This is a genomic window from Mitsuaria sp. WAJ17 (genome assembly GCF_014174515.1).
In the GTDB taxonomy this organism is placed as follows: Bacteria; Pseudomonadota; Gammaproteobacteria; order Burkholderiales; family Burkholderiaceae_C; genus Roseateles_B.
Genome location: NZ_JACJUG010000002.1, coordinates 1 through 229,140, shown reverse-complemented (window position 1 = coordinate 229,140; position 229,140 = coordinate 1). Strand labels below are relative to the sequence as shown.

201 protein-coding genes, 4 tRNA genes and 1 other RNA gene (1 of these 206 only partly in view) are annotated in these 229,140 nt (G+C 67.8%); 82 read left to right on the top strand and 124 right to left on the bottom strand.

Annotation, left to right across the window (positions count from 1 at the left end; genetic code table 11):
• From malE to H5407_RS02615, 5 genes are all read left to right on the top strand, one after another.
• Positions 1-1,154, top strand: the 3' portion of a protein-coding gene (malE, locus tag H5407_RS02635) for a maltose/maltodextrin ABC transporter substrate-binding protein MalE (RefSeq protein WP_183102853.1). It extends 22 nt beyond the left edge of the window; 1,154 of the gene's 1,176 nt are visible here — the last part of the coding sequence; its start codon lies off the left edge, out of view; it ends in the stop codon at positions 1,152-1,154.
• Between the two features lie 7 nt (positions 1,155-1,161).
• Complete coding sequence (gene malF / locus H5407_RS02630; RefSeq protein ID WP_183102852.1) at positions 1,162-2,769, top strand: maltose ABC transporter permease MalF; 1,608 nt, start codon at positions 1,162-1,164, stop codon at positions 2,767-2,769.
• A 132-nt stretch (positions 2,770-2,901) separates the two neighbouring features.
• Positions 2,902-3,792: a maltose ABC transporter permease MalG gene (gene malG, locus H5407_RS02625; protein ID WP_183102851.1), complete on the top strand. Its 891-nt coding sequence runs from the start codon at positions 2,902-2,904 to the stop codon at positions 3,790-3,792.
• A complete protein-coding gene (locus tag H5407_RS02620; protein WP_183102850.1) occupies positions 3,789-6,179 on the top strand; it encodes an alpha-amylase family glycosyl hydrolase in 2,391 nt (796 codons plus the stop codon). The genes malG and H5407_RS02620 overlap by 4 nt, the downstream gene beginning before the upstream one ends.
• 5 nt (positions 6,180-6,184) lie before the next feature.
• Positions 6,185-7,087 (top strand): aldo/keto reductase, encoded by a 903-nt coding sequence (locus tag H5407_RS02615; protein ID WP_220800427.1) that lies wholly within the window; start codon positions 6,185-6,187, stop codon positions 7,085-7,087.
• 439 nt (positions 7,088-7,526) lie between these two features.
• Here H5407_RS02615 and H5407_RS02610 read toward each other — a convergent pair whose 3' ends face one another.
• Positions 7,527-7,994 carry a hypothetical protein gene (locus tag H5407_RS02610; protein WP_183102848.1) on the bottom strand — a complete coding sequence of 156 codons (468 nt, stop codon included), beginning with the start codon at positions 7,992-7,994 and terminating at the stop codon, positions 7,527-7,529.
• A gap of 137 nt (positions 7,995-8,131) precedes the next feature.
• On the opposite strand from H5407_RS02610, the gene H5407_RS02605 reads away from it, so the two are divergent.
• From H5407_RS02605 to H5407_RS02580, 6 genes are all read left to right on the top strand, one after another.
• Positions 8,132-8,659, top strand: a complete 528-nt coding sequence (locus H5407_RS02605; protein WP_183102847.1) for a nuclear transport factor 2 family protein — start codon at positions 8,132-8,134, stop codon at positions 8,657-8,659.
• 27 nt (positions 8,660-8,686) lie between these two features.
• Positions 8,687-9,034, top strand: coding sequence for a GFA family protein (locus tag H5407_RS02600; RefSeq protein ID WP_183102846.1), 348 nt, complete (start codon positions 8,687-8,689; stop codon positions 9,032-9,034).
• A gap of 161 nt (positions 9,035-9,195) precedes the next feature.
• Positions 9,196-9,594 (top strand): alternative ribosome rescue aminoacyl-tRNA hydrolase ArfB, encoded by a 399-nt coding sequence (gene arfB / locus H5407_RS02595; RefSeq protein WP_183102845.1) that lies wholly within the window; start codon positions 9,196-9,198, stop codon positions 9,592-9,594.
• 83 nt (positions 9,595-9,677) lie between these two features.
• A complete protein-coding gene (locus H5407_RS02590; RefSeq protein WP_183102844.1) occupies positions 9,678-10,118 on the top strand; it encodes a YciI family protein in 441 nt (146 codons plus the stop codon).
• A 3-nt stretch (positions 10,119-10,121) separates the two neighbouring features.
• Positions 10,122-10,826, top strand: a complete 705-nt coding sequence (locus H5407_RS24610; RefSeq protein WP_310737602.1) for a glutathione S-transferase family protein — start codon at positions 10,122-10,124, stop codon at positions 10,824-10,826.
• Between the two features lie 8 nt (positions 10,827-10,834).
• On the top strand, positions 10,835-11,119 hold the full coding sequence (locus H5407_RS02580) for a YciI family protein (protein ID WP_183102843.1): 285 nt from the start codon (positions 10,835-10,837) through the stop codon (positions 11,117-11,119).
• A gap of 19 nt (positions 11,120-11,138) precedes the next feature.
• On the opposite strand, the gene H5407_RS02575 is transcribed toward H5407_RS02580, so the two are convergent.
• The 7 genes from H5407_RS02575 to glk form a co-directional block, all read right to left on the bottom strand.
• Positions 11,139-11,531: a DUF488 domain-containing protein gene (locus tag H5407_RS02575; protein ID WP_183102842.1), complete on the bottom strand. Its 393-nt coding sequence runs from the start codon at positions 11,529-11,531 to the stop codon at positions 11,139-11,141.
• Positions 11,532-11,559: 28 nt separating this feature from the next.
• Positions 11,560-12,195, bottom strand: a complete 636-nt coding sequence (locus H5407_RS02570; protein ID WP_183102841.1) for a hypothetical protein — start codon at positions 12,193-12,195, stop codon at positions 11,560-11,562.
• Positions 12,196-12,219: 24 nt separating this feature from the next.
• A complete protein-coding gene (locus H5407_RS02565) occupies positions 12,220-12,765 on the bottom strand; it encodes an NADPH-dependent FMN reductase (protein WP_183102840.1) in 546 nt (181 codons plus the stop codon).
• A gap of 5 nt (positions 12,766-12,770) precedes the next feature.
• Positions 12,771-13,895 (bottom strand): proline iminopeptidase-family hydrolase, encoded by a 1,125-nt coding sequence (locus tag H5407_RS02560; RefSeq protein WP_220800426.1) that lies wholly within the window; start codon positions 13,893-13,895, stop codon positions 12,771-12,773.
• A 103-nt stretch (positions 13,896-13,998) separates the two neighbouring features.
• Positions 13,999-14,448, bottom strand: a complete 450-nt coding sequence (locus tag H5407_RS02555; RefSeq protein ID WP_183102839.1) for an SRPBCC family protein — start codon at positions 14,446-14,448, stop codon at positions 13,999-14,001.
• Positions 14,449-14,599: 151 nt separating this feature from the next.
• Complete coding sequence (locus tag H5407_RS02550) at positions 14,600-17,281, bottom strand: TonB-dependent receptor (protein WP_183102838.1); 2,682 nt, start codon at positions 17,279-17,281, stop codon at positions 14,600-14,602.
• 271 nt (positions 17,282-17,552) lie between these two features.
• Positions 17,553-18,575: a glucokinase gene (gene glk / locus H5407_RS02545; RefSeq protein WP_183102837.1), complete on the bottom strand. Its 1,023-nt coding sequence runs from the start codon at positions 18,573-18,575 to the stop codon at positions 17,553-17,555.
• Positions 18,576-19,008: 433 nt separating this feature from the next.
• Between glk and H5407_RS02540 the strand changes: the two genes are divergently transcribed.
• Positions 19,009-20,904 (top strand): glucokinase, encoded by a 1,896-nt coding sequence (locus tag H5407_RS02540; RefSeq protein WP_183102836.1) that lies wholly within the window; start codon positions 19,009-19,011, stop codon positions 20,902-20,904.
• 21 nt (positions 20,905-20,925) lie between these two features.
• Here the strand turns inward: H5407_RS02540 and H5407_RS02535 are convergent, their stop codons facing one another.
• From H5407_RS02535 to H5407_RS02520, 4 genes are all read right to left on the bottom strand, one after another.
• Entirely contained in the window at positions 20,926-21,750 is an 825-nt protein-coding gene (locus tag H5407_RS02535; protein ID WP_183102835.1) for a hypothetical protein, read from the bottom strand.
• 147 nt (positions 21,751-21,897) lie between these two features.
• On the bottom strand, positions 21,898-22,803 hold the full coding sequence (locus tag H5407_RS02530) for a Rossmann-like and DUF2520 domain-containing protein (RefSeq protein ID WP_183102834.1): 906 nt from the start codon (positions 22,801-22,803) through the stop codon (positions 21,898-21,900).
• Positions 22,804-22,876: 73 nt separating this feature from the next.
• A complete protein-coding gene (locus tag H5407_RS02525; RefSeq protein ID WP_183102833.1) occupies positions 22,877-25,681 on the bottom strand; it encodes a S8 family peptidase in 2,805 nt (934 codons plus the stop codon).
• A gap of 238 nt (positions 25,682-25,919) precedes the next feature.
• A complete protein-coding gene (locus H5407_RS02520) occupies positions 25,920-27,098 on the bottom strand; it encodes an acyl-CoA dehydrogenase (RefSeq protein ID WP_183102832.1) in 1,179 nt (392 codons plus the stop codon).
• Positions 27,099-27,228: 130 nt separating this feature from the next.
• Between H5407_RS02520 and H5407_RS02515 the strand changes: the two genes are divergently transcribed.
• Positions 27,229-28,140, top strand: coding sequence for a LysR family transcriptional regulator (locus H5407_RS02515; RefSeq protein ID WP_220800425.1), 912 nt, complete (start codon positions 27,229-27,231; stop codon positions 28,138-28,140).
• Between the two features lie 18 nt (positions 28,141-28,158).
• Here the strand turns inward: H5407_RS02515 and H5407_RS02510 are convergent, their stop codons facing one another.
• Positions 28,159-29,391 carry a triacylglycerol lipase gene (locus H5407_RS02510; protein WP_183102831.1) on the bottom strand — a complete coding sequence of 411 codons (1,233 nt, stop codon included), beginning with the start codon at positions 29,389-29,391 and terminating at the stop codon, positions 28,159-28,161.
• Between the two features lie 194 nt (positions 29,392-29,585).
• Here H5407_RS02510 and H5407_RS02505 point away from each other — a divergent pair, with 194 nt between their 5' ends.
• Positions 29,586-30,338, top strand: coding sequence for an ABC transporter substrate-binding protein (locus H5407_RS02505; protein WP_183102830.1), 753 nt, complete (start codon positions 29,586-29,588; stop codon positions 30,336-30,338).
• A 60-nt stretch (positions 30,339-30,398) separates the two neighbouring features.
• Here H5407_RS02505 and H5407_RS02500 read toward each other — a convergent pair whose 3' ends face one another.
• Positions 30,399-34,001 (bottom strand): carboxypeptidase regulatory-like domain-containing protein, encoded by a 3,603-nt coding sequence (locus H5407_RS02500; protein ID WP_183102829.1) that lies wholly within the window; start codon positions 33,999-34,001, stop codon positions 30,399-30,401.
• A 933-nt stretch (positions 34,002-34,934) separates the two neighbouring features.
• Here H5407_RS02500 and H5407_RS02495 point away from each other — a divergent pair.
• A complete protein-coding gene (locus H5407_RS02495) occupies positions 34,935-35,579 on the top strand; it encodes a PEP-CTERM sorting domain-containing protein (RefSeq protein ID WP_183102828.1) in 645 nt (214 codons plus the stop codon).
• A 136-nt stretch (positions 35,580-35,715) separates the two neighbouring features.
• Here H5407_RS02495 and H5407_RS02490 read toward each other — a convergent pair whose 3' ends face one another.
• The 13 genes from H5407_RS02490 to H5407_RS02430 all read right to left on the bottom strand — a co-directional run bounded on the left by H5407_RS02490 (position 35,716) and on the right by H5407_RS02430 (position 48,851).
• Positions 35,716-36,123 (bottom strand): RidA family protein, encoded by a 408-nt coding sequence (locus H5407_RS02490; RefSeq protein ID WP_183102827.1) that lies wholly within the window; start codon positions 36,121-36,123, stop codon positions 35,716-35,718.
• Positions 36,120-36,569, bottom strand: coding sequence for a thioesterase family protein (locus H5407_RS02485; RefSeq protein WP_183102826.1), 450 nt, complete (start codon positions 36,567-36,569; stop codon positions 36,120-36,122). Before H5407_RS02485 ends, H5407_RS02490 begins: the two co-directional genes overlap by 4 nt.
• 10 nt (positions 36,570-36,579) lie before the next feature.
• Positions 36,580-37,293: an ABC transporter ATP-binding protein gene (locus H5407_RS02480; RefSeq protein ID WP_183102825.1), complete on the bottom strand. Its 714-nt coding sequence runs from the start codon at positions 37,291-37,293 to the stop codon at positions 36,580-36,582.
• Positions 37,290-38,066: an ABC transporter ATP-binding protein gene (locus tag H5407_RS02475; RefSeq protein ID WP_183102824.1), complete on the bottom strand. Its 777-nt coding sequence runs from the start codon at positions 38,064-38,066 to the stop codon at positions 37,290-37,292. The genes H5407_RS02480 and H5407_RS02475 overlap by 4 nt, the downstream gene beginning before the upstream one ends.
• Complete coding sequence (locus H5407_RS02470) at positions 38,059-39,075, bottom strand: branched-chain amino acid ABC transporter permease (RefSeq protein WP_183102823.1); 1,017 nt, start codon at positions 39,073-39,075, stop codon at positions 38,059-38,061. The genes H5407_RS02475 and H5407_RS02470 overlap by 8 nt, the downstream gene beginning before the upstream one ends.
• Positions 39,076-39,996, bottom strand: coding sequence for a branched-chain amino acid ABC transporter permease (locus tag H5407_RS02465; RefSeq protein WP_183102822.1), 921 nt, complete (start codon positions 39,994-39,996; stop codon positions 39,076-39,078).
• Positions 39,997-40,018: 22 nt separating this feature from the next.
• Positions 40,019-41,224 (bottom strand): ABC transporter substrate-binding protein, encoded by a 1,206-nt coding sequence (locus H5407_RS02460; protein WP_183102821.1) that lies wholly within the window; start codon positions 41,222-41,224, stop codon positions 40,019-40,021.
• Between the two features lie 35 nt (positions 41,225-41,259).
• Entirely contained in the window at positions 41,260-42,870 is a 1,611-nt protein-coding gene (locus H5407_RS02455; RefSeq protein ID WP_183102820.1) for an AMP-binding protein, read from the bottom strand.
• A gap of 53 nt (positions 42,871-42,923) precedes the next feature.
• Positions 42,924-44,096, bottom strand: coding sequence for an acyl-CoA dehydrogenase family protein (locus H5407_RS02450; protein ID WP_183102819.1), 1,173 nt, complete (start codon positions 44,094-44,096; stop codon positions 42,924-42,926).
• 111 nt (positions 44,097-44,207) lie between these two features.
• Positions 44,208-45,059: an enoyl-CoA hydratase family protein gene (locus H5407_RS02445; RefSeq protein ID WP_183102818.1), complete on the bottom strand. Its 852-nt coding sequence runs from the start codon at positions 45,057-45,059 to the stop codon at positions 44,208-44,210.
• On the bottom strand, positions 45,056-45,685 hold the full coding sequence (locus tag H5407_RS02440; protein WP_183102817.1) for a MarR family winged helix-turn-helix transcriptional regulator: 630 nt from the start codon (positions 45,683-45,685) through the stop codon (positions 45,056-45,058). Before H5407_RS02440 ends, H5407_RS02445 begins: the two co-directional genes overlap by 4 nt.
• Positions 45,682-46,494, bottom strand: a complete 813-nt coding sequence (locus H5407_RS02435) for an SDR family NAD(P)-dependent oxidoreductase (RefSeq protein ID WP_183102816.1) — start codon at positions 46,492-46,494, stop codon at positions 45,682-45,684. The genes H5407_RS02440 and H5407_RS02435 overlap by 4 nt, the downstream gene beginning before the upstream one ends.
• 2 nt (positions 46,495-46,496) lie before the next feature.
• Positions 46,497-48,851, bottom strand: coding sequence for a bifunctional salicylyl-CoA 5-hydroxylase/oxidoreductase (locus H5407_RS02430; RefSeq protein WP_183102815.1), 2,355 nt, complete (start codon positions 48,849-48,851; stop codon positions 46,497-46,499).
• A 213-nt stretch (positions 48,852-49,064) separates the two neighbouring features.
• Here H5407_RS02430 and kynB point away from each other — a divergent pair, with 213 nt between their 5' ends.
• From kynB to H5407_RS02400, 6 genes are all read left to right on the top strand, one after another.
• Positions 49,065-49,688 (top strand): arylformamidase, encoded by a 624-nt coding sequence (gene kynB, locus H5407_RS02425; protein ID WP_183102814.1) that lies wholly within the window; start codon positions 49,065-49,067, stop codon positions 49,686-49,688.
• A 13-nt stretch (positions 49,689-49,701) separates the two neighbouring features.
• Positions 49,702-51,024, top strand: coding sequence for a kynureninase (gene kynU / locus H5407_RS02420; RefSeq protein WP_183102813.1), 1,323 nt, complete (start codon positions 49,702-49,704; stop codon positions 51,022-51,024).
• Positions 51,021-51,917, top strand: coding sequence for a tryptophan 2,3-dioxygenase (gene kynA, locus H5407_RS02415; protein WP_183102812.1), 897 nt, complete (start codon positions 51,021-51,023; stop codon positions 51,915-51,917). The genes kynU and kynA overlap by 4 nt, the downstream gene beginning before the upstream one ends.
• Positions 51,918-52,060: 143 nt before the next feature.
• A complete protein-coding gene (locus H5407_RS02410) occupies positions 52,061-52,252 on the top strand; it encodes a hypothetical protein (RefSeq protein ID WP_183102811.1) in 192 nt (63 codons plus the stop codon).
• A 206-nt stretch (positions 52,253-52,458) separates the two neighbouring features.
• Entirely contained in the window at positions 52,459-54,267 is a 1,809-nt protein-coding gene (locus H5407_RS02405; protein ID WP_183102810.1) for an aminopeptidase P family protein, read from the top strand.
• A 147-nt stretch (positions 54,268-54,414) separates the two neighbouring features.
• Positions 54,415-54,597, top strand: a complete 183-nt coding sequence (locus tag H5407_RS02400; RefSeq protein WP_183102809.1) for a hypothetical protein — start codon at positions 54,415-54,417, stop codon at positions 54,595-54,597.
• Positions 54,598-54,687: 90 nt separating this feature from the next.
• Here the strand turns inward: H5407_RS02400 and H5407_RS02395 are convergent, their stop codons facing one another.
• The 8 genes from H5407_RS02395 to H5407_RS02360 form a co-directional block, all read right to left on the bottom strand.
• On the bottom strand, positions 54,688-55,503 hold the full coding sequence (locus H5407_RS02395) for a LytTR family DNA-binding domain-containing protein (RefSeq protein WP_183102808.1): 816 nt from the start codon (positions 55,501-55,503) through the stop codon (positions 54,688-54,690).
• The gene (locus tag H5407_RS02390; RefSeq protein ID WP_183102807.1) at positions 55,500-56,573 is read right to left on the bottom strand and encodes a sensor histidine kinase; all 1,074 of its coding nucleotides are present in this window, start codon (positions 56,571-56,573) and stop codon (positions 55,500-55,502) included. Before H5407_RS02390 ends, H5407_RS02395 begins: the two co-directional genes overlap by 4 nt.
• 176 nt (positions 56,574-56,749) lie before the next feature.
• Positions 56,750-57,016, bottom strand: a complete 267-nt coding sequence (locus tag H5407_RS02385) for a hypothetical protein (protein ID WP_183102806.1) — start codon at positions 57,014-57,016, stop codon at positions 56,750-56,752.
• Between the two features lie 214 nt (positions 57,017-57,230).
• The gene (locus tag H5407_RS02380) at positions 57,231-58,151 is read right to left on the bottom strand and encodes a hypothetical protein (protein ID WP_183102805.1); all 921 of its coding nucleotides are present in this window, start codon (positions 58,149-58,151) and stop codon (positions 57,231-57,233) included.
• Positions 58,152-58,359: 208 nt separating this feature from the next.
• A tRNA-Ser gene (locus H5407_RS02375) sits at positions 58,360-58,450 on the bottom strand.
• 96 nt (positions 58,451-58,546) lie between these two features.
• Positions 58,547-59,842, bottom strand: a complete 1,296-nt coding sequence (gene serS / locus H5407_RS02370; RefSeq protein WP_183102804.1) for a serine--tRNA ligase — start codon at positions 59,840-59,842, stop codon at positions 58,547-58,549.
• A 103-nt stretch (positions 59,843-59,945) separates the two neighbouring features.
• Positions 59,946-60,914 carry a 4-hydroxy-3-methylbut-2-enyl diphosphate reductase gene (gene ispH / locus H5407_RS02365; RefSeq protein ID WP_255501026.1) on the bottom strand — a complete coding sequence of 323 codons (969 nt, stop codon included), beginning with the start codon at positions 60,912-60,914 and terminating at the stop codon, positions 59,946-59,948.
• Positions 60,915-60,928: 14 nt separating this feature from the next.
• A complete protein-coding gene (locus tag H5407_RS02360; RefSeq protein ID WP_183102802.1) occupies positions 60,929-61,372 on the bottom strand; it encodes a peptidylprolyl isomerase in 444 nt (147 codons plus the stop codon).
• Positions 61,373-61,521: 149 nt separating this feature from the next.
• Between H5407_RS02360 and radC the strand changes: the two genes are divergently transcribed.
• The 3 genes from radC to H5407_RS02345 all read left to right on the top strand — a co-directional run bounded on the left by radC (position 61,522) and on the right by H5407_RS02345 (position 63,755).
• Positions 61,522-62,193: a DNA repair protein RadC gene (gene radC / locus H5407_RS02355; protein ID WP_183102801.1), complete on the top strand. Its 672-nt coding sequence runs from the start codon at positions 61,522-61,524 to the stop codon at positions 62,191-62,193.
• Between the two features lies 1 nt (position 62,194).
• A complete protein-coding gene (locus tag H5407_RS02350) occupies positions 62,195-62,851 on the top strand; it encodes a Smr/MutS family protein (protein ID WP_183102800.1) in 657 nt (218 codons plus the stop codon).
• 253 nt (positions 62,852-63,104) lie between these two features.
• Positions 63,105-63,755 (top strand): hypothetical protein, encoded by a 651-nt coding sequence (locus H5407_RS02345; protein WP_183102799.1) that lies wholly within the window; start codon positions 63,105-63,107, stop codon positions 63,753-63,755.
• Positions 63,756-63,818: 63 nt separating this feature from the next.
• Here the strand turns inward: H5407_RS02345 and H5407_RS02340 are convergent, their stop codons facing one another.
• The 8 genes from H5407_RS02340 to H5407_RS02305 all read right to left on the bottom strand — a co-directional run bounded on the left by H5407_RS02340 (position 63,819) and on the right by H5407_RS02305 (position 70,638).
• Positions 63,819-65,231: a 4Fe-4S binding protein gene (locus H5407_RS02340; RefSeq protein WP_255501024.1), complete on the bottom strand. Its 1,413-nt coding sequence runs from the start codon at positions 65,229-65,231 to the stop codon at positions 63,819-63,821.
• Entirely contained in the window at positions 65,228-66,040 is an 813-nt protein-coding gene (locus tag H5407_RS02335) for an FTR1 family protein (protein ID WP_183102798.1), read from the bottom strand. The genes H5407_RS02340 and H5407_RS02335 overlap by 4 nt, the downstream gene beginning before the upstream one ends.
• 10 nt (positions 66,041-66,050) lie before the next feature.
• Complete coding sequence (locus H5407_RS02330; protein WP_310737601.1) at positions 66,051-66,383, bottom strand: cupredoxin domain-containing protein; 333 nt, start codon at positions 66,381-66,383, stop codon at positions 66,051-66,053.
• 11 nt (positions 66,384-66,394) lie between these two features.
• Positions 66,395-67,843 carry a carbohydrate porin gene (locus tag H5407_RS02325; protein ID WP_183102796.1) on the bottom strand — a complete coding sequence of 483 codons (1,449 nt, stop codon included), beginning with the start codon at positions 67,841-67,843 and terminating at the stop codon, positions 66,395-66,397.
• 1 nt (position 67,844) lies between these two features.
• The gene (locus H5407_RS02320) at positions 67,845-68,402 is read right to left on the bottom strand and encodes an iron transporter (RefSeq protein WP_183102795.1); all 558 of its coding nucleotides are present in this window, start codon (positions 68,400-68,402) and stop codon (positions 67,845-67,847) included.
• Between the two features lie 256 nt (positions 68,403-68,658).
• Positions 68,659-69,069: a group II truncated hemoglobin gene (locus H5407_RS02315; protein WP_183102794.1), complete on the bottom strand. Its 411-nt coding sequence runs from the start codon at positions 69,067-69,069 to the stop codon at positions 68,659-68,661.
• Between the two features lie 46 nt (positions 69,070-69,115).
• A complete protein-coding gene (locus tag H5407_RS02310; RefSeq protein WP_183102793.1) occupies positions 69,116-69,919 on the bottom strand; it encodes a MinD/ParA family protein in 804 nt (267 codons plus the stop codon).
• Positions 69,916-70,638 (bottom strand): GGDEF domain-containing protein, encoded by a 723-nt coding sequence (locus H5407_RS02305; RefSeq protein WP_255501022.1) that lies wholly within the window; start codon positions 70,636-70,638, stop codon positions 69,916-69,918. The genes H5407_RS02310 and H5407_RS02305 overlap by 4 nt, the downstream gene beginning before the upstream one ends.
• 193 nt (positions 70,639-70,831) lie before the next feature.
• On the opposite strand from H5407_RS02305, the gene H5407_RS02300 reads away from it, so the two are divergent.
• The 4 genes from H5407_RS02300 to H5407_RS02285 all read left to right on the top strand — a co-directional run bounded on the left by H5407_RS02300 (position 70,832) and on the right by H5407_RS02285 (position 75,453).
• Positions 70,832-71,686: a CheR family methyltransferase gene (locus tag H5407_RS02300; protein ID WP_183102792.1), complete on the top strand. Its 855-nt coding sequence runs from the start codon at positions 70,832-70,834 to the stop codon at positions 71,684-71,686.
• A 55-nt stretch (positions 71,687-71,741) separates the two neighbouring features.
• Positions 71,742-72,410: a chemoreceptor glutamine deamidase CheD gene (cheD, locus tag H5407_RS02295; protein ID WP_183102791.1), complete on the top strand. Its 669-nt coding sequence runs from the start codon at positions 71,742-71,744 to the stop codon at positions 72,408-72,410.
• A 21-nt stretch (positions 72,411-72,431) separates the two neighbouring features.
• A complete protein-coding gene (locus H5407_RS02290; protein ID WP_183102790.1) occupies positions 72,432-73,526 on the top strand; it encodes a chemotaxis response regulator protein-glutamate methylesterase in 1,095 nt (364 codons plus the stop codon).
• 136 nt (positions 73,527-73,662) lie between these two features.
• Positions 73,663-75,453: a GGDEF domain-containing protein gene (locus tag H5407_RS02285; RefSeq protein ID WP_183102789.1), complete on the top strand. Its 1,791-nt coding sequence runs from the start codon at positions 73,663-73,665 to the stop codon at positions 75,451-75,453.
• A gap of 11 nt (positions 75,454-75,464) precedes the next feature.
• Here the strand turns inward: H5407_RS02285 and hemW are convergent, their stop codons facing one another.
• The 5 genes from hemW to H5407_RS02260 are packed head-to-tail and all read right to left on the bottom strand — an operon-like array spanning position 75,465 to position 79,984.
• A complete protein-coding gene (hemW, locus tag H5407_RS02280) occupies positions 75,465-76,685 on the bottom strand; it encodes a radical SAM family heme chaperone HemW (protein WP_183102788.1) in 1,221 nt (406 codons plus the stop codon).
• Positions 76,686-76,728: 43 nt separating this feature from the next.
• On the bottom strand, positions 76,729-77,343 hold the full coding sequence (locus H5407_RS02275; protein ID WP_183102787.1) for a non-canonical purine NTP pyrophosphatase: 615 nt from the start codon (positions 77,341-77,343) through the stop codon (positions 76,729-76,731).
• 21 nt (positions 77,344-77,364) lie between these two features.
• Positions 77,365-78,099 (bottom strand): ribonuclease PH, encoded by a 735-nt coding sequence (rph, locus tag H5407_RS02270; protein WP_183102786.1) that lies wholly within the window; start codon positions 78,097-78,099, stop codon positions 77,365-77,367.
• A gap of 11 nt (positions 78,100-78,110) precedes the next feature.
• Complete coding sequence (locus H5407_RS02265; RefSeq protein ID WP_183102785.1) at positions 78,111-79,019, bottom strand: PP2C family serine/threonine-protein phosphatase; 909 nt, start codon at positions 79,017-79,019, stop codon at positions 78,111-78,113.
• Positions 79,016-79,984: a serine/threonine-protein kinase gene (locus H5407_RS02260; protein WP_183102784.1), complete on the bottom strand. Its 969-nt coding sequence runs from the start codon at positions 79,982-79,984 to the stop codon at positions 79,016-79,018. The genes H5407_RS02265 and H5407_RS02260 overlap by 4 nt, the downstream gene beginning before the upstream one ends.
• A 31-nt stretch (positions 79,985-80,015) precedes the next feature.
• On the opposite strand from H5407_RS02260, the gene H5407_RS02255 reads away from it, so the two are divergent.
• The 15 genes from H5407_RS02255 (at position 80,016) to H5407_RS02185 (ending at position 94,920) form a co-directional block, all read left to right on the top strand.
• The gene (locus tag H5407_RS02255; protein WP_183102783.1) at positions 80,016-80,927 is read left to right on the top strand and encodes a YicC/YloC family endoribonuclease; all 912 of its coding nucleotides are present in this window, start codon (positions 80,016-80,018) and stop codon (positions 80,925-80,927) included.
• Between the two features lie 432 nt (positions 80,928-81,359).
• Entirely contained in the window at positions 81,360-81,623 is a 264-nt protein-coding gene (locus tag H5407_RS02250) for an acyl carrier protein (protein ID WP_183102782.1), read from the top strand.
• Positions 81,616-82,671, top strand: a complete 1,056-nt coding sequence (locus H5407_RS02245) for a 3-oxoacyl-[acyl-carrier-protein] synthase III C-terminal domain-containing protein (protein WP_183102781.1) — start codon at positions 81,616-81,618, stop codon at positions 82,669-82,671. Before H5407_RS02250 ends, H5407_RS02245 begins: the two co-directional genes overlap by 8 nt.
• Positions 82,658-83,602 carry a 3-oxoacyl-ACP synthase III family protein gene (locus H5407_RS02240; RefSeq protein ID WP_183102780.1) on the top strand — a complete coding sequence of 315 codons (945 nt, stop codon included), beginning with the start codon at positions 82,658-82,660 and terminating at the stop codon, positions 83,600-83,602. The genes H5407_RS02245 and H5407_RS02240 overlap by 14 nt, the downstream gene beginning before the upstream one ends.
• A gap of 19 nt (positions 83,603-83,621) precedes the next feature.
• Complete coding sequence (locus H5407_RS02235; RefSeq protein ID WP_183102779.1) at positions 83,622-85,040, top strand: MATE family efflux transporter; 1,419 nt, start codon at positions 83,622-83,624, stop codon at positions 85,038-85,040.
• Positions 85,024-86,613: an acyl-CoA ligase (AMP-forming), exosortase A system-associated gene (locus H5407_RS02230; protein WP_183102778.1), complete on the top strand. Its 1,590-nt coding sequence runs from the start codon at positions 85,024-85,026 to the stop codon at positions 86,611-86,613. Before H5407_RS02235 ends, H5407_RS02230 begins: the two co-directional genes overlap by 17 nt.
• On the top strand, positions 86,610-87,824 hold the full coding sequence (locus H5407_RS02225) for a pyridoxal-dependent decarboxylase, exosortase A system-associated (RefSeq protein WP_183102777.1): 1,215 nt from the start codon (positions 86,610-86,612) through the stop codon (positions 87,822-87,824). Before H5407_RS02230 ends, H5407_RS02225 begins: the two co-directional genes overlap by 4 nt.
• Before the next feature lie 19 nt (positions 87,825-87,843).
• Entirely contained in the window at positions 87,844-88,977 is a 1,134-nt protein-coding gene (locus H5407_RS02220) for an acyl-CoA dehydrogenase family protein (RefSeq protein ID WP_183102776.1), read from the top strand.
• The gene (locus tag H5407_RS02215; protein WP_183102775.1) at positions 88,974-89,501 is read left to right on the top strand and encodes a GNAT family N-acetyltransferase; all 528 of its coding nucleotides are present in this window, start codon (positions 88,974-88,976) and stop codon (positions 89,499-89,501) included. The genes H5407_RS02220 and H5407_RS02215 overlap by 4 nt, the downstream gene beginning before the upstream one ends.
• Before the next feature lie 43 nt (positions 89,502-89,544).
• Positions 89,545-90,585 carry a hypothetical protein gene (locus H5407_RS02210; protein ID WP_183102774.1) on the top strand — a complete coding sequence of 347 codons (1,041 nt, stop codon included), beginning with the start codon at positions 89,545-89,547 and terminating at the stop codon, positions 90,583-90,585.
• The gene (locus H5407_RS02205; RefSeq protein ID WP_183102773.1) at positions 90,582-91,565 is read left to right on the top strand and encodes a hypothetical protein; all 984 of its coding nucleotides are present in this window, start codon (positions 90,582-90,584) and stop codon (positions 91,563-91,565) included. Before H5407_RS02210 ends, H5407_RS02205 begins: the two co-directional genes overlap by 4 nt.
• Before the next feature lie 208 nt (positions 91,566-91,773).
• Complete coding sequence (locus H5407_RS02200) at positions 91,774-92,262, top strand: autoinducer binding domain-containing protein (RefSeq protein ID WP_183102772.1); 489 nt, start codon at positions 91,774-91,776, stop codon at positions 92,260-92,262.
• A 9-nt stretch (positions 92,263-92,271) separates the two neighbouring features.
• A complete protein-coding gene (locus H5407_RS02195) occupies positions 92,272-92,502 on the top strand; it encodes a helix-turn-helix transcriptional regulator (RefSeq protein WP_310737605.1) in 231 nt (76 codons plus the stop codon).
• 561 nt (positions 92,503-93,063) lie between these two features.
• Positions 93,064-93,702: an acyl-homoserine-lactone synthase gene (locus H5407_RS02190; RefSeq protein ID WP_183102770.1), complete on the top strand. Its 639-nt coding sequence runs from the start codon at positions 93,064-93,066 to the stop codon at positions 93,700-93,702.
• Between the two features lie 15 nt (positions 93,703-93,717).
• Positions 93,718-94,920, top strand: a complete 1,203-nt coding sequence (locus H5407_RS02185; RefSeq protein ID WP_183102769.1) for an acyl-CoA dehydrogenase family protein — start codon at positions 93,718-93,720, stop codon at positions 94,918-94,920.
• 69 nt (positions 94,921-94,989) lie between these two features.
• On the opposite strand, the gene H5407_RS02180 is transcribed toward H5407_RS02185, so the two are convergent.
• From H5407_RS02180 to H5407_RS02145, 8 genes are all read right to left on the bottom strand, one after another.
• Positions 94,990-95,778: a FadR/GntR family transcriptional regulator gene (locus H5407_RS02180; protein WP_255501021.1), complete on the bottom strand. Its 789-nt coding sequence runs from the start codon at positions 95,776-95,778 to the stop codon at positions 94,990-94,992.
• Between the two features lie 125 nt (positions 95,779-95,903).
• Positions 95,904-96,449, bottom strand: a complete 546-nt coding sequence (locus H5407_RS02175) for an amino acid synthesis family protein (protein ID WP_183102767.1) — start codon at positions 96,447-96,449, stop codon at positions 95,904-95,906.
• Positions 96,446-97,858, bottom strand: coding sequence for an amidase family protein (locus H5407_RS02170; protein ID WP_183102766.1), 1,413 nt, complete (start codon positions 97,856-97,858; stop codon positions 96,446-96,448). Before H5407_RS02170 ends, H5407_RS02175 begins: the two co-directional genes overlap by 4 nt.
• Positions 97,858-99,042 (bottom strand): ABC transporter substrate-binding protein, encoded by a 1,185-nt coding sequence (locus tag H5407_RS02165; RefSeq protein ID WP_183102765.1) that lies wholly within the window; start codon positions 99,040-99,042, stop codon positions 97,858-97,860. The genes H5407_RS02170 and H5407_RS02165 overlap by 1 nt, the downstream gene beginning before the upstream one ends.
• Before the next feature lie 50 nt (positions 99,043-99,092).
• Positions 99,093-99,779: an ABC transporter ATP-binding protein gene (locus H5407_RS02160; protein WP_183102764.1), complete on the bottom strand. Its 687-nt coding sequence runs from the start codon at positions 99,777-99,779 to the stop codon at positions 99,093-99,095.
• Complete coding sequence (locus H5407_RS02155; RefSeq protein ID WP_183102763.1) at positions 99,772-100,509, bottom strand: ATP-binding cassette domain-containing protein; 738 nt, start codon at positions 100,507-100,509, stop codon at positions 99,772-99,774. The genes H5407_RS02160 and H5407_RS02155 overlap by 8 nt, the downstream gene beginning before the upstream one ends.
• Positions 100,506-101,564 carry a branched-chain amino acid ABC transporter permease gene (locus H5407_RS02150; protein WP_183102762.1) on the bottom strand — a complete coding sequence of 353 codons (1,059 nt, stop codon included), beginning with the start codon at positions 101,562-101,564 and terminating at the stop codon, positions 100,506-100,508. Before H5407_RS02150 ends, H5407_RS02155 begins: the two co-directional genes overlap by 4 nt.
• A gap of 3 nt (positions 101,565-101,567) precedes the next feature.
• Positions 101,568-102,443 carry a branched-chain amino acid ABC transporter permease gene (locus H5407_RS02145; protein WP_183102945.1) on the bottom strand — a complete coding sequence of 292 codons (876 nt, stop codon included), beginning with the start codon at positions 102,441-102,443 and terminating at the stop codon, positions 101,568-101,570.
• 370 nt (positions 102,444-102,813) lie between these two features.
• Here H5407_RS02145 and H5407_RS02140 point away from each other — a divergent pair, with 370 nt between their 5' ends.
• From H5407_RS02140 to H5407_RS02120, 5 genes are all read left to right on the top strand, one after another.
• Complete coding sequence (locus H5407_RS02140; protein WP_183102761.1) at positions 102,814-104,250, top strand: amidase family protein; 1,437 nt, start codon at positions 102,814-102,816, stop codon at positions 104,248-104,250.
• Positions 104,251-104,405: 155 nt separating this feature from the next.
• Positions 104,406-105,452 carry a porin gene (locus H5407_RS02135; protein WP_183102760.1) on the top strand — a complete coding sequence of 349 codons (1,047 nt, stop codon included), beginning with the start codon at positions 104,406-104,408 and terminating at the stop codon, positions 105,450-105,452.
• Between the two features lie 385 nt (positions 105,453-105,837).
• Positions 105,838-106,458, top strand: coding sequence for a guanylate kinase (gmk, locus tag H5407_RS02130; RefSeq protein ID WP_183102759.1), 621 nt, complete (start codon positions 105,838-105,840; stop codon positions 106,456-106,458).
• 64 nt (positions 106,459-106,522) lie between these two features.
• Positions 106,523-106,726 carry a DNA-directed RNA polymerase subunit omega gene (gene rpoZ / locus H5407_RS02125; RefSeq protein ID WP_183102758.1) on the top strand — a complete coding sequence of 68 codons (204 nt, stop codon included), beginning with the start codon at positions 106,523-106,525 and terminating at the stop codon, positions 106,724-106,726.
• Positions 106,727-106,870: 144 nt separating this feature from the next.
• Positions 106,871-109,138 carry a bifunctional (p)ppGpp synthetase/guanosine-3',5'-bis(diphosphate) 3'-pyrophosphohydrolase gene (locus H5407_RS02120; protein WP_183102757.1) on the top strand — a complete coding sequence of 756 codons (2,268 nt, stop codon included), beginning with the start codon at positions 106,871-106,873 and terminating at the stop codon, positions 109,136-109,138.
• Between the two features lie 39 nt (positions 109,139-109,177).
• Here H5407_RS02120 and greB read toward each other — a convergent pair whose 3' ends face one another.
• Positions 109,178-109,741: a transcription elongation factor GreB gene (gene greB / locus H5407_RS02115; RefSeq protein WP_183102756.1), complete on the bottom strand. Its 564-nt coding sequence runs from the start codon at positions 109,739-109,741 to the stop codon at positions 109,178-109,180.
• A 42-nt stretch (positions 109,742-109,783) separates the two neighbouring features.
• Here greB and H5407_RS02110 point away from each other — a divergent pair, with 42 nt between their 5' ends.
• Positions 109,784-110,929 (top strand): CaiB/BaiF CoA-transferase family protein, encoded by a 1,146-nt coding sequence (locus tag H5407_RS02110; RefSeq protein ID WP_220800419.1) that lies wholly within the window; start codon positions 109,784-109,786, stop codon positions 110,927-110,929.
• A 348-nt stretch (positions 110,930-111,277) separates the two neighbouring features.
• Here the strand turns inward: H5407_RS02110 and H5407_RS02105 are convergent.
• The 6 genes from H5407_RS02105 to hemC form a co-directional block, all read right to left on the bottom strand.
• A tRNA-Arg gene (locus H5407_RS02105) sits at positions 111,278-111,354 on the bottom strand.
• 230 nt (positions 111,355-111,584) lie between these two features.
• Positions 111,585-111,661 (bottom strand) — tRNA-Arg (locus tag H5407_RS02100).
• Between the two features lie 116 nt (positions 111,662-111,777).
• Positions 111,778-113,025 (bottom strand): heme biosynthesis HemY N-terminal domain-containing protein, encoded by a 1,248-nt coding sequence (locus H5407_RS02095; RefSeq protein ID WP_183102755.1) that lies wholly within the window; start codon positions 113,023-113,025, stop codon positions 111,778-111,780.
• A 13-nt stretch (positions 113,026-113,038) separates the two neighbouring features.
• Positions 113,039-114,211 carry a uroporphyrinogen-III C-methyltransferase gene (locus H5407_RS02090; RefSeq protein ID WP_310737600.1) on the bottom strand — a complete coding sequence of 391 codons (1,173 nt, stop codon included), beginning with the start codon at positions 114,209-114,211 and terminating at the stop codon, positions 113,039-113,041.
• Positions 114,212-114,231: 20 nt separating this feature from the next.
• On the bottom strand, positions 114,232-115,029 hold the full coding sequence (locus tag H5407_RS02085) for a uroporphyrinogen-III synthase (protein WP_183102754.1): 798 nt from the start codon (positions 115,027-115,029) through the stop codon (positions 114,232-114,234).
• A complete protein-coding gene (gene hemC, locus H5407_RS02080; RefSeq protein ID WP_404935577.1) occupies positions 115,022-115,951 on the bottom strand; it encodes a hydroxymethylbilane synthase in 930 nt (309 codons plus the stop codon). The genes H5407_RS02085 and hemC overlap by 8 nt, the downstream gene beginning before the upstream one ends.
• Before the next feature lie 106 nt (positions 115,952-116,057).
• Here hemC and ppc point away from each other — a divergent pair, with 106 nt between their 5' ends.
• A complete protein-coding gene (gene ppc / locus H5407_RS02075) occupies positions 116,058-119,018 on the top strand; it encodes a phosphoenolpyruvate carboxylase (protein ID WP_404935576.1) in 2,961 nt (986 codons plus the stop codon).
• Positions 119,019-119,048: 30 nt separating this feature from the next.
• On the opposite strand, the gene H5407_RS02070 is transcribed toward ppc, so the two are convergent.
• Positions 119,049-119,879 (bottom strand): LytTR family DNA-binding domain-containing protein, encoded by an 831-nt coding sequence (locus H5407_RS02070; protein WP_183102752.1) that lies wholly within the window; start codon positions 119,877-119,879, stop codon positions 119,049-119,051.
• An 11-nt stretch (positions 119,880-119,890) separates the two neighbouring features.
• The gene (locus H5407_RS02065) at positions 119,891-120,985 is read right to left on the bottom strand and encodes a sensor histidine kinase (RefSeq protein ID WP_255501019.1); all 1,095 of its coding nucleotides are present in this window, start codon (positions 120,983-120,985) and stop codon (positions 119,891-119,893) included.
• A 127-nt stretch (positions 120,986-121,112) separates the two neighbouring features.
• On the opposite strand from H5407_RS02065, the gene argH reads away from it, so the two are divergent.
• Positions 121,113-122,510 (top strand): argininosuccinate lyase, encoded by a 1,398-nt coding sequence (gene argH / locus H5407_RS02060; protein ID WP_183102751.1) that lies wholly within the window; start codon positions 121,113-121,115, stop codon positions 122,508-122,510.
• A gap of 9 nt (positions 122,511-122,519) precedes the next feature.
• Here the strand turns inward: argH and H5407_RS02055 are convergent, their stop codons facing one another.
• The gene (locus tag H5407_RS02055; RefSeq protein WP_183102750.1) at positions 122,520-123,242 is read right to left on the bottom strand and encodes a hypothetical protein; all 723 of its coding nucleotides are present in this window, start codon (positions 123,240-123,242) and stop codon (positions 122,520-122,522) included.
• Positions 123,243-123,475: 233 nt separating this feature from the next.
• Between H5407_RS02055 and H5407_RS02050 the strand changes: the two genes are divergently transcribed.
• From H5407_RS02050 to H5407_RS02040, 3 genes are all read left to right on the top strand, one after another.
• Entirely contained in the window at positions 123,476-123,982 is a 507-nt protein-coding gene (locus tag H5407_RS02050) for a hemerythrin domain-containing protein (RefSeq protein ID WP_183102749.1), read from the top strand.
• A gap of 55 nt (positions 123,983-124,037) precedes the next feature.
• The gene (gene dinB, locus H5407_RS02045) at positions 124,038-125,285 is read left to right on the top strand and encodes a DNA polymerase IV (RefSeq protein ID WP_255501018.1); all 1,248 of its coding nucleotides are present in this window, start codon (positions 124,038-124,040) and stop codon (positions 125,283-125,285) included.
• Positions 125,286-125,389: 104 nt separating this feature from the next.
• Entirely contained in the window at positions 125,390-127,753 is a 2,364-nt protein-coding gene (locus H5407_RS02040) for an ATP-binding protein (RefSeq protein ID WP_183102748.1), read from the top strand.
• Here the strand turns inward: H5407_RS02040 and H5407_RS02035 are convergent.
• Entirely contained in the window at positions 127,750-128,166 is a 417-nt protein-coding gene (locus tag H5407_RS02035) for a YbaN family protein (protein WP_183102747.1), read from the bottom strand. The two genes, H5407_RS02040 and H5407_RS02035, sit on opposite strands and share 4 nt — an antisense overlap.
• Between H5407_RS02035 and H5407_RS02030 the strand changes: the two genes are divergently transcribed.
• On the top strand, positions 128,165-129,079 hold the full coding sequence (locus H5407_RS02030; RefSeq protein WP_183102746.1) for a LysR substrate-binding domain-containing protein: 915 nt from the start codon (positions 128,165-128,167) through the stop codon (positions 129,077-129,079). The genes H5407_RS02035 and H5407_RS02030 overlap by 2 nt on opposite strands.
• 126 nt (positions 129,080-129,205) lie before the next feature.
• Entirely contained in the window at positions 129,206-130,342 is a 1,137-nt protein-coding gene (locus H5407_RS02025) for an alpha-hydroxy acid oxidase (RefSeq protein ID WP_183102745.1), read from the top strand.
• 594 nt (positions 130,343-130,936) lie between these two features.
• Here H5407_RS02025 and H5407_RS02020 read toward each other — a convergent pair.
• Entirely contained in the window at positions 130,937-133,105 is a 2,169-nt protein-coding gene (locus H5407_RS02020; RefSeq protein ID WP_183102744.1) for a S46 family peptidase, read from the bottom strand.
• A 211-nt stretch (positions 133,106-133,316) separates the two neighbouring features.
• Here H5407_RS02020 and H5407_RS02015 point away from each other — a divergent pair, with 211 nt between their 5' ends.
• The gene (locus H5407_RS02015; protein WP_183102743.1) at positions 133,317-133,580 is read left to right on the top strand and encodes a hypothetical protein; all 264 of its coding nucleotides are present in this window, start codon (positions 133,317-133,319) and stop codon (positions 133,578-133,580) included.
• Positions 133,581-133,641: 61 nt separating this feature from the next.
• Here the strand turns inward: H5407_RS02015 and H5407_RS02010 are convergent, their stop codons facing one another.
• Both H5407_RS02010 and dcd read right to left on the bottom strand, forming a co-directional pair.
• Positions 133,642-133,971 carry a hypothetical protein gene (locus H5407_RS02010; RefSeq protein ID WP_183102742.1) on the bottom strand — a complete coding sequence of 110 codons (330 nt, stop codon included), beginning with the start codon at positions 133,969-133,971 and terminating at the stop codon, positions 133,642-133,644.
• Between the two features lie 133 nt (positions 133,972-134,104).
• Positions 134,105-134,671, bottom strand: coding sequence for a dCTP deaminase (gene dcd, locus H5407_RS02005; protein ID WP_183102741.1), 567 nt, complete (start codon positions 134,669-134,671; stop codon positions 134,105-134,107).
• A 178-nt stretch (positions 134,672-134,849) separates the two neighbouring features.
• Between dcd and H5407_RS02000 the strand changes: the two genes are divergently transcribed.
• On the top strand, positions 134,850-135,545 hold the full coding sequence (locus tag H5407_RS02000) for a Crp/Fnr family transcriptional regulator (RefSeq protein WP_183102740.1): 696 nt from the start codon (positions 134,850-134,852) through the stop codon (positions 135,543-135,545).
• On the opposite strand, the gene H5407_RS01995 is transcribed toward H5407_RS02000, so the two are convergent.
• The 4 genes from H5407_RS01995 to H5407_RS01980 all read right to left on the bottom strand — a co-directional run bounded on the left by H5407_RS01995 (position 135,539) and on the right by H5407_RS01980 (position 141,300).
• On the bottom strand, positions 135,539-138,598 hold the full coding sequence (locus H5407_RS01995) for an efflux RND transporter permease subunit (RefSeq protein WP_183102739.1): 3,060 nt from the start codon (positions 138,596-138,598) through the stop codon (positions 135,539-135,541). The two genes, H5407_RS02000 and H5407_RS01995, sit on opposite strands and share 7 nt — an antisense overlap.
• 17 nt (positions 138,599-138,615) lie before the next feature.
• Positions 138,616-139,806, bottom strand: a complete 1,191-nt coding sequence (locus tag H5407_RS01990; RefSeq protein WP_255501017.1) for an efflux RND transporter periplasmic adaptor subunit — start codon at positions 139,804-139,806, stop codon at positions 138,616-138,618.
• A gap of 136 nt (positions 139,807-139,942) precedes the next feature.
• Positions 139,943-140,422 (bottom strand): ribonuclease HI, encoded by a 480-nt coding sequence (gene rnhA / locus H5407_RS01985; RefSeq protein ID WP_183102737.1) that lies wholly within the window; start codon positions 140,420-140,422, stop codon positions 139,943-139,945.
• On the bottom strand, positions 140,419-141,300 hold the full coding sequence (locus H5407_RS01980) for a class I SAM-dependent methyltransferase (protein WP_310737599.1): 882 nt from the start codon (positions 141,298-141,300) through the stop codon (positions 140,419-140,421). Before H5407_RS01980 ends, rnhA begins: the two co-directional genes overlap by 4 nt.
• A 14-nt stretch (positions 141,301-141,314) precedes the next feature.
• On the opposite strand from H5407_RS01980, the gene gloB reads away from it, so the two are divergent.
• On the top strand, positions 141,315-142,121 hold the full coding sequence (gene gloB, locus H5407_RS01975; protein ID WP_183102736.1) for a hydroxyacylglutathione hydrolase: 807 nt from the start codon (positions 141,315-141,317) through the stop codon (positions 142,119-142,121).
• Positions 142,118-143,734 (top strand): transglycosylase SLT domain-containing protein, encoded by a 1,617-nt coding sequence (locus H5407_RS01970; protein ID WP_183102735.1) that lies wholly within the window; start codon positions 142,118-142,120, stop codon positions 143,732-143,734. Before gloB ends, H5407_RS01970 begins: the two co-directional genes overlap by 4 nt.
• 16 nt (positions 143,735-143,750) lie before the next feature.
• Here H5407_RS01970 and H5407_RS01965 read toward each other — a convergent pair whose 3' ends face one another.
• From H5407_RS01965 to dnaX, 5 genes are all read right to left on the bottom strand, one after another.
• Positions 143,751-144,608: an alpha/beta hydrolase gene (locus tag H5407_RS01965; RefSeq protein ID WP_183102734.1), complete on the bottom strand. Its 858-nt coding sequence runs from the start codon at positions 144,606-144,608 to the stop codon at positions 143,751-143,753.
• A gap of 243 nt (positions 144,609-144,851) precedes the next feature.
• Complete coding sequence (locus tag H5407_RS01960) at positions 144,852-145,244, bottom strand: MAPEG family protein (protein ID WP_183102733.1); 393 nt, start codon at positions 145,242-145,244, stop codon at positions 144,852-144,854.
• A 51-nt stretch (positions 145,245-145,295) separates the two neighbouring features.
• The gene (gene recR / locus H5407_RS01955) at positions 145,296-145,877 is read right to left on the bottom strand and encodes a recombination mediator RecR (protein WP_220800418.1); all 582 of its coding nucleotides are present in this window, start codon (positions 145,875-145,877) and stop codon (positions 145,296-145,298) included.
• A 280-nt stretch (positions 145,878-146,157) separates the two neighbouring features.
• Entirely contained in the window at positions 146,158-146,487 is a 330-nt protein-coding gene (locus tag H5407_RS01950; protein ID WP_183102937.1) for a YbaB/EbfC family nucleoid-associated protein, read from the bottom strand.
• A 71-nt stretch (positions 146,488-146,558) separates the two neighbouring features.
• Positions 146,559-148,667, bottom strand: a complete 2,109-nt coding sequence (gene dnaX, locus H5407_RS01945) for a DNA polymerase III subunit gamma/tau (protein WP_183102732.1) — start codon at positions 148,665-148,667, stop codon at positions 146,559-146,561.
• Positions 148,668-148,746: 79 nt separating this feature from the next.
• Here dnaX and H5407_RS01940 point away from each other — a divergent pair, with 79 nt between their 5' ends.
• Entirely contained in the window at positions 148,747-149,871 is a 1,125-nt protein-coding gene (locus tag H5407_RS01940) for an AIR synthase-related protein (RefSeq protein WP_183102731.1), read from the top strand.
• A 144-nt stretch (positions 149,872-150,015) separates the two neighbouring features.
• Positions 150,016-150,396, top strand: coding sequence for a SirB2 family protein (locus H5407_RS01935; RefSeq protein ID WP_183102730.1), 381 nt, complete (start codon positions 150,016-150,018; stop codon positions 150,394-150,396).
• Between the two features lie 18 nt (positions 150,397-150,414).
• Here H5407_RS01935 and H5407_RS01930 read toward each other — a convergent pair whose 3' ends face one another.
• Positions 150,415-150,849: a hypothetical protein gene (locus H5407_RS01930; protein ID WP_183102729.1), complete on the bottom strand. Its 435-nt coding sequence runs from the start codon at positions 150,847-150,849 to the stop codon at positions 150,415-150,417.
• A gap of 308 nt (positions 150,850-151,157) precedes the next feature.
• Here H5407_RS01930 and ffs point away from each other — a divergent pair.
• Positions 151,158-151,255: signal recognition particle sRNA small type (gene ffs / locus H5407_RS01925), an RNA gene on the top strand.
• Positions 151,256-151,346: 91 nt separating this feature from the next.
• Here ffs and H5407_RS01920 read toward each other — a convergent pair.
• The 4 genes from H5407_RS01920 to H5407_RS01905 all read right to left on the bottom strand — a co-directional run bounded on the left by H5407_RS01920 (position 151,347) and on the right by H5407_RS01905 (position 160,382).
• Complete coding sequence (locus H5407_RS01920) at positions 151,347-153,761, bottom strand: serine/threonine protein kinase (protein ID WP_183102728.1); 2,415 nt, start codon at positions 153,759-153,761, stop codon at positions 151,347-151,349.
• 38 nt (positions 153,762-153,799) lie between these two features.
• On the bottom strand, positions 153,800-155,701 hold the full coding sequence (locus H5407_RS01915) for a serine/threonine-protein kinase (RefSeq protein WP_183102727.1): 1,902 nt from the start codon (positions 155,699-155,701) through the stop codon (positions 153,800-153,802).
• Between the two features lie 180 nt (positions 155,702-155,881).
• Positions 155,882-159,931: an ATP-dependent RNA helicase HrpA gene (gene hrpA / locus H5407_RS01910; RefSeq protein ID WP_404935574.1), complete on the bottom strand. Its 4,050-nt coding sequence runs from the start codon at positions 159,929-159,931 to the stop codon at positions 155,882-155,884.
• A 61-nt stretch (positions 159,932-159,992) separates the two neighbouring features.
• The gene (locus tag H5407_RS01905; protein ID WP_183102726.1) at positions 159,993-160,382 is read right to left on the bottom strand and encodes a VOC family protein; all 390 of its coding nucleotides are present in this window, start codon (positions 160,380-160,382) and stop codon (positions 159,993-159,995) included.
• A 126-nt stretch (positions 160,383-160,508) separates the two neighbouring features.
• Here H5407_RS01905 and argA point away from each other — a divergent pair, with 126 nt between their 5' ends.
• The 6 genes from argA (at position 160,509) to rpoD (ending at position 170,769) form a co-directional block, all read left to right on the top strand.
• Positions 160,509-161,846, top strand: coding sequence for an amino-acid N-acetyltransferase (gene argA, locus H5407_RS01900; protein ID WP_183102725.1), 1,338 nt, complete (start codon positions 160,509-160,511; stop codon positions 161,844-161,846).
• Between the two features lie 107 nt (positions 161,847-161,953).
• Entirely contained in the window at positions 161,954-162,226 is a 273-nt protein-coding gene (locus H5407_RS01895) for an oxidative damage protection protein (RefSeq protein ID WP_183102724.1), read from the top strand.
• Between the two features lie 229 nt (positions 162,227-162,455).
• Positions 162,456-162,758: an H-NS family nucleoid-associated regulatory protein gene (locus H5407_RS01890; RefSeq protein ID WP_183102723.1), complete on the top strand. Its 303-nt coding sequence runs from the start codon at positions 162,456-162,458 to the stop codon at positions 162,756-162,758.
• 246 nt (positions 162,759-163,004) lie between these two features.
• On the top strand, positions 163,005-166,046 hold the full coding sequence (locus H5407_RS01885) for a bifunctional diguanylate cyclase/phosphodiesterase (protein ID WP_183102722.1): 3,042 nt from the start codon (positions 163,005-163,007) through the stop codon (positions 166,044-166,046).
• Positions 166,047-166,086: 40 nt separating this feature from the next.
• A complete protein-coding gene (gene dnaG, locus H5407_RS01880; protein WP_183102721.1) occupies positions 166,087-168,084 on the top strand; it encodes a DNA primase in 1,998 nt (665 codons plus the stop codon).
• 450 nt (positions 168,085-168,534) lie between these two features.
• A complete protein-coding gene (gene rpoD, locus H5407_RS01875) occupies positions 168,535-170,769 on the top strand; it encodes an RNA polymerase sigma factor RpoD (RefSeq protein WP_183102720.1) in 2,235 nt (744 codons plus the stop codon).
• A gap of 270 nt (positions 170,770-171,039) precedes the next feature.
• On the opposite strand, the gene H5407_RS01870 is transcribed toward rpoD, so the two are convergent.
• Positions 171,040-172,536, bottom strand: a complete 1,497-nt coding sequence (locus H5407_RS01870) for a carboxylesterase family protein (protein WP_310737598.1) — start codon at positions 172,534-172,536, stop codon at positions 171,040-171,042.
• Between the two features lie 276 nt (positions 172,537-172,812).
• Between H5407_RS01870 and H5407_RS01865 the strand changes: the two genes are divergently transcribed.
• The 9 genes from H5407_RS01865 to H5407_RS01825 all read left to right on the top strand — a co-directional run bounded on the left by H5407_RS01865 (position 172,813) and on the right by H5407_RS01825 (position 183,867).
• Entirely contained in the window at positions 172,813-173,727 is a 915-nt protein-coding gene (locus H5407_RS01865; protein WP_183102719.1) for a LytTR family DNA-binding domain-containing protein, read from the top strand.
• 78 nt (positions 173,728-173,805) lie between these two features.
• Positions 173,806-174,777 (top strand): adenylate/guanylate cyclase domain-containing protein, encoded by a 972-nt coding sequence (locus H5407_RS01860; protein WP_183102718.1) that lies wholly within the window; start codon positions 173,806-173,808, stop codon positions 174,775-174,777.
• A 26-nt stretch (positions 174,778-174,803) separates the two neighbouring features.
• The gene (gene hemH / locus H5407_RS01855) at positions 174,804-175,895 is read left to right on the top strand and encodes a ferrochelatase (protein ID WP_183102717.1); all 1,092 of its coding nucleotides are present in this window, start codon (positions 174,804-174,806) and stop codon (positions 175,893-175,895) included.
• Positions 175,892-176,311: an RNA-binding S4 domain-containing protein gene (locus tag H5407_RS01850; protein ID WP_183102716.1), complete on the top strand. Its 420-nt coding sequence runs from the start codon at positions 175,892-175,894 to the stop codon at positions 176,309-176,311. The genes hemH and H5407_RS01850 overlap by 4 nt, the downstream gene beginning before the upstream one ends.
• 157 nt (positions 176,312-176,468) lie before the next feature.
• Positions 176,469-176,987, top strand: coding sequence for a nucleotide exchange factor GrpE (gene grpE, locus H5407_RS01845; protein WP_183102715.1), 519 nt, complete (start codon positions 176,469-176,471; stop codon positions 176,985-176,987).
• A gap of 86 nt (positions 176,988-177,073) precedes the next feature.
• Positions 177,074-179,017 (top strand): molecular chaperone DnaK, encoded by a 1,944-nt coding sequence (dnaK, locus tag H5407_RS01840; protein WP_183102714.1) that lies wholly within the window; start codon positions 177,074-177,076, stop codon positions 179,015-179,017.
• A gap of 119 nt (positions 179,018-179,136) precedes the next feature.
• On the top strand, positions 179,137-180,276 hold the full coding sequence (gene dnaJ, locus H5407_RS01835; RefSeq protein WP_183102713.1) for a molecular chaperone DnaJ: 1,140 nt from the start codon (positions 179,137-179,139) through the stop codon (positions 180,274-180,276).
• A 182-nt stretch (positions 180,277-180,458) separates the two neighbouring features.
• Entirely contained in the window at positions 180,459-182,084 is a 1,626-nt protein-coding gene (locus H5407_RS01830) for a response regulator (RefSeq protein WP_183102712.1), read from the top strand.
• Between the two features lie 118 nt (positions 182,085-182,202).
• Complete coding sequence (locus H5407_RS01825; protein WP_183102711.1) at positions 182,203-183,867, top strand: phosphoethanolamine transferase; 1,665 nt, start codon at positions 182,203-182,205, stop codon at positions 183,865-183,867.
• A 40-nt stretch (positions 183,868-183,907) separates the two neighbouring features.
• Here H5407_RS01825 and H5407_RS01820 read toward each other — a convergent pair whose 3' ends face one another.
• The 8 genes from H5407_RS01820 to ppsA form a co-directional block, all read right to left on the bottom strand.
• Positions 183,908-185,077, bottom strand: coding sequence for a PA0069 family radical SAM protein (locus H5407_RS01820; protein WP_183102710.1), 1,170 nt, complete (start codon positions 185,075-185,077; stop codon positions 183,908-183,910).
• Positions 185,078-185,139: 62 nt separating this feature from the next.
• Positions 185,140-186,561, bottom strand: a complete 1,422-nt coding sequence (gene dnaB, locus H5407_RS01815; protein WP_183102709.1) for a replicative DNA helicase — start codon at positions 186,559-186,561, stop codon at positions 185,140-185,142.
• A 213-nt stretch (positions 186,562-186,774) separates the two neighbouring features.
• Entirely contained in the window at positions 186,775-187,227 is a 453-nt protein-coding gene (rplI, locus tag H5407_RS01810; protein WP_183102708.1) for a 50S ribosomal protein L9, read from the bottom strand.
• A gap of 14 nt (positions 187,228-187,241) precedes the next feature.
• Positions 187,242-187,532: a 30S ribosomal protein S18 gene (gene rpsR / locus H5407_RS01805; protein ID WP_183102707.1), complete on the bottom strand. Its 291-nt coding sequence runs from the start codon at positions 187,530-187,532 to the stop codon at positions 187,242-187,244.
• A gap of 35 nt (positions 187,533-187,567) precedes the next feature.
• Positions 187,568-187,852: a primosomal replication protein N gene (priB, locus tag H5407_RS01800; RefSeq protein ID WP_255501015.1), complete on the bottom strand. Its 285-nt coding sequence runs from the start codon at positions 187,850-187,852 to the stop codon at positions 187,568-187,570.
• A gap of 49 nt (positions 187,853-187,901) precedes the next feature.
• Positions 187,902-188,258 carry a 30S ribosomal protein S6 gene (rpsF, locus tag H5407_RS01795; RefSeq protein WP_183102705.1) on the bottom strand — a complete coding sequence of 119 codons (357 nt, stop codon included), beginning with the start codon at positions 188,256-188,258 and terminating at the stop codon, positions 187,902-187,904.
• Between the two features lie 224 nt (positions 188,259-188,482).
• Complete coding sequence (locus tag H5407_RS01790) at positions 188,483-190,549, bottom strand: VC_2705 family sodium/solute symporter (RefSeq protein WP_183102704.1); 2,067 nt, start codon at positions 190,547-190,549, stop codon at positions 188,483-188,485.
• Positions 190,550-190,672: 123 nt separating this feature from the next.
• Positions 190,673-193,081, bottom strand: a complete 2,409-nt coding sequence (gene ppsA / locus H5407_RS01785; protein ID WP_183102703.1) for a phosphoenolpyruvate synthase — start codon at positions 193,079-193,081, stop codon at positions 190,673-190,675.
• Between the two features lie 274 nt (positions 193,082-193,355).
• On the opposite strand from ppsA, the gene H5407_RS01780 reads away from it, so the two are divergent.
• A complete protein-coding gene (locus H5407_RS01780) occupies positions 193,356-194,177 on the top strand; it encodes a pyruvate, water dikinase regulatory protein (RefSeq protein ID WP_183102702.1) in 822 nt (273 codons plus the stop codon).
• Between the two features lie 185 nt (positions 194,178-194,362).
• Here the strand turns inward: H5407_RS01780 and H5407_RS01775 are convergent, their stop codons facing one another.
• The 16 genes from H5407_RS01775 to rpsB all read right to left on the bottom strand — a co-directional run bounded on the left by H5407_RS01775 (position 194,363) and on the right by rpsB (position 209,509).
• Positions 194,363-195,142: an RNA methyltransferase gene (locus tag H5407_RS01775; RefSeq protein ID WP_183102701.1), complete on the bottom strand. Its 780-nt coding sequence runs from the start codon at positions 195,140-195,142 to the stop codon at positions 194,363-194,365.
• Complete coding sequence (rnhB, locus tag H5407_RS01770; protein WP_183102700.1) at positions 195,139-195,765, bottom strand: ribonuclease HII; 627 nt, start codon at positions 195,763-195,765, stop codon at positions 195,139-195,141. Before rnhB ends, H5407_RS01775 begins: the two co-directional genes overlap by 4 nt.
• Positions 195,737-196,882: a lipid-A-disaccharide synthase gene (gene lpxB / locus H5407_RS01765; RefSeq protein ID WP_183102699.1), complete on the bottom strand. Its 1,146-nt coding sequence runs from the start codon at positions 196,880-196,882 to the stop codon at positions 195,737-195,739. Before lpxB ends, rnhB begins: the two co-directional genes overlap by 29 nt.
• A gap of 2 nt (positions 196,883-196,884) precedes the next feature.
• Positions 196,885-197,673, bottom strand: coding sequence for an acyl-ACP--UDP-N-acetylglucosamine O-acyltransferase (lpxA, locus tag H5407_RS01760; RefSeq protein WP_183102698.1), 789 nt, complete (start codon positions 197,671-197,673; stop codon positions 196,885-196,887).
• Positions 197,674-197,725: 52 nt separating this feature from the next.
• Entirely contained in the window at positions 197,726-198,190 is a 465-nt protein-coding gene (fabZ, locus tag H5407_RS01755; RefSeq protein ID WP_255501014.1) for a 3-hydroxyacyl-ACP dehydratase FabZ, read from the bottom strand.
• Positions 198,187-199,224 (bottom strand): UDP-3-O-(3-hydroxymyristoyl)glucosamine N-acyltransferase, encoded by a 1,038-nt coding sequence (gene lpxD, locus H5407_RS01750; RefSeq protein ID WP_183102697.1) that lies wholly within the window; start codon positions 199,222-199,224, stop codon positions 198,187-198,189. Before lpxD ends, fabZ begins: the two co-directional genes overlap by 4 nt.
• Positions 199,225-199,734 carry an OmpH family outer membrane protein gene (locus H5407_RS01745; protein WP_183102696.1) on the bottom strand — a complete coding sequence of 170 codons (510 nt, stop codon included), beginning with the start codon at positions 199,732-199,734 and terminating at the stop codon, positions 199,225-199,227.
• Complete coding sequence (gene bamA / locus H5407_RS01740; protein ID WP_183102695.1) at positions 199,734-202,067, bottom strand: outer membrane protein assembly factor BamA; 2,334 nt, start codon at positions 202,065-202,067, stop codon at positions 199,734-199,736. The genes H5407_RS01745 and bamA overlap by 1 nt, the downstream gene beginning before the upstream one ends.
• Before the next feature lie 12 nt (positions 202,068-202,079).
• Entirely contained in the window at positions 202,080-203,450 is a 1,371-nt protein-coding gene (gene rseP, locus H5407_RS01735; RefSeq protein ID WP_183102694.1) for an RIP metalloprotease RseP, read from the bottom strand.
• Positions 203,450-204,646 (bottom strand): 1-deoxy-D-xylulose-5-phosphate reductoisomerase, encoded by a 1,197-nt coding sequence (gene ispC, locus H5407_RS01730; RefSeq protein ID WP_183102693.1) that lies wholly within the window; start codon positions 204,644-204,646, stop codon positions 203,450-203,452. The genes rseP and ispC overlap by 1 nt, the downstream gene beginning before the upstream one ends.
• Positions 204,643-205,488: a phosphatidate cytidylyltransferase gene (locus H5407_RS01725; RefSeq protein ID WP_183102692.1), complete on the bottom strand. Its 846-nt coding sequence runs from the start codon at positions 205,486-205,488 to the stop codon at positions 204,643-204,645. The genes ispC and H5407_RS01725 overlap by 4 nt, the downstream gene beginning before the upstream one ends.
• Complete coding sequence (gene uppS / locus H5407_RS01720) at positions 205,489-206,214, bottom strand: polyprenyl diphosphate synthase (RefSeq protein ID WP_183102691.1); 726 nt, start codon at positions 206,212-206,214, stop codon at positions 205,489-205,491.
• A 13-nt stretch (positions 206,215-206,227) separates the two neighbouring features.
• Positions 206,228-206,788, bottom strand: a complete 561-nt coding sequence (gene frr / locus H5407_RS01715) for a ribosome recycling factor (protein ID WP_183102690.1) — start codon at positions 206,786-206,788, stop codon at positions 206,228-206,230.
• Between the two features lie 50 nt (positions 206,789-206,838).
• Positions 206,839-207,549 carry a UMP kinase gene (pyrH, locus tag H5407_RS01710; protein ID WP_183102689.1) on the bottom strand — a complete coding sequence of 237 codons (711 nt, stop codon included), beginning with the start codon at positions 207,547-207,549 and terminating at the stop codon, positions 206,839-206,841.
• A gap of 197 nt (positions 207,550-207,746) precedes the next feature.
• The gene (tsf, locus tag H5407_RS01705; RefSeq protein WP_183102688.1) at positions 207,747-208,658 is read right to left on the bottom strand and encodes a translation elongation factor Ts; all 912 of its coding nucleotides are present in this window, start codon (positions 208,656-208,658) and stop codon (positions 207,747-207,749) included.
• 104 nt (positions 208,659-208,762) lie between these two features.
• Entirely contained in the window at positions 208,763-209,509 is a 747-nt protein-coding gene (rpsB, locus tag H5407_RS01700) for a 30S ribosomal protein S2 (RefSeq protein ID WP_183102687.1), read from the bottom strand.
• Positions 209,510-209,941: 432 nt separating this feature from the next.
• On the opposite strand from rpsB, the gene H5407_RS01695 reads away from it, so the two are divergent.
• Both H5407_RS01695 and H5407_RS01690 read left to right on the top strand, forming a co-directional pair.
• Entirely contained in the window at positions 209,942-211,243 is a 1,302-nt protein-coding gene (locus H5407_RS01695; protein WP_183102686.1) for an FAD-binding oxidoreductase, read from the top strand.
• Between the two features lie 14 nt (positions 211,244-211,257).
• A complete protein-coding gene (locus tag H5407_RS01690; RefSeq protein WP_183102685.1) occupies positions 211,258-212,793 on the top strand; it encodes an NAD(P)H-hydrate dehydratase in 1,536 nt (511 codons plus the stop codon).
• A 39-nt stretch (positions 212,794-212,832) separates the two neighbouring features.
• Here the strand turns inward: H5407_RS01690 and rnr are convergent, their stop codons facing one another.
• On the bottom strand, positions 212,833-215,085 hold the full coding sequence (rnr, locus tag H5407_RS01685) for a ribonuclease R (protein ID WP_183102933.1): 2,253 nt from the start codon (positions 215,083-215,085) through the stop codon (positions 212,833-212,835).
• Between the two features lie 141 nt (positions 215,086-215,226).
• Here rnr and H5407_RS01680 point away from each other — a divergent pair.
• Positions 215,227-215,311, top strand: a tRNA-Leu gene (locus H5407_RS01680).
• Positions 215,312-215,599: 288 nt separating this feature from the next.
• Here the strand turns inward: H5407_RS01680 and H5407_RS01675 are convergent.
• The 14 genes from H5407_RS01675 to H5407_RS01610 all read right to left on the bottom strand — a co-directional run.
• Positions 215,600-216,121 (bottom strand): phosphoribosyltransferase, encoded by a 522-nt coding sequence (locus H5407_RS01675; protein ID WP_183102684.1) that lies wholly within the window; start codon positions 216,119-216,121, stop codon positions 215,600-215,602.
• Between the two features lie 40 nt (positions 216,122-216,161).
• Positions 216,162-217,505, bottom strand: coding sequence for an adenylosuccinate synthase (locus tag H5407_RS01670; protein WP_404935572.1), 1,344 nt, complete (start codon positions 217,503-217,505; stop codon positions 216,162-216,164).
• A gap of 32 nt (positions 217,506-217,537) precedes the next feature.
• Entirely contained in the window at positions 217,538-218,701 is a 1,164-nt protein-coding gene (locus H5407_RS01665) for an ATP phosphoribosyltransferase regulatory subunit (protein ID WP_183102682.1), read from the bottom strand.
• 135 nt (positions 218,702-218,836) lie between these two features.
• Positions 218,837-219,025, bottom strand: coding sequence for a DUF2065 domain-containing protein (locus H5407_RS01660; protein WP_310737597.1), 189 nt, complete (start codon positions 219,023-219,025; stop codon positions 218,837-218,839).
• A 7-nt stretch (positions 219,026-219,032) separates the two neighbouring features.
• Entirely contained in the window at positions 219,033-219,926 is an 894-nt protein-coding gene (hflC, locus tag H5407_RS01655; RefSeq protein WP_183102681.1) for a protease modulator HflC, read from the bottom strand.
• Between the two features lie 12 nt (positions 219,927-219,938).
• Complete coding sequence (hflK, locus tag H5407_RS01650) at positions 219,939-221,213, bottom strand: FtsH protease activity modulator HflK (RefSeq protein ID WP_183102680.1); 1,275 nt, start codon at positions 221,211-221,213, stop codon at positions 219,939-219,941.
• Complete coding sequence (gene hflX, locus H5407_RS01645; protein WP_220800415.1) at positions 221,210-222,511, bottom strand: GTPase HflX; 1,302 nt, start codon at positions 222,509-222,511, stop codon at positions 221,210-221,212. Before hflX ends, hflK begins: the two co-directional genes overlap by 4 nt.
• 45 nt (positions 222,512-222,556) lie before the next feature.
• Positions 222,557-222,802: an RNA chaperone Hfq gene (gene hfq / locus H5407_RS01640; RefSeq protein WP_183102679.1), complete on the bottom strand. Its 246-nt coding sequence runs from the start codon at positions 222,800-222,802 to the stop codon at positions 222,557-222,559.
• Between the two features lie 77 nt (positions 222,803-222,879).
• Entirely contained in the window at positions 222,880-224,217 is a 1,338-nt protein-coding gene (gene der, locus H5407_RS01635; RefSeq protein WP_183102930.1) for a ribosome biogenesis GTPase Der, read from the bottom strand.
• Positions 224,218-224,267: 50 nt separating this feature from the next.
• Positions 224,268-225,404, bottom strand: a complete 1,137-nt coding sequence (gene bamB, locus H5407_RS01630; RefSeq protein ID WP_183102929.1) for an outer membrane protein assembly factor BamB — start codon at positions 225,402-225,404, stop codon at positions 224,268-224,270.
• Between the two features lie 2 nt (positions 225,405-225,406).
• Complete coding sequence (locus H5407_RS01625) at positions 225,407-226,090, bottom strand: tetratricopeptide repeat protein (protein ID WP_183102678.1); 684 nt, start codon at positions 226,088-226,090, stop codon at positions 225,407-225,409.
• Positions 226,091-226,129: 39 nt separating this feature from the next.
• Positions 226,130-227,425, bottom strand: coding sequence for a histidine--tRNA ligase (gene hisS, locus H5407_RS01620; protein WP_183102677.1), 1,296 nt, complete (start codon positions 227,423-227,425; stop codon positions 226,130-226,132).
• 19 nt (positions 227,426-227,444) lie between these two features.
• On the bottom strand, positions 227,445-228,740 hold the full coding sequence (gene ispG, locus H5407_RS01615; protein WP_183102676.1) for a flavodoxin-dependent (E)-4-hydroxy-3-methylbut-2-enyl-diphosphate synthase: 1,296 nt from the start codon (positions 228,738-228,740) through the stop codon (positions 227,445-227,447).
• A 46-nt stretch (positions 228,741-228,786) separates the two neighbouring features.
• Positions 228,787-229,140 (bottom strand): DUF4115 domain-containing protein (locus H5407_RS01610; protein WP_183102675.1); only part of this gene is annotated, 354 nt, incomplete at its 5' end.

Below are 229,140 nucleotides of genomic sequence, written 5' to 3'. Positions count from 1 at the left end.
TGAGCCTGCTCGCGGGCAGCCTGGCCCAGGCGGCCACGCCGCCCACCCTGCTGGTCTGGATCAATGGCGACAAGGCCTACAACGGCCTGCAGAAGGTGGGCCAGGCCTTCGAGAAGGTCTCGGGCGTCAAGGTGGTCGTGGAGCACCCCGTGGACGCGACCGACAAGTTCCAGCAGGCCGCCAGCGCCGGCAAGGGCCCGGACATCTTCTGCTGGCCGCATGACCGCGTGGGCGAATGGGCCAAGGCCGGTCTGCTGACGCCGCTGCGCCCCTCGGCCCAGTTGCGCTCGGAGATCGAGGAGACCGCCTGGCGCGCCTTCAGCTATCAAGGCAGGACCTGGGGCTATCCCCTTGCCATCGAGACCACCGGCCTCATCTACAACAAGGCCCTGGTGCCCGTGCCGCCCAAGACCTTCGAGGAGGTGATCCAGCTGGATCGCCGCCTGCAGGGTCAGGGCAAGCGCGCCATCCTGTGGCACTACAACAAGAGCTTCTTCAGCTGGCAGGTGCTGGCCGGCGCGGGCGGGCAGATCTACGGCCGCGATGCGCGCGGCGACTTCGATGCCGGGCAGGTCGGTGTCAACAACGAAGGCGCCCTTGCCGGCGCCGAGATGATCAACCGCCTCGTGCGCGAGGGCCACATGCCCAAGGGCGCCAACTACGCCGAGATGGAAAGCGGCTTCGCCCGCGGCGAGGTGGCCATGATGATCTCCGGCCCCTGGGCCTGGGACAACGCCCGCCGCGCCCGCATCGACTTCGGCGTGGCGCCCGTGCCGGGCCTGAAGCCGGGGCAGTATTCCAAGCCCTTCGTGGGCGTGCTGGGCTGCATGATCTCCGCCCCCTCGCGCCAGAAGGACCTGGCCCGGGAGTTCCTGGAGCAGCACCTGCTACGCCCCGAGGCCCTGAAGGTGCTGGACGCCGACGTGCCCCTGGGCGTGCCGGCCAACAAGGCCTTCTACGCCGAGCTCTCGGTCAATCCGCTGATCAAGGCCAGCATGGAGAACGCCCGCCTGGGCGAGCCCATTCCCAACATCCCCGAGGTGGGCCGTTTCTGGACCGCGATGGACGCCGCGCTGGAGGCCATCAGCAACGGCCTGCAGAGCCCAAAGGATGCGCTCGACGGTGCCGCAGCCCGCATGCTGCTGAAGAAGTGAGCCTCCCATGAACGTCAACGCTGCTGCCTCCCCCTCTCCGCTCGCCGCGGCCTATGGCACCCTGCCACCCTCCGCCTGGGAGCGTCTGGTCTCTGCCCTGCGCTGGCCGGTCGTGGCCGCCCTGATGCTGGGCGCGCTGTACCTGGTCTTCTCCATCTACGCCGCCGGCCAGACGGCCTGGGCGGCCGGGGCGCTGGCCCTGTTCGGCGGGGCCTTCTACATCTACCTGCGGGCCGGCTTCGCCTGGCGCTACCTCTTTCCCGGCGTCGCCGGCATGGCGGTGTTCATCGCCTTCCCGCTGGTCTACACGGCGCAGATCGGCTTCACCAACTACTCCTCGGCCCATCTGCTGAGCCAGGCCCGCGTGCGGGCCTACCTGCTGGACCAGCATGAGGTGATCGAGTCCGGCGTGATGGCCTTCAGCCTGCATGCCGACGGCCCTGAGTTCCGCGTGGTGCTGAGCACGCCCGGCACCACACAGCCGCGCTATGTCTCGTCCCCCCTGGCCCTGCGCAAGACCCGCGAGCCGCTCAAGGTCACGATGCTGGCCGCCAAGGACGAGCACCTGCCCCTGCAAAGCCCGCTGCAGGCTGCCCTGCCCCTGCGCGATCTCGTCGAGCACCGCGAGGCCCTGGCCCAGCTGCAGCTGCTGCTGCCGGACCGCAGCGGCCCCGAGGCGCAGCTGCGCTACCTGGGCCTGCGCGAGTACGGCCCCGTGGCGCCGCACTACGTGGAGCAGGCGGACGGCAGCCTGCTGCGAGTGGCCGACGGCGTGCGCTACGCCCCGGACGCCAAGCTGGGCTACTACCGCAATGAAGCGGGCGAGATCCTCCAGCCCGGCTACAAGGTCCTGGTGGGCCTGCAGAACTACAGCCGCATGCTCTTCGACGCCGAGTTCCGCGGCCCCTTCGTGAGCATCTTCGTCTGGACCGTGCTGTTCTCCCTGGCCACGGTGGCGGGCGCGACCTTCATCGGCATGTTCCTGGCCGTGCTGCTGAACTGGGAAGACCTGAAGGGCCGCACGGCCTACCGCACCCTGCTCTTCCTGCCCTATGCGGTGCCGGGCTTCATCTCCATTCTGGTGTTCAAGGGTCTGTTCAACCAGAACTTCGGTGAGATCAACGCCATCCTGGACACCCTCTTCGGCGTCAAGCCCGCCTGGTTCGCGGACCCGATGCTGGCCAAGCTGATGCTGCTGATCGTCAACATCTGGCTGGGCTACCCCTACATCATGATCCTGTGCTCGGGCCTGCTGAAGGCGATTCCCTCGGACCTGTACGAGGCCTCGGCCATCGTGGGCGCCGGGCCCTGGACCAACTTCTGGCGCATCACCGCACCGCTGATCATCAAGCCGCTCTCGCCCCTGCTGATCAGCGCCTTCGCCTTCAACTTCAACAACTTCGTGCTGATCGCCCTGCTGACCGACGGCCGGCCGGACTTCCTCTCCACCAAGCTGCCGGCGGGGCAGACGGACATCCTGGTGTCCTACACCTACCGCATCGCCTTCCGCGACTCGGGCTCGGACTTCGGCCTGGCGGCGGCGATCTCCACGCTGATCTTCTTCCTGGTGGCGGCGATGTCGCTGCTCAACCTGCGCCTCATGCGGAAATCATGATCCACCCCGTACGCGCTTCGCGCGCCCCCTCAAGGGGGCAAGGCCGCAGGCCCGGCAAAGCCGGATCCTCGGCCTTCGCTGGGAAACACAATGCGGTCCATGCCGTGCACTTAACGTCTCAGGAGAACCGACATGGCCATCGTTAGAGGCAAGCAAGCCCGCTGGCGCACCTTCGCCGCCCACGCCCTGCTGTGGGCCTTCCTGGCGCTGACGCTGTTCCCGCTGCTGGCGGTGGTGTCCATCTCGCTGCGGCCGGGCAACTTCGCCACCGGCAGCCTGATCCCCACCGAGATCAGCCTGGAGCACTGGAAGCTCGCGCTGGGCATTCCCTACCAAGGTGCTGATGGCGCGCTGGTGCAGCCGCCCTTTCCGGTGCTGACCTGGCTGTGGAATTCCATCAAGGTGGCCACGATCTCGGCCTTTGCCATCGTGGGCATCTCCACCACGGCGGCCTATGCCTTCGCGCGGCTGAAGTTCCCCTTCAAGGCCGGCCTGCTCAACAGCATGCTGCTGCTGCAGATGTTCCCGCCGGTGCTGGCGCTGGTGGCGATCTACGCCATCTTCGAGGCCATCGGCAGCCAGGTGCCCCTGCTCGGCCTGGAGACGCATGCGGGCCTGGTGCTGGCCTATCTCGGCGGCGTGGCCACGCATGTCTGGACCATCAAGGGCTACTTCGAGACCATCCCGACCGAGATCGAGGAGAACGCCAAGGTCGATGGCGCCAGCCCCTGGCAGGCCTTCAGCCGCGTGCTGCTGCCCATGGCCCTGCCCATCCTGATGGTGTGCTTCGTGCTGGCCTTCATCGGCGCCATCATCGAGTACCCGGTGGCCTCGGTGCTGCTGCGCGAGGAGAGCAACCTGACCCTGGCCGTGGGCTCCAAGTACTTCCTGCACGACCAGCGTTTCCTGTGGGGCGACTTCGCCGCCGCGGCCGTGCTCTCGGGCCTGCCCATCACCCTGGTGTTCCTGCTGGCGCAGCGCTGGATCGTCTCCGGGCTGACGGCCGGGGGCGTGAAGGGATGAGGGCCCTTGTCCTTGCAGCGCTGGCCCTGCTCGCGCCCGCCGCCCATGCCAAGCCCTGCCAGCCCGCGCCCTTCGGCGATACGCAGCTCTACTTGCGCGGCAGCCTCAACAACTGGGCCGCGCAGGACGAGCAGGCCTTCGAGTACCGCTGCGACGCCTACTACCTGAACCTGCTGGCCGAGGGATGGCAGGAGTTCAAGATCGCCGACGAAGCCTGGACCCCCGACAGCACCCTCGGCAGCGACGCCCAGGGCCGCCTGGCGCGCGGTGGCGCCGTGGTGGGCAACTACCGCCTGGGTTTCCGCGGCGCCCAGACCCTGCGCCTGCGCTTCGGCGCGCAGGGCCAGCCGCTGCTGGAGCTGCGGCCTCCCGGCTTCAAGCCCACGCCGCCGGCCCGCATCACGGACGAGGCCGCGCTGAGCACGCACTTCGACTCGCGCGTCGAAGGCGCCAAGTCGCCCTTCGGTGCGCAGCCGCAGGGCACGGAGATCCGCTTCTCCCTGGGCAGCAGCCGGCCCGGGCTGCTGCGCGCCACCCTGGTGCTGGAGAAGCGCCTGCTCAGCGCCAATCAGGAGCAGCTGAGCTACGAGCCCCTGCAGCGCATCGCCATGACACCCGAAGGCCGGGGCCTGGGCACGGGCTTCACCGCGACCGTTCGCTTCGACGAGATCGGCGTCTTCGGCTACTGGTTCGAATTGGAGACGGACCAGGGCCGCTACGCCCTGCAGAACAACAAGGACACGGTGGCCTGGACCCGCGAGAAGGGCAGCATGGGCCCGGCCGTCGTGGAGCGCCTGCCCTCTGACACGCGCCGCATCCGCCGCTACAGGCAAACCATCCATGCGGCCGACTACACCGTGCCCGCCTGGGCGCAGGACGCCGTCTACTACGCCATTTTCCCCGAGCGCTTCCGCAACGGCGACCCCGCCAACGACCCGCGCCCGGGCGGCGGCCGCGTGCAGGACCGCTACCAGGATCACGAGGTGGAGCACCACGCCCGCTGGATCGAAAAGCCCTTCAAGCCCGGCAGCGGCGACGGCTCCGATGGCGTCTACAACAACGACTTCTTCGGTGGGGACCTCGCCGGCATCATCGAGAAGCTCGACTACATCAAGGCCCTGGGCGCCAACACGATCTACCTCACGCCCATCTTCCGCGCGGCCAGCAATCACAAGTACGACACGGCCGACTACACCCAGGTCGACCCAGCACTGGGCAGCAACGCGGACTTCGAACGCCTCTGCGCCGAGGCCGCGAAACGCGGCCTGCGCGTGTTGCCCGACGCCTCGCTCAACCACGTGGGCGCGGACTCGCTCTACTTCGACCGCTTCGCCCGCTACGACAGCCAGGGAGCCTTCCGCGCTGGCCGCATCCAGCCGGACTCGCCTTATGCCGGCTGGTTCAGCTTCGACGCCAGCCAGTCCTCGCCCGACAAGCAGTTCAAGGGCTGGGTAGGCGTCACCGACCTGCCCGAGCTGGACAAGCGCAGCCGCGCCTTCCGCGACTTCGCCTACGGCAGCCCCGGCGGCGTGATGCAGCGCTGGCTGGACCGCGGCGGCGCCGGTTGGCGCATGGACGTGGCGCCCTGGGTGCCGGACGATTTCTGGCGAGAATGGCGCCGCGCGGTCAAGGCGCACCGGCCCGACGCCATCACCATTGCCGAGACCTGGTTCGACGCCAGCAAGTATTTCCTGGGCGACAGCTTCGACGGCACGATGAACTACATCTTCCGCAGCGCCGCGCTGGACTTCGCCGCCGGCGGCGATGCCCGGCGGCTTGCTGCGCAGCTGGAGCTGATGCGCGAGGCCTATCCGCCGCAGTCGCTGCTGGCGAACATGAACCTGTTGTCCAGCCACGACCAGCCCCGCGCCCTCTTCGCCCTGGGCGAGCGGGACGACAGCAGCGCCGCCCAGCGCCGCCTCGCCCGTCAGCGCCTGCGCCTGGCCTGGCTGCTGCAGATGAGCGCGCCGGGCGCGCCCAGCGTCTACTACGGCGACGAGGTCGGTGTAGGCGGCGGCGAGGATCCCTACAACCGCGCGCCCTACCCTTGGGCCGACCAGGGCGGCCAGCCGGACGAAAGCCTGCACGCCGACTTGCGCCGCCTGCTTGCCCTGCGTCAGCGCCACGCCGTGCTGCGCCAGGGCCTGCCCCAGGCACCGCTGCTGGCCACGAAGCAGCACCTGGCCCTGCCACGCCGCCTGGGCGAGGCGCAGGTGCTGACCGTGCTCAGCAATGCCCCTGCGGCGAGCCGTATCAGCGTCCCGCTGAGCCACGAGATGCCCACCCGCTGGCGCGACGCCCTCAGCGGTGAAGTCTTCCAGGCCGTGCAAGGCCGCCTGACCCTGACCCTGCCCGCGCTGGGCGGGCGCATCCTCCTGAACGAATGAGTCCCTTGCCGACCGCCCCTTCCTTGTTGCGCCCCTTCGGCCGCAGCGGCCTGCAGACCAGCGCCCTGGGCTTCGGCGCCATGCACCTCAACGACGATCGCAGCAGTGAGGCCGAGGCCGGCGCCCTGCTCAACGCCGTGCTGGACCTGGGCGTGACGCTGATCGACACCGCGCGTTCCTATGGTTTGTCAGAGGAACGCATCGGCCGCCACCTGGCTCATCGGCGTTCGGAGTTCCTGCTCTCCACCAAGCTGGGCTATGGTGTGGAAGGTGTGCCCGACTGGACCTACGACTGCATTGTGCAGGGCGTGGAGCGCGCCCTGCGCCTCATGCGCACCGACGTGCTCGACATCGCCCACCTGCACTCCTGCCCGCTGGAGACCCTGCTGCGTGGCGAGGTCATCCGCGCCCTGGACGACTGCCGCCGCGCCGGCAAGATCCGCGTGGCAGCCTACTCCGGCGAGAACGCCGAGCTGGACTTTTCCCTGGCCGAGGACGTGTTCGGCGCCGTGCAGATCTCGGTGAGCGTCTGCGACCAGGGCGCCGTGCCCCAACGCCTGGCGCAGGCAGGCGCAAGGGGCGTCGGCGTCATCGCCAAGAGGCCGCTGGCCGGCGCCATCTGGCGGCATGCACAGCGGCCCGACGACTTCGCCGAAGGCCGGTACTGGGACCGCTGGCAAGCGATGCGGCTGGCGGAACTCGCGCAAGACCTGACCCCGGACGAGCTGGCCCTGCGCTTTGCGGCCTGGCTTCCCGGCGTAGACAGCGTCATCGCCGGCACCCGGCGGCTGGACAATCTCAAGCGCAACCTCGCCGCCATTGCCAAGGGGCCACTGCCGCCAGGGCTGCAGCAAGCCCTGCTCGACCGCTTCGCCCCCCATGCGGCACAGTGGCCGGGCCTGATCTGACCTGTCGGAGGCCCCCTGCCGCCCCCTGGCGTTGATGGCGGCTCAACGCTGCCGTCAACGCCATCCAGCCGGGGGCAAGGGGCGCCAGCCCCAAGGCACCCAGCGCAGCGCCACCGCAAGCCGCCCCCTGGCGTTGATGGCGGCTCAACGCTGCCGTCAACGCCATCCAGCCGGGGGCAAGGGGCGCCAGCCCCAAGGCACCCAGCACAGCGCCACCGCAAGCCGCCCCTTGGCGTTGATGGCGGCTCAACGCCGCCGTCAACGCCATCCAGGCGGGGGCAAGGGGCGCCAGCCCCAAGGGGCCGAGCGCTGGGCCGCCCCAAGCCGGCCCATGTGGCCAAGAAGGCGGCTCAAAGCCGCCTTCTTGGCCGTCCCCCCGGGGGACCGCCCGGACTTGCCCGCGTCCAGCGCGGCAAGCCCGGGCGAGGGGCTCACATCATCATGGCCAGCGGACCGTCTCCCCATCGTCCTCGTAGGCGGGGAAGATGCTGAAGCTGGCGATCACGCCGCCAGCTTCCCAGAAGGCCACGCCGGCGTCCGGGCATTCATGGCAGCGCCCGCCGCCCTCCACGGCCTGCGCACCCTTGAGGCGGCCCAGCTTCAGGCCCTTGACCAGGCCGGACAGGCGGTCCACCGGGCAGCCGATCACGGCTTCCTCGCCCAAGGTCCAGCGCCCGTCGGAAAACTCCAGCTCGCCCAGGCGCCAGCCGTCGGCCTCGAAGAAGGAGGCGCCAACGCCCTGCTCTGCGTAGTACCAGAATTCCATCGCCTCCTGCCCGTCCTCGGCCGGCAGGGCCTCCAGCGAATCGGGCGTGCCGGCCGCGGCTCGCAGCTGCTCGCGGCTGGCGCCCAGCGTGAAGGGGGCATGGCCCAGATGGATCTGAACGGTTGACGCGGTGGACGACATGGGAGGATTCCTGGAGAGGGTGCGCTTGAATGCGGGGATCATAGCGAGGCCCACCCCGCATCACCCACCAGCAGGTGTTGCACACCATGGCACGTCAAGCTGGCGTTATGCTGCGCCCTTCACTTCGAGGACTAACCATGCGCCTGACGCGCCCCGCATCTGTGCTTCTGACCGCCCTGGCGTTGGCGCTGCTGACAGCGTGCCAACCCCAGACGCAGACGCTGGCGCCCTCGGCCCCGCTGGCCGCCTCCGCCGCCGCTGCCAGCCAGGCCCAGGCCGCCGAGGCCCAGACCCGGGCCCAGCTGCAGGCCCAGGCCGATCGCTGGGATCAGGCCATCGTGGCCCGCCACCGCGAGGACATCGCCAACAACATGGCCGAGGACTTCCGCCAGATCGACGGCCAGGGCAATGTCGAGGACCGCGCCAGCTTCCTCGAGGGCCTGCTGGACCCCAAGCTCCAGATCGATCCCTACAAGGTCGAGGACATCGACATCCGCCTCTATGGCGACGTGGCCCTGCTCAGCGGCCGCACCCGCATGACCGGGCGCTACGACGGCAAGCCCTTCAAGACCCACTACCGCTACATCGACATCTACGTCAAACGCCAGGGCACATGGAAGATCGTCAGCGTGCAGATCAGCAAGCTGCCGCCCGAGCAGCCCTGATCCCGTCCATCCCGCCAAGGAGACCCCATGAAGTACAAAGCCAGCTGCCACTGCGGCCAGGTGGCCTTCGAGTTCGAAGGCGAGTTCAAGGAAGCCCTGGCCTGCAACTGCAGCATCTGCCAGCGCCGCGGCTCCCTGCTGTGGTTCATGCCCCGCGAGCAGATGCAGCTGCTGACACCTGAGGCCGCCGCCGCCAGCTACACCTTCAACAAGCATGTCATCCAGCACCGTTTCTGCCCGCGCTGCGGCATCCACGCCTACGGCGAGGGCAAGGATCCCAAAGGCCGCCTGGTGGCGGCAGTCAATGTGCGCTGCGTCGAGGGCATGGACCTGGACGCCCTGCCCGTCCATCACTTCGATGGCCGCGCCCTCTGATGCACGATTCCCGCCCATGACGCCCGGCCCTCAAACCGTGCCGCGCGGCTGGGCGTCTTGATCCTGCTGCGCAGCCCGGCTGGCGACAGCGGCCGAGCCGGCGGCACAATGAGGGCCGCGGCCCGGGGCCGCCGCCCCTCTCAGCTTCCTCCTGCCTCACCATGCCTGCGCGCCTCAGTCCCGATGACGTCGAGTTCGTGGCCCTTCGCGCCCAGGGGCCCGGCGGGCAGAACGTCAACAAGGTCTCCAGCGCCGTGCAGCTGCGCTTCGACGTGGCAGCTTCGGCCCTGCCAGACTGGCTGAAGACTCGACTCCTGGCCATGGCGGACCGGCGCCTGAACCAGGACGGTGTCATCGTCATCAAGGCCCAGACCGAGCGCAGCCAGGAGCGCAACAAGGTCGAGGCACTGGCACGGCTGCAGGCCCTCGTGGACGCCGCCAGCCACGTGCCCGCCGTGCGCCGCGCCACCCAGCCCACGCGCGCCTCGCAGCGGCGCCGGCTGGAGGCCAAAAGCCAGCGCTCCGGGATCAAGGCCCTACGGGGCCGGGTGTCCGATTGATCGCCCCGCCGCTACCTGCTTCACTGGTTCCGCCCCCGGGGCGACGGCACAATGGGCGGACTGCCATCCCCAGGAGCGCGAGCATGCCGACACCGTCTCTTCCGCACCCACAGGGAGTGCGCGCCGTCTGGCTGCTGCTCCTGGCCGGCCTTGCCCTGCAGGCTGGCGCGCAGACGGCGGGCACGGCCCCGGTGACAGCCGCCTCCGCGCCGGAGGCTGCACGCGCAGCCCAGGACGTCCGCTTCGTGGTCTTCCACACGCCGGGCCCCGCCTGGCTGGCGGGCCGCAGCCCGTTCGAGCAGCCCGGCATCCGCACCCACATCGCGCACTATCGCCAATGGGTGGATGCCGGCAAGCTGCAGTTGGGCGGCCCGCACCTGGACGCCCAGGGCGGCGGCATGATGATCCCCAGGGCGGGCGTGGGCGAAGACGAGATCCGTCGTTTCGCCGAGGCTGATCCCGCCGTCCTGTCGGGCCTGCTGCGAGTCAGCGTGCGCCCCTGGCTCATCGGCATGGGAGGCTGAGAGGTGCGACTCACCATCGCCAACAAGAACTACTCCTCCTGGTCCCTGCGCCCTTGGCTGCTGATGCAGATGCTGGGCCTGCCCTTCGAAGAGCGCCTCCTGCCCTTTGCCAGCGCGGTGGACGGCCCGGCCTACGCGGGCCAGACGCCCAACGGTCGGGTGCCCTGCCTGGAGGATGGCGAGCTGATCGTCTGGGACTCCCTGGCAATCGTGGAATACATCGCCGAGCTGGCGCCGCAGGCCTGGCCAGCCGAGCGCGCGGCCCGCGCCTGGGCCCGCAGCGCCTGCGCCGAGATGCATGCGGGTTTCGGCCACATCCGCGGTGTCTGCACCATGAACTGCGGCCTGCGCGTGAAGGTGCGGGACTGGACGCCCGCCCTGCTCGCCGAATGGGCCCGCATGGACGCCCTGTGGTGCGAAGGCCTTCGGCGCTTCGGCGGCCCCTTCCTCGCGGGCTCGGCCTTCACCGCGGTCGATGCCTTCTTCGCGCCGGTGGCCCTGCGGGTGCAGAGCTACACGCCAGCCCTGTCCCCCGCCGCCCAGGCCTATGCCCAGCACCTGCTGGCGCTGCCGCCGCTGCAGGCCTGGTACCAGGCCGCCTTGCTGGAACCCTGGCGCGATCCGCCGCATGAAGCCGAGGCCCAGGCCGGCGGCGAGTGGCTGCAGGACCTGCGCGTTCCGTCCACCCCTTCCCGCCTCCAGCCCTGAGACTGCCCATGTACATCGCCCTGCTGAGCTACATCCGCCCACTCGACGAGGTGGACGCCCTGCTCCCAGCCCACCAGGACTACCTGGAGCAGCACTATGCCGCCGGCGTCTTCGTGGCCTCCGGCCGCCGTGAGCCGCGCACCGGAGGCGTGATCCTGATCCGCGAGCATCCGCGCTCGCTGGTCACGGAGATCCTCGAACAGGACCCCTTCTTCAAGGCCGGCCTCACCCGCTACGAGTTGCTGGAGTTCACACCCAGCCGGATGCTCGCAGGCTTCGAGAACTACCTCTGAACGCTGGCCCGCGCGGGATTCAGTCCCTGACCAGGGCCGCGCCGTGCTGGCGCATCAGCTCGCGCAGCACCGAGCGATGGCAGCGGGCCTCATCCTCGCAGTAGCAGCCCATGGAAAAGGCGCTGCTGTGCGACAGCGCGGCCAGCAGCTGCAGGCTGCGCTGGGCCTCGGGCTCGCCCATCTCTGCCGTGTATTTGCGGATGAACTGGGCCCATTGCGCGGGCGTCTCGGCGGCCTGGCCCAGCTTCATGGTCTCGACCGAGGGCGCCAGATTGGGGTACCAGACGTCGTACCAGTTGCCCGAGGCGAACTCGCTCTTGGGCACGCCCCGCGGTGGCCGGCGCACCGTACCGATGCGAAGCCCTTCATCGGGCGCCCGCGGGCTGCCCAGCCTGACGATGCGCAAGGCCATGCCTTCTCTCCTGTCCTGACAACGTTGTTCAGCGCTCACCGGGCGCGTGCATCAGTTGCGGGTGCCTGAGCAGCGCCGGGTCCGGCAGCTGCCGTCGCAGGGTGCCAGCGCGCAGGGCCGGGATGTCCTCGGCCGCCAACTGGGCCTGCACGGTCTGACTGCGGTCGCTCAACACCAGCACGCCCTGCGGCCCTTGCTTCGACGAGGCGGCGCCGCGATCCAGGGCCTCGTAGTGGCCCGCATAGATGATGGCGCCCGCCTGGATCCGCAGCCGGACCTGCAACGGGCGCAGCGAGCGGTCCACGCGGGCCGTGTCGCCAGATTGCTGGACCAGCTCGAAATCCTCCAGCTCGTAGTCCCCCGCCGGCAGGGCCAGAAGCATCAGCTCGCCCTGGCCCTGGGGCGTTCGCCAGGGCCAGGTCTTGCCTCCCCAGCCGGGCTCTGAGGGATAGTGCAGGACCTGGGCCACCTTCCCGCCCCCCTTCGCCGGCATGCCGCGCAGGGTCAGGGCACAGGACCGGTAGGGCCGCTCCGCCGCAGTGCCCAGGCCCAGCAGCAGCCAGCCGGTGCCGGTCTGGGCCAGGGCGGCTGGCTGCAGCACTATCGTCATCAGGGCGGAAACGGACAGGCCGCCCAGCCAGCGTCGTCTTTGCAGGGATGGCATCGCAGCAGCTCCTGTTGAAGGAGCTCACCACTGTACGCTGGGGCCGACATCCGCCATGCCGGTGAGCTCCGCGTCCAGCGTGCGCAGCAGGCCCTGCATCGCGGCGCGCACGGAGGCATCGGCCACCATGGCGGTCTCCGTCACGCAGCCGCCCAGCAGGGGCAGGCTGATGCTGGACTGGCGCAGCAGCCGCGCATTCATTGTTCGCAGCACCTCCTGCAGGCTCTCGTAAGCATGATGGGCACGGGGCGAGGTGTTGACCAGGGCCACCGGCTTGTCCACGAAGCCCTCAAAGCTCACCAGCCAGTCCAGGGCGTTCTTCATCACGCCGGAGATGCCATGGGCGTACTCGGGGCTGGCGAGCAGCAGCACGTCCGCGGCCTGCACCGCCGCGCGCCAGTCCCCCACGGCGGCGGGTGGCTCGGCTTCGAGATCCGGATTGAACAAGGGCAGGCGCCCCGGGTGCTCGCTGGCAATCACCCGCCCCGGCCCCAACTGCACCAGAGCACGGCAGAACGCCGCGTTGATCGAGGCCCGACGCAGACTGCCGGCGACGGCCAGTACCTTCATCGCCTTCATTTTCCGGGGCCCTGGTCCACGTCCCTGACGAAGCGGATCAGCCCCTGGAACCAGGTCTTCTGATCGTCATACATGGACATGTGCGAGCCCTGGGCGCAGTGCAGATAGCGGCCCTTGGGCATCAAGGCGGCCATCTTCTCCATGTGCTTGGGGTCCATGGTGTCGTGCTGGCCGCCTATGGTCAGTGTGGGCACGGTGATCTTGCCGAGGTCGGCCATCCGGTCCCACTGCGCCAGCTTGCCGCTGGAGCTCATCTCGCTGGGGCCCTGCATGGGCACGTAGACCTCGCGGTTGATCTTGTCAAAGCCGCGCTTCGCCGGGTCCGGCCACTGGTCCGGTGGCATGCGCAGGATGTGGTGCACGTAGTAGTGCGGGATCAGCAGCTGCATGTAGCGCGGGTTGTCATAGTCCTTCTTCGCCTCGAGCTTGAGGATCTCCTTGAGGGCCTGCTGGTCCATGGCGGGCATCAGCGTGGTCTCGGCGTAGCGCACGTACTCGGGGATGCTGGCCATCATGTTGGAGATCACCAGGCCCTTGAGGTGCTGCTGGTGCTTCAGCGCGTACTCGATGGCCAGCATGCCGCCCCAGGAGTGGCCCAGGAGGTAGAAGTTGTCCTTGTCCAGCTTCAGGGCCTGGCGGACCTGCTCGACCTCGTCCACGAAGCGGTCCAGCTCCCACAGGCTGCCGTCCTTGGGCTGGTCGCTGTAGGCGGAGCCCAACTGGTCGTAGTAGTAGTACTCGATGCCCTCGCCGGGAAAGTAGCTGTCGAAGGCCTCGAAGTACTCGTGCGTGGCGCCAGGGCCGCCGTGCAGCAGCAGCACCTTGATGCGCGGGTTGTGGCCCACGCGCTTGGTCCAAACCTTGAACGTGCCCTTGGGCGTGGTGATGGGAATCAGGCGCACGCCGCCGGTCAAGGCGTCCTCGCTGCCGCTGTTGTCGTGATAGCTGGCCAAGCTGGGCTGCACGGCACCGGAGGCGGCAGCGGCGGGCTTGTCAGCCCCCGCACTGGTGGCCGGCGACTGGCCCGCGGGTTGGCAGGCCTGCAGCAAGATGTTGGCCGCCAGGGCCAGGAGCAGGCGGGCATGAAGTCCGGACATCAAACGGGCAGGCAGGAGCGGCATGTCATTCTCCGAAAGGGAAGTCGCCTTTGTAGGCCGTCGTCAAGCCGCCGGCCACCGGGTCTTTACGGTGCGCACGGCTGTGCGCAGGGCGAGCCAGACGGCGTCAGCCCGGGATCTCCGGCTCCACCAACTGGGCCAGCAGCAGCAGGGACTCCTGCCAGCCCATCAGGCAGGCCTCCCTGGGGATCACGGCGGGAATGCCTTCCTGTACCACGTCCAGCTCGGTGCCGCAGAAGACCTGGCGCAGGCGGATGGTGACGGTCAGCACGCCTGGCAGGTTCGGGTCATCGAACTGATCCGTGTGGCGGATCAGCGTGGAGGGCACCAGTTCAAGGTACTCGCCGCGAAAGCTGTGGCTGTTGCCGCTGCCGAAGTTCGTGAAGGACATGCGAAAGCGCCCACCCACACGGGCGTCCAGCTCATGGACGGTGCAGGTGAAACCGTGCGGCGGCAGCCATTTGCACAAGGCGGCTGCATCGAGGAAGGCGCGATAGACCCGCTCGGGCGGGGCGCGCAGGATGCGCTGAAGATGAACGGTACCAGTCTCGGGCATGGCAGCTCCTCATGCAAATTTCCGCGCATGCTACGCACCCGCCGCCGAACTGCAAGCCCGCAACGCCCCACCGGGTGGCTGCGAGGGCACGAAAAAAAGCGGCCGGGTTTCCCCGGCCGCTGCAAAAGGCATTGGTGATTGAAGAGCGAGTTCAGAGCTTGTAGTTCACGCCCAGCAGGGTCTGGCGACCGTACTTCTCCCAGCCACGGTAGCGCTCCTCGCTGCCAGAGAAGGTCTGGAAGGCCGAGTTCGTCAGGTTGTTCACCTGCAGCAGGAAGGACAGGCCCTTGTAGGAGCCTTCCTGGATCTCGTAGCCCAGTTGCAGGTCCACCACGGTGTCCGCCTTGATGAAGGTCTTCTCGCTGGTGCCGCCGGGGCCGCCGATGGAGCCCAGGAAGTTGGAGCGGTGACGCTGGCTCACACGCAGGGAGTAGCCATTGTTCTCGTAGTAGGCCGTCAGGTTCAGCACACTCTTGGACAGGCCCGGCAGCGGCAGGTTCTGGTCACCGAAGCGCGAATCCCTGACGTTGATGGAGCTGTCCGTCAGCGAGAGGTTGCCCTGCACGCCAAAGCCCTTCAGCGAGGGGCTGACCATCTCCAGCGGCACTGACAGCGAGAACTCCAGGCCACGCAGCGAACCGCCCTGCCCGTTCTCCGGATGGGTGATGGTGCCGATGGTGGTGCTGGGCTTGATCGGCGTGCCGTCGGGGGCGGTGCCGGTCAGCGGATAGTCCTTGAAGTCGTAGGGCGTGGTGACGTTGTAGATGTAGGACTTCAGGCGCTTGTAGAAGCCGGCCACGGCCACATAGCCCTTGCTGCCAAAGTACTTCTCCCAGGACAGGTCCAGGTAGTCGGACTTCCAGGGATCCAGCCTGGGATTGCCGCCACTGCCGCTGGGCGTGCCGGTGTTGCCGGCGGACAGGCCCACCTGGAAGGAGGCGTTCAGGTCATCCAGCTTGGGGCGGGCGATGGCCTGGCCCGCGCCGAAGCGCAGCTGCTGCTGGTCAGGCAGGCTCCAGGACAGGTTCAGGGTGGGCAGCACGTCGGTGTACTTCTTGCCATCCTGCACCGGCACCAGGGAGGCCAGCGGCCACTGCAGCAGGGTGTTGGAGGTCGAGCTCTGGTCGGTGTTGACCACCTGCAGGCCGACGTTGCCGCGCACCGGGCGACCCAGCAGCTCGGTCTCGATATTGGCCTTGGCGTAGACCGTGCTCACGTTCTCCTTGATCGCCCAGTTCTTGGTGGCGCCCCAGGGATTCAGCACTGCGGCCGTGTAGGGACCGAAGTTGCTGGCCAGCACCTTGTCGATGTCCCAGGCCAGGATGGCGGGCAGGCCGACGCGCGACAGGTCGGTGGGCGACAGCAGGTCGGCGCTGGCGAAGTCGGACTTCAGCGCCTTGAAGCCGGTCTCCAGGTGCTGGCGGCTCTTCTCGCGGCGCGAGTAGTTCAGGCCGAAGTCGATGCTGGTGATGATGCCGGCGTCGAAGTCACGGCTGAAGTCCAGGCGCACGGCGTCCAGCTTGTCGCGGAAGCTCGGCACGTTGACGTAGCCGTTGCCGAAGGGGCCGCCCAGCTTGACCGCAGCATTGCTGTCGTAGGCCTTGCCGAACTTGAGGGTCGGCACCGGACCGGTGTAGTCGTAGCTGATGGTGTCGGCGCCCAGGCCCGAGTTCATCTCGATCAGGGTCTCATCGTGATCGGCGGTGGAGTGGCTCAGGTCCAGCACCGCGGTCCACTTGTCGAGCACCCACTTGTTGTTCCAGCCGATGGCGCTGAGCTTGTCCTCGCGCGACAGGATGTTGTTGCGCACCACCGGGGTGGCCTGCACGGTGCCCGACAGGGCCAGGCCGTTGGTGATGGTGGTCGAGTTGAAGTTGGCGCCCGACCAGTTCTCGAAAGGCACCTCCATGCCGCGACGGGTCTCGTCGTACGAGAACTTGGAGTGGTAGACGTCCAGGGTCGAGCTGAAGCTGGTGCTCGGACGGTATTCCAGCACGCCCATCACGCCGTCACGCTTCTCGCGGCCGGTGTAGTACAGGCCCTTGAAGCCCTGGGGATAGAGCGCGTCCTTGTTGGCCACGCCGGCACCACTCAGGTTGCCACCGTTCTTGACCCAGTTCCAAGTCTCGAACTGGTAGCGGCTGACCGGGTGGTCGCTGTGGGCGAAACCCACGGCCAGGCCCAGGGTCTTGTCGGCGAACTGGTCGATGTAGGAAGCGCTGACGCGATTGCCCGTGGAGGGCGCGCCGTCGGAGATCGCACCATTGGAGTTCTTCTCGCCACGCACGTTGAAAGCCACCGTGCGCTTGCCGAAGTTCAAGGGCTTGACGGTCTGCAGGTTGACGGTGCCGGCAAGGCCTTGGCCGACCAGGGAGGCGTCGCCGGTCTTGTAGACGGTGACGGCGCTGATCAGTTCGGAGGGGTACTGGTCGTACTCGACGTAGCGGTCACCGCTGGTGCTGACCTGCTCGCGGCCATTCAGCAGGGCGGAGGACAGGTCCGGAGCCGTGCCGCGGATGCTGATCTGCTGCGCCTGGCCGTTGACGCGCTGGGCGGCCAAGCCGGGCAGGCGTGCGATGGACTCGGCGATGCTGATGTCGGGCAGCTTGCCGATGTCTTCAGCGGAGATGGACTCCACCACCGACGTGGCGTTCTTCTTGACGGAGATCGCGTCCTCGATGCCCTTGCGGATGCCCGTCACGGTGACGGTATCGAGCTTGTTGTCGTTCGGCGCCTGCTGTGCCTGGGCGCCCGCTGCCAACATCAGCAGCGCGCAACCCGCCACGATGGGGTTCAAACGAAAGGTGTCGCGATGGACTTGCACTGTCTTCATCCTTGTCTCCTGTAGCTCTTGGAACAACTGCTGCCGCGCCCCTCAGGACGGCTGGGGCTGCGGCGCCATGGAACCCTGTCACTGAAACAATTCTGTACTAAAACTAGATTCACACACAACACGAAGAAAACCCTTATCAACGCCATTCGATGCCAAAAAACATCGAAATTTCTGGCAAAAGCAAGGGTATTCACTCAGTTTTGCACTCTCAAATGGCTCAACGCCCTGTGACTTCTCGCACCGGCTTGTAGGCCAACTACAACCAATCAGCTCATGAACCGCGATTCAGCGACAGCGATTGTTCGATGGCCAGCGCCACGCCACCCATGGCGGCCAGGGTGTCGGTGATCAGCGCCGTGGGAATGCCGGCCAGGTAGGGCTGAAAGCGCCCTTTGGCCTCGAAACGCTCACGGAAGCGGGATTGGAAGAAGTAGTCGCCCAGGCGCGGCACGATGCCGCCGCCCACATAGACGCCGCCGCGGGCCCCCAGGGTCAGAGCCACGCTGCCGGCAAAGCCGCCCAGCATGGCGCAGAAGCTGTCCAGCGTCCGTGCGCACAGAGGATCCTGGCCCGAGAGGCCGCGCTCCAGAATCAGCTCAGGCGTCAGCACCGCCGGCGAAGCCTGGCCACCCAGCACGGCGCACACAGCCTCATGCAAGCTCGGCAGGCCGATGCCGGAGAGCAGGCGCTCAGCCGAGACATGCACATGGCGAGCCCGCACATGCGCCAGCAGCGCGCTCTCGAAGTCGTCGGCCGGCGCCAGGGTGGCGTGCCCGCCCTCCCCCGGCAAGGCCAGCCAGCCCTGCCCCGTCTGCACCACGGCCGCGACACCCAGCCCGGTACCCGGCCCGATCACCGCCAGGCAGCCGGCGGCCGTGGGCGCTTGCCCGCCCCAGGCGCGCAGCTGGTCCCCGCGCAGACGCGGCAGTGACAGCGCCAGGGCCTCGAAATCGTTCAGCACCCGCAGGCTCTGCAGCTGTAGCGCCGCCTGCAGGGCCTGGCGGGAAAAGCGCCAACGGCTGTTCGTCAGCACCACCTCGTCGCCCGCGATGGCCGTGGCCACCGCGACGGCGCCATGACGGGGCGCCGGGCAGGGGCGCCCCTGGGCCTGCAGCTCGGCAGCCAGGTCCTGCAAATAGTGTCGGGCTGCCTCCTCCAGGCCAGGGAAGTCCTGGACGGCATAGCTGCGCAGCGATGCCACCGGTGAACCAGGGCCCGACACCCAGCCGAAGCGGGCGTTGCTGCCACCAACATCAGCCACGAGCCAGGGATACTGCGCCTGCAGGCCACTCATGCGCACCTCTCCCGCCGCCACCGGCCAAGGAGGCGCTGCGCACGCTGCGGTACCGGCACCGGCGGACCCGATGGCAGGTGCCCTGTCAAACTGTCTTGCATGGATGTTCTTTCCTCACTCGGCAGGCCGCAGGTCGGCTTGCCGTGGCGCCTGTAGTTTTACAAGCGAATCATATGCGGCGAAAGGTAGCAAAACTACATTCACCTGACAAGCTATCGCAAGCCCCGCCCCGCTGGCAGACGCCAGCACCGACCAGGTCCTGCGCAGGCATTGGTGAAGAAATCCCGGGCAAGTCCCTGATCCGTCAAGGTTTCGTCCCACAATAGGGTCAACGCAGGCGCTGCCGGGGCCACCCCGGTCCCGGCTCCCGCCCCGGCCCTGGGCATGTACTGATGTCCGGGCGCTGTAGTTGCGTTACACCCTGACCCATCCCATGAGCTCCTTCGACAGCCCCCGATTGATCGCCGACATCGGCGGCACCTACGCGCGTTTCGCCCTGGAAAGCAGCCCAGGCGAGTTCAGCCGCAGCGCCTCGCTGCGCTGCGCCGACTACACCGACTTCCACGCCGCCGTCTCGGCCTATCTGGACGGGCTGGGCGGCGCCCACATCGAGCATGCCGCCATTGCCATCGCCAACCCGGTGGAGGGCGACCAGGTCCGCATGACCAACTACCACTGGCAGTTCTCCATCGAGGAGATGCGCCAGCGCCTGGGCCTGGACACCCTGGTGGTGGTGAACGACTTCACCGCCCTGGCCATGGCCATCCCGCGCCTGGGGCCGGGCGAGCTGAACCAGATCGGCGGCGGCGAGGCCCGGCGCCAGAGCGTGGTCGGGGTGCTGGGCTCGGGTTCGGGCCTGGGCGTGTCCGGCCTGATCCCGGCGGGCGATGCCTGGATCTCCCTGGGCTCCGAAGGTGGCCACACCAGCTTCGCCCCGCGTGACGAGCGCGAACTGGCCATCCTGCGCTTTGCCTGGCGGCAGTTCGACCACGTCTCCTTCGAGCGCCTGGTCTCCGGCCCCGGCCTGGAGCTGATCTACCGCGCCCTGGCCGACCGCGCCGGCGAGGCCGCCAAGCCCCTCAGCGCCCCTGACATCACCCAGGCCGCCCTGGATGGCCGCGACGCCGTCTGCGCCGAGGCCCTGGAAGTGTTCTGCGCCCTGTTAGGCACGGCGGCGGCCAATCTGGCGGTCACCCTGGGCGCGCTGGGCGGCATCTACATCGGCGGCGGCATCGTGCCGCGCCTGGGCGAGTACTTCGCCCGCTCACCTTTCCGCAGCCGCTTCGAGGACAAGGGCCGCTTCAGCAGCTACGTGGCGGGCATCCCTACCTATGTGATCACGGCGGAGAACGCCACCTTCAAGGGCGCCTCGGCCATCCTGGAGGCGCAGCTCAAGAGCCTGCAGAGCAGCGCCGGCGCGGCCATCCTGGGCCAGATCAGGCGTGCCCGCAGCGAGCTCTCGCCGGCGGAGCTGCGCGTGGCCGAGCATGTGCTGGCCCACCCGCGCGACGTGCTCAACGCGCCCATCGCGGACATCGCCCGCGCGGCCCAGGTCAGCCAGCCCACGGTGATCCGCTTCTGCCGCTCCCTGGGTTGCGAGGGCCTGTCGGACTTCAAGCTGCGCCTGGCCTCCGGCCTCACGGGCACCGTGCCTGTCACCCACACCCAGGTGAACATGGACGACTCCATGGTGGAGCTGGGCGCCAAGGTGCTGGGCAACACCGCCTCGGCCATCCTGCAGGTGCGCAGCCAGCTCAACCGCGAAATGATCGATCGCGCCATCCAGCTGCTGCTGCAGGCCGGTCGCATCGAGTTCTATGCCGCCGGCCACTACGGCGTGGTGGCCCAGGACGCCCAGTTCAAATTCCTGCGCTTCGGCGTCTCCTGCGCGGCCTACACCGACCCGCGCCTGCAGCAACTGGCCGCCGATGTGCTGCGGCCGGGCGATGTCGCCGTGGTCATCAGCAGTTCGGGCCGCCTGCCCCAGTTGATGGAAGTGGTGGAGCGCGCCCATGCCCGCGGCGCCACGGTGATCGCCATCACCGCGAGCCAGTCCCCACTGGCTCGCAAGGCCGATGCCGCGCTGATCATCGACCACGTCGAGGACGTCAGCACCCACCTCCCCATGGTGAGCCGCATCCTGCACCTGCTGGTGATCGACATCCTGGCGGTGGGCGTGGCCCTGCGCCGCAATCCCGAGGCCATGCAGCTGATGGACGACGACGACAAGGCCGCCCTGGAGCAGCCGCACGATGCCGGCGCCCGCCGGGCCGCGCCCGGCGTGGGCGTGGCGGCACCTCTGGCCAGGCTGACCTCGCACACGCGCTGAGGCCGCCCGACCCGCCTCGCTTCAGCGGCTCTTGGTGCCCGTCAGGCCGTTGATCCACGGCCCCAGGGTCGCCCCAGCCGGGGCCTGCAGCCGCGCATCGGCGGGCAGTCCGGCGGGGTCCAGCACTGCGCAGCTCTGCTTCCTGTCCTTGCTCTCGTAGAGAAAGGTGATGCGACGCGTGCCGCTGGACGAGGCCCAGACCGCCGGCACCTCGCCAGCCGGCTGGCACAGGGCCACACCGGACACGCCCGGCAGCATCCAGCGGAAGGCCCAGGGCAGCAGACCCTTGATGTCGCCCACCAGACTGCGCAGCTGCGCGTCCGCGCGGCCCACCTGCTCCGGCGTCAGGCTGCCCACCTTGGGAATCACCTCCAGGCTGAGGCGCAGGCCCATGCTGCCCTTGGGCTGATTGGGGATGAGCTTGGCGGTCTCGGACTGCGCGGGCGTCAGCGGCGGCAGGCTCAGCGTGCCGTCTTCGGCCATGCCCACGGGCAGTTCCTCCTCGTTGTCCAGCTCCACCACCAGCCGGGTGCCGGGTGCCGGCAGCTTCTGCTTGCTGGCATGAGCCTTGAAGTCCAGCCGGATCAGTTCGCTCGCATGCTTGCGGGCCACACCGTCGATGAGGTAGATGAACTTGGCGGGCATGATGGCGGGATCCGGCGCGCGCTTGCCCTGCACCGCCACCGGCGCCAGCACCAGCTCGGGCACCGCGGAGGCCGCGGTCGCGGGCACTGCCGCATTGGGCACCTCCGCCAGCGCGTTCATCGCCAACCCGCACGTCGCCAGGCACGCCGCACCGACGCCCAGGCTGCGGCGCCCGCCGCAGCCACTCTTGTTCTTGCTCATCGATCGTTCCTCAGATCCGGCCCCTGCCGGGTCCCTGTTTTTCGGGTTCGCAGTGTAGGCAGCGCCGGGCCATCCCAGGTGACCCGAGCGACCTGCTGCGGCACCGAAGGAGCCAGACGCAAATCCGGAGGATGGGGGCACCAGGGGTCAGGTCTTGCCGGCCGAGGCGGAATGCTCCGACTCCCCGACAGCCGGCCGCGCCAGCAAGGCACCCAGCGCTGCGCGCGCCGCCGTGTCGGGCCGCCCGCTGTCAGCCAGCAGATCCAGCTGACGCTGACAGAGCCAGCGGTAGAGCTGCAGGGCGTCCTCGCCGCGCGACGCCATCACCTGCAGATGGGCGGCAAGGACCCGGGCGTCGCCCCGAGCCACCGGGCCGGCGATGGCGCCGGCGAGGCCACGTTGCGTCGCGGCATCCAGGGCGCCGCGGGACAGGGGCATCAGCGCAGCCAGCGCCTGGTCTGGCGCCAACCCGAGCTGCTCGAAGAGGCTGACGGCCTCGCTGAGCATCGCCAGCACGCCACTGGCAGCGATATTGGCTGCGGCGTGGTAGGCCGCCCGCTGTCCGCCGCCCAGGGCCAGCGGACGCAAGCCCAGGCGCCCGGCCAGACGATGCAGCTGCTCACCCAGCGGCGCGTCCGGCGTTTCGATGGCCACCACTGAGCCCTTCAGGCGCTCGCGGGCCGTCCGGGGATCGGAGAAGATCTGCAAGGGATGGAAGCCCCCGACCATGGCGCCCGCGCGCCGAGCCGCGTCCAACGCGTCCAGTCCTGTGGCGCCACTGCAGTGCACAGCAGCCTGCCCACGCCGCCAGGGCAGGCTCGCGGTCAATGCAGCGATGGCATCGTCAGGCGTGCTCAGGAAGACGATGTCCGCGACGGCCAGGCAGTCGGCAGCAGGCAAGGCATGGACCCCTGGCAGTTGGTCGGCAAGCCTTTGGGCGGCAGCCGGATCACGGCTGGCAATGGCCGTCAGCGACTCGCCCTGCTCCGCCAGCACGGGCGCCAGGCTTTGCGCCAGCCGCCCTGCACCTATGAATGCGATACGTGGACTCATGCCCGCGAACATACCATCCCGCTCAGCGGCAGCGCGATGCGCACAGCGGCCCGGTTCTCGGTCTCGACGGTACTCAGGGCTGAAGCTGCATCAGCTGCGCCCTGTCACCCAGCTTGCGAGCGATGTCGCCGGGAGCGTCCTGGATCGCAGCACCCATGGCGCGCCGACGGAGCTGCCCAAAGGCCTGCGCAGCTTTCGGCCCCTGCATACCGAGGCTCTGCACTTCCGCCAGGCGCATCTGCAGCGCCTGCGCCAGCTGGCCCTCGCTCAGGCCGGGCGGCCGCGACTGCACGCCGCCACTGCGAAGCCGCATCCCGGTGAGCGCGTGACAAGAGGAGAGATCCTTGGTCGAGCGGTAGACCAGGTAGTAGCAGCCGGTGGCCATGCTGCCTGGGCCGTTCCAGCGGAACTCGTAGAAGCTGTCGTAGGTCGACCAGCTCGGATTCAGCGTGTAGATGTAGTAGGACTTGGCGCTGCTGCTGTAGGTAGCGAGCGTGAGGCTGTCGTATTTGTCCAAGCCTTGCGCGAAGTACTCGAACTCGTCTGAAACACCCGAGATGATCTGCGAGAAGGTGAGGTCCTCCGTCCAGGACGTGAGGATGCTGTACTGGAAAAGCCAGTCCCCCAGCACCGGCTTGAGCATGCGAACACCCTCGGGCTCGCCCAGCAGGGGCGTGTCCGTTCCGAAGCCCAGGTAGCGACTCAACGCCAGCTGCCGCCCATCCGGCAGCGTGAGCTGGGCATTACGGGCGTCGGAGAAGTTCAGGCGCACCGTGGACTGTGGAACAGGGACCAGGGAAGGCGCCTGGTAGGGCTGCCCGATGGCCTGACCTCCGCGGTAGGCCAGCCAGTTGCCCTCATAGCTAGTCGCGCTCTTCATCTTGCCGCCCGTCACGTACCAGGTGGGATGGCCGCTGCTGTCATACATGAAGCCGCCCATGAAGATCTGGTCGCCCTGCACTTCCAGGGCAAAGCCGCGCCCGCCCTCCGAGGCGTTCCACCACCAGCCGGCCTCGGGCGCGAAGCCGCCCTGTGGCAGACGCGAGCCGCCGGTAACGATGTCATAGCGCTGAATGGTGGTGCTGCTGCCGTCAGGCCAGAAGATGCGCCCGGCCGTGGCGCTGCTGAACTCGATCCGGATGGCGCCCACTTCGCCGAGGTAGTTCGGGGACTTGTAGCTGCCAGTCAGGGTCTGGCCCGCCTCATAGCGCAGCATCTGGCCGGAGAAGCTGCGGGCATCGCTCATCGGCCCGTTGACGACGAACCAGGTGGGGTCGCCGCTGCGTTCGTAGAGGAAGCCGGCCATGAACAGGCCGCCGTTGCGGATCTCGATGGCATAGCCCCGGCCGCCCTCACCCGCGTTCCACCACCAGCCTGACTGCGGCACCGCGAGCGAGGCCCCCACCTCGCCCGCAGCCACTGCACGCACTGCGGACAGTGCATTGACCTGCCCGGCCCCGCACTGGCTCAGCGAACAGTCGCGGCCCGTGCCCCGCTTGAAGGCACTGACGGTGTTGGTCAGGACCTGCTTGACCTGATCTGGCCCCAGCGCCGGGTTCAGCGACAGCATCAGGGCCGCGGTCGCTGACACCACCGGCGCGGCCATGCTGGTGCCGGCCAAGTACAGCGTGGTGCCGTCGTTCCTGGGCGTGGTGCTGCCGCCGTCACCGAGGGAGAGGATGAGGCCATCATCGTCGCCCCCCGGGGCCGAAATCGTGACCCCCGACCCATAGTTCGAATAGGACGCCTGGGCCCCGCTCTTGCCCGTGGCGCCGACCGTGATCACGCCGGCGCAGTTGGCCGGCGCGAAGCTCGATGCCGGGACTGCGCTATTGCCCGCCGCCACGACCACCACGGCCCCTTGCGAGCGCGCAAAGTCGATCGCGTTCTGATAGGTGCGGGGACAAGCGCCGGAACCGCCCAGGCTCAGGTTGATGATCCGGGCCGGATAGGGATTGGCGGGCACGCCCGGCACGGCGCCGCCGGCGGCCCAGACGATGCCATCGGCGATGTCCGCCCCGGAGCCGCCGCCCTTGCCAAGGACGCGCACCGGCAACACGCGGACGGCAGAGGCGATGCCGGCTATGCCTTGGCCATTGTTGGCCTGGGCGGCAATGATGCCCGCCACATGCGTGCCGTGCCAGGAGCTGGACAGCGCCGAGGTGCGTCCGTAGCTGGCGGCTTCGGCGGTGGTGATGTAGTCCCCCGCGTCGCGGGCATCGGCATCACGGCCGCCGCCATCATTCGAGGCCCGGGTGTCCGCGATGAAGTCATAGCCCGGCAGCAGACGGCTGCGGATGTCCTGGTGATCCAGCACGCCGGTGTCCACCACGGCCACCACGACAGACTCGCTTCCGCGGGTGAGGTCCCAAGCCCCCACGGCGTTGATGCCGCCGGCAACGCGCTCGGGTTCCGCCAAATACCACTGTTGACCGAAGCCCGGGTCATTGGCGGTGGCGGCAATCTGGGCCCGATGCTCTGGCTCTGCGAACTCCACGTCCCGCAGCTGGCTCAGCTTCTGAGCCAGTTGGCGGAGTCCGGCCTTCGTGCGCACTTCGGGGGCGGAGACGACCAGCGTGTCCAGGGCCGCATGCCGCACCCACTCTATGCGCTGCCCACCTTGTGCATTGAGCCGCCCCAGGGCTTCCTGGGACATGCGCATGGCCTGGGTCTTGAGCGCCGAAGGGCGCAGGCGAAGCAGCAGCCGCGGCGGGTTGGTCAGGACCTCGGCGGCCTCCACGGACTCTGCGTCCGCCGCCATCTGCGACCGCGGCAGCACAGGCACGTCCTCCCGTGACGAGACACCACCGCCACACCCGACCAGGCCGCTGCCCGCCGCCACGACGGCGGCCACCAATGAAAACAGTCCCTTGCGCATCCCGCACCCTCAACTTGAAGCTGCGTGAATTCTAGAAAACCCTTAAGGCCATCCGGTGACAAATTCACGGGCGAGCGGCTGCCGCGACACCCCTCTCTGAGGCGGTTGGCAGCCCGTCACGCCCATCCCTTGCCAGCACCGCGCACAGGGCGTGGGCGCCCATCTCCGCCGCCATTGGGCGCAGGTCTGAGGTACGGTAAACCGGGGCTGCAGCCCCGGCAAGCGCCATCCGGCGAGGTCAGAACGCGGCGATGCCCGTCTGTGCGCGGCCCAGGATGAGGGCGTGAATGTCGTGCGTGCCCTCGTAAGTGTTGACCACCTCCAGATTCACCAGATGGCGGGCAATGCCGAACTCATCGGAGATGCCGTTGCCGCCCAGCATGTCGCGCGCCGTGCGGGCGATGTCCAGGCTCTTGCCACAGCTGTTGCGCTTCATGATGGAGGTGATCTCCACCGCCGCCGTCCCCTCGTCCTTCATGCGGCCCAGACGCAGGCAGCCCTGCAGGGCCAGGGTGATCTCGGTCTGCATGTCGGCCAACTTTTTCTGCACCAGCTGGTTGGCCGCCAGGGGCTTGCCGAACTGCTTGCGGTCCATCGTGTACTGGCGCGCCATGTGCCAGCAGAACTCGGCCGCACCCAGGGCACCCCAGGCGATGCCGTAGCGGGCGCTGTTGAGGCAGGTGAAGGGCCCCTTCAGGCCGCGCACCTCGGGGAAGGCGTTCTCCTCGGGGCAGAAGACCTCGTCCATCACGATCTCGCCGGTGATAGAGGCACGCAGGCCCACCTTGCCGTGAATGGCCGGGGCGCTGAGGCCCTTCCAGCCCTTCTCCAGCACGAAGCCGCGGATGGCGCCTTCATCGTCCTTGGCCCAGACCACGAACACGTCGGCGATGGGGCTGTTGGTGATCCACATCTTCGATCCGGTCAAGCTGTAGCCACCCGGCACCTTCTTGGCCCGGGTGATCATGGAGCCGGGGTCGGAGCCGTGATTGGGCTCGGTCAGGCCGAAGCAGCCGATCCATTCGCCGGTGGCCAGCCTGGGCAGGTATTTCTGCTTGGTGGCTTCGTTGCCGAACTCGTGGATGGGCACCATCACTAGCGAGCTCTGCACGCTCATCATGGAGCGGTAGCCGGAGTCCACGCGCTCCACCTCGCGCGCCACCAGGCCGTAGCAGACGTAGTTGAGGCCGGCGCCGCCGTAGGCCTCGGGAATGGTGGGGCCCAGCAGGCCCAGGGCGCCCATCTCGCGGAAGATGGCCGGGTCCGTCTGCTCATGGCGGAAGGCCTCCAGCACGCGAGGCATCAGCCGCTCGCTGCAGTAGTCGCGGGCGGCGTCGCGCACGGCGCGCTCGTCGGCCGTCAGCTGCTGGTCCAGCAGCAGGGGGTCGTCCCAGTGGAAGCTTGCCTTGGTGGCCATGATGATCTCCTGTCCAGTCTTGTCTCGATCGCTGCGGGGCGGCTTTGCTGCACCTTGATGGGCGACAAGTATTCCTTGTGAGACGATTCGTGTCCAATACGAATAAGCCATTCAACGATAGGCATAAAATATGGCAAGCTCACTGGCGACCGCCGCCCTCTCCCGCGTGGAACTGCGCCATCTGCGCTACTTCCTGGCCCTGGCCGAGGAGCTGCACTTCGGGCGCGCGGCACAGCGCCTGGCGATGTCGCAACCGCCGCTGTCCGTGGCGCTGCAGCAGCTGGAGTCGGCCGTGGGTGCGCGGCTCCTGGACCGCGACAGCAAGGGCGTGCGCCTCACCCCCGCCGGTGAGAGCTTTCGCGCCAGTGCGCAGGCCCTGCTGGGCCGCTTCGAGGAGGCCTGCGCCCAGGCCCGCGAGGTGCAGGCCGGCGAGGTCGGCCGCCTGCGCCTGGGTTTCGTGGGCTCCACGGTCTTCCATGGCCTGCCCGACTGGCTAGCCACCTTCCAGGACTCCCATCCCCGGGTGGAGGTGGTGGTGATCGAGCTGAACTCGCAGGACCAGATCCAGGCCTTGCTGCAGGAGGAGCTGGACCTGGCCCTGCTCCACACCGACCGCCTGCCCCCTGCCCTCGCCTGCGAGCCGCTGTACGACGAGCCCTTCCTCGCCTGCCTCCCCGCCTCGCATGCGGCCGCGGGCAAGCGCCGCGTGGCTCTGGCGTCCTTGAGCGACCAGCCCTTCATCCTCTTCTCCCGCCGCGGCTCGCCGGACTACCACGCCCGGATCGTCGAGATGTGCCGCCAGCAGGGCTTCTACCCGCGCCTGCAGCACGAGGGGCGGCACTGGCTGTCGGTGGTGTCCCTGGTGGCGCGGGGGCTGGGGGTGTCCATCGTGCCGGCGGCCTTCCGGGACGCCGGCATCCAGGGCGCCGTGTTCAAGCCGCTGGCGGAGACCATGGAGCGCAGCCGCGTGTTCGCGGCCTGGCGGCAGGACTCGGCCCCGGCCTTGCGCCAGGCCTTCCTGGAAACGGTAGGCAAGACCTGACCCCGGAGGTGGCCCGCATCAAGCCGGAGGGCTCGTCCGCCAGGGCCGCAGCCACTGCAGCAACTGCGCATACACCGCCGGATCGCCCAGCAGGGCCAGGTGCCCCAGGCCGTAGCCGATCCACTGCCGCTCGGGTGCAAAGGCCAGGGTGCGCAGCGGATCGGCATGCCGGCCCAGCGCGCTGTCCAGCGGGACCAGGCCGTCGCCCAGCAGGCGGTCCTTGAGGTCGTCGCGCCGCGCACCGATGCTGCCGGCGATGGTGTAGCAGCGCACCTGCGCGGGCAGCGGCAGGTGCATGGGCGCGGCCCGCTCCGCACTGAAGCGGTCGCGCCCCTGCCAGTCCTGCTCAAGAAGGCTGCCATGACGCAGGTCAGTGATGCCTTCGCTGCGCACCCGGCCCAGGCGCGCAAAGGGCGTGGCATAGGGCGTCTGGTCCAGGAGCAGCTCGAACCAGTGCCCCAGGCGCTCCAGCGGCGCGCCATGGTGCGGCGTGCCCAGGAAGAGCAGATCGTCCACGAGCGCGGGCCAGCGATGACCGGCAGCGGCCCCGTAATGCAGCGCACTGCGCGCCAGCAGACCGCCCATGCTGTGGCCCAGCAGGGTCAGGCTGCGCAAAACGCCGGGCCATTGCGCCACCAGGTCTTCCAGCAAGTCTGCCAGGGCCTGGCCGTTGCGGGCGATGTGCAGGCCGGTGTTGTAGCGCAGGTAAAGCGGCGTGAAGCCGAGGTCCCGGGCCAGCGCGGCGCCATGGTCATGGCCGGCGCGCCGCCATTGCTGCTCGTTCATGCACAAGCCGTGGATCAGCAGCAATGGCGCATCCCCCGCCTCGGGCAGCGCCGCGGCCAGCGCCGCCTTCTCCAGCAGCAGCGGGCGCCCGCCGTGGTGCAGGCCCATGGGTATGGCCAGGGGGTTGTGGCTCTGCTCGAGGTGGTCACCCAGCACACCGTTGAGCGCCGAGACCAAGGCCTCGCTCTGCGGCAGCCCGGGGGCGCGGCCAAGGGCGGGCTCCAGCAGGGCCAGCAACTCGTCGGCGCCCGCTCCCGCGAGGCGCGTCACGCCGCGGATGCCACGGTAGACCATCCCCGTCAGGCCTGTCGTGCGGTCCTGGGCGTCGCGGCCGGCAGCCAGGGGGCCATTCAGCACGCGGGCATGCACGGCCTCGACCAAGTCGGCCAGGCCCAGCGTGGCACTGGCCGTGAGCTTCACGAGGCCGCGCACCGGATGCCCGCGGCGCGAAGGAGGTCCGGCCATGCCTGCATTCCCCGTCTGGTGATGACGGGGCCATTCTGCACCAGAGCGAAGACCTTCAGCCCTCCAGGACTCCGGCCGCCCGGGCCCAGGAGCGACCCTTTGCTCCCGGTCCGCGGCGCTGGCTATGATCGTCCGCATCCAGGAAGCCGGACCGACACGCCGTCGCCCGCCGGCCATCCAGGCGGGGGATTGGCATGAGAGCTGTCGTGGCCTGGGCGCTGGCGCTGCTGGCCGCCTTGCATGGGGAGCCCGCCCGGGCTGACCCAGCGGACGCAGTGGAAGCGCCACTGCGCCTCTACTACTACGAGCGCCCCCCCTTCCACTACACCGACGCGCAGGGTCGTGTCACCGGCCTCTTCGCAGAGACCACCGAACAGATCCTGCGCCGTGCCGGCCTGCGCTTCGAATGGGTGCGCATGCCCGCCAACCGCATCCTGCTCGCGCTGCGCAGCGAGGCGACGCCCGCCTGCTCGCCGGCCTGGTACGCAACGCCCGAGCGACAGGCCGACTTCTGGTTCAGCAAGCCCATGCTGCGTGACAAGCCGCTGATCGCCCTGCTGCGGGCCGACTTCCCGCTGGAGCCCGGCACCACGGCTCGGGCCTTCTTCCAGAGCCCGAAGGTCAGGCTGCTGCTCAAGCAGAACTTCTCTCAGGGCGCCTACATGAACGCTCTGATTGCCCGCATGCCGCTGGCGCAGGTGCAGCAGGTGTCCCTGGAGGTGCCGGCCATGGTGCAGATGCTCAAGCGCAACCGCGCGGATGCCATCATCACCACGGCCGAGGAGGCCAGCATCTTCGTCGGCGAGGCCGGCTACCCCATGAGCGAGTTCCTGGTCGTGCAGTTCCCCGATGTGCCGGCCGAGGAGTACCGCTACATCCTCTGCAAGCGCACCGTCCCCGCCCAGGTCCGCCAGCGCATCGACGAGACCATCCCCGCCCTGCCCTAGCGGCCGGCAAAAGAAAAAAGCGCCCCGGTGAGGGGCGCTTTGCTGGAGAGCCCGCCGTGTTCAGCGGGCAGCGCGCTGGGCGCGATACAGGGCGGCCGATCTGGCCGCCGCGCCGCTGAGCCGCTTGAGACTGCCCTCTGCCGCCTTCGCGGACTTGGCGGACGGGCTGGCCGCGCTGGGCAGGAAGTTCGTCATGCGCGTCAGGCCCGGGGCATCGGTCTTGAGGTAGAGCAGATCCATGATGAAGCTGCCGCTGCCGCTGCCATCCACGCTGAACACGGGCAGCAGGCTGGCCTGGCCGTAGTTGAACACGTAGGCATAGCTGGTCGCCATCGGGCCCGTGGGCAGCTTGCCATAGGTGACCAGGGTCTGGCGGGTGTCGCCCTGGACGCTGCGCAGGGTGCCGCCGGACATGTTGAAGGGACCGACCGCGCCATCGACCATGAACAGGGACCAACTGGCCGAGCCCCCCAGCCAGGAGCGCGCCGGCCACACCTTGGCGCCCATCCAGCCCACCACCATGGTGCCCGGCAGCCATTGCTGCGAGCCACCATCGGGGGCGCTGATCAGGGTGCGCACGGAGGGGCTGGGGCCGATGGCCAGCACGTTCACGTACACGTTGCCGCCGGAGGTCTGGCTCTGGCCGAAGGCCTCCCCAGCAGCCAGGGTGTAAAGGACGCTGCGGGCGCCGCCCGCGCGGGCGATGCCAAGGACCTGCCCCTTCTTGCCGCTGAGGCCCAGGCTCTGCACGACGACATGGCTGGGCGTCAGCTGCACGTCGCTGGCCTGCACGTCCAGCGTGGCCAGGGTGTCCACGGCCAGGGTGTCGGTGATGTGCAGGAGGCGGGTGCCGCTGGTGGAGGTCAGCGCCAGATAGCCATGGGGGCCGTCACTGACCACCGTGCCTTGGTGGCTTTCGTCGGCCGCCAGGGTGGCCAGCAGCTTGGCACTGTCGGGCTTGGCCAGGTCCACGCCGTAGAGCTTGCCGCCTTCGATGAACAACCAGATGCCCGGTCCCGAGGAGCCGATGTTGCCCGCGCTGAGGTTGTGGAAGTCAGCGCTGCCCAGCTTGAACAGGGCCGTGGGCGAGCCCAGGTCGGCGTCGACACGGCTGAGCTGCGTGCCCTTGCGCAGCACAAAGCCGGCCAGGCTGCCGTCGTTGTTGCGGATCTCCGCCACGGGCATGTCGATCAGGCGGGCGGCGCTGCCACCATCCATGTTGAGGCGCACGGCCCAGGCCTGGTTGTCGGCGCTGGTGTCGCAGCGGCCGTCCGGCCCGGGTGCGACCATGAACATCCACGAACGCGACGGATCGGCGAAGTCATTGCCCATGCCATCCAGCATCGCCAGGTCCATGGTGACGCTGGAGCGCCCGCAAACCTCGCTGCTCTTGAGGCTGGACAGCAGCGCCGGCACCGGCACACCGCTGGCGATGGACTGGTCCACCTTGTACAGGCGGCTGCCCTTGAAGTAGGCGTAGTAGCGCTGCTGGACATTGCTCACCTGGCCACCCGACACGCTGGCCTGGATGACGCTGTGGTTCCAGAAGGACATCTGGCCACCGGCCTCGACCGTGCTGGTGCCCAGCCCGGGGTTGTCGGCCTTGACGGCCACCAGGGCCGGCGTACCCGAGGTTTCAGGACCGTCGGCGAAGGTGGTGCTGGCATTCACCGAGGGGCCGGCGTAGGACAGCAGGTAGTAGCCGGAGCCGCCCGAGCTGCCCGCATTGACCGTCACCGTGGCACTGCTGCTGGTGACCTTGCCCACGCTGTTGCTCAGCACGACCTGGAAGCGGCTGCCGCTGTCCTTCAGCTCCAGCACGGGCGTGACGTAGCTCGCCGAGGTGGCGCCGACGATGTCCACGCCATTGCGCTGCCACTGATAACTCACCGGGGCAATCTCATTGGCCTCGGCCCCCACGGACAGCGAGGCGTTCTGGCCCACGCTGACGGTGATGTCACGCGGCTGCGTGGTGATGGCCGGTGCCACGGGCACGGCCACGCTGAGCAGGGCGGTGTCGGAGTTCACCGACTTCTTGTTCGCTGTCACCACGACGCGGAAACCGACGCCGTTGTCGGCTGCCGTGAGCTTGGACGTGGTGTAGCTGGCGGCGGTGGCGCCGGCGATGTCGGTCCAGGCACCGGCACGCAGCTGCTGCCATTGGTAGCCCAGGGGGAATCCACCAGCCTCGGCGTTGACGCGGAAGGTGACGGTGGCGCCCACGGCCGCCTTCTGGCTTGCCGGCTGCTGGTAGATCACCGGTGCTGCCGCGCTCGTCAGGTGCAGGGTGGCCGGCGTGCTGGTGACGCTGCCGAAGTCGTTGCTGACTTTGACGGTGAAGCGGGCGTTGTCGTCTGCCGCACCTGCGGGCACGAAGTCCAGGCTGCTCTGGGTGGCGCCGACGATGGGCACGCCGTCGCGGCTCCACTGGTAGCTCAGGGTACGGGCTCCGGCCGCGTAGACCGCGAAGTGAGCCGGCCAACCCACGAAGCTGCTGGCGTCCAGCGGCTGCTGAATGATGACGGGAGCGGCGGTGCTGGCGCTGAGCACCAGGCAGCTGGGCAGGGTGATGTCCGTCGTCGATGGGCCGGCCTTCACGAAGTTGGACAGCCAGTCGCCGGTCTGGGCAAAGATGGTGGCCACACTGCCGCGGCGCATCACCAGCTCGAAGTCGCCGTTGCTGCCGGTGTAGGCCGTGGTACGGGCGCTGTAGTCCACGCCGTCGGCGAACACGCTGACGCCGGACTTGCGCTGGCCCTTGTCGTCCTGCACGCAGCCGCGCACGCGGATGGAGTCATAGACGCGATCCGCGTTCCAGGTCGTGAAGTGACCGACCTGGCCTTCGTAGTAGCGCTGGCTGCCTTCGCCCATCAGGCGGGCCTCGCCTTCCTGCACCCAGAGGCCGGTGGCCTCGTTCAGGTAGAAGAGCGGGATGGTGGCGGGCACGTCCGGGGAGCGCGTGGCCAGCGGAATGCGGATGACGGCGTTCACGCCTTTGGCCAGTTGCAGGTTCTGGCCGGCGCTGTCTCGCAGGACGACCGTCAGGGCGCCCAGGCTCTCCATAGGCTGGGGCGTGGCGCCGGCGGTGGCGGGCTGGCTCATGTAGCCGCCCGGCATGCGGGCCGCATCGCTCGCGGGATCGATGGGCGTGATCTCCACGGCGATGGCGCCGGTGTAGGCGGCGCCCTTGGCGTCCACCACGGCGTTCGCGGGCAGCGTGACCTGGGCCGGGGAGTTCGGCACCTGGACCGTGCCACCGCTGGCCGCGTTGACGCTGGCCGTGGCCCCCACGCGGGCCAGGCTGGCCGTCAGGGTGCTCGCCACGCCCTGCTGCACCTGCGCCTTGGCCTGGTGAGCGGCGTGGCCGGCATGGCTGATGCCCAGCAGCGCCTCGCCCACCGGCACCTCGGCCAGCGTGAAGGCGCCCTTGGCATCGGTGGTGGCGCTCAGCGTGCCGCTGCGCACCGTGGCAGCCGCGATCGGCAGGCCGGTGTCGGCTTCGTAGATGAAGCCGCTGACGGAGCCGGTCTTCACCACGACCGGCGGGGTGGGCGGTTCCGGAGTGGGCGTGGGGGTTGAAGAGTCACCACCGCAGCCGCTCAGGGCGGCGGCCAGACTCACGACGACCGCGCCAAAGCGCAGGCGCCAGCCATGAATTCGCATGAGATTCCTCCCGAGGCGCCTGGATTTGCACCGCACGACCCAACGTCAGCTGCGGGGCTGCACGCGCTCTGCGGCACGCTGAGGACCAGCCCGTCCAGGACAAGATTGCTAAGGATCAGCAGCCTGCATCGCCCCCGACCTGCCCCCACGGGGGTACGCCGGGCCGCGCATGGGGCTGCCTGATGTCGCCGCGGATTCTGCCGCCCGGGCCGGCTCCGGCGCACCGGAAGTGGTAATGGTTTGTAAGCCACCCCCCGCTTGAGCGGGTCGTAGCGCCTGGCCCCTCGTGCCCCCATGACGGCAGGCGACAGGCGCCCTCATCCCGGCACGGCCGTCACCTCGCTCTCCACCCTGGCGTGGTCCTCCATCGGCGCCGCCAACTGCACGGCGCTCATGGCCTCGCCGCACCCTCGGCCCGGCACCGCGCGGTCAATCTGCCCAACCTCGCGCCACGGACCAGGCGCTCTCGCCTGTCAATCACATAACCCACTATTCACCCAACCATTCAGAGGATCAAATCCGCCTTAGAAGAACGCATCCCTGATGTTCTGCAGGGCCCGGCGGACCTGGTCGATGACGTCGTCGCTCTCGAACTGGCCCTGCGTTTCCGCCGAGCGGGCCGACCACGAAGATCTGACGGCCGCTAGCGGAGGCGTACCGGCATCTCCGGTGCAGTCAATCGTTTCAACCGAGGCGCGCAGGCGGATCGACGATGCCCTCCGCGCGGGCGGAGGCCACCCCCTTTTGAATGATTGACCCATCACCTGCCCAACTCCTCAAATGGGCAGCCATTCGAGCTGCGGGTGTCGCGCAGGGCCTCCCCCGTGGAGCTCGGCGGCCGCGCCCGGCCCGAATGGACGAAGCGCCAGCTACAGTGCTGGCCCCTCCAAGACCGACAGACCATTGCGGCACCTGCCGCGCACGCAAGCTTCCATGAAATTCAAGAAACTGACCCTGCTCGCCACCCTGGTCCTCAGCAGCCTGAGCGGTGCGGCCCATGCCGATCTTCAAAAGTGGCGCCTGTCCGCCACCGTCTACAGCGTCAGCGAGGGCTTCACCGCGCCTGCCTTTGCCGCGCTAGGGCGGACCGTGACCGTGGACTACCTGATCGAGACCTCCGCCACCCCGTCGGGCGATGCGCTCAAGTCCTACCCGGGCGCCCTCGGTGCCGTCTTCGTGAACGGCCAGTACACGACGGTGGATGGTGACGTCTTCTCCCTGGGCACTGGCCTGGCGGGCATCAACACGGCGCTCCATGCAAAGCGCTCGGACCGCCTCGGCTTCCTGTCCTTCAACCGCTTCAACCCGGCCGAGACGAGCAACCTCACAGAACTCCTGATGGACATCTCGGCCGCCACGCCCGGCAGCTATGTCGATTTCCGCATGGATTTCGGCAGCGACACCGTCCATGCACACCCGGCCTCCTTCGAACAGCTCAAGACCTTTGACGTGCCGGAACCCGGCTCTGTCGCGCTCCTCGTCTCAGGACTCTGGCTGGCCGGTGCGATACGGCGACGGGCGTCTGCCCAGAAGCGCGGTGCAGCACTCGAAGAGCAGGCCGGCCCCCGTCCCCGATGAATGCAGAGCCGCTCGCGGGTCGGAGCAGCCGGCTGCTCACCTGGCGGACGGCTGCAGCAGTCCCATGGTGAGGATTGCTTTCAATCCGCAGGCTTGCAGCAAGGGCGGCTTCGCCCGGCTGTTCATCCCTCCGCACTCACCCGAGCACGGCCGTCACCTCGATCTCCACCTTGGCGCGGTCCTCCATGAGCGCCGCCACCTGCACGGCGCTCATGGCCACCCCGTACGCTCGGCCCAAGACCTCGCGGTAGACCTGCCCCACCTCGCGGCCGCGGGCCAGGTATTCGCGCTTGTCCAGCACATACCAGGTCATGCGGCAGATGTGCTCAGGCCCGGCACCGCCCTCGGCAAGCACGGCCTTGATGTTCTGTAGGGCCTGGCGGACCTGCTCGACGAAGTCGTCGCTCTCGAACTGGCACTGCGCGTTCCAGCCAATCTGGCCGGCCACAAAGATCTGCCGGCCGCTGGCGGCCACGCCGTTGGCATAGCCCTTGGGCGCGGCCCAGCCGGCGGGTTGGAGAAGGGTCTTGGGGCTTGTGCTCATGGCGTGTCTTCCTGCAGTCCGCTCAGGGCGAGCAAGGCACTGCGTATGTCGTCGGGCAGGGGCTGGGCACGGTGGGTCTCCAGGGACGTGCACACCAGCGACTGGCGGAACCAGGCCCGCCGTCCGTCGGGGCCCTCGTAGTGATGGAAAAGGCGCAGGGAGCTGCACCCGAGGTGCTCGAGGGCGACGCGCTGGCGCAGCACATCGCCCATGCGGCTGACGCGTTCGAAGCCGCTGTCCAGTTGCACCGTGGGCAGGCCCACGCGGCGCACGCCCAGCAACTGGTCGAAGGGGATGCGCAGGCCGACGGTGAAGAAGTCCTCCACCACGGCATTGAGCATCTCGTAGTAGCGCGGGTAGAACACGATGCCGGCCGGATCGCAGTGACCGAAGCGCACGCGCTCCTCGCGCTCGAAGATGAAACGGGGGCCTGATGTCTCGCTCATGCGTCTCTCCTCAGACACCCAGGTAGCGCTGCCACAGGGCCGGGTCGGCCTCCAGCGCCGCCGAGTCGCCCTGCCAGACCATGCGGCCGCGCTCCATGATGTGGTGCGCATCGCCCAGGCGCAGCAGTCGCTGCACGTACTTGTCGACCACCAGAATGGTCTGGCCCTGGGCGCGCAGTTCATTGAGCACGCGCCAGATCTCCTCGCGCACCAGGGGTGCCAGGCCCTCGGTGGCCTCGTCCAGTATCAGCAGTTGGGGGTTGGTCATCAGCGCGCGGGCGATGGCCAGCATCTGCTGCTCGCCGCCTGAGAGCTGGGCGCCACCGTGATGGCGTCGCTCGGCCAGGCGGGGGAAGGCCTCGTAGACGCGAGCCAGGGTCCAGGGACGGTCCAGACCGCGCCGGTTGGCCGCAAAGGCGACGAGGTTCTCCTCCACGCTGAGGTTGGGGAAGATCTGTCGCCCTTCCGGCACCAGGGCCAGGCCCTGCCTGGCAATGCGCTCGGGCGACCATCCGGTGACGTCCTCTCCGCACAGGCGGATCCGGCCAGCGCTGGGTTTGAGCCAGCCCACCAGGCACTTGATCAGGCTGCTCTTGCCCATGCCGTTGCGCCCCAGCAGGGAGCGGACCTCGCCCTGGCGCACGTCCAGGTCCAGGCCGAAGAGCACGGGGCTGCGGCCATAGGCGGCTTCCAGGCCGCGAACTTCCAGCACCAGCTCGCTCATGGCAACGCCTCCGCTGCGGCCTCATCACCCATCTCATCCCCCAGATAAGCCTCGCGCACGCCGGCATGGGTGCGGATGTGCTCGGGCGTACCGCTGGCAATCACCCGCCCGCCCACCAGCACCGAGATGCGCGTGGCCAGGCGGAAGACGGCGTCCATGTCATGCTCCACCAGCAGCAGGGTCATGTTCAGGCGCAGCAGCTGCAACAGCTCCAGCATGCGCTCGGATTCGTCAGGCCCCATGCCGGCCATGGGCTCGTCCAGCAGCAGCAGACGCGGCTTGGCGGCCAGGGCCAGGCCGATCTCCAGCTGGCGCTGCTCGGCATGAGAGAGGCTGCCGGCAGCGCGCTCCAGCTGCGAGCTCAGACCCACCTTCTGCGCCAGAGCCTCGGCCTCGGCCATCACGACAATCTGGCCGCGACGCGCCTGCCACCACTGGCGCGCGCCGCCGCGGCGGGTCTGAACGGCCAGCACGAGGTTGTCCAGCACGCTGCAGCGCGCAAAGATGCTGGTGATCTGATGGCTGCGCACCAGGCCGGCCTGCACGCGGGCGGCCATGTCGAAGGGGGCCAGGTCTTGCCCCCGGAAGCGGATGCAGCCGCCGTCAGGCCGCAGGCTGCCCGCGATCTGGTGGATCAGCGTGGTCTTGCCCGCGCCATTGGGGCCGATGAGGGCATGGACCTCACCCTCCGTCACCTCGAAGCTGGCCTCGTCCGTGGCCCGCAGGGCGCCGAAGCGCTTGACCAGTCCTTCCACGCGCAGGAGTTCAGCCATGGGAGCCCTCCCCTCGCTCCGTCCAGCGGCGTCGCAGGCCGCTCAGCAGGCCCGCCAGGCCCTGGGGCGCCACCATCACCACCGTCAGCAGCAGCACGCCCAGGGCCAGTTGCCAATGCAGGGTATAGGCCGAGAGCAGCTCCTCCAGCAGCAGGAACACCACGGCGCCCAGCGGGCCGCCCCACAGCGCGCCCGCGCCACCGAGGATCACCATCACCATCAGCTGGCCAGACTGCGCCCAGTGCAGCATCTGCGGGCTCACCAGGCCGTTGAGGTTGGCCAGCAACGCTCCGGCCAGACCGGCCTGGGCGCCGGCCAGGATGAAGGCACTGCACTGCAGGCCGAAGACCGGCGCGCCCAGGGCGCGCAAGCGGCTCTCGTTCTCGCGCACGCCCTGCAGCAGCAGGCCGAAGGGCGAGTTCAGCAGACGCCGCAGCAAGGCCATGCTGGCCGCGAAGCAGGCCAGCACGCAGAGGTAGAAGCTGTTGTCGTCCTTGAGGTCCACGCCCGGCAGCAGGGAGCGCTGCGGCAGCGGCAGGCCGTCGTCCCCGCCATAGGCTTTCAGGGATACGGCCAGGTAATAGAACATCTGCGCAAAGGCCAGCGTGATCATGATGAAGTAGACCCCGCGCGTGCGCAGCGCCACCGGGGCCACCAGCCCCGCCGCACAGCCGCTCACCGCCATGGCCAGCGGCCAGGCCACCAGGGCCTGCTGGCCCAGGCCGCCTCCGTTCATCAGCGCGCCCACCGTGTAGCCGCCCAGGCCCATGAAGGCCGCATGGCCGAAGCTCACCAGGCCGCCGAAGCCCAGGATGAGGTTGAGGCTGCTGGCCGCGATCGCGAAGATCAGCACGCGGGTGGCCACCCCGGTATAGAACTCCTGCCCCATCAGCTGCAGCAGCCAAGGCAGGCCCGTGAGTGCCAACAGCAGCAAGACCTGACCCCAAAGGCCTGGCCCCGGGTGGTCCAGCCTCAGGGGCGTGGCAGAGGAAGTGGTGGAAGCAGACATTCAGCGCCGAGCAGGAAAGAGGCCTTGCGGACGCCAGAACAGCACCGCCGCCATCAACACATAGATCAGGATGGATGCCAGCGCCGGCCCCAGGCTGGAGGCCAGCTCCGGCGAAGCCAGCGCCCGCAGACTCATCGGCAGCAGCGTGCGGCTGGCCGTGTCCACCAGGCCCACCAGCAGCGAGCCGATCAGCGCTCCGCGTATGGAACCGATGCCGCCGATCACGATCACCACGAAGGCCAGGATCAGGATGCTCTCGCCCATGCCCACCTGAACCGCCAGCAGCGGCCCCAGCAGGCCGCCGGCCAGCGCGCACAGCGCCGCCCCCAGGCCGAAGACCAGGGTGAAGAGCTTGCGGATGTCCACGCCCAGGGCCTGTGCCATGGCGCGGTTGGAGGCCCCGGCCCGCACCCACATGCCCACGCGGGTGCGCGTGACGCCCCACCACAGTCCCAGCGCCACCAACAGACCCACGCCGATGATCAGCAGCCGATAGGCCGGGTAGAGCATGCCCGGCAGCAGCTCCACCGGCCCCGACAGCGCGGCAGGCGTGCTGAGCATCAGAGGTTGCTCGCCCCAGATCATGCGCACGCCCTCATTGATCATCAGAATCAGCGCAAAGGTGGCCAGCACCTGCGAGAGGTGGTCGCGCTGGTAGAGCCGCCGCAGCAGGCTCATCTCAAGCGCCATGCCCAGCACCGCCGTAACCACCACTGCCGCCAGCAGCCCCAGCACAAAGCTGCCCGTGGCCGCCCCCACGGCCGCCGCCAGGTAGGCACCGACCATGTACAGCGAGCCATGGGCCAGGTTGATCATGTCCATGATCCCGAAGACCAGGGTCAGCCCGGCCGCCAGCAGGAACAGCATCAGCCCGAACTGCAGCCCGTTCAGCAACTGCTCAGCAACAAGAATCCAGTCCATCAATGCCGCCCGGCGCACGGTCTCACTTCATTTTGCAGAGCGGCGCGTAGGCATCTGCATGCTGGCTGAAGATCTTGCCCAGGGTCTTGTTGGTGACCCTGCCCTGGGCATCCTTGCCGATGATGCGCAGGTAGTAGTCCTGGACGGGGTACTGGTTGTTGTTGAACTTGAAGGCGCCGCGCACCGAGCTGAAGTGCGCAGCCTTCAGGGCCTTGAGCAGAGCCGGCTTGTCCTCGATCCTGCCCTTCACGTCCGCCACTGCGCCATCGATCAGCATCGCGGCGTCATAGCCCTGGCTGGCATAGAGCGAGGGCAGGCGGCCGTACTCCTTCTGGAAGTCGGCCACGAACTGCTTGTTGGCCGCGTTGTCCATGTCATGGGCCCAGTGCGAGCTGTTGAACATGCCCAGCATGGGCTCGCCCACGGCCTTGATCACGTCCTCGTCCGCCGAGAAGCCAGGGCCAAAGAGCGTGATGTCGCGCGAGAGGCCGGCGCCCACGAACTGCTTGATGAAGTTGATGCCCATGCCGCCCGGCAGGAAGATGTACATGGCGTCCGGCTTGGCGGCGCGGGCCTGCGCCAACTCGGCAGCGTAGTCCAGCTGCCCCAGCTTGGTGAAGATCTCGTCGGCCACGGCCCCCTTGTAGAAGCGCTTGAAGCCGGTGATGGCATCCTTGCCTGCCGGGTAGTTGGGGGCGATCAGCACCACCTTCTTGAAGCCCTTGTCCGTCACCACCTTGCCCACGGCCTCGTGCAGGTTGTCGTTCTGCCAGGCCACGTTGAAGAAGTAGGGGTTGCACTGCTCGCCCGCGTACTGCGAGGGGCCGGCGTTGGCGGACACATAGGGCGTCTTGCTGTCGAACACCGTGGGGCCCACGGCCAGCATGATGTTGGAGAAGACCACGCCGGTCATCACATCGACCTTGTCACGCTTGAGCAGGCGGTCGCTGGCCTGCTTGGCGACGTCGGGGTTCTGCTGATCGTCCGCGATCACCACCTCGGCCGGCAGGCCGCCCAGCTTGCCGCCCTTGTGCTTGAGCGCAAGATTGAAGCCGTCACGGATGTCCACGCCCAGGCCGGCACCGGCGCCGGACAGGGTGCTCAGCATGCCGACCTTGATCTTGTCGGCTGCCTGCGCCGCCGGCGCCAGCGCCGTCAGGGCCAGGGCTGCAGCGACAGCGAACGTGGGGGTCAGGTCTTGCTTTCGGAACAGGCGGGGCAGGCTCATGCGGGTCTCCATCCGGTCAATTTGGGGAAAGAAGCTCAGGGCTGGCGCAGCTTGAAGCGCTGCAGCTTGCCGGTCTCGGTGCGCGGCAGGCTGGGCAGGAACTCTATCGCACGGGGGTACTTGTAGGGGGCGATCGTCGCCTTGACGTAGTCCTGCAACTGGCGCGCCAGTTCCGGGCCCGCCTCGTGGCCGGAACGCAGCACCACGAAGGCCTTGACGATCTGCCCGCGCTCCTCGTCCGGCTGGCCGATCACGCCGCACTCGGCCACGGCCGGGTGGGCCAGCAGGGCCGACTCCACCTCGGGCCCGGCGATGTTGTAGCCGCCGGAGATGATCATGTCGTCCGTTCGGGCCTGGTAGACGAAGTAGCCGTCGGCGTCCTGCAGATAGGCGTCGCCGGTAAGGTTCCAGCCCTTGAGCACGTAGCTGCGCTGGCGCTCGTCGTCCAGGTAGCGGCAACCTGTCGGCCCCTTCACCGCCAGTCGGCCGACGGAGCCTGGCGGCAAGACCTGCCCCTCCTCGTCCAGCACGCAGGCCTGGTAGCCGGGCACGACACGCCCCGTGGCACCCGGCCGGGCGCCGGACTCATCGTGCGAGATGAAGATGTGCAGCATCTCGGTCGCACCGATGCCGTCGATCAGCTCGATGCCCGTCGTTTCCTTCCACAAGGCCCGCGTGGCCGCCGGCAGGGCCTCCCCGGCGCTGACGCACTTGCGCAGCGAGGAGAGATCATGCTGCGCCACCTGCCCCGCCATCGCCCGGTAGCTGGTGGGCGCGGTGAAGCAGACGGTGGCGCGGTGCTGGGCGATGGCAGCCAGCAGAACATCCGGTGTGGCCTTCTCCAGCAGCACGCTGGAGGCCCCCACACTCATGGGAAAGAGCACCAGCCCTCCCAGGCCGAAGGTGAAGGCCAGCGGGGGCGAACCGATGAAGACGTCGCCCGCCGCGGCCCTCAGGCAGTGCGGCGGCCAGCAGTGGCAGATGGCCATCACGTCCCGATGAAAGTGCATGGTGCCTTTGGGCTGGCCTGTGGTGCCGGAGGTGAAGGCGATCAGGCAGACGTCGTCCGAGGCGGTGTCCACGTTCTGGAACCGCGCCGGCTTGTTCGCCGAGAGCGCCTCCAGCCCATCGACCGCCTCCGAGTGGTAGTGCACGATGCGCTGCAGCACCGGATGCTCTGCCTGCGCCCGCACCAGTTCCTCGCTCAGGGCCGCATCGCACAAGGCGTGGCTCACCTGCGCCTTGTCGATGATCTGCCCCAGCTCCTTGGCCCGCAGCAGAGGCATGGTGGCCACAGCGATCGCGCCCACCTTCTGGAGGGCGAACCAGCAGGCCGCAAGCATGGGCGAGTTGCCGCCACGCAGCAGCACGCGATTCCCGGGATGCACGCCCATGTCCTGCACCAGCGCATGGGCGATGCGGTTGGCCTCGCCCTGCAGCTGGGCATAAGTCCAGCGGTGACGGGCTCCGATGAGGCAAGACCTGTCCCCCATCCCCTTGTCCACCCAGGCGTCCAGCAGCTCGCCGGCGCAGTTGAGGCGTTCCGGGAACTGCAGAGCGGGCAGTTCGAACAGCAGCTCGGGCCATTGCTCGGCCGGCGGAAGCCGGTCCCGGGCAAAAGTGTCGATATGGGCACTGCGATGCATGGACGGTCTCCTCGTGTTCTGTGTGGTCGTCCGCAAATCGGGTGGGGCCGGCATCAGCCGTTCTTGAGCAGGTCGCGGCCGATGATCAGCTGCTGCACCTCGCTGGCGCCTTCATAGATGCGCAAGGCGCGGATCTCGCGGTAGAGGGACTCCACGATCTCCCCGCTGCGCACGCCACGCCCGCCGTGCAGCTGCAGGGCGGCGTCGATGACCTGCTGCGCCGTTTCGGTGGCCATCAGCTTGGCCATGGCCGCCTCCCGGGTGATGGCCTGGCCCTGGTCGCGCTGCCAGGCGGCGCGGTAGACCAGCAGTGCCGAGCTGTCCACGCCGCAGGCCATGTCCGCCAGCTTGGCCTGGGCAAGCGGCAGGTCGGCCAGACGGCCGCCGAACATGGGGCGGGACTGCGCCTGACCCAGGCCCTCCTGCAAGGCGCGGCGGGCAAATCCTAGGGCCGCGGCGGCCACCGAGGTGCGGAAGACGTCCAGGGTTCGCATGGCGATCTTGAAGCCCTCGCCGGGCGAGCCGATCATCTGGCTGCGCGGCACGCGGCAGTCCGTGAAGCGCAGACGCGCCAGCGGATGGGGCGCGATCACCTCGATCCGCTCGGCGATCTCGAAGCCCGGCAGGCCGGCATCGACGATGAAGGCCGAGATGCCTCGCGACCCCGGCGCCTCGCCCGTGCGGGCGAAGAGCACGTAGAAGTCGGCGATGCCGCCGTTGGAAATCCAGGTCTTCTCGCCATTGAGCACGTAGTCGTCGCCGTCGAGCATGGCGCTGCACTGCAGGGCGGCCACGTCCGACCCGGCCTCGGGCTCCGACAGCGCAAAGGCGGCCAGCGCCTCGCCGGCCGCCACGCGCGGCAGGTAGCGCGCCCGCTGCGCCGGCGTTCCCGCCAGCGAGATCGCCCCGCTGCCCAGGCCCTGCATCGCAAACGCGAAATCCGCGAGGCCGTGGTGCCGTGCCAGCGTCTCGCGCAGCAGGCAGATCGACCGCGTGTCGATCACCTCCGCCGCGCCACCCAGGGCCGTACCCGCGACCGCATGCCGCAGCCAGCCGCCCTGCCCCAGCGCCTTCACCAGCGACCGGCATTCGGCATCGACATCCGCCCCATGCCCCGCCTGCAGATGCTCCGCGCACCAGGCCTCCAGGCCCCGAGCCAGCGCCTGATGACGCTCTTCAAAAAAGGGCCAGGCCAGATGCCTCAACGCCGCACGATCGTCATTCATCACTCATCCTTTGCAGTCCACAACTAACCGCGTGGAGACCAAGGATCCGGCTCCGCCGGTCCTCTGGTCTCGCCCCCTTGAGGGGGCCGGCTAAGCCGGTAGGGGGTGGTCCTAATCACCTTCAAAGACCGGGCGCTGCTTGGCCACGAAGGCGTGATACGCCCGATGGAAGTCCTGGGTCATCATGCAGATGGCCTGGGCCTGCGCCTCGGACTCGATGGCCTCGTCCACGCCCATGCTCCACTCCTGATGCAGCATGCGCTTGGTCATCGCGTGGCCGAAGCTGGGGCCGGTGGCGATCTCCGCGGCCCAGGCCAGGGTGTGCTCCAGCAAGTCGTCCGGCTCGACCAGGCGGTTGTGGAAGCCCCATTGCAGCCCCTCTTCGCCACCGAGCGAGCGCCCGCTGTAGAGCAGGTCTGACGCGCGCCCCTGGCCAACAATGCGCGGCAGGATGGCGCAGGCGCCCATGTCGCAGCCGGCCAGGCCCACGCGGGTGAACAGGAAGGCGGTCTTGGAGCGGGCCGTCGCCACGCGCAGGTCCGAGGCCATGGCCATGATGGCGCCCGCGCCGGCACAGACGCCATCGATAGCCGCGAACACTGGCTGCGGGCAGGCACGCATGGCCTTGACCAGGTCCCCGGTCATGCGGGTGAAGGCCAGCAGGTCGGGCATGGTCATCTGGGTCAACGGGCCGATGATCTCGTGCACATCGCCGCCGGAGCAGAAGTTGTCGCCCGCGCCCTGCACCACGATGGCCTTGATCTCGTCCACGTAGCAGAGCTTGCGGAACAGGTCGCGCAACTCCGCATAGGAGTCGAAGGTCAGCGGGTTCTTGCGCTCGGGGCGGTTTAGCGTGATCAGGCCGACGGCACCGCGCTGCTCCCAGCGAAAGTGCTGCGGCGCGAAGCCGGCCAGGCTGATCTTGTTGCCGTTGGCGAGATGGGAACTGAAGGGTTTGCTCATGGACTTCCTTTGCGGCGCGGGGCCGTGCTCGGGGCTGACGCATCGCCAGGCTTGCCAGGCTTGCCAGGCTTGGGCGCCGGACGGGCCTGCTCCAGACCCGCCAGATGCAGTTTCAAATGAGCCAGCAGGCCGTAGACCTCGCCCTTCTGCGCAGCATTCCAGCCTCCCAGCAGCTCGACCACCCAGGCCTCGTGCGTGGCAGCCATGCGGCGAAAGAGGCGGCGACCGGTGGGTGTCAGGGTCACGGTGAAGGAACGGCGGTCGCTGGCATGGGGCTGGCGTTGTACCAGGGACTCAGCCTCCAGTTGGTCCACGACGCCGGTGACGTTGCCGCCGGTGACCATCAGCCGCTGCGAGAGCTCGCGCATGCTGAGGCCTTCCGGGTGGCGCTCCAGCTGGGCCAGCAGGTCGAAGCGCGGCAGCGTGGTGTCGAACTGCTGGCGCAGGCGGTTGCGGATCTGGTCCTCGACGCGCGTAGTGCAGGCCAGCAGGCGCAGCCAGAGCTTGAGCGCCTGGTGGTCGTCATCGACCACGCGGGACTCCAGGTCCGGCCCCAGCAGGACGGCATCTTCGGCCTGCTCTGCCGTCAGCGCCTGGGCGTGCAGTTCGCGCGGCGGCCGGCTCATGTCACGCACTCGCCGCCGTCGATAGCCAGGGCCTGGCCATTGATGCTGGCCGCAGCGGCGCTTGCCAGCATCAGCACCTGCAGGGCGACCTCCTCGGGCTGGACCAGTCGCCCCTGCGGATTGGCCGCCGCCAGCTCGGCTCGGGCCTCCCCGGCGCTGCGGCCGGTCTTGACCTGGATGTTCTCGACGGCGCGCTGGACGATCTCCGTCTCGGTATAGCCCGGGCAGACGGCGTTGACTGTGACGCCCTTGCGCGCCACCTCCGCCGCCAACGCGCGGGTCAGGCCCAGAACACCGTGCTTGGCGGCGCAGTAGGCCGCCACGTAGGCATAGCCCTTCAGCGCCGCAGTGCTGGCCACGTTGATGATGCGGCCCTGGCGAGCGGCCAGCATGCCCGGCAGCACCTCTCGGCTGCAGAGAAAGGTGCCGGTGAGGTTGACCTGCAGCATCTGCTGGAACTGGGCCAGGCTGGTGCGGGTCAGCGGCGCCGTCCCCACCTGCCCGGCGTTGTTGACCAGAATGTCCACGGCCCCCATGCGCTCCACGGCCCGGGCAAAGGCGGACTGCACGCTGGCCTCCTCGCCCACGTCGCAGACTTCGCAGTGCAGGCGCTCCAGCGCGGGCGGGGTCAGGTCTTGCGCGGCAGCGGCCAGGCGCCCGGCGTCACGGCCCATCAGCGTCACTCGGGCCCCGGCAACCAGCAGCTGCCGAGCCACGGCCAGGCCGATGCCGCTGCCGCCGCCGGTCACCACGGCGTGGCGCCCGTGCAGGTCCAAGGCGTTTGAGTTCAAGGCGTTTGACGGCGCCATACTCAGACTCCCATCGCCCGGTTGGCCTGTTCCAGCGCAGAGAGGCCCGCCCCTTGCGCCGCCTGGGCGCGCTGGCGCTCGTACTCTTTCTCCAGCTGACCCTTGCCCGAGAGGTAGGGCATGGGCCAATCCAGGCCCGGTCCCGCCACATAGCCGATCTTCGCGGCCTCGTGCAGTGTCCAGGCCGGGTTGGCCAGGTGCGGGCGCGCCACGGCGCAGAGGTCTGCCCGGCCGGCAGCGATGATGCTGTTGACGTGATCCGCCTCGCTGATCGCGCCCACGGCGATGGTGGCGATGCCCACGCGGTTGCGGATGCTCTCCGAGAAGGGCGTCTGCCACATGCGGCCATAGACCGGCTTCTCGGCCTTGCTGACCTGCCCCGAGGACACATCGATCAGGTCCGCGCCCGCGGCCTTGAAGGCGGCAGCGATCTGCACGGCGTCTTCCGGCGTGATGCCGCCCTCCACCCAGTCATGGGCAGAGATGCGGACGGACATCGGGCGGTCCTGCGGCCATACCTTGCGCAGGGCGGTGAACACCTCCAGCGGGAAGCGCAGGCGGTTCTGCAGCGAGCCGCCGTAGTCATCCGTGCGGCGGTTGGTCAGCGGCGAGATGAAGCTGGACAGCAGGTAGCCGTGGGCACAGTGCAGCTCCAGCCAGTCGAAGCCTGCGGCTGCGGCGCGCTGGGCGGAGGAGATGAAGTCCTCGCGGACTCGGTCCATGTCATCGCGCGTCATCGCGCGGGACCAGGCGCTGACGCCCTCCAGGTACTGCTGCGGCGAGGCAGAGATCAGCGGCCAGGCACCCGATTCCAGCGGCTGGTCGATGCCATCCCAGGCCAGCCGGGTCGCACCCTTGGCGCCCGAATGCCCCAGCTGCATCGCCACCTTGGCGCTGCTGTGCTGGTGGATGTAGCGGACGATGCGGGTCCATGCTGCCTGCTGCTCGTTGGTGTAGAGACCGGGGCAGCCAGGCGTGATGCGGCCATCTTCGCTGGGCGCGGTCATCTCGGCGAACACAAGGCCGGCGCCCCCCATGGCACGGGCCCCCAGGTGCACCAGGTGGTGCTCGCCCGGCACGCCGTTCTCGCAGCTGTACTGGGCCATGGGCGAGACCACCACGCGATTCTTGAGCGTCAGGCCGCGAAGCCGAAAGGGTGTGAACATGGGCGGCACGGCCTGCCTGCCCAGCCCCGCGCGCTCGGCCAGCCAGGCTTCGTAGCCACCGACATAGGACGCATCGCGCAGGCGCAGGTTCTCGTGCGAGATGCGCTGCGAGCGGGTCAGCAGCGAGTAGGCAAACTGCTCGGGCGGCAGCTGGGCGTGGCGCTCGATGTTCTCGAACCACTCGGTGCTGTTGCGCGCGGCGTTCTGGATGCGCAGGACCTCAATGGAACGGCTGGCCTGGTAGGCGGCCAGAGCCATGTCCAACTCGCCCTGCGCCTCGCCGATGTCGCGGGCCAGTGCGATGGCGTCTTCAAAAGCCAGCTTGGTTCCGGAGCCGATGGAGAAGTGCGCGGTATGGGCCGCGTCGCCCATCAGCACCACCGGCACGCCATCGGCGCGGCGGTGCACCCAGGTCTTGCAGACCACGCGGGGGAAGCGGATCCACTGCGCCGAGCCGCGCAGGTGCGAGGCATTGGAGATCAGCTTCTTGCCGTCCAGCACCTTGGCAAAGAGCTGCTCGCAGAAGGCGATGCCCTCCTCCTTCTCCATCCGATCCAGGCCCGCGGCCTGCCAGACGCGATCGGGCGCCTCGACGATGAACGTGCTGTGCGTGCCGTCGAACTGGTAGGCATGGGCCTGGAACCAACCCCATTCGGTCTTCTGGAAATCGAAGGTGAAGGCGTCGAAGAGTTTCTCGGTGCCCAGCCAGACGAAGCGGCACTGGCGCAGGTCGATGTCGGGCTGGTAGATCGGGGCGTACTTGCTGCGGATACGGCTGTTGAGGCCATCGCTGGCGATGATGAGGTCGGCCTCGACGCCCTCGTCGTCCGGCTGGTCGTGCTCGTAGACCAGCTCCACGCCCAGTTGCTCGCAGCGGGCCTGCAGGATGTTCAGCAGCTTCTTTCGGCCAATGCCGCAGAAGCCATGGCCGCTGGAGCGCATCGTGCGGCCCTGGATGTGGACGTCGATGTCGTCCCAATGGTTGAAGGCGGTGAGGATCTCCTCGGCCGTCTGCGGGTCGGCCTCGCGCAGGCCGGCGAGGGTCTGGTCCGAGAAGACCACGCCCCAGCCGAAGGTGTCCCCGGGCTTGTTGCGCTCCAGAACCCGTACCTGGTGGGCCGGGTTTTGCTTCTTCATCAGGAGGGCGAAATAGAGGCCCGCGGGGCCGCCTCCAATGCAGGTGATGCGCATGATGTCCCTCGCCTTTCAAGCTGGTCTGCGCTGCACTTTAGGTATCGATAGTTTAGGTGTCAATTATTTTCAGGATATGCCAGACTACGGACATTCCCGCGTTGCGACCGGATTCAAAGCCGCCTCGCGCCGCATGGCAGGCCCTGTTGGATTTAACCGACACCACGGCCCCGCAAAGCCCCTTAAGGTGCGCGCCGTTGACGAAAGACGCCCATGAAAAAGCTTTGGGACATCTCCCCCCTGGTGCACCCGAATGCCCCCATCTTCCCTGGCGATGAGCCCTATCGCCTGCAGTGGACGGCGCGGCTCTCGCCCCAGTGCCCGGTGAACCTCAGCGCGCTGACCCTGTCGCCCCATGTGGGGGCGCATGCAGACGCGCCGCTGCATTACGCCAACGAGGCAGCCGACATCGCCTCGGTGGACCTCCACGCCTACCTGGGCCCCTGCCGTGTGATCCATGCCATCGGCTGCGGGCCGCTGATCCGCGTCGAGCATCTGGCGCATGCGGCCGAGGGCCTGCCCGAGCGCGTGCTGGTGCGTACCTGCGAGCAGGCGGACACCACCTGGCGCGAAGACTTCACCGCCTACGCGCCGGAGACCGTGGCCTGGCTGGCCAAGCGCGGCGTGCGCCTGATCGGCCTGGACACCCCCAGCGTGGACCCCGCCACCAGCAAGTCCCTGGACAGCCACCAGCAGCTGCTGCGCACCGACCTGCGCGTGCTGGAGAACCTGGTGCTGGACGAGGTGCCCGCGGGCGACTATGAATTGCTGGCCCTGCCCCTGAAGCTGGCCGGCGCCTGTGCCTCACCCGTGCGCGCAGTGCTGCGCGAACTCTGAAGGAGCCTCCTTGATGAAGCAAAGACAAGACTGTCAGGCCCTGGACGCGGCCGATGCCCTGCGCCCCCTGCGCGATCACTTCCTGCTGCCCGAGGGCGTGGTCTACCTGGACGGCAATTCCCTGGGCGTGCTGCCCGCCGCCACCGAGGCCCGTGTGCAGCAGGTGATCCGCCAGGAATGGGGCACGGACCTCATCAAGAGCTGGAACACCGCCGGCTGGATGGAGCTGCCCCGGCGCATCGGCAACAAGATCGCCTGGCTGATCGGCGCGGGCCCGGACGAGGTGGTGGTGGCCGACTCCACCTCGCTGAACCTCTACAAGGTGCTGGCCGCCGCCCTGCGCATCGCCGCCGAGGACCGCCCCGAGCGCCGCGTCATCCTCTCGGAGCGCAGCAACTTCCCGACCGATCTCTACATCGCCGAGAGCCTTGCTGCCCAGCACGGCTTCACGCTGAGACTTTTTGATCATGTGGACGAACTGCCGGCCCTGATCAACGGCGAGCTGGCCGTTCTGATGCTCACCGAGGTCAACTACCGCACCGGCTACAAGCACGACATGGCCGGCCTCACCCGCCTGGCCCATGCAGCCGGCGCCCTGGTGATCTGGGACTTGGCTCACTCCGCCGGCGCCGTCCCGGTGGACCTCAAGGGCGCGGACGCCGACTTCGCCATCGGCTGCGGCTACAAATACCTCAACGGCGGCCCCGGCGCCCCGGCCTTCGTCTGGGCGCATCCCCGCCATGTGGAGCGCTTCTGGCAGCCGCTGTCTGGCTGGCTGGGCCATGCGGCGCCCTTCCAGTTCACGCCCAACTACACGCCTGCGCCGGGCATCGGGCGCTACATCTGCGGCACGCCGGCCATCCTCTCCACGGCCGCGCTGGAATGCGGCGTGGACGTCTTCCTGGCCAGCGAGCCCCTGGGCGGCATGCCGGCCCTGCGCCGCAAGTCCATCGCGCTGACTGAGCTCTTCATCGAGCTGGTCGAGGCCCGCTGCGGCAGCAAAGCCCAGGGCGAGTTCCGCGACCTGGGCGTGCGCCTGGCCTCGCCGCGCGACGCCGCCCATCGCGGCAGCCAGGTCTGCCTGAGCCTCGAAGCCCCCCTTCAGGACGCCGGCTATGCCGTGGTCCAGGCCCTGATCGCGCGCGGCGTGATCGGCGACTTCCGGGCCGGCGACCCGAAACGCCTCGCGGAGGTGCCGCACATCCTGCGCTTCGGCTTCACCCCTCTTTACATCGGCTTCACCGAAGTCTTCGATGCCGTCGAGCACCTGCGCCAGGTCCTTGACAGCGGCGAATGGAAACAGTCCCAGTTCAACCAGAAAGCGGCCGTGACATGACCTGCCCCTACCACTCCACTCCCGACGGCGCTGCAGCGCCGGACCGCAGCAGCGGCAGCAGCGGCGAGGCCATCGTCCGCGAAGAGGGTGCCCAGCTCGACTTCTCCTCGGACATGAGCTATGGCGACTACCTGAAGCTGGACCAGGTGCTCTCGGCCCAGCACCCGCTCTCGCCGGACCACAACGAGATGCTCTTCATCGTGCAGCACCAGACCTCGGAGCTGTGGATGAAGCTGATGCTGCACGAGCTGCAGGCCGCCGTGCGCTGCGTGCACGAGGATGCCCTGCCAGAGGCCTTCAAGATGCTGGCCCGGGTCTCGCGGGTGATGGAGCAGCTGGTCCACGCCTGGGACGTGCTGGCCACCATGACGCCGCCCGAGTACACGGCCATCCGGCCCTACCTGTCCAATAGCAGCGGCTTCCAGAGCTGGCAGTACCGCCAGATCGAATTCATGATGGGCAACAAGAACGCGGCCATGCTGCGTCCTCACGCCCACCGGCCGGACCTGCTGGCTGCCGTCGAGAAGGCCTTCACGGCGCCCTCCCTTTACGACGAGGTCCTGCGCCTGATGGCCCGCCGCGGCATCGCCGTGCCAACCAGCCACACGGACCGCGACTGGACCCAGCCCTACGCCGCCAGCGAGGCCGTCAAGGCCGCCTGGCTGCAGGTCTACCGCGACCCCAAGGCGCATTGGGACCTCTACCAAATGGGCGAGGAACTGGTCGACATGGAAGACGCCTTCCGCCTCTGGCGCTTCCGCCACGTCACCACGGTCGAGCGGGTGATCGGCTTCAAGCGCGGCACCGGTGGCACCGGTGGGGTCAGCTATCTTCGCAAGATGCTGGACACCGTGCTCTTCCCCGAGCTATGGGCCCTGCGGACCGAGCTCTGACTGTCCAACCGCCCAGTGGGCCGGGGCACCGTTCGCCGCCCTGGTTCGCCATCGATCCGCCCGCCCCGCCATTCGCCGCATGACCCCGGCAGGCCCCGAGCGCCGCGGGCACAGTACGTTCACCCCAAAAGGAGGAACGCACCATGAACGCCAAGATCCTGTCCCTGCAGATCAGCGCGGCCTGCACCCTGGCCGGCCTCGTGAGCGGCCTGACCCCCACGCGAGTTGAGGCCGCGCCGGCCCACATGGTGGCTGCCGCAGCGCCCCTCGATGCCGGCGCCGTGGCCTCGGACCCAGCGACCGAGGCAGCCCGCAGCCTGCCCGCCCTGGGCTGAGCCTTCCGTCTCCCCGGGCCGTACTGTGCGCATTCCAGCCGCTTCCCGCGGATACGAAGGGCTGTTCGCCCCTGACGAATAGCCGGACGCTGGCATATCTCTAGAATGCCTGGTTTGCGCGGCCTGCACGACCTGCGCGCCGCCGACGAACTTCTCGCGCCATCCAGGACCGGCCCATGACGCCGGTCCAGCCTCCGGAGACAGCCATGGACACCCGCACTTCCGAGATCAGCCTGCGCATCGCGCGCGTTCGAGACGAGCTCCGCGCTGCCGGCGCACATGCCCTGCTGGTGCCCTCGGCCGACCCCCATCTTTCCGAATATCTGCCGGAACGCTGGCAGGCCCGCCAGTGGCTTTCGGGTTTCACCGGTTCGGTCGCCACCCTGGTGATCGGCCTGGACCGCGCCGCCCTGTTCGCTGACAGCCGCTACTGGACGCAGGCCGAGGTCGAGCTGGCCGGTACCGGCATCGAGCTGGTCAAGGTGATGAGCGCCGTGTCTCCCGACTTCATGCACTGGATCGGCGGCACGCTGCAGGCCGGCCAGACCCTGGCCGTGGACGGCCAGGTGCTTGGCCTGGGCCTGGCCCACCAGTTGCGCGCCGTGCTGGGCGCCAAGGGCATCCAGGTGGCCACGGGCCTCGACATTGTGCAGGCTGTCTGGGACGGCCGCCCCGGCCTGCCCGCCGCACCGGTCTATGAGCACCTGCCGCCCCAGGCCACCGTGAGCCGCGCGGCCAAGCTGGCCGATGTACGTGCCGCCATGACCCGCCATGGCGCCAGCCATCACTTCATTTCCAGCGTCGATGACCTGGCCTGGCTCTTCAATCTGCGCGGCAGCGACGTTGAGTGCAATCCTGTCTTCATCGCCCACGCCCTGCTGGACGCCACCCAGGCCGCGATCTTCATCGCCGAAGGCAAGATCCCCGCGGAGCTGGCCGCCCGCCTGGCCGCCGACGGCGTTCAGCTGCGTCGCTACGAGGAGGCCGGCGAGGCCCTGCGCGCCCTCCCGTCCAGCGCCGTGGTACTGATGGACCCGCGCCGCGTGACCCTGGGCCTGCGCGAGGCCGTGCCCGCCGGCTGCGCCGTGGTCGAAGCCATCAACCCCAGCACCCTCTTCAAGAGCCGCAAGACCGAGGCTGAAGCCGCCTTTGTGCGCGAATGCATGGAGCAGGACGGCGCCGCCATGTGCGAGTTCTACGCCTGGTTCGAGCAGGCCCTGGGCCGCGAGCGGATCACCGAGCTCACCATCGACGAACGCCTGAGCGCCGAGCGCGCCAAACGCCCGGGCTTCGTGGGCCTGAGCTTCTCCACCATCGCCGGCTTCAATGCCAACGGCGCCCTGCCCCACTACCGTGCCACGCCCGCCGCCCATGCGGTGATCGAGGGCAAGGGCCTGCTGCTGCTCGACTCCGGCGGCCAGTACCTTGGCGGCACCACCGACATTACCCGCGTCTGGCCCGTCGGCGAGGTGGGCGCCGCACAGAAGCGGGACTACACCCTGGTGCTCAAGGGCACGATCGCACTCTCGCGCGCCGTGTTCCCGCGCGGCACCCTGGGCCCCATGCTGGACGCCATCGCCCGCGTGCCGATGTGGGCACATGGCCTGGACTACGGCCACGGCACCGGCCATGGCGTGGGCTATTTCATGAACGTGCACGAAGGCCCGCAGAACATCTCCAAGACCCTAGCGGACCCGAACATGGCGATGGAAGTGGGGATGATCACCTCCATTGAACCCGGCATCTATCGCCCGGGCCAGTGGGGCGTGCGCATCGAGAACCTGGTGCTCAACGTGCCCCAGGCCACGCCGGAGAACGGCGCCTTCGGCGAGATGCTGGCCTTCGAGACGCTCACCCTGTGCCCTATCGACACCCGCTGCATCGAAGCCAGCTTGCTGACAGCCGAGGAGACCGCCTGGCTGAACCACTACCACGCCGAGGTGCGCCGCCGCCTGAGCCCGCTGGTGCAAGGCCCGGCCCTGGACTGGCTGATGACCCGCACCGAGGCGATCTGAGCGCCCCGCGGCCTCCGGCCCCTGATAACGCGACCTCCGGGTCGCGTTTTTCATGCGTGCCGAGACGCCTGGGGCACTGGAAGCCGTTCTTCACTTGGGCTAGATTTGAGTCAGCCCTGCCCATGCACCGCAGGGCGGGAGCGCATCATGACCAGCAAGTCCCTGCATGAGTTCTCCGATAGCGGCCTGCACACGGCACTCCTGGTGGTGCTGTTGCTGATGGCGCTGGTGGGCATCATCGACGCCCTCTTCTTCACCCCGGAAGGCCGTACACCGGTTGTGTGGCGGCTGGAAACCGTGGTGGTGGACGGCAAGTCGGCGCCACGCTGATCCGGCGGTTTCAGGCTGGCGATCCAGCCGGCACGGTTTTGAAGCCAGCGAGGCTTGCCGGGTAGCGCCAGAGGGCGCCACTGGCCGGGCTCACATCTGCCGGAACAGATGCAGATAGCTGCGGCTGACCGGCAAGACCTCGTTGCGCTTCTTCAGGTGGAGGTCCGCCGTTTCGTTCGGGCCGCGCGTCACATGGCTGATCGCATGCAGGTTGACCACCACCGAGCGGTGCACCTGCACGAAATGCTGGGGATCGAGTTGCTCGATCAGTTCGCGGATGGGCGTGCGGATCAAGGCCTCGCCCTCTTCCCAGACCACCAGCGTGTATTTCTCGTCGGAGCGCATGAAGAGAATTTGCTCGACCGGGATGAGGCGCAGGGTGCTGCCCACCGAGGCCCGGATCCATTGCAGGTAGCCGCCGGCGACAGGTGCGCTGCGTGGGGCCCCCACGGGCAGGCTGCCCTCCTGCGCCAGGCGCTGGGCCAGTTGCTCAATCATGGCCTCCAGGCCGGGGGCCGCAGGCGCCTGCCCGGCACGCTGCTGGCGCAGACGCTCCTGCAGACGATTGACGGTGTCACCCAGGCGCGCCGCATCGACCGGCTTGACCACGTAGTCCAGCGCTCCCTGCTCAAAGGCCTGCACAGCGTACTGCTCATAGGCGGTGACGAAGACCAGCTGCGCACGGCGGCCGATCTGACGCGCAGCCTCGACGCCGTTGACGCCGGGCATGTGAACGTCAAGAAAGACGATGTCTGGTGAATGGATCTCGAACAGCTCCACCGCCTCGCGCCCGTTTCGAGCGGTGGCGACCACCGTCAGCTCGGGCCAGTGTTGCTGCAGGGCCCGGCCGAGGCTTTCGCGCAGCAGGGGTTCGTCGTCGGCGATCAGGGCGGTGGCGGCAATCATGGGCTGAACTGGATCTGGGCACGCAGGCCATGCGGCTGATTCTCTGCCAAATCCAGCGCGGCCGAGGGCCCGTAGAACACCTGCAGGCGCTCGCGCAGATTGCGCAGCCCTGTGCCCGTGCCCATGGACTGCGCCAGGCCCACGCCGGTATCGGTGACGCCCAGCACGACCCGCGCCCCCTGCTTCTCACCGCTGATCACGATGCTGCCGCCTTCTTCGCTGGGATCGATGCCATGGCGGACGGCGTTCTCCACAAGAGTCAGCAAGGCCATCGGCGGGAAGCGCAAGCTGTGCAGCGGGGCCGGCACCTCGATGCTGAACTGCAGGCGGTCGGGCATGCGCAGGTGCATGAGGTCCAGATAGGCGCGCACCAGGCCGAGCTCGTCTCCCAGTGTGGCCAGCTCATCGTGCAGGCGGGGCATGGCCGCGCGCAGATAGGCGATCAGGCTGTGCAGCACCGGCGCAGCCTGCGGCGAGCCGGTCTCCACCAGCGCGCGCACATTGGCAAGGGTGTTAAAGAGAAAATGGGGTTCGATCTGGGCCTGCAGCAATCGCAGGCGAACATCCAGGGCACGGCGCTCCAGCTCGCTGCGCTCCAGCTCGAAGCGCAGGGCCTGCGAACGCGCCTCGGCGTCGCGCTGGCGGTAGAGCGCACCCAGGGCGATCAGGGGGCCCAGGAGCAGTCCGGAGCCCACGATCCACTGGAAGCCCAGGATGCGTCCCTCGCTCTGCAGCAGCCGGTCCACATCACCGCCGACAGCAGCCAGGTAGACGATGGCCGTGCCCACCGGCACCGCCACCACCACCACCATTACCTGCAGCAGCCACCGCTCAATCCAGCGCGGCAGGCGGCGCGGCCACTGCCCCGCGGCGAGGAAGGCGATCAGCGCCAGGATGGCAACGAACAGCGTCCGGCCCAGCAGGACCGGGAACGGCGTGATGAAGATGGAATTGAGAAAGCCGGCGGCCACGCCACCAAGGGCCAGAGCAACCCCGACGCGGCGCGGATTCAGCTCGGCAAAGAAGGCGCGCCGGGCTTCAGCATGGCTGGGCACGGGCGGGCGGGGCATCTTCTCCGATTGCATGGAGCGAGACGATAGCCGCCCGTCGCGCCCTCACCAAGGCGCCAGCCCCAAGGAGGCGATGAGCGACGGTATGGCAAGCCTGAAATACGCTTGCCCGGCTCGCGGACCGACGAGGTGTCGGGATGTACCGGGGGGTTTGCCCAGCGCGGACCCCGCCGTGATCAGGCCACGAGGGCGCCACAAGGCCTCAGCGGCGGCCGGCTACTGACGGCGCGCTGCCCTTCGCGGACCGCGTGTCGCAGGGCTTCCGCGGGGGACGGCCAGCCGTAGCCGCCCGCCATGTTTTCATCTCTGAAGACCTCATGCAGCGGACGCCCGTGCTCCAGGCGCATCACCACCACGGCAGCAACATAGCCGTACGCCCGCGTGCGCTCGATGGCACCGGCGAAGATGCGGTAGTTGCCGTAGTCGACTTCCTTGAAATGCATGACCTGCTCCATCGCGGCCCTGATAGCAGGCCGCAGTCCCCACTGTCCTCCCGGGCGGGGTCAGGCAGCAGAACTCTTTCGGGGGCCCCCAAAAGTGGGATGAGCGTGCGCTGCCGATCCGATGCCCCTGGGGCGGGCTCGCGGGAGCATAGGGGTCGTATCGTGGCGCGGTCATCCTCATCAATGATGGACACGCCGGCCTGCCGTGCGCCTGTCAGTCCTTTGGATCGCGCCAGAACAAGGGCCCCATGCGCTGCCTCAGCTCCTTCAGCCGCCGACGACTGCCTTCATCCAGCCATTGCTCGTAGAGCGACTGCAGTCGATCGCGAACGCCCGGCTGAGCGAGCAGCCGGTCGATGGTCAGCACCGCACGCCGGCCCGCCGGATTGGCGGAACAGGCGATGTAGGACAACTGGGACTCGTCCAGCTCCTCCAACGGCCACCACCCCAGCTGCTCGCCCAGTTCGGGCTGCAGGGCCTTGAAGTAGCTGAGCTCGAACTCATAGACCAGCGTGGCGTCCATGGCATGCGAGCGCGCTAGCATGGCCAGCACGGACTGATTGGACGTGTTCAGGACGAAGCGCTGCACCTGCGCTGCATGGGCGCCCAGCATGAGGTCCACGGCCCCGCCATGGGCACGATAGCCGACAAGGCCCAGGCGCATGCCCCGGTCCAGCAGCGCCTGAAGGGACAGCGGCTGCGGCCGTCGCGGCGGTGCCAGAACGTGATCCCGCCGCATGACCACGCCCACGGGCAGGAACCTGAAGATGGCTGCAGTGAAGGCATAGCGCGTCATCCGCAAAGGCGTGCGACTGAAGGCCGCGCTGCAGACCGCCTGGTCCGATTCCCGCAGCTCGCGGTCCAGGCGCATCGGAGACACATGCAGGGTTTCGTGGCTGAACTGCGGCAGACTGGGCTGCAGCACCTCGGCCAGCATGCGGTCCACGTAGCCGCGCCCGCGCAATGATCCTTCGCGGATGACCATGGGCGCATAGGGCGCACCGGCCCAGATCAGGCGCTCCTGCGATGCGACCGACGCCCTAGCGACGCTCGCCGGCGAAGGGGCCGACTCAGCGGCCTGGCTCAGCAGCCCGGGCCAGGCCATCGCGAACAGCAGCAACAACTTCAAGGCCATCGGGCGCGCCTGGCAAACCAATCCAGTCGCGGACGATAGAGGATGCCCGGCCCCTTGCACCACCTGACCAGGCATCGAAGTCAGCCGCGCGCACAAGTTTTACACGACGCCCACGCAGAACCAAGGGCGGCAGGCCAGAACCTGGCACCACGGCTCGAGGGCTCAGAAACGAAAAATGGGCCCAAAGGGCCCATTTCTACGTACTGCTTGGCGGAGAGGGGGGGATTCGAACCCCCGGTACGGGGATACCGTACGCCTGATTTCGAGTCAGGTACATTCAACCACTCTGCCACCTCTCCTGATTCGGTGCTCGCGTGGTTGTTTGCGAGTGAGCCTATGATTATAGCTTCATTTTTCGGCTCACCAAGCATTTTCAGCTTGGCAGGCGAAAAAATTCAGGGCTTCAGCAGGTCCAGGCCGCCGAGGTAGGGGCGCAGCGCTTCTGGCACGGTGATGCTGCCGTCGCCGTTCTGGTAGTTCTCCAGCACGGCCACCAGGGTGCGGCCCACGGCCAGGCCGGAGCCGTTGAGGGTGTGCACCAGCTCGTTCTTGCCCTGGGCGTTCTTGAAGCGGGCCTGCATGCGGCGCGCCTGGAAGGCCTCGCAGTTGGAGCAGGAGCTGATCTCACGGTACACACCCTGGGCCGGTACCCACACTTCCAGGTCAAAGGTCTTGGCGGCGCCAAAGCCCATATCGCCCGTGCACAGGCTCATCACGCGATACGGCAGGCCCAGCTTCTGCAGGATGGCCTCGGCGTGCCCCACCATCTCGTCCAGGGCCTCGTAGCTCTTCTCGGGGTGGACGATCTGCACCATCTCGACCTTGTCGAACTGATGCTGGCGGATCAGGCCGCGGGTGTCGCGGCCGGCGCTGCCGGCCTCGGAGCGGAAGCAAGGGCTGTGGGCCGTCAGCTTGATGGGCAGTTGGGCGGCGTCCAGCACTTGCTCGCGCACGGTGTTGGTCAGCGAGATCTCGGAGGTCGAGATCAGGTACTGCTCGGCCGCCTCGTCGTCACCGCCGCGCAGCACCCAGAACATGTCTTCCTTGAACTTGGGCAACTGGCCCGTGCCCTCCAGCACCTCGCGGTTGACGATGTAGGGCGTGTAGCACTCGGTGTAGCCGTGCTCGCCGGTCTGCACGTCCAGCATGAACTGCGCCAAGGCGCGGTGCAGGCGGGCCGCCTGGCCCTTCAGGAAGGTGAAGCGCGAGCCGCTGAGCTTGGCGCCGGTCTCGAAGTCCAGGCCCAGGGGCGCGCCCAGGTCCACGTGGTCCTTCAGCTCGAAATCAAAGGTCTTGGGCGTGCCCCAGCGGCGCACCTCGACATTGCCGGATTCATCGGCGCCCACGGGCACCGACTCATGCGGCAGGTTGGGCACGCTCATCAGCATGGCGTGCAACTCCTGCTGGATGGCGTCCAGGCGCTCGGCGCCGGCCTTTTGCTCGTCGCCGATGCCGCCCACCTCCGCCATCTCGGCCGAGGCGTCCTCGCCCTTGCCCTTCTTCATGCCGATCTGCTTGGACAGCGCATTGCGGCGCGCCTGCAGCTCTTCGGTACGGGTCTGAACGGCCTTGCGCTCGGCCTCCAGGGCCTTGAAGCGTTCGACGTCCAGGAAGGTCTGGGGATTCTTGCGGCTCTGCAGACGCGCGATCACGGCGTCCAGGTCCTTGCGCAACAGGGTCAGGTCAAGCATGGGGGTCCTCGTCTCGGGGAGGGAATTCTAGGCAGCGGGCCGACCAACTCGGACGCGCCCGCGCGAAAAATGGCCTAGGAGGCCGATCAGGGAGCGGCCGGCGTCAAGATCGGGACGCCGCATGCTCGGCCATGGACTTGTCGCCCAGGCCCAGGGGCAGCGGGAAGCGCACATGCTCCTCCACGCCCGGCAGGCTGCGCACGGCGGTGGCGCCCAGGTCGCGCAAACGGGCGATCACGGCCTGAACCAGCACATCGGGTGCCGAGGCGCCGGCCGTCAGGCCCACACGCTGGCGGCCCTCGAACCAGGCGGCCTTCAGGTCCTCGGCGCCATCGACCATATAGGCCGGCGTGCCCAGTCGCTCGGCCAGCTCACGCAGCCGGTTGCTGTTGGAGCTGGTGGGGCTGCCCACCACCACCACCACATCCACCTGCGGAGCCAGCAGCTTGACGGCGTCCTGGCGGTTCTGGGTGGCGTAGCAGATGTCCTGCTTCTTGGGCTCGCGGACCTCGGGGAAATGCTTCTTCACCGCGGCCAGAATCTCGGCAGCGTCATCCACGCTGAGTGTGGTCTGAGTGACCACGGCCAGCCTGGAGGGGTCCTTCACGCGCACATGGGCCACGTCAGCCACCTCTTCCACGAGATAGATGCCATCGCTGAGCTGGCCCATGGTGCCCTCGACCTCGGGGTGACCCTTGTGGCCGATCATGATGAACTCGTAGCCCTCGCGGTGCAGCTTGGCCACCTCCACATGCACCTTGGTGACCAGCGGGCAGGTGGCGTCATAGACCTGGAAGCCGCGCTGGGCCGCCTCCTGGCGCACCGCCTGGCTGACGCCATGGGCGCTGAAGACCAGGGTGGCGCCCGGCGGCACGTCCGCCAAGTCCTCGATGAAGATGGCACCCTTGGACTTCAGGTCGTTGACGACAAAGGTGTTGTGCACGATCTCGTGGCGCACGTAGATGGGCGCGCCGAACTTCTGGAGGGCGCGCTCGACGATCTCGATGGCGCGGTCCACACCGGCACAGAAGCCGCGCGGCTCGGCCAGCAAGACTTCCCCGAGAGATTGCAAGGCCTGCTCACTCATCACAGCACCCCGATGATCTGCACTTCAAAGCTCACGGGCTGGCCAGCCAGCGGGTGGTTGAAGTCGAACAGCAACCAGTCCTCGCCGACCTCGCGCACCAGGCCCGCGTAGCTGCCCGTGCCGTCAGGTGTGGGGAACTCGATCACGTCGCCCACCGAGTAGGTCTGGTCCGGATCGCCCAGCTCGTCCAGGAGGGTGCGCTTCACGCGCTGCAGCATCTCCGGGTTGCGCTCGCCAAAGGCCTCACCGGCCTCCAGCTCGAAGCGGGTGTGCGCGCCCTCTGCCAGGCCGATCAGCCGGGCCTCGATGGCAGGCGCCAACTGGCCGGCGCCCATGGAGAGCGTAGCAGGCTTGTCGTCAAAGGTATTGACAATATCAGCGCCGTCAGGGCCGGCCAGACGGTAGTGCAGGGTTAAAAAGGACCCTTGTTGGATGAGGTTCATGCTGTCCCGGCGTTCAGGCCGGTCTCTTTGTCGCTGTGGTGGATTTTAGGCTGGACGACAATGCGAGCCCGCCCGAACCCACATTCCTTTCATTTCCTTGGTCCAGCGCAAGCCCTTGCGCCAGGCGCCTCGCTTCTCCTTCTGCTCACATGCTGCATGAACTCCCCGCCGCCGCCCGGCCCCGCGAGAAGCTCCTGGCCCGAGGCGCCTCGGCCCTGGCTGACGCCGAGTTGCTGGCCCTGCTGCTGGGCACCGGGCTCAAGGGCAAGCCGGTGCTGAACCTGTCCCAGGAACTGCTCGACCGCTTCGGAGGCCTGGCCGGGCTCATGCACGCCGACGCCCAGGCTCTCAAGTCCGTCAAGGGCCTGGGGCCTGCCCGCCGTGCCGAGCTGGCGGCCGTCCTCGAGATCGCGGACCGCACTCTTCAGGCCCGACTTCAGCGCAGCACCAGCTTTGAGGCCCCCCATGCGGTGCGGGCCTATCTTCAGCTGCAACTGGCCCACCTGGACCACGAAGCCTTCGCCGTCCTGTTCCTCGACGCCCAGCACCGCCTCATCCGCATGGAAGTACTTTTTCACGGCACCCTCACCCAGGCCAATGTCTACCCCCGCGAGGTCGCCAAGCGCGCACTGGCTCTGGGCGCCGCGGCGCTGATCCTGGCGCACAACCATCCCTCGGGCGTGGCCGAGCCGTCCAAGTCCGATGAACTGCTGACGCAGCAGCTCATCAAGGCCCTGGCCCTGGTGGAGGTGCGCGTGCTGGACCACATCGTCGTGGCGGCCGGCCAGTCGGTCTCCATGGCCGAGCGGGGCCTGATCTGACATGCGCCGCAAGCCCGTCCCCCCCGCGCTGCAAAGCCTCCAGGACCTCGGTCAACTGCACAAGGAGCTGCAACGCCGCCAGCGCGAGGAAGAAGTCCGCCAGGAGCGCGAGGCCGCGCGGCGGCGCCTGTTGGAGCGGGAGGCCCGGCTCTTCGAGCTGAGCGTGGGCCCCGTGACCCAGTTGCCTGACACCGGCCGTGTGCTGCTGAACGCCGCACCGCCCCTGCCAGAGCCTCGGCAGCGCGAGCTCGACGAACAGGCTGTGCTGCGCCAGGCCCTGTCGGACGACTTCGATGTCGAATCCCTGCTGGAAACCGACGAGACCCTGTCGTTCCGGCGCCCCGAAGTCAGCCTGGAGGTGGTGCGCAAGCTGCGCCGGGGCCATTGGGCCCTGCAGGCGCAGATTGACCTCCATGGCTTGCGGCGCGACCAGGCACGCGAGGCCCTGGGCAGTTTCATCCACGACAGTGCACGCCGCGGTATGCGCTGCGTGCGGGTAGTGCATGGCAAGGGCAATGGATCGCCCGGCCGGGAGCCGGTGCTCAAGACCCGGGTGAGGCGTTGGCTGGTGCAGAAGCAGGAGGTGCTGGCCTTCGTCCAGGCCCGTCCCAGCGACGGCGGCGCAGGCGCCCTGATGGTGCTACTCAACGGCAGCTGAAGGCCAAAGCCGCCCAGCATCCCGGTCCACGCTGAACGCCAGCTTGCAAGGCGGCCGGCTGTCGATGCCGGACCACAATCGGACCCGAAGACGGCCCTCCGCGGCGTTACGGATTGACGCCCATTCAGCTTCCTCGCTAGTCTGGCCCTGCGGCATGCACCGACGGGAGGTTTTCCCGGCGGCCCGCCAGGCGACCGCCCGGGACGGTGCCACCGTGTTGTTCTCATTGACCCCATTCCTGAGAGGACCGCACATGAGCGACTTGCATACCCTGGAACTCCCGAAGAGGAGCGTCAAAGGCATCAGCCTGGTCATCCTGACCCATGCCCTGATCATCTGGGGACTGGCCTCTGGCCTCGCCACCCATTTCACGAAGAAGGAACAAGCACCGGCAGTGTTCATCGACAAGCCGGACAAGACGGTCAAGCTGGAGCCCCCGCCCCTGGAGCCGCCCAAGCCCGTCTTCGATACGGTCAAACCTGACCTGATTCCTCAGCGGGAAATCCACATCGAACAGACCCAGGTTCAACCCACCATCACCGGTGTCACCGAGACCCCGCCCAACAGCGATGTTCAGCCGGGTACCGGCAGCAAGCCCGCGCAGACAGGCCAGGGCCAGACCGTCACGCCGCCCATGGTCGGCCCGCTGCGCGCTGAAGCCGTATGCGACGTGATGGCCATGCCCGAGATGCCGGCAGTGAACTGGAGCGGGCGCGCCTCGCTCAAGGTCCAGGCAAGGCTTGTGGCCGGCCGCGTGGCCGAGGTGGAGTTCCTGAGCCTGGCGGGCGGCATGGACGCTCGCACCCGCCGTGCCCTGCAGAACGCGGTGCAAGCGGCCCTGGGCGCATACCAATGCCGAGGCAACCAGACCTTCGAGCAGGAGTTCGTCTTCAACGTCCAGTAATCGAGCGTTGCTTCGTCCGCTGATCCGGGGCGGGGGCAGGCGAACCCGCGGCCTGCCCCGCCTTCAGGCGTGCACGAAATGGCGCCACCACAGGCCATCCATCAGCAACAGACAGGTCAGCAGCAACAGGCCGGCCAGCCAGCGCCCCGCCGCCTGCCCTGGCGCCCGCTTCAGGTTCATGCCTGCGATCGCCAGGCTCCACAGCGTGGCAGCCCCCAGCAGACCGAGGCGCGCCGCCAGGACGAAGGAGGGCCAGGCAAGGCCGACGGTGCGCAGCTGGCTCAGGGTCATCTGGGAGAGGCCGACGAACAGCGTCATGGCCCCCAGCGGTGTCATCGTCAGGGCCAGTTGTGCCCAGTCCAGGCCGCTGCAGCGGGCCGCGATGCGCAACAGCAGGTGCAGGAGCCCACCCACCAGCACGGTGGCCGTTCCGATGTAGACGAGGATGCACAGGCCATCGATCCACAGGAACACGTCCTGGGCCTGCGGTTCGTGGGTCAGCAGCCACCACGGTGCCGTGTCCTCCAGCAGCCAGAGCCCAAGACCACCTTCCAGCACGGCATCCACGGCGGCCTGCTTCAAGGCGACCCAAAGCGGGCTGCCACTCCACTGGAAAGCGGCCAGCGCAACCCCGAAGAGCCCGTAAACCAGCAGCAGCGCGGCTTGGAGCCGGGCCTGTGGGTCTCGAGCAGACTGCAGCAGCTCGGCGCCGGGCCAGCGGCCGCGAAGGGCAATGGCCTGGCGATGGCCGCTGCAGCGGCCGCAAGCATGGCAGTCCGCCGCGGCATCGAGATGACGCAGGTCCAGCAAGGGCGGGCAATCCACCCGCTGGGCGGGGCCGGCATGGGCGCGCCAGGCGGCCGCGTCGGCCCGGTAATGCAGGGGCGCCAGCCGCGCCAGCAGGCCGAAGACACCGCTGACCGGGCACAGGTAGCGGCACCAGACCCGCTTGCCCCGCCCGTAGACCCAACCGACGCCCATGGCCAGCACGGTGGAGCCGCCCAGGATCAGCAGCGTGGCCCGCGGGTATTCGTAGACGCTGATCAGCTGCCCCCACACCGTGGTCCAGACAAAGGCGAGCAAGGGCCATCCGCCCCAGCGCAACCAGCGAGGAATGCTGCGCCCCAGGCCATGCCGGCTGGCCCATTCGGTGAGTGTGCCCTCGGGGCACAGCGTGCCGCACCACAGGCGGCCCGACAGCATCACGCTGAGGATGACAAAGGGCCACCAGATCCCCCAGAACAGGAACTGGGCGAAGAGCGTGAGGTGGTCCAGCAACCGGGCCGACTCCGGCGGCGGCGGCAGCAGCACGGGCAGGATCACCAGGGTGAGATACAGCAGCACGACGGCCCATTGCAGGCACAGGACCCAGCCACGGTGGCGGCGCAGGGCCTCGCCCCAGCGGGCAACGCCATCGATGCCCGCCGGCGGCTGTGCTGCCGGACTGACGGCGATGGGGATGAGGCGCCGGCTCATCGCCGGCATTCCCGGTGCCGTCCGGCGTGGCGCAGCAGCAGCACGGCCAGCAGCGCAAAGCCCGCATAGAAGCCCGCCAGGCAGGCACTGGGTCGATCCCGGTAGCCCACCAGTTGGGCCAGGCCATGGCCGAGACCCTGCGTGTCTGGCAACCAGGCCGAGCTGTCCCAGAGTGGGTCCAGGCCGCTGGGCAGCCAGTCCATCGCCAGCAGGCGCTCCACGCCCTGCACCAGCATGGAGAAGGCCAGCATCAGCAGCAGCCCTTCGGCCACGCGGAACAGCAGCGGGCCCCGCAACCAGCGGGCGCCACGTTCCAGCAGAGTCAGGCAGGCCAGCGCCAGCCCCAGGCCCAGCGCGGCGCCGCCCAGTGCCGGCAGCAGCGAGGACGCGCTGCCCAGCTGCCCGGTGAGAAAGATGGCCGCCTCGCAGCCTTCGCGGGCGATGGTCAGAGCCACCATCAGTGCGAGGCCGCCGCCCTGCCCTGTCTGACCGGCCCGCGCCCGCAAGGACGCCTTCATGCCTGTGCCGTGGCGACGCATCCAGGCCAGCATCTGCAACACCAGCAGGGCCGCGAAAAGGGCCGCCCCGGCCTGGAAGGCGTCGAGCGCCTCGCCCTGCATCCAGCGGCTGGCGCCCAGGGTCAGGCCCGCCAGCAGGACGGACAGCAGCAGGCCCAGGACCGCACCCAGACCGATCCGGCGCCGCAGCCGCGAAGCCCCGGGCTGCTCGGCCACCCAGGCCAGGAGGATGGCCAGCACCAGCAGAGCCTCCAGGCTTTCCCGCCAGACGATGATGAAGGACGCCAGCATGCGGGACTCCTCAGCGAATCACGAGATCGAAGACCCCGGTGTCGGGATGGAACTCATCGACGAAGCGATAGCGGCCTGGCCGCATCGGCGCCAGCACCACGAAGGACTCACCGCCTTCGGCCAGGACCTTCTCGATGCGCAGGTCCAGGTTCTCGAACTCGATGGGGCCGGGGCCCTTGTTCTGCAGGCGCAGCTTGAGACGCTGGCCTGCCGGCAACTCGAGTTGGGCTGGGCTGATGCGCCCGTTCTGCAGCACCAGCAGGGCACCGGGCAGCTCGGCGCGGCAGGCGCCCAGCGGCGCCATGAGCAGGGTCAGCAGGGCCGCCGCGCGGCGCCATGACACAGGCCGGCGCATCACAGCCCCACCCGGGCACGCAGCCCCCAGACGCGGATGGCCGGGCTGCCGGCCTGGGCCAGCGAATGGCGTATCCACTGGAGGTCCGGCGTAATCTGTACCTTGTCATTGAGCTGGTAGCGGTAGAAGAGCTCCCAGACCTGCTCCTGCGCGCCCGCGCCTTGCGAGCGCCGCCAGGCCTCGGCGCCGTGCAGCCAGGCGGCGGCCAGGCCCAGGCCGTCGGCACCACGCCCCCAACGCCTGCCGTCGAGCTCCAGCCCCAGGGTCAGGGCCCGGTCCACCCGGGGCGAGCCCTTCAGCTGGTGGCCATAGCGCAGGAAGCCGGTCCAGTCGTCGCCCAGGCGCTGGTCCAGGGACGCGCCCCAGCCCGCATGGACGGCGGGACTGCCCTCGTGCTCGCGGGCCTGGCCGTTGCGCCAGGCATAGACCCGGTAGTTGCCGGGCAGGCCGGCCCACAGGCGTCGGTGGGTGTCCAACTGAGCCAGCAGCAGGGGGCGGCCCAGGCCCTTGCCGAAGCCTGCCGCCTCACCCGCAGCAAACACCCCCAGAGAGGCGCTCCAGCCCGTGGCCCGGTCGGGCTGGGCGCCATAGGCCAGGCGCAGACCCGGCGTGAAGCCGTAGGCATCGCCGCCGATGTCACCGCCGGCGTCCAGCAAGGGGTTGTGTACGAAGACCTTGTTCTGGAAGCGCGCCGTCTCGTCATCGGCGATGGCGTTCTGGTCGAAGAACAGGAAGGGGTCCATCTTGCCCACCGTGATTTCCAGCTGCTCCCGGGCCTTGGCTTGCCCGTGGTCACGCGGCAGCGGGACGGTCAGTTGGTACCAGGCCTGGGCCAGGACCGCGAAGGAATCCGCGGCGCCGGCCTGGGTCTGGAAAGCGATGGCATTCGCGCTGCCCGCCAGGCTGTCCCGCAGAGCGAGACCCTCGCCCTGCCCCAGCCGCACATGGGCGAAGAGACGGCCCTCGATGTCATTGAGCCGGCCCGCCGGCACACCCACGGAGACATCGCCCCGGTAGTTCAGCCGCGACTGGGCCTTGCCGCCGTCCAGGGACGCCGCCGGCGCCGCCTGCAACACGCCCGCCAGCGAGGCCGCGACGCTGACGCCCTCCAGCGCCTCGATCTGCCGGGCCTGCTTCTGCATGGCCAGGGACTGGAATTCGACGGCCTTGAGACGGGTGACGAGCTCGGGCTCCTGCTCGCTCAGGCGCTCCGTGTTCAGGGCCTTGTCTGTCTGCTGCTGTGCGTCCTCGAGGGCCTGGAGCCGCCTGTCCGTCGAGGGCGCCAGGGCATCCAGGCGCTCGCGCAGCTGCTGGTTCTCCTTCTCCAGACGCTCCATGCGCTGGAGCAGTTGCCTGAGCTCGGGTGGCAGCGGCGCGGTGGCCTGGGCGCTCGCGAGCACCGGGCTAAGCAGGGCTGCGCCCAGCAGTGAATGCAGGGTCGGCCGCATTTCAGTAACCGCCCTTCTTGCCGACGCCAGCATAGTTGAACTCCCACTCCGCAGTCAGCGGCTTGAACCACGGCCGCACGCCGGTGGCCCGGTCGGTATGGCGGCCGAAGTGCTTGCCCATGGCGTTGTCCGGGGCGTTCGGGGCCGAGAGGATGAAGCGGACCTGGTACTTGCCGGGGCCGCGGAGCTTGACGTTGTCGCCATAGTGCGGCCCGTCACTGGCCACCATGGGCATCAGCAGGCCGCTGATCACTTCGCTGCTGCCAACCTTGCGCAGCTCGTAGCGGATGTGCAGGTAGGGAATCCATGTCCCCTCGGCAAAGCCATTGCCGTTGCTGGCCAGGGCGTGGATGTCGGCCTCGAGGTGGATGTCGCTGTCCGCGGCTGCGCGCATATGGCCCTCGGGCTCCATGTCCACGGGCTGCAGGTACACGGCAGCGATCTCCATGCCAGCCAGGTTCTGGGGCGTGCCAATGGGGATTTCCGCGGCGAGGGCCGGCGCGCCCCGGCACAGTGCCAATCCCAGGACCAGGGTCTGCCAGCAGCGATTGAATGTCATGGATGCCTCCGTGAGAAAGTGGGAGGCAATGTAAATGCGAACTACTCGCATCCAGTTGAACGAGATCAAGCTCGTTGCGCTTGGGTGCCGCCTCGGACTGGTGCACGCTCTTCAGGTGGCGCCTGAGGGCCTCAGGCGCGGCAAGAGGCCGTTGAGCTGCTGTCGTGGGGACCTGCAGGCAGGGGCGGTTGCGGGGGCAAGTGCCTGGTGCTGACGCCAGTGGGGCGAGCGTGGAAGGGGGCGAGGGGCGGCGCGCTCAGCCGCCGATATTGCGCATCCAGTCCGCCGTGCCCATGAAAGCCTCGTCCAGGCGGGCCTGCAGCGCAGGATCCAGGGACAGCTCGGCCATGGCTTGGCGCATGCAGGCCACCCACTGGTCGCGCTCGCGGATGCCGATGCGAAAAGGCAGGTGCCGGGCCCGCAGGCGCGGGTGGCCGAAGCGCTCGACGAAATGATCCGGGCCGCCCAGCCAGCCGCACAGGAACCAGAACAGCTTGTCCCGCGAGCCGGACATGTCGGTGGGATGCACGCCGCGCAGCTCGGCGTAGGCCGGCTCCAGGTCCATGAGGTCGTAGAAGCGATCGACCAGAGCGCGGACGGCCTCTTCGCCGCCCACCCATTCATAGGCGCTGCGCGGCGCCTCCTTGCTTGATGCGAGATCAGTCATGCCGCCAGCTTAGCAGCGCACCCCAGGGTGGGCAGCACCCCAAGCCTCAGCTCAGCAGGCGGGTGGCCAGGGCCTTGATGGACTGTGCTGCATCGCTGCCGGGGTAGTTCTCCAGCAGCAGTTGGCGCTTGAGCACGGCCTGGCGCACCGCCACGTCCGCCTTGACCTCGCCCAGCAGCTCCAGCTTGAATCCCTGGCCCGGCAGGGCGCCCACGAAGCGCTGCAGCACCTGCTGAAGCTGGCCACAGATCAGCTTACCCTCGCCGGGGCGCGAGGCCTGGTTGAGCACCAGGCCCACGTGGCGGCGATCCTGCTGGGTGGCCAGCACCTTGATCGTGGCGTAGGCGTCCGTCAGGGAGGTCGGCTCCGGGGTGGCAACGACCAGCACATCGGTCGCCAGGGACACGGCATACAGCACCACGTCGGAGATGCCGGCACCGGTGTCCAGCAGCACCCAGTCGAAGCGCGGCTTGACCAGCTCGATGATGTGCAGCAGCTTCTCGCGCACCTCGGGCGTCAGACGGGAGTACTCCACCATGCCCGAGCCCGCCAGCAGCACATGGAAGCCCCCGGGCGCCGGCAGGATGGCCTGCTCCAGCGTGGCCTTCTCTGTGAAGACGTCGTGCAGGGTGATCTTCGGATGCAGGTTCAGCACCACGTCGAGGTTGGCCAGGCCCAGGTCGGCGTCAAGGACCAGCACGCGCAGGCCGCGGGCCGCAAGGGCCGCCGCGAGGTTGGCGGTCACGAAGGTCTTGCCGACGCCCCCCTTGCCGCTGGTGACGGCCAGGGTCCGGGCGCCGCCTCGGCTGGGCCGGGTGGGAGATGCAGCAGGCGCTGGGGTGGTGCTCATTCGCTTTCCTGTTGCGTTAGTGCAAACAACATGCTTTTTTCATCGGCGCTGACCAGGGAATCCGGCTGGGCTTCCAGGCAGGCGCGATTGCGGCCTTCGGCCTTGGCCCGGTAGAGCTGGCGGTCGGCGCGCTCCATCCACAGCAGGGCCGAGGAACGCACCCATTGCGGCGCAAAGGCGCCGCCCAGGCTGACGGTGATCTTGAGGGACTGCGCCGGCGTCACCGGGATGGGCAGGGCCTCCACGGTTTCGCGGATGCGCTCTGCCACGGTGGCGCCAAAGGTGGCCGGGCAGTTCGGCAGGATGATGGCGAACTCCTCGCCGCCTACCCGGGCCACGGTGTCCATGGGGCGCACGGTCTGCATGAGGGCCTTGGCCACCGCCTGGATCACCAGGTCGCCGGCCGCATGGCCGTAGGTGTCGTTGACAGCCTTGAAATGGTCAATGTCCAGCACCAGCAGAAGGGCCGGCTCGCCGGAACGGGCCACCCGGTCCACCTCGCGTGACAGCGCCATCTCGAAGCTGCGGCGGTTGTCCAGATGGGTCAGCGCGTCCTTGCTGGAAAGGTCACACAAGGCGTCCAGCACGGCCTGCAGCCAGTCTTTGCTGTGGGGCTCGGTATCCGGCAGCATGGCGCCGGCCTGCTGCAACAGCTGCAGCGCAGGTTCCAGGCGGAGGTCCTGGATGTCGATGTGGAGGCGGGATGGACTGGATGGCAAGAGCGTCCCCTGAGGATGCCAGGGCAGTCTAGCAGCGCCTAAGTGCGCAAACTGGCACGAATTGGCGGGTTCTCCCCTTCCAGTTTTTACATTCTTGCCACGGCAGGCTCACAGACACTGCAAAACACCCGAGAATCGACTCGACAGGGCCAAAGAAGCCCATGCCTACCAACCAGGAGCAGCGAGCACACCCATGCGGCCCACCCTGCCAGCGTCCCCCGTTGCCGAGTCCGTGGACCACGAGTTCAGCTTCAGCCGCAGCGATTTCGACCGCGTGCGCCAACTGATCTACCAGCATGCAGGCATCAGCCTGCATGACGGCAAGCACGCTATGGTCTACAGCCGCCTGTCCCGGCGCCTGCGAGACACCGGCTACAACTCCTTTGCCAGCTACCTTCAGTGGCTGGAGTCCTCCACGGGCGCCCAGGGCGAGCAGGAGTGGCAGGAGTTCGTCAACTGTCTGACAACCAACCTGACCTCCTTCTTCCGCGAAGAGCATCACTTCCATGCCCTGGCCGATGACCTGAAGCCGCTGGTGGGCAAGCCCGTGCGCATCTGGTGCTGTGCCGCCTCCACCGGCGAGGAGCCCTACTCCATCGCCATGACCTGCTCCGAGGCCCTGGGCAGCAGCGCACAGGTGCAGATCGTCGCCAGCGACATCGACACCAACGTGCTCAACACGGCCCGGCGCGGCGTCTACAACGCGGACTCCCGCGGCCTCTCTCCGGCCCGGCTCAAGAGCTTCTTCATGCGGGGCACTGGCGCCAACGAAGGCCGTATCCGCGTCAAACCGGAGCTGCAGCGCTGGATCGACTTCAAGACGCTCAATCTGATGAACAACCAGTGGCAGCTGGGCGAACCTTTCCACATCGTCTTCTGCCGCAACGTGATGATCTATTTCGACGCCCCGACGCAGCGCAAGGTGCTGGAGCGCATCCACAAGGTGATGCGTCCGCAGGGCCTGCTCTTCGTCGGCCACTCCGAGAACTTCACCGAATCCAAGGATCTGTTCCGACTGCGCGGCAAGACCATCTACGAGCGCGTCTGAGCCGGGCCGCGGCCCGCCCCTCCATTTTCCCGAGCCCTCCGGCCGAAACACCATCATGAGCACGCCTTCCCCCTCATCAGCCGTCAGCGCCTTGCAGGCCAGCGGCGTCGGCGCCGCGCGTGTGGCCCAGTTGAAGGCACAGCCCCGAAAGCAGGGTGAAGCCTCCTTCTTCTTCTACGACGCCCACTTCAAGAATGCCGCGGTGAAAGTCCTGCCGGGCGAGTACTTTGTCGACTGCGAAGACTTGCTGGTCATGACCACCCTGGGCTCCTGCATCGCCGCCTGCCTGTGGGATCGCCATGCGCAGGTCGGCGGCATGAACCACTTCATGCTGCCCGAAGGGGCGGGGGATTCGGGCCGCTACGGCTCTTTTGCGATGGAACTGCTGATCAACGAGATGATGAAGCGCGGGGCCTCCAAGGGCCGCATGGAAGCCAAGATCTTCGGCGGCGGGGCCGTGATCAGCGGCATGAACACGATCAACGTCGGCGAGCGCAACACCAATTTCGTGCTGGACTACCTCAAGCTGGAACGCATTCCCGTGGTCTCCAAGGATGTGATGGACGTCTACCCCAGAAAGGTCTGCTTCCTGCCCCACAGCGGCAAGGCCATGGTGAAGCGACTCGCCCCCACCAACACCGACGCCTTGCTGCAGCAAGATCGCGCCGCCGCCCAGAAGGCCCAACCCGTGGTGGCGACCGGCGGCTCCATCGATCTGTTCTAAGGCGCAACAAGGGAAAGAGCAATGGCCAAGACCAAAGTCGTGGTGGTTGATGACTCCGCACTGGTGCGCAGCATCCTGACCGAAATCATCAACCGTCAACCGGACATGGAATGCATCGGCGCCGCGGCCGACCCGCTGGCAGCCCGGGAGATGATCCGCAACCTCGACCCGGACGTCATCACGCTGGACGTCGAGATGCCCAAGATGGACGGGCTGGACTTCCTGTCCCGCCTGATGCGCCTGCGGCCCATGCCCGTGGTGATGGTGTCCACGCTGACCGAGCGCGGCGCCGAGGTGACGCTCAAGGCTCTGGAGCTGGGGGCCATCGACTTCGTGGCCAAGCCCAAGATCGGCGTGGCCGACGGCATCCGCCAGTTGGCACAGGACATCACCGACAAGATCCGCGTGGCCTCCAAAGCCCACATCCGCCGCCATCAGGCGCCGGCCCCTGCCGCTGCGCCGGGCGAGGCACCAGTCGCACCCAAGCCCGTCACGGTGACCAGCATCGGGCGGCTCTCGACGGAAAAGATCATCTTCATCGGCGCCTCCACCGGCGGCACCGAGGCCACCAAGGACGTGCTGGTCAACCTGCCCGCTGACAGCCCGGCCGTGGTCATCACCCAGCACATGCCGCCCGGCTTCACCAAGAGCTATGCGGCGCGCCTGGACGGCCTGTGCAAGATCCGGGTCAAGGAGGCGCAGGACGGCGAACGCATCCTGCCCGGCCACGGCTACATCGCCCCAGGCGGCATGCACCTCAGCGTGGAACGCTCGGGCGCCAACTACATCGCCCGCGTGCAGGACGGCGAGCCCGTCAACCGCCACAAACCCTCCGTCGAGGTGCTGTTCAATTCCGCCGCACGGGTGGTGGGGCCCAATGCCCTGGGCATCATGCTGACCGGCATGGGCGGGGACGGCGCACGGGCCATGAAGGTCATGAAGGACGCCGGCGCCTACAACTTCGTGCAGGACGAGGCCACCTGCGTGGTCTTCGGCATGCCGCGCGAGGCCATCAATGCAGGAGCCGCGGACGAGATCCTGCCCCTGGGCCAGATCGCCCCGCGCCTGATCGAGCGCCTGCGCAGCACGGCCGGCTTCTCGACCAACCGCGTCTGAGCGCCCCTCCCGCCACGCGCCGCTCCCCCGAGGCGGTGGCGCGCCGAGTGCGGATTTTTTCACGGCCTTTGGTGATTCGTATCACTTCAGGATCGGGGTCGTCAGCCTGTCATCGACAGCAACGACAGTGGCGGCCATGTCCCTGGTTTCCCCCGTTCATGACACCGCCTGTGCCGCGACCAGCGTCCGTGCACTGATCGACACCGAGCAACTGCGCATCCTCTTCCAGCCCATTGCCGCCCTGGACTGCAGCAGCATCCACGGGCACGAGGCTCTGGTGCGCGGACCGGTGGGCGGCCCGCTGGAATTTCCCGACGCCCTCTTCGAGGCCGGCCGTCGCGAGGGCCTCAGCGTTGAGCTGGAAGTGCGCTGCGCCCTGCTGGCCATGCGCGACTGGGCGCAGGCGCGCCTGCCCGGCAAGCTCTTCATCAACATCTCGGCCTCGGCCCTCTGCATGGCGCTGAGCGAGCAGAACTGGCAACGCGGCCTGGGCTTGTGCGAGCGCTACGGCATCACGCCCTCGGACGTTGTCGTCGAGCTGACCGAGCACGAGCGCGTGAGCGACATCGACAGCCTGCGTCGTGGCCTGGTTCGCCTGCGCCGCCTCGGCGTGGGCATTGCGCTGGACGATTTCGGCGACGGGCGTTCCAGCCTGCGCTTGTGGTCAGAGATCCAGCCCAATCTCGTCAAGATTGACAAGTATTTCACTCAGCACCTGCCGGCCCATGCCGAAAAGCTGCAGACGTTCCGCGCCCTGCTTCAGCTGGCCGAGACCTTCGGCGCGCAGCTGGTGGCGGAAGGCATCGAGCAACCCGAGGAACTGCGGGTGCTGCGGGACCTGGGGGTGTCCTATGGTCAGGGCTGGCTGCTGGGCCGGCCCAGTGACGGCGGCGCACGCGAACTGCTGCCAGCCGCCCGTGCCGTGCTGGCCAGCGCCGACATCGCCGTGCTGCCCGAACTGCGTCGCGCAGGGGGCCCCGGCATCACCGCCGAAAGCCTGGCCCAGCAGGCACCTGCGCTGCCGCAATCGACCACGCATGAGCAGCTCTACCGCTTCTTCAACGAGCAGGAGGGCCTGCAGGCCGTGGCCGTGCTGGATGCGCAGGAGCAACCGGTGGCCCTGGTCGATCGCACGCAGTTCATGAACCGCTGGGCCAAGCCCTTCTTCAACGACCTCTACGGCCGCCATGCCTGCACGCTCTTCGCCAACACCTCGCCTCTGGTCGTCGATGCGCAGACCGGCCTGGATGCCCTCACCCGCGTGCTGACCTCGGCCGACCAGCGCTATCTGCGCGAGGGCTTCATCATCACCCGCGAGGGCCGCTACCTGGGCCTGGGCACAGGGGAGCAACTGGTGCGCTCGGTGACCGAGGCGCGCATCGAGGCCGCGCGCCATGCCAATCCGCTGACCTTCCTGCCAGGCAACATTCCCATCAGCCAGCACATCGGCCGCCTGCTGGCCAGCGGGCGCAGCTTCGTGGCGGCCTATGCCGACCTCAACCACTTCAAGCCCTACAACGACCTCTACGGCTACTGGCGCGGCGACGAGATGATCCGCCTCGCGGCGCGGGTCATGAGCAGCCACTGCGACAGCCAGCGCGACTTCCTGGGCCATGTGGGCGGAGACGATTTCGTCATCCTGTTCCAGAGCGATGACTGGGAGTCGCGCTGCGAGCAGATCTGCACGCGCTTCAACGAGCTGGCGCGAGGCCTCTTCGATGCAGAGGCCCTGGCGGCCGGCGGCATCATGGCCGAGGACCGCCATGGCAATCTGCGCTTCCACCCCTGCACCACGCTGAGCCTGGGCGTGGTGTGCATCAGCCCCGGACAGCTGTACCGCGCCGAGGACGTCGCCAGCGCCGCGGCCAATGCCAAGAGGCATGCCAAGCATGCGCAGCAGGGCGTCTATGTCATGGCGGCGGCCTGAGGCGTCGGCATTCAGGCACCCAGGAACAGCTCCTGAAGGTCGCTGAGGAAGTCAAAACCCCGCGGCGTGGCGCAGATGCGGGCGGGGTCTGCCAGCAGCAGGCCCTTCTCGCGCCCCGCAGCCATGGCGCGGGCGATGCTCGAGGGCGGCAAGCCCGTGCGCTCCAGGTACTGCTGCAGGCCCACGCCTTCCTTGAGGCGCAGCGCATTGAGCATGAACTCGAAGGGCAGCTCGGCGCGCTTCACCTCATGCTCGTTGGAGACGGCATTGCCAGCCAGTGCCTCGCGCTGATAGGCCGCCGGTTCGCGCCAGCGCACCTGGCGCAGCACACGGTGCGGGAATGACAACTTGCTGTGCGCCCCGGCGCCGATGCCTAGGTAGTCACCGAACTGCCAGTAGTTGAGGTTGTGGGCGCAACGATGCCCTTCGCGTGCATAGGCCGAGACCTCATAGCGCTGCAGGCCCTGGCTGCCGGTGCGGGCGGTGATCAGGTCCAGCATGTCGCTGGCCAGGTCGGCGTCGGGCACGGGCGGAGGCTCGACGGCGAAGCGTGTGTTGGGCTCAATGGTCAGGTGGTAGACGGAGAGATGCGGCGGGCGGAATTCAAGGGCCTGGCTCAGGTCCTGATCCAGCTCGGCCAGGGTCTGGTCCGGCAGCGCGTACATCAGGTCGATGTTGAAAGTCTCGAAGACTTCAGCGGCTTCTGCCACCGCCGCAAGCGACTGCGCGCCGTCGTGCACGCGCCCCAGGCGCTTGAGCTTGGCATCGTCAAAGCTCTGCACGCCGATGGACAGGCGCGTCACCCCAGCATCGCGGAAGCCACGGAAGCGGTCCTTCTCGAAGGTGCCGGGGTTGGCCTCCAGCGTGATCTCGCAGCCAGCCTCCAGCGGCAGGCGGGCCCGGATGTCGGAGATCAGCTCGGCGATCTGTTCAGGGGCGAAGAGGCTCGGCGTGCCGCCGCCGATGAAGATGCTCACCACGGGGCGACCCCAGATCAGGGGCAGCGCGGCCTCAAGATCGGCCCGCAGTGCAGCCAGGTAGGCGCGCGCGGTGTCAACCGGCAGGCTGGCGCTGCCGCCGGCCTCGGCGCGCCATTCATGCGAGTTGAAGTCGCAATAGGGACACTTGCGCAGGCACCAGGGCAGGTGCACATACAGGGAGAGCGGAGGCAGGGCCGGCAGGCTCAGCGTGCCGGGCCGCATCAGCTCGGCCAGCCGATCGGGATGGGACATGGTCAGACTCCAGGCGCCGCCCAGCGGCCGGCGTCCATCACTTTCAAGACAGCTGCCAGACCTCGCGGAACTGCTGCAGCAGGCTGGCGGAGGCCAGTGCACGGTGGCTCAGGCGGTTCTTGGTGGCGGCGTCCAACTGGGCCACCGACTGGCCCAGTGCCGGGATGAACATCAGGGGATCGTAGCCAAAACCACCCTCCCCCGCCGCCTCGCGGCGGATCTCGCCATTCCAGCGGCCCATGGCCACCAGCGGCTCGGGATCGGCAGCGCAGCGCACGGCGACCAGGGCGCAGACGAAGCGCGCGCTGAATGGCGCAGCATGCCCGCCCAGAGCCAGCTGCTCCAGCAACACGCGGTTGTTGTCGGCATCGCTCTTGGGTTGTCCAAAGAGCGTGGCATAGCGGGCCGACAGCACGCCGGGCGCACCGTCCAGCGCATCCACGCTCAGGCCTGAATCGTCCGCCAGGGCCGGCAAGCCACTGGCTGCCGCCGCATGGCGCGCCTTGGCCAGGGCGTTTTCGACAAAGCTGGGATGAGGCTCCTCGGCCTCGGGGATGCCCAGCTCACCTTGCGTCACGAGCTCAAGACCCAGGGGCTGAAACAGGGCCTGCAGTTCCTTCAGCTTCTTGGCGTTGTTGGAGGCCAGCACCAGCTTCATGATCGATCCCCTCGAGCGGGCTCAGGCCAGGCCCAGGGCCTGACGCTGGGCGGCGAGCAGATCGCGGATGCCCTTGTCGGCCAGGTCCATCAGCGCATTCATCTCGGCGCGGCTGAAGGCAGCGCCTTCGGCCGTGCCCTGCAACTCGACGAAGCCGCCGCTGCCGGTCATGACCACGTTCATGTCGGTGTCGCAGGCCGAGTCCTCGGTGTACTCGAGGTCCAGCAGGGGCGTGCCCTGGACGATGCCCACGGAGATGGCAGCCACCGCGTCCTTGATGGGCGATCGCGCGATCTTGCTCTGCGCCAGCAGCCAGCTGACGGCGTCATGGGCGGCCACATAGGCGCCGGTGATGGCGGCGGTGCGTGTGCCGCCATCGGCCTGGATCACGTCGCAATCGAGGTGGATGGTGCGCTCGCCCAGGGCGGCCAGGTCGAAGACGCAACGCAGGGAGCGACCGATCAGGCGCTGGATCTCCTGCGTGCGGCCACTCTGCTTGCCGCGGGCGGCCTCGCGGTCACCGCGGGTATGGGTGGCGCGGGGCAGCATGCCGTATTCCGCCGTGACCCAGCCCTCGCCCGAGCCCTTCTTGTGCGGCGGCACCCGCTCTTCGACCGAAGCGGTGCACAGCACCTTGGTGTTGCCGAACTCGATGAGCACGGCGCCTTCGGCATAGCGGGTGTAGTGGCGGGTGATGCGCACCGGGCGCAGAGCATCCGCGGCGCGCTCTTCGGCGCGTCGGAAAGTCGCAGTCATGGGGAAACCTTTCAGGCTTGTTTCTTGCCGGCGCGGCGGATCGCTTCCTGGATCTCGCGCACACTGTTCTCGATCTCGGCTTCGCTCAGCTCGGCGCCGGCCTCGCCGCGCGCCTGGATGGTGGAGGCGAAGGAGTCTTCGTCCAGGCCTTCGGTGGAGATGGAATCCAGGGCTTCCTGCTCCTCGTCACCTTCCCACTCGACGGCCAGGGCGGTGACGTTGTCGCAGCGCGCGCCGCCATTGCGCAGGGCCTGCTCGACCAGTTCCGGCACGGCATCCGAGATGATGCGGGCCGAGAGGCATTGGGCGATGCTGGTATCCGCCACGGTGCTCCAGAGGCCGTCCGAGCACAGCAGGATGCGGTCCCCGGCTTCCAGGGGGATGGGGCCGCAGATGTCCACCATGGGCTTGCCGGGGCTGCCCAGGCAGGTGAACAGCACATTGCGGTTGAATCGCTCCGAGCCCTGCGCCGCATGGCGGCCCAGGGCCTCCTGCAGTTCGCTGTACGAATGGTCGCGGGTGCGGGCCATCAGCTCGCCGTTGCGCAGCATGTACAGGCGCGAATCACCGCAATGGGCCCAGTAGGCCACGCCGCGCTGCATGGCACAGACCACGATGGTGGTGCGCGGCGTGTCTGGCAGGCCCTTTTCCTGGCTGTAGCGAAGCAGCTGCTGGTGGGCGATCTGCACCGCGTCATCCAGGAACTGGGTGGGATTCTTGAGCACGGGCTGGGCCTCGCGCTGGAACATGCTGGCCACGGTGACCAGGGCCATCTGCGCCGCCACCTCGCCCTCGGGGTGACCTCCCATGCCGTCCGCCAGCACGAAGAGACCCGCGTCGCGGGTGTAGCAATAGCCCATTCGGTCTTCGTTCTTCTCGCGACCGCCACGGCGACTCACCTGGTAGACGCCGAACTTCACGCCTTGGCTCCGGTCTTCAGGTTCTCCAGCTGAAGCTTGAGGCGCTCGCTGAAGCTGAGCTTCGTGTAGCGCCGCTCGGTTTCACGAGCCAACTCCTTCTGCAGCGCAAAGACGCTTTGCGGGCGGGACAGGGGGTCCAGAGACATGCACCATTCGGTGACTTCGATGAGATTGTCCGAGTACACGTTGCGCAGGCGCGAGAGGCTGAGGCTGAGTCGGTCTTTTTCCAGACGCTGGGGGGCGTCGTTGGGCGGATAGCCCTGCATGCAGGCATAGATGCAGGCGCCAATGGCGTAGATGTCGGTCCAGGGACCCAGGGAACCGTCGCGGCGGTACATCTCCGGCGCGGCAAAGCCCGGGGTGTACATCGGCCGGATGAAGTTGCCTTCCTTGGACAGCACTTCGCGGGCCGCGCCGAAATCCAGCAGCACGGCCTTGTTGTCATTGGTGATGAAGATGTTCGCCGGCTTGATGTCCAGGTGCAGCATCTTGTGCTGGTGCACGATACGCAGGCCCTTGAGGATTTCGTCGAACAGTGAGCGGATGGTGGACTCGCGGAAGACCTTGTCCCGCTTCAGGTCCCGTGCGGTCACGATGAAGTCCTGCAGGGTATCCCCTTGCAGGTAGTTCATGACCATGTAGACGGTCTCGTTCTCGCGCAGAAAATTCAGCACCGAAACCACGCTCGGGTGCGAAATCTGCGCCAGCGAACGCCCTTCTTCAAAGAAGCTGCGCAGGCCCAGGCGGTACAGGGGCTGCTTCTCGGGCTTGACACGCGGCGTCAACTCGCCGGGCGAACGCTCGGCCAGCGAGGCAGGCAGGTACTCCTTGACGGCAACAAGGTGATGGTCAGGATCTTCAGCGAGATAGACCACGCCGAAGCCGCCTGCTGCCAGTTTCTTGACAATCTGGTAGCCCCCGACCACGGTTCCCGCAGGCAAAGGCGCCGGTTTCGGCTTTGACATAATCGAGTTTTGCTTGCTCCACCGATAGCTCATGCCAGTTTACAGCATGACGGGTTACGCCAGCGCCTGTGCGCAACCCGTCCCACACCCCGAAACCGGCGTCCAATCCGCTGCCAGCGTGAGCGTGGAGGCCCGTTCCGTCAATGGGCGTTTCCTCGATCTCAGTTTCCGCATGCCAGAAGACCTGCGGGGTCTTGAACCCGCATTGCGTGACATCGTCGGGCAACACATCAAGCGCGGCAAGATCGAGATTCGTATCAACACGCAACGAGATGCTGACAGCGGCTGGCCCCAACCCCAGCCCGAGCAGCTCAACCGCCTGGCCCGACTGGAGTGCACGGTGCAGACCTGGCTGCCCAAGGCACAGGGCCTCACGGTGCATGAAGCCCTGCAATGGTGCCGCGGTGGCGCGCCCAGCGAAAAGCTGGACGAGGCCACCGTCGATGCCGCCCGCCGCTGCGTGCAGGGCCTGGTGGAAGCACGGGAGCGCGAAGGCGAAAAGCTCGTGGCCATCCTGATGGAGCGCATCGGCGTCCTGCGCCAGCTGGCCGACCAGGCCGAGCCCCTGGTGCCGGCCGTGGTGCAGCGCCAGCAGCAGCGTTTCCTTGAACGCTGGCAGGAAGCCCTGGCCAGCACCGGCGCTGCCCAGACCCTGCCGGAGGAGGCCCTGCGCGAGCGGGCGCTCAACGAGGCGGCGGCCTACGCCATCCGCATCGATGTCGCCGAGGAACTGGCCCGCCTGCGTGCCCACCTGGACGAAATCAGCCGCCTGCTCAAGAAGGGCGGCGAGCTGGGCAAGCGCCTGGACTTCCTGATCCAGGAGCTGCACCGCGAGGCCAACACCCTGGGCTCGAAGTCCGCGGCCCTGGAGCTGACCAATGTGTCGGTGGAGATGAAGGTCGCCATCGAGCAGATGCGCGAGCAGGTGCAAAACATCGAGTAAGGCCAGACGCCCTGCCAAGCGGGGCTGTCTCTTGCTCGCGGCGCCGCGATGGCGCCCTGCCCCCCTGGCCGCGCATGTCCGCCAAGCCGCGGCGGGTTGCCACCCCTTGACGGCAACCCGCCGTTGGAAGTCCTGGGAAGGACAAACCTGCGCCGTAGTTTCCGGGCTCACGGAGCAGCACCGCGCACTTTGAATTTTCCCGGGACCATGGACGCTGACTTTTGACGTTAGTCACGCAATTCATTGACCCCAATCAGGCCCGGCCACCGCCCCCACGTCGCGGCCGCAAGACCTGACCCCACGACACCCGATCACGCCTCATCCCTCCCAGCATTGAGAGGTTTCGCACCTCCAGACGCATTCCTAGACTGGCCTGGCCACATGCAGCAACAAGCGCATGGCGTCAACAGCAATCCATAGGAGAAACGTCTGATGAGCACGACCACCACTGAAATCAGCCAAACCTTGAAGACATGCCTGAGCGGCCTGGCGCAGGGCGGTGCCGAAGTCGATCTGGTGAACGAGGACACCAATCTCTTCGACGTCGGCATCGACTCGATGAACATGACCGAGCTGGTGCTGCGCATCGAGGAGCGCTTCGGTTTGATGCTGATGCCCGAGGAGCTCTCGGCGGACCTCTTCACCCGCTACGGCCGTCTGGTGGATTTCGTCCAGCGGAAGCTGACCCATGAATGAGATCGGCATCGTCGCCTCCTCGGCCTATGTGCCGGCGGCCAGCCGGGGCCTCGCGCAGCTGCTGGCCGAAAGGCAGCCCCTCGCCGAAGGCCGGACAGCCCGATTCCTGCAGGCCTGCTTCGTGGAGAACCTGGCCATGCATGGCGTGGCGAGAACGGCGCTTGACGCTGCACAAGCCAGCCATGACGCACCTACGCTGCAGGAGACAACGGGCATGACGGTCGTGGCCACCGAGCACACCCTCGAGGCCTCCGAGCTGCTGCTGCGTGTGACACGCGAACTGCTCCAGCCTGTCGAGGGGGCAACGGTGCTACCGGTATCGACCTTCCTGGTCTGCCACACCTGCCTGGAGAACGATGTCACGATCTCGGCCGCCTGCCGTCTGCAGGCCGAACTCCAGCAGGGCCGCGTGCCCTTTGCCGTCGGGCAGCTGCAAGGGGCGAGCTTTCTGATGGCCCTGTCCCTGGCCGCCGACCTGATGTCCGCGAGTACGGACGACAGGATCGTCGTCGCCGCAGCCGAGCGCTGGTCCTGGCCCTACACGCGCGTGATCGGACACACCACGCTGATGGGCGACGGCGCCGGCGCGGTGCTGCTGGAGCGTGGTTGCACCCGGGGCTGGATGCTTCGCGCGGTCCGCGTGCAGACCCCGCCGCCCTCAGGCGAGGTCTATCGCCACATCGTCCACGGCACCCCCCTGCCGCTGAACCTGGACGGCCTGTGCGCCCTGGTCCTGGACACCCTGCGCGAAGCTGGCTGCGGCCCCAGGGACATCACCATCCTCGTGCCGCACCAGATCAGCCGGCATCTCGCCGACTGCGTGCGCCGCCGCTGCGGCCTGCAGAAGGCCTGGTGCGGACCGGCCGGCATCCTGGATGGTGGATACCTCTGCGCCGCGGAGGTGCCGGTGCGCATGCACAGGCTGCTGCAGCAGGCCGTCGCCAATCCGGGCGACCGCATGCTGCTGTGGGGGCTGGGCTTCGAAGGCGCGCTGGCCTGCGCGGTTCTCGAGTACGTGGATCAAGGAGTGAGCCATGGGAAGCACTGAGACACTGCCCGCCATCGGCATCCCCGACATCGCCTGCTACCTCCCTGAGCGATTGGTGTCGGTCGAGGAATGGGGCGAGCGCACCGGGCAGCCCAGGCAGCGCATCGAGGCCATGATGGCCAACGGCGTGCGCTGCTTCCATGACGCGATGACGCAGTCGCCGGTGGACATGGGCGTCAAGGCGGTTCGCCTGCTGATGACCAAGGCCCGCATCGCACCGCGCAGCGTGGACCTGCTGATCTACACCCACACCGTGCAGAGCAGCATCGCGCCGCCACCTGCGAGCACCGCCGGCCACATCCAGGCCTCTTGCGGGCTGCAGAACGCACTGAGCTTCTCGATCGCGCAGCAGAACTGCGTGTCGCCGATGCTGGCGGTTCGCATCGCACGGCAGATGATGGCCCGGCACGAGCATCTGCAGCGCGCCATCATCGTGTCCGTGGACCTCATGGGCACAACCGCGGACGCCATCCGCGGCATCATGGACCTCTCGCTGCACAGCGATGGCGCCAGTGCCTTCCTTGTCGAGCGCGAGGCGCCTCGCAACCAGGTGCTGGGCTACCACTTCTTCACCGACGGACGCTTCTTCCGCGGCACCGACGAGAACCACGAACTGGTGCCGGACGAGAAGTACCACTGGTCCTGCTTCGCGACCATGCGCTCGGCGCTGCAGCAGGCCGGGCTGCGACCCACGGACCTCAGGCGCATCCTGCCCAACCACGTGAACATGGCGGGGTGGCGCCTGGTCCTGTCCATGCTGCGCCTGCCAGCCGAGCGGCTCTACACCGCCAACTTCAGCCGCGTCGGCCATGTGTTCGGCAGCGACCCCTTCATCAACTTCCTGCACGAGCGCAAGGAGTCCGGCGGCCACTACCTGCTGTTCAGCAGCGGGCTGGCTGGCTGCTTCGGCGCCATCGTCCTGAAGCACTGAGCCTGAGACAGGAAACCCCATGCAACGATTCTCCTGGAAGGTGCGGACGGGCACCATGCCCTGGTTCGACGAAGCCTGCTCAGCCCTGACCTTGAGCGCCCACCTGCTGCTCGGGCAGGTCGCCCTGATGCTCATGCCGCTGATGGACCTCTTCGCCGTGGGGCCGCTGGGCTCATCCGCGCTCGCGGCGGTGGGACTGCTCAACAGCTTCACCGCCCTGATGCAACTGTTCTGCTTCGGCGTGATGCAAGCCATCGCCCCGCTGACCGGCGCCGCTCTGGCCGGTGTCGATGGTCGGCACTGCGCACGGCAGATCCTGTCCCAGGGCCTGCTGCTGGCCACCATCATGGGCCTGGCGGCCGCCTTTGCCACGCAGCTCTTTGCCTTCGCCGTGCCCAGGCTCGGGCAGGCGCCTGCGGTGGCTCAAGCCCTGCGCAGCTATGCCGACGCAATGGCCCCAGCCCTGCTGCCGGCCGCCTGGCTCGCGGCCTGGCGTGTGGCCTACCCGCTGCTGGGCCAGGCACGCCTTCTGGCCCTCAGCCTGATGGCCTGCTCACTGCTGCATGGCGTCGCAAACCGCCTACTGGTCCATGGCCTGGGCGAGCTGGACGGCCTGGGCATCGCGGGCCTGGGATGGAGCTATGTGTTGAGCTACGGCCTCGCCGCTGCCTTCTTCGCCTGGCAGGACGAGCGGGCGGCGCAGGCCGCCGGCGCCGCCCGATCGCCCCCGCCGGACGCCCCAGCACACGCCTGGATGGGCCGCTTGCTGGCCATCGGTCTGCCCATCGGCGCGGTCATGGCCATCGAGTACACGCTGCTCACCGGCGCCACCCTGCTGATGGGCCGTCACGGCGAACAGGCATTGGCCGCCCACGCCATCGCGCTGCAGTGGGTCACCCTGGCCTTCATCGTCCCGCTGGCCATGTCCAACACGGTTCTCACCCGCCTGTCCCTGGCAATAGGGCGAGCAGACACCGACGGGGTGCGGCGCGTGGTCAGCGTTTCCTGCGGCATCGCGCTGACCTTCCACGTGGTCATCGCGCTGGTCTATGTGCTGCTGCCGACACCGCTGGCCGGCTGGCTGCTGCCGGCGGTCAGCCAGGACCGCGAGGCCTTGCAGGAGCTCGCAACGCCCTTGCTGCAGCTGGCGGCTCTGCTGCAGGCCTTCAACGGCATGGCCGTGGTGTTCGCAGCGGTGCTGCGCGCCTGCCGTGACACCCGCGCACCGCTGTTCCAAGTCTTCGCCGGCTACTGGATCGCCGGACTCGGCAGTGCCTGGCTGCTGAGCGCGGCGCTGGGCCCAGTCGGTATCTGGCTGGGCATGTGCCTGGGCTTCGGCCTGACCATCGTTCTCCTGCTGCGTCGCGTGCGCCAGCGACTGCTCCACCTGTCTGACATCTTCCCGCAACCGGAGGTAGCTCATGCGCAATCTCGTTGAACTCATCTGCAACAGTGCCGCGCGCACACCGACGGCGGAGGCGCTGGTCGATGGCGAACGCCGGACCGACTACGCCACCCTGCGCAACAGGGTCCTGGCCGGCGCGGCCGGACTCCGGGCCCGGGGCTTGGCGCGCGGTGAGCGCATCGGCCTGCTCCTGGACAAGCGCCAGGAAACCGTCGAGGCCTTCTTTGCGGTCACCGCGGCTGGCGGTGTGTGCGTGCCCATCAATCCCCTGCTCAAGGCGGATCAGGTCGCCCATATCCTGCGGGACAGCGGTGCTCGGAGTCTCATCAGCTCGGCCACGCGGGTGGCCCTGCTTGCAGCCGACAGGCCCGTGCTGCCCGAGCTGCGTGAGGTCTTCCTCGTCGATCAGGTCCGCAGCACGCCCGTGACCCTGGGCCAGGCCGCCACCGTGCGCTGGTCCGTCCTGCTGGACCACGCGCCCAGCGATCCCGACGACAGCGGCACCATCGACAGCGACCTCGCCGCCATCCTCTATACCTCGGGCTCCACCGGCTTGCCCAAGGGCGTCATGCTGACCCACCACAACCTGCTGGAGGGCGCCTGGAGCGTCGCCCACTACCTGGGCAACGGGCCGCAGGATCGCATCCTGTCGGTGCTTCCACTGAGTTTCGACGCCGGCCTGAGCCAGCTCACCACCGCCTTCCACGCGGGTGCCACGGTGGTGCTGCTCAATTACATCGCGCCAGGTGATGTGGTCCAGCTGTGCGAACGTGAGCGCATCACCGGGATCACGGCAGTGCCGCCACTGTGGATCCAGCTGTGCGGCGCCTCCTGGTCCGCGGCATCGACCCGCCACCTGCGCTATTTCGCCAACACCGGCGGCCGGATGCCCCGCCCCGTGCTGGAGCGCCTGCGCAGCCTCTTCCCTCAGGCCAGCCCCTTCCTGATGTACGGACTGACCGAGGCTTTCCGCTCGACCTATCTGGACCCCGCGGAAGCCGCAAGGCGCCCGGACTCCATCGGCAAGGCCGTGCCGAATGCGCGCATCCTGGTCGTCAGGCCAGACGGCAGCCCATGCGCCGCCAACGAGGTGGGCGAGCTGGTGCATGTGGGCGCCTTCGTGACCAAGGGCTACTGGCGCGATCCGGAGCGCACGGCCCTGCGCTTTCGCCCTTCACCCGAGCCCAGGCCCTGCCCGGAACTGCCGCCTGAAATGGCGGTGTGGTCCGGCGACCTCGTGCGGCGCGACGCCGAGGGCTTCCTCTACTTCGTGGGCCGCAACGACGGTCTGATCAAGACCTCGGGCTACCGCGTCAGCCCCGAGGAGGTCGAGGAAGCCGTGCTGGCCAGTGGACTGGTGGGCGAGGTGGTGGCCCTGGGTCTGCCTGACGAGCGACTGGGCCAGGTCATCGCACTGGTGGTGGCGCCCGTGCCCGGCCTGGCGGCTGATCCCGAGGCCATCCTCGCGCACTGCAAGCAGCGCCTGCCGCCCTACATGGTGCCGCACGCGGTTCATGTGCGGGAGGCCATCACCCGCAATCCCAACGGCAAGTTTGATCGCACAGGGCTGCTGCACGAGTACAGCAGCGGCAAGGAGTCGGCATGAGCATCTTCGAAAGCTACAAGACACCTCAGGGCATCCTCGAGATCGGTGGCCTGCCGCTGTCAAGATTGGCCGAGCGGGCCGGCCAGACGCCCTTCTTCGTCTACGACCGCAGCAAGCTCGGTGAGCGCGTCACCCTGCTGCGCCAGATGCTGGCGCCGGAGCTGCGCGTCCACTACTCGATCAAGGCCAATCCCATGCCGGCCCTGGTCCAGCACATGGCCTCGCTTGTCGATGGCTTCGACGTGGCCTCGGCCGGCGAGATGCGCCTGGCCCTGGACGCCGGCATGTCGGCTCGGCACGTCTCGATGGCGGGGCCCGGCAAGTCCGCGCAGGACCTGCGCGGCGCCGTGGGCGCCGGCGTGACGGTCACGCTTGAATCGGCGCACCAACTGGAGGCTGTGGAGCGCATCGGGCAAGAGCTGGGCGTGCGGCCTCGTGTCGGCCTGCGCATCAACCCCGACTTCCAGCCCCGCAGCAGCGGCATGCGCATGGGCGGCGGGCCCCGCCAGTTCGGGGTGGATGTCGAGCAGGCGCCCGCTCTGTTGAGAGTCATCGCCGAGCGTGAGCTCGACTTCGTCGGCTTCCACGTCTTCTGGGGCTCGCAATGCCTGGACCCAGGCACGGTGATCGCCGCCCAGCGGCACGTCGCCGAGCTGGTCATGCGACTGGCCGACCTGGCCGGCGACACCCTGGAGTTCGTCAACATGGGCGGCGGCTTCGGCATCCCCTACTTCGACAACGAGCGCCCCCTGGACATTGGTGCCGTGGGCGCGGCCATGCAGGAATGGCTGACGCCATTGCGCCGGCGCCTGGGCGGCACGCGGCTGATCCTGGAGTTCGGCCGCTACCTGGTGGGCGAGGCCGGGCTCTACGTGTGCCGGGTGCTGGACAAGAAAGTCTCGCGCGGCGAGACCTTCCTGATCACCGACGGCGGCCTGCACCACCAGCTGGCGGCGTCCGGCAACTTTGGCCAGGTCCTGCGACGCAACTACCCCGTGGCCATCGGCAACCGGATGGACAGCGGGCAGACAGAGACCTGCCACGTCGTTGGCTGCCTGTGCACCCCGCTGGACCGGCTGGCCGACAACGTCGTCCTGCCGGCGGCCGAGATCGGCGACCTGTTCGTCGTGGCCCAGTCCGGTGCCTACGGTCGCAGCGCCAGCCCGAGTGCCTTCCTGAGTCATCCCCTGCCGGTCGAGATCCTGGTGTAGCGCCAGATGAGGAGCTGACATGTCGATTCACACAGAAGCCCAGGCGGCATCCCCGGCTGCCCGGACCTTTTCCCTGCAGATCAGCGATGACCAGCGCCAGATGCTGGAGCCGGTGCGGCGCTATGCGCGCGAACGCCTGCAGCCGCTGCTCAACGAGGCCGCCACCGAGGCGCGGCGCCAGGACGCCCGCCAGACCGCAGCGCATCTGGGTCTGGCCAGCGCGATGATGTCCGAACGCCAGGGCGGCCTGGGCATCCAGCCCTTCGAGCTGTGCCTGCTGCTGGAGGACCTCGCCAGCGGCCCGTTGGGGTTGGCGGCCGAGCTGACCGTCTCCCTGCCTGCCCTGGCCGTCAGCCGCGAGCACGAATGGCTCTGCCGCCTGCTGCCGCAGGATGCCGAGGCCCTGCTCGCCGGCCGGCAGGCCCTGCCCCTAGCCGTGGCCGCCCCGCCCGGGCAGCCCACCTTCGCCCTGCTGCCAAGGCACGCGGCCGGCCTGCTGCTGCTGGCGCCGGACGGCGGCGAACGCTGGCGCCTGCGCTGGTTGGACGCAGCGGCCCTTCACGACCTGCTGGCCCCGGCCTCAGACAAACCCTCGAGCGAGGGCCTGCGCCTGGTTCGCCTGCCCCCGGCCGGCGAGATCCATGGCACCGGCTTCAGTGCCACCTTGCCGGCTGGCGCCTGCCAGTCCATCCTGGCCTGGCAGGGCATCTGGCTGGGCGGTCTCCTGGCGGGCGCCGCACGGGCCGCCACGGCCTTCGCCTTCAGCTACGCGCAGACGCGGGTCGCCTTCCAACGCCCCATCATTCAACACCAGGCCGTCGCCCTGAAGCTGGCGGACATGGCCATCGCCACAGACGCCCTGCGCCTGCAGGTCTGGGACGTCGCGACCCGTCTCGCCCAGCCGGCCCGACTTCCGTGGGGGCACTTCGCCGCGATGGCACGGCAGGTGCTCAATGCCAGTCTGGAGATCCACCGGCATGCCGTGCAGGTCTGCGGTGGCCATGGCTATGTGGAGGGCTTCCCGCCAGCCCGGCGCTTCCAGGAGGCACAGGTGCTGGGCCTGATGCTGCAGGAGCTGGCACAGACCAGTGCCTACGAGGAAGCGGTGCATGCAGCAAGCACCAGCGACGCCACCGCCAAGGCCGGGTTGTGAGCACGCCTGCACGCTTCTTTCTACGCAGTCCCAGGTCGGACGACCTGGCCCGGGTGCATGGCTGGATGGCGGACCCTGCCGTCCACGGCTGGTTCGACTTCGGCCAGGGCCGCCAGCAAGTCAGCACGGTCGCGCTGACCCTGATGGCCCGCAGCCCGCAGTACTGCATGAAAGTCTTCGGTGAGCAGGGGACTGACGCGCCCCTTGGCATCGTGGTGCTGAGCGAGGTGCAGCACCCCTTCGGATCCGCGCACTTCTGGGTGGTGCGCGACCGCTGGCGTTCAGCCTATCGAGGCATCACGGCGGAGGCCAGCCGGGCTCTGCTGCATGAGGGCTTTGACCGGCTCGGCCGTTGCTCCGTCAACGCCTGGGCCGTGGAAACCAATGAGCGCTCACTGCGTCTTCTGCAGGACTTGGGCTTCCAGGTCTTCGGCGTGCAGCAGGCCTGCCACCGTTTGGGCGGGCGCCTTCTGGGGCGCGTGCACCTGGAGCTGCTGCCCGAACGCTTTTACCGACAGTCCTAGAGATTCGCCAGCGTGGGTTTCTCGTGCATTCGAAGGAGTTGTGATGAGTGAGTTGTGGCGATGCACCGTGACAGGCAGCAGTCTTTGCCTGCCCCACACCCGATCCTGGTTCCACGGTCTGCGGGCGCAGCAGCGGAGCCCGGGCAGCCTCTACCTGACGGAACCGGGCAGCGAGTACAACCTGCCCTTCGGACGCTGGGGCGACCCACCATTTCCCCACGTCGAGGCCATGCACACCCCGGCCCCCGTGCTGCTGCACATGGCCGAGCCCGGCGTCAGCGCCTCGGACCTCGCCCTGAGCGCCGCACGCGCCCTGCTGGCAGAGCATGGCAAGACCTGGCACGGCAAGGACAGGGCCATAGACATCCTGATCTACTGCCACAGCACCTCCAACGAGGACATTGCCGATGCAATCGCCGGCCGCCTGCAGTACGAGCTGGGCCTCACGATGCCGCTGGTGTTCTGCCTCTCGCAGAACCTGTGCAGCGCACTGATGGCCATACGCCTGGCCACCGCCCTGCTGCAGGAGGAGCCCGGCCTGCAGCGCGCCCTCATCGTGGCCTCGGAGAAATGGATTCACCCCTTCGTGCGCAGCTTTGGTCATGCAGCCGTCTTCGAGGACGGCGCGGCGGCCGTGCTGATCGAGCGGGCCGGCGGACCCGGCTGGCAGCTCGGCGAGATCCATCACGTCAATGCGCCCGACGCGCCTTCGCCCTTCGAGAGCACGGTGCCCGCCATGCTAAGGCTGATGGGCGAGCAGGTCCCGCGGGCCATCCGCGGCCTGCTCGAGACCGAGGGCGTGGCGTCCGCCGACCTTGGTTTTGTCGTCCAGCCCCGCCTGGACGCCAGCCTGTGTGCCCAGGTCTTGAAGGACGCCGGGCTGGAGCACCTGCGCCCCAGGTCGCACGGCGAGCGCAACGGCCACCTGGCCTCGGCCGAGGCACTGGCGAACCTGCATGAACTGCGCCACGGCGGGCCGGCTCAGCGCGGTCAGATGGGCCTGCTGTGGGGCGTCGGACTGCAGGGCGAGGCGGCCTGCTGCCTGCTGGGCCAGGCCCAGGCTGACAAGGAGGCGCAGCGATGAGCGCGCCGCGCACCGCCTTCGGCATCGAGGCCGCCAGCCATTACCTGCCGCCTCGCGTCTCGGTGGAAGACTGGGCGAGGACCCATACCGTCCCCGACGAGACGCTGCAGATCCTGCATGACAACGGCATGCGCTACTTCCACCACGCCGGCGAGGCCACGGTGGAGCAGCTGGCCTCGCGGGCCCTGGGCGCCCTGTTCGAAAGCCACCAGATCGACCCTGCGTCGATCGACCTGCTGATCTACGTCCATTCGCTGCCAACCAGCACGCCCGCTGCCCCTTCCAGCCTGCCAGCCCGGCTGGCCGCCAGCTTCGGCCTGGGCCGGGCTAGCAGCTTCGCCATGACAGGACAGAACTGCGCCAGCCTCCTGGCCGCCCTGCGCGTCATGCGCAGCCTGTTCCTGGCAGAGCCCCAAGTGAACCGAGTGCTGCTGGTCAGCGCCGACCGGGTCTGCGGCGAGCGCTACCGCGAGGTCGGCACCTTTTCCTTCGAGAGCGACGGAGCCTGCGCCCTGCTGCTGTCCCGCCACCATCCCTTCAACCGGCCGCTGGCTTTCGAAGGGCATGTCGATGGCCGGCATCATGGCGGCTTCCGGCGCCCGCAGGCCCGCATCCACGAGTACCGCGCGCTCTACGGCCTGGTCGCCCACCGCCTGATCAGCCGCACGGCCCAGGCCAGCCGGCTGCCCCTGGAAGACTTCCGCCACCTGCTGCCCGTCAACCTGGACAGGCATGTGTTCGAGCGGCTGGCGGGTAGCTTGCACATGCCAGTGGACTGGGTATTCACTGCGAATATCGGCGAGCATGGCCACGTCATGTGCTGCGACGTGGTCATCAATCTGCTGGATCTATGGAACCGTCATACCCTGGATGCCAGGGAGAACCTGCTCTTCTTCATGTCGGGCAACAACGGTTCCTTTGCAACCATGGCGCTTGGCAACTGTCAATCATTTCAAGCGGGGAGATCCCCGAAAGGCTGACGGGAAGTGCTAGCCTCCCGCCGGTGAGCTGGCACGCCGCGCAGTGCGAATGGCGTGTCGATGCGTCGGTGCGGAAAGACCGCGAACAGGCCGCGAACAGGCCGCGAACTGACGGCCATCGATACGCAGCTCACCGGAGGGCTTGCGAGCGCGCACGGGAATCGTCGAAAGAACGCCCTGGCCGCTCAATGTGTTGTGGGAGTCTCTCATGCGCGCATTCATTGAAGAAGCCAATCAGGCCGACAACGTGGCCGCCCTGCTGGAGGCCTTCGAGCGGGCAGTCGGTCGTTTGAGTTTTGATCACTATTCCCTCAGCTACTGGGAAGCCGTGGCGGGCACAGGATCGGCATCGGCGCCAGAGCATCGCGTCCTGGCCTCAAACTATCCGGATCATTGGGTAAGCCGTTACCTTCACCGGGACTACTTCCGCAAGGACCCCGTCATCCGCCATGCCCGGGCCACTGCCACCCCCTACCAATGGCGAGACCTTCAGGTCGATTGTCAAAGTGAATTGATCGTCCTGGAAGAAGCCCGAGACGCCGGGCTGCGCGAGGGTCTTTCCATTCCGATCCACGAGCCATGGGGGAAGGTCTTCCTGACGACCCTGGCCTCGCGGAGGCCCGACTGCTCCCAGGTGGCTGCGACCGCGCAGACCCGCACCCAGGCCCAGGTGATGGCGGTCGTCTTCCATTCGTGATACTCAGCGATCTGCGGCTCGCCGGCACAGGTTTCGACGATCGGCCTGACACCCCGTGAGAGCGAATGCCTGGGCTGGGTGGCGCAGGGCAAATCGTCCTGGGACATCGGGCAGCTGATGGCAGTGTCCGAGCACACTGTCAATTTCCATCTGAAGAACGCCATGCGCAAGTTCGATACCGCCAGTCGGGTGACGGCGGCTGTCCGCGCAGCCAGCCTGGGCTTGATCCACCTGCCCTGAGTCCCGCTGCAGCAGTGGCCCCCGCGCGGCCACCTGCTCAAGTTGCCAAGCCCGCTGGTAGGCCCCCTGCCCCCAGCCACCTGCTGCAGGGCAGCCCGCGACACCAATCCTGGCCTGGCCCTCGCCCAACGCATGCGCCCCTCATTGCCTCGAGGGGGACGTCCTTGCGGCCGGCCGTCTGCGCCGACACCCACTCACACGCAGGCCATGATGCCGAATCCATGGCGGCGAAGGCGCATCGACGCTGACGCGGCCCGAGCGTCGGCGGGCGACACCTCACGCCGCATCGCCACGGCGAAGCTCAAGGGGCCGGGCCGATCCCGCGCCGCTGCGCCCGTCGTCAGCGGGGACTGCTTTGTCTGCCCATTTCCAACTCAGTGAGCTTGCAGACGCCATGCAAACCCACGCGCTCCGACCGGTGAAGCCGCCGGGTCGCATGCCGCATTTGCCCCTGGACTCCCGGTGCGCGGGGTGCTGCCCCTGTTCAAGCTATCTGACTGGGTAGGTGCCCACCCAGGTGCGTTGTTCCTAGCATCCCTCGCATACCTCTGGGAGCCCTCCATGATTGAAGTCCATCAAGCCTTGCCTGCCGATTCTCCCGTGGCACGAGAGCTTTACCACTTCCGCTACCGTGTCTTCGTCCAGCACGCCGGCTGGCAACTTCATTGCCAGCAGCAGCTGGAACGTGACCAGTTCGACACCGACGTTACCGTCCACCTGGTCAGCCGCGCAGCCAATGGTCGCATCGCGGGCCTGCTACGGCTTTTGCCCACGACAGCACCCTACATGATCGAGAAGCTCTGGGCCGATCTGCTGGGCCCCTTCCCGCCGCCGCGGTCCCCAAAGACCTGGGAAGTCTCGCGCCTGGGCACCGACCCTGAACTCGGGCCGCACGAACGCGGCCAGTCCGTCGCCGAGCTGGTCGCCGCCTGCCTGGAATACGGGCTGGACCACGGCATCCACCAGATGCTGGCGGTGATGAGCGAGGACCATGCTCGCCGCGTCGTGATGGGCATGGGCTGGAGCTATGAACGCTGCGGCCCTGCGCGATTGCTGGGCGGCGTCCCCGTCATCGCCCTGCGCCTGCGGCTCAGCGAGGACGCGCTGGCCAGCGTCCGCCTGCGCACCCGCCAGCCTCATCGCCTGTGCCCCGAGGCTTCCTCAATGCGGGCCCAGCCCGCCCATGCTCAGCCCGCCTGAGAAAGGACCTTCCCCATGAACCTGAATACCGACTTGCAACTCGACCAGCTGCAGCAAAGGCTGAACGGCATGGGTCTGTCAATGCAGGACCTCTGCAGCGCCATGCGGCAGCACGCGGCCGCCGTCGATGCGACAGGAGACATCCCGTCCGGCTTCTGGAAGCAGGTCCATGTGAGGGCCCTGAACCTCAATCTCGTGCCGCCTGAGCATGGGGGCGACGAGGGTCTGTGGCCGCTCATGCAGCGGGTGCTGCTGATGGAGCAGTTGGGCCATGCCGACCCGGCGCTGGCACTCGCCCTGCCCGGCCCCGGCCTGTCCACGCCGCCCTTGCTGGCGCTGGCCTCGCAGGAGCAGCAGCGTGCGCTGTTCAGCCGCTTCCAGCGCGATGTCCCGGTCTGGGGTGGCTTTGCCATCACCGAACCGGACACCGGTTCCGACGCCACCGCCCTGCGCACCAGCGCCCGGGCCTGCAGCGAAGGCTATGTACTGAATGGCACCAAGTGTTTCATCACCAATGGGGCGCGGGCCGACTTCGTGGTCACTTTCGCCACGCTGGACAAGGGCCGGGGACGCTTTGGCGTACGAGCCTTTGCCGTTGACTCCCGCACGCCCGGCTTCCAGGTGGTACGCCTGGAGAAAATGCTGGGATTGCGGGGCAGCCAGTTGGCCGTGCTGTCCTACTCCGACTGCCTGGTGCCCCACGAGAGCCTGCTGCAGCGCGGGGATGAGAGCCGGCTTCATGATGCCTTCTCCGGCGCGCAGAGCTCCTGGGACTATTTCCGGCCCGTACTGTCTTCCGTGATCATCGGCAGCTGCGCCCGGGCTCGCGACGAGCTCATGCGCTTTCTGGACGCCGCCAGCCCGCAGCCCGCCCACTGGGGACGCCAGCAGGTGGCCGCCATGCTCAGCGGCATCAGCGGCAAGATCTGCGCGGCCCGGCTCCTGTGCCACAAGGCCGCGTGGAGGCATGAGCAAGGCCTGCCGGTGTCCAGGGATTCGTCCATGGCCAAGGCCTTTGCCTCACGCATCGCCATGGAGATCGCCGAGACCGTCCTCCAGACCGTGGGACTCGAGGGCCTGCATGGGCATCCTGTGTTCGAGCGCTTCTACCGCGACGCCAAGGCCTACGACATCCTCGAGGGCACCGGCGACATGCAACGCCTGATGGTCACACGTTTGCAGCAGCGCCAGGGCGCCGAGGACGCCATACTGGCGTAAGCACGGCGGGTGCCCCGGCTGCAGTTGCGGCACGGAGCATCAGGCCTCTGGCACGACCGCCCGTGCCGCTCAAGCCTTGGCTTGCCTGCGCAGCAGCAGGGACGGATCCCCCGCCACCGGCAGGCCGGCTCCCAAACGCAGTTCGGAGTCCAGGACCAGGCGACTGCGAAGGCCGGCCTGCAGCAGATCCAGATGCCGCTGATTCTCGACGATATGGGCCAGCATCAGCTTGCGCACCTGGTCGGCATCTGACTTGCGAGCGGCGGCGAGAATCTTGCGGTGAGCCCGCCAGGCCGCCTCGCCCAGACGCTGATGTTCGTCCTGCGTGGCATGCAGCGAAGAGACCACCATGGTCTCCAGCATGCGATTGATCAGCCTGCACTGGAAGCGCAGGAAGGGATTGGGGCAGGCCTCGGCCAGGATGTCATGGAAGTGCAGGTCCTCGACGCGCTGCATCGCGGCCGAATGGGCGTTGTCCTGGCTCGGGTTGGAGATCTCGATGCTGCGCTCCAGGGCTTCGAGGTCGGCCTCGCTGAGATGCGGCACAGCCAGTGCCGCCATCTCGGGTTCCAGCATGCGGCGCAGCGCATAGATGTCCCCGATGGTGATGTCCTGGAAGAAGAGGTAGTTCTGGAGGAACTGGAAGGTCCGATCCAGTGTGACCCGTTCGATGGTGGCACCGCCGGCCGGCCCGGTGCTGAGCCGGATCAGGCCCTGGACCTCCAGCGCCTTCAGGGCCTCACGCATGGTGCCCCGGCTTACGCCGAACATTTCCTGCAACTCGGCTTCCTTGGGCAGCTTCTCGCCAGGGTTCAAGTTCCGGCCGGTGATCCAGCGCTTGATTTCCTCAACGACCAAGTCCCCTCTTTTGAGGCCGCGCTGCGCAACCTGTTTATTCGTCACCGCCGCTCCCGGCTGTTCTGGCTGCGAGGGATGATACCGTAGGCCCAACCGGCATCAGGGCGTTGCAAGGCCTTCACCTCCTAATGCTGCGGTTGTATGCGGGCCAGTGGTCGACCGCCTTCCGACAGCACCAGGGCCACTACGATTTCCCGCGGCAATGGCGCGTCTGCGATCGAAAAACTGACGGCATCGAAGTGGTCAAAACTCCAGGGATCCAGGATGTTGTGGACGGGCACATCCAGAACGGCCCCCGGTGCCGCACGCTTCACGGTCGAGGGCATCACGGCCAGAGCCTGCATTAGGCGAGCCCGTACGGCCTTGCCGAACAGGGGGTGCAACAGAGCTGCGGCATGCTCCACCTCCCCGGAGGTCCCCACGATGGCTCCCTTGCCATAGGCCTCCACGATGGCCGCCTCCCCGCCCAGCAGCTGCAGCGCGGAGGCAGTCAGCTGCTGGCCGAGATCACGACCGAGGCCATAGAGCGCTGACAGGTCTTCCTGCCAGCGACCGGCGTACTCGTTCTCCAACACGGCAGCCGTGACCACACGGCGAATCGGCCGTCCAACGCGCCGCCCCTGCTCTTCCTGGATCTCCTCCACCTGGCTGAATAGTTTGCGAATCCTCATGTCGATTCCTCCTTGGCCAGCACCAGGGGCGGTGCCGGAAACGCACCGCGCGCCTGTTCATAGGCACGGCAGACGCGCAAGACCAATCCATCGTGGAAGCGCGGGCCGATGACCTGCAGGCCGATGGGCAGGCCCTCCCGACTCAGCCCGCAGGGCACGCTGGCTGCGGGTTGCTGGGTCTGGTTGCACCAGGAGGTCAGGGGCGGCGCCATGCGCATGTCCGGCGGCAGGCCGGGGTTGGGCGGCGGCAGGCGATGAAAGCTGGGGCAGACCAACACGTCATAGTGCGCAAAGAAGGCGTGCATGGCACTGGACAGCTCCATGCGCGCCTGCAGGGCGTCCATGAGCCGGGCAGCACTCAGGCGCCTGCCGCATTCCGCCAGCGCCAGGATCTCGGGGTCCATCAGCTGATGCAGCAGCTCGGGCGTGTGGCGCACCAACTGCTCGGACCGAGCCATCCACAGGATGGAGTGCATCTCGCTCTTCATATAGCCCTGCAGAGGTTCCACCGTCTCCAGCCAGCTCACGCGAGCGCCCAGCTGCTCCAGCAGGCGCGCTGCATTGCATGCGGCCGAGGTGATCTGGGGATCGACGTCGATGATGCCCAGGGTCGCGCTGAAGGCCACGCGCAGCCCTTCCACGCCACGGTTGAGTCCACGACAGAAGTCCTCCACCGGGCCACCGAAGGACTGCCAGTCGGCAGGCCAGGGCCGCGCCATGGCGGTCAGCATGAGGGCAAGGTCTTGCACGCTGCGCGCCATGGGCCCGACATTGGACAGCTCGCCGACATTGTGGGAATCCAGGGTCGGCACACGCTTGAAGGAGGGCTTGAGGCCACAGACGCCATTCCAGGCGGCGGGCACCCGGATGGAACCGCCTCCGTCCGTGCCGACGGCCAGTGTGCCCATACGCGCCGCCAGGGCGACCCCCGCCCCGCTGCTGCTGCCGCCGGCGCTCAGCGACGGGTTCCAGGGGTTGCGCGTCACGCCGGTCAAGGGGCTGTCGCTGACGATCTTGTTGCCGAACTCGGTAGTGGTGGTCTTGCCGAAGATCACCGCCCCCGCCCGCCGCAGCAATTCGACGCAGGGCGCATCGAGGTCCGCCAGATGCCCTGGCGGCAAGGTGCAGGAACCGAACAGGGTCGACATACCACGGGTTGCGACCATGTCCTTGACCGAGACGGGTACGCCATCCAGCGGGCCGCAGGGCATGCCCTGCAGCCAGCGCCGTTCGGAGGCGGCCGCATCCTGCAGGGCGCCTTCCTCATCGACAACCCGGAAAGCATTGAGCTGCGGATTCAGGCGACTCACCTGATCCAGCACCGCACGCATGAGTTCCACGGGCGAGAGGGTCTTCCCGCGGTAGGCCAGGACGAGCTCGCCGGCCGACATGTCAAGGAGTTCGTTCATCATCCGGCCAAGCAGTGAACAGGAACAGTGGGCGTGGTGTCCAGCAACTGGAAGGTGCCATCCGCCCGGGCTCGCGCGACCAGGGCCACGCCGTTGAGGTGCGAACCGCCCGGACCCAGCACGACGCGGCCCCGCGGCGCATTGATGACGACGCCGCTCACCGCCGCCTTGACCGAGGAGGCGTCCGCACGCCCCGTCTTGGCCACGGCCGAGGCAAACAGCTTGGCGCCCGTGTAGGTGCTCTCGCCGTGCGGCAGCATCACGACATGCCCACCCACGCGCAAGGGCGTGGAGTCCGAGAACTGACGCGTGTAGGCGTCGAGGAAATGCTGATTTTCCGGCGTGGGAACCCCCATGAAATAGGGCGATACGCCGACCGTGCCGACAGAAGCGCCCTCGGTGGCCATGGCCAGCGACTCGTGGGTGATGTCCGTGATCAGTTGCGGCTTCATACCAAAGCTGTGGTACTGCTTGACGAAGCTCACCGGATCGTCGCCGATGCTGTGCCAGACCACATCGGGAGCGAGGCTCTGGATCTGCTGGAGCACGGGGCCGTAGTCCCGGGTGCCGAAGGGAAAGTAGCGGGTGCCGATCAGCTTGCCGCCACTGGCCTCCACCGCGGCCTGGATCTGCGGCATCAGCACACTGCGGTTGCTGCCGATGTCGGACACCAGCACAAAGAAGGTCTTGCCCCCCTCCTTGGCCGCCCAATCGATCAGGGGATCGACCCGCTGGTTGCTGGACAGTCCCGTGGTCAGGAGCAGCGGATGGCAGCGCCCTTCGTCGAAGTTGGGAAAGACCACCAGGCGTTGGACCCGTCCGGCCACTTGCAGCGCGGCCTCGCGCTCGAAAGGCAGAACCATGCCGGTAATCATGGACACGCCATCGCCAATCAACAGCTTGCGCGCCTTGTCCAGCGCAACTTTGGCCGACATCTGCGTGTCTTCCGCAACGATCTTCAGCGGCTGCCCCATCAGGCCGCCCGCCGCATTGATTTCATCGACCGCAAGCTTCAGGCAGTTCCGATTGGTTTCCGCCACGCGCGCCAGCGGCCCGCTGAAGGGTGCCAGCAGGCCGATGCGCATGGGCTCGGCCGCCCTGACGATGGCAGGGGCCGCACCGCAGGCCAGGCCAGCGACCGCGCCACGCAGCAATGTACGGCGATGAATGTCTGCATTGATCATGAGGGGATCCTTTCCTTGCATGGGATGGGTAAACATGTTCTGGGCGCGGTCTAGACACCCAGGAGCTTCTCGAGCTTCTCGAGCTCACCGAGGCCATTCAATCGGCCTTCGTGGACGATGCGGCCACGTTCCAGCACGAGCCAGCGCTGCGCCGCGTTCATGACCAGGTCCAGGTTCTGTTCGACCAGCACGGCCGAGATCGACAGCTCCTTGCACAGGCTGGGAATGAGCTCGCCCAGCATCTGGACGATGTTGGGCTGGACGCCATCGGAGGGTTCGTCCAACAGAAGCACCTTGGGCCTTGCGCACATGGCCCGAGCGATGGCCAGCATCTGCTGCTCGCCGCCGGACATGGTGCCGCCCATCTGCCGCAGACGGTGCTTCAACACGGGGAAGTAGCTGAAGATGATGTCGGGCGGCTCAGTCCCGTCGGGGCAGGCGGCCTGCATGTTCTGCAAGACGCTCAGGCGGGGAAAGATCCAGCGCCCCTGTGGTACGAGGCTGATGCCGGCACGTCCGATCCGATACGTGGGGAGACCGCGCAACTGCTGGCCGCGGAATTCGATGCTGCCGCTGGTCTGGGGCAGCATGCCCATGACAGCCTTGACCAGGGTGGACTTGCCCGCGCCATTGCGCCCGAGGATGCCAAGCACCTCGCCCTTGAGCAGATGGAACTGGACATGGTCCAGCACCTGAGCCCCGCCGTAGCCGGCGCACAGTTCACGCACCTCAAGCATGGTGTTCCTCCTTGCCACGGCCAAGGTAGATGCGGCGGATCTGTTCGTCCTGCTCGATATCTGCGAAGCTGCCTTCTCGGATGACCTCCCCCTGGTGCATAACCAGGGTGCGGCAGTTGAGCTGGCGGACGAAGCCGATGTCGTGTTCGATCACCACCACGGCGATCTCCTGCGCCATGCGCCGCAGCATGTCCGCCATTCGGCGGGTGCCCTCCACGCTCATGCCGGCCGCAGGTTCGTCCAGCAACAGCAGGCGCGGTTGGCACATGAGCGCCATGCCGATCTCGAGCCATTGGCGCTCGCCATGGGGCAGGCATTCGGCCAGCTCGTCGGCCCTGTGGCGCAGGCCGGTCAGATAGAGGATGTCCTGGAGCTCGGGCGGCGAGTTCGAACGGTCGGCGGCCACCCCCTGGCCAGCCACGATGAGGTTGTCGCGGACACTGAGCCACTGGAAGACATTGGTGCCCTGGAACTTCCGGATCACGCCACGCCTTGCAAACTCGTGAGGCGGCTTTCGAGTCAGGTCCTTGCCATCGATCAGGAGGCGGCCCGAGTGCGGCCTCAAAGTGCCTGACAGCAGTCCCAGCAAGGTGCTCTTGCCAGCGCCGTTCGGTCCGATCACGCACAGCAGCTCCGCAGGCGAGATGTCCAGCGCGACCTCCTTGACCGCATGGATGCCGCCAAAGGCCACATTGACGCTCTGCGCCTTCAACAGGGAAGGCGCGTTCATGGCTCGACTCCCGCGCTGGCAACGCTGTCCTGGCCCGCCGGCTGTTGCGGGGCGGCTCGGCTCCGCGACTTCAGCAGGCCGACAATGCCATTCGGCAGTGCCAGCACGCACACAAGAAAGAGGACGCCCAGGATCAGTGGCCATAGATCGGTACTGAAGCTGCTGACCTCCTGCTGGACCCGCGTGAAGAAGACTGCAGCGATCACCGGCCCGATCAGCGTGCCCCGGCCGCCGACAGCCACCCAGAGGATGACCTCGGTAGACATCAGGATGGAAAAGAGGTCAGGGGCCACCACGCCGGCCGCGCCCGCATAGAGTGCCCCGCTGAAGGCTGCCAGGGCCGCGGAAAGCGTGAATACCAGCACCAGATGCCAGGAGGTGTCGAAGCCGCAATGCTTGGCCCTGAACTCGTTCATGCCGATGGCGGCCAGCACCAGGCCATATCGCGTCCGGACCAGGCGCCAGACCAGCAGCAGGACGAGCACCAGGGCGAACAGTGCCAGCAGATAGGAAGCACGCTCGTCCGAGAAATCGAGCTCCCCTCCCGGCAACTCGATGCGGATGCCAGGGATGCCCAGGATGCCGACATCGCCGCCGGTCACCGACTGCCAGCTGGTCGCCAACTGCCTGGTGATCAGCAGCACGGCCATGGTGATGATGGCGAAGAAGTGAAGCCGCACCCCTGCGTAGAGCAGCAGGTAGCCGATGGAGACCGCCATCAGCACGGCAGCGGCCATGCCCAGGCCCGTGCCCTGCAGCCAACTCCATTCCAGCTGCGTCGTGGCGATGGCCACGCCGTAGGCCCCGATGCCGAAGAAGACGGCATGGCCCAGCGTGAGGACCATGGCCTTGCCCCACAGCAGGTCATAGCTCACGGCGAAGATGGCCAGGATCAGGGAGTCCCGCAGAGCCGTCGTCGCGTAGGAGGACAGGAGCCAGGGAGCGCCGACCAGGGCCAGGACGAGCAGCCCGCCGAGTAGGAGACTGCGCTTCTCGACATGGGTGGTTCGGGGCTGGTTCGACAGCGCAGCGAGCGCGCGAAGACGATGACGCATGGCTCACCCCTTGCCCAGCAGTTGATGCGCCGCGCTGAAGCCCGGCACCAGGCCCTGAGGCCGGATGCGGATCAGCGCGATGGCCATGATCAGCACCAGAGCCGAGGCCAGCGAGGGATCGACACGGTAGTTCAGTAGGGTCTCGACGCTGCCGATCAGAGCGCTGCCCGTCACCGCACCCAGCACGGAGCCGATGCCCCCGACCACGATCACGAAGAAGGCCTTGCTGAGGTAGCTGAGCCCCAGGTGGCTTTCCACGGACACGAGCGGCGCCACCAGCACACCAGCGAAGGCCGCCAGCGCAGCGCCCAGGGCAAATGCGGAGCGGTTCATCTTGCGGGTGTTGATGCCCAGGCCCTCGGCCATGCACGGGTTCTGGATCACCGCGCGCAGATGGATGCCGAAGCGCGTACCGGAGAAAACCAAAGCACACAAGGCCACCACGACGAGGCTTATGACGATGACGAAGACCCGGTAGGCCGGGTACTCGGCACCAAGCAGGGACAGCGAGCCGCCAATAGGCGTCTGGACCAGTTGGGGATGCTTGCCAAAGCTCAGTTCCAGCAGCTTCTGGACGATCAGGCTGACGGCGTAGGTGGCCAGCAGCGTGTCCAGGGTGCGGTGATACAGCAGCCTGATGACCGTGACCTCCAGCAGCCAGCCCGCGGCAGCACCAATCAGCGGGGCCGCCAGCAGTGCAAGCCAGTAGGCCTCGGCGCCACCCGCATGCTGAAGCGCCGCGAGGGTGAAGGCCCCGAGGGTGACGAAGTCACCATGGGCCAAGTTGACGATGTCCATCATGCCGAAAACGATGGCAAGCCCCAACGCGACAAGGGCCAGCACACAGACCTGGCTCAGCACGTTGAGCAGCAGCACCACAGCCTCACTCATCGCACACCTCCCCGCGCATGACGCAGGACACACCGCGCGACATGGCCCGGCACCGCCGACCTCTCACTGGGCTCCGCACCTCAACAGGCCGGCTTGCGCCAGCGCCATCCAGGCTGACCGCCCCCTTCTCTGGCACTCTTTTCATCTTGGCTCCTTTGTGAATTTATGATCATAATAGACAGAGCAGCACCGGGAGTCCGATAGGTGCTTACCCTTTACAACACCTGCTTCATCGCATGAATACCCAGAAAACAATGGCACATCGAAGGAGTCTCCAAGAATAAGGGGCACAAACCGTGCAGAGGAGTGCTGCCTTCATCAATCATATTTATTACCATGATTCACCAAAGGAACGACGATGCCACCATTGCACCAACTGAGCGCCACCGAGCTGATCGGCCACTACGCCACCCGGGCACTGTCGCCAGTCGAAGTCATCCAAGCCCTGCTCGCCCGGCATGAAACCCTGGCAGAGGCGCTCAACGCCTTCTGCTTCATGAACAAAGACAGCGCCCTGCAGCAGGCTCGCGCCTCCGAGGCACGATGGCGCGCAGGCAAGGCCCTCAGCACACTGGACGGCATCCCTGTATCCATCAAGGACAACCTCGGCACCGACGACATGCCAACCCGCTTCGGCTCTCTCGCAGTGAGCCCCGAGCGCGTCCAGCTACCCGACAGCCCGGCCGTGCGCCGTCTGCGCGACGCCGGTGCAGTGATCTTCGGCAAGACCACGCTGCCGGATTTCGCCCACAAGATCACCACCGACAGCCCGCTCAGCGGCGTCACCCGCAACCCCTGGAACCTGGCACACACGCCAGGCGGCTCCAGCGGCGGCGCCGCGGCCGCGGTTGCCGCCGGTTTGAGCCCGCTCGCCCTGGGCACCGATGGCGGCGGATCCATTCGCATCCCCGCCGCCTTCACCGGCATCTACGGCTTCAAGCCGAGCTTCGGACGCGTGCCCCACCATCCAAGGGGCGCCTTCGCACTGCTCAGCCATGTCGGCCCGATGGCGCGAACCGTCGAGGACGCGGCAGCCATGATGAACATCATTTCGCGCCCGGACCCGCGCGACTGGTATGCACTGCCCTACGACCCCGCCGACTACCGGGCCGCCCTCCGGACGCCCCTGCAGCGCCTGCGCATAGCCCTGAGCCCTTCGCTGGGACTGGACAGGCAGGCCGACCCCGAGATCGTGGCGACCCTGAAGCACAGCGCCCGCATCCTCGAGTCAATGGGAGCCCATGTCGAGCTGGCGGATCCTCCCGCCGTGCTGCAATGCCTGCAGATCCACGGCGTGTTGTGGAGCGCCTTCGCCGCCAGGCTGGCCGACTCCCTGGGCGACGCCGCTCACAGCCTGGACCCCTCCCTGAAGGCCCTGGTGGAAGCCGGCCGCCAACTACCGCAGCACTGCGTCTTGGACGCGCTGGCACGCCGGGGCGAGGCAGGTCGAGAGGTCAACGAGTTCTTCACGCGGTTCGACCTGGTGCTGAGCCCCGTCCACCCCTCGCCGCCGCCGGCACTGAGCGAGAACCTGCAGCAGAACCCGCCCTACCCCGTCTACACCCCCTGGTGCAACCAGCTCGGGCTGCCAGCCGCCAGCCTGTACGCCGGCCATACGTCCGAAGGCCTGCCCATCGGCCTGCAGCTGGTGGGCCGCCAGTACGACGACAGCACGGTACTCAAGGCCAGCTACGCCTTCCAGCAGGCAGTTGGCCACGCGGGCGTGGCCGAGCGGCCACTCCGGATGCAAGCCGGACAGCGGGACGCCACCCGAAGTCACAGAAGCCTGGCTTGAGCCGTGCCGGGCGCACGGGGGGCGCTGTGAATTTTTCGCATCACAAGTTCGGGTTTTCCCCATGCGTCTATTTCTGATCATAAATATCATCCTTGAGCACCCACGGGAGCATTCGGGCGAGTGGGGATCTCGGCAAATCAACCAAGGAAATCATCATGAAATGGACCCAAGGCCTCATGGCCGCAGCGATCTCATTTGTCAGCATAAATTCGGCCTTCGCACAGAATACCGTCAAGCTGTATGGCGTTCTCAATGCAGGCGCGGGCGCCTACCAGTTGGCGGGAGCAAACCGGATCAAGGCCATCAGCTCGGGCGACATGAGCACCAGCTTCTGGGGGCTCAGCGGCACGGAGGACCTGGGCGGCGGACTCAAGGCCCAGTTCGCCCTGGAGAGCTTCGTCGGCATGGACACCGGCGCCGCCGGGCGATTCGCAGGCGACGCGATGTTTGCCAAGAACGCCTATGCCGGACTGAGCGGCGGCTTCGGTCAGCTGCGTGTGGGCCGCACGACCAGCCAGATGTTCGTGTCGCTGCTGCTGTTCAACAGCTTTGGCGACTCCTTCGGCTTCTCACCCACGCTGCTGCACTATTTCCTCGACAGCCGCGACATCCCCATCAGCAAGACCGCCCGGCTGCAGAACGACACGTCCTGGCGTAACTCGGTCAGCTACATCAGCCCCGTGATGTCCGGCCTGCGCCTGAACCTGCAGGGAGCGCTGGGGGAAGGTGTCGGCAAGTCCAGCTATGCCGCCACCCTGCAGTACTTCGGCGACCCCTTCAGTGCCACGGTGGCCTACCAGGCCGTGGGAACGGACGCCGCCGCCCCGACCAACGGCCAGCGCGAGAAGACCTTCAACCTGGGCGCCGCCTACGACTTCCGGGTGGTCAAGCTCTACGCCCAATATGGCCAGATCGATGACGGGTCCTATGGCAGCAAGCTACGCCTCTACGACTTCAGCGCCGAGCTGCCCATCAACGGCAAGGGGAAGCTCCTCGCGGCCTGGGGCCATTCCAAGGTGCGCACCGGCACCTTCGCAGGCATCATCCCGCTGCGGACGGACAACACGCACAAGACCTTGAGCCTGGGCTATGACCACTCGCTGTCCAAGCGGACGGACGTCTACGCGGTCTACATGAACGACAGAATTGACGGCCTGCACGATGGCAACAGCTTCGCGGTCGGCATGCGGCACAGTTTCTGACCCATGCAGTCACTGGCCCATGCGTCGCCTGGCGCCACTGGGCCTTTTCCCGCCAGATGGCGACTCAGGGTCCGCCACGCAGATTGAGCCAGCCCTGGCGCCCTACGCCCTACGAATCGGATTCCACACCGCGCCTACACCGCGCCTACACCGCGCCTACATCTCGCCTACATCTCGCCTACATCTCGCCTACATCTCGCCTACATCTCGCCTACATCTCGCCTACATCTCGCCTACATCGCGCCTACATTGCCCCGTCCGGCCAAGCGTCCAGCCGCTTCCACACCCTCCGGGGAGGCAAGCAAGGCGCATCAAGCGGTGGCGCCCCATGCTCAGCCCCAGCCACAGTGCCCGCTCCCGGCATCGGCTGAGCGACAATCCCGGGATGGAATACCCTGGCAATCTCTTCGTGGTCGCCGCGCCGAGCGGCGCCGGCAAGTCCAGCCTGGTCAAGGCCCTGCTGGAACTGGACGCCAAACTGGCGGTCTCGATCTCCCACACCTCGCGCGCGCCGCGAGGCCAGGAGCAGCATGGCCGCGAGTACTGGTTCATCAGTCCGGATGAATTCCGGGCCAAGACCGAGCGGGGCGAGTTCTTCGAGTGGGCCGAGGTGCATGGCAACCTCTACGGCACCTCGCGCGCCGCCATCGAGGAAAGGATGAAGCAAGGCGAGGACGTGGTCCTGGAGATCGATTTCCAGGGTGCCCTGCAGATCAAGCAGCTCTTCCCCTATGCGGTGCTGGTCTTCATCCTGCCGCCCAGCTGGGAGGAACTGCGCCAGCGCCTGACTCGCCGCGGCGACACCGCCGAGGAGGTCATCGAGCGGCGCATGGCCAATGCCCGAGTGGAGGTAGCCCAGGCCCACAAGTTCGACTTTGTCGTGGTGAACGCCGTCTTCGAGACCGCTCTTTTCGATCTGAAAGCCATTGTGCACGCGCAGCGGCTAAAATACGCCTCTCAGCGTCGCAGCAAGTCCGCCGTCTTCAAGGCGCTGGACCTGCCCTGAGCCCTGGTTTCATCCCGACACCACGGCTCGAGACCTCCCTGAACAACAGTACTGGAACCCGCCCATGGCCCGCATCACCGTCGAAGATTGCCTGACCAAGATCCCCAACCGCTTCCAGCTGGTGCTTGCGGCCACCTACCGCGCTCGCATGCTGAGCCAGGGCCACAGTGCCAAGATCGAAAGCAAGAACAAGCCGGGCGTGACCGCCCTGCGCGAGATTGCTGCCGGTGAAGTGGGTATCGAGATGCTGCGCAAGGTGCCGGTCTGAGACCTCGCCCTGACGAATGAAGGCGCCCCGACGGGCGCCTTTTTTCATGGTTTGCCCGGATGCGAACGGCGCGGCATCGCGGTTCCCCGTCGCTATTTGTCCCGGCGCCTGCGGGCGGCGCTGGCCTTGTGTTAATTTCGCTCCATGGGTCTTCGCTCCTTCGCTGCTTCCTTGCCCGCCGCCTTGATGCCGGGCCTGCACAAGACCGCCCCCGAGCCCACGCAGGCCGAGGCGGCGTCCTTTGACGCCCTGTTGCACCGGCTGAGCTATCTACCCAAGTCCGACATCAAACGCATCCGCGAGGCCTACAAGTTTGCGGACGAGGCCCACCTGGGCCAGTTCCGTGCCAGCGGCGAACCCTACATCACCCATCCGATCGCCGTGGCCGGCATCTGCGCGGAATGGCGCCTGGATGCGCAAGCCATCATGGCCGCCCTGATGCATGACGCCATGGAGGACTGCGGCGTCACCAAGACCGAGCTCATCGAACGCTTCGAGGCCCCCACCGCCGAGCTGGTGGACGGCCTCACCAAGCTGGACAAGCTGCAGTTCTCCACCAAGGAGGAGTCGCAGGCCGAGTCCTTCCGAAAGATGCTGCTGGCGATGGCGCGTGACGTGCGCGTCATCCTCATCAAGCTGGCCGACCGTCTGCACAATATGCGGACCATGGGCCACATGGCCTTCGAGAAGCGCCGCCGCATCGCGCGCGAGACCCTGGACATCTACGCCCCCATCGCCCACCGCCTGGGTCTCAACGAGATCTACCGGGAGCTGCAGGAGCTGTCTTTCCAGTACATCCACCCCTGGCGGCACGGCGCGCTGTCCAAGGCCATCGCCAAGGCGCGCGGCAACCGGCGCGACCTGGTCTCGCGCATCGAGCGCGACGTGGTCAAGGCCTTCGCGGATGCCGGCCTGAAGGTCGAGATCCAGGGTCGCGAGAAGACGCTGTTCTCCATCTACAAGAAGATGCGCGAGAAGCACCTGAGCTTCGCCCAGGTGAGCGACATCTTCGGCTTCCGCGTGGTGGTGGACGAGCTGCCCCAATGCTATCTGGCCCTAGGCGTGCTGCACCAGCTCTACAAGCCCCAGCCGGGCCGCTTCAAGGACTACATCGCCATCCCCAAGCCCAATGGCTACCAGAGCCTTCACACCACCCTGGTGAGCCCGCTGGGCACGCCGGTGGAATTCCAGATGCGCACCGAGACCATGCACATGGTGGCCGAGAAGGGCGTGGCGGCGCACTGGCTCTACAAGGCCAAGGGCAATGCGCAGGCGGTGCAGCAGTTGGGCTCGCGCTGGCTGCAGTCCCTGATCGACATCCAGGACGAGACCCGCGACGCCAGCGAGTTCCTGGAGCACGTGAAGATCGACCTCTTCCCCGATGCGGTCTATGTCTTCACCCCAAAGAGCAAGATCATGGCCCTGCCACGCGGCGCCACGCCGGTGGACTATGCCTATGCCATCCACTCGGATGTCGGTGATCACTGCGTCGCGGCCAAGGTCAACGGCGAACCCGTGCCTCTGCGCGCGGAGCTGCGCAGCGGTGATGTGGTCGAGATCATCACCGCCACCGGCGCCCGTCCCAACCCGGCCTGGCTCAGCTTCGTGCGCACCGGCCGTGCCCGCTCCAAGATCCGGCATTTCCTGAAGAACCTGGAGCAGGAGGAGTCCCGGGAACTGGGCCAGAAGATGCTGGCCCAGGCCCTGCGTGCCGAAGGCCTGTCTCTGCCCAGCCTTGACACGGAGGATCACGAGGCCCACGCCCTCTGGCAAGACCTGGCCAAATGGGCCGGCAACCGCAATGTGCACGAGCTGCTGGTTGAGGTGGGCCTGGGGCGCAAGATCGCGACCATCGTGGCCAAGAAGATGGCCCGCATGCTGGCCGCCCAGGGCCAGCGGCCGGATGCCGTCACCCTCACCCTCGGTCGCTTCGGCGCCACCGACGACCAGACCACGCAGGGCCAGATCACCCTGGATGGCAGCGAGGGCGCCTCGGTTCGCCTGGCCAGCTGCTGCCGGCCGGTGCCCGGCGATGACATCAAGGGCTACCTGGGCCGTGGCGAAGGGCTGATCGTGCATACGGCCGAATGCCAGGTCGGTCGCCGCCTCTTCCAGCGTGACAGCGAGCACTGGATCGCCGTGGCCTGGGCCGACGAGATGACGCGCAGCTTCGAGGCCGCCATCGGCGTGCTGATGCGCAACGGCAAGGGCGTGCTGGCCCAGATCGCCACTGCCGTCAGCACGGCCGAGGCCGACATCACGCACATCTCCATGAGCGACGAATCACAGGCGCGCGAGACCGCCGAGATGCAGCTGCTGATCTCTGTGCGCGACCGTCTGCACGTGGCCGAGGTGCTGCGCATGCTCAAGCGCTCGCCCGCCGTGATGAGGGTGTGGCGCATCAAGCCCTGAGGCTCCTTCCCCTCGGAACGCCGAGGCCGGCCTGCGGGGTCAGGTCTTGCCAGGCGCCGGATAGCGCACTTCCAGCACCTCCAGCTGTTCAAGGCCACCGGGGGTCATCAGCTGGACCTCGTCGCCCTCGCGCGCCTTCAGCAGGGCGCGCGCGATGGGCGAGACCCAGCTGACCTCGCCCTTGAGGCTGTCCGCCTCGTCGATGCCCATGATGGTGATGGTGCGCTCCTCACCCTTGCTGTTGGCATAGGTGACGCAGGCTCCGAAGAAGATCTGGTCGCTGCCGTGGTGGACGGCCGGGTCAGCGACCTCGGCGATGTCCAGGCGCTTGGTCAGGAAGCGCAGGCGGCGATCGATCTCACGCAGGCGCTTCTTGCCGTAGAGATAGTCGCCGTTCTCCGAGCGATCGCCATTCTTGGCTGCCCAGGACACCGTCTCGACGATCTTGGGGCGCTCGACATCCAGCAACTCCATGAACTCGGCGCGCAGGCGCGCATAGCCCTGGGGCGTGATGTAGTTGCGGGTGCCGGCGGGCAGCGGCGGCAGGCCGGGGACATCGTCATCGTCGTCCCCGTCGCTTTCCTTGGTGAAGGCCTTGCTCATGCGTGTATTGTCTGCCCTCACGGGCCGCAGGAAAGGAAGAGCATGGCATCGGGACCCTTGGCAGGCGTGCGCATCATCGAACTGGCAGGCATAGGCCCCTGCCCCTTTGCCGGCATGCTGCTGGCCGACATGGGCGCTGACGTGATCGTCGTCGAGCGCCCGGCCGCTCAGCGCAGCCTGGGCGGCGGCGGGGCCATGAACCGGGGCAAGCGATCCCTGGTGCTGGACCTGAAGAAGCCGCAGGCGCAGCAGGCACTGCGACAGCTGATCCAGCGCGCCGAAGGACTGATGGAGGGCTACCGGCCCGGCGTCATGGAGCGACTGGGCCTGGGGCCCGAGGCCTTTGCGGACACGCATCCGCGCCTGGTCTACGGTCGCGTCACCGGCTGGGGCCAGACCGGCCCGCTGGCCCATGCCGCCGGCCATGACATCAACTACGTGGCCCTCAGCGGCCTGCTGAGCCTCAGCCAACGGCCCGGGCAGGCGCCCACCCTGCCGGCCACCGTGGTGGGCGACATGGCCAGTGGCGGCTTGCTGATGGCCTTCGGCATGGTCTGCGCCCTGCTGGAAGCCCGCGGCTCGGGCCGGGGCCAGGTCGTGGATGCCGCCATGCTGGACGGGGCCAATCTGCTGGGCAGCCTGGTGCGCAGCCTGGCCAGCCAGGGCCACTGGCCGGCGTCGCCGCGCCAGAACTTCTTCCTGCACGGCAGCCCCTTCTACGACAGTTTCGAATGCGCCGACGGCCGCTTCCTGAGCCTGGGCGCCATCGAGCCCGCCTTCTACCGAGAGCTGCTGCAGCGCCTGGAGCTCATCGACGAGGACCCGTCCCGACAGATGGACTGGTCACACTGGCCCGCACTGCGCGAGCGTGTCGCGCGCCGCCTGAAGGAAAGGCCGAGGGACGCCTGGGCAGCGCTGCTGGAAGGCACCGAGGCCTGCGCCGCCGGCGTGCTGAGCCTGGACGAGGCCCCCTTGCACCCGCATCAGCAGGCTCGTCAGGCCTTCAGCAAAGTCGATGGGCACTGGCAGGCCCGGCCTGCGCCCTGCTTCTCCCGCAGCGGCACGCGGGTACCCAGCCCTGCGCCACAGGCAGGCGCACAGGGCGCCGACATCCTGGCCGAACTGGATCTGCCCGAGGCAGACAGGGCCATGCTGCTGAGGGACGGCCAGGAGACGCCAACGAGCTGAGCGGCTGAGCAAGGCCGCCGCCGACACTGAAACGGGGCATGCAGCGCGGATGCCGGTGACGTCCGGCAGCGTCCGGCTGCGCTCGTTTGCTTTCGCGGTTTCTTTCGGAGGGCAATTCAGCACGGTAGCCGTGAGTTCGGCTTTGCGGCTTTGCGGCTTTGCGGCTTTGCGGCTTTGCGGCTTTGCGGCTTTGCGGCTTTGCGGCTTTGCGGCTTTGCCATTTTGCAGCCGGACTGAATTGAACTGGCCAGTGCTGCCGCAGTCTGGACTTACTGAATATCCCCGGCGGCGCCGAAAAACAAAAAAGGCCTGCGATTTCTCACAGACCTTTTCATTTCTTCTTGTTGTTGGCGCGGCTGGCAGGATTCGAACCCACGACCCCTTGGTTCGTAGCCAAGTACTCTATCCAACTGAGCTACAGCCGCTTGTATTTAGTTGAGCCCTAGATTGTAGCGCGATTTTTTATTGAATCGCAAGCCAGGGCTCATATTTTTCATTTCGGATTGTCTAGAAACTTTTAAGTATCTCGACTCACACCGCAACATCAAAATCCGTTGAAGCGCCGCATGACTGCAGCAGTTTCTCCGTCACTTTCTGGATACTCCCGGGAACTTGATTCCTGGGCCTATTCCAAAAGGCTTGCATTCTGAAATCTTGGCGCGGCTGGCAGGATTCGAACCCACGACCCCTTGGTTCGTAGCCAAGTACTCTATCCAACTGAGCTACAGCCGCCGAAGCCTTGAACTATAGCATGGGTTTTTCAGTCCATGCAAGTATTCGGCGATTTTTCCTTTCAAGTTGCACCGGCCGGCGAGGCCTTGCACGCCCGACCGTGCCCTGAGACTGGCTCACCCCAGCAAGGCAGCCGCCTCGAAACAGCGGGCGCGGCGCTCGGTGTCACTGTCGTTCTCAGCCAGGTCGGCCAGCTTGAGCCAGCTGCGGCGGCGTGCGGCAACGCTGAGCTGGCGGTCCTCGGCCGCCTGCTCCAGCATGAGCCTGGCCTTGCCCCACAGCTGGCGCTCCGCCAAGGCATGGCCCAGGGCGTAGGAGAGGCCTGGATCGCGCGCATGGCGCTGCATGAGGCCTTCCAGGCGCTGCAGCCATTCCGGGCCGAGGCCGGGCATGCACTGCACCAGAGCCTCAGCCAGCGCCGCGCGCTCCTCGGCCTGCAGGTCACCGTAGTCGTCCCAGGACGGGCGCAGCCAGCCGCGGCCGTCATCCGGCGCACCGAGACCGGCGGCGCATTGCGCCGCCCGTGCGGCCACGAAGACATCCCGCCGATCGGCGGCGTCCAGCTGCTGCCAGCTGCTGCGCAACTGGTCGATGTCACGGGAGGTCTCCAGGGCTTCCACAGCGAGCGAGCGCAGCAGGCCCTGGGCGGCCGACTTGGAGAAGCCCTGATGCTTCGCCAGCAGGCGCGCGGTGCGCAGGGCCTCCAGAGGCTGGCGGGCGAGGCGGGCGGCCTGCAGCTTGAGGCGCAGGGCCTGGGTGCGGCGGGCCACGCCGGGCGTCAGCTCGGCCAGGATCTGGCTGGCACGATGGGCATCGCGGTCGTCCAAGGCCCACTCTGCAGCCAGCAGCCGGGCGCCCTCCTCCTGGGCCTTGGCCTGGGAGGAGGTCTGTGCAAACTGCAGGGCCAACTGCAGTTGCTCGTCACGGCGGCGTTTGTCCTGGAGCCGGTGCGCGCTCTGGGCTGCCAGCAGGTGGCTCAGGGCCATGAAGGCCTGGTCCTGGGCCAGGTCCGGAGTCTGAGACTGGATGTTGAGGGCCCGCTGCACGGCCTTCTGCGCCCGGCCGTAGCGCGCGCCGAAATACTCGGCCAGGGCTTCGCGCAAGGCCAGTTGGGCGCTGCGCTCGCGCTGCGACAGCCGCCATTCGCGGGCCCGGCGCGGCAGGGAGACCAGCGAGTTGACAGTCTGGATCAGCGTCACCAGCGCAAAGCAGCCCGCCACTAGGGCCAGCAGGAAGAGGTTGAGCGACACATCCAGCCGCCAGCCATTCCAGTAGAAACTCGCCAGGCCGTCATTGCTGCCCAGGGTCAGCGCGGCCACCACGGCCGCAGCAAAAAGCAGCACCAGCCAGATCACGGTACGCATGGACCAGCCTCCCTCAGCGCCCGGCCGCGGCCAGGGCCGCGAGGCTGTCGTCAGGACGCGGCACCGCCACCTGGCGCGCCTGCCCCTGCACCTGGCGCAGCAGCTCGGCGGCGGTCTGCGCCTTGCGCGAGCGCATGTCGATATAGCGGTCCAGCAGGGCCAGGGCCTCGCGCAGGTCGGACTGCGCGGTGTCGTACTGGCGACTCAGCAGAGCCAGGCGGGCGTTGAGCAAACGCAGCTTGAGGTTCTCGCGGAGGAAATAGCCCTGTTCGGGCGTGATCAGCGCCGCCTCAGGATGGCTGATGCGCGTGACACGCACCAGGGACTTGGTCTCCTGCCAGACCTGGCTGCTGAGCTCCTGCCAGCGGCTCTGGGCCAGGTCCCACCAGGCTTCCCAGCCCTCCGGGGCAGGGGTCGGCCGGGCAGCCGCGCCGGCTGCCTTGCGGGCCTTGGGGTCCGTCCTGCCCTCAGCCTTCGACTCCGGTCGGGCGGCGCTCCGGGCCTCGCCCTCGGCCTGGGCCACGCGCTCGGCCACCGAGAGCAGGGGCAGCTCATCAGCCAGTCGGACGACTTCATCGAGCTTGATGCCGAGCGTGGCCACATCGACCACGCTGACCGCCTTGACACGGTCCAGGTCCCGGATCACCGCTCGGCGCACGCCTTCCAGGCGGGGCTGCTTGTAGCGCTGCAGGCGCTCGTCCGCCTGCTTGAGCGCCGACACCAGAGGCTCAGCACTGCCAGTGATGCTGGTCTGCTGCAGGGCCACCCGCAGCGAAGCCTCTATATCACCCAGCACGTTCTCGTCCCGCGAGCGGGACATGGACTGGATCAGTTCCTCCAGTTGCCCGCGCTGCAGGGACACCTCCGCGAGGCGCGCGTCCAGCAAAGCCAGCTTGGCCGAGGTCTCCTGTGCCACCTCCTGCGCCCTGCTGGCCATGCCGCGGGCGTCGGAAGCCTGGGTCTGGCTCTGTTCCTGGCGGCGCACCAGTTCCTGCTCCAGTTGCCTAACGCGGCTGTGCCCCTGCCAGGCCATGGCCAGGGCGCCCAGGGACAGCACGCCCAGGGCCATCAAGATCAGGGTCAGCGAACCCGGCGTGCCGGCGCGGGCCGGCACTTTCTCGGGCAGCACGGAGGCGCTCTCGGGCTCGGAAGCCGGGGCGCTGCGGGGGATGTCTTGCTCGCTCACAGTGCCGCGGATTGTAGGGTTCAGTCCCAGGGGCCTTGCAGGGCCGTGGCGACGGCCGCGGCGTCCGGTCGCGTCAAAACCACATGACCCAGGCCCAGGCGCCGTGCGCGCCGCGCAATGCGCTCATGCGTGGCGATGGCGCGGCCGCCGGACCAATCGACGCCGGCACCAGCCAGCGCTGGCAGGTGGTCGATGGCTTCAGCGCTGCTGAAGAGCCAGACATGCGCCCGCGGCTCAGCCAGCGCATGGTCCAGCACCGCCCGTTCCTCGGTACTGAGGCAAGGCGCCTGGCGGCGGTAGACGCTGACGGCGTCCACGCGCGCGCCCGCCTCGCGCAGTCGATCCGCCAGCCATTCCCGGCCGCCGTCCCCACGCACCATCAGCACCTCACGCCCCTGCCAGTCCTCGCCGGACAGCACGGGCCACAGGTGCTCGGAATCCAGGCTGGGGGAATCGGGCGGCGGCTGTCGCAGCAGGTCCGGCGGTACGCCCTGGCGCAGCAGGGCCTGGGCACTGCCCGGCCCGACCGTGGCTGCCAGGGTATGCGCAGGCCAGCTCATGCCGGGCGGACGGGCCGCGAAGAAGTGCTCGACGGCATTGGGGCTGACGAACATCAGCAGGGCCTGCGAGGCCAGGCGCGCCCAGGCCTGGCGTGCCGGCGCGGGATCAAGCGGGGCGATATCCAGCAGGGGCAGGCAGTCGCAGCTCACGCCCAGGCGCGCCATCCGCTGCACCCAGTCCTGCGCCTGTGCGCGAGGGCGGGTGAGGATCAGGCGCGGCAGCCCGCCTGCGGCACCGGGCCGGGCGGGATCATGCACAGTGCAGGTAGCCCTCGGCGCCTTGGACACGCAGGGCATCGGCGGCCTGCAGGCCCAGGGCGCGTGCGGCGGCCTCGTCGGCCGGCTGGCCCTGCACCCGCGCCTTCAGCAGTGCACGCTCGGGATGCTCCGGATGCCCCAGCGCCACCTCGAGCTGCAGCTGGCCGTCCAGCCACTGCGCGTGGGCCGCCAGCGGCATGGAGCAGCTGCCGCCCAGGCTGCGCGAGACGGCTCGTTCGGCCTGGGTGGCCAGCCAGGTGGGCTGGTCCGTCAGGCTGCTCAGGGCCCGGGCCAGCGCGGCCGCATCGGCGCGCACCTCCAGACCCAGGGCACCCTGCCCTGCACAAGGGATCATCTGGTCCGGCGCGAAACAGGCGCGGATACGCTGGCCCAAGCCCAGCCGCTTGAGGCCGGCAGCGGCCAGCACGATGGCGTCATAGCCGCCTTCGTCCAGCTTGCGCAGGCGGGTGTCCAGGTTGCCGCGCAGGGGCTCGATGCGCAGGTCGGGCCGCAGGTTCTTCAGCTGCACCACGCGGCGCAGGCTGGAGGTGCCCACCAGCGCGCCCTGGGGCAGCTCGTCCAGGCTGGCGTAGCGGTTGGAGACGAAGGCATCGCGTGGGTCCTCGCGCTCCAGGATGGCCACCAGGGCAAAGCCCTCGGGCAGGTCCATGGGCACGTCCTTGAGCGAATGCACGGCCAGTTGGGCGCGGTCTTCCTCCAGGGCCGTCTCCAGCTCCTTCACGAAGAGGCCCTTGCCACCGACCTTGGACAGGCTGCGATCCAGGATCTGGTCGCCCCGGGTGGTCATGCCCAGGAGCTCCACAGTGGCACCCAGGCGCTGCTCCAGCAAGGCCTTCACGTGTTCGGCCTGCCAGAGGGCCAGCCTGCTTTCGCGCGTCGCGATCACTATCTTTTCCATCATGGTGGGATGCTAGCGCAGGGTCGTGGCCGTCCAGCCACGCTCCTGTCAAAGAAACTGATAAAGTCAAACCAAGGTAACTTGGTTACATTCCTGAACCCAGGCTGAAATGCCTGCGCAGGGCGACCACGCTACCCGCCACGACCCCCAGCCCCCGCGCCCCGGAGCCCCCTCCTGGCGCCAACCCCGAGCCGCCATGCCTGCCCGTCCCGACGCCTCCGCCCCTGATCGAGCCCCCCGCGCCGCTGCCAGCCGCAAGACAGGGGCCAAGACTGCCGCCAGGTCCCCCAAGACCCGGCCCGCCGAGGACAAGAACCAGCCCCTCATGGAGGACATCCGCCTGCTGGGCCGCATCCTGGGCGAGGTGATCCGCGAGCAGGAAGGCCGCGAGGCCTACGAACTCGTCGAGCGCGTGCGCAAGCTCTCCGTCGCCTTCCGCCACAAGCAGGACACGCAGGCCGGCAAAACCTTTGACAAGCTGCTCAAGAGCCTCTCGGGCGAGCAGACGGTCAGCGTGATCCGCGCTTTCAGCTACTTTTCGCATCTGGCCAATATCGCCGAGGACCGCCACCATGTGCGCCGTCGCGAGATCCACGAGCGCGCCGGCAGCCTGCAGGCCGGCTCACTGGCCTACTGCATGGAGCGCCTGCACGAGGCCGGCGTCCGCCCGGTCGAGGTGGCCCGCACTCTGCAGCATGGCTTCATCTCGCCCGTGCTGACGGCACATCCGACCGAGGTGCAGCGCAAGAGCATCCTGGACGCCGAGCGCGCCATCGCCGAGCTGGTCGAACAGCGCGACCGCCTTCAGACCGAGCGCGAGAAGCGTGACAACGAGAACCTCATCCGTGCCCGCATCACCCAGCTGTGGCAGACGCGCATGCTGCGCTATTCCAAGCTCACGGTGGCCGACGAGATCGAGAACGCCCTGTCCTATTACCACGCCACCTTCCTTCGCCAGATCCCAAAGCTCTATGGCGAGCTGGAGGAGGCCTTGCCAGGCCATGAGCTGAACAGCTTCCTGCGAATGGGTCATTGGATCGGCGGGGACCGCGACGGCAACCCCAACGTCACCGCCAGCACCCTGCGCCATGCGCTCATGCGCCAGAGCGAGGTGGCCCTGCGCCACTACCTGACCGAGCTGCATGAGCTGGGCGCGGAGCTGTCCATCTCTGCCCGGCTGGCCCAGGTCAGCCCGGCCATGCAGGAGCTCGCCGAGCGCAGCCCCGATCGCAACGAGCACCGCATGGACGAGCCCTACCGGCGCGCCCTCACCGGCATGTACGCCCGCATGGCTGCCACCCTGCATGCGCTGACCGGCACCGAGGCCCTGCGCCATGCCGTCGCGCCCCAGGACCCCTACCTGACGCCCGAGGAGCTGCTGGCCGACCTGCGCGTGATCGCGGACTCACTCAAGACTCACCATGCCGAGGCCCTGATCGCCCCCCGCCTCAAGCCCCTGATCCGCGCCGTGCAGGTCTTCGGCTTTCACCTGGCCACCCTGGACCTGCGCCAGAGTTCGGACCAGCACGAGCTGGTGATTGCCGAGCTGCTGGCCACCGCCCGCGTCTGCCCCGACTACGCCGCGCTGGACGAAGCCGCGCGCCGCCAGCTGCTGCTGGGCCTGCTCAACGATGCCCGGCCGCTGCGCGTGGTCGGCGCCGAGTACAGCGAGCGCAGCCAGGGTGAGCTGGCCATCTTCGAGGCAGCCCGCGAGTCCCTGCGACACTTCGGCCGCGAGTCCATCCGCCACTACATCATCAGCCACACCGAGACCGTCAGCGACCTGCTGGAGGTGATGCTGCTGTTCAAGGAGGTAGGCCTGCTGCGCGGCCTTCTGGACGGCGAGGCGGTCAGCGACCTCATCGTCGTGCCCCTGTTCGAGACCATCGGTGACCTGCGCGAGGCGCCGTCGATCATGAGCGAGTTCTATGCCCTGCCCGGCGTGGCCGCGCTGGTGAAGCGTTCCGGCGCCGAGCAGGACGTGATGCTGGGCTACTCCGACTCCAACAAGGACGGCGGCGTCTTCACCAGCAACTGGGAGCTCTACCGCGCCGAGATCGCGCTGGTGGGTCTCTTCGACCAGCTCAAGGCCCGCCATGGCATCACCCTGCGGCTCTTCCATGGCCGCGGCGGCACGGTGGGCCGGGGCGGCGGTCCCAGCTACCAGGCCATCCTGGCTCAGCCTCCGGGCACGGTGAACGGGCAGATCCGCCTGACCGAGCAGGGCGAGGTCATCGCCTCCAAGTACGCCAACCCCGACATCGGCCGGCGCAACCTCGAGACGCTCGTGGCCGCCACGCTGGAGGCCACGCTGCTGCACCCGACCAAGAGCGCGCCCAAATCCTTCCTCGATGCAGCCCAGCAGCTCTCGGACGCCAGCTTCGCGGCCTACCGCGGCCTGGTCTACGAGACCAAAGGCTTCGCGGACTACTTCTTCTCGTCCACGCCCATCCGCGAGATCGCCGAGCTGAACATCGGCTCGCGCCCAGCCTCGCGCAAGGCCACGCGCGCCATCGAAGACCTGCGCGCCATCCCCTGGGGCTTCAGCTGGGGCCAGTCCCGCGTGGCCCTGCCCGGCTGGTGCGGATTCGGCGCCGGCGTGGCAGCCTTCCTCGACGCCGACCCGGCCCTGCGCGAGCAACACCTGACCCTGCTGCGACGCATGTACAAGCAGTGGCCCTTCTTCCGCACCCTGCTGTCAAACCTGGACATGGTGCTGGCCAAGACCGACCTGGGCCTGGCCCAACGCTATGTGGATCTGGTCGAGGACAAGAAGCTGGGCAAGCGCATCTTCGCGGCCATCGAGGCGGAGTTCCGCCGCACCCAGCAGGCCGTGGCCCTGATCAGCGGCGAGAAGCACAACCTGGCCAGCAACCCGGCCCTGGCGCGCTCCATCGCCCATCGCTTCCCCTACATCGATCCGCTGCACCACCTGCAGGTCGAGCTGATGCGCCGCTACCGCGCCATCCCCGTGGAGAAGCGGTCCGAGGACCCCAGCATGGAGCGCGTGCAGCGCGGCATCCACCTGTCCATCAACGGCATCGCGGCCGGGCTGCGCAACACGGGCTGAGCACCGGGCCGGCGTCGGGAGGGGCAAGGCTCAGCGCCCGGCGCCGGCCGTGCTGCCCGCCAGCGCCTCACGCACGGCGGCCACCTGGCGCCGCGAGACGGACAACCACTCGTCCACCGGCGCCACGCGCACCGCCCATCCCTCGCCCGACTCGGCATCCGGATCGCCCTGGGCCTGGGCCAGGTGCCGGCCCAGTTCGCGCAGGGCCTTGCGCGCCACCAGGGCATTGCGGTGGATACGCAGGAAGCGTTCGCCCAGGCGCTGCTCAAGCTCGGTCAGCGAGCCTTCCATGATGTAGCTCTGCGTCGCGGTGCGCACGGTCAGGTACTTGAGCTCGGCCTTGAGAAAGAGCACCTCGACCAGGGGCACGCGGATCAGGCGACCGCGCTCGACGATGGTCAGGAATTCCCCCTCGGCCAGGGTCTCGGTCTCGGCCTGCGTGCTCTGCCAGGTCGCGGCCGCCAGGCGTTCATGGAGCCGGGCACGGGCCCGCTCCACGGCCGCGGCCAGGCGCTCGCGCCGCACCGGCTTGGTCAGGTAGTCCAGGGCCTCGATCTCGAAGGCGCGAAGCGCATGGCCGGCATGGGCCGTCACGAAGATCACGATGGGCCGGTGGGGCAATGCCTCAAGGGACTGCGCCAGCTGCAGCCCGTCCGGCCCGGGCATCTGGATGTCCAGGAAAACGAGGTCGCAGGCATGCTCCTTCAGCCAGGCCAGCGCCTGGGCCGAGGACCCCGCCTCGCCCAGCACCCGCACGGGCAGGCCAGGCAAGCCCTCCAGCAGGCCACGCAGGCGCAGGCGGGCCAAGGGCTCGTCATCGACGATCAGCGTGCGCAGCGGGGTCTCACCGACCAGGGTCATCGCGGGCGTCCTCAGGATTGAAGGGGCAGCAAGATCTTCACCACATAGCGCCCGGGCGCTGCATGGAGCTCGAACTGGGCGGCCACATCATGCATCAGCAGCAGGCGCTCGCGGACGTTGTCCAGGGCCAGACCATGGCCGGGTCGCGAGGGGCCCGGACCCACCGTGTTGCTGACGCGGACCTCCACCTGCCCGCCGCGGCGACGGGTCAGCACCTCGATCTCGCCGCCCTCGTCGTTGGGCTCGACGCCATGGCGCACGGCGTTCTCGACCAAGGGCTGAAGCATCAGCGGCGGCACCTGCGCCGCACCGGCCGTGGGGTCCAGCCGCCACTGCACGCGCAGGCGATCACCGAAGCGGATCTGCTCGATCTCCAGGTAGCGGCGCGCCAGCTCGATCTCCTCGTCCAGGCTGACGGCCGCGCCGTTCTCGCTGAGCGCCACGCGAAAGAGCTCGCTGAGGTCTTCCAGCACCTTCTCGGCCCTCTGCGGGTCCAGCTGCACCAGCACGATGGCGGAGTTCAGCGTATTGAAGAGAAAGTGCGGCCGGATGCGCGACTGCAGCTCCACCAGCTGCGCCATCGCAGCTGCCGGCCGCTGCCAGCGCTGCCGGCTGCGCAGCCACAGCCACAGCGAGGACGCCACCGCCGCGCCGCTGAGCGCCACGGCCACGGAGCGGAACTGGGTGCCAGCCTCCCCCGCGGCCGCATTGAGCAGGCGCCATGCCAAGCTGGCGCACAGGGCGCCCAGGCCGGCCAGGACCAGCCACTGCCCGGCGCTGCCAAGGCGCGCCAGCAGATGCTTGCCCGCGCAAACCAGGACCAGCCAGGCCAGCACCGCGGTCATGGAAACGAAGCTCGCGCTGGCCAGCTGCCACAGCCATTGCTCCAGATCCGCCGACTGCAGGGCAATGCCCAGGGACAGCAGGATCTGCACGCCCAGCACCGCGCGCAGCGCCAGCCCCATGTGGCAGACGTCGAAGAGCTGGGCTCGCAGCGCCGCGTCGCCAGCCTGCACCGCGCCGGCCGCCGCAGAGATCACGGGCGGCAGCAGGGTGGTGCTGGCATCAGGCAGAGACGAAGGCGGTGACGAAGGCGGCTGCTTCATGAGCTTCGAAGGCTGGACGGCGACCGGTCAGGCCCAGGCCAGGTGGCAGTCTTTAGAATCGGTGGCCATTCTCCCCCAGCCCAGGGCACGCGCCATCCGGTGCCGGCCCGTCGCCTTGCAACAAACCATGTCCGACAACCAACTCGCCAACAAGTCCCAAGCCTGGTCCGCGCTGTTTTCCGAACCGATGAGCGAGCTGGTCAAGCGCTACACCGCCAGCGTCTTCTTCGACAAGCGGCTCTGGAAGGCGGACATCGAAGGCAGCCTGGCCCATGCCGAAATGCTGGCCGCGCAGGGCATCCTGGGCGCCGAGGACCACGCCGCCATCCAGCGCGGCATGACCAAGATCCGCGAGGAGATCGAAGCCGGCCGTTTCGAGTGGAAGCTGGACCTGGAAGACGTGCACCTCAATATCGAGGCCCGCCTCACCGAGCTCGTGGGCCTGGCCGGCAAGCGCCTGCATACCGGCCGCAGCCGCAATGACCAGGTTGCCACCGATGTGCGCCTGTGGCTGCGCGGCGAGATCGACGAGATCGCCCTGCTGCTGAATGCCCTGCAGCGGGCCCTGGTCGATGTGGCCGAGAAGAACGCCGAAACCATCCTGCCCGGCTTCACCCATCTGCAGGTGGCCCAGCCCGTGGCCTTCGGTCACCATTTGCTGGCCTATGTAGAGATGTTCGCCCGCGACGCCGAACGCATGGCCGACGTGCGCCGTCGCGTGAACCGCCTGCCCCTGGGCGCCGCCGCCCTGGCCGGCACCAGCTACCCGCTGGACCGCGAGCGCGTGGCCCGTACGTTGGGCATGGAGGCCGTGTGCCAGAACAGCCTGGACGCCGTCTCCGACCGTGACTTCGCCATCGAGTTCAGTGCCGCAGCCAGCCTGGTGATGGTGCATATCTCGCGCCTGTCGGAGGAGCTGATCCTGTGGATGAGCCAGAGCTTTGGTTTCATCGACCTGGCCGACCGCTTCTGCACCGGCTCGTCCATCATGCCGCAGAAGAAGAACCCCGACGTGCCCGAGCTGGCCCGCGGCAAGAGTGGCCGCGTGGTGGGCCACCTGATGGGCCTGATCACCCTGATGAAGGGCCAGCCCCTGGCCTACAACAAGGACAACCAGGAAGACAAAGAGCCTCTGTTCGACACCGTCGATACGCTCAAGGACACCCTGCGCATATTCGCCGAGATGGCCGCCGGCATCACCGTCAAGCCCGAGGCCATGGAACGCGCCGCCATGCGCGGCTACGCCACCGCCACGGACCTCGCCGACTACCTGGTCAAGAAGGGCCTGCCCTTTCGCGATGCCCACGAGGTGGTAGCCCATGCCGTCAAGACAGCCATTGCCCAGGCCCGCGACCTCTCGGACTTGAGCCTGGATGAGCTGAAGGCCTTCGATGCACGCATCGAGGCCGATGTCTTCGAGGTGCTCTCGCTGCGCGGCTCGCTCAATGCACGCAACGTCCTGGGAGGAACGGCGCCGGACCAGGTGCGTGCCCAGGTGGTGCGCCACCGGGCACGCCTGGCCTGAAGAAGGCCCTCAGCGGCTGCCGCCGCGGCGGCGCAGCGGCAGCAGGCCCAGCGCCAGACCCGCCAGCGCCAGGCTGCCGGGCTCGGGCACCTTGCCCACTGTGGGCGCGAAGGTGCTGAAGAGGCTGGAAATGTGGGTGTGGTTCATGTCGGCCACGTCCATCAGGCCCGAGAAGTCGTAGGCCGTGGCGTCGGTGTCCAGGAACATGAAGTAGGACGACAGGCCCGCGCCCAGGCCGTTCATGGCACCGGCGGTGTCCAGGCGCTGGAAGTTGAAGTTGATGTCGCCGCTCATGGTGCCTGAGAAGCGATGGGCGTTGACGGGCGACACGTCACCAATGCCGTCGTTGCGCCAGTTCACGCGGTACTCGCTGGTGAAGAGCTGGCCCAGGCGGAAGCTGCCGAGGTCATCCGCGGAGCCAGCGTCGCTGACGACACGCCAGTAGAAGTCCACCGTGCCGTCGATGGACCGCACCACCCGCGACTGGATGCTGCCGGACACCGTGCCACTGGCGCTGCTGAAGCTGAAGGCATCGCTGCGGTCCTCGATGATGACGCCTGCCAGCTGCGGCTCTGCGGCGGCGCTGGTGCCCGTCAGCAGGGCGATGGTGGCGCCTTCCAGCAGCACGTCGGCCTGCGCCAGGGACGGCGCCGTCAGGGCCGCCGCCAGCGCCAGAGCGCTGCCAAGATGCTTGACCAGGGGCTTGTGAGCTTTCAGCGCTTGATCGGTCATGGAAACCTCCGGAGGTGGTGAACTTGGGTGGGCCGAACCTTAGGACCGTTTCGGCGGCAAGCGTCCCCCTAGCTTCACACCCTGCCCCGCATTCGAGGGGCAGGGCACGCGGCAATCCGGCAACGCCCCCGGGACCTTCGGCGCGCAAGGCAGACCTTGACCAAGCGCAAGATTCCCGCGGGCGGCAGGGCTGCCGCCGGGCTTTGTCAGGCAGCTCAGGTATCGTTCGGTCCATGAGCCTGATCACCTGGACCCCCGAGCTCGCGCTGCAGCACACCGAGCTGGACGACACCCACGAGGAATTCGTGGGTCTGCTGAACGACTTCGCCGCAGCGCTGGCCGGCGGGGGCGACCCCATGCCCGCCTTCGAGACCCTGCTGGCCCACACCGAGGCGCATTTCGCGATGGAAGAGCGCTGGATGGCCGCCACCGGCTTCGCACCCGAGAACTGCCACAGCAAGCAGCACCAGATGGTGCTGGACACCCTGCGCGAGGTGCGCCGCTACGCCCTGGAGCTCAAGGACCTGGAGCCCATGCGCATCATCGGCCCCGAGCTGGCCCAATGGTTCCCGGCGCACGCCGAGATGATGGACGCCGCCCTGGTCTTTCACATGCAGCAGGTCGGCTATGACAGCACGACCGGCGTCCTGCTCAAGCCCGAGGCCAGCGAGGCCACCGCCCTGGCCGGCCAGGGCGAGAAGGCCATCACCTCCTGCGGCAGCAGCAGCTGCGGGCACTGAGCGCGGCCCTTGAAACGAGGCTGCTGACAGCGTCTGTCAGGGCAGCAGCGCGACAATGCTGCCCATGACTGAGCACGAGCGGCCCCCAGGCGCGGCAGCGCCTCCCCGGCGCTGGATCGCCCATCTGGACATGGACGCCTTCTACGCCTCCGTGGAGCTGCTGCGCTACCCGGAGCTCAAGGGCCAGCCGGTGGTGATCGGCGGCCGGCGCATGCATGCGCCCCGTACCCTGGAGGACGGCAGCCGGCAGTACGCACGGCTTCGGGATTACACCGGCCGCGGCGTCGTCACCACCTCCACTTATGCCGCCCGTGCACTGGGTGTGCATTCGGCCATGGGCCTGATGAAGGCCGGCCTGCTGGCGCCTGACGCCATCCTCCTTCCCACCGACTTCGACTCCTACCGCCACTACTCCCGCCTCTTCAAGGCCGCGGTCGCCGAGATCGCGCCGGTGATCGAGGACCGTGGCATCGACGAGATCTACATCGACCTCAGCGCCGTGCCCGGCGTGCAGGAGGCCGTGGGCCACGACCCCCTGGGCGGCGTGCGCGCCGTGGCCCGAGAGCTCAAAAACAGCGTCAGCCGGGCGACGGGGCTGAGCTGCTCCATCGGCATCACGCCCAACAAGCTGCTGTCCAAGATCGCCTCCGACCTGGACAAGCCCGACGGCCTGACCGTGCTGACCGAGGAGGACATCCCCACCCGCATCTGGCCCCTGCCGGTCCGGCGCATCAACGGCATCGGGCCCAAGGCTGCGGCCAAGCTGGAGACCCTGGGCATCCAGACCATCGCCGAGCTTGCGGCGGCCTCACCCGCGTTGCTCGTCGAGCGCTTCGGGCGCAGCTACGGCGCCTGGCTGCATGAGGCTGCACATGGGCGGGACGAGCGCCCGGTGGTGACGCACAGCGAGCCGGTGTCCATCAGCCGCGAGACCACCTTCGAGCGCGATCTGCACGCCAGGCACGACCGCGAGCTGCTGGGCCGCATCTTCACCGAGCTCTGCGAACAGCTCGCCGCCGACCTGCAGCGCAAGGGCTACCTGGGCCGTACCGTGGGCATCAAGCTGCGCTTCGAGGGCTTCCGTACCGTCACGCGGGACCAGACGCTGGCCCTGCCCATCCAGGACGCCGCCGCCATCCGCCAGGCCGCCGGCCAGTGCCTCAAGCGGGTGGACCTGAGCCAGCGTCTTCGCCTGCTAGGCGTGCGCATGGCCTCGCTGAGCCGCCCCGGCGATGCGCCGCCCCCGCCGGCCAGGGCCACGCGGCCCGCGCAGGCGAGGATCGAGAACCTGTCGCTGTTCTGAGCGCCCCCGGACTTGCGTGCTGGTCGGCGGTGCCGAGCCTGGGTATCCTGAGGTCCGAATGTGCCTGAGCTAGGCCTGCCAGGCGCTTGAGACCAAGGAGCGGCATGCAGCAGTACCAGCCCTCACCATCGACCGGGCCGCAAACCGGAACCACCGCCTGCGACGACGCGCAAGCGGTGCGCCTCATCCATGCCCTGGCCTACGCCGGCATGCGCCATCCCCGCAGCGCGCTGCCCCTCTATGAGCATGCGCTTCAGCGTGCGCAAGACCTGACCCTGGTGCGGCGCCTGCAGCTGCTGCTGGGCCTGTTCTTCTCCAGCGAGCGCCTGGGCCGCGCCGCCCCCTTGCGGCCGGCCCTGAAGAAGGCCCTGGCCGAGGCACAGGCCGCCGGCCTCATCCGTCAGGCCACGCGCCTGCACGAGGCCCTGGGGCGGCTGTGCTACCAGGCGGCCGAGTATCCGGCGGCCAGCGCGCACTGGTCCGAGGCCCTGGACCTGGCCGCGCTGCAGCCCGGCAGCCTCGAAGGCGTGGCCCCGTGCATCGGCCTGGCCCAGCTTCACTTCGCCCTGGGAGACTGGCAGACCGGCCAGCACCTGCTGCTGGACGCGCAGGGCCAGCTGCGCAGCGGCGCTCCGCAGCTGGCCGCGCGCTATCTGCAGGCCAAGCTGCTGCTCAACCTCGGGGTGGCCCAGTTCAACCGCGGCGAATACGCCCAGGCCCGTGCGAGCTTCCAGCAGGGGCAGCAATGGGCCCTCAGCATCGGGCATCGGGACTACGTGGCCGAGAGCCAGTGGCATCTGGCCCGTGTCGCGCAGGCCTGCGGCGAGGAGTCGATGGCGCGCCGGCTCTGCGAGCAGGCCCTGCGGTCGGCGCAGCGCTGCGGCTATATGTGGCTGGAGGTGATGGCCAGCGCCACGCTCACCGAGCTGGCCATGGAGGAGCAGGACTGGGCCCATGCCATCCAGAGCGGTGAGCAGGCCCTTGCCCTGGCGCGCAGCCTTGGCGCGCGTCGCCAGCAGAGCAGTGCCCACAAGGCCCTGGCCCAGCTCTACCAGCACGCGGGGCGGCTGAGCGAGGCCCTGGATCAGCTCTGGCAGCACCAGGCCCTGGAGGCCGAGCTCCACCGCCTCAGCCTGCCTGAGCGCCTCAGCGCCCTGGTGCGCTTCGACCACCTGCGCCAAGGGCCGGAGGAGCGCATGCTGGCGCTGTCCAACCAGCACTTTCACATCGAAACGCCGGAGGACCTGCGCCTGGCCCTGCTGCAGATGCGCGAGCAGGTGCTGGCCATCATGGGCCTGGACGACTGGACGGTCTGGTGGGATGAGGGCAGCCAGCAGCAGTTTCTCAGCATCGCGCAGGCCGGCAAGCCCGATGGCGAGGGCCTGGACGCCACGCACTGCGGCGCCTATCTGCAGATGCTGTCCGACACGCATGAACCGCTGGTGATTCGCGACATGCGCCTGCATCCGCACGGCGCCATGCTGCTGCAGCGGCCGAGCGCGCAGGCGCAGGGCGGCCGCATCGAGGTGCCGCTGCGCCTTCAGCAGCAGCTGCGGGGCATCCTGTGGCTGCAGCGCGAGGACGTGGACCGCTCGTGGACGCGCGAGGACCTGCTCAGCGCCAGCCACCTGGCCAAGATCTGCGAGCGCCTGCTGCTGTCGCTGGACCTCACCCGGGCCAAGGCGGCGCGACAGGAGCTGGAGCAGGAGAAGTTCGCCTCGCTCGGCCGCATGGTGGCCAGCATCGCGCACGACGTGAACACGCCCATCGGCGTGGCGATCACCGCTGCATCGGGCGTCGCCGACCATGCGCGGCGCCTAGGCCGGGTCGCCAACGGCAGCGAGAAGCTGACCCGCAGCGAGCTGCAGGCCCTGGCCGCCCAGCTCGTCAATGCGGCGGACCTGGTCGATCGCAACCTGCAGCGCGCCGCCACGCTGATGGGCGACTTCAAGCGCATCGCCGTGGACCAGAACGCCGAGGCCCCCCAGCGCCTCGCGCTGAAAGACTACCTGCAGAGCGTGCTCTCGGTGCACAGCCCGGCCCTGCGCCGCGCCAAGGTCGACTGCCGGCTGGACGTGGACGACAAGCTGCAGGTCGAGACCGTGCCGGGCCTGCTGAGCCAGATCCTCTCCAACCTCATCATGAACAGCCTGACCCATGCCTTCCCCGAGGGGCAGGGCGGTGTCTTGAGCCTGCGCGCGCAGACCTGCGGCGCGCAGCTGCGCATCGACTATGCCGACGATGGCGTCGGGCTCAGCGAGGCGGCCCAAGCCCATGTGTTCGAGCCCTTCTTCACCACGCGCCGGGGCCAGGGCGGTTCGGGCCTGGGCATGTACATCGTGGCCAACCTGGCCAAGCGACTGGGCGGCCAGGCCCGGCTGCTGCGGCCCGAGCGGGGCTTCGCGCTTCGGCTGGAGCTGCCGCTGCAGGGGCCGACCACGGCGGGCGAGGCCCGCGCCTGCGCCTAGCCGGCGTTCAGGCGCTCGCGCGTGGGCAGGGTCCACATCCACAGCCCCACGGCCAGGCAGCAGGCGGCCGGGACCCAGCACCAAGCCAGGGGCAGGCGCCAGGCCCCGATGGCAGAACCGATGCTCATCATCACCCAGGCCAGTTGCTTGGCCCGCCAGGGGATGGCGCGGTGGACGCGCCAGTCGTGGATCATGGGGCCGAAGCGTGGATGGCCCAGCAGCCAGGCCTCGCAGCGGCGGCTGCTGCGCGAAAAGCAGAAAGCTGCCAGCAGCACGAAGGGCGTGGTGGGCAGCAGGGGCAGGAAAACGCCGAGAATGCCCAGGCCCAGGCTCAAAAGCCCGGCCATGCCCCACAGCAGGCGGCGCCACAGCGGCCGCGGTGCCATTGCCTGATCGTCGAAAGCCTTGTCCATGAATCCATCTTCGCATGCTCCGTCGCTGGCCCCGGACCTGCGCCTACCCTCCATCGAGGGCCTGCGCGCCTTCCAGGCCGTGGCGGCGCTGGGCATGCTGGACCCGGCCGCCGAGGCCCTGCACATCAGCGCCAGCGCCGTTGGCAAGCGCATCGGCGCACTGGAGGACCTGCTGGGCCTGGCCCTGTTCCAGCGCCAGGGCGGGCAATGGAGCCTCACCGCCGCCGGGCGCGAATACCTGGAGCAGGTGCGCGCCGCCCTGGACCTGCTCGCCGCAGCGCCCCAACATCGTCGCCCGCACCAGCGTCGCGAGCGCCTGCGCCTGTGCGCCCCGCCCACCTTCGCACGCCAGATCCTGGTCCCCGCCCTGCCCGCTTTCAGCCAGGCTTTCCCGCACCTGGAGCTGGAGCTTGTGCTGAGCGTGCCCTACCTGGGCGACGGCGCGCCTGAGGCCGAGCTGCAGATCTACCACGCGCCCCAGCCGCCCGCCGCCGAGCTGCTGCTGCGGGACACCGTGACCCCCCTGCTCGCACCGGCGCTGGCCGCGCGCCTGTCGCCCAGGCCGCAGCCGGCCGAGCTGCTGGCCCTGCCCTTGCTGCGCACCCCCCTGCAGTCCTGGCTGCCCTGGCTGCAGGCGGCCGAGCTGCCGGCCGAGGAGCCCGACGAGGGCCCGCGCTTCATCGACCTTGGCCTGGTGCTGCAGGCGGCTGAATGCGGCCAGGGCGCGGCCTTGGTGGGCCTCTCCCTGGCCCGGCGCCTGCTGGCCCAGGGCCTGCTTCAGCGCCCCTGGGCTCTGGAGGTCCCGGCCGCCCAGGCCTATGCCCTGCGTCCGCTCCCGGCGCAGGCCTCGCCGGGCCTGCGGGCGCTGGCGGACTGGCTGCGCCAGCACTGCCGCTCTCTGAACCGGCATTGACGGCGGTCTGCTCGCCGGCGGAATCTGCTTCCGCGGCGCTCGGCAGCGGATTCCGACGCCAGCCCGCCCGCTGCCACTACGATCGTGCCTGGACCTGAATTTCCCAGGCAAGCAAGCGGAGACCCCATGCCCGTCATCACCTGCATCGAAGATCTGCGTCAGCTGGCCCAGCGCCGCGTGCCCCGCATGTTCTACGACTACGCCGATTCCGGCAGCTGGACCGAGAGCACCTACCGCGCCAACGAGAGCGACTTCCAGTCCCTCAAGCTGCGCCAGCGCGTGGCAGTGAACATGGAGAACCGCAGCACCGCCACCACCATGGTGGGCCAGGCCGTGTCCATGCCCGTGGCCCTGGCCCCCACCGGCCTGACCGGCATGCAGCACGCCGACGGCGAGATTCTCGCCGCCCAAGCCGCCGAGGCCTTCGGCGTGCCCTTCACGCTCTCGACCATGAGCATCTGCTCCATCGAGGACGTGGCGGCGCACACCCGCCAGCCCTTCTGGTTCCAGCTCTACGTGATGAAGGACCGCGGCTTCATCGAAAGCCTGATCGATCGCGCCCGCGCCGCCCGCTGCAGCGCCCTGGTGCTCACCCTGGACCTGCAGATCCTGGGCCAGCGCCACAAGGACCTGAAGAACGGCCTCTCCGCGCCCCCGAAGCCCACGCTGGCCAACCTGATCAACCTGGCGACCAAGCCGCGCTGGTGCTTGGGCATGCTGGGCACACCGCGCCGCCAGTTCGGCAATATCGTCGGGCATGTGAAGGGCGTGGACGACATGGGCTCGCTGTCCGACTGGACCGCCAAGCAGTTCGACCCCGCGCTCTCCTGGGATGACGTGGCCTGGATCAAGCAGCGCTGGGGCGGCAAGCTCATCCTCAAGGGCATCCAAGACGTGGAGGATGCGCGCCTGGCCGTGCAGAGCGGGGCCGATGCGCTGATCGTCAGCAACCACGGCGGCCGCCAGCTGGACGGCGCCGAGTCCAGCATCCGCGCCCTGCCCGCCATCGTCGAGGCCGTGGGCTCCCAGATCGAGGTCCATATGGACGGCGGCATTCGGAGCGGCCAGGACGTGCTCAAGGCCTGGGCCCTCGGCGCCCGCGGCTGCTACATCGGCCGCGCCTTCCTCTACGGCCTGGGCGCTCTGGGCCGCCCCGGCGTGGCCAAGGTGCTGGAGATCATCCACAAGGAACTCGACCTCAGCATGGCCTTCTGCGGCCGCACCCGCATCACCGACGTCGATCAGAGCATCCTGCTCAAGTAAACCAGGCCGGCAAGCCTGGCCCTGAAAAGAACACAGCCCTCCGAAGAGGGCTTTGTCGTCAGCCTGCACAGCCGGCCGGTCTTGATGCCCCGCGAAGCACGGGGCCCCCAGCGGAGCTTGGGGATCCGGCTCTGCCGGGCCCACAAGCAGCCCCCGCGCAGACCCCAAAAAGCAAAACGGGACCCACCGCAGGTCCCGTTGATGTTCCCCAGCGGAGCCTGGGGATCAGGCTCTGCCGGCCTCACAAGCAGCCCCCACGAAGGCCTCAAAAAACAAAACGGGACCCACCGCAGGTCCCGTTGATGCTCCCCAGCGGAGCCTGGGGATCCGGCTCTGCCGGCCTCAAAAGCAGCCCCCACGAAGGCCTCAAAAAACAAAACGGGACCCACCGCAGGTCCCGTTGATGCTCCCCAGCGGAGCCTGGGGATCCGGCTCTGCCGGCCCCACAAGCAGCCCCCCCGAAGCCCTCAAAAAACAAAACGGGACCCACCGCAGGTCCCGTTTTGTTCCCCAGCGGAGCTTGGGGATCCGGCTCCGCCGGGCCCTCAAGCTCGCCCCCCTGGGGGGGCCGGCGAAGCCGGTAGGGGGGGGTCGTTACATTGCGTTCATTTCCTTGAGGAGACGATCAGCGCGATCCACATACTTCATCTGCCACTGCATATAGCGGGCATCCAGGCAGATGCTGCGGGTGGTCTTCTCGTTGAAGTCCCAGTCCGAGATCACGGCGTCCAGGGTGCCGTCGAACAGCAGGCCGACCAGCTCGGCGTTCTTGTTCAGCACGGGCGAGCCGGAGTTGCCGCCGGTGGTGTCCAGCGTGGCCAGGAAGTTCACCGGCACCGAGTTCAGGGACTTCATGCCGTACTTGCCGAACTCGCCAGCCTTGATGGCCGCCAGCTGCTCGGCGGGCGCGTCGAAGTCACCCTTGCCCTGGTGCTTGGCCGGAATGCCGCGCAGGGTGGTGAAGGCGGTCCAGGTGGTGCCGTCCGCGCCATCACGACCGGCGACCTTGCCGAAGCTCACACGCAGCGTGCCGTTGGCGTCCGGATAGACGGCCTGGCCCTTGCTGCCCTTGAAGGCGATCAGGGCCTTCATCACATCGGCATAAGCCTGCTGGATGTGGCCGCCCAGCTCCTTGGCGCGGTTCTCGCGGGCTTCGGAGTCGGCGTGCAGGGCCACGGCGGCAGCGATGAAGCTGTCGCTGCTCTTCTCGAAGTCCTCGCTGCCGCGCTCGAACCAGGCCAGGCGCTCGGCCTTGTCGGCCAGCTTGCTGCCGGCATAGAGGGCATCCACGCGGGCCTTGAGGGCGTCGGCGGGCATATTGGGCGTCAGGCCCAGGCCCTTGAGCACGGCCTGGTTGAGCATGTCGGCCGGCTGGGCCAGGTACTGGGCCAGGAAGTGCACGGTCTTGGCCTTGTCGGTCTGCTCGTCGTAGCGGCGGTCCAGGGCTTCCAGGCCCTGGCGGCGGCGCAGGGCGTCACGCTCCTGGAAGCCCAGCTTGCGCTCGGCATCCGGCAGTTTGCGCTGCACGGCCCCTTCGTACAGGCCGGCAGCCGAGTTCAACAGCGTGGGCAGGCTCAGGCCCAGCAGCACTTCACGCTTGGCCAGCGCCTGGCGCTCGGCCAGCAGGCGATCGACGTTCTCCAGGCTGGCGCCGAACTGCTCGCGGCGCTTGGCGTCGGCATTCACCCAGGCCTTCAGCTCGGCATAGGCGGCCGACTTGCGAGCGAGGATGTCGCTGCCGTTATAGCTGGCCTGCTGCCCTTGCCAGTTCTTGTAGGCATTGCCCAGGCCCGCCACGGTGCCGGCCATCTTGATCTCGCCGTCGCGGCGGCCTTCGGTCTCACGCTTGATGAGGTCCAGGTACTCGCCAAAGGCCTTGATGCTGGTGGGGCGCTCCCAGCCGAAGGTGAAGTCCACCTCGGACGGCAGGCGATAGCGGTTGGTGCGGCCGGGGTAGCCGGTGACCATCACGAAATCACCTTCGTTCAGCGGGGTGCTGGCCAGCTTCAGGAAATGCTTGGGCTGGAAGGGTTTGTTGTCCTTGCTGTAGTCGGCGGGCTTGCCGTCCGGGCCCACGTAGGCGCGGTAGAAACTGTAGTCGCCGGTGTGGCGGGGCCAGATCCAGTTGTCGGTGTCGCCGCCGAAGCGGCCGACCATGTCCGCCGGGGCATGCACCAGGCGCACGTCGCGGATCTCCATCTGCTTGATCAGCTGGAACACCAGGCTGCCGTAGAAGGCGCTGACGGTGCAGCGGTGGCCCTTGTCCTGCTCGCAGGCAGCGATCAGAGACTTCTGCTTGGCCTCGATGGCATCCGTGCGGGCCTTGCCCTTGAGCGCCTGGACCTTGGCGTCCAGCACCTCGGCGCTGACGTCCTTCACATCGACGGTCACGAAGACGCGGCTGCCCGGGGCGGCCGGCAGCTCTTCCTCGAAGCTGTTGGCCAGGAAGCCCTTCTTGATCAAGTCACGCTGGGGTGTGGAGTTGTACTGGATGCTGCCATAGGCGCAGTGGTGGTTGGTGACCACCAGACCCTGGGGCGAGACGAAGGAGGCCGTGCAGCCGCCCAGGCTGATGACCGCGCCCATGGGGAACTCGGTCAGCTTGTTCAGCTTGGCCGGGTCCATGGCCAGCCCGGTGGCCTTGAGGTCCTTGGCGATCTGGGGCAGTTGCTGGGGCATCCACATGCCTTCGTTGGCATGGGCCAGGCCGGCGGCCAGCGCGAGGGGCGCCAGCGCAAAGCGGGTCAGGGAGACTGCGTTCATGGGTGGGGTCAAGAATTGAGAAGAAGCCGCGACCATACACGCATTCAAGGGTCGGGTGATGTGTCGTCCGGCATTGGGTCAATCCCCGAATGTCGGGCGGCTTCGACGGTAGCAAGACCTGTTCAGGGGACAGCGGCCGGGCCCGGCGCGCTGGCGGAATCCGGGTCCATGGCCGATAAATAAACTGACACGAAGCTGACGGAGGCGAACCATGACCCTGAGCCAGTTGGCCAGCATCAAGCGCTGGCTGCTCCTGCATTCGGCGGCACATGGCGTCGAGCTCTTCGCCTGGAACCTGGTGCTCACGGGCTGGCTGATGGGCTGGGTGGGTCTGCCCGGCACCTTGCTGTCCGGCGAATGGGCGGCCCTGCCCCTTTGCTTCGTGGCCTCCATCGGCCCGCGCTGCTATGTGCAGGCGCGGCGCCGGCTGCACCGCAGCGGACGGCTGCGCTGCGACTGGCTGACGGCGATCTGAAGGCCGCTACGGAAACGACAAGGCCCTCGCTGGGAGGGCCTGGGGGGAGGCGGCGCAACGCTCAGTGCATCAGCCCGATCCACTCCCCGCGCGCCTGGTAGGCGTCGAAGATGTGCAGAGCCATGCGCTGCAGGGCCTCGTTGCCGCTGCCGTGGGCCAGGGCCAGGCAGTCGAAGGCGTAGAGGCGGTCGTAGATCATGCGGGTGGGCTGCAGGGGCAGGCCCTGCGCTTCCATCAGGCGGCTGAAGGCCTGGAGCTCGGCCATGTCGATGCCGGTGCTGAGCGTCAGGCCCAGCCCGAGGTCCGGCAGGTCCGCCAGGGCGCCATGGACATGCAGCTCGGGCGCCGAGGGGGCGCTCGTCTTGGGAACCAGGTGCAGGGGGAAGCTCATGAGGGACCTCGCTGGGGTGTACTGCTTGGGCCCATGATGCCGGCGCCCCTGAAAACTTGAGCGCGAAAAAGCCGGGTCTTGCCCGGCTATTTCGATTCAAGTGCCGCCTCGTGCGGCCGAGGGCGGCTGCCGCTCAGGCCTTAGGCAGGGTCACGCCCACCTGGCCCTGGTATTTGCCGCCGCGGTCGCGGTAGGACGTCTCGCAGACCTCGTCGCTCTCGAAGAACAACACCTGCGCGCAGCCCTCGCCCGCATAAATCTTGGCCGGCAGCGGCGTGGTGTTGGAGAACTCCAGCGTCACATAGCCCTCCCATTCCGGCTCGAAGGGGGTGACGTTGACGATGATGCCGCAGCGCGCGTAGGTGCTCTTGCCCAGACAGATGGTCAGCACATTGCGCGGGATGCGGAAGTACTCGACGGTGCGGGCCAGCGCGAAGCTGTTGGGCGGGATGATGCAGACGTCGCCGTGGAAGTCCACAAAGCTCTTCTCGTCGAAGTTCTTGGGGTCAACAACGGTGCTGTGCACATTGGTGAAGATCTTGAACTCGGGCGCGCAGCGGATGTCGTAGCCGTAGCTGGACGTGCCGTAGCTGACGATCTTGCGGCCGTCGGCCTCGCGCACCTGGCCGGGCTCGAAAGGCTCGATCATGCCGTGCTGCTCGGCCATGCGGCGGATCCATTTGTCGCTCTTGATGCTCATTGCTCTTCCCCTGGGCCTTGGGCCCATGTCCCCATGTCTTGATCCAGCGCCCCGATCCAAGGTCAGGAGGGGCGTCCCACTGTTGCGCGGATTCTAGGCGCAGCCGCCGCCCGCTCCTTGCGGCAGCGCAGCCTCCCTAGAATCGCCGGCTGTCGCAGGACTTGGGGCGGGAGTGGGCATGAGTCTGGCAGAGATGGTGAGGAAGTCGGTCTGGAGCCGGGGCCTGAGCACGCAGGCGCTGGAGGCCGTGATCGCGCAATGCCACCAGACCGAGGTCGCCGCCGGCCAGGCCATCGTGCGCGCGGGCGAGCCCGCCCTGCACTGGCTGGGCCTGATCAGCGGCGTGGCCTGCATGAGCGTCAGCATGCCCGACGGGAAGGAGACCAGCCTGGCCAGCCTTGCAGCCGGCGGCTGGTTCGGCGAGGGCACCTTGATCAAGCGCGGCCACTGGCAGTACGACGGCCGGGCGCTGAGCGACTGCCACGTCGCCCTCATGCCCCTGGACTGCTTCGAGCAGTTGCGCCTGACCAGCCTGCCCTTCAACCACTACCTGCAGCAGCTGATGAGCGCGCGCATGGGCGGCTTCATCGCCAAGCTCTGCGTGGACCGCATGCTGGACTCCACCGCGCGCATCGCCCAGTCCCTGGCCGGGCTCTACCAGCCCGAGGTCTACCCGGACCCCGGGCCCCTGCTCCACCTGAGCCAGGCCGAGCTGGGCCAGTTGGCCGGCGTCTCGCGCCAGCGAGCCAATATCGCCCTGCAGACCCTGGAGCGCGCGGGCCTGGTCAGCGTCAGCCGGCGCGGCATCCGCGTGCTGGACCTGAGCGGCCTGCGCACCTATCGCAGCAGCGCGTCGGCGCTGCCGGCTCAGTAGTCCATCGCGGGCGTGGCAATCTCCCCCGGCACGCTGCGGCGCGCCAGCAGCACATACATCGTGGGGACCACGAAGATGGTCAGCAGCGTGCCCAGGCTCATGCCGCCCACGATGACCCAGCCGATCTGCTGGCGGCTCTCGGCCCCGGCGCCCGAAGCCAGGGCCAGGGGCAAGGCGCCCAGCACCATGGCGCCGGTGGTCATCAGGATGGGGCGCAGGCGCAGGGCGGAGGCCTCGACGACCGCGGCCACGGTGTCCCGCCCCTGCTGGCGCAGTTGGTTGCTGAATTCCACGATCAGGATGCCATGCTTGGTGATCAGCCCCACCAGGGTGATCAGGCCGATCTGCGAATAGACATTGAGGGTGCCGCCGCTCCACTGCAGCGCGGCCAGCGCCCCCACCATGGACAGCGGCACCGACAGCATGATGATGAAGGGATCAACAAAGCTCTCGAACTGTGCCGACAGCACCAGGAAGATGAAGAGCAGGGCCAGCACGAACACCAGGCCCAACGCGCCGCTGGAGGCCTTGTACTCGCGCGACACGCCGTTGAGCTCGGTCGCGTAGCCCAGGGGCAGCACGCGCTCGGCGATGCGGTCCATGTCCTTGAGGGCTTCGCCCAGGGCATAGCCCGGGGCCAGGCCGGCGGTGATGGTCACAGCGCGGCGCTGGTTGAAGTGGTTGAGCTCCTTGGGGCTCACCGCCTCGCGCACCTTGACCACCGCGGACAGCGGCACCAGCGCGTCTGTGCGGCTGCGCACATAGAGCCGCTCGATCTGCTGCGGCGTGCTGCGGGCCTGGGCTTCGGTCTGCACCAGCACGTCGTACTGCTCGGCATCGCGCTTGTAGCGGGTCACCACGCGGCTGCCCAGCATGGTCTCCACCGTGCGCGCCACCTGGTCCACCTGTACGCCGAGGTCGGCCGCGCGCTCGCGGTCCACTTCCATGAAGATCTCGGGCTTGTTGAGGCGCAGGTCGTTGTCCACCTGCACGAAGCCGGGGTTCTTGCCCATCTCGGCCTGGAACTGCTGCACGACCTTGTTGAGGTTCTCGTAGCTGTCACCGCTGACCACCACATAGCTGATGGGCCGCGAATTGAAGCCCTGGCCCAAGCTGGGCGGCGTGATGGGGAAGGCGTTGACGCCCGGCAGCTGGCTCACCTGCGGGATCAGGGCGCGTGCCAGGTCTTGCGTGCTGCGCTTGCGATCGTCCCAATCGACCGTGCGCAGGATGGACATGCCCTGGGACACCGTCGAGCCGCCTGCAAAGAAGAAGCGGCGCTCGAACTCCGGGTACTGCGAGGCGATGCGCTCGACGGCATCGAGGTAGCGGGCGGTGAACTCCAGTGTGGCGCCGTCGGGGGCGGTGATGGGCATGACCACCACGCCACGATCCTCCATGGGCGCGAGCTCGCTCTTCGCATGGGAGAACAACCACCAGCTGCCGCCGGCCGCACCGGCCATCACCAGCAGCACCAGCCAGCGCTGGCCCAGGGCGAAGCGCAGAGCCGCGGCGTAGCGCTCGCTGATCCAGACGAGGATGCGCTCCATGCCGGCGTCGAAGCGCGTGGGCTGCTCCACATGGCGCAGCAGCTTGGAGCACATCATGGGCGTGAGCGTCAGCGCGACGAAGCCCGAGACCAGCACGGCGCCCGCCAGGGTCAAGGCGAACTCGACGAAGAGCCGGCCCGTGCGGCCCGGCGTGAAGGCCAGGGGCGCGAAGACCGCGGCCAGCGTGAGCGTCATGGCCACCACGGCAAAGCCGATCTCGCGCGCGCCGCGCAGCGCGGCGTGAAAGGGGCTCAGCCCCTCTTCGATGTGGCGGAAGATGTTCTCCAGCACCACGATGGCGTCGTCCACCACCAGACCGATGGCCAGCACCAGGGCCAGCAAGGTCATGGTATTGACGGTGAAACCAGCCGCAGCCATCAGCGCGAAGGAACCGATCAGGCTCACCGGGATCGTCACCAGCGGAATGATGGAGGCCCGCACCGTGCGCAGGAACAGGAACACCACCAGCGCCACCAGCACCACGGCCTCGGCGATGGTGTGGTAGACGGACTTGATGGAACGGTCGATGAAGATGGCGTTGTCGCTGGCCGGTCGCACGGTGATGGCGGGGGGCAGGTCTTGCTGCAGGCGCGGCATCATGGCCGTCACCGCCTCCGAGACCTCCAGCGGATTGGCCGTGGCCTGCTTGATGACGCCCAGCGAGACCGAGGGGATGCCGTTGAGCCGCACCCGCGAGCGCTCGCTGGCCGCCGCTTCCTCGATGCGGGCCACGTCAGACAGTTTGACCGTGTAGCCATTGAACTGGCGCAGCGCGATGTCGCGGAACTGGGCAACGGTGTTGAGGTCGGTGCGTGCGGTGACGTTGAACTCGCGCTGCTGGCTCTCCACCCGGCCGGCCGGCACCTCGAGGTTCTGCTTGCGCAGCGCGTCCTCGATGTCCTGCACGCTCAGCCGGTAGGCGGCCAGGCGGTCGGCATCCAGCCAGACGCGCATGGCATAGCGGCGATCGCCGCCGATCTCGACGTCGGCCACGCCGGGGATGGTCTGCAGGCGCGGCTTGACCACGCGATTGACGAGGTCGGAGACCTCCAGCGGGTCCATGGTCTCGCTGGTGAAGGCCATGCGCAGCGTAGGCTGGGCGTCAGCCTCGACCTTGGCGATCACGGGCTCGTCCACGGCCGTGGGCAGGCGGCCGCGCACGCGGGCCACGCGGTCGCGAACGTCGGCGGCGGCGTTGTCGGGGTTCTTCTCGAGCTTGAATCGCACCGTGATCTGGCTCTGCTCGGAGCGCGAGATCGAGGTGACGGTGTCCACGCCCTCGATGCCGGCGATGGAATCCTCCAGCGGCTTGGTGACCTGGCTCTCGATCACCTCCGAGGAGGCACCAGTGAGCCGGGTATTGACGGTGACCACTGGTTCGTCGATGCGCGGATATTCGCGCAGCGAGAGCTTGGAGAAGGACACCATTCCCACCAGCAACAACATCAGGGACATGACGGTCGCGAAGACCGGGCGGCGGATGGAAATCTCGGACAGGCGCATGGGCGTTCCTCCAGTCCTCAGCCCTTGGCGGCGCTGGCCGAGACCGATGCCGCCGAGGGCGGCTTGACGCCCTGCTGGTCCACATCCACCCGCTTGACCGCCTGGCCGTCGCCGCGCATCAGCTTGGCCTGCCCGGCGGTGACCACCCAGTCGCCCGGCTTCAGCCCTTCGGTGATCTCGACAAGACCTGGCACCCGCAGGCCCAGCCGGGCCTCCAGGCGCTGGGCGACCTGGCCCTGGCCTTCGGGGGCCGGCACCAGCTTGATGAGGTACTGCTTGCCCCCCATCGGCACAAGGGCCTCCTCGGGCACGACCACCGCCTGCTGGCGCTCACCCAGGCTCAGACGCACGCGGGCGAAGAGCCCGGAGCGCAGCTCAGGCCCGGGCTTGAGCACCTGGGCCCGCACCAGCAGGGAGCGGCCGTTGGCGTCCAGCAGGGCGTCCAGGGCTTGCACGCGGGCCTCGAACTGCCGGCCGGGCAAGGCGTCCAGGCTCAGCTGGAGGGCCTGGCCAGGGCGCACGCGCGGCGCCTCGCGCTCGGGCAGGCGGAAATCGACCCAGACGGTGGAGCTGTCCTCCAGCGAAACCAGCTCAGCGCCGTCCTTCACATAGTCGCCCAGGCTCACGGTGCGGATCCCCGCCACGCCGTCAAAGGGTGCCAGCACGCGCATGCGGGCCAGTTGGGCACGTGCCAGGGCCACCTGGGCCTCGGCCACGTCCAGCGTGGCCTGGGCCTGGTCCAGGGCGCTGGGAGTCACGAAGCCTTGGGCCAGCAACTCCTTGTTGCGCTGCAGCTGGGTGCGGGCGATGTGGGCTTGGGCCTCAGCCTGCTGAAGCTGGGCGGCCTGCAGGCTGTCATCCAGCTGGATCAAGACCTGACCCTTGCGCACCCGCTGGCCGTCCTGGAAACCCAGCTTGACGATGCGCCCGGCCGACTCGGGCTTGAGCACCACGGACTGGTGCGCGCGCAGGCTGCCCACGGCCTGGGTGTCGTCGCTGAGGGTGCGCAGCTGCACCTGACGGGCCTCGACGGGCACCGGGCCGGCAGGCTTGGCGTCCTTGCCGTCCTTGGCGCCAGGGGCGGCCTTGTCAGTGGACTTGCCGACGGCCGGCGCCGGCAGCCCGCCCGGCTTCTGCCAGACATAGGCCACGCCAACGGCGGCCACCAGACCGACGATCACCAAACCCTTGTGCAAGCTCTTCTTCATTCGCGACATCCTGGAGAGATCGCGCAATGTAGCGGCGCAGGGCTCACGCGGCGCTGACATGTCCCTTGAAATGCGCCAGGGCACGCAAAGGGCGGCATGAATGGCGGTCGGCCTTGCCGCTCGCCAGCGCCCCCCGTCAGCGGCGGCCAGCCTCCGCGACGCCCCTGTTGGCCAGCGCGTCAGCGCGCTCATTGCCAGGGTCACCCGCATGGCCCTTGACCCAGCGCCAGTCCACCTCATGCAGCTTGCGCAGCGCGTCCAGGCGCTGCCAGAGTTCGACGTTCTTGACCGGCTTGCCGTCGGCCGTTTTCCAGCCGCGGCGCTGCCAGCCCTGGATCCACTCGGTCATGCCTTTGCGGACGTATTCGCTGTCGGTGTAGAGCACGATCTTGCAGCTGCGCTTGAGCGAGGCCAGCGCCTCAATCACGGCCGTGAGCTCCATGCGATTGTTCGTGGTGCCCAGCTCGCCGCCGAAGAGCTCCTTCTCATGGCCGCCCGAGCGCAGCCAGGCTCCCCAGCCGCCGGGGCCGGGGTTGCCCTTGCACGCGCCGTCGGTGTAGATCAGCACCTCGGGCTTGGCGATGGTGGGGGCGGGCTTTTTGTCGGTGTCGCTCATGAATCGGGAGAGTGGAGATCGCGGGGATGGGGATGCATGGCCACGGCCGGCGCGGCCTTGGCGGCGAGTTTCTTGTTGCGGGCCAGGCCCACCAGGCGCATGCCATGCACGCGCTTGACGGCCACCATGAAGTAGACGGCGCCCAGCACCGTCCACCAGCGCATGCCGGCGCCCTCCATCCACTGCCAGCGCTTGAGCCAGGGCTCGGTGCGCAGGGGCGGACGGTAGCAGCCGAACTGGGCGCGCTCCACCTCGAAGTTGAGCAGGCGCAGCCAGTCGCGCAGGCGCCAGTAGCCGATGAACTCACCGGCCCGCGGCAGAAAGAGGCCCTCGGGACTGCCGGGCCACACATGGCGGCGCAGGCGGCCCAGATTCTGCCTCAGACCCCAGAGGCTGGCCGGGTTCAGGCCCAGGACCACCAGCCGCCCCTCCGGCCGCAGCACGCGCTCGACCTCGCGCAGGGTCTGGTGCGGGTCATCGGCCAGTTCCAGGGCATGGGGCAGCACGACGAGGTCCAGGCTGTTGGCCTCGAAAGGCAGGGCATCGAAGGCGCAGCGCAGGGTGGGCGCGGCTTCCATCAGCAGGCTGCTGCTGTCGAACTGGCTGAAGCGGGCCTGCTCGGCTGGCTCGGCGCCTTCCTGCGGTGGCGGGGCCGGCAGCGTGAACTGCTCGACGCTGTCCAGGGCCAGCCAGCGGTGGCGCATGCGATTGGCGCGCAGGCCCTGCAGCTCGGGCAGGCCCAGTTGCAGGGCATTGAAGCCGAAGAGGTCCACCACGGCTTCATCGACCTGGCGCTGCTCCCAGTCCAGCAGGTAGCGCCCGGGCGGCGTCTGCAGCCAGCGGGCCAACTCTACAATCTGCGCTTCCCGACTGCTCACCCCCGCCCCTCCCCATGCCCGCAGCCCTTGAGCTGATCGCCCTCCCGGCCTTCACGGACAACTACATCTGGATGCTGCACGATGGTGTTCAAGCCCTGGTGGTCGATCCGGGCGATGCCGCGCCGGTACTGGATGCGCTGCAGGCTCGGGGCCTGCGGCTCGCCGCCATTCTAGTGACGCACCACCATGGCGATCACATCGGCGGTGTGGCCGCCCTGCGCGGGGCGCTGGAGGGTCAGGTCTTTGCCCCGCGCCATGCGCTCAACCCGCAGCCCTGCGAAACCGTGCAGGACGGCCAGGTGCTGACCTTGCTGGGCCAGCGCTTCGAGGTGCTGGGCACGCCCGGCCATACGGCAGACCATGTGAGTTACCTGCTGAAACAAGCTGGCGAGGCGCCGCTGCTGTTCTGCGGAGACACGCTGTTCTCCGCCGGCTGCGGCCGCGTCTTCGATGGCAGCCTGGCCCAGCTGCACGCCTCATTGCAGCGCCTGGCCGCCTTGCCAGATCAGACCCGGATCTGCTGCGCCCATGAATACACCTTGTCGAATCTTCGATTTGCGAGGACCATTGAGCCCGCCAACAAAGCCCTGGCCCGCCATGAGGCCTGGTGCGAGGCCCGCCGGGCGGCGCAAGACCCGACCCTCCCGGCCCTGCTGGCGACCGAGTTGTTGATCAATCCATTCCTGCGTTGCCGGGAACCTGCCGTGAAGTCTGCGGTCAGTGCCCGGCTCGCCTCCGAGCCTTGCGCCGTCAACGGCGATGCGGACGAGCCCCTGGCCGTCTTCAGCGCCCTGCGCCTGTGGAAGAACGAATTCAGATGAAGAAGCTGCACGCCCTGCCCCTGCTGTCTCAGTCGCGAAGCGTCCTCGGCCTCTGCGCCCTGCTCCTGCTCGGGGCCTGCGCCCACGCCCCGCGCGCCGCGGACGGCCAGGCGGCCGGTGCCCTGGCGCCCACGGCCGCCGGGCCGGCTGGCACCGCCGCCGAGCTGCCGCCCATCGTCCAGCATGCCCCGGCGGCCCTGGACTACGGCCTTCTCGAGGACACCCTCAACCCCGGCGAGAAGATCGATCTGGCTGACGCCAACGCCCGCGCCGACCTCTGGGCCCGCGTGCGCAAGGGCTTCGCCATGCCCGAGCTGAGCAACGAGGGCGTGCGCAAGGCCGAGGCCTGGTACGCCGCCCGCCCCGACTACGTGCAGCGCATGACCGAGCGCGGCAGCCGCTACCTCTACCACGTGGTGGAAGAGGTCGAGAAGCGCGGCATGCCCACCGAGTTGGCGCTGCTGCCCTTCGTGGAAAGCGCCTTCCGCACCGACGCCCAGTCCACCGCCAAAGCCGTGGGCATGTGGCAGTTCATGCCCGCCACGGGCCGTGATTTCGCGCTCAAGCAGAACATCTTCCGCGATGACCGCCGCGACGTACTGGCCTCCACCCGCGCCGCGCTGGACTACCTGGGCCGCCTGAACAAGATGTTCGATGGCGACTGGCAACTGGCCCTGGCCGCCTACAACTGGGGCCCGGGCAATGTGCAGAAGGCCGTCAAGCGCAACCAGGCCGCCGGCCTGCCCATCGACTACGACAGCCTGCGCATCCCCGACGAGACCCGCTACTACCTGCCCAAGCTGCAGGCCGTGAAGAACATCGTGCTGCGCCCCGAGGCCTACGGCCTGGCCCTGCCCGACGTCGCCAACCACCCCTACTTCCTGACCGTGCGCATCGATCGCGACATGGACGTAGAAGTCGCCGCCCGCCTGGCCGGCATGGAGGTCGATGCGTTCAAGGCCTTCAACCCGCAGATGAACAAGCCGGTGATCCTGGCCGCCAGCACGCCGCAGATTCTGCTGCCCTACGACAACGCCGGTGCCTTCGTGGCCAATCTGGCGGCGCATGAAGGCCCGCTGGCCACCTGGACGGCCTGGGTCGTGCCCAAGACCATGAGCCCGGCCGACGCCGCCAGGCATGTGGGCATGAACGAGGGCCAGCTGCGCGAGGTCAACACCATCCCGCCGCGCATGCTGGTGAAGCAGGGTTCGACGCTGCTGGTGCCGCGCACCGCGCATCGGGACCAGGACGTCTCCGAGCACCTGGCCGAGCACGCCAGCATGGCGCTGACGCCCGACTCCCCGCCCCTGCGCCGCATGCAGTTCAAGGCCGCCCGCGGCGACACCGTGGCCAGCCTGGCCACCCGCTACCGCGTCAGCGTGGACCAATTCGCGCAGTGGAACAAACTCAGCAGCAAGGCCTCGCTGAAGGCGGGCCAGACCCTGGTGGTCTACAGCACCAATGCCGCACCGGTGCGCGTGGCCTCCAGCAGCACAGGCAGCAAGAAGGCCGGCAAGGCCACGAACACCCGCGCCACCAAGGTCGGCAGCAAGACCAGCGGCACCCGCCTGGCACTCAACGGACGCAACAGCCCCAGCCTGGCCCAGCGCTGAGCCAGGAGGCGGCCGCTCAGGCCTTGGGCGGCTTGAAGAGTCGGCGCGTCGCGATCAGCGCGGCCGGGTGATAGACCGTGGCATGCCCCTCCCCCGCCATGGGCTGGTAGTGCCAGTCCAGGCCCGACGGACGCAAGCGGCGCAACGCCTGCACGAACTGGCGGATGGGCGCGGTGTTGCCGTCCCTGTCGGCACTGGCGATGAAGAGCCGGTGCCCGGCCAGGGCCGATGAACGCTGTTTCAGGTCCTGGATCAGCTGCCCGCGGTTCCACCACAGGCTGGGATCGATGGCAATACCGGTGCCGAACAGCTCCGGCTCCCTCAGCAGGGTCTCCAGCACGAAGAGCCCGGCCAGCGATTCGCCGATGAGGGCCCGCTCCTGCGTGCAGCGGTAGCGGGCCTGCACCAGAGGCAGCAGCTCATCGCGCAGGAAGCCACGGAAGGCGGCCGAGCCGCCGATCTGCGGTGCGATGGCGAGGTCCCGGGCGTCCGTGCTGGGGGGCGTGAGGTCGCGGCGGCGCTGGGTGTTCTCGATGCCCACCAGGATGAAGGGCCGCACCGTGCCGTTGGCGATGCCCACCTGCAGCAGGCCCGCGATGTGCGGGAAGTCCTCGGCCATGCCGCCGTCCGGCATCACCAGCAAGGGCAGCCGCAAAGCGGCATCCTGGAGGTAGGGTTCGGGCAGGTAGACGTTGATGCGGCGCGTCTCTCCCAGGATCGCGGAGGACAGCAGCAGGCTCTCGCCGCCCAGCTGCAGGGCCTCGACCTTGTCCAGGCCCGGCTGAGCCCGGTCCTGTGCCAGGGCCATGCCCGGCAGCAGTGGAAGACCTGCCACCAGGGCCAGCAGCCCTGCCAGATGGGTGCGTCTTTGCATGATCATGGCCGTGCACTCTAGGCGACTGGCGCGGAATGGTCGAGCCGGCGGCGCCGCAGGGCGGGCGCCAGACGCACATCGCCGGCATCACAGGGGCAGGTCTTGCGGTGCACCGGCACCGTGCGCGGCAGCACCGGACGAAGGTTGCCGGTCGCTCCAGGGTCAGGTCTTGCTGAGCTGCGCGAAAGGGCGCCAGACTCCGGTTATGCCAGGGGCAGGCAAACCAGGGTCAGGTCTTGCGTCTCAGCGCAGGAAGAACAGGCCGATCGAGCAGGCCATGCCCAGCATCCAGATGAGGGTGCGCAGGGAGGCCAGATCGGCCAGGTAGACCCCGATGTAGATCAGGCGCACGCCGATGAAGGTGGCGGCCAGCAGGTCGATGCGGTCCTGCGGCGCCTGCATCTGCTGAGCCGCCAGCACGCCCGCGATGAACAAGGGCAGCGCCTCGAAGCTGTTGGCCTGGGCCGAGTTGGCGCGGGCCTGCCAGCCCTGCAGGCCGGACATCCAGCGCCGCGGGTCGTGGTTGTCATAGCCGCCCTCGCGACGTCGCTTGCCGATGCCCCTGGACTTGGCCAGGCCGGCGCAGACGATGGGCAGCAGCGCAGCGATGATGATGCAGGTATTGGCGAGGGTCATGTCTTGCCTTTCAGACGCTTGGAAGAGCCGGCAGGGTCTGGCGGTGCGCGATCAACGGCGATCCACCAGGGCGTGCGCGATGGTACCCAGATCCACGTATTCCAGCTCGCTGCCCACCGGCACGCCGCGCGCCAGGCGCGTGGACTTGACCCCGCGTGAACGCAGGGCCTGGGCCAGCACATGCGCCGTAGCCTCACCCTCGGCGGTGAAGCTGGTGGCCAGGATGACCTCCTCGAGCGCGCCGTCCTGCACCCGCTCCAGCAGCTGGCTCACGCCGATCTCCCGGCCTCCGATCCCATCCAGCGGACTCACCCGCCCCTGCAGCACGAAGAAGTAGCCGCGGTAGGACCCGGTGCGTTCCAGGGCCGCCTGGTCCGCAGGTGTTTCCACCACGGCCAGCAGTCGCGCGTCCCGCCTGTCGTCCTGGCAGATCTCGCACAGGCCGGCCTCACTGAAGGTGTAGCAGCGCTCGCAGTGCCCCACCCGCTCCCCTGCCGCACGCAAGGCCTCCGCCAGGCGCACCGCGCCCGCCCGGTCATGCTGCAGCAGGTGATAGGCCATGCGCTGCGCCGACTTCTGCCCCACGCCCGGCAGGCAGCGCAGCGCATCGATCAATTGCTCAAGTGCATTCAATGAAGTTCCTGCCTGTGCTCGGCACGCCTTCGGGATAACTTCTGTGGATACGGCACAGCCGGCCCTGCGCCCATGCCTCTTCTAGCCCAGCCACGACCCGCGGGATCGGGGCGCCCGGCGACAGCCGAGGATCCGGCTCCGCCGGTCCTGAGGCTGCGCCCAAAAGGCAAGCCCGCAGGGCGCCCCATGGTTTATCGCGCGACATCCGGGGATCCGGCTTTGCCGGCCCCTCGGATGTGCCCCCTTGAGAGGGCGGGCGACGCCCGGAGGAGGTGGTCCATCAGAATGGAAATTTCATGCCGGGAGGCAAGGGCATGCCCGCCGTCAGCTTGCCCATCTTCTCGGTGCTGACCTGTTCGGCGCGGCGCACGGCGTCGTTGAAGGCTGCGGCGACGAGGTCTTCCAGCATGTCCTTGTCATCAGCCAGCAGGCTGGGGTCGATGGTGACGCGCTTGACGTCATGCTTGCAGGTCATCAGGACCTTGACCAGGCCGGCACCGGACTGGCCTTCCACCTCGACCTGGGCCAGCTCGTCCTGGGCCTTCTTGAGGTTGTCCTGCATGGCCTGGGCCTGCTTCATCAGGCCGGCAAGTTGACCCTTCATCATGATTCACACTCCTGGTTTCGTTGTCAGTGTCAAAGGCTGAGAGTTCTCGGGAGGCGCGTCATACGCTCCTGCTCTCAGTGAGGCTTGATGGACCCGGGCACGATGCGTGCCGTCTTGAATTGCGCGAGCAACTCCTTGACCAGCGGGTCCTCGAGAATGATCTGTTCAGCGCGGCGCTGCCGGGCCTGGGCCTCTGTGGCATCGCGCAGGGCCGGGGAATCGGTGGCAACGCCGGCCTCGAGCTCGATGCGCACATCCGCCTGAAGATGCGCGGCCAGCGCGGCCTGCAGCTTGTCCTTCAGGGCCGGCTGGCGCAGCGAGTCCCGCTCCACGCGGAAGCGCCACTGCTGCGGCTGCGCTCCCTCGTCGATGGCCAGGCATTCGGCCTGCATGCCCAGCTCCCGCGGCAGCGCGGTCAGGCCCAGCTGCTTCATGACGCCCGCCCAGCGCTCGCCCAGGGCCGTGGCTTGCAAGGCGATGGTGCCTCCCGCGGTGGACGCATAGCCGCCTTCGCCGCGCGGGCTGGGCTCAGGCAGGTCCAGTCCTGCGTCGGAGGGCATGACCGCGCCATCCTCATCCGCCGGGGGCGCGTCCAGCCAGGGCGGCGGTTCGTCCCCCTCCGGCTCCGGCGCGTCGGCATGGACCACCGGACGCGGACGCAGGCGGGCGCTGGGGGAGACGCCCTCTGCAGCACGCGAACGGGACAGAATGCCTTGCGACGGCGCCAGGGCCGCTGCAGCCTTCTGGGGCTCGGCCTTTGACAGGTCTTGCGGGGGCTCCAGCGAAGGCTCGCCAGCCGTCTCCATGGGCACCTGTGGCGCTGCAGCGGACCCGGCCGGCACGGCGTCGGCAACGGCCTCGGCCTGAGAAACTGGGGCTGGCGCAGCAATGACTGCGGGGGCAGGCGCGACCACGGTGACAGCAGCCACGGGCGCCGCAGCAGGTACGGCGACCGGCATGCGCGCCGGCACCGCCATGGCCGCGGCAGCGGCAGGCCGCAGCAAGGGCGCCGCACCTGCGGAAGACGAGGTCGCTGCAGCAGGCGCTGCAGCAGGGGCGCTGCCCGCGCTCAGGGCGGCCCCGCCCCGGGGGCGAAAGGCCAGCATGCGCAGCAGCACCATCACCAGGCCGGCGTATTCGTCCGGCGCCAGCGGCAGCTCCTGTCGGCCATGCAGGGCCATGCTGTACATCAGCTGGATTTCGTCCGGCGGCAGGGCCGTGGCCAGGCGCTGGGCCTCGGCGCTGTCCGGGTCCTGCGGATCCAGGGCCCCCGGCGCCGCCTGGGCGATGGCCATCTGCTGCAGGGTGGTGGCCAGGTCCTCCAGCGTGCCGGCAGCCGACAGGCCCAGGTCACGCAGGCGGTCAGCCGCCGCGACCACGGCCGGGCCATCGGCCGCGATCAGGGCGTCCAGGATGGCGACCACATGACTGCGGTCCACCGTGCCCAGCATCTGGCGCACGCCCTCCTCGCTGAGCGTGCCCGAGCCGAAGGCGATGGCCTGATCGGTCAGCGAGAGCGCATCACGCATGGAGCCGCGTGCCGCCCGGGCCAGCAGGCGCAGGGAGCCTGCGTCCACCGGCACCTGCTCGGCTTCCAGCACGCGGCCCAGGTGCATGTGCACGTTCTGCGGCGCCATGGGACGCAGATTGAACTGCAAGCAGCGCGACAGCACCGTGACCGGCACCTTTTGAGGGTCGGTGGTGGCGAGCACGAACTTGAGGTACTCGGGCGGCTCCTCCAGCGTCTTCAGCATGGCGTTGAAGGCGGTGTTCGAGAGCATGTGCACTTCGTCGATCATGTAGACCTTGAAGCGCCCCACCACCGGCTTGTAGACCGCCTGGTCCAGCAGCTGGGAGATCTCCTCGACGCCACGGTTGGAGGCGGCATCCAGCTCCACATAGTCCACGAAGCGGCCGGCATCGATGTCCCGGCAGGCGGGGCAGACGCCGCAGGGCTGGGCCGTGATGCCGCCCTGGCCGTCGGCGCCGGTGCAGTTGAGGCTCTTGGCCAAGATGCGCGAGACCGTGGTCTTGCCCACGCCACGGGTCCCGGTGAACAGGTAGGCGTGGTGCAGCCGCTGCTGCGTCAGCGCATTGGCCAGCGCCTGCACGACGTGCTCTTGGCCCACCAGTTCCTCGAAACGGTGGGGGCGGTACTTGCGGGCGAGAACCTGGTAGCTCATGGCGGCGGATTCTACGGGCCGGCGGACCCAGGGCCGGGCGCTTCGGGGAAGTCCCGGCCATGACCGATAATCGCCCCCCATGAGCACGCACGCCCCCTCCTCTCCCGACACGCTGAGCTACGAACAGGCCGGCGTCAACTACGACCTCATCGACCCCCTGAAAATCAGCGCCCAGCGCGCCGCTGCGGCCACCGCGGCCCATCTGGGCGGCCATGGTTTCACCGAGGTGAAGGCCTCGCGTGGCGAGTCGGCCTATGTGGTGGACGTGGGCCCCTTCTACCTGGCCTCCATCGTCGAATGCCTGGGCACCAAGACCCTGGTGGCGGATGAGATGTCCCGGCTGACCGGCAAGAGCTTCTATGCCGGCATCGCGCAGGACACCATCGCCATGGCCATCAACGACCTGATCACCGTGGGTGCCACGCCCCTGGTGGTGCAGGCCTACTGGGCCGCTGGCGGCTCGGACTGGTTCGGTGACAAGCTGCGGGCGCAGGCCCTGGTCGAAGGCTGGAAGAAGGCCTGCGACACCTGCCAGGTCGCCTGGGGCGGCGGCGAGACGCCAGCGCTGGCCGGCATCGTCGAGGAAGGTCGCATCGACCTGGCCGCGTCCTGCACCGGCCTGATCAACCCCAAGGAGCGCCTCTCGGTGGGCGACAAGCTGGGTGCCGGCGACGCCATCGTGCTGCTGGCCTCCAGCGGCATCCACGCCAACGGCCTGTCCCTGGCCCGTAAGCTGGTCGAGCGCCTACCCCAGGGCTACCTCACCGAGATCAGCCCCGGCGTGAGCTATGGCGAGGCCCTGCTGGCCCCCACGGTGCTGTACTCGCCCGTCACCGAAGCGCTCTACAAGGCCGGCATCATCCCGCATTACTGCGCCAACATCACCGGCCACGGCTGGCGCAAGCTGCTGCGCCATCCCGGCCAGTTCACCTACCGCATTCACACAGTGCCGCCGGTCACGCCGGTGCTCAAGTTCATGCAGGAACATGCCAAGCAGGACGACCGCGAGGCCTATTCCACGCTGAACATGGGGGCGGGCTTTGCCATCTTCGTGCCGGCCGATCAGGCCGGGAAGGTGGTCGAGATCTCCAAGGCCTGCGGCATCGACGCCTGGGTGGCGGGCCAGCTCGAAGCGGGCGAGAAGCAGTTGCTGATCGAGCCCCTGAACATCCGTTTCAGCGACGACGACCTCCAGCTGCGCTGATCCCGTCCGCCCCGACCAAGACCTGCCCTGGCCCCGGCCTCGGCAGGTTTTTTCTTGCTTGGATCCTGGCGAGCCCGGCTTGACAGCGCCTCACTGGCCGGGCCAAGCTCCCCAGCACAAGAGGACGCGAGGAGCCCGCGAAAAATGGACTGGTTCTACAGCCAGATGGTGTTCATCCACAGCCTGCTGGCCTGGTGCAGCGTGGCGCTTTTCCTGGTGCGCGGCCTGGCCTTCCAGTTCGGGGCCGAGTGGTCGATGGACGTGCGGCTGCGCTCCATGGTCTTTGGTGTGGACACCATGCTGACGGTCTGCGGCCTGAGCCTCTGGGGTTCCATCGGCTACTCCCTCACCCGCGACACCTGGCTCACCGCCAAGCTGCTGGCCCTGGTGGGCTACACGGTCTGCGCCCACTGGGCCATGGGCCGGGGCGAGTTCCGCCTGCTGGGCTACCTGCTGTCACTGCTGCTGCTGGCCTACATGATGGGCGCATCCATCACACGGTCTGCGTGGCTGGGCCTGGCCTGAGGCGGGGCGAAGAGCCGGTCAGGTCGAAAGGCGCCAGCCCTGGGCCCACAGAGCCTGCACAGCCGCACGGCGCAAGGCCTGCAGCAGCTCGGCCGGGCGCTCGCCTGCGCAGGCCTTCAGGGCGGGGCTGATCCACAAGGGGCCGGTGTCACGGCCCAGTCGAGGCTGGCCGTGACGATCGGCGCGGAACAGGGCGAGACGCCAGGAGGGATTCAGCGCAGGCTGCGCGCCCTCCTCGGCCAGCACTCCGCACCAGTCGCCGGCTTGCAGGCGATGAGCGGCGGCAAGGATGTCCGCCAGGCTGGGCTGGCCTTGCCATTCGGCGACAACATGCCCCTGCGGATCGCGCAACAGGCGGCTCTGGGGCCGGACGGTGGAGGTGCCGCGCAGCCAGTGGCGCGAGGAGGCGGCGTGGCCGCTGAGGAGGCGATCGAAATCGGCAAGACCGTGCATGAAAAAACTCCGAGTGCCCTCATCACCGGCGTTTGCCGGCCCGGGGCATCATCGGAGCCGCAACGCTTTAGCCGTACTTGTTGACCGCCCGCAAGTAGTTGGTAAATCGGCGGTGTGCGCGACAGCTGTCGCAGCACGGGTTGGATTCTACAGGCCTCGCGCCGACCAATGGAAGCCCCCCGGCCTTCATGCCTTGCGCCCAGGCCCACGGGCACGCTGACCTGTGCAATCCTGCGCAAGGCGCATCACAGGACGACCAGCGCCCGGCTTTCCCGGGAGGGGCCCGCCGATCGCATACAATGCTCACTGACGGGCCTCCTCGCATGGAAGCGCGGCCAACCGGGTCAGGTGGGGAACCAAGCAGCCCTAACCGTTGTGACCAGTGCCGGGGGTAAGGCTCGTCAACCCCAACACCAGTGCACGCTGTCCCTCAGCGGCACGCAAAAAACCCGGCCCTGGCCGGGTTTTTTGTTGCCAGGACCACCCTGGGCCCGGACTCAGCTCGCCTGCTTGAAGGCCATCACGGCCTGGTTGCGCAGGGTGCGCAGCAAGGAGAGCTCCTTCTCGTCGAGGTTGAGACTGCCGGCTTCCGCGCGGTCGGCATAGATCATCGCGAAGGTGCTGCCCTTCATCACCAGGGGCAGGATCAGGAAGCTGGAGCCATGCACGCTGCCTTGGAACCAGGCCGGCAGGCGCTCGGCGATGCGGGGCTGGGAGGCATCGGCGATGAGGGTGTCCGCGCCCTTCTGGCAAACGGCGCTGAACAGGTCGGCCTGCTGGCCCTCGGCCACCTGCAAGGGCACGCGAAACAGCGGCACCACCTGCTCCACCTGCTCACCCAGGCCGAAACGACCGGTCAGGGCGTTGCTGCGCGGATCCCGCAGGCAGAACACCACGCGCCGGAAGCCCAGGCCGCGGTAGATGGTCTCCAGGATCATGCGCAGCACTTCATTGAGCTTGAAGTTCTCCACCATGACGTTGGTGACATCGTGGATGCCGGCGGCCAGCACTTCTGTCGCTGGCTGGCGGGGCATCGACTCCGGCGTCAGCACCTGCGTGGGCTCGTACGGGGCCGTCGCATGCAGCTCCAGGGGAGACAGGCTGTCATCGTCAGGCGAGGCTGCCAACGGCGCCAGCAGGCGCTGGGCCTGCGAGCTCTTGGGCAGGCGGATCTCCATGGCCTCGGCCAGTTGGGACAGGCGCTGCCGGGCCTGGTCCGCGGCCTGGTCGATGCGCTCGGCGCTCAGGCCCAGGGCCCGCGCATAGCGCTGCCCCATGTGGCGGACCTTGGCATGGGCCTCGTTGGGCTCGCTGTGCAGGATCACGTCAGTCACGTCATTGGCCGCGCGCGCCAGCCAGCGCAGGCGCTCGGTGCCCTGCTCCAGCAGGCGCGGCGGAGCCTCGCCCTCCGGCCGGCTCATGCCGCGCTGCAGGGCATCCGGCAGGCCCCACTGGCGGGCCACGCCCAGGCCCAGCTGCTCGAAGCTGAGCCCCAGCACCTGCTGCGAGGCCGCGTTCTCGCTGATGGGCGCCGCCGCCGCCGCGCCCTGCCCGCGCTCAGGCCGCACGAAGCGGCGGATCTGCTGCGCCTCCTCGGGGAAATAGAACTCGGTCAGCAGGCGGCCCAGGTTCTGCAGCATGCCCACGAGGAAGGCCTCCTCGCTCTCGCGCTCCGAGGGGCACAGCTCGCGGGCCAGGGAGGCCGCCATCAGCGAGCGCAGGAACTCTTCGCGCAGCACGCGGGCATGGGCCTTGTTCTCCATGCGCTCCAAAAGGATCAGGGACAGGGCCAGGTTGCGGATGCCCGCGAAGCCAATCAGCGCCGCCGCGCGCGACACGGTGCTGATGTTGCCGCCGCCCGCATGCGTGTACTGCACCGTGTTGACCAGGCGAAGCAGCTTGTGGGTCAGGGCCACGTCCTTGAGGATCTCGTTGGACAGGCTGTTGAGGCTCTCGTTCTCCGACGAGGTGATGCGCTGGATGCGCGACATGGACTCTGACATCGCCGGGAAGTCTGAGCGGTGCCGCATGCGCCGCATGAGGAAGTCCAGGGTCCCGTTGTCGGCCGCGCTGCTGTTGCTCATCACCGGCGGATGCAGCCATTCGGCCAGCGCGTCGTGCAGAGCCCGCGCCGAGGGCCAGCGCAGCGCCGGGTCACGGGCCAGGCCGCGCTGGACGATGGCGCGCAGCGCGTCATCCACATCCGGGTCCAGGCCGTCAGGCAGCTGAAGGTCCTCATCGACCACGCGCCGCACAGCCTTCCAGGGATCGGGATCGTAGTTGAGGCGGCGACCGCTGAGCATCTCCGACAGCATCACCGCCACGGCAAAGACGTCCATGACGGGCGACGGCGCAAAGCCCTGCGCCGCCTCAGGAGAGAGATAGCCCGGCGTGCCCACCACCCGCCGGCGATGGCTGGGGTCGCTGGTCCAGTCGGCGATGCCGAAATCCAGGATGCGGGCCCGGCCCTTGGCGTCGATGAGGATATTGCTGGGCTTGAGATCGCGGTGCACCACGCCGGTCTCGTGCGCTGCCATCAGGCCGTCCAGCACCCCCAGCATCAGCTCCACCGCCTCGCGTGCCTTCATCACGGGATTGCGCTGGAGCTTTTCCGTCAGCGTGTGGCCGGCCACGTACTCGAAGACCATATAGGCCTGACCGCCCTGCTGGTCGGCCTCGAAGACCGGCACGATGTGCGGGTGCATCAGGCGGGCCACCGCGCGGGCCTCGTGCAGGCCGGCGTCGATGAGGGCCGGGTCCGCGGCGGGAGCCAGCACCTTCAGGGCAACGTCGCGATCCAGCCGAGGGTCATGGGCCAGCCACACCGTCGCCTGAGCCCCTCTCCCGAGTTCACGCAGCACCCGGAAACGCCCGATCTGAGGTGGTCTGCTGGGGCTGGAGGGTGGGTGCATGGAGGATGTTGAAGAGAAGCACTCAGGCGGGCCGCCGGTCAGCGCCCCTCGGGGAAGGTGTCCGAGGCGGCGTCTTCTCCGGCCAGGCGACGGCGCAGGGCGGAGGCCTGCGGCCCTTCGACGGGGACCGAGGGCACGATGGGCGGGATGTCCAGATTGGCGGTCAGGGTGAGGTTGGCCGAGCCGATCTCGCGCGCAGCGTCGGGGCCGTGACTGACGGTCGCCTCCTTGCGCGCCGTCTCCGGCTTCAGGGCTTCCATCACCTCGCGCAGGCCCAGCCCCAGCACGCGCGCATAGCGGCGCGTGGCGAGCTCCAGCGCATGTTTGCGGCGGCCTTCGGGCTGCACCATGGCATCCACCAGCTCGTTGGCGAAGCTGCAGGTGAGCCGGATGATGTCGGTGTCATGGCCGGCATGGCGCACAGGCGCATCGGGCGAGGCTCGGTGCATCATATGCTGCACGTCCTCGTCCAAGCCCCAGTAGCGGGCCACGGCACTGCCCAGGGCGTCGAGGTCGCAGCCCAGCACAGCGTAGGCCGCGGCCTGCTCGCTCATGCCGGGGGGATGCGGCGCTTCCTCCGTGGGTTCCGGCGGCAGCATCAGCTGGCGGATCTGTTGGGCATCGTCGGGAAAGTGGTACTGCAGCAGCAGGCGCCCCAGGTTCTGCAACAGGCAGACGAGGTAGATCACCTCGGGGTCGTATCCCGCCGGGCGCAGGTTCTGCGCGATGAGGCCGGCGCGATGCACCCGCTTCATCAGGCTGCGCATCACCGTGGCCTGCAGCTCGGACATGGGCCCCGGCCAGGGCTTGAGCGAACGCACCGCCGCCTGCAGGCCGTTGAGCCCGATCATCGCGACGGCACGCTGCATATTGAGCATGGTGCCGCTGTTGGAGGCACCACTCTGCTTGAGTGCGTTGTTGACCCGGCGCAGCAGTTCCAGGGTCAGGGCCATGTCGTCAAGCACCAGGCTGGACAGCGCCGCGGCATGCTGCCCCTCCAGGCCGGCGGCGCCCAGGATGCGCGACAGGCGGGTCGAGCTCGCGGGCAGGTGGCCAAAGCGCTGGAGCTTGTCCATCAGCAGGGCGATGGGGCCGCCCTCGTCCTGCTTGGCCGCCGTGCGCCAGCCTTCGAGGGCCCTCAGGAAGGTCCGGGCCTGGTGGTAGCGCTGGCGCGTCTGGCGGTCGGTCGAGCGGTTGGCGATGGCCCGCAGGGCCTCGGGAATGGGGTTTTGCGTCTCCCAGCCCAGGCGCACCAGCTCGCGCCCCTGGGGCTGCATGAGGTCCAGCGCCATGCGCAGGTCGGACTGGTCCAGCACCGGCTTGCCACTCAGCAGGCGGTGCAGCAGCAGGCCCGCGCACAGCACGTCCTGCTCGGCCGCTTCGCGAATGGCGCTGCGGCTCTGGGTGTTGAAGTCCTGCGCCGCACCGGCCAGGTCCTGGGCCACTTCAAGGCCGATCAGGCGGATCTGGTCCGCGGCGTTGATCAGCACATGGGCCAGCTGGAGGTCGCGATGCACGTGGCCGGCCTCGTGGGCATAGGCCAGGCCTTCCAGCAGCTGGCTGACCCAGGCAGCCACATCCAGGGGCAGCGGCGCAGGCTGGCGGCGCAGGCGCTCCTCCAGCGTTTCACCCAGGGCGCGGTCATAGGCCAGGTAAGGCCACAGCTCGACCTCGCCCTGCTCGACGACATGGGCCAGGTTCGGATGGCTGACACGGGCCCCGGCGTCGGCTGTGCGCTTCCACTGCGCCAGGGCCTCTGCACTGGCGGGCTTCTCGCGCGGCATGGACAGCAGCAGCTCCTGGCCATTGCGGGGATCGAACACCAGCCACAGCAGGCTGCGCGGCGTCTTGCTAAGCAGAGCGCGCAGCTCGAAGCGACCGAAGCGGCGCAAGGGTGCGGCCGGCGCGGCTGTGGCGGTAGTGGCGGGCGTAGAGGACACGGGGACGTTCTGGACCTGGTTAATCTGGGCAGTGCCTGAGCGGCCCGCCCCCCAACTTGCTCTATTTGAGCGCGAAGCGCCAGCCGGGCATAGCCTGAACTGGCGCGGGCATGACAGCTTTTTCAGCTTCTCTGCCCTGGCGTGGCGAATTCACGCCGCCGACCTGGGGGGCCTCCCCGTTCAGTGGCTCAACTGCGTCCAGACCTTCTCCAGGCGCTTGACGCTGACCGGCTGGGGCGTGCGAAGCTCCTGCGCGAAGAGACTGACGCGCAGCTCCTCCAACTGCCAGCGGAAATCATCCATGCGCGCATCCGGGGCGCCCTTGAGCTCGCTCAGCCGGCGCTGCCAGCGCTGCTCCAGGGGGCGGTACTCGGCCATCCACTTCGTGTCGCGGGCGGCGTCGGCACGCAGCTTGTCCAGGCGCAGGGTGATGCCCTTGAGGTAGCGCGGGTAGTGCTGCAGCTGGACCCAGGGGGTCAGCAGCACGAAGCGCTTGCCGCACAGGCGCTGCAGCTGTGCCTGGATGTCCTCGGCCACCTCCTTGGGCGCCCGGCTGTCCTTGAGCTTGCGCAGCGCCGCCTGGTACTCAAGCAGCACCGTGCCGCTCAGGCGTGCCACCTCCTGGGCGATGAGGTTGAGCCGCGTGCGGCCCTCCTCGATGCGGGCTTTGAAGCTGAATTCGTCCGTGGGCAGCGGGTCCACCAGAAACGCGCGGTCCAGGGCCACGTCGATGATCTGGTCGCGCAGTTCCTCGGCCGTGCCCAGGCTCATGAAGGCCACGGCCATCTTCTGCAGGTCCGGGATGTTCTTCTCCAGGTACTTCAGCGGCTCGCGGATCTGCAGGGCGACCAGGCGCCGCAGTCCGGCACGGTGCCGTGCGGCCGCCACCTCGGGCTCGTCGAAGACCTCGATCTCCACCTGAGCCCCCCTGTCGATCAGGGCCGGGAAACCGATCAGGGTCTGCCCGCCTTTCTGGATCTCCATGAGCTCGGGCAGCTCGCCGAAGGTCCAGGCGGTGTAGGCCTGGGCCGCCTGCTGCGGCCTGGGCGCAGGGGCACGCACTTCGGCGCGCAGGGCCTTGCCGCCGCCGGGCGTGGTGATGGGCGCGGGCGCGGGCGGCGCCTCGGATGCGGCCTGCCCCTGCAGCTTCAGCGCGGCCAGGGCCTGGAAGGCCGAGCGCGCCTGCGCGCCCAGCTCGGCCTTCAGAGTCGCCAGGCTGCGCCCCTGACCCAGTTGACGGCCGTGTTCGTCCACCACGCGGAAATTCATGAAGAGATGGGGCGGCACCTGTTCCAGCTTGAAGTCATTGCGCTGCACGGCGATCTGGCTGCGCTCGCGCACGGCCTTGACCAGCACCTCCATGAGGCTGCCCTGGGCAAAGGGATTCAGCTCGATGAACTCGGCCACGAAGTCCGGCAGCGGCGTGAGCCGCGCGCGGGGCTTCTGGTAGAGGCTCTTGAGCAGGGCCAGGACCTTGGCTTCCAGCATGCCCGGCACCAGCCACTCGCACTGGTCCTCATTGACCTGGTTAAGCGCGAAGATGGGCACAGTAACCGTCACGCCGTCCCGCGCATCGCCAGGCTGGTGCAGGTACTCGGTCTTGCAGTCCACCCCGCCCAGGCGAAGCATCTTGGGGAAGGCGTTGCTGGTGATGCCCGCGGCCTCGTGGCGCATCAGCTCGTCGCGGCTCAGGTGCAGCAGGCGCGGATTGCCCCGGCTCGCCTCGCGATACCACTTCTCGAAGGTCGCGCCCGAGCACACCTCGGCCGGCAGCTGCTGGTCGTAGTAGGCGTAGATCAGCCCCTCGTCCACCAGCACGTCCTGCCGGCGTGACTTGTGCTCCAGTTCCTCGACCTTGGCGATCTGCTTCTGGTTGTGGACGAGGAAGGGCAGCTTCGTGTCCCACTCGCCGTTGACCAGGGCCTCGCGGATGAAGATGTCGCGCGCGGCCACCGGATCCACGCGGCCGAAGTTCACGCGACGGTTGTTGTAGATCACGATGCCATACAGCGTGGCCCGCTCCAGGGCCACCACCTCGGCTGCCTTCTTCTCCCAGTGCGGCTCCAGCAGCTGGGTCTTGAGCAGGTGGCCGGCCATCGGCGCGATCCAGTTGACGTCGATGTTGGCGAGCCCGCGGCCATACAGCCGCGTGGTGTCCACCAGCTCGGCGGCCAAGATCCAGCGCCCGGGCTTCTTGGACAGGTGCGCGCCGGGATGCCGCCAGAACTTGATGCCGCGGGCGCCCAGGTACCACTCGTCGTCGTCGCTCTTGCAGCCGATATTGCCCAGGAAGCCCGCCAGCATCGAGAGATGCACCTGGTCGTAGGTGGCCGGGCTACCGTTGAGGCGCCAGCCGTGCTCGGCCACCACGGTGTGCAGCTGGGAATGAATGTCACGCCACTCGCGCACGCGGCGCGGGCTGACGAAATGGTCGCGCAGCAGCTGCTCATAGCGGCGGTTGGAGAGCTTGTGCTCGCCCTGTCCTCCTTTGCCCTCTTCCAGCCACTTCCACAGTTTCAGATAGCCCATGAACTCCGACTTCTCGTCGTCGAACTTCTTGTGCTTCTCGTCGGCCTGCTGCTGCTGCTCCATGGGGCGGTCGCGCACATCCTGGCCGCTGAGGGCGCTGGCGATGATGAGCACCTCGGTGAGCGCATCGCGGCGCCTGGCCTCCAGGATCATGCGGCCCACGCGCGGGTCCAGCGGCAGCTTCGAGAGCTCCTTGCCGATCTCGGTCAGCTCGTTGCGCTCGTCCACGGCCCCCAGCTCGGCGAGCAGCTGGTAGCCGTCGGCGATGGCTTTGCGGGGTGGCGGCTCGATGAAGGGGAAGTCCTCCACCATCCCGAGGTGCAGGGCCTTCATGCGCAGGATCACGCCGGCCAGCGAGGAACGCAGGATCTCGGGGTCGGTGAAACGCGGCCGGCCGAGGAAGTCCTTCTCGTCGTAGAGCCGGATGCAGATGCCGTTGGCCACGCGGCCGCAGCGACCGGCGCGCTGGTTGGCTGCCGCCTGGCTGACGGGCTCGATCTGCAGCTGCTCGACCTTGTTGCGGTAGCTGTAGCGCTTGACGCGGGCCGTGCCGGCGTCGATCACGTAGCGGATGCCCGGCACTGTCAACGAGGTCTCAGCCACATTGGTGGCCAACACGATGCGCGGTGCGCCACCGGTCTCGAAGACGCGGTCCTGCTCCTGCTGCGACAGCCGCGCGAACAGGGGCAGCACCTCCACGCCAGGCGGGTGGTGCTTGCGCAGGGCCTCGGCGGCCTCGCGGATCTCGCGCTCGCCCGGCAGGAACACCAGCACATCGCCCGAGCCCTCGCGCCACAGCTCGTCCACGCCGTCGCAGATCGCGTTGTTGAGGTCGTACTCGCGGCTCTCCTCGAAGGGCCGGTAGCGCTGCTCGACAGGGAAGGTGCGGCCCGACACCATCACCACCGGCGCCGGCCCCTTGGCCGAGGCAAAGTGCTCGGCGAATCGCTCAGCGTCGATGGTGGCCGAGGTCACGACCACCTTCAGCTCGGGGCGCCGGGCCAGGATCTCACGCAGATAGCCCAGCAGGAAATCGATGTTGAGGCTGCGCTCATGCGCCTCGTCGATGATCAGGGTGTCGTAGGCCTTGAGCAGCGGATCGGTCTGGGTCTCGGCCAGCAGGATCCCGTCCGTCATCAACTTGACGCTGGCGCCGGGCTGCAGGCGGTCCTGGAAGCGGACCTTGTAACCCACCACCTCGCCCAAAGGCGTCTTCAGCTCCTCGGCAATACGCTTGGCCACGCTGGAGGCCGCGATGCGCCGCGGCTGGGTATGGCCAATCAGCCCGCCGCCATTGGCCCGGCCACGCCCGAGGGCCAGGGCGATCTTGGGCAACTGCGTGGTCTTGCCCGAGCCCGTTTCGCCACAGACGATGATGACCTGGTGCTCGCTCATCAGGCGAGCGATCTCCTCGCGGCGCGCCGAGACGGGCAGGCTTTCGGGGAAGGTGATGGGCGGCACCGGGTTGGCCGGCGTCTCGCGCTGCGGGCGGCGCTCACGCGGCCTGTCCTGCCTTTGCGGCCTTTGCGTTGCCCGGTCCTGCGAGCGTGCGCGGGCAGGCTGTTCCGCCGCCGGCACCGGCGCGGGATTCCTGGGACCTTCGGGCGCGGCGACAGGCGCCGGCGAATCGACGGAAGGGCGCACAGCGGCCTCGGCAAAGGCCGCGGCGAGGGCGGAGGGAGGGTTCTTCTTGGAATTCACGGCGCGCGGATTATCCGTGCCCCGCGCCGGGCGGCCGAAAAGACAGGCCCCCCCCCGCTCTTCAGCCCTCACGCGGGAAGTAGCTGATGACGCTGAGGGTGGCGCCCTGTGGATCCTGGATACAGGCCATGCGACCGACCGTGGGCACGTCCATGGCCGGCATCAGCACCTTGCCGCCCAGCGACTCGCATTGGCGGATGGTGTCGTCCACATTGGCGACGGTCACGTAGCAGCCCCAGGCCGGTGGCATGGCCGGCGTGCCTTCGGAGCAACTGGCCATGCCGCCCACGGCCACGTCCCCCACCTTGGCCACGTAGTACTTGCCCATGGGCATGTCCATGGCCTCGATGGTCCAGCCGAAGAGGCTGCCGTAGAACTCGGCCGCGCGGGCAGGGTCCTGGGTCATCAGTTCGGACCAGCTGAAGGCACCGGGGGTGGTGAAGACGTCCATGATCTGTCTCCTGGCAATGTGAAGTCACGGGAGGGCCATCCTCCCGCCAGGCCCGCCCGCGCACAAGTGCCTGCCGTCCCGATGTCGATCAGGGTATGCCCGGCGGCTGCGGCACAATCGCCCACCATGAGTCTGGTATTTCCCCACACCTTCGTGCCCTGGTTCCGCGCCGTGGCGCCCTATATTCACGCCTACCGCGGCGAGACTTTCGTGGTCGGCATGACCGGAGAACTGGTGGCAGCCGGCAAGCTCAATGCCTTCGTGCAGGACCTGTCCATCATGCACGCCATGGGCATCAACATCGTGCTGGTGCATGGCTTCCGGCCACAGGTGAACGAACAGCTCGCCGCCAAGGGCCAGACCTCGCGCTACAGCCACGGCATGCGCGTGACCGACGCCATCGCCCTGGACTGCGCCCAGGAAGCGGCCGGCCAACTTCGTTTCGAGATTGAAGCAGCATTTTCCCAGGGCCTGCCCAATACCCCCATGGCGAATGCCGCTGTGCGCGTGGTGTCGGGCAATTTCCTGACGGCACGGCCGGTGGGTATCGTCGATGGCGTGGATTTCCAGCACAGCGGCCTGGTCCGCAAGGTGGACGCCACGGCCATCCAGCGCGCACTCGATACCGGCGCCGTGGTGCTGCTGTCACCTTTTGGTTTCTCCCCCACCGGCGAGGCCTTCAATCTCAGCATGGAAGACGTGGCCACCAGTACGGCCATTGCCCTGCAGGCCGACAAACTGCTGTTCGTCTGTGAAGTGGCCGGCGTGCCGGAAAACCCCGCCGATCCCGACAGCGCCATCGATACCGAACTCGCCCTTGCAGACGCCGTTCGCATGCTGGCCGGCAAACCCGCCCCGACGGACCCCTTGGACGTGAATTTCTACCTGCAGCACTGCGTTAAGGCCTGCCAAGCCGGCGTTGAACGCTCCCACATACTGCCGTTGTCTGTGGACGGCGCCCTGCTGCAGGAGGTTTACACCCATGACGGCATCGGCACCATGGTGGTGGACGAGAAACTCGAAAGCCTGCGCGAGGCCAATGCCGACGACATCGGCGGCATCATTGCCCTGATCGAGCCCTTCGAGCGCGACGGCACCCTGGTCAAGCGCGACCGCACGGAAATCGAGCGGGATATCGAGCTCTATTCCGTGATCGAGCACGACGGCGTGATATTTGGCTGCGCCGCCCTGTATCCCTACGTGGAAGCCAAGACCGCCGAGATGGCCGCCCTCACCGTCTCACCCGCCGTGCAAGGCCAGGGCGATGGCGACCGCATCCTCAAGCGCGTGGAGCAGCGCGCCAAGGCCATGGGCCTCAACAGCATCTTTGTGCTGACCACCCGCACCATGCACTGGTTCATCAAGCGCGGCTTCGCACAGGTGGACCCGGACTGGCTGCCCGAGGAGCGCAAGCGCAAGTACAACTGGGACCGCCGCTCGCAGGTACTGGTCAAGAAGCTCTGAGAGCCTCCCCCTGACGGCGCTGTCAGCGCCCCTAGTTTCCCCAGGTTTTCAGCCGCGCGCTACAGTGCGGCATTGCATTCAACCCACCGATTTCGACGAGGAATACCATGGCCCGCACCGTGCAATGCACCTATCTGAACAAGGAAGGCGAAGGCCTGGACTTTGCGCCCTATCCGGGCGAACTGGGCAAGCGCATCTACGAGAACGTCAGCAAGGAAGCCTGGCAGCTCTGGATGAAGCACCAGACCATGCTGGTCAATGAAAACCGCCTCAATCTGGCCGACCAGCGGGCCCGCCAGTATCTGGCGCGCCAGATGGAGCAATTCTTCTTCGGCGGCGGTGCCGAACAGCCGGCCGGATACGTGCCGCCCTCCGCCTGACGACGAATAATCCGGCGCCATCCGCCCGCTGCAGGCCAGGAGCTTCCTGGCCTTTTTCTTGCCCGGCGACTGGAAAATGCGTGGAGAGAAACCCCGGGGAAAGCCCCCGATTCGTTGCAAAAATAACAAATCCTGACCAGACATAATCCCACCCGTCCGTAATCGGAAATATTTATCTACAATCCCGGGCAGAGACAATTCGTTCTCGTTACCGCGCGAGGGTTGCAAAATGGCTTCATCACTGAAGGAATTGCTGGCTCAACGAGCCGCGCTGGATCAGCAAATTGCTGAAACCAAGGACAAGGAACGCAGCGAGGCCATCGCCAAGGTCCGCTCGCTGATGGCCGATTACGGCCTGACCGCGGCCGATCTCGGCTCGCGCCCGCCCAAGGCCGCGAAGGCGGCCAGCAAGGTCGCGGCCAAGTACCGCAACCAGGCCACCGGCGAAAGCTGGAGCGGCCGCGGCCTGCAGCCCAAGTGGCTGAAGGCGGCCATCGCCGCCGGCGCCAAGCTGGAAGACTTCCACGTCTGAAGTCCTCCTCCAGGCTATCCAGATCAAGCGGCTTCGGCCGCTTTTTTCTTGCCAGGTGCGGACCGCGCGGGTCGCAGCGCCTTCCGGGGGGCTCCGCTGGGTGGGCGTCCTGTGCACCATCGGTGCAATCCCGCCCCCTTGCCTGAGTGGCCGCCCTGAAAGCTCGCCCCAGGACCTGGCTGCTAGCATGGCCTGCTCCACCCCCTGCGCCCGTGGAGGGCGCCCACCTTTCCGAGTCAGCCTCGCTTGACTGCCCGCAACGCCCGGCCGGCGCGCCACGCCAGCAGCCCCATCGCCCAAAGCCTTGCCGTCGCGGCGGGCGTCTCGGTCCTTCTTTACCTGCTGATCCGCTTCTCGCTGCATCTGCACCAGCCGGTGGACCATGCCTGGACTCAGGCGGGCCTGGTGAGCCTGGTGTTGATCGGCCTGCTGCGCGGGCGCTGGAGCGCGCTTCCTGTGCTCGGTGTCGGTGCCTTCGCGCTGCTGCAGTTGCACGCCGCCAGCGGCCTGGCCGCCCTGGTCCAGACACTGAACGCACTGCTCGCGGCCGCTGCTGCACATGCTTTCCTGTGCAGGCAGGATTTCAAGCAATCGCTGGACGACAGCAGGGACCACGAGCTGAGCCTGGTGGCCTGCCTGCTGATCGCGGCACCCCTGGCCAGCCTGCTGCCGCTGCTGCCTGGCATCGAGGGCGCCGAGCATCGCTGGACGGCATGGCGCAGCGAGCCAGGCGCTGCGGGCTTGACCCTGCTGTTCCGCTGGGCCGCCAGCAGCACGGCGCTTACCCTGACTCTGCCCCTGGTGCTGAGCCTGTACCCGCGGCCCGGCAGCACGCGCGAGCCGGCCTCCGCCGGCGCCATTGCAGCCGCCCTGGCTCTGACCCTGTGCCTGGCCTCCAGTTGGCTGCTGCATTGGCCGCCCCTGCCCGCGCTGTGGCTGGTGTTGCTGACCCTCCTGGCCTGGCAGTCCCCGCCCTGGATCAGCAGCCTTGCCGCCCTGGCCGTGACGATCAGCCTGGGCTTGCACCATGGCGCCGAGGGCTTGTCCGAGGCGATGGAGCATGCGGACGAACCGCCGCTGGAGATGGCCTGCGAACTGCTGGCCGCCGCCATGCTGCCCATGATCGTGCAGCTGATGCGGGCGCGGCAGCGCCTGCAGCTGCAGCAGTGGCAGTCGCTATTCGACGCCAGCGGACTGGGTCTCATGGTCTGGCGGGCCAGCGAGCAGCTGCCGCGCCTGAGCCTGCGCTGGCAGGCGCTGAGCGGCAGCCGCGGCGGCAAGGACCTGGAGCAGTGGCTGGAACATGCCCATCCCCTGGACCGGCCGCGCGTGTCTCAGGCTCAGGAGCGCCTGCTCCAGAGCGAGGACGGCGACCCCCAGAGCGCCAGCGTAGAGCTGCGCGTGCGGCCGGCGGGCGAGTGGCGCTGGCTGCACTGGCATGCCCAGGTCATGGAGCGTGACACCTACGGCCACCCCGCCCTGGTGGTGGCCAGCCTGCGGGACATCACCAGCCTCAAGGTCGCCCGCGAGCGCGAGCAGCTCAGCGCCCACCTGTTCCAGACCGTGCACGAAGGCATCCTCGTGAGCGACCCCCAGCATCGGGTCGTCGATATGAACCCGAGCAGCTGCGCCATCCTGTGCCGGGACCGTGAATCCCTGATCGGCTCGCCCTGCCTGCTGGTGGACCCCGAGCTGCTGCGGCACAACGGCATCCACCCAGACGCCATGGCCGAAGCACTGTCCCTGCAAGGCCAATGGGAAGGGCCGCTGCGCCTTCGCAATGCCAAGGGTCAGGCCAAGGTGCTGCAGGTCCGGCTGAGCCTGCTCCATGACGACGATGGCCTGCTGCGCTACCACGTCTTCGCCCTCCAGGACCGCACGCAGGAGGAGTGGCAGCAGAACCAGTTGCTGCGCCAGAACCAGTTCGACGCCCTTACCGGCCTGCCCAACCAGGCCAGCTTCGTGGCCCAACTGGGCCAGGCGCTGGAGTTGGCGCGCAGCGAGGGCTTCATGCTGTGCGTCTGCAACCTGGACCTGGACCACTTCAGCGCCATCAACGAACGCTTGGGCCGCGGCGCGGGCGACCAGACCCTGGTGGAGATGGCTCGGCGCCTGCGCAGCAGCCTGCGCCGCACCGAGCGCTGGACCGACCAACTGGCGCGCATCGGCGGCGACGGTTTTGCGCTGATCCTGCGCTGCCGCAACGAGGAAGAGTCGCGGCTGGCGCTGGGACGGCTGCTGGACGTGGTGCGGGCACCGCTCTACGACATCACCCCCGGCAGCCCCATGCACCTCACCGCCAGCCTGGGCGCCACCCTTTTCCCGCAGGACGCCTCGGACACCGAGACCCTGATGCGCCATGCCGCCCATGCCCTGTACCGCGTCAAGCGCTCGGGCCGCGATGGATTCGAGCTCTTCGACACCGACAAGCGCCAGCGCAGCGAGGCCAAGGTGCTGGCACTGGGCCGCATGCAGGAAGCCCTGGACCTGGGCGAGCTGCAACTGCACTTCCAGCCCAAGGTGGACCTGCGCCGCGGCAAGGTGCTGGGCATGGAAGCGCTGCTGCGCTGGCATGACCCAGAGCGCGGCCTGCTGCTGCCGGGCCATTTCCTGCCCCTGGTGGAGCACACCGGGCTGGGCGTGCGCATCGGCGATTGGGTCATCGAGCAGGCCCTCAAGCAGGCCGAGCAATGGGCCGCCGACGGTCGCCCCTTGCGGGTAGCGGTCAACGTCACCGCGCGGCACCTGCAGTCACCTGACTTTGCCCAACGCCTGGACGAGTTGCTGGCGCGCCATCGCCCCGGCCTGGCGCGACTGCTGATGCTGGAGGTGCTGGAATCGGCCGCCCTGGCCGACGTGCCCGCCACGCAGCGGCTGATCGAGCACTGCCGCGGCCTGGGCGTGCAGTTCGCGCTGGATGACTTCGGCACCGGCTACTCCAACCTCAGCTACCTCAAGCAGCTGCCGGTGGACCTGCTCAAGATCGACCGTTCCTTCGTTCATCAGATGCTCACCGATGCCCACGACCGCGCCCTGGTAGAGGGCGTGATCAGCCTGGCGCGCACCTTCGGCTGCGACGTGATCGCCGAAGGCGTGGAGTCCTCTGCCCATGCCCAGGCCTTGCTGGCGCTGGGCTGCGAGCAGGGGCAGGGGCATGGCATCGCCAGCGCCATGCCGGCCGAGCTGGTGCCGATATGGGTACAGGCCTTCGAGCGCTCGCCTGACTACGACGGCCGCATCAGCGTGCCTGCGCCGCTGGCCGAGTTCGCTCCAGCCACCCAGGCCTAGAGACGGCCGTCCCGGCCCGGCTTTCCGATAGACTGCCGCGGTGATTCCACCCGGCTTTATCCAGGACCTGCTCGCCCGCATCGACATCGTCGATATCGTGGGGCGCCACGTCGAGCTCAAGAAGGCAGGCATCAACCACAAGGGCCTGTGCCCTTTCCATGGCGAGAAGTCCCCCAGCTTCATCGTCAGCCCCAGCCGCCAGACCTACCACTGCTTCGGCTGCGGCGTGCACGGCAATGCCATCGGCTTCCTGATGGAGCACACCGGCGCCGGCTTCATCGAGGCCGTCGAGGACCTTGCCCAGCAGGTGGGCATGCAGGTGCCGCAGGACGAGCGCAGCCCTGCCGAAATCCAGCGCGCCCAGGCCCAGAAGGCGCACCAGCTGAGCCTCACCGACGTGCTGGCCAAAGCCACTGAGCACTACCGCAAGCAGCTCAAGGGCAGTGCCCGCGCCATCGACTACCTCAAGCGTCGCGGACTGACAGGCCCCATCGCCGCCCAATTCGGGCTGGGCTACGCGCCTGAGGGCTGGCGTGCACTGGCCAGCGCCTTCCCGGCCTATGACGATCCGCTGCTCGTCGAGGCCGGCCTGGTGATCCTGCAGGACGACCCCGACAAGAGTGCCGAGGAACAGCGCCGCTACGACCGCTTCCGCGACCGGATCATGTTCCCCATCCGCAATGTCCAGGGCGAAGTGATCGGCTTCGGCGGGCGGGTGCTGGACAAGGGCGAGCCCAAGTACCTCAATTCGCCCGAAACCCCGGTGTTCAGCAAGGGTCGCGAACTCTACGGGCTCTACGAAGGCCGCACGGGGCTGCGCCAGCGCGGCTACGCCCTGGTCGTCGAGGGCTATATGGATGTGGTGGCCCTGGCCCAGCACGGCTTCAGCAATGCCGTGGCAACGCTGGGCACGGCGTGCACGGCGGACCATGTCCACAAGCTCTTCCGCTTCACCGAGTCCGTGATCTTCAGCTTCGACGGCGACGCCGCGGGGCGCCGTGCCGCAGGCCGCGCGCTGGAGGCCGCCCTGCCCCATGCCACGGACACGCGCAGCATCAAGTTTCTCTTTCTGCCCAGCGAGCACGACCCCGACTCCTACGTGCGCGAGCTCGGCAGCGAAGCCTTCGAGCGCTGCGTAGAGCGCGCCATCCCGCTGTCGCGCCAGCTGATCGACCATTGCGGCGAAGGCCTGGACCTGGGCAGTGCCGAAGGCCGTGCGCGGCTGCTGGCCCATGCCAAGCCCCTGTGGCAGCAGTTGCCCCAGGGCCTGCTCAAGCGCCAGTTGCTGGGCGAGCTGGCCCGTATGGCCCAGCTGCCGGATCAGGAACTGATGGGGCTCTGGCAGGCCAGCGAGAGCCGCCGTTCCGCGGCTCGCAGCGAGCACCCGGCCAGCCCCCACGCCCCGGACGATGCGCCCTGGGACGGCCCGCCGCCCGACTTGGACGAGCTCGCCTATGTCCAGTCCGGCGCCGATGGTGTCGCGGATGTCGGCACCGCGCCCGCGGGAAACCCGCCCAGTCGCAAGCCCGGTGGCGAGAAGAAGCCTTGGAGCAAAGATCGCAAGGACTGGAAGGAATGGAAAAAGCGCGAGCAGGACGAAACCTATGGCCTGCCCCGCCACCAGCCAGCCTCACCGCGAGATCATGCCCTGCGCATGCTGCTGCTGCACTGCGCCTGGTGGGAGTTGCTGAGCGACCAGGACCACCAGTTGCTGCACGAGCTGCCCGGCGAACATGGCGAGGTGGTGGCCTGGCTGGAGCGCTACCTGGTCAACCACGGGCCCGGTCCCTGGTCAGTGCTGCAGGCAGCCCTGGAGGAGGACGGTTTGCTGGAGCTGGCGCAGCGTGCCAGCGGCGGGCGCCTGCATGCCAGCGACGATGAGCTGCAGCTGGAAGACTTCCAGCGCCTGCTGCGCAAATTGTGGATCTCCCGACTGGAGGAGGAGTCCCGCCAACTGAGCGCCGGGCCGGTGACGCCCGCCGTGCTGGAGCAGCTGCGCGGCCTGCGCTTGCGCATTCAGGAACTCAAGGCGGGCTGACAAGGCCGGACAGGCTCGCGGCCGGCCATTTCGGCCGCTTTGACTTTGCTTACTTCGGCCTCTTCTTCGGCCTCTTGCCCCTCGCCGCGCTGCGCCGCCCCCCGGACAAGCCCTCAGTCCTGCATTTTTGAAATCCGTCCATTCTTGATGGATAATTAAGGGTTTTCGCGCGTCAAGAGTGACGGCAGCGCCTCCCGGACCCGGCCACCCACTGACCCTGGGCACCCTATGCAAGGTATCAAGGCCACCTTTATCCGCTTGAGGGCTGCACTCTTCAACGTACACGCTAGCCTTGTACGCGCAAAGCCCTGGCATTCGCCTTGAATGGCCGGCTCACGCCGCCATCTTGGAAGAGTCAGGGCCCATGTTTGTGCCGCCTGGGCGGCGCCTGACAGCAGGCGCGCGCAGGTGGCCGCTTGCATTGCGCACCCACTCCACTCGAGGAACTGCATGACCGCCAAGAAGACCGCGTCCAAGGCAACCGCCCCCAAGGCCGAGGAACTGGCCGAAGACATCAAGAAGCCTGCGCGCAAGAGCGCCAAGGCGGCTGCTGCGCCTGCTGCGGCCGGCGCCGGTGATGAAGCCAAGCCCAAGCGGGGTCGCAAGCCCAAGGCGGCCACCGAGACCAAGAAGGGTGCCAAGGCCAAGCCCGAGGCCGAGGAAGAAGACTTCTCCGACATCGAGGCCGAGCTTGAGGGCGAACCCGACGCCGAGGCCGGCGTCGAAGCCGAGGTCGAGGACAGCGTCGAGGACAAGCCCAAGGCCAAGCCCCTGCGCATGAAGGTCAGCCGCGCCAAGGAGCGCGCGCTGATGCGCGAATTCGGCCTGGATGAGACGGCTCTGACCGAAGAGGAAGTCGCCAAGCGTCGCCATGAGCTGAAGACGCTGATCAAGATGGGCAAGACCCGCGGTTTCCTGACCCATCAGGAAATCAACGATCACCTGCCCGAGAAGCTGATCAACGAGGAAATCCTCGAGGCCATCGTGTCCATGTTGAACGACATGGGCATCGCCGTGTACGAGCAGGCACCCGACGCCGCCACCCTGCTGATCCAGGGCAGCACCTCGCCGACGGCCACCGAGGAAGAGGCCGAGGAAGCCGCCGAAGCCGCCCTGTCCACCGTGGACTCCGAGTTCGGTCGCACGACCGACCCGGTTCGCATGTACATGCGCGAGATGGGCACCGTCGAGCTGCTGACGCGTGAAGGCGAGATCGAGATCGCCAAGCGCATCGAAGGCGGCCTGCAGGCCATGATGCTGGCCATCTCCGCCTCGCCCACGACCATCGCCGAGATCCTCTCCATGGCCGCCAGGATCCGTGCTGGCGAGCAGCAGATCTCCGAGGTGGTCGATGGCTTCGTGGCCGAGGATGAGGCCGACGACTACGTGGCCGAGGAAGACTTCGACGAGTTCGACGAGGACGACGACGACGACGGCAACGGCGGCTCCAAGGCCCTGACCAAGAAGCTGGAAGAGTTGAAGAACGCCGCCCTGGTCAAGTTCGATGCTCTGGACAGCAACTTCGAGAAGATGCGCAAGGCCTTCGAGAAGGACGGCTACCGCTCCGCCGCCTACGACAAGGCCCAGCACGCCATCAGCGCCGAGCTGATGACCATCCGCTTCACCGTCAAGACCATCGAGCGCCTGTGCGACATCCTGCGCTCGCAGGTCGATGACGTGCGCCGCTACGAGCGCGAACTGCGCAAGATCGTGGTGGACAAGTGCGGCATGTCGCAGGAGCACTTCATCAAGACCTTCCCGCCCAATGCCCTGAACCTGAGCTGGGCCGAGAAGGAAGTCGCCGCCGCCAAGCCCTACTCCGCCGTGCTGGGCCGCAACCTGCCCGCCGTGCAGGAGTTGCAGCAGAAGCTCATCGACATCCAGGCCAAGGCCGTCGTGCCGCTGGACGATCTCAAGGAGATCAACAAGCGCATGAACGAGGGGGAGAAGGCCTCGCGGGATGCCAAGAAGGAGATGATCGAAGCCAACCTGCGCCTGGTGATCTCGATCGCGAAGAAGTACACCAATCGCGGCCTGCAGTTCCTGGACCTGATCCAGGAAGGCAATATCGGCCTGATGAAGGCGGTGGACAAATTCGAGTACCGCCGCGGCTACAAGTTCTCGACCTACGCCACCTGGTGGATCCGCCAGGCCATCACCCGCTCGATCGCCGACCAGGCCCGCACCATCCGCATCCCGGTTCACATGATCGAGACGATCAACAAGATGAACCGCATCTCGCGCCAGCATCTGCAGGAGTTCGGCTATGAGCCGGACGCCCCGACCCTGGCCGAGAAGATGGAGATCCCCGAGGACAAGATCCGCAAGATCATGAAGATCGCCAAGGAGCCGATCTCCATGGAAACGCCGATCGGGGACGATGACGACAGCCACCTGGGCGACTTCATCGAGGACACCAACAACACCGCGCCCATCGAGGCCGCCATGCAGGCCGGCCTGCGCGATGTGGTGAAGGACATCCTCGACAGCCTGACCCCGCGCGAGGCCAAGGTGCTGCGCATGCGCTTCGGCATCGAGATGAGCACGGACCACACGCTGGAGGAAGTCGGCAAGCAGTTCGACGTCACCCGCGAACGGATCCGCCAGATCGAAGCCAAGGCCATCCGCAAGCTGAAGCACCCGAGCCGCTCGGACAAGCTGCGCACGTACCTGGACAACCTGTAAGGGTGGCCAGGGGCCTGCCTCCCGACGCCCCAAGGCGGCGGGAGACGGGCTGCAGCGGCAACGCTGTTGGCGTCATGGCATGCACAGCAGAAACATGGCAGCAGGTGCGCAGGGCCGCAGCACGCAGACCCGGCATCATGCTTCAAGGCAGTAGCCCAACAGGTGCGAAGTCTCGGGCAGTCGCGCCCGACGACAGCGGAGCACCCGGCGCCCTGCCCTAGCGTCCTGCGCCTTTCTGGCCTCCTGGATGGACCGGGCCTCAGCAGGCCCTCAGTCCTCGCCTGACGAGCGTCGCAAGGCCTCGTAAACCCTGTCAAACACCTCCAACGCCGCCGGATTCGGAACCTCGCCGACATGCGGCAGGCTGTCCAGCCGCATCAGCCTTGATGCGCCGCCGCGATAGGCTGGCCAGTGCGGGAGCCCGCCTCCATTGGGATTGCCTGTCTTGACAAAGCGCACCCAGGCACCGGCCATGGCGTCGGACAAGCGCCGGTCTTCGGCCTGCCAATCCCAGGTTTCCTGGTCCAGTTGGTCCAGCATGTACCAGAGCTCCGCGAAATGGCTGGCCCCCCACCCGGCCCGCGCCCCTTGCCCAGGAAAGGGCACCTGGCGGCCGAACTGGTAGTAGTAGACCGGCTCGCGTCCATGCTCTGCCTGCAGATGCGCCCAGGCCCACATGTCCCAGCCAAATCGGAGGTCCCGCTCCAGCGCCAGCCTGGCGGCCACCGCCTGCGCGTCCCCGTCATGAGGATAGGCCGCCAGCAGCGGCGCGGGTAAAGGTCCGAAAGCCTGCGCCAGGTCGGCCTCGAAGCGAGCCGACGTCAGGCCGCGGGTGTCAAGCAAAGCCCGTGCTTCGTCGGCGTTGGACCCCAGTAGCAGCGGCACGTCCGCCACCTGGCCAAGTCGATAGGCCGCACCGGGACTGCGCGGCACGACATGGCCATCGACGACCGGATGGCTGAGCGGACCCGCTGCTGCCACCAGCAGATCGGCAGCCGGCCTGCGACGCAGCTCGTCCACCGAGCCGGCCCCCAACTGCTCGAGCAAGACCTGACCCTCACGCTCAGCCTGCGCATGGCGGTAGCCGGGAGCGAGCGCCAGCGGCTCGAAGACACCGCCGCTCTGCGCAATGGCCCGGTGGAACAGGCCCCTGGCAGACGGCATGGCCATCAGCCAGCTGACCGACATCGCCCCTGCCGATTGACCCGCCACCGTGACTGTCCGGGGATCGCCACCAAAGGCTTGGATATTGCGCTGCACCCACCGCAGGGCAGCCACTTGATCCAGCAAGCCATAGTTGCCTGACGTCCCTGAAGGAGTCTCCCGCGACAGTTCGGCATGGGCCAGGAAGCCCAGCGCCCCCAGCCGGTAGGCCAGCGTGACCACGACGATGCCACGGCGAGCCAAGCGTTCGCCACTGTAAAGTGGCATGCCAGTCCACCCATTGGCATAACCACCGCCATGGATCCAGACAAGCACCGGCAGCGGCCCGACCGCTGGCGGCGCTGCGGGGCTCCAGATGTTCAGGTAGAGGCAGTCCTCGCTGGTCGGCGGTGGCGCCTCACCGGGCATGGATACGCCAGATTGCGGGCAAGCGGGTGCAAAAGCCTCCGCCGAACGAAGGCCTTCCCAAGGCTTGATCGGGCGCGGTGGCCGCCAACGTCCAGCTACACCGACCGGCGGCGCGGCAAAGGGAACGCCGCGAAACACCGCCACCCCCTGCTCCAGCCGCCCCTGCAGACGCCCTCCCTCGGCCAGGATCTGCACGGCAGCGGGGCCGGCCGGCGGTGCTGGCAGAAAGTCCGCCCCGCGGGCTGCGGCCCCCGCCAGGGCCGCGCAAAGAGTGAGGATTTGGAGCACTTTCAACTCGATCTCCTGTGATAGTCGATTCTTCAGTCTGCAACAGTCCTGGATCTGGCAACAAACCGTCCCATCACAAAGTGGCTCGCCTCAGCCCAGGGCCGAGTGGCAGCAGGCACAGCGTCGCAGACCGGGGCCCAGACTTCTGGCCGGCCTGGAAGGATCTGTGCAGAATCGCCGCCCATGAACACCAGGACGGCCGATCAGCACATCCGCAAGCCCGCTCAGGGCCCAGGGCCGGGGCTGGGGGCTGGATCCGGTCCCGTCCTGCCCTGGGCCTATCTCTACTGGCTGGTGTTCCTGCTGTGCCTCGAGCCCGACAACGTCCAGCGTGCCTGGCATGCCGGCAATGCCCTGGAGCCCGCGCATGAACTGCTGCGCATCGGCCTGGCGGCGGCACTGGGCACCGCCGTCACCCCCTGGCTGCTGTATATAGCCCGGCGGCAGCTGCACGAAGGGCCGCAGCCGCGCGGACGTGCCGCCGCAGGGCTGGTGCTTCAACTGCTGCTTCTAAGTGCAGGACTGATCCTGGCCGCCGGCGTGCTGGCAGCCTGGGTGTTTCAGGGGCGGCTCTTGCCGCGCCTGATTGACCTGCAGATGCAACTGCAGAGCGATGGCCTACTGCTCACCTTTGCCCTTGCAGGGCTGCTAGCGCTGATACAGCTCGGCCACAGGCCGGGCGGCCCGCTGGCGCCTGCGCCAGCACCCGCTTCGGCGCCTGCCGAGGCCACGCCCGCATCGCCATGGCGGACCGAGGTGGACGTCGGCAGCCAGGGCCGCAGCGCCGTCCTGGCCATGGACACGATCGACTGGATCGAAACCCAGGGCAACTACCTGGCCCTGCATGCCGGCACGCGCACGCACCTGCTGCGCGAAAGCATGGGCCGCCTGGAGGCGCAACTGGACCCCCTGCGCTTCGTGCGCATCCATCGGCGCCTGGTGGTTGCCTTGGGCAGGGTGCAGTCCCTGACTCCGCTGGGCAACGGGGACGCCATGATCACCCTGGCCGATGGACAGCGCCTGCGGGTCAGCCGCAGCTACCGCCGCGACTTCCAGGCCCGATGGGAAGCGCCGGCATCGGGGCAGGGAAAGGCCTGAACCGTCACCAAAAGCAAGCACCCGAAAAATCCCGCCTGCCCCCGCTACACTGCCAAGGACTTCACGAACCAGCTACTGATGACCCAGATCAGCGAACGCATCGTCCTGTTTGCCGACTTGCGCGGCAGCACGGCCTTGTTCGAGACCCTGGGCAATGCCGAGGCCACCTCGGTGGTGACCCACGCGGTCAACCTGGTCGGCCGTGCCGTCGGCGACTGCAACGGCAAGCTGATCAAGACCCTCGGCGACGGTCTCATGGCTGCGTTCAGCGACGCCAGCGACGGCATCAAGGCCGCCATGCAGATGCACGAGTCCCTGCAGCGCATCGTCTCGCGTGGACAGCAGCATGGCGCCTCGCCCGGCCTGCGGGGCCTGAAGCTGCAGGTGGCCCTGGCCCGCGGCGAGGTGGTCGAGATGAACGGCGATTGCTTCGGCGACGCCGTCAACGTGGCCGCCCGCCTGCTGGACCATGCCGGTGACAACGAGACCCTGATCACCAAGGAAGTGCTGCAAGGCCTGCCCGTGAACCAGCGCCTGCGTTTTCGCAGCCTGGACCTGATCGCCATCCGCGGCCGCGCCGAGCCCGTCCATGTCTATGTGCTGGACAACTACGCCTACAGCAGCGAGCCGGCCGCAGCCACGCAATTCGGCGACCCCATGCCCACCGCCGATCCCGACGGCATCCGACTGGTATGGCTGGACCTGGACCGCATTTTCGACATCGGCAGCATGCCCGTGATCCTGGGCCGCAGCACGCAGGCCACCTACTGCATCACCGATGTGCGCGTTTCGCGCTCCCATGCACGCATCGACTGGCATGGCGGCAGCTTCTCGCTGACCGACCTCAGCTACAACGGCACCTTCGTTCGCTTCGGCCGCGACGGCGAGATCGTTTCCCTGCGTCGCGGCTCCTGCACCCTGCATGGCAGCGGCGTCATCGGCCTGGGCGGCACGCCCACGGACCTCTCGGCACCAACGGTGCGATTCGAGGTCCTGCACTTCGCCGACACCGAGCCGCGCGCCATCGGGCATTCCCACAGCCGCGGCTGAGCCCGGCCTGCGGGACAATTGCCCCCATGAGCTTCAAGAAAGAACCGGGCTACCGCCATGGCAGCCCCTCGACGACAGGCGTACTGCTGTGCAATCTGGGCACGCCTGAGGCCCCCACCGCTGCGGCCCTGCGCCGCTACCTGGCCGAGTTCCTGAGCGATCCGCGCGTGGTGGAAATCCCCCGACTGCTCTGGCTGGTGATCCTGCACGGCATCATTCTGCGCGTGCGCCCGGCCAAGTCGGCCGCCAAGTACGCCACCATCTGGATGAAGGAAGGCTCACCATTGAAGGTCTGGACCGAACGCCAGGCCAAACTGCTGCAAGGCCTGCTCGGCGAGCGCGGTCACCGGCTGCAGGTGCGCTACGCAATGCGCTATGGCCAGCCCTCCGTCGCCAGCCAGCTCGACGCTCTGAAGGCCGAAGGCGCGAACCGCATCCTGGTCCTGCCCGCCTACCCGCAGTACTCGGGAGCGACCAGCGGCAGCGTGATCGACGCCGTGGCCCGCTGGACCCTGCAGACCCGGCATGTGCCCGAACTGCGCTTCATCAACCGCTACCACGACGATCCCGCCCACATCCGCGCCCTGGCCGACAGCGTGCGCCGCCACTGGGCCATCCACGGCCAAGCCGACAAGCTGGTAATGAGCTTCCATGGCATGCCCGAGCGCACCCTGCAGCTGGGCGATCCCTATCACTGCGAGTGCCACAAGACCGGCCGCCTGCTCGCCCAGGCACTGGGTTTGCGCGAGGACCAGTACCTGGTGAGCTTCCAGAGCCGCTTCGGCAAGGCCAAATGGCTGGAGCCCTACACCGAGCCGACCCTGCGCCAACTGGCCGCGGGCGGGCTGAAGTCCGTGGACCTGGTCTGCCCCGGTTTCAGCGCCGACTGCCTGGAAACACTGGAAGAGATCGCTCAGGAGGCCAAGGAGGCCTTCGAGTCCTCCGGCGGTCAGCGCTTCAGCTACATCCCCTGCCTCAATGACGACCTGCAAGGCATGCGTGCCCTGGCCGATCTGGCCGAGCGCCACCTGCAGGGCTGGCCCACCCGCGAACCGGCCGATCCGTCGGTCCTGGAGGACCGGGCACAGCGCGCTCGTGCCATGGGTGCCGACGCATGAAGGCCCTGCCCCTGTCCGAGGATGTGCGCCTGGACAAATGGCTCTGGGCGGCCCGCTTCTACAAGACCCGGGCCCTGGCCGTGGAGGAGATCGGCAAGGGCCGGGTGAGTGTCAACGGCCAGCCGGCCAAGCCCTCCCGCGAACTCAAGCCGGGCGATGTGCTGCAACTGCGCCAGGGCGTGGTGGAGCGCGAGGTCGTCGTGCGGGCCCTGTCCAGCGTGCGCGGCCCGGCGCCCCAGGCCCAGACACTCTACGAGGAAACCGCAGAGAGCCTGCTCAAGCGCGAGCAGGCCGCCGAAAGCCGGCGGCTTGCGCCCGAACCGGCTTCCACCATCGTCCAGGGCCGCCCGACCAAGCAGGACCGTCGCCGCCTGGCCGACTGGAACCGCTGGAGCGCCGAGGCCGAACCCGACTGAGCCGCGGCCATCCAGCGCGCGATCACCAAGGGTTTCCCCTTGTGAAAATGATGGCAATCCCCCTCTTGAACTTCAGGGCTTCGCCCCCAGCTAGCCCGCGTCGCCCCGTTTCATGGCTGGACCATGAGTTGCCGGGGCTCTTCAACGCCCACCATCCATGAGCAACGAGAACCATACCCCCGACACCGCCGCCGATGCCGCCACCTCTGCCACCGAGTTGAGCCCCGAGCAGAAGCTGGCCGATCTGGAGGCCCGCCTGGCCGAGATGTCCGACGCCTACCTGCGCGCCAAGGCCGAGGTGGAGAACATCCGCCGCCGCTCGGACGAGGAGATGTCCAAGGCCCGCAAGTTCGCCGTGGAAGGTTTTGCCGAGGCCATGTTGCCCGTGATGGACAGCATGGAAGCCGCCATCGCCCGCCCGGATGCCCGTGTCGAGCAGGTGCTGGAAGGCGTGCACGCCACCCGCCGCCAGTTGGCCGCCGCGCTAGAGCGCAACAAGGTGCTGGAAATCAATCCGGCCGCCGGCACCAAGTTCGATCCGCACCAGCACCAGGCCATCTCCATGGTGCCGGCGGACCAGGAAGCCAATACCGTCGTCGCGGTCCTGCAGAAGGGCTATTCCATCGCCGAGCGCGTGCTGCGCCCGGCCCTGGTGACGGTCGCCGCCCCCAAGTAATTCACGGTGCGCGGCCCTTGAAAGACCGCGACCCAACCGCATTTCGTCCTTAACGAAACCAGATTCAGGATCAGGAGCAAAAAATCATGGGAAAGATCATCGGTATTGACCTGGGCACCACGAACTCGTGCGTGGCCGTCATGGAAGGCAACACGACGCGCGTGATCGAGAACGCCGAGGGCGCTCGCACCACCCCGTCCATCATTGCCTATCAGGAAGATGGCGAGATCCTGGTCGGCGCCTCGGCCAAGCGCCAGTCCGTCACCAACCCCAAGAACACCCTCTACGCGGTGAAGCGCCTGATCGGCCGCAAGTTCACCGAGAAGGAAGTGCAGAAGGACATCGACCTGATGCCCTACACCATCGCCGCCGCCGACAACGGCGACGCCTGGGTGGAAGTGCGCGGCAAGAAGTTCGCGCCGCCGCAGGTCAGCGCCGAAGTGCTGCGCAAGATGAAGAAGACGGCCGAGGACTACCTGGGCGAGGAAGTGACGGAAGCCGTGATCACGGTCCCGGCCTACTTCAACGACGCCCAGCGCCAGGCCACCAAGGACGCAGGCCGCATCGCCGGCCTGGACGTCAAGCGCATCATCAACGAGCCCACCGCCGCAGCTCTGGCCTTCGGCCTGGACAAGCACGGCAAGGGTGACCGCAAGATCGCCGTCTATGACCTGGGCGGCGGCACCTTCGACATCTCCATCATCGAGATCGCCGACGTGGACGGCGAGATGCAGTTCGAGGTGCTGTCGACCAACGGCGACACCTTCCTGGGTGGCGAGGACTTCGACCAGCGCATCATCGACTACATCATTGCCGAGTTCAAGAAAGAGCAAGGCGTCGATCTGACCAAGGACGTGCTGGCCCTGCAGCGCCTGAAGGAAGCCGCCGAGAAGGCCAAGATCGAGTTGTCCAACTCCTCGCAGACCGACGTCAACCTGCCCTACATCACGGCCGACGCCACGGGTCCGAAGCACCTGAACATCAAGCTGACCCGCGCCAAGCTGGAGTCGCTGGTGGAGGAGCTGATCGAGCGCACCATCGCTCCCTGCCGCACCGCCATCAAGGATGCCGGCGTGGCCGTGGGCGAGATCGATGACGTGATCCTGGTCGGCGGCATGACCCGCATGCCCAAGGTGCAGGACAAGGTCAAGGAGTTCTTCGGCAAGGACCCGCGCAAGGACGTGAACCCTGATGAGGCCGTGGCCGTCGGCGCTGCCATCCAGGGTCAGGTCCTGGGCGGTGAGCGCAAGGACGTGCTGCTGCTGGACGTCACCCCGCTGAGCCTGGGCATCGAGACCCTGGGTGGCGTGATGACCAAGATGATCAAGAAGAACACGACCATCCCGACCAAGTTCAGCCAGACCTTCTCGACCGCTGAAGACAACCAGCCGGCCGTGACCATCAAGGTCTACCAGGGCGAGCGTGAGATGGCGCAGGCCAACAAGAGCCTGGGCGAGTTCAACCTGGAAGGCATCCCGCCCGCCATGCGCGGCACGCCCCAGATCGAGGTGACCTTCGACATCGACGCCAACGGCATCCTGCACGTCAGCGCCAAGGACAAGGGCACGGGCAAGGAGAACAAGATCACCATCAAGGCGAACTCGGGCCTGTCCGAGGCCGAGATCGAGAAGATGGTGAAGGACGCCGAGGCCAACGCCGCCGAGGACAAGAAGAAGGTCGAGCTGGTCCAGGCCAAGAACCAGGGCGACGGCCTAGTGCATTCGGTCCGCAAGTCCCTGAGCGAGCACGGTGACAAGCTGGAAGCCGGCGAGAAGGACAAGATCGAAGCCGCCATCAAGGAGCTGGAAGAGGCCCTGAAGGGTGACGACAAGGCCGCCATCGACGCCAAGTCCGAAGCCCTGATGACCGCCAGCCAGAAGCTGGGCGAGAAGATGTACGCCGACGCGCAGGCCCAGCAGGCAGCCGGCGCAGCCGAAGCCGGTGCCCAGGCCCAGCAGCAGGCCTCCGCCAAGCCGGCCGACGACAACGTCGTGGATGCCGAGTTCAAGGAAGTCAAGGACGGCAAGTAATCGACGGCCCGGCCCCGCAGGCGAAAGTCCGCGGGGTGTGCTGACCCGCCGCGCCCACGCCTGGGATCACCCCTTGGCCCCCGGCGCGGCGCAATTGTTTGAGAAGCCAGGATCCGCCCATGGCAAAGCGTGACTATTACGAAGTCCTCGGCGTCGCCAAGAACGCCAGCGACGAGGACATCAAGAAGGCCTACCGCAAGCTGGCCATGAAGTACCACCCGGACCGCAACCAGGGTGACGGCGCCACCGCTGCCGAGGAGAAGTTCAAGGAGGCCAAGGAGGCCTACGAGATGCTTTCCGACGCCCAGAAGCGCGCGGCCTACGACCAGTACGGCCATGCCGGTGTCGATCCGAACATGGGCGGCCGCGGCGGCCCGGGCGCTGAAGGTTTCGGCGGCTTCGCCGAGGCCTTTGGTGACATCTTCGGCGACATCTTCGGCGGTGCTGGCGGTCGTCGCGGCGGTGGCCAGCAGGTCTACCGCGGCAGCGACCTCTCCTACGCGATGGAGATCACGCTGGAGGAAGCGGCCCGCGGCAAGGAAACCCAGATCCGCATCCCCGCCTGGGAGTCCTGCGAGACCTGCAACGGCAGCGGGGCAAAGCCTGGCACCTCGGCCAAGACCTGCGGCTCTTGCGGCGGCTCGGGCACGGTGCACATGCGCCAGGGCTTCTTCAGCGTGCAGCAGACCTGCCCGCACTGCCACGGCAGCGGCAAGATCATTCCCGACCCCTGCACCAGTTGCAACGGCCAGGGCAAGATCAAGAAGACCAAGACGCTGGAGGTCAAGATCCCGGCGGGCATCAACGAGGGCATGCGCATCCGCTCGGCCGGCAATGGCGAGCCCGGCGTGAACGGCGGCCCGGCAGGCGATCTCTACATCGAGATCCGCATCAAGCAGCACGACATCTTCGAGCGTGACGGCGACGACCTGCACTGCACCATGCCCGTGGGCATGACCACTGCGGCGCTGGGCGGCACCATCGAGGTCCCGACCTTGGGCGGCAAAGCCGAGATCGATCTGCCCGAAGGCACGCAGCACGGCAAGACCTTCCGCCTGCGCGGCAAGGGCATCAAGGGCGTGCGCTCCAGCTATCCGGGCGACCTCTACTGCCACATCAGCGTGGAGACGCCGGTCAAGCTCACTGAGCACCAGCGCAAGCTGCTCAAGGAGCTGGACAAGAGCTTCAAGGACGGCGGCGAGCGCCACTCGCCCAATGCCAAGAGTTGGACGGACCGGGTCAAGGACCTGTTCAAGTAAGCCCCGACGCGCCGAGCACGACGCGCTGCGAGCCCCCCTTGAGGGGCTCGATTTCTTTGCAGCGTGGTAATTTGGCCGCAGCCTTGCGGGATATTGAGCATCAAGTCGCGCAGGAATTGGTCGAAGATCGTCGAAAGAGTTCAGGATTGAATCGCCCCATGGCGGGACACCCCCAGTGACCCATGCAGATGCTCGACAAGGACATCCAGGACGCCTGCGCCCTGGTCATCGACAGCAACGCCACCTCGCGCAGCCTGATGGCGGCGCAGCTGCGTGAGTTGGGCGTAGGCACGGTGCGCCAGGCCACGCGGGTCAAGGACGCCCGCATCATCCTGGAGCACAAGGCCTATGACATCGTCCTGTGCGACTACCACTTCGACGGCTCCGACATGTCCGGCCAAGACCTGCTGGACGAGCTGCGCCGCGAGAACCTGCTGCCCTACTCCACCGTCTTCGTGATGGTGACCGGCGAGGCCACCTACGCCAAGGTTGCCGAGGCGGCCGAGGCGGCCCTGGACGCCTACCTGATCAAGCCCTACACCAGTGCCTCACTGTCTGACCGGCTGAGCAATGCGCGCCACCGCAAGCGGGTGCTCAAGGACATCTTCGAGGCCATCGAGCAGCAGAACTTCGAGCTTGCCGCGCAGCTGTGCCTGAAGCGCTTCGAGGAGCGCGCCCAGTTTTGGCTCTATGCGGCGCGCATAGGCGCCGAGCTGCTGCTGCGCCTGAACCGGCTAGAGGATGCACGCGCCCTCTACGACGCCATCATCGAGGCCAAGACCGTGCCCTGGGCGCGCCTGGGCGTGGCCCGCACCGAGCTGGCCTCGGGCAATCTCGTGGCGGCCAAGCGCACGCTGGAGGCCCTGATCGGTGACATGCCCGACCATGCCGACTCCTATGACGTCATGGGCCGCGTGCAGATGGAACAGGGCGAGATCACCGACGCCCTGCGCACCTACCGCACCGCGGCCAATCTCACGCCCGGCTGCCTGCTGCGCCAGCAGCGTGCGGGCACGCTGGCCTTCTATGCCGGAGAGCGCGACGAGGCCCTGAAACAGCTGGAGCGAGCCATGATCAATGGCCTGCGCTCCAAGCTCTTCGACATGTTCACCCTGGTCCTGATCGCGCTGATGCGCTTCGACCAGCGCGACGGCAAGAACCTCAAGCTGGTGCATGAGGCCATGCTGCGCGAGATCGAGCGGGCGCCCAAGGCCATGCGCCTGCAGCGCTTCGGCGCCATGATCCAGGGCCTGCGCCTGCTGTACGAGCGCCGCGTGGCCGATGCCCTGCAGCTGGCTCGCGACATGAGCCAGGAGCTGGGCAGCGACGCCTTCGACCTCGAAGCGGCCAGCCTGCTGCTGGCCTTCTGGATCCGCTTCTCGGGGCAGGAAATCCAGCTGGAGGAGATCAAGGACCTGATCACCCGCATCGGCCTGCGCTACTGCACCTCCAAGGCCAGCACCGAGGTGCTGATCGCCATGTGCGAGAAACAGGAGATGGCCATGACCGAGCTGCGCGAATGCCATGCGCGCATCTTCGGCATCGCCGAAACGGCCATGCGGCACACCATGCGCGGCAGCGCCCGCACGGGCGTGGAGCTGCTGATCCAGCAGGGCGGAGAAACGCGCAACGCCAAGCTGATTGACATGGCCCAGGCCGTGCTGAAACGCCATGCCGAGAAGATCGAGGACGCCGAGGACCTCAACGTCCAGATCGAGGCCCTGCAGAAGCGCTTCGTCCTGCCTCTGGGCGTGACCATCTCGCGGCGCAATGTGCGCCAGGCCGGTGGCTTGGCCCTGCGCAGCTGAAGGCCCTGCCGCCTGCCGTCCCGGCAGGCCCTGAAAGCACCCGGCCGGACCTCGCGACCGCCGGTTCGGTCATCGGTCTGGGCCACAATGCCGGGCGTCTCACGCCCAGGTCTACTGCATGAAGCGATCCAATTTCCAAGCCCAGGCCAAGCACTGGTCTCCGCTCACGCTGAGCTGGCTCGCCGCCCTCTGGCTGGGCCTGCTGGCCAACTGGCCCCTGTGGCAGCGCATGCTGGCCCTGCCCGAGCTGCAGGGAGGCAAGGGCTGGGGCTTCATCGCCCTGTTCGCCGGCATGGTCATCGCCCTGCATGGCGCACTGCTGAGCCTGCTGGCTTGGCCACGGCTCTTCAAACCGGTGCTGCTGCTGTGCCTGATCAGTGCGGCTGCCGCAGCCCACTTCATGGGCGCCTACGGCACGGTGATGGACCCGACCATGATGGTTAACGTTCTGCAGACCGATGCCAAGGAAACGCGGGACCTGCTGAGCCTGCGCCTGCTGGCCAGCCTGGTGGTGCTGGGCCTGCTGCCCGCCGTCTGGCTCTGGCAGCGGCCGGTGGCGCCCCAGGCCTGGGCGAAGCGGCTGGGCCTGAACCTCGCCGGATTCATCGGCGGCCTCGCGCTCATGGTGGGCCTGGCCATGAGCAGCTACGCCGACCTGGCCTCGACCATGCGCAACCACCCCGCGCTGCGCTACATGATCAACCCGCTGGCCTCGTTCTGGTCCCTGGGCGTTGTGGCGGTCGAGTCGAACAAGGCGCCCGCGGGCCCGCCCGCCGTGGTCGCGGCCGATGCCCGATGGCAGCCCAGCGACCCGCAGGCCCGCCCCCGCCTGCTGGTGCTGATGGTCGGCGAGACCGCGCGCGCCGCCAATTTTTCCCTGAACGGCTATGGACGGCCCACCAACCCGCGACTGGCCGGACTGGACGTGTTCAGCTTCCGCCAGGTCAGCGCTTGCGGCACGAGCACGGCGGCATCCCTCCCCTGCATGTTCTCGCACCTGGGGCGCAGCGCCTACCTGGACCAGGGCGCCGACCAGGAAAACCTGCTCGACGCCCTGCATCGTGCCGGTCTGGCCGTGCTGTGGCTGGACAACCAGAGCGGCTGCAAGGGCCTGTGCGAGCGCGTGCCGCATGCGCACGCCACACAGGCCGCAGGTTCGTCGCCCTTCCCCCCAGGGCTCTGCGAAGGCGGCGAGTGCCTGGACCTGGCCTTGCTCCACGACCTCGACACGCGGCTGCAGTCCCTGGATGCGCAGCGCCGCAAGCGGGGCGTGGTGCTGGTGATGCATCCCATGGGCAGCCATGGGCCGGCCTATTTCAAGCGCTCGCCGGCAGGTCAGAAGCCCTTCCAGCCCGAGTGCCGCAGCAATGCCCTGCAGCAGTGCCCGCGCGAGCAGGTGCTCAACGCCTATGACAACAGCCTGGTCTACGCCGACACAGTGCTGGCCGAGACCATCGCCTGGCTGGAGCGTCAGCAGGGCTTCGACGTGAGCCTGCTGTATGTGTCAGACCATGGCGAGTCCCTGGGCGAGAACAATCTCTACCTGCACGGCGTGCCCTATGCCGTAGCGCCCAAGGAACAGACCCAGGTGCCCTGGATCGTGTGGCTGCCCGAGACCAGTGCGCAGCGCTTTGGCGTGGACAGGCGCTGCCTGCGCGAGCAGCTGGACCGCCCCTTGTCCCACGACTGGTTGAGCCACACCGTGCTGGGCCTGGCCGAGGTGCGCAGTGCCATCTACCGGCCCGAGTGGGACCTGATGCGCACTTGCCGCAAGGCCTCGTGAGCCCGGCCCCTGCAGCGGTGGCAGGCGCTTCAGTCCAGCACTAGAACAACTCGCCCTGTGCCGCCGCCGGCCCCGCAAGCGGCGCCTGCGGTCGCATGAAGAGGGTCAGGTCCATGGGCGTGCGTTCCCGGTTCAGGCCCAGGCGCGTGCAGGCCTTGCGCATGCGCTGCTGCAGCAACTCGGCCCAAAGCCCTTCCCCCTGCATGCGGCTGCCGAAGCGGGGGTCGTTGTCCCGGCCGCCGCGCAGGTCGCGCAGGCGGGCCATGACCCGGGCCGCGCGGTCCGGGTAGTGCTGCAGCAACCAGTCCTGGAACAGCGGGTTCACCTCCCAGGGCAGGCGCAGCGGAATGCTGAAGGCCGAGCGCGCACCGGCCTCGGCTGCCTGCTCCAGGATGCGCTCAAGCTCGGGCTCGTTGATGAAGGGGATCAGGGGCGAGACACTCACCCCCACCGGCACCCCCGCCTCGGCCAGGGTACGCAGGGTCCGCAGGCGCCGGTGCGGCGCGGCAGCCCTCGGCTCCAGGATGCGCGCCAGGGCCGGGTCCAGCGTGGTGATGGAGACATAGACCGCCGCCAGGCCCTGGGCGGCCATAGGCGCGATCAGGTCCAGGTCCCGCTCCACGCCGGAGGACTTGGTGACCAGCGAGAAGGGATGGCGGTGCGCGGCCAGCACCTCGATCACCTGGCGCGTGATGCCCAGCCGGCGCTCGATGGGCTGGTAGGCATCCGTGGCGGTGCCTATGCACAGCAGGCGGGGCTGATAGCGCGGGCGCGAGAGCTCGGCGCGCAGCCGCTCGGCGGCATTGACCTTGGCGACCAGGCGGGTCTCGAAGTCCAGGCCCGGCGACAGGCTCAGGTAGCTGTGCGTGGGTCGTGCAAAGCAGTAGATGCAGCCGTGCTCACAGCCCCGGTAGGGGTTGATGGACATGTCGAAGACGATGTCCGGGGACTGGTTGCTGGAAAGGATGCTGCGCGCCTGCTCCTCGATCACCTGTGTTTCAGGGGGCAGGTCTTGCTCCTGGACCTGCTGGTCCAGGCTGCCCCAGCCATCGTCGAAGACCTCGCGCCGGTCCCGCTCGAAGCGGTGGGCGATGGCCCAGGCGCTACCGCGCCCCTTGATGGCCTGGGGCCAGGGCAGCACCTGCACGCCCTCAGCGCCTTCAGAGTCGGCGAAGAGGGCGTCGGCGGGGTCGGGAAGTGTGCTGGACATACTGTATTTTCATACAGTACTCTATCTTTTCAAGCCCCCACCCTCGCACGGAATAGGGATGATCAGTATTCGTCGCCCGCCGGGCCCACATACCCCGGCGCCAGGTTCTCGAACTTTGTGTGCATGCGCTGGAAGGCCAGCTTCACCGTGCCCACCGGGCCGTTACGCTGCTTGGCGATGATGATCTCCGCCACACCGGGCTCCTTGCACTCTTCCTTGGTGTAGTACTCGTCACGGTAGATGAACATGATGATGTCGGCATCCTGCTCGATGGCGCCCGATTCGCGCAGGTCAGACATCATGGGCCGCTTGTCCGGCCGCGTTTCCACGCTTCGGTTCAGCTGCGAGAGCGCGATCACGGGGCAGCGCAGCTCCTTGGCCAGGGCCTTGAGGCCCCGCGAGATCTCGCCCACCACCGTGGCACGGTTCTCTTCGCTGGCACCGCCGTTGCCGCTCATCAGCTGGAGGTAGTCGATGATGATCAGGCCCAACTGGCCGCACATGCGAGCTTGGCGGCGGGCACGAGCCCGCACCTCGCTGGGCGAAAGACCGGGGCTCTCGTCGATGAAGATGGAGGCCTTGCCGAGCTTGTCCACCGCCTCGGAGAGACGGCTCCATTCGTCATCCGCCAGGCGGCCGGTGCGCAGATGGCCCTGGTCGATGCGGCCGATGGAACCCACCATACGCAGGGCCAGCTGGGCTGCGCCCATTTCCATGGAGTAGATGACCACCGGCAGGCCTTCATTGATGGCCACGTTCTCGCCGATATTGATGGCGAAGGCCGTCTTGCCCATGGAGGGGCGCGCGGCCAGGATGATCAGGTCGCCTGGCTGCAGGCCCGCGGTCATGCGATCGAGGTCATAGAAGCCGGTGCGCACGCCGGTGACGTCCTCGGCGCCCTGCTCGGCCAGTTCGTTGACGCGATCGATCAGTTGCACGACCAACTGGTCCATGGACTGGAAGCCCTGCTTGCTTCGCGAACCTTCCTCGCCGATGCGGAAGATCTTGCCTTCGGCCTCATCGAGGATCTCGGTCACGGCCCGTCCCTGGGGCGCCAGGGCGGCGGTGGCGATCTCGTCGCTGGTGGTGACCAGCTTGCGCAGGATGGCGCGCTCCCGGACGATCTCCGCATAGCGGCGCAGATTGGCAGCGCTGGGCACGCTCTGTGCCAGGTCGTTGAGGTACTTGAGACCGCCGCAGTCGGCCGCCTTGCCCAGGGAGGTCAGCTCCTCGAAGACCGTCACCACGTCGGCTGGCTTGCCCGCGTTGATCAACTTGCCGAGGGCGGCAAAGATCTGCTTGTGCTCGAAGCGGTAGAAGTCGGTCTCGGTGAGCAGGTCACCGGCGCGGTCCCAGGCCGAGTTATCGATCAGCAGGCCGCCCAGCACGCTTTGTTCCGCCTCGACGGAATGCGGCGGCACGCGCAGGCGGGCCACTTCTTCGTCACGAGGGGTACCGGGGGTCGGGGAAACGATGGCGTTCATGAAACTGCGTCGGTCTGTGGCTCTGCCTTGCCCAGCTGCCTGGCTTCACGGCCGGCGGCGGCGCGAAGCTGTGGACAAGTCTGTGCATGACATGGGGGCAGCCCTGTATAACTGACAGCCCCCAAAATGACAAAAGCCGACGGCCAGGAAGGCTGTCGGCTTCGGAGATTGTGCAGCACGCGAGGCGCCGCACAATCAGGATTTGGCGAAGGCTTATTCGGCCTCGGCCACCACCTGGACGGTGATTTCCACGACCACGTCGGTGTGGGCAGCGACGTTCACGGGGAACTCGCCCACGGCCTTCAGCGGCCCATGAGGCATGCGCACTTGAGCCTTGATCACAGCAAAGCCGGACTTGCTCAGGGCGTCAGCGACGTCAGCATTGGTGACGGAACCGAACAGGCGGCCGTCCACGCCAGCCTTCTGGCTGATGCGGATGGTCTTGCCGGTCAGGCTTTCACCCAGGGCTTGGGCGGCGGCCAGCTTTTCAGCAGCAGCCTTCTCCAGCTCGGCGCGCTTGGCTTCGAATTCCTTGATCGCGGCCTCGGTGGCACGGCGTGCCTGGCGGGTCGGGATCAGGAAGTTGCGGGCGTAGCCGTCCTTGACCTTGACGATGTCACCCAGGTTGCCGAGGTTGGCCACCTTTTCAAGCAGGATCACTTGCATGGTGTCTTAACTCCTCAAACCTTGTGCTGGTCGCTGTAGGGCAGCAGAGCCAGGAAACGGGCGCGCTTGATGGCGACGGTCAGCTGACGCTGGAAGAAGGCGCGCGTGCCGGTCAGGCGAGCGGGCGTGATCTTGCCGTTTTCAGCGATGAAATCACGCAGCGTGTCCACGTCCTTGTAGTCGATCTGCTCGACACCGGCGACGGTGAAGCGGCAGAAACGCTTGCGACGGAACAGCAGCGATTGTTGGTTGCGCTTGGGCTTGCGGTCCTTGGAGAACCGACCCTTACCACGTGCTGGGGGCATAGTGTGACCTCTTAACTATTCAATCCGGATACGAATCAGGCGCTACGAGCCTCATCCAGGGCGGTGACATGGAACAACGTTCCACGGCCGTTGCGCTGGGCGCTGAGGAAGCCGCTGAAGCGGGCTTGACCTCCGATGCCGAGCGTCTGGATGCGCTTGACGATCTCTCCGATCACCACCGCCCGGATCTCCAGGGAGACCTTGCGGGGCCTTCCGGCTTCCTGAACCTCGGATTCGGCTTTGAGGCTGAAATCCAGGGCCGGCATGCCAGCGGGGGTGTAGCGGATCAAACCGACTTCCTGTACCTGCGCGGTGAGCAATAGCTGATTCACTGCAGACGCGGGTACGGCTCGCGACAGAGCCTGGGGCTTAGGCTTCCTGAGGAGCCTTGCGGGCTTCCTCGCGCTCGACCGCCTTCATCATGACGGAGGGAGCGGTCTCGGCCTTGCTCTTGACCACGGTCATGTGGCGCAGCACGGCATCGTTGAAGCGGAAGCCGGTTTCGAGCTCAGCCAGGGTTTCCTTGCTGCATTCGATGTTCAGGCACAGGTAGTGCGCCTTGGCCAGCTTCTGGATCAGGTAAGCCAGTTGACGGCGGCCCCAATCTTCGACACGGTGAACCACACCACCACCGGTGGTGATCAGGCCCTTGTAACGTTCCAGCATGGCCGGAACCTGTTCGCTTTGATCCGGATGGATCAGCAGAACGATCTCGTAGTGACGCATAAACACTCCTTGTGGATTCCAGCCGAGCTCCCGAGATGGCAGCCTGGCTGAGGAAGCCGAACCCCAGCGTCTTCTCTGGGTCCGGCAAGGGAAAGCCCGCGATTGTAGCCGCAAAATGCGGCACTTACCAAATGCTGTCCATTCGGCAAGATCAGCGGCCTGAGTGACGAGACCCGCCCCCGCACACAGGGCCGGCCCCGTGGCGCCCGCCTGGCGGTCCGAGCTCAAGGCGGCGGCTGGTGCAGCAGAGCGATGCGCTCGCGCACCTGCTGGCTGGGCGCAGGCGTGAGCCAGCTCACCAGCAGCATGACGAGCACGCCGGCCGGGATGCCGAACAGGCCCGACGAGATGGGCTGGATGCCCCACCAGGTCTGAGCCGGCCCGGGCACGCCCAGGCTGGCACGCAGCATGGCGCTGGCATGGACCATGTAGTACACGGTCACGCAAAGGCCGGTCAGCATGCCGGCCAGGGCGCCCTGCTTGTTGGCTCGGCCCCAGAAGATACCCAGCACCAGGGGCGGCACCAGGGTCGCCCCGGCCAGGGAGAAGGCAGCGGCCACCATGAAGAGGATGTCTGCGGGCTTCTGCGAGGCAATGGCCGCTGCGCTGAGCGCCGTGGCCAGCAGCAGGGCCTTGGAGAGGGTCACGCGCCGGGTCGCCGAGGCGCGCGGGTTCACGCCGCGGTAGTAGACATCATGCGTCAGTGCGCTGGAAATGGTCAGCAGCAGGCCATCCGCCGTGGATAGCGCCGCGGCCAGGCCGCCTGCGGCCACCATGCCCGAGATCACATAAGGCAGCCCCGCAAGCTCCGGCGTGGCCAGCATGATGATGTCCCCGCCGATGCGCAGCTCGGCCAGCTGCAGGATGCCGTCGCCATTGACGTCAGTGATGGACAGCAGGGCCGGATCCACGCGCATCCACTGCCCGATCCAGCCGGGCAGCTCCGCGATGGGTGTGCCGATCAGCCCGTTGAAGATTTCGTACTTGACCATCACCGCCAGGGCCGGCGCAGTGAAGTAGAGCAAGGCGATGAAAAACAGGGACCAGGCCACCGAGTAGCGCGCTTCGCGCACCGTGGCCGTGGTGTGGTAGCGGATCAGGATGTGCGGCAGCCCTGCGGTGCCCACGGCCAGGCAGAAGACCAAGGCCAGGAAGTTGCGGCGCGAGCGATCGAATTCCTCGCGCTCATCCAGCGTGCCGTCGGGCTTGCCCGCGAAGGGCTGGGCGTGGGGCGGCATGCCGGCCAGGGGTCGGGCCAGGTGTTCATCCTGCTGGCGGGCGCGGGTCCAGCGCTCCTCGGCCTCGGCGGGCGTTTTGGGCAGGGCGGCGCGCTGCTTCTCGGCCTGCTGGATCTGCGCCAGCGTGGCCTCGCGGGCCTTGAGCTCGGCAATGCGCCGCGAGGCCTCGGCACGCTCGCGCGCCAGGGCTTGTTCGGGGTCCTGGAGCTTGCGCTCGTAGTCGCGGGCTCGGCTGGCGAAGAACTCGCGCACCGAGGTCTCGCCTGGGTCGCGCACCAGTTCCTGCTCGCGCTCGGTGATGCGCTGCACCTGGTAGCCGTAGACCGCCTGCGGGACGGGCACCCCCGTCTGCTTGACCGAGAGCCAGACCACAGGCACGAGATAGGCCAGGATCAGCACGATGTACTGCGCCACCTGTGTCCAGGTCACCGCCCGCATGCCCCCCAGAAAAGAGCACACCAGCACGCCGCCCAGACCCACGAAGACGCCGATCTCGAAGGTCAGCCCGGTGAGCCGCGTGGTGATCAGGCCCACGCCGTAGATCTGGGCCACGACGTAGATGAAGGAGATGACGATGGCCGCGGCGGCCCCCAAGAGGCGGACCCACTGGCTGTCGTAGCGCTGACCCAGGAAGTCGGGGATGGTGAACTGCCCCAGCCGTCTCAAGTAAGGCGCCAGCAACAGGGCCACGAGGCAGAAGCCGCCCGTCCAGCCCAGCACGAAGGCCAGGCCGCCGTAGCCGCTGAGGTACAGCGTGCCGGCCATGCCGATGAAGGAGGCGGCGCTCATCCAGTCCGCCCCGGCCGCCATGCCGTTGTAGAAGGCCGGCACGCGGCGCCCGGCCACGAAGTACTCCTCCGGGTCCGTGGTGCGGGAGATGATGCCGATGCCCGCATAGACCAGCACAGTCACCGCCAGGAAGCTGAAGCCGATCCAGCTCTTGGGCATGCCCCCCTGCTCAAGCAGCGCGAGCAGGGCGACGAAGAGCACGAAGCCCAGCGTGAAGCCCGCGTAGATGCGGTTCAGGCGTGGCAACAAGGGGCGCGAAGGCATGGCAGCAATGATGCGCGAGCGCGGCCGGCGGCCGCATCAAGATCAACCCGGCCGAGTGTCGGCGAGTCGGACCGGACAAGACAGAGGGCCCCGCGGGGCCCTCTGATTCAACTCAAGCGCCCCTCAACGCTTGGACAAGCGCTGCCAGGTCTCGATGACGCTGTCCGGGTTCAACGACATCGAGACGATGCCCTCCTGCGCCAGCCAGTCCGCAAAGTCCGGATGGTCGCTGGGGCCCTGGCCGCAGATGCCGATGTACTTGCCGGTCGCGCGGCAGGCGGTGATAGCGCGGGAGATCAGGGCCTTCACCGCGGAATCGCGTTCGTCGAAGTCACCGGCCAGCAGCTCCAGACCGGAGTCGCGGTCCAGACCCAGGGTCAGTTGGGTGAGGTCATTCGAGCCGATGGACATGCCATCGAAGTGCTCCAGGAACTGCTCGGCCAGGATGGCGTTGCTGGGCACCTCGCACATCATGATCAGGCGCAGGCCGTCAGTGCCGCCGGCGGCGGCGCGCTTGAGGCCGCGCTCGGCCAGCATGGCGACCACCCGCTCGGCCTGGCGCACGGTACGCACGAAGGGCACCATGATCTCGACGTTGGTGAGACCCATGTCATTGCGCACGCGCTTCAGGGCCTCGCACTCCATGGCGAAGGCGTCGGAGAACTCGCCGCTGATGTAGCGCGAGGCGCCGCGGAAGCCCAGCATGGGGTTCTCTTCATCCGGCTCATAGCGTGAGCCACCGATCAGCTTGCGGTACTCATTGCTCTTGAAGTCGGAGAGGCGCACGATCACCGGGCGCGGGAAGAAGGCGGCGGCGATGGTGGCAATACCCTCGGCCAGCTTGTCCACGTAGAAGGCACGCGGCGAGGCGTGACCACGGGCCACCGACTCGACGGCCTTCTTCAGGTCGGCATCGATGTTCGGATAGTCCAGGATGGCCTTGGGGTGGACGCCGATATTGTTGTTGATGATGAACTCGAGGCGGGCCAGGCCCACGCCGCTGGAGGGCATCTGGGCGAAGTTGAAGGCCAGTTGCGGGTTGCCCACGTTCATCATGATTTTGACGGGGCAGTAGGGCATCTCGCCGCGGTGCACCTCGGTGATCTCGGTCTCGAGCAGGCCATCGTAGATGTGGCCGGTATCGCCTTCCGAGCAGGCCACGGTGACCAGCTGGCCGTCCTTGAGCTTTTCGGTGGCGTCGCCGCAGCCCACCACGGCCGGGATGCCCAGCTCGCGGGCGATGATGGCCGCGTGGCAGGTGCGGCCGCCGCGGTTGGTGACGATGGCACTGGCGCGCTTCATCACCGGCTCCCAGTTGGGGTCGGTCATGTCGGTAACCAGCACGTCGCCGGGCTGCACGCGCTCCATCTCGGAGATGTTGTGGACCAGGCGCACGGGGCCGGTGCCAATCTTCTGGCCGATGGCGCGCCCCTCGGCCAGCACCACGCTGTGGCCTTTGAGCTTGTAGCGGTGCTCAACCTGGCCGTCGGCCTGGCTCTTCACGGTCTCGGGGCGGGCCTGCAGGATGTAGAGCTTGCCGTCGATGCCGTCGCGGCCCCACTCGATGTCCATCGGGCGCTGGTAGTGCTGCTCGATGATCAGCGCGTACTTGGCCAGCTCGGTGACCTCGTCATCGTTCAGCGAGTAGCGGTTGCGCTGCTCGGGCGCGGTGTCCACGGTCTTGACCAGCTTCTTGGTCGCGGCCTTTTCCTCGGGCGTGCTGAACTCCATGCGGATCAGCTTGGAGCCCAGGTTGCGGCGGATGACGGCGAACTTGCCCTTGGCCAGCGCCGGCTTGTGCACGTAGAACTCGTCGGGGTTGACGGCGCCCTGCACGACGGTCTCACCCAGGCCGTAGCTGGAGGTGATGAAGACCACGTCCTTGAAGCCGGACTCGGTGTCGATGGTGAACATGACGCCGGCCGAGCCGAGGTCGGAGCGCACCATGCGCTGCACGCCGGCGGACAGGGCCACCTCGCTGTGCTCGAAGCCCTTGTGCACGCGGTAGCTGATGGCGCGATCGTTGTAGAGGGAGGCGAAGACCTCCTTCATCTTGTGCAGCACTTCCTCGATGCCATGCACGTTCAGGAAGGTCTCCTGCTGGCCGGCAAAGGAGGCGTCGGGCAGGTCCTCGGCGGTAGCGGAGGAGCGCACGGCGAAGGTCGCCTCGAGGTTGTCGGCCGTCAGCGCGGCAAAGGACGTGCGGATCGCCGCTTCCAGGTCCGCCGGGAAGGGCTGGGCCTCGACCCAGCCGCGGATCTCGGCACCGGCCTCGGCCAGGGCGCGAACGTCGTCGGTGTTGAGGTCGGCCAGGCGCTTCTGGATGCGCGCATCCAGGCCCTGGAACTTCAGAAACTCGCGGAAGGCATGGGCCGTGGTGGCAAAGCCGCCGGGCACGCGCACGCCGGAGGCGGCGAGCTGCGAGATCATTTCGCCGAGGCTGGCGTTCTTGCCGCCAACGACCTCGACGTCGCTCATTCTCAGATTCTCAAACGGGACGACCAGGGCGGCCGCATCGAAGCGAGAGGACATGGGAAAACTCCGTGATGTTGTGAAACCGGGGCTCCCACGCCGGGCGCAGCGGGCTCGCGGGTGGCGAGCGGCGCGTCCTTCGGCGCAGCACTGGCAGCGAACTTCACCCAGGGAAAGGCATGCGCGGCTCCACCATTTCTGAATTCTGCTTGGAGGAGGAACGGCGGCATGGCGCTAGGGTGTGGCATTTCCAGCGATCGAATGCGGCCGATTCTACGGGCATCAGCTTCTATGATGGAACACCACGAAACCAGGTTTGCCGGAGAAACAGGACATGCCCAATCGCACCGTGTATTTCGTCTCGGACGGCACCGGGATCACTGCAGAAACCTTCGGGAACTCGATCCTGGCGCAGTTCGGCGGCAAGCCGCGCCATGTGCGCCGCCCCTTCATCGACACGGCCGACAAGGCCAGACAGGTCGTTCGCGAGATCAATGACTTGTGCGATAGCGAAGGCCAGCGCGTCATCGTCTTCGCCACCCTGGTCAATACCGAGGTGCTGGAGGTGGTCCGCGCGCAGTGCAAGGGCCTGCTGCTGGACATGTTCGGCACCTTCATCGCGCCACTCGAGGAAGAGCTGCAGGTCAAGTCCAACCACCGGGTGGGCCGCTTCTCGGACGTGGCCAAGAGCCAGGAATATCACGACCGCATCGAGGCCATCAACTTCTCCCTGGCCCATGACGACGGGCAGTCGGCCAAGAACCTGGACACCGCCGATGTCATCCTCGTGGGTGTGAGCCGCTGCGGCAAGACGCCCACCTCGCTGTACCTGGCCATGCAGCACGGCATCAAGGCCGCCAACTACCCGCTGATCCCCGAGGACTTCGAGCGCGGCAAGCTGCCCTCCACGCTGAGCCCGCACAAGCGCAAGTGCTTCGGCCTGACCATCGACCCGGAACGCCTCTCCCAGATTCGCAATGAGCGCCGCCCGGGCAGCAAGTACGCCGACATCCTCAACTGCCGCTACGAGGTCAACGAGGCCGAGACCATGATGAAGCGCGAGGGCATTTCCTGGCTGTCCTCGACGCACAAGTCCATCGAGGAGATCGCGACGACCATCCTCCGGGACATTCGCCCGGACCGACTGATCTACTGATCGGCAAGACCCGCGTGATTCGTGGGAAGCAAGCTCCGAACTGACATGCACGCATCAGCAACAAGGAAGGGCCCGCTGCAACGCAGCCGTGCCGACGTGCGTGCCCCCCTGGCGTTTGTGCCTATCGAAGGACCGGGCGACCGGCCCGGTGTGCTCTGCAAGGGCGCGAGGCGCGTAGGGGAAGCTCAGAGCAATCGTTGGCGCGCGCTTTCGTAGAGGCAGATGCTGGCGGCGCTGCCCACGTTGAGCGACTCTTCGCCGCCGGGCTGGGGGATGCCCACGGTCAGCGTGCAGCGCCGCATCAGCTCGGGCTGCACGCCCTGCCCTTCGTGGCCCATGACCCAGGCGCAGGGGCTGGGCAGCTGCACACGATGGAGCGGCTCGTCGGCATGCGAGCTGGTGGCGATCAGGGGCAGCAGCAGGCGATCGAGGTCGGCCGGCTGCAGGCCCTCGACCAGGCGCAGTCCGAAGTGCGCGCCCATGCCGGCGCGCAGCACCTTCTGCGACCACAGGGCCGCCGTACCCTTGAGCGCGGCGATCTGGCGAAAGCCCATGGCAGCGGCGCTGCGAAGAATGGTGCCCACATTGCCGGCGTCCTGAAGGCGGTCCAGCACCACGGTGTCCACGCCCGGCTGCAGGACGGCGTCCGACGGCAGGGCCATCTCGAAGCCCATGCGGGCCGGGCTCTCCAGGCCGCTGAGGCCCTGGAACAGGGCCTCGCTGACCACCAGCACCAGCGGCGCGTGCTCGGCCAGCGCCAACAGCACGGGGTCCTGGCAGGCGCCCTCGGTGATCACGGCCATGGACGGCGTGCAGCCCCGCTGCAGGGCCGCCCGCGCGAGGTGGTCCCCCTCCAGCCAGACGCTGCCGAGCTTGCGATAGGCGCTGGCCTCCTGCGCCAGCTTGCGCAGACGCTGCAGCTTGGGGTTGTCGCGGGCGCTGATGTGCTGGAGCTGGGGCTTCATTCGAGGAGTGCTTTCACGGGGCCGAAGCTGCGGCGGTGCCAGGGGGTCAGGCCATGCTCGCGCAGGGCCTGCAGGTGCTCGGCGGTGGGATAGCCCTTGTGACCGGCGAAGCCGTATTCGGGATGGCTGGCATGCCATTGGCGGCACAGGCGGTCACGATGGACCTTGGCGAGGATGGACGCTGCCGAGATGGCCTTCACCTTGGCATCGCCCTTGACGATGGCCTCGGCGGGAATCTTGAGCGTGGGCAGGCGATTGCCGTCCACCAGCACCTTGGCGGGCTTCAGGCGCAGGCCCTCGACGGCACGGCGCATGGCCAGCATCGTTGCCTGCAGGATGTTGAGCTCGTCGATTTCCTCGACGCTGGCCTCGGCGATGCAGCAGCACAGGGCCTTGGCACGGATCTCGTCGAAGAGCTGCTCGCGGCGCTTCTCGCTGAGCACCTTGGAATCGGCCAGGCCGGCGATGGGATGTTCGTCATCCAGGATGACGGCCGCGGCCACCACCGGGCCGGCCAGCGGGCCACGGCCGGCCTCGTCCACGCCGGCCGTCAGGCCCGGCGTGTCCCACAGCAGGCCCAGCTGGTGCGGGGGCTCAGGACGCGAGGACTTGCGCGATGGCATCGGCCGCCCGCTGCGCGGTGTTGCAGCGCAGGGTCTCGTGTTGCTGGTGGAAGGTCTTGACCGCCGCCTCGCGGCGCGGCGCATCGTCCAGCCAGGCCAGGCCTTCGCGGGCCAGCGCCTCTGGCGTGCAGTCGTCCTGAAGCAGCTCGGGCACGACGAAGCGCCCGGCCAGCACATTGGGCAGGCCCACCCAGGGTTGCAGGCGCTTGCCCTTGATGCGCCACCAGTTCAGCGCATGCAGGCGGTATGCGATCACCATGGGGCGCTTGAAGAGCGCAGCCTCCAGCGTGGCCGTGCCGCTGGCCACCAGCGTGATGTCGCAGGCGGCCAGCGCCTCGTGCGACTGGCCGTCAAGCAGCTGCAGGTCCAGCCCTGCGGCGTGCTTGCGGACCAGAGGCCGAACCAGGTCCTGCAGTCCGGGCACCACCGGCATCACGAAGCGAAGCTCCGGCCGGACCCGGCTCATCAGCACGGCCGCCTGCAGCAAGGGCTCGGCGATGTAGCGGATCTCGCTCTTGCGGCTGCCCGGCAGCAGGGCCACGACCGCGTCCCCCTCGTCCAGCCCCAGCCTGGCACGAGCAGCGGACTGGGGCGGCTCCAGGGGAATGACGTCCGCCAGCGGATGGCCCACATAGCTGGCCGCGATGCCGGCCTCGGCCAGCAGCGCCGGCTCGAAGGGAAAGAGGCACAGCACATGGTCCGTCGATGCGCGGATCTTGTTCACGCGCTCGGCGCGCCAGGCCCAGATCGAGGGGCAGACGAAATGGATGCTCTTGATGCCCGCGGCCTTGAGCTTCGCTTCCAGCGCGAAGTTGAAGTCGGGGGCATCGATGCCGATGAAGGCGCGCGGCGGATCCGCCAGCAGGCGCTCGCCCAGGGCCTTGCGGATCCCGAGGATCTCGCGCAGATGCAGCAGTGCATCGACATAGCCAAAGACCGAGAGCTTGTGATGCGGCCACCAGGCCTCGAAGCCCTGCGCGGCCATGCGCGGGCCACCAATGCCAGCCGCCTGCAGGCCCGGCCAGCGCTCGCGCAGGCCCGCCAGCAGCAGGCCACCGAGCAGGTCGCCGGAGGCCTCGCCGGCCACCAGGCTGAGGCGGGGCGCGGCCTCAAGCATGGTCAGCGAATGATGCCGCGCGTGGCGGTGTTGAGGAAGTCCAGCATCAGCTGGATGGTCTCGCGGGCCTCGCCCTGCTCGCCCTGCAGCGCCATCATCTCCATCTTGGCCTGATCGACCGTCAGGCCGCGGCGGTAGAGGATGCGGTACATCTGCTTGACGGCATGCAGCTGCTCGGGCGTGAAGCCGCGGCGCTTGAGGCCTTCGAGGTTGAAGCTTCGGGCCTCGGCCGTGTTGCCAGCGGCCATGATGAAGGGCGGCAGATCCTGGAAGAGGATGGAGCCCATGCCCGTCATGCTGTGCGCGCCGATGTGCACGAACTGGTGCACGACCGTGAAGCCGCCCAGGATGGCCCAGTCACCCACATGCACATGGCCAGCCAGCTGCGCGTTGTTGGCGAAGATGGTCCTGCTGCCCACCACGCAGTCATGGGCCAGGTGGACGTAGGCCATGATCCAGTTGTCGTCGCCCACGCGGGTGATGCCCGCGTCCTGTGAGGTGCCGCGATTGAAGGTGCAGAACTCGCGCACCACGTTGCGGTCACCCACGATCAACTGGGTGGGTTCGCCAGCGTACTTCTTGTCCTGCGGCGCAGCGCCGATGGAGCTGAACTGGAAGAACTGGTTGTCGCGGCCAATGGTGGTCGGCCCTTCCAGCACGCAGTGCGGGCCGATGCGCGTCCCGGCGTCGATCTTCACGCCGGCCCCGATGAGGGTGTAGGCACCGACCTCGACCGAGCTGTCCAGCTCGGCCTTGGGGTCCACGATGGCGGTGGGATGGATCTTGCTCATCGACTGCGTTCCAGAGTCCGGGGATGGCGGTTGAAGGGCGAGTGCGAAGGCCTTAGGCCTCGATGCGGCGCATGGTGCACATCAACTCGGCCTCGCAGGCGACGTCATCGCCCACGTAGACCTTGCCGGTGTACTTGAAGATGGAGGCCTTGGCGCGGTCCAGGGTCACGTCCAGCACCAGTTGGTCACCGGGCTCCACGGGGCGCTTGAAGCGGGCGCCGTCGATGCCGGCGAAGTAGCAGACGGTCTTGTCGTCCAGTTCGGTGTCCAGACTCACCAGTGTCAGCACGGTGGCGGCCTGGGCCATGGCTTCCAGCATCAGCACGCCGGGCATCACCGGGCGGTGCGGGAAGTGGCCCATGAAATGGGGCTCGTTGATGGACACATTCTTCAGCGCACGGATGCGCTTGCCCTTCTCGATCTCCAGCACGCGATCCACCAGCAGGATGGGATAGCGGTGGGGGATCTTGGCCAGGATCTGGTGGATGTCCATCTTGGTGTCGGTCGCGGTCGTCATTCTTTTCTCTCTAGGGCGCGCAAACGGTCGCGCATGGCATGCAACTGTCTCAGGGTTGCTGCATTCTTTTCCCAGCTGGCATTGTCGTCGAAGGGGAAGACGCCGCTGTACTGGCCGGGCTTGGTGATGGTGCGGGTGACCACGGTGGCGGCGGACACATGGACGTGATCCGCAAGGCTCAGGTGCCCCAGCACGATGGCCCCGCCGCCCACGGTGCAGTGGGCGCCGATGCGCGCGCTGCCTGCCACGCCGGCGCAGCCGGCCATGGCCGTGTGGGCGCCCACGTGCACGTTGTGGCCGATCTGGACGAGGTTGTCGAGCTTGACGCCCTCCTCCAGGACCGTATCGCCCAAGGCGCCGCGATCGATGCAGCTGTTGGCACCGATCTCGACGTGGTCGCCGATGCGCACGGCACCGAGCTGCTCGATCTTCTCCCAGCGCCCCTGGCTCAGTGCGAAGCCGAAACCGTCTGCACCGACCACCACGCCGCTGTGCAGGATGCAGTGCGCGCCGACCTCGCAGTCGAACCCCACCGTCACGCGCGGCGCCAGGCGACTGCCAGCGCCAATGCGGGCACGGGCTTCGATCACGCAGTGGGCGCCGATGCGGGCGCCCTCACCGATCACGGCGCCGGGCTCGATCACGGCCAGGGGTCCGATGTCCACGCCATGCCCCAGCTGCGCGTCGTCGGCGATCACCGCGGAGGGATGGATGCGGGCCGGTGGCAGCGGGCGCACCTGGCGGGCCCACCACTGGGTGAGCCGGGCAAAGTAGAGGTAGGGATCCGGCGTGACGATCACCGCGGCCCCCGGGCGGCGCTGGGCCGCGGCTTCGGCCAGGGCGGGCGCCACGATCACGCAGGCGGCCTGCGTGGTCTTGAGTTGGGACTGGTAGCGCACATTCGCCAGGAAGGCGATGGACTGCGCGTCCGCCGACTCCAGGGCCGCGATACGGCGGATTGGCGTTTCGGGCGCACCAAGAAGATCGCCGCCCAAGGCGGCGATCAGGTCAGCCAGGGTGACGGCGGCGTCCAATCACTTCTGGGCGTTGAGCGCATCGATCACCTTCTTGGTGATGTCCACGCGGTTGCTGACGAAGCTGGCGTCCTGCAGGATCAGGTCGTATTTCTCGCTGTCGAAGATCTGCTTGACGATGCGGTTGGTGCGCTCGATCAGGGTCTGCAGCTCTTCACCGCGGCGCTGCTGCAGGTCTTCGGAGTACTCGCGCTTCTTGCGCTGCAGATCGCGCTCCTGCTCGGCCAGGTCACGCTGGCGGCGGCTGCGGTCGGCTTCGGCGAGCAGGGTGGAGTCCTTGTCGAACTTCTCGGCCGCCTGGCGCAGTTTCTGCTCGGCGTCCTTGATGTCCTTCTCGCGACGGCTGAATTCCGTTTCCAGCTTGGTCTGTGCGGCCTTGGCGAAATTGCTCTCACGCGTGACGCGCTCGAGGTTCACGTAGCCGATCTTGAGTTCCTGGGCTTGCAAGGTCATCACCGGCGCGGCCACCAGGGCCAGGGCGCACAGCGACTTCATCAAGGTGCTCTTCATCAGAATGCAGTCCCGACTTGGAATTGGAATTTCTCGATTCTATCCCCGCGGCTCTTGACAAGCGGCTTGCCCATGCTCAGCTTGAGCGGCCCCATCGGGGACAGCCAGCTGATGCCAATGCCTGCCGACATGCGGATCAGGTTGAGATCCTTTTTCTTGTCCTCAGGCAGATCGGACCGGGAAACGGCAGTGTTCCACACATTGCCGGCATCCACGAAGGTGAACAGGCGGAAGGACTTGTCATTGCCTGCACCAGGAACGGGCAGGTAGAGCTCGGCGTTGACATTGGCGCGAAGGTTGCCGCCGATGTAGGCACCCGTGAGGTCCACAGGCCCCAGCGAGTTGGACTCAAACACCCGAACAGAGCCCAGCCCACCCGCAAAGTAGTTCTTAAAGACCGGGTAGGGGCGCCCACCCAGACCCGTGCCCCAATCCAGCTGCGCATTGAACATCCAACTGAACTTGTTGGTGATGGGGAAGAACTGCTGCCACTGCAGGCTGGCACGCGCATAGCGGGCGTCACCCAGGGCGCTCAACTCCAGGTTGACGCGCTGGTACTTGCCGGCGGTGGGCGAGATGATGCTGTCGCGCTGCTCGTTCTGCCAGCCGATGGTGAAGGGCACGCCCGTGCTGCGGTTGCCAAACTCACGCACGTACTCTCTGTACATGTTCGGAAGGCCACCTGAGTTCGAGATATTGGTCTGCTCGACTCCGATGCCAAAGAAGACCGTATCCAACTCGGAAAACGGAACGCCAAAGCGCAACGATCCTCCATAGCTGGCGAACTCATAGGTTTCGCCGAAGCTGTTGAAGGGCTTGTTGGTCCGGTAGTACACATCCACACCGCGAGACACGCCATCCACGGTGAAGTAAGGATCCACGGTGGAGACGGACAGCGCGCGACCGGTCTTGGCGGTGTTCACCTCCAGGCCGAGGTAGTTGCCGGAACCGAAGACGTTGTCCTGGCGGATGGAGCCGGTGAAGGACACGCCCTGCTGGCTGCTGTAGCCGGCGCCCACCATGATGTTGCCGGTAGGCCGCTCGGTCACGGCCAGGGTGACGTCCACCTGGTCGGGCGCGCCCGGCACCTCGCTGGTGTCGATGGTGACGTCCTTGAAGTAGCCCAGGCGCTCCACGCGGTCGCGCGAGAACTTGATGCGTGCGCCGTCGTACCAGGCGCCTTCGAACTGGCGGAACTCGCGGCGGATGACCTCGTCACGGGTGCGCGTGTTGCCGGACACCAGCATGCGGCGGACGTAGACGCGGCGGCCGGGATCGACCACCAGGGCCACCACCACCTGGCCGGTGGTTTTGTCGATCTCGGGGCGGCTTTCCACGCGGGCGAAGGCGTAGCCGAAGGTGCCGAGGTAGTCGGTGAAGGCGCGCTTGGTCGCGGTGACGGATTCGTCCTTGTAGGCCTGGCCCGGCTTGATGCCCACCAGGCGCTTGAACTCCTCGTCGCGGCCCAGCAGCTCGCCTTCCAGCTTCACTGCCGTCACGGTGTAGGGCTGGCCTTCCTTGACGGTAATGGCGATGTTGATGCTCTGCTTGTCCGGCGAGATCGTGACCTGGGTGGACTCGATCGCGAACTCCAGGTAGCCGCGGTTCAGGTAGTAGGAGCGCAGGGTTTCCAGGTCGGCGTTGAGCTTGGTGCGCGAGTAGCGGTCGCTCTTGGTGTACCAGGTCAACCAGCCGGTGGTCGTCTGTTCCAGCAGGCCCAGCAGGGTGCTCTCGGAGAAGACCTTGGAGCCCAGGATGCGGATGTCACCGATCTTGGCCGGGTCGCCTTCCGCCACGGTGAAGGCCACGTTGACGCGGTTGCGCTCCAGCGGCGTGATGGTGGTGGTGACCTCGGCGCCATAGAGGCTGCGGGTCAGGTACTGGCGCTTGAGCTCCTGCTCGGCGCGGTCGGCCAGCGCCTTGTCGAAGGGCTTGCCTTCGCCGATGCCGATGTCCTTCAACGACTTGGTCAGGGCCTCGGTGTCGAATTCCTTGAGACCGACGAAGCTGACGGCGGCGATCACCGGGCGCTCGTCGATCACCACCACCAGCACGTCGCCGTCGATGTTGATGCGAACGTCCTTGAACAGACCGGTGGCGAACAGGGCCCGCAGTGCGGCCGCGCCCTTTTCATCGTTGTAGGTGTCCCCCACGCGGAAGGGCAGGCTCGCGAAGACGGTGCCGGGGTCGGTGCGCTGCACGCCCTCGACCCGGATGTCCTTGAGCACAAAGGGATCGACAGCCCACGCATTGCCCGCCTGCAGTGCGGCAGCGAGCGCGAGGGACAGGACGGAGGGGCGAATGCGCGCGCGCTGGGTCAGGTGTGGAGACATGCAGGTGAGAGATCAGTGCAGACCCAGCTTGCGGGTCACGTCGTTGGAAAGGGCCAGAGCCATCATCAGCAGCATCAGGAAGAAACCGGCGCGCTGCAGCCGCTCCAGCCACCACTCGGACACGGGGCGGCCGCTCAGACCCTCGAAAAGATAATACATCAGGTGCCCCCCATCGAGCATGGGCAGCGGCAGCAGGTTCAGGACGCCTAAGCCGACGCTAAGCATAGCCAGCAGGCTCAGGTACTGGTGCAGGCCCACGCGGGCGGCCTGCCCGGCGGCATCGGCAATGGTGATGGGGCCGCTCAGGTTCTTCAGCGAGGCCTGCCCGATCAGCATGCGGCCGAAGATCTTGAGCGTCATCCAGGACTGCTCCCAGGTCTTGCGAACGCCGATGAACAGCGCCTCGTCCAGAGGATGGCTCACCAGCACGGTCTGCGGCGCCGAGCCCACCAGGGCCTGGATGCGGCCGATGCGGACCGCGCCCTCCTCCACGACGGCCGGCGTGACCGTCAGGGACAAGACCTGACCCCGGCGCTCGATCCGCCACTGCTGTGCGCGAGCGTCCGGGGCCTGCGCATGCGCGCGGATGCTGCCGATCAGCTGGGCCGCATCGGCCACCATGCGCCCATCCACATCGAGCACGCGGTCCCCCGCCTGCAGGCCAGCCTGCGCGGCAGCCCCCCCAGGGGCGACCTCGCCGATCACGGGTTCGCGCAGGGGGCCACCGAGACCCAGCCGCGTCATGGCCGCCAGGTCCGGCTCTCGCGTGCCCAGCTCGGCCATGTCCAGGCGTACCTCGCGCCGACCGTGACCGCCGGCATCGGCCAGCTGCAGGCTCAGCACAGACTGCTCGGTGATGGCCTCGATCACCGGCCACTGGAGCTCCGCCGCGGAGGCGATGTCCTGCCAGGAGCGCCCATCCAGGGCGATTGCCATCACGCGGTCACCGGCCCGCATGCCGGCTCGCTCGGCCAGACCACCGGGCTTGGGCGTGCCCAGCAAGGCCAGCGGCTCCTGCTGGCCCATCCAGGCCAGGCTGGTAAAGAGCACGATTGCCAGCAGGAAATTGGCCACCGGGCCGGCGGCGACGATGGCCACCCGCTGCCGCAGGGGCTTGAGGTTGAAAGCCTGGCCGCGCTGCTCGACGGGCACCGGGCCCTCGCGCTCGTCCAGCATGCGCACATAGCCGCCCAGAGGCAGTGCGGACAGCGTGAATTCGGTCGATTCGGCCGTGCGCTGGCGCCGCCAGATCACCCGGCCGAAGCCCAGCGAGAAGCGCAGCACCTTGACGCCGCAGGCCCGCGCGACACTGAAGTGGCCGTACTCGTGCACGAGGATCAGCACCCCCAACGCGACGACAAAGGCCACCACTTCCAGCAGCATCAGGCCCTCAGCTTTTCGATGCGGTCCTGTGCGGCCCGGCGTGCCTGCGCATCCAGGGCCAACAGCCCCTCCAGCGTCTGGCACTGACCGGCCTGCGGATGCACCGTCTCAAGCACCTCTGCATTGAGGGCATGGATCTGGTCGAAGCGCAGGCGGCGTTCCAGGAAGGCCGCCACGGCCTCCTCGTTGGCGGCGTTGAGCACAGCCGTCGCGCCCTCCTCGGCGCGCAAGGCTTGCCAGGAAAGGTGCAGGCCGGGGAAGCGCCGCTCGTCCGCCTCCTCGAAACTGAGGCCCGTGCCGGCCAGCAGGTCCAGGCGCGAAGCACCGGACTCGATGCGCGCCGGGAAGGACAGCGCATAGGCGATGGGCACGCGCATGTCCGCCGTCCCCAGTTGGGCCAGCACGGAGTTGTCGCGGCAGACCACCATGGAGTGAATAATGCTTTGCGGGTGGATCAGCACGCGGATCTGTTCGGGCTTGAGATTGAACAGCCAGCGCGCCTCGATGACCTCCAGCGCCTTGTTCATCATGGTCGCGGAGTCCACCGAGATCTTGCGACCCATCACCCAGTTGGGATGGGCGCAGGCCTGCTCGGGTGTGACATCGGCCAGGGTGGCCGGGTCGCGCTGGCGGAACGGGCCGCCGGAGGCCGTCAGCACGATGTGGTCGATGCGCTGGGCCCAGGTGGAGCGGTCCTCGGGCAGGCACTGGAAGATGGCGGAGTGCTCGGAATCCACCGGCAACAGGGTCGCACCGCCCTGCTCCACCGCCTGCATGAACAGCGCACCGCCAACGACGATGGCTTCCTTGTTGGCCAGCAGCAGGCGCTTGCCGGCGCGCGCGGCGGCCAGGCAGGGTGCCAGGCCGGCGGCACCCACGATGGCTGCCATCACCGCATCCACCTCAGGGTGGGCGGCGACCTCGCTGAGCGCCTGCGCGCCGCTGAGCACCTCGGTGCGGCTGCCCTTCTCGCGCAGCAGGCGACGCAGCTCCAGCGCCGCGACCTCCTCCGGCATCACGGCAAATCGGGGGCGCCACTGCAGGCACTGAGCCAGCAGGGTATCCACGCGGCTCATGGCGCTGAGGGCGAAAACCTCGTACTGCTCGGGGTGGCGCGCCAGCACGTCCAGCGTGTTGGTGCCGATGGAACCGGTCGAACCCAGCACGCAGACGCGCTGACGGCGGGAAGTGTTCATGCGACGAGAGAGTTCAGGGCCAGGGCCAGCGGGAACACCGGCAGCAAGGCGTCAACACGGTCCAACACGCCGCCATGGCCGGGCAGCAGCTGGCTGCTGTCCTTGGCACCCACGGCACGCTTGATGAGGGATTCGAAGAGGTCGCCGATCACGCTCATGGCGGACAGGAAGACCAGGGCCAGCAGGCCCAGGGGCAGGCCCAGGCCCGTCAACAGGCGGGCATAGAGGCTGGGGCCGTCGATGGCCACACGCGGCTCCAGGGCGAAAGTCCAGGCCAGGCCCAGCAGCAGAACGGCCGCCACGCCGGTCCAGACGCCTTCCCAGCTCTTGCCAGGGCTGATAGCCGGGGCCAGCTTGCGCCGGCCCATGGTGCGGCCGCCGAAGTAGGCGAAGACATCGGCCACCCACACCAGGCAGAAGACCGAGAGGATGAAGTTCAGGCCCAGGCCGCGCGCCGTCGCGATGGCCGCCCAGGCCGCCCACAGCAGCACGAAGCCCAGCACCACGCGCGCCCCCAGCGGCAGGCGCGGCCAACCCGAGGGCCCCAGGCGCAGGGCCTGCGACGAGCCCAGGACCCAGGCGCCGCCCACGCCCCACCACAGGCCAGCGGGCAATGCGGCAAGACCTGGCCCCAACAGGGTGAACAGGCACAGGCCCGCCAGCGCCAGCCCCATCAGCAGCGAGGCCGGCTGTCCCAAACCGTTGAGGCGCCCCCATTCCCAGCCGCCGGCGGCGATCAGGACCAGGGTCACGGCCGCGAAGGGCCAGGGCGAGCCGGCGAACAGCGCCGGCAGCAGGATGGCCAGCAGCACGACAGCCGTGATGATGCGGGTTCCAAGCACTCAGGCCTCCAGGGCGGCGTCCGCCTTCACGCCGCCGAATCGACGGTCCCGTTCACGGAAGGCTGCAATGGCGGCATCCAGTTGGGCCTCGCCGAAGTCCGGCCACAGACAGTCCGAGAACACGAATTCGCTGTACGCCGCCTGCCACAGCAGGAAGTTGCTGATGCGGACCTCGCCACCGGTGCGGATGAAGAGGTCCGGGTCCGGGGCATAGCTCATGGCCATGAACTCTGCCAGCTTGGCTTCGCTCAGTTCCTCGGGCTTCACTCCCGCCTGCATGGCGGCACGCGCAGCCTGCACGATGTCCCAACGGCCACCGTAGTTAAAGGCCACATTAAGCGTCAGCTTGCAGTTGTGCCGGGTGGAGGACTCGGCCTCGTTCCAGGCATTGCGCAGCTTCTCGGAGACCGCATCCCGGTCACCCACGATGCGGATGCGCACGCCCATGGCTCCCATGCGGGCCAGGTAGCGAGACACCGCCGCCAGCACCAGGCCCATCAGGCCGGAGACTTCATCGGAGGGGCGCTTCCAGTTCTCGCTGGAGAAGGCGAACACCGTGAGGTGCTCGATGTTGCGATCGATGCAGGCCTGGACGATGCGCACCAGCGCGTCCACACCCTGCTTGTGGCCGAAGAAGCGCGGGAGGAAGCGCTTCTTCGCCCAGCGGCCGTTGCCATCCATGACGATGGCCACATGGCGGGGAACCGCCTTGCTCTGATCCGTCACGACGCGTACGGGCTCAGACGGCCAGGATCTCGGCTTCCTTGGCCGCGATCAGCTTGTCAATCTCGCCGATCACGCGATCGGTCAGCTTCTGCACCTCGTCCTGCGAGCGGCGCTCGTCGTCCTCGGTGATGGCCTTGTCCTTCTGCAGCTTCTTGGCCTGTTCGTTGGCGTCACGGCGCAGGTTGCGCACAGCCACCTTGGCATCCTCGCCGGCGCTCTTGACGACCTTGGTCAGGTCGCGGCGGCGCTCCTCGGTCAGGGGGGGCATCGGCACGCGGATCAGGTCGCCCTGGGCCGAGGGGTTCAGGCCCAGGTCCGACTCGCGGATGGCCTTCTCGATCTTGGCGCCCATGCCCTTTTCCCAGGGCTGGACGCTGATGGTGCGGGCGTCCAGCAGGCTCACGTTGGCGACCTGCGAGATGGGCACAGGCGAGCCGTAGTAGTCCACATGGACCTGATCCAGGATGCCCGGGTGAGCCCGGCCGGTGCGGATCTTCTGCAGTTCGGTCTTGAAGGCCTCTACCGACTTGGCCATCTTGGCCTCGGCGTTCTTCTTGATGTCAGCAATGCTCATGATGCTCAACCTTGTTCAGGAGTGGACCCGGGCTCAACGCGCCAGGACGCTCAAACGTGGACCAGGGTACCCTCGTCTTCGCCCATGACCACGCGCTTGAGCGCGCCGGCCTTGAAGATGCTGAAGACCTTGATGGGCAGCTTCTGATCCCGGCACAGGGCGAACGCGGTGGCGTCCAGCACCTGCAGATTCTTGGTGATCGCCTCGTCGAAGCTGATGCGGGCGTAGCGGGTGGCCGTCGGGTCCTTCTTGGGATCGGCGGTGTAGACACCATCGACCTTGGTGGCCTTCAGCATGATCTCGGCACCGATCTCGGCACCACGCAGGGCGGCGGCGGTGTCGGTGGTGAAGAAGGGGTTGCCGGTGCCGGCCGCGAAGACGACGACCTTGCCTTCTTCCAGGTACTGCAGTGCCTTGGGGCGCACATAGGGCTCGACCACCTGCTCGATGCTGATGGCGGACATCACGCGCGCCGTCATGCCTTCCTGGCGCATGGTGTCCGCCAGGGCCAGGGAGTTCATCACCGTAGCCAGCATGCCCATGTAGTCGGCGGTGGCGCGGTCCATGCCGACCGAGCCGCCAGCCACGCCGCGGAAGATATTGCCACCCCCGATCACGACGGCAACTTCCACACCCAGCTGCGTCACCTCCTGGATCTCGCGCACCATGCGCACGATGGTGGCGCGGTTGATGCCGTAGGCGTCATCGCCCATCAGGGCTTCACCGGAAAGTTTGAGCAGGATGCGTTTGTGCGCGGGCATTGTGTCCTCGTCGTGGGTGTTGGGGTTGCCGCGATGCCGGGGAGAGCTCCTCCCCGACCGCAGGCGCAAGTGTAAAGGGCGCCAGAGGCGCCCTTTGTTTCCAGCCGTGGCGGTGAATCAAGGAATTTGGGGGCTCCCCCTCATTCCCAGGTCGCGCCGAGCGGCAGACCGGGCTCGTCAGCCCGGCCAGAAGACGCTCAGGCGTTCTTGGCTGCGGCAGCCGCTTCGGCAGCAGCCTTCTGGGCAGCCACTTCGGCCGCGAAGTCGTCGACCTTCTTCTCGATGCCTTCGCCCACCACGTACAGGGTGAAGCTCTTCACTGCGGTGGCCTTGTCCTTCAACATGGCGGCGACGGTCTGCTTGCCGTCAGCAGCCTTCACGAAGACCTGGTCCAGCAGCGAGACTTCCTTCAGGAACTTCTGCACCGAGCCTTCGACCATCTTGGCGACGATGTCGGCAGGCTTGCCAGACTCGGCAGCCTTCTCTTCGGCGATCTTGCGCTCCTTGGCGACCAGCTCGGCCGGCACTTCGGCGGAAGACAGGGCAGCCGGCTTCATGGCGGCCACGTGCATGGCGACGTCCTTGGCGGCGACATCATCGCCATCGAACTCAACCATCACGCCGATGCGGGTGCCGTGCAGGTAGGAGACCAGCTTGCCACCCTCGTAGCGCTTGAAGCGACGGATGGTCATGTTCTCGCCGATCTTGCCGATCAGGCCCTTGCGCACATCTTCCACGGTCGGGCCGAAGCCTTCCTGGGACAGGGGCAGTGCCGACAGGGCATCGACGTCAGCGGGGTTCTTCTCGGCAACCAGGCCGGCCAGGGCGTTCACGAAGGCCAGGAAGGCGTCGTTCTTGGAGACGAAGTCGGTTTCGCAGTTGACTTCGATCAAAGCACCGGCACCACCGACGACGGCAGCAGCCACCACGCCTTCGGCGGTGATGCGGGACGCGGCCTTGCCAGCCTTGTTGCCCAGCTTGACGCGCAGGATTTCCTCGGCGCGGGTCAGATCACCCTCGGCTTCGGTCAGGGCCTTCTTGCACTCCATCATGGGAGCGTCGGTACGGGCGCGCAGCTCGGCGACCATGCTTGCGGTAATAGCAGCCATTTCAATCTCCGTTGGACGGGGAGCCGACGCATCAGCCCCCCAATACAGATTCAGCGTGGAAAAAAGGGGCTGAATCAGCCCCTGGTGAGCAAGTGCCGAAGGGCTCAGGCGCCTTCGTTCACTTCCACGAATTCGTCGCCGTCGGCGGCAACAGCCTGCACCAGCTCGGCGGTGCTGTTGGCACGGCCTTCCAGCACGGCGTCGGCCACGGCCTTGGCGTACAGGGCGACAGCCTTGGCGGAGTCGTCGTTGCCGGGGATGACGTAGTCGATGCCTTCGGGCGAGTGGTTGGTGTCAACCACGCCGATCACGGGAATACCCAGCTTCTTGGCTTCGGCGATGGCGATCTTGTGGTAGCCAACATCGATCACAAACATGGCGTCCGGCAGGGCAGCCATGTCCTGGATGCCGCCGATGTTCTTTTCCAGCTTGGCCAGCTCGCGCTGGAACATCAGGGCTTCCTTCTTGATGGCGGGCTGGGTGCCGTTCTCGACTTGAGCCTGCATGTCCTTCAGGTTCTTCAGCGAACCCTTGACCGTCTTAAAGTTGGTCAGCATGCCGCCCAGCCAGCGCTGATCGACGAAGGGAACGCCGGCGCGCTGGGCTTCAGCGGCGACGATCTCGCGGGCTTGACGCTTGGTGCCGATCATCAGGATCGTGCCGCGCTTGGCCGACAGCTGGCGCACGAACTTCAGGGCTTCCTCGAACTTGGGCAGCGTCTTTTCGAGGTTGATGATGTGGATCTTGTTGCGATGGCCGTAGATGAAGGGGGCCATCTTGGGGTTCCAGAAGCGGGTTTGGTGACCAAAGTGGACACCGGCTTCCAGCATTTCGCGCATCGTGACGGACATGAAGTAACTCCGAAGGTTGGTTCTAAAATCCGGCTCGAATCGCGTCGCAGCACAGGGCAAAAAAAGCCCGCTCATTGAGCCACTACGACACGACACCTTTCGATTGCCGGGTTTGCGATTTGTCTGCCGAGATCGCCACCCACCCGGTCAGGTGATGCAGGCCAACTTCGGTTCTGAAACTTGGTTTCTGAAGTTTCTGAACCTTCGGTTGAACCAGCCCTGATCCGGACTGAGTTGCTGATGCTGCAAACGCTATTGCAGCGCTGCAGTCCCCGGCAAAACCCAAAGAGTATAGCACGATTGATGTCCCTCCCCCTCACCTGCCGCCCGCATTGCGCGGCACTCCTGCCCTGCGCCTGCGCGCCGCGCGTCCCTGAATCCCGCTTTCCTCGTGCAGATGCGCAGAGGCAGGCACTGACGGCGAGGTCCTGAATGGAAGTCGCCATCGTCGGCGCCGGACTGACCGGCATCCATGCGGCCCTGGAGCTGGCCGCCCAGGGCCACGCCGTGGTCGTGTTCGAGCGCAGCGGCAGCGTGGCTGCCGAATCCAGCTTCGCCCAAGGCGGGCTTTGCGCCCCCGCCCTGAGCCCCGTATGGGGCGCCTTGTGCGGCACGCAGGCCCTGGAGCTGCAGGCCGCTGGGCTTTCGGATGCCGGTTGGCGCTGGGCCGCCCGCCAGGCCCGCGGCAAGGGCTGGACCGAGGCCCGCCAGGCCGCCCTGCTCGCCCTGGCCCGCCAGAGCCTCGCCCGCTCGACCCTGCTGCGCAAGCAGCTGCAGCTGGACCATGAGCGCAGCGAGGGCCTGCTCCTGCTGATGCGCGACGAGGCCCAGGCCCGCAAGGCACAGCCTCTTGTCGAGCGCTGGCAGAGCGTGGGTCTTGCCCATCAATGGCTGGACGCCGAAGCCTGCCGCCGCCTGGAGCCTGGGCTCAGCACGGACACCGCCCTGCACGGCGGGTGGCAGCTGCCCGAGGCCGAGGCCGGCAATGGCCGCGAGCTGTGCCTGCTGCTCAAGCAGGCCGCCCAGCGCCTGGGCGCGCACTTCATGTTCCACACCGAAGTCCGCGCCCTGCAGGCGGGCAGGCGCCCCGCCCTCACCCACGGCCCGGCCGTGCTGACCGGGATCGCCGCCACCGCGCAGCGGCAGGAGGCCCTCGCCACGAACGGACCCAGCACCGTGCCCAGCCCACGCGAGGCGCAGACGCACAGCTTCGACGCCATCGTGCTGTGCGGCGCGCAGCCCGGTGATCCTCTGCTGGCCCAGTTGGGCCTGAGGCCCGCCCTGCGCCAGGTCTGGGGCCGCACGCTGACCGCCCCGCTGCGCCAGCTGGAAGCGTTCCCCGACCTCGGCCCGCGCGCCAGCCTGATCGACGACCGACACCAGCTGAGCCTCAGCCGCCTGGGGCAGCGCGTGCGGGTCAGCGGAGGCGCCAGCCTGCAAGCCCCCAGCCGGGGCGACAAGGGCTTCGAGCGCCTGCACGAGGTGCTGCACGACTGGTTCCCCGGCGCCATCCAGCCCCAGCAGGCCCAGCACTGGCAGGGTTGCCGCCTGATGCTGGCCGACGGCCTCCCCCTGCTGGGGGCCAGCGGCGCCGAAGGCATCTGGCTGAACCTGGCCCATGGCGGCCAGGGTGCGGCACTGGCCGCGGGCTCGGCACAGCTGATGGCCGCACTGATCGGCGGTCGCGACCCCGGCCTGGACCTCAGCCCCCTCTCTGCGGAACGCCTGCGCTGAGCTAGAGTGGCCGCATGATCGAGGTGCTCCATCAGGCCGGCCGCTTCCCCCTCTTCAGCAGCGAGGGCTGCCGGGCGCTGGAGGCCGCCTCCCTTGCCCGCTCGCCAGCCCAGGCGCTGATGGCACGCGCCGGCCTGGCCGTGGCGCGCCTGGCCCTGGCCGTGGCGCCCCATGCCCGGCGTGTCTGGATCGCCTGCGGCCCTGGAAACAACGGCGGCGACGGCCTGGTGGCCGCGCGTCACCTGGCGAGCCTGGGCCTGGAGGTCCATGTCAGCCATCTGTGCGGCAGCAAGCCACTGCCCGCCGACGCCCAGTGGGCCTGGCGAACGGCCATGGACGCCGGCCTGCGGATCGGCAGCACGCTGCAGCCGCCCGAAGGCTGCGAGCTGGTCATCGACGCCCTGTTGGGCCTGGGCCTGCAACGGGCGCCGGAAGCTGCGCTGGAGCAGGCCATCCTCGCCATCAATGCCTGCGATGTCCCGGTCCTGAGCATCGACCTCCCCAGCGGCCTGCAGGCCGATGCCGGCCGCCCCTGCCCCGATGCACTGGGACGGGCCGGCGCCGTCGTGCGCGCACAGCACACGCTGTGCCTGCTGGGCCTCAAGCCGGGACTTTTCACCGGCCAAGGGCGCGACCACGCCGGCCGGATCTGGTTTGATGACCTGGGGGTGAGCGCCGCGGACGGCGACTGCGGCCGCCTGGTCGCCCTGGGCGAGCGACAGCGCTGGCAAGCGCTGGCCCGCCGCACCCATGCCAGCCACAAGGGCAGCTATGGGCAGGTGCTGGTGATTGGCGGCGCCGCGCATATGGAAGGCGCCGCGCTGCTGGCGGCGGGCAGCGCGCTGGCCGCCGGCGCCGGCAAGGTCCATCTGAAACCCTTGTCCGGCGCGGTGCACGCAGGCGGTCGCCCCGAGCTCATGCGCTGGCCCGAAGGCCCCCTCGACAGCCAGACGCCCTGGCAAGACCTGACCCTGGTCGTGGGTTGCGGCGCCGGGCATGGGCTGGACGCTGGCCCTGCCACGGGCTCCGGCTCGCCCCTGCCCGAAGTCCTGCGGCAGGCCCCGCGCCTGGTGCTGGATGCCGACGGGCTCAACAGCGTCGCGCGCAGCGGCGCGACCCGAGAACTGCTGCATGCACGCAGGAGCGCCGGACGGCAGACGATCCTGACGCCTCACCCGCTGGAGGCCGCGCGCCTGCTGGCCTGGCCCGTGGCGCAGGTACAGGCCGACAGGCTCGTGGCTGCCCGCGCACTCAGCGCGACCCTGGACTGCAGTGTCGTGCTGAAGGGCTCGGGCAGCGTGATCGCAAGCCCTGGCGAGCCCCTGCATGTGAACGGCAGCGGCAATGCCGCCCTGGCGGGCGCAGGCACGGGCGACGTGCTAGCCGGCTGGCTGGGCGGGCTCTGGGCGCAGCGCCCGGACCTGCCTCCGCATGAGATCGCCACCATGGGCGTCGCCTGGCATGGCGAAGCCGCGCAGGGCGCACAGGCCCCGCTGCGGGCGGCCGACCTGATCGAGCGCATGCACGCCCTCCAGGCCTGCCTGCCCTGAAGGCAAGCGGCAGCGCCCCGATGGCGCCGGCGCCTCGGCTCAGCGCCGCTTGCGCCCCTTGCCTGCCTCGCTGGACTTGCGAGCCGCCGTCTTGCGGGCCGCCACCGGCGACATCGGCGCCGCCGCTGCACGGCTGGCGCCGCCGACCTTGGCCCGCTTGCCGCTGGCCTTCGCCTCGCGGTCCTGGCGCTGGACTTCAGCCAGCTTGTCCGTGGCCTTGCGTGGGGCGGCCTGGCCGGTCTTGTCGCGCAGGGGCTTGGAGGCCGGGCGGAGTTCCTCGCCATCCCGCACCAGGCGGAAGTCGATCTTGCGACCGTCCAGGTCCACGCGGCTGACCTGCACCTGCACTCGCGCGCCGGTGGCGTAGCGAATGCCGGTGCGCTCGCCGCGCAGCTCCTGGCGTACCTCGTCGAAGCGGTAGTACTCGCCGCCCAGCTCGGTGATGTGAACCAGCCCTTCGACGAAGAGTGCGTCCAGCTGCACGAAGAGGCCGAAGGTGGTCACGGCGCTGACCGTGCCGCTGAACTCCTCGCCCAGGTGCTCGCGCATATAGCGACACTTGAGCCAGGCTTCGACATCGCGCGAGGCTTCGTCGGCGCGACGCTCGTTGGCGCTGCAGTGCGCACCCACCACTTCCCAGCGCTCGACCTCGGTACTGGCGGAAGCCGGATTGATGGGCTTGCCCTTGCCGGGCCGCTTGGGCGGCACGGGCACATCCATCTTGGCGGCATCCAGTTGGTAGCGCTTGTTGCCCAGCATGGCCTTGATCACGCGGTGCACCAGCAGGTCCGGATAGCGACGGATCGGACTGGTGAAGTGCGTGTAGGCCTGATAGGCCAGGCCGAAGTGGCCGGCGTTGGCGCCCGTGTAGATGGCCTGCTGCATGGAGCGCAGCAGCATGGTGTGGATCTGCGTGGCGTCGGGCCTGTCCTTGGTAGCGTGGGCGATGGCCTGGTACTCGCCGGGCGAGGGATCGTCCGAGAGGCCCATGCCGATGCCCAGCGCCCGCAGGTAGGCCTGCAGCGCCGTGCGCTTCTCGGGCGTGGGCCCTTCATGCACGCGGTACAGCGAGTGGTGTTTGCCGCCCGCAATGAAGTCCGCCGCGCAGACGTTGGCGGCCAGCATGGCCTCCTCGATCAGACGATGGGCATCGTTGCGGGTGCGGGGGATGATCTTCTCGATGCGGCCGTTGTCGTCGCAGACGATTTGGGTCTCGACGGTGTCGAAATCCACGGCACCGCGACGTTGGCGCTGGCTCAGCAGCGCGCGGTAGACCTCGTGAAGGTGCAGCAGGTGCGGCACCAGTTCCTTGCGGCGCGCCGCCTCCGGACCGTGGGTGTTGGCCAGCACGGCCGCCACCTCGTTGTAGGTCAGCCGCGCATGCGAGCAGATCACCGCCGGGTAGAACTGGTAGGCGAAGGTGTCGCCCTCTTCCGTGACCAGCATGTCGCAGACCATGGAGAGGCGGTCCTGCTCGGGATTCAACGAGCACAGCCCATTGGAGAGCTTCTCCGGCAGCATGGGGATCACACGACGCGGGAAGTAGACCGAGGTGGCACGCTCGTAGGCATCGAGGTCCAGGGGCTCGCCGGGCTTCACGTAATGACTGACGTCAGCAATGGCCACCAGCAGACGCCAGCCCTTGAAGGCCGTCTTGCCGCGGCCCTGCTTGTGCGGCATGCAGAAGACGGCATCATCGAAGTCGCGGGCGTCCTCACCGTCGATGGTGACCAGGGCGACGTCGCGCAGGTCCACGCGGTTCTTCATGTCCACGGCCCGCACGCGATCCGGCAGCTTGGCGGCCTGCGAGAGGGTCTCGGCACTGAAGCGGTGCGGCACCTCGTACTTGCGTACCGCAATCTCGATCTCCATGCCGGGATCGTCGATCTCGCCCAACACCTCGGTGACGCGCCCCACGGGCTGCGAGTAAAGCGAGGGCGGCTCGGTCAGCTCGACAGCGACCACCTGGCCGGCCGTGGCGTTGGCAATGGCGTTCTTGGGCACCAGGATGTCCTGGCCATAACGCTTGTCTTCCGGGGCCACCAGCCACACGCCGGACTCCAGCAGCAGCCGGCCGATGATGGGTCGCTTCTTGCGGTCCAGGATCTCCAGCACCCGGCCTTCAGGGCGGCCGCGCTTGTCGTAGCGCACGATGCGGGCACGCAGGCGGTCGCCGTGCATCACGGCATGCATTTCCTGCGCGGAAAGGTAGAGGTCGGGCTGCCCGTCATCGGGGATGAGGAACCCATGCCCGTCGCGGTGACCCTGGACCACCCCCTCGACTTCACTCAGCAGGGCAGCCTGCGAACCGGCAGTGTTGCCGGGACCACTTGTGTTCTTAAAATTTTTGATGATAGAATCTCAGCTTTCCTGAAACGGCCAGGCACTTTGTTTAGACGAATCATACGTTTAAACCGATGGCTTGGAAACCTTGCCCAGGTGGCGGAATTGGTAGACGCACTAGTTTCAGGTACTAGCGGGTAACTCCGTGGAGGTTCGAGTCCTCTCCTGGGCACCAGATACTTTCAGAAGCCGGCTTCCTCTTGGGTCGCCGGCTTTTGTTTTGGGCGCATGACTGTTGTGGCATGCACCGCTTGATGCTCCATGGCTGCAGATCGCAAGACTGCGGCCATTTTGCTTTGTGGCCCGCTGCCCGCACAAGATCCCGTCGCTTGCCCGGGGCATTGGCAATACTTGACCCCGCCCCGCGCCCTGCCGCCATGAAAAAAGCGCGGGGCCTCGACAAGGAGGCGCCGCGCTTTTTCGCGAGCTGGTGATGAAGGGCGTCGCGATCAGGAATGCTCCCTCAGACCGAGAACTTCTTCGCCAGCGCGTCGGGGCGCATGTCGTCGTAGATCTCGAAGGGCTGGTGGATCCAGGGGCTGGTCTCCAGCATTTCAACGTAGTAGTCGGGCGTGTAGGTCGAGACCGACTTGGTCCAGATCACCGCCGAGCGCAGCTCCTTAACGGCAGGCATGCCGCGCAGGCGCTCCACCACGGCCTTCAGCGTGACGCCGGAGTCGGCCAGGTCATCCACCAGCAGCACGCGGCCAGCCAGCTCGCCCTTGGGCATGGTGATGTACTTGGCGATGTCCAGGCGGCCCTGGATAGTGCCGGCTTCCGCGCGGTAGGAGCTGGTGGACATGATGCCCAGCGGCTTGTCGAAGACACGGGACAGCACATCACCCGGGCGCACGCCGCCGCGGGCCAGGCACAGGATCTGGTCGAACTCCCAGCCCGAGGCATGCACCTTGAGCGCCAGGCGCTCGGTCAGCAGATGGTATTCGTCCCAGGACACGTACAGGTGCTTGCCGTCGTCGGTCAACATAGATGCTTACTCCAAATTCGATGTGATCGTTGAGAGGGGCTCAGCCCTTGTAGGGGTGACGCAGCAGAATGGTGTGCTCGCGGTCCGGGCCGGTGGACACCATATCGATGGGCGCACCAATGACTTCCTGCACGCGCTCCAGGTAGCGGCGCGCATTCAGCGGCAGCGCATCCCAGTTCGTAACGCCGAAGGTGCTCTCAGTCCAGCCAGGGAAGGTCTCGTACACGGGCTTGCAGGCCACGATCTCGTCGGCATCCAGGGGCAGGATGTCGATCTGCTGGCCGTTGAGCTCGTAGCCCACGCACATCTGGATTTCCTTGAGGCCATCCAGCACGTCCAGCTTGGTCAGGCACAGGCCCGTGATGCCGTTGATGATGATGGAGCGCTTCAGCGCAGCGGCATCAAGCCAGCCGCAGCGGCGGGCGCGGCCGGTCACGGTGCCGCGCTCCTGGCCCACCGTGGACAGGTGGTAGCCGACGGTGCCTTCCTTTTCCCACTCCAGTTCGGTCGGGAATGGGCCAGACCCCACGCGGGTGGTGTAAGCCTTGGTGATGCCCAGCATGTAGTGCAGCATCTGCGGGCCCACGCCGGCACCGGCGGCGGCATTGCCGGCCACGCAGTTGCTGGAGGTGACGTAGGGATAGGTGCCGTGGTCGATGTCCAGCAGCGTGCCCTGCGCGCCCTCAAACAGGATGTTCTGGCCGGCCAGGTGGGCCTTGTGCAACATGTAGCCGACGTCGGCCAGCATGGGCTTGACCTGCTCGGCCAAGGCCATGGCCTTGTCAAAGATGGGCTGGAACTCCAGGGCACTGGCGTTCAGGTAGCCGGTCAGCGCGTGGTTGTGCAGGTCCAGCAGCTCGCGCAGCTTCTTGGCGAAGCGTTCGGGGTGCTTCAGGTCCTGCAGACGCAGAGCGCGGCGCGCGACCTTGTCTTCGTAGGCCGGGCCGATGCCCTTGCCCGTGGTGCCGATCTTGCCGGTGCCGCTGCTTTCGCGCAGGGCTTCGCGGGCCTTGTCCACTTCCACATGGAAGGGCAGGATCATGGGGCAGGATTCGCTGATGTAGAGGCGCGAGCGCACATCCACGCCGGCCTTCTCCAGACGCTCGATCTCGGACACCAGATGGGTCGGATCCACCACCACGCCGTTGCCGATATAGCAAGCCACGCCGTCGCGCATGATGCCCGAGGGGATCAGTTGCAGGGCCGTCTTCACGCCCTTGATCACCAGCGTGTGCCCGGCGTTGTGGCCGCCCTGGAAGCGCACCACGCCCTGCGCGTGGTCGGTCATCCAATCGACAACCTTGCCCTTGCCTTCGTCACCCCACTGGGTGCCCACAACGACCACATTACGGCCGCGCGCGATCTCACTGTGCATGATGCTCATCCAATGAAAAGTATTCAGATTGGCGGGCCGCGTCAACGCGCGCGCACCACCCATTGCCCGCCAACGCTGACCAGCTCGCGGTCGCAGTCGAATTCGTCGTTCTCGTGTTCATGCCCGGGCAGGACGCAGACCACGGTTTCTCCCTGCTCACGCAAAGCGCGCACGGCAGCACGCAGGGACGCATCCTCACCCCAGGGCGCACGCACGGCCGCACGCAGAGGCGTGACCGGGCTCAACGCCACCAAGGCCTTGAGGTCCAGACTGAAGCCCACGGCCGGGCGGCGACGGCCGAAGACCGCTCCCACCTCGTCGTAGCGACCGCCACGCAGCACGGCGTCGCTGCAGCCGGCGGCATACAGCGCGAAGCGCATGCCGCTGTAGTAGGCATAGCCACGCAGGTCAGCCAGGTCAAAGCCCAGGTGCAGATCCGGCTGGCTCTGACGCAGATGGCTGGACAGCCAGCGCAGGTCGTTCAGGGCCGCACGGATCAGGGGATGGTCAGGCAGCTGCTCGCGAGCGAGGTCCAGCACTTCCATGCCGCCATACAGGCCAATGAGGCTCTGCAGGCCGCGGGCCACCGCCTCAGGCATGCCGGCCGTGGCCTGGGCGAGATTGGCCGCGTCCTTGGCGGCCAGGGCCGCGACGATGGCCTCCAGCGTGTCCGCCGGCAGCTTCAGCTCGCCCAGCACGCCCTGCACCAGACGGGCGTCGCCCAGGTCCAGGGTGATGCCCTTCAGGCCGGCCTTGTGCAGGGCGGCGATGGCCAGCTCTTGCACTTCCAGGTCGGCTTCCAGTCCAGCGTGGCCGTAGATCTCGACGCCGAACTGCAGAGGCTCGCGGCTGCCGTGCAGGCCCTCCGGGCGCGTGTGCACCACCGGGCCGCAGTAACACAGACGGGTCACGCCGGCACGATTCAGGAGGTGGGCATCGATGCGGGCGACCTGGGGAGTGGTGTCCGCGCGCAGGCCGAGGCTGCGGCCGGACAACTGATCGACGAGTTTGAAGGTCTTGAGGTCCAGTTCACGACCCGTACCGGTGAGCAGCGACTCCAGATGCTCCAGCATGGGAGGCATCACCAGCTCGCAGCCGTAGGTCCGCGCCAGATCCAGGAGATCGCGCCGGAGTTCTTCGATACGGCGAGCCTGGGAGGGCAAGACGTCAGCAATGTGCTCGGGCAGCAGCCAAGCAGAGGCCATGGACGTTTCTGGGGGGGTTAAAAACGGCATTGTACCGGGAAGTCCCGGCACGGCGAACAGGGCCAGCCTACGTGACGCGCAAACGCGGGCCACGTGTGCAAGGCGGCACGGGCCCTGGGGCGGCCCGCGCCCCGCTCAGTGCAGCAGCATCAGGCCCAGCAGGCCGCCGGCCACGCAGGCCAGGCCGACGAAGCGGATCTGGCCGTCGCTGAGCACCGTCATGCGCTGGAACAGTGCTCGCCAGCGCCCGGGTGTCAGCATGGGCATCAGCCCTTCGATGACCAACATCAGCGCGAGCGCTGTCCAGAGCACTTCCACGCTCACGCCGTGCTCACTTGCGGGCAGGGGCAGCCGCACCTGCGGGCGCGCCGCGCATGGACTTGAAGAACTCGGTGCTGGGGTCCAGGACCATCACACCGGGCTTGTTCTTCCAGATCGCGCGATAGGCCTCCAGCGAGCGATAGAACTGCGCGAACTGCGGGTCGCGGCCGAAGGCCTCGGCATAGATGGCGGAGGCCTTGGCATCGCCCTCGCCCATGATCAGCTGCGCATCGCGATAGGCTTCCGCCAGGATCACTTCGCGCTGGCGGTCGGCGTCGGCGCGGATCTTCTCGGCTTCGGCATTGCCGGTCGCGCGCCATTCATTGGCCACGCGCTTGCGCTCGGACTCCATGCGGCGATAGACGGCGTCCGTGATGTTGGCGGAGAAATCGACGCGCTTGATGCGCACGTCCATGATCTCGATGCCGAACTGCTTGGCCTCCTCGACCAAGCGGCGACGCACATCCTGCATGACCTTGTCACGTTCGGTGGCCAGCACGGCGCGGACGTCACGCTTGGTGACCTCCTCGTTCAGGGCCGCCTGCACGATGGGGCTCAGGCGGGCATCCACGCTGCGCATATTGCTGCCGCTGTTGCGGATGAACTGGCGCGGGTCGGTCACACGCCACTTCACCAGCCAGTCAATGACCAGGCTCTTCTTTTCGGCGGTGAAGATGGGACGGGGATCGGGGTTGTCCAGGGTCTGCACGCGGCGGTCCAGGAAGACCACGTTCTGGAAGGGCGGCGGCAGCTTGAATTTCAGGCCGGGCTCACTGACGACTTCCTTGATCTCGCCAAGGGCGTAGACCACTGCAAACTGGCGCTGATCGACGACATACATCGTCGAGCTCAGGACCATGAAGGCGACCAGGGCGCCCAGCACGAGGCTCGTGATTCGATTCATCTGTGCGCTCCCTCAACGGCCTTCGCGATTGCGCAGGGCATCGCGGTTGCGGTCCACCGGCGCCACGGCTGCGGGCGCGGGCTCGACGACCACCGGCACGGGCGAACTGCTCGTGACGTTGGAACCTCCCTGCTGGATCAGCTTGTCCAGCGGCAGGTACAGCAGGTTGGAGCCGCTGCGGCTGTCCACCATCACCTTGGTGACGTCGCCGTAGATCTGCTGCATGGTGTCGATGTAGATGCGGTCGCGGGTCACGGCAGGCGCCTTCTGGTACTCGACCAGCACTGACTTGAAGCGCTGCGCATCACCCTCGGCGCGGGCGACTACACGCGAACGGTAGCCCTCCGCCTCCTGGCGCAGGCGCGCGGCCTTGCCCTGGGCTTCGGGGATCACGTTGTTGGCGTAGGCCTCGCCCTCGTTCTTGAGCTGTTCCTTGTTCTGCCCGGCCTTGAAGGCATCGTCAAAGGCGGCCTGCACCTGCTCGGGTGCCTGCACGCTGCCGACGTTGACGTTCTTGATCACGATGCCGGCCTTGAGCCGGTCCAACTGGGCCTGCACCGACTTGCCCAGCTCGGCGGCGATGGCGTCGCGCTGCTCGTACAGCACCGAGTCCATATTGGACTTGCCCACGATCTCGCGCACGGCGGACTCGGCGGCCTGGCGCACGGCGTCGTCGGGCTCGCGGTTCTCGAAGAGGTAGTCGCGGGCGTCCTTGAGCAGGTATTGCACCGTGAAGCGGATGTCCACGATGTTCTCGTCCTGCGTCAGCATGGAGGAGTCGCGCAGTCCCGTGCCCGCCACCGTGGTCTGACGGCCCACTTCCACCGAACGCAGCTGCGTCACGGCCACGGTCTCATGAGCCTGGAAGGGATAGGGCAGCCGCCACTGGAAACCGGCATCGACCGTCTTGCTGTACTTGCCGAAGGTGGTGATGACCGCCTGCTCGCCTTCCTGCACGGTGAAGAAGCCGCTGCCCAGCCAGGCCAGCGCCACCACGCCAGCGATCAGGCCCATGCCCACGCCAGCGCTGCGCATGTCGGGGCTGGAGCCGCCGCCGCCCTGCGGCTCGGGGCTGCCGCGGCCTCCGAAGAAACCGGAGAGCTTGCGGTTGAAATCACGCCAGAGCTCGTCGAGATCCGGCGGGCCGTCGTTGCGGCCGTTGTTGAGCAGCGCAGCGTCGCGGCGTGCGCGCGGCAGCATCAGGGCTCGCAGCAGGGCCGCTGCGGCAGCAGCGGTCTCTCGCAGCGTGGGGGCGCCAGGGGCGCGCTCAGCGTGATTCATGCTCATGCCTGTTCGTTGGAATTGGGCGCCGCGCCATTGTCCACGGCTTTGCCCTCGTTGCTCGAAGTCGGACCGGACTCCGACCTGGACCCATCATCCTCATGTGGCGGCTGCGCCAGGGAAATCAAGCGCGGATCGTGCTCGGCCGGCCCGGGGGTCAGGCCTTGCTCGCGCATGCAGGTGACGATCTGGGCCCGCAGCAGGTCCAGACCCTCGCCGCTGATGGCGCTGACGAAGATGCGCGGCACACGCTGGCCGTTGGGCCGCTCCATCCAGTCCAGGGGCTGGCGCGGGCGCTGGGTGTCCTCGAGCTTGTCAAGCTTGTTGTAGACCAGCAGCTGCGGGATGCCTGCGGCGTCGATTTCCTCAAGCACGCGCTCGACCTCCACCATCTGCTCATCCAGCACCGGCGAGGCGGCATCGACCACGTGCAGCAGCAGGTCGGCGTCAGCCGCTTCCTGCAGCGTGGCCTGGAAAGCTTCCACCAGCTTGTGCGGCAGGTCGCGGATGAAGCCCACGGTATCGGACAGCGACACGCTGGCCGCCGCCTCCTCCAGGTACAGCGAGCGTGTGGTGGTGTCCAGCGTGGCGAAGAGCTGGTCGGCCGCATAGGTGCGAGCCTTCACCAGCGCATTGAAGAGCGTGGACTTGCCGGCATTGGTGTAGCCGACCAGCGAGACGCGGAATACACCATTGCGCGCACGGGCGCGGCGCTGCGTGCTGCGTTGGCGCTGCACCTTCTTGAGGCGCTCCTTGATGCTCTTGATGCGCTCATCGATCATGCGGCGGTCCAACTCGATCTGGGCCTCGCCGGGGCCGCCACGCATGCCGATGCCGCCGCTCTGGCGCTCCAGGTGGCTCCAGCGGCGCACCAGGCGTGAGGCCAGGTATTGCAGCCGGGCCAGCTCGACCTGCAGCTTGCCCTCGTGGCTCTTGGCGCGAGCCGCGAAGATCTCCAGGATCAGGGCTGTGCGGTCTGCAACCGGCACGCCGAGCACGCGCTCCAGATTGCGCTGCTGGGCTGGCGAAATGGCCTGGTCGAAGAGTACCGTGTGGGCTCCGTGGGCCTGCACCAGCAGCTTGATCTCATCGGCCTTGCCGGAGCCCACGAAGAGCGCGGCATCCGGGGCCTGGCGCTTGGCGGTGACCCGGGCGACGGGCGTGTCACCGGCGGATTCAGCCAGCAGCGCGAGCTCGTCCAAGGAGGGATCGAAGGGGGCGCCGCGTCCGAAATCGACACCCACAAGAATGGCGCGCGCCGCCTCTGAGGGCGGCGTCGCGGCGGAATGGCTAGAAGAACTCAAGGTCGGTGGAGGCCGTCACGGACGCTGCCGTGACGGCGAGTCCTCTCAGGCAGCGCCTTCGGCGCTGTCGTTGGCGTGGAAGTTCACGGCGCGGCCGGGAACCACCGTGGAGATGGCGTGCTTGTAGACCATCTGAGTGACCGTATTGCGCAGCAGCACGACGTACTGGTCAAAGGACTCGATATGGCCCTGCAGCTTGATGCCATTGACCAAGTAGATGGACACCGGCACATGCTCCTTGCGCAGGAGGTTCAGGAAGGGGTCTTGCAGGAGTTGTCCTTTGTTGCTCACGATATGCTCCGTGTTGTGAGAGGGGGAAAGAGAGGACTGCACCTTAACACAGCCGCGGGTTTCCCCGCGCCCAGGATTCAGTCATCCTTGTCCAGGAATGGATTCTTGGATGAGCGCATCTCGATGCGCAGCGGCGTGCCCGCCAGTTTGTAGTGGGCCCGGATGCGACCTTCCAGGTAGCGCTTGTAGGCATCGGAGACGCTGTCCAGCGCATTGCCGTGGATCACGACGATGGGCGGATTCATGCCCCCCTGGTGCGCATAGCGCAGCTTGGGACGCGAGACCCCGGAGCGCTGCGGCTGCTGGTGCTGCACGGCTTCCTGGATCAGGCGCGTGAGCACCGGCGTGGTCATCTTCTTGTAGGCCGAGGAGTAGGCATCGGCCAGCGCGTTCCACAGCGGGCCCAGGCCCTGGCGCTTCAGCGCTGAAATCTTCAGCGTGGGCGCGAACTTCAGGAAGGACAGGCGCGACTCGATGGAGCGCTCCAGCATCTCGCGCTGGTAGCTGTCCACCGCATCCCATTTGTTGATCGCGACGACCACGGCGCGGCCACTGTCCAGGATGTAGCCGGCGATGTGGGCGTCCTGGTCGGTGACGCCCTGGGTGGCGTCGATCAGCAGCAGCACGACATTGGCATCAGCGATGGCCTGCAGGGTCTTGACCACAGAGAACTTCTCGATGGCCTCGAAGACCTTGCCCTTGCGGCGCAGGCCGGCGGTGTCGATCAGCTTGAACTTCTGGCCGTGGCGCTCGAAGTCCACCGAGATGGCATCGCGCGTGGTGCCCGGCATGTCGAAGGCAACGAGGCGCTCCTCGCCCAGCCAGGTGTTGATCAGCGTGCTCTTGCCGACGTTGGGGCGTCCGGCGACAGCCAGGCGGATGACCTGCTCCTCCTCGGCGCCCTCGCCTTCCTCTTCACCGTAGTCAAAGCCTTCCAGCACGGCCTCGAGCATGCTGCGGATACCCTGTCCATGGGCGGCAGAGATGGGATGGGGCTCGCCCATGCCCAGCTCGTGGAATTCACCCAGCAGGGGCGACTCGCTCATGCCCTCGGCCTTGTTGACGGCCAGGAACACGCGCTTGTTGCAGCTGCGCAGGTAGCGGGCGATGTCCTGGTCCTGGGCGGACAGGCCCAGGCGGATATCGACCACGAAGACGACTGCATCCGCCTCGGCCACGGCCTGGCGAGTCTGCTTGGCCATTTCCTTGACGATGCCGGTGGAGCTGTCGGGCTCGAAGCCGCCGGTGTCGATGACGATGAAGTCGCGGTCACCGAGACGGCCGTCGCCATAGTGCCGGTCGCGCGTCAGGCCGGCGAAATCGGCCACGATGGCGTCACGGCTCTTGGTCAGCCGGTTGAACAGCGTGGACTTGCCCACATTGGGGCGGCCCACCAGGGCGATCACGGGTTTCATCATGTTCTTGTTCTTCTTTCAAAGACGGGAGGCGCCACAGGCGCGCGGCCTCACTGGGGCCGCAGCGCGAAGAGGCCTCCGTTGCGGGTCACGACCAGGATGGTATTGCCGGCCGCCACCGGCGCGGCCACGATGGCCGAGCCGTCGGTGGGCAGGCGCAGCTGAGTCTTGCCGGTCTCGCGGTTGAGGAAGTGCACCTGTCCCTCGAAGTCACCCACCACCACGCTCTGGCCCAGGACCAGGGGAGCGGACAGCTTGCGGTTCAGGAACTGCTCGGCATTCCAGAGCACGTCGCCATTGCTGGTGCGCCAGGCCGTCAGGCGGTCGGAGGCGTCGCCAGCCACGACGGCCTGCGCATCGCCGCCCACGCCCATCACGCCACCGACATTGCGGGTCCAGGCGGTGGAGCCACGCTCGGCGTTGATGCAGCTGACGGCCGACTGGAAGCCGCGGGCGCACAGCAGCTCGCCGGTGCGCACCAGGGGTCCGACGACATCGGCCAGGCGCTCGACCTCGTTGGTGCCGCGCGGATTGGCCACGCTGGCCTCCCAGCGCACGGTACCACGCAGCGGGTCAACGCCGGCCAGGCGCGAGCCTTGGCCCACGACCAGGGTGTCCTTGTAGCTGGCAATGCCCCCGGGCTGCAGCAGGGTCAGCGGGTCACCCGGGCGGCGCAGCTCGAAGAGCTTTCGACCGTCGATGGCGTCGAAGGCCAGCACGGCACGGTCAACCGTCAACACGAAGATGCGCTCGCCCGCCACCAGGGGCGCCGTCAGGATGGGCACGGACAGGGGCTTGCGCCACAGGGTCTTGCCCTCGTCCAGGGAGAGCAACTCGTTGTCGCGAGTGACGACGGCGGCATAGCGGCCATCGCTGCCCACGCCCGCGGCCAGCTTCTCCTTGAGGTTGGCACGCCAGACCGCGCTGCCGTCGGCCGCCTTGAGGCGCTGCACGGTGCCATCGCTGTCGGCGACAACGAAGCTGTCAGGCAGCGCCACGACGTTCAGACCGAAACGGACACTGTCCATGCGCTGCTGCCACACCACCTTGCCAGCGATGGCAGGCGTCACAGCTTCCAGCGGGGCCGGCTTGGCGTCCTTGGAATTGGAGAACAGCGAGCAGGCCGACAGCAGGGCCGGCAGGGTCGCCAGCAGCAGGCCGCGGCGGAGCAGTTGCAGGGACTTCATGCTCACTTGCCGGACTCCTTGCCTGCATCGGCGGCCGGTTCTTCCGGCACGGCGGCGCCCAGGCTGGCGAGCTTGGCCCCGACCAGCTGACGGTAGTCCAGGGTCTTGTCCATGCCCTGGTAGGCCTTCAGGTACTCGGCCTTGGCCACATCGGGCTTGGACTGCAGCACGGCGAGGTCGCCGCGGCGGTCAGCCACCAGGGCGGCGAAGTCGGGGGCCTTCACGGCGTCCAGGGTCTTGCCGGCCTCGTCGAGCTGCTTGGCGTCGATCTGCAGCGCAGCCAGGCGCAGGCGTGCCAGGTCTTGATAGAGCGCATCCCCAGCATTCTGGGCAGCCCAGGCCAGCGTGGCGCGGGCGCCGTCGTCATTCTGCTTGTCGTGCTGCAGGCGGGCCTGCAGCAGCGCGCCCTGGGCGGCCGCGACGGTGGAGGGGAAACGCTCCTTCAGCACGGCGAAGGCGGCATTGGCCTTGTCCACGTCACCGGCTTCCACCTGGTTGGACAACTGCTCATACAGGGCCGAGGCCTTGGCCCCCTGCTCGCGCTGCCACCAGTTCCAGCCCACCCAGGAGGCATAGGCCAGCAGCACGGCGGTCAAGCCCCAACTGATGAGGTTGCCCCATTGCTTCCAGAAGGCCTTGAGCGCTTCCAGTTGTTCCTGTTCTTCCAGATCGAGATGCGACGCCATTGCTTTTGTTCGGTAGAGAATGGGGTGAGTGAGCCGCGATTATGCGTTGCGGAGTTCATGGGCCCAGGAAGCCACCTCGGCCAGCTTGCGGCTGGACTGGGCCTGGCCTTCCTCGCGCAGGGGCTTGAGGCCCACTTCGCCGCGGGCCAGTTCGTCCTCGCCGAAGATCAGCGCCAGGCGGGCGCCGCTGGCATCGGCCTTCTTGAATTGGGACTTCATGCTGCCCTGCCCCGGATGCAGCACCACCGAGACGCCGGCCGCGCGCAAGGCTTCAAGGGCCTGCATGACCTGGCCCAGCCCCTGCGCCGAGGGCACGATGGCGTAGGCATCGGGCACGGGCAGGTCCATCTGGGTGCCCAGGGTTTCCAACAGCAGCAGCAGGCGTTCCAGGCCCAGGCCGAAGCCAACCGCCGGGGAGGCCTTGCCGCCCAGCTGCTCGATCAGTCCGTCATAGCGGCCGCCAGCGCAGATCGTGCCCTGCGCTCCCAGCTTGTCGGTGACCCACTCAAAGACGGTGAGGTTGTAGTAGTCCAGGCCGCGCACCAGGCGCGGGTTGATGCGGTACTGCAGGCCCACGGCATCCAGCAGGGCCTTCACGCCGTTGAAGTGGGCCAGAGAGTCCTCGCCCAGGAAGTCCAGCAGCTTGGGTGCGGCTTCGGCCATGGCCTGCATGGCGGGATTCTTGGTGTCCAGTACGCGCAGCGGATTGCTGTACATGCGGCGCTTGGCTTCCTCGTCCAGCACGTCCTGGTGCTGCTCCAGGTAGGCGATCAGGGCCTCTCGGTGGGCTTTGCGCTCTTCGGACTGCCCCAGGCAGTTCAGCTCCAGCACGACATCACGCCCCTCGACCAGGCCCAGCTCGCGCCAAAGGGTGCGGGCCAGCAGGATGACCTCGGCGTCCACATCGGGGCCGCCGAAGCCCAGGGCCTCGACGCCCATCTGGTGGAACTGCCGGTAGCGGCCTTTCTGCGGGCGCTCATGGCGGAACATCTGGCCGAAGTAGTAGAGGCGCTTGCCGCCCTCGCGCAGGAAGCTGTGCTCGACCATGGCCCGCACCACGCCGGCCGTGCCCTCGGGGCGCAGGGCCAGGTGGTCGCCATTCATCTTGTCCTCGAAGGCGTACATCTCCTTCTCGACGATGTCGGTCACCTCGCCGATGCCCCGCACGAACAGAGCCGTCGGCTCGACGATGGGCGTGCGCACGTTCTGGTAGCCGTAGCGCTGCAGCACGCTGCGCATCTTCGCCTCCAGCCACTCCCAGCGCGCCGATTCCGGCGGCAGGATGTCGTTCATGCCCTTCACGGCCTGGAGGGGCTGCTTCTTCTGTTCACTCATGGACTCTTTCGCGGCAGGCTCAGGCGTTCTGAGCGCCGAAACGTTTTTCGATGTAGTTCTCGACCAGGGTCTGGAACTCGGTAGCGATGCCCTCCCCGCGCAGGGTCAGGGCCTTCTCGCCATCGATGAACACGGGGGCCGCAGGCGCCTCGCCGGTACCGGGCAGGCTGATGCCGATGTCGGCATGCTTGCTCTCGCCGGGGCCGTTGACGATGCAGCCCATCACGGCCACCTTCATGTTCTCCACGCCGGGATACTTGGCGCGCCAGACGGGCATCTGGGCGCGCAGGTAGTCGTCGATCTGCTTGGCCAGTTCCTGGAAGGTGGTGCTGGTGGTGCGGCCACAGCCCGGGCAGGCGGTGACGCTGGGATTGAAAGCGCGCAGGCCCAGGGACTGCAGGATCTCCAGAGCCACCACGACCTCCTGGGTGCGGGACTCGCCGGGCTGGGGCGTCAGCGAGACACGGATGGTGTCGCCGATGCCTTCCTGCAGCAGGATGGACAGGGCCGTGGCCGAGGCCACCGTGCCCTTGGTGCCCATGCCGGCCTCGGTCAGACCCAGGTGCAGGGCGTAGTCGCATCGCTGGCTCAGCGCACGGTAGACCGAGATCAGGTCCTGCACACCGCTGACCTTGCAGCTGATGATGATGTTGTCCGCGTTAAGCCCCAACTCGCGCGCATAGCTGGCGGAGCTCAGGGCCGACTGGATCAGGGCCTGGTACATCACCTGCTGGCCGTCCCAGGGGCTGGCGCGGCGGGCGTTGTCGTCCATCATCTGGGCCAGCAGCTCCTGGTCCAGGCTGCCCCAGTTGACGCCGATGCGCACGACCTTGTCGTACTTCATCGCGGCCTCGATCATCTGCGCGAACTGACGGTCCTTTTTATCGCCCTTGCCCACGTTGCCGGGGTTGATGCGGTACTTGGACAGGGCCTGGGCCATGGCCGGGAACTCGGTCAGCAAGCGGTGGCCGTTGTAGTGGAAGTCGCCCACCAGCGGCACGTCGATGCCCATGCGGTCCAGTTGCTCGCGGATGAGAGGCACGGCCTCGGCGGCTTCGGGCGTATTGACCGTGATGCGCACCAGCTCGGACCCTGCGATGGCCAGTTCCTTGACCTGGATGGCGGTCTCGATGACGTCCACGGTATCGGTGTTGGTCATGGACTGCACGCGCACCGGCGCATCGCCGCCAATGGTCACGACGCGGTCGCCCCAGCGTACGCGGGCCTGGCGGCTGCGGCGCGCAGCCGGCCTGGCAGCCGCGATGGCATCGAGGCTGTCAGGCGTTTCGGACGGGGTCGTCGGGGTCACACTCATCACTTCTTTCAGCTCATTCGGATCGGTCGGCATCTGGCACGCTCGCTCAGGGCAGCTCCAGGCGTGCCACGTTGTCCCGGGAGCGGGCCTGCAGATCCACAGGCTCGCCACGCAGGCTCAGCTGGGTGCCGGACACATTGCCCACGCGCAGCTTGACGGGCGTCTGCACCTGCAGATCGGCCACCTCGCCGGCACGCATCAGGCGGGAATACTGGACCTGGCCACGGGCATCGACCACCTCGATCCAGCTCTCGGCGCTGGCACGCAGCACCAGCGGCGCAAGGCCGGCCGTGGATGTGGCGGGCGCCGGTGCGGCGGAGGTCACGGTCGGGCGGGCCTGCTCGGCAGGCGCGGTCGTGGGTGCGGTTGCGGTTGCGGGCTGCACGGGCGCGGCCACGAC

Excerpts from the sequence above, each read along its gene's own strand:
- malF (WP_183102852.1), top strand. The coding sequence starts at position 1,162 with ATGAACGTCAACGCTGCTGCCTCCCCCTCTCCGCTCGCCGCGGCCTAT.
- malG (WP_183102851.1), top strand. The coding sequence starts at position 2,902 with ATGGCCATCGTTAGAGGCAAGCAAGCCCGCTGGCGCACCTTCGCCGCC.
- H5407_RS02620 (WP_183102850.1), top strand. The coding sequence starts at position 3,789 with ATGAGGGCCCTTGTCCTTGCAGCGCTGGCCCTGCTCGCGCCCGCCGCC.
- H5407_RS02610 (WP_183102848.1), bottom strand. The coding sequence starts at position 7,994 with ATGTCGTCCACCGCGTCAACCGTTCAGATCCATCTGGGCCATGCCCCC.
- H5407_RS02605 (WP_183102847.1), top strand. The coding sequence starts at position 8,132 with ATGCGCCTGACGCGCCCCGCATCTGTGCTTCTGACCGCCCTGGCGTTG.
- H5407_RS02600 (WP_183102846.1), top strand. The coding sequence starts at position 8,687 with ATGAAGTACAAAGCCAGCTGCCACTGCGGCCAGGTGGCCTTCGAGTTC.
- arfB (WP_183102845.1), top strand. The coding sequence starts at position 9,196 with ATGCCTGCGCGCCTCAGTCCCGATGACGTCGAGTTCGTGGCCCTTCGC.
- H5407_RS02590 (WP_183102844.1), top strand. The coding sequence starts at position 9,678 with ATGCCGACACCGTCTCTTCCGCACCCACAGGGAGTGCGCGCCGTCTGG.
- H5407_RS02580 (WP_183102843.1), top strand. The coding sequence starts at position 10,835 with ATGTACATCGCCCTGCTGAGCTACATCCGCCCACTCGACGAGGTGGAC.
- H5407_RS02575 (WP_183102842.1), bottom strand. The coding sequence starts at position 11,531 with ATGGCCTTGCGCATCGTCAGGCTGGGCAGCCCGCGGGCGCCCGATGAA.
- H5407_RS02570 (WP_183102841.1), bottom strand. The coding sequence starts at position 12,195 with ATGCCATCCCTGCAAAGACGACGCTGGCTGGGCGGCCTGTCCGTTTCC.
- H5407_RS02565 (WP_183102840.1), bottom strand. The coding sequence starts at position 12,765 with ATGAAGGTACTGGCCGTCGCCGGCAGTCTGCGTCGGGCCTCGATCAAC.
- H5407_RS02560 (WP_220800426.1), bottom strand. The coding sequence starts at position 13,895 with ATGCCGCTCCTGCCTGCCCGTTTGATGTCCGGACTTCATGCCCGCCTG.
- H5407_RS02555 (WP_183102839.1), bottom strand. The coding sequence starts at position 14,448 with ATGCCCGAGACTGGTACCGTTCATCTTCAGCGCATCCTGCGCGCCCCG.
- H5407_RS02550 (WP_183102838.1), bottom strand. The coding sequence starts at position 17,281 with ATGAAGACAGTGCAAGTCCATCGCGACACCTTTCGTTTGAACCCCATC.
- glk (WP_183102837.1), bottom strand. The coding sequence starts at position 18,575 with ATGAGTGGCCTGCAGGCGCAGTATCCCTGGCTCGTGGCTGATGTTGGT.
- H5407_RS02540 (WP_183102836.1), top strand. The coding sequence starts at position 19,009 with ATGAGCTCCTTCGACAGCCCCCGATTGATCGCCGACATCGGCGGCACC.
- H5407_RS02535 (WP_183102835.1), bottom strand. The coding sequence starts at position 21,750 with ATGAGCAAGAACAAGAGTGGCTGCGGCGGGCGCCGCAGCCTGGGCGTC.
- H5407_RS02530 (WP_183102834.1), bottom strand. The coding sequence starts at position 22,803 with ATGAGTCCACGTATCGCATTCATAGGTGCAGGGCGGCTGGCGCAAAGC.
- H5407_RS02525 (WP_183102833.1), bottom strand. The coding sequence starts at position 25,681 with ATGCGCAAGGGACTGTTTTCATTGGTGGCCGCCGTCGTGGCGGCGGGC.
- H5407_RS02520 (WP_183102832.1), bottom strand. The coding sequence starts at position 27,098 with ATGGCCACCAAGGCAAGCTTCCACTGGGACGACCCCCTGCTGCTGGAC.
- H5407_RS02515 (WP_220800425.1), top strand. The coding sequence starts at position 27,229 with ATGGCAAGCTCACTGGCGACCGCCGCCCTCTCCCGCGTGGAACTGCGC.
- H5407_RS02510 (WP_183102831.1), bottom strand. The coding sequence starts at position 29,391 with ATGGCCGGACCTCCTTCGCGCCGCGGGCATCCGGTGCGCGGCCTCGTG.
- H5407_RS02505 (WP_183102830.1), top strand. The coding sequence starts at position 29,586 with ATGAGAGCTGTCGTGGCCTGGGCGCTGGCGCTGCTGGCCGCCTTGCAT.
- H5407_RS02500 (WP_183102829.1), bottom strand. The coding sequence starts at position 34,001 with ATGCGAATTCATGGCTGGCGCCTGCGCTTTGGCGCGGTCGTCGTGAGT.
- H5407_RS02495 (WP_183102828.1), top strand. The coding sequence starts at position 34,935 with ATGAAATTCAAGAAACTGACCCTGCTCGCCACCCTGGTCCTCAGCAGC.
- H5407_RS02490 (WP_183102827.1), bottom strand. The coding sequence starts at position 36,123 with ATGAGCACAAGCCCCAAGACCCTTCTCCAACCCGCCGGCTGGGCCGCG.
- H5407_RS02485 (WP_183102826.1), bottom strand. The coding sequence starts at position 36,569 with ATGAGCGAGACATCAGGCCCCCGTTTCATCTTCGAGCGCGAGGAGCGC.
- H5407_RS02480 (WP_183102825.1), bottom strand. The coding sequence starts at position 37,293 with ATGAGCGAGCTGGTGCTGGAAGTTCGCGGCCTGGAAGCCGCCTATGGC.
- H5407_RS02475 (WP_183102824.1), bottom strand. The coding sequence starts at position 38,066 with ATGGCTGAACTCCTGCGCGTGGAAGGACTGGTCAAGCGCTTCGGCGCC.
- H5407_RS02470 (WP_183102823.1), bottom strand. The coding sequence starts at position 39,075 with ATGTCTGCTTCCACCACTTCCTCTGCCACGCCCCTGAGGCTGGACCAC.
- H5407_RS02465 (WP_183102822.1), bottom strand. The coding sequence starts at position 39,996 with ATGGACTGGATTCTTGTTGCTGAGCAGTTGCTGAACGGGCTGCAGTTC.
- H5407_RS02460 (WP_183102821.1), bottom strand. The coding sequence starts at position 41,224 with ATGAGCCTGCCCCGCCTGTTCCGAAAGCAAGACCTGACCCCCACGTTC.
- H5407_RS02455 (WP_183102820.1), bottom strand. The coding sequence starts at position 42,870 with ATGCATCGCAGTGCCCATATCGACACTTTTGCCCGGGACCGGCTTCCG.
- H5407_RS02450 (WP_183102819.1), bottom strand. The coding sequence starts at position 44,096 with ATGAATGACGATCGTGCGGCGTTGAGGCATCTGGCCTGGCCCTTTTTT.
- H5407_RS02445 (WP_183102818.1), bottom strand. The coding sequence starts at position 45,059 with ATGAGCAAACCCTTCAGTTCCCATCTCGCCAACGGCAACAAGATCAGC.
- H5407_RS02440 (WP_183102817.1), bottom strand. The coding sequence starts at position 45,685 with ATGAGCCGGCCGCCGCGCGAACTGCACGCCCAGGCGCTGACGGCAGAG.
- H5407_RS02435 (WP_183102816.1), bottom strand. The coding sequence starts at position 46,494 with ATGGCGCCGTCAAACGCCTTGAACTCAAACGCCTTGGACCTGCACGGG.
- H5407_RS02430 (WP_183102815.1), bottom strand. The coding sequence starts at position 48,851 with ATGCGCATCACCTGCATTGGAGGCGGCCCCGCGGGCCTCTATTTCGCC.
- kynB (WP_183102814.1), top strand. The coding sequence starts at position 49,065 with ATGAAAAAGCTTTGGGACATCTCCCCCCTGGTGCACCCGAATGCCCCC.
- kynU (WP_183102813.1), top strand. The coding sequence starts at position 49,702 with ATGAAGCAAAGACAAGACTGTCAGGCCCTGGACGCGGCCGATGCCCTG.
- kynA (WP_183102812.1), top strand. The coding sequence starts at position 51,021 with ATGACCTGCCCCTACCACTCCACTCCCGACGGCGCTGCAGCGCCGGAC.
- H5407_RS02410 (WP_183102811.1), top strand. The coding sequence starts at position 52,061 with ATGAACGCCAAGATCCTGTCCCTGCAGATCAGCGCGGCCTGCACCCTG.
- H5407_RS02405 (WP_183102810.1), top strand. The coding sequence starts at position 52,459 with ATGGACACCCGCACTTCCGAGATCAGCCTGCGCATCGCGCGCGTTCGA.
- H5407_RS02400 (WP_183102809.1), top strand. The coding sequence starts at position 54,415 with ATGACCAGCAAGTCCCTGCATGAGTTCTCCGATAGCGGCCTGCACACG.
- H5407_RS02395 (WP_183102808.1), bottom strand. The coding sequence starts at position 55,503 with ATGATTGCCGCCACCGCCCTGATCGCCGACGACGAACCCCTGCTGCGC.
- H5407_RS02390 (WP_183102807.1), bottom strand. The coding sequence starts at position 56,573 with ATGCCCCGCCCGCCCGTGCCCAGCCATGCTGAAGCCCGGCGCGCCTTC.
- H5407_RS02385 (WP_183102806.1), bottom strand. The coding sequence starts at position 57,016 with ATGCATTTCAAGGAAGTCGACTACGGCAACTACCGCATCTTCGCCGGT.
- H5407_RS02380 (WP_183102805.1), bottom strand. The coding sequence starts at position 58,151 with ATGGCCTTGAAGTTGTTGCTGCTGTTCGCGATGGCCTGGCCCGGGCTG.
- serS (WP_183102804.1), bottom strand. The coding sequence starts at position 59,842 with ATGCTTGACCTGACCCTGTTGCGCAAGGACCTGGACGCCGTGATCGCG.
- H5407_RS02360 (WP_183102802.1), bottom strand. The coding sequence starts at position 61,372 with ATGAACCTCATCCAACAAGGGTCCTTTTTAACCCTGCACTACCGTCTG.
- radC (WP_183102801.1), top strand. The coding sequence starts at position 61,522 with ATGCTGCATGAACTCCCCGCCGCCGCCCGGCCCCGCGAGAAGCTCCTG.
- H5407_RS02350 (WP_183102800.1), top strand. The coding sequence starts at position 62,195 with ATGCGCCGCAAGCCCGTCCCCCCCGCGCTGCAAAGCCTCCAGGACCTC.
- H5407_RS02345 (WP_183102799.1), top strand. The coding sequence starts at position 63,105 with ATGAGCGACTTGCATACCCTGGAACTCCCGAAGAGGAGCGTCAAAGGC.
- H5407_RS02340 (WP_255501024.1), bottom strand. The coding sequence starts at position 65,231 with ATGAGCCGGCGCCTCATCCCCATCGCCGTCAGTCCGGCAGCACAGCCG.
- H5407_RS02335 (WP_183102798.1), bottom strand. The coding sequence starts at position 66,040 with ATGCTGGCGTCCTTCATCATCGTCTGGCGGGAAAGCCTGGAGGCTCTG.
- H5407_RS02325 (WP_183102796.1), bottom strand. The coding sequence starts at position 67,843 with ATGCGGCCGACCCTGCATTCACTGCTGGGCGCAGCCCTGCTTAGCCCG.
- H5407_RS02320 (WP_183102795.1), bottom strand. The coding sequence starts at position 68,402 with ATGACATTCAATCGCTGCTGGCAGACCCTGGTCCTGGGATTGGCACTG.
- H5407_RS02315 (WP_183102794.1), bottom strand. The coding sequence starts at position 69,069 with ATGACTGATCTCGCATCAAGCAAGGAGGCGCCGCGCAGCGCCTATGAA.
- H5407_RS02310 (WP_183102793.1), bottom strand. The coding sequence starts at position 69,919 with ATGAGCACCACCCCAGCGCCTGCTGCATCTCCCACCCGGCCCAGCCGA.
- H5407_RS02300 (WP_183102792.1), top strand. The coding sequence starts at position 70,832 with ATGCGGCCCACCCTGCCAGCGTCCCCCGTTGCCGAGTCCGTGGACCAC.
- cheD (WP_183102791.1), top strand. The coding sequence starts at position 71,742 with ATGAGCACGCCTTCCCCCTCATCAGCCGTCAGCGCCTTGCAGGCCAGC.
- H5407_RS02290 (WP_183102790.1), top strand. The coding sequence starts at position 72,432 with ATGGCCAAGACCAAAGTCGTGGTGGTTGATGACTCCGCACTGGTGCGC.
- H5407_RS02285 (WP_183102789.1), top strand. The coding sequence starts at position 73,663 with ATGTCCCTGGTTTCCCCCGTTCATGACACCGCCTGTGCCGCGACCAGC.
- hemW (WP_183102788.1), bottom strand. The coding sequence starts at position 76,685 with ATGTCCCATCCCGATCGGCTGGCCGAGCTGATGCGGCCCGGCACGCTG.
- H5407_RS02275 (WP_183102787.1), bottom strand. The coding sequence starts at position 77,343 with ATGAAGCTGGTGCTGGCCTCCAACAACGCCAAGAAGCTGAAGGAACTG.
- rph (WP_183102786.1), bottom strand. The coding sequence starts at position 78,099 with ATGACTGCGACTTTCCGACGCGCCGAAGAGCGCGCCGCGGATGCTCTG.
- H5407_RS02260 (WP_183102784.1), bottom strand. The coding sequence starts at position 79,984 with ATGTCAAAGCCGAAACCGGCGCCTTTGCCTGCGGGAACCGTGGTCGGG.
- H5407_RS02255 (WP_183102783.1), top strand. The coding sequence starts at position 80,016 with ATGCCAGTTTACAGCATGACGGGTTACGCCAGCGCCTGTGCGCAACCC.
- H5407_RS02250 (WP_183102782.1), top strand. The coding sequence starts at position 81,360 with ATGAGCACGACCACCACTGAAATCAGCCAAACCTTGAAGACATGCCTG.
- H5407_RS02245 (WP_183102781.1), top strand. The coding sequence starts at position 81,616 with ATGAATGAGATCGGCATCGTCGCCTCCTCGGCCTATGTGCCGGCGGCC.
- H5407_RS02240 (WP_183102780.1), top strand. The coding sequence starts at position 82,658 with ATGGGAAGCACTGAGACACTGCCCGCCATCGGCATCCCCGACATCGCC.
- H5407_RS02235 (WP_183102779.1), top strand. The coding sequence starts at position 83,622 with ATGCAACGATTCTCCTGGAAGGTGCGGACGGGCACCATGCCCTGGTTC.
- H5407_RS02230 (WP_183102778.1), top strand. The coding sequence starts at position 85,024 with ATGCGCAATCTCGTTGAACTCATCTGCAACAGTGCCGCGCGCACACCG.
- H5407_RS02225 (WP_183102777.1), top strand. The coding sequence starts at position 86,610 with ATGAGCATCTTCGAAAGCTACAAGACACCTCAGGGCATCCTCGAGATC.
- H5407_RS02220 (WP_183102776.1), top strand. The coding sequence starts at position 87,844 with ATGTCGATTCACACAGAAGCCCAGGCGGCATCCCCGGCTGCCCGGACC.
- H5407_RS02210 (WP_183102774.1), top strand. The coding sequence starts at position 89,545 with ATGAGTGAGTTGTGGCGATGCACCGTGACAGGCAGCAGTCTTTGCCTG.
- H5407_RS02205 (WP_183102773.1), top strand. The coding sequence starts at position 90,582 with ATGAGCGCGCCGCGCACCGCCTTCGGCATCGAGGCCGCCAGCCATTAC.
- H5407_RS02200 (WP_183102772.1), top strand. The coding sequence starts at position 91,774 with ATGCGCGCATTCATTGAAGAAGCCAATCAGGCCGACAACGTGGCCGCC.
- H5407_RS02190 (WP_183102770.1), top strand. The coding sequence starts at position 93,064 with ATGATTGAAGTCCATCAAGCCTTGCCTGCCGATTCTCCCGTGGCACGA.
- H5407_RS02185 (WP_183102769.1), top strand. The coding sequence starts at position 93,718 with ATGAACCTGAATACCGACTTGCAACTCGACCAGCTGCAGCAAAGGCTG.
- H5407_RS02175 (WP_183102767.1), bottom strand. The coding sequence starts at position 96,449 with ATGAGGATTCGCAAACTATTCAGCCAGGTGGAGGAGATCCAGGAAGAG.
- H5407_RS02170 (WP_183102766.1), bottom strand. The coding sequence starts at position 97,858 with ATGAACGAACTCCTTGACATGTCGGCCGGCGAGCTCGTCCTGGCCTAC.
- H5407_RS02165 (WP_183102765.1), bottom strand. The coding sequence starts at position 99,042 with ATGATCAATGCAGACATTCATCGCCGTACATTGCTGCGTGGCGCGGTC.
- H5407_RS02160 (WP_183102764.1), bottom strand. The coding sequence starts at position 99,779 with ATGCTTGAGGTGCGTGAACTGTGCGCCGGCTACGGCGGGGCTCAGGTG.
- H5407_RS02155 (WP_183102763.1), bottom strand. The coding sequence starts at position 100,509 with ATGAACGCGCCTTCCCTGTTGAAGGCGCAGAGCGTCAATGTGGCCTTT.
- H5407_RS02150 (WP_183102762.1), bottom strand. The coding sequence starts at position 101,564 with ATGCGTCATCGTCTTCGCGCGCTCGCTGCGCTGTCGAACCAGCCCCGA.
- H5407_RS02140 (WP_183102761.1), top strand. The coding sequence starts at position 102,814 with ATGCCACCATTGCACCAACTGAGCGCCACCGAGCTGATCGGCCACTAC.
- H5407_RS02135 (WP_183102760.1), top strand. The coding sequence starts at position 104,406 with ATGAAATGGACCCAAGGCCTCATGGCCGCAGCGATCTCATTTGTCAGC.
- gmk (WP_183102759.1), top strand. The coding sequence starts at position 105,838 with ATGGAATACCCTGGCAATCTCTTCGTGGTCGCCGCGCCGAGCGGCGCC.
- rpoZ (WP_183102758.1), top strand. The coding sequence starts at position 106,523 with ATGGCCCGCATCACCGTCGAAGATTGCCTGACCAAGATCCCCAACCGC.
- H5407_RS02120 (WP_183102757.1), top strand. The coding sequence starts at position 106,871 with ATGGGTCTTCGCTCCTTCGCTGCTTCCTTGCCCGCCGCCTTGATGCCG.
- greB (WP_183102756.1), bottom strand. The coding sequence starts at position 109,741 with ATGAGCAAGGCCTTCACCAAGGAAAGCGACGGGGACGACGATGACGAT.
- H5407_RS02110 (WP_220800419.1), top strand. The coding sequence starts at position 109,784 with ATGGCATCGGGACCCTTGGCAGGCGTGCGCATCATCGAACTGGCAGGC.
- H5407_RS02095 (WP_183102755.1), bottom strand. The coding sequence starts at position 113,025 with ATGCGTACCGTGATCTGGCTGGTGCTGCTTTTTGCTGCGGCCGTGGTG.
- hemC (WP_404935577.1), bottom strand. The coding sequence starts at position 115,951 with ATGATGGAAAAGATAGTGATCGCGACGCGCGAAAGCAGGCTGGCCCTC.
- ppc (WP_404935576.1), top strand. The coding sequence starts at position 116,058 with ATGCCTGCGCAGGGCGACCACGCTACCCGCCACGACCCCCAGCCCCCG.
- H5407_RS02070 (WP_183102752.1), bottom strand. The coding sequence starts at position 119,879 with ATGACCCTGGTCGGTGAGACCCCGCTGCGCACGCTGATCGTCGATGAC.
- H5407_RS02065 (WP_255501019.1), bottom strand. The coding sequence starts at position 120,985 with ATGAAGCAGCCGCCTTCGTCACCGCCTTCGTCTCTGCCTGATGCCAGC.
- argH (WP_183102751.1), top strand. The coding sequence starts at position 121,113 with ATGTCCGACAACCAACTCGCCAACAAGTCCCAAGCCTGGTCCGCGCTG.
- H5407_RS02055 (WP_183102750.1), bottom strand. The coding sequence starts at position 123,242 with ATGACCGATCAAGCGCTGAAAGCTCACAAGCCCCTGGTCAAGCATCTT.
- H5407_RS02050 (WP_183102749.1), top strand. The coding sequence starts at position 123,476 with ATGAGCCTGATCACCTGGACCCCCGAGCTCGCGCTGCAGCACACCGAG.
- dinB (WP_255501018.1), top strand. The coding sequence starts at position 124,038 with ATGCTGCCCATGACTGAGCACGAGCGGCCCCCAGGCGCGGCAGCGCCT.
- H5407_RS02040 (WP_183102748.1), top strand. The coding sequence starts at position 125,390 with ATGCAGCAGTACCAGCCCTCACCATCGACCGGGCCGCAAACCGGAACC.
- H5407_RS02030 (WP_183102746.1), top strand. The coding sequence starts at position 128,165 with ATGAATCCATCTTCGCATGCTCCGTCGCTGGCCCCGGACCTGCGCCTA.
- H5407_RS02035 (WP_183102747.1), bottom strand. The coding sequence starts at position 128,166 with ATGGACAAGGCTTTCGACGATCAGGCAATGGCACCGCGGCCGCTGTGG.
- H5407_RS02025 (WP_183102745.1), top strand. The coding sequence starts at position 129,206 with ATGCCCGTCATCACCTGCATCGAAGATCTGCGTCAGCTGGCCCAGCGC.
- H5407_RS02020 (WP_183102744.1), bottom strand. The coding sequence starts at position 133,105 with ATGAACGCAGTCTCCCTGACCCGCTTTGCGCTGGCGCCCCTCGCGCTG.
- H5407_RS02015 (WP_183102743.1), top strand. The coding sequence starts at position 133,317 with ATGACCCTGAGCCAGTTGGCCAGCATCAAGCGCTGGCTGCTCCTGCAT.
- H5407_RS02010 (WP_183102742.1), bottom strand. The coding sequence starts at position 133,971 with ATGAGCTTCCCCCTGCACCTGGTTCCCAAGACGAGCGCCCCCTCGGCG.
- dcd (WP_183102741.1), bottom strand. The coding sequence starts at position 134,671 with ATGAGCATCAAGAGCGACAAATGGATCCGCCGCATGGCCGAGCAGCAC.
- H5407_RS02000 (WP_183102740.1), top strand. The coding sequence starts at position 134,850 with ATGAGTCTGGCAGAGATGGTGAGGAAGTCGGTCTGGAGCCGGGGCCTG.
- H5407_RS01995 (WP_183102739.1), bottom strand. The coding sequence starts at position 138,598 with ATGCGCCTGTCCGAGATTTCCATCCGCCGCCCGGTCTTCGCGACCGTC.
- H5407_RS01990 (WP_255501017.1), bottom strand. The coding sequence starts at position 139,806 with ATGAAGAAGAGCTTGCACAAGGGTTTGGTGATCGTCGGTCTGGTGGCC.
- rnhA (WP_183102737.1), bottom strand. The coding sequence starts at position 140,422 with ATGAGCGACACCGACAAAAAGCCCGCCCCCACCATCGCCAAGCCCGAG.
- gloB (WP_183102736.1), top strand. The coding sequence starts at position 141,315 with ATGCCCGCAGCCCTTGAGCTGATCGCCCTCCCGGCCTTCACGGACAAC.
- H5407_RS01970 (WP_183102735.1), top strand. The coding sequence starts at position 142,118 with ATGAAGAAGCTGCACGCCCTGCCCCTGCTGTCTCAGTCGCGAAGCGTC.
- H5407_RS01965 (WP_183102734.1), bottom strand. The coding sequence starts at position 144,608 with ATGCAAAGACGCACCCATCTGGCAGGGCTGCTGGCCCTGGTGGCAGGT.
- H5407_RS01960 (WP_183102733.1), bottom strand. The coding sequence starts at position 145,244 with ATGACCCTCGCCAATACCTGCATCATCATCGCTGCGCTGCTGCCCATC.
- dnaX (WP_183102732.1), bottom strand. The coding sequence starts at position 148,667 with ATGAGCTACCAGGTTCTCGCCCGCAAGTACCGCCCCCACCGTTTCGAG.
- H5407_RS01940 (WP_183102731.1), top strand. The coding sequence starts at position 148,747 with ATGAGCACGCACGCCCCCTCCTCTCCCGACACGCTGAGCTACGAACAG.
- H5407_RS01935 (WP_183102730.1), top strand. The coding sequence starts at position 150,016 with ATGGACTGGTTCTACAGCCAGATGGTGTTCATCCACAGCCTGCTGGCC.
- H5407_RS01930 (WP_183102729.1), bottom strand. The coding sequence starts at position 150,849 with ATGCACGGTCTTGCCGATTTCGATCGCCTCCTCAGCGGCCACGCCGCC.
- H5407_RS01920 (WP_183102728.1), bottom strand. The coding sequence starts at position 153,761 with ATGCACCCACCCTCCAGCCCCAGCAGACCACCTCAGATCGGGCGTTTC.
- H5407_RS01905 (WP_183102726.1), bottom strand. The coding sequence starts at position 160,382 with ATGGACGTCTTCACCACCCCCGGTGCCTTCAGCTGGTCCGAACTGATG.
- argA (WP_183102725.1), top strand. The coding sequence starts at position 160,509 with ATGAGTCTGGTATTTCCCCACACCTTCGTGCCCTGGTTCCGCGCCGTG.
- H5407_RS01895 (WP_183102724.1), top strand. The coding sequence starts at position 161,954 with ATGGCCCGCACCGTGCAATGCACCTATCTGAACAAGGAAGGCGAAGGC.
- H5407_RS01890 (WP_183102723.1), top strand. The coding sequence starts at position 162,456 with ATGGCTTCATCACTGAAGGAATTGCTGGCTCAACGAGCCGCGCTGGAT.
- rpoD (WP_183102720.1), top strand. The coding sequence starts at position 168,535 with ATGACCGCCAAGAAGACCGCGTCCAAGGCAACCGCCCCCAAGGCCGAG.
- H5407_RS01865 (WP_183102719.1), top strand. The coding sequence starts at position 172,813 with ATGAACACCAGGACGGCCGATCAGCACATCCGCAAGCCCGCTCAGGGC.
- H5407_RS01860 (WP_183102718.1), top strand. The coding sequence starts at position 173,806 with ATGACCCAGATCAGCGAACGCATCGTCCTGTTTGCCGACTTGCGCGGC.
- hemH (WP_183102717.1), top strand. The coding sequence starts at position 174,804 with ATGAGCTTCAAGAAAGAACCGGGCTACCGCCATGGCAGCCCCTCGACG.
- H5407_RS01850 (WP_183102716.1), top strand. The coding sequence starts at position 175,892 with ATGAAGGCCCTGCCCCTGTCCGAGGATGTGCGCCTGGACAAATGGCTC.
- grpE (WP_183102715.1), top strand. The coding sequence starts at position 176,469 with ATGAGCAACGAGAACCATACCCCCGACACCGCCGCCGATGCCGCCACC.
- dnaK (WP_183102714.1), top strand. The coding sequence starts at position 177,074 with ATGGGAAAGATCATCGGTATTGACCTGGGCACCACGAACTCGTGCGTG.
- dnaJ (WP_183102713.1), top strand. The coding sequence starts at position 179,137 with ATGGCAAAGCGTGACTATTACGAAGTCCTCGGCGTCGCCAAGAACGCC.
- H5407_RS01830 (WP_183102712.1), top strand. The coding sequence starts at position 180,459 with ATGCAGATGCTCGACAAGGACATCCAGGACGCCTGCGCCCTGGTCATC.
- H5407_RS01825 (WP_183102711.1), top strand. The coding sequence starts at position 182,203 with ATGAAGCGATCCAATTTCCAAGCCCAGGCCAAGCACTGGTCTCCGCTC.
- H5407_RS01820 (WP_183102710.1), bottom strand. The coding sequence starts at position 185,077 with ATGTCCAGCACACTTCCCGACCCCGCCGACGCCCTCTTCGCCGACTCT.
- dnaB (WP_183102709.1), bottom strand. The coding sequence starts at position 186,561 with ATGAACGCCATCGTTTCCCCGACCCCCGGTACCCCTCGTGACGAAGAA.
- rplI (WP_183102708.1), bottom strand. The coding sequence starts at position 187,227 with ATGCAAGTGATCCTGCTTGAAAAGGTGGCCAACCTCGGCAACCTGGGT.
- rpsR (WP_183102707.1), bottom strand. The coding sequence starts at position 187,532 with ATGCCCCCAGCACGTGGTAAGGGTCGGTTCTCCAAGGACCGCAAGCCC.
- rpsF (WP_183102705.1), bottom strand. The coding sequence starts at position 188,258 with ATGCGTCACTACGAGATCGTTCTGCTGATCCATCCGGATCAAAGCGAA.
- H5407_RS01790 (WP_183102704.1), bottom strand. The coding sequence starts at position 190,549 with ATGCCTTCGCGCCCCTTGTTGCCACGCCTGAACCGCATCTACGCGGGC.
- ppsA (WP_183102703.1), bottom strand. The coding sequence starts at position 193,081 with ATGTCCTCTCGCTTCGATGCGGCCGCCCTGGTCGTCCCGTTTGAGAAT.
- H5407_RS01780 (WP_183102702.1), top strand. The coding sequence starts at position 193,356 with ATGCCCAATCGCACCGTGTATTTCGTCTCGGACGGCACCGGGATCACT.
- H5407_RS01775 (WP_183102701.1), bottom strand. The coding sequence starts at position 195,142 with ATGAAGCCCCAGCTCCAGCACATCAGCGCCCGCGACAACCCCAAGCTG.
- rnhB (WP_183102700.1), bottom strand. The coding sequence starts at position 195,765 with ATGCCATCGCGCAAGTCCTCGCGTCCTGAGCCCCCGCACCAGCTGGGC.
- lpxB (WP_183102699.1), bottom strand. The coding sequence starts at position 196,882 with ATGCTTGAGGCCGCGCCCCGCCTCAGCCTGGTGGCCGGCGAGGCCTCC.
- lpxA (WP_183102698.1), bottom strand. The coding sequence starts at position 197,673 with ATGAGCAAGATCCATCCCACCGCCATCGTGGACCCCAAGGCCGAGCTG.
- fabZ (WP_255501014.1), bottom strand. The coding sequence starts at position 198,190 with ATGACGACCGCGACCGACACCAAGATGGACATCCACCAGATCCTGGCC.
- H5407_RS01745 (WP_183102696.1), bottom strand. The coding sequence starts at position 199,734 with ATGAAGAGCACCTTGATGAAGTCGCTGTGCGCCCTGGCCCTGGTGGCC.
- bamA (WP_183102695.1), bottom strand. The coding sequence starts at position 202,067 with ATGTCTCCACACCTGACCCAGCGCGCGCGCATTCGCCCCTCCGTCCTG.
- rseP (WP_183102694.1), bottom strand. The coding sequence starts at position 203,450 with ATGCTGCTGGAAGTGGTGGCCTTTGTCGTCGCGTTGGGGGTGCTGATC.
- ispC (WP_183102693.1), bottom strand. The coding sequence starts at position 204,646 with ATGAACACTTCCCGCCGTCAGCGCGTCTGCGTGCTGGGTTCGACCGGT.
- frr (WP_183102690.1), bottom strand. The coding sequence starts at position 206,788 with ATGAGCATTGCTGACATCAAGAAGAACGCCGAGGCCAAGATGGCCAAG.
- pyrH (WP_183102689.1), bottom strand. The coding sequence starts at position 207,549 with ATGCCCGCGCACAAACGCATCCTGCTCAAACTTTCCGGTGAAGCCCTG.
- tsf (WP_183102688.1), bottom strand. The coding sequence starts at position 208,658 with ATGGCTGCTATTACCGCAAGCATGGTCGCCGAGCTGCGCGCCCGTACC.
- rpsB (WP_183102687.1), bottom strand. The coding sequence starts at position 209,509 with ATGTCCGTCACGATGCGCGAAATGCTGGAAGCCGGTGTCCACTTTGGT.
- H5407_RS01695 (WP_183102686.1), top strand. The coding sequence starts at position 209,942 with ATGGAAGTCGCCATCGTCGGCGCCGGACTGACCGGCATCCATGCGGCC.
- H5407_RS01690 (WP_183102685.1), top strand. The coding sequence starts at position 211,258 with ATGATCGAGGTGCTCCATCAGGCCGGCCGCTTCCCCCTCTTCAGCAGC.
- H5407_RS01675 (WP_183102684.1), bottom strand. The coding sequence starts at position 216,121 with ATGTTGACCGACGACGGCAAGCACCTGTACGTGTCCTGGGACGAATAC.
- H5407_RS01670 (WP_404935572.1), bottom strand. The coding sequence starts at position 217,505 with ATGAGCATCATGCACAGTGAGATCGCGCGCGGCCGTAATGTGGTCGTT.
- H5407_RS01665 (WP_183102682.1), bottom strand. The coding sequence starts at position 218,701 with ATGGCCTCTGCTTGGCTGCTGCCCGAGCACATTGCTGACGTCTTGCCC.
- hflC (WP_183102681.1), bottom strand. The coding sequence starts at position 219,926 with ATGAATCGAATCACGAGCCTCGTGCTGGGCGCCCTGGTCGCCTTCATG.
- hflK (WP_183102680.1), bottom strand. The coding sequence starts at position 221,213 with ATGAGCATGAATCACGCTGAGCGCGCCCCTGGCGCCCCCACGCTGCGA.
- der (WP_183102930.1), bottom strand. The coding sequence starts at position 224,217 with ATGAAACCCGTGATCGCCCTGGTGGGCCGCCCCAATGTGGGCAAGTCC.
- bamB (WP_183102929.1), bottom strand. The coding sequence starts at position 225,404 with ATGAAGTCCCTGCAACTGCTCCGCCGCGGCCTGCTGCTGGCGACCCTG.
- H5407_RS01625 (WP_183102678.1), bottom strand. The coding sequence starts at position 226,090 with ATGGCGTCGCATCTCGATCTGGAAGAACAGGAACAACTGGAAGCGCTC.
- hisS (WP_183102677.1), bottom strand. The coding sequence starts at position 227,425 with ATGAGTGAACAGAAGAAGCAGCCCCTCCAGGCCGTGAAGGGCATGAAC.
- ispG (WP_183102676.1), bottom strand. The coding sequence starts at position 228,740 with ATGAGTGTGACCCCGACGACCCCGTCCGAAACGCCTGACAGCCTCGAT.